The organism is Streptomyces sp. A01 (assembly GCF_059026195.1).
This window is the reverse complement of sequence record NZ_JBWLKN010000010.1, coordinates 114470-290439: the sequence shown is the minus strand read 5'-3', so window position 1 is coordinate 290439 and position 175970 is coordinate 114470. Positions and strand designations below refer to the sequence as shown.

At 71.5% G+C, this 175970-nt stretch carries 153 protein-coding genes, 1 pseudogene and 2 riboswitches (1 of these 156 cut by a window edge); of the genes and pseudogenes, 98 read left to right on the top strand and 56 right to left on the bottom strand.

The annotated features are described in order from the left end of the window. The 3 genes from AC5P1B_RS16605 to AC5P1B_RS16595 form a co-directional block, all read left to right on the top strand. Positions 1-540, top strand: a 540-nt coding sequence (locus tag AC5P1B_RS16605; RefSeq protein ID WP_493887917.1) for a cbb3-type cytochrome c oxidase subunit I, incomplete at its 5' end; no start/stop codon positions are given. After that, entirely contained in the window at positions 537-935 is a 399-nt protein-coding gene (locus AC5P1B_RS16600) for a cytochrome c oxidase subunit 4 (protein WP_493887916.1), read from the top strand. The genes AC5P1B_RS16605 and AC5P1B_RS16600, both read left to right, overlap by 4 nt. Positions 936-1073: 138 nt before the next feature. After that, positions 1074-2324 carry a L,D-transpeptidase gene (locus tag AC5P1B_RS16595; RefSeq protein WP_493887915.1) on the top strand — a complete coding sequence of 417 codons (1251 nt, stop codon included), beginning with the start codon at positions 1074-1076 and terminating at the stop codon, positions 2322-2324. Positions 2325-2413: 89 nt separating this feature from the next. On the opposite strand, the gene AC5P1B_RS16590 is transcribed toward AC5P1B_RS16595, so the two are convergent. Continuing rightward, positions 2414-2815 carry a hypothetical protein gene (locus tag AC5P1B_RS16590; protein WP_493887947.1) on the bottom strand — a complete coding sequence of 134 codons (402 nt, stop codon included), beginning with the start codon at positions 2813-2815 and terminating at the stop codon, positions 2414-2416. Between the two features lie 271 nt (positions 2816-3086). Here AC5P1B_RS16590 and ctaE point away from each other — a divergent pair, with 271 nt between their 5' ends. The 6 genes from ctaE to AC5P1B_RS16560 all read left to right on the top strand — a co-directional run bounded on the left by ctaE (position 3087) and on the right by AC5P1B_RS16560 (position 10569). Continuing rightward, positions 3087-3707, top strand: coding sequence for an aa3-type cytochrome oxidase subunit III (gene ctaE, locus AC5P1B_RS16585; protein ID WP_493887914.1), 621 nt, complete (start codon positions 3087-3089; stop codon positions 3705-3707). An 81-nt stretch (positions 3708-3788) separates the two neighbouring features. Continuing rightward, positions 3789-4601 carry a cytochrome bc1 complex diheme cytochrome c subunit gene (gene qcrC, locus AC5P1B_RS16580; protein ID WP_493887913.1) on the top strand — a complete coding sequence of 271 codons (813 nt, stop codon included), beginning with the start codon at positions 3789-3791 and terminating at the stop codon, positions 4599-4601. Then, complete coding sequence (gene qcrA / locus AC5P1B_RS16575; protein ID WP_493887912.1) at positions 4598-5653, top strand: cytochrome bc1 complex Rieske iron-sulfur subunit; 1056 nt, start codon at positions 4598-4600, stop codon at positions 5651-5653. Before qcrC ends, qcrA begins: the two co-directional genes overlap by 4 nt. Next, the gene (gene qcrB, locus AC5P1B_RS16570; protein WP_493887911.1) at positions 5650-7278 is read left to right on the top strand and encodes a cytochrome bc1 complex cytochrome b subunit; all 1629 of its coding nucleotides are present in this window, start codon (positions 5650-5652) and stop codon (positions 7276-7278) included. The genes qcrA and qcrB overlap by 4 nt, the downstream gene beginning before the upstream one ends. A gap of 128 nt (positions 7279-7406) precedes the next feature. Further along, on the top strand, positions 7407-8501 hold the full coding sequence (trpD, locus tag AC5P1B_RS16565) for an anthranilate phosphoribosyltransferase (RefSeq protein ID WP_493887910.1): 1095 nt from the start codon (positions 7407-7409) through the stop codon (positions 8499-8501). Between the two features lie 231 nt (positions 8502-8732). Further along, positions 8733-8850: riboswitch (SAM riboswitch) on the top strand. Between the two features lie 237 nt (positions 8851-9087). After that, complete coding sequence (locus AC5P1B_RS16560) at positions 9088-10569, top strand: aminotransferase class V-fold PLP-dependent enzyme (RefSeq protein ID WP_493887909.1); 1482 nt, start codon at positions 9088-9090, stop codon at positions 10567-10569. 34 nt (positions 10570-10603) lie between these two features. Here the strand turns inward: AC5P1B_RS16560 and AC5P1B_RS16555 are convergent, their stop codons facing one another. From AC5P1B_RS16555 to AC5P1B_RS16525, 7 genes are all read right to left on the bottom strand, one after another. Beyond that, complete coding sequence (locus AC5P1B_RS16555; protein WP_493887908.1) at positions 10604-12028, bottom strand: glycerate kinase family protein; 1425 nt, start codon at positions 12026-12028, stop codon at positions 10604-10606. 88 nt (positions 12029-12116) lie between these two features. Then, positions 12117-13532 carry an SLC13 family permease gene (locus AC5P1B_RS16550; protein WP_493887907.1) on the bottom strand — a complete coding sequence of 472 codons (1416 nt, stop codon included), beginning with the start codon at positions 13530-13532 and terminating at the stop codon, positions 12117-12119. A 210-nt stretch (positions 13533-13742) separates the two neighbouring features. Then, positions 13743-14402 (bottom strand): response regulator transcription factor, encoded by a 660-nt coding sequence (locus tag AC5P1B_RS16545; RefSeq protein WP_493887906.1) that lies wholly within the window; start codon positions 14400-14402, stop codon positions 13743-13745. Continuing rightward, entirely contained in the window at positions 14399-15955 is a 1557-nt protein-coding gene (locus AC5P1B_RS16540) for a sensor histidine kinase (RefSeq protein WP_493887905.1), read from the bottom strand. The genes AC5P1B_RS16545 and AC5P1B_RS16540 overlap by 4 nt, the downstream gene beginning before the upstream one ends. Then, a complete protein-coding gene (locus AC5P1B_RS16535) occupies positions 15942-16430 on the bottom strand; it encodes a hypothetical protein (protein WP_493887904.1) in 489 nt (162 codons plus the stop codon). Before AC5P1B_RS16535 ends, AC5P1B_RS16540 begins: the two co-directional genes overlap by 14 nt. A gap of 74 nt (positions 16431-16504) precedes the next feature. After that, entirely contained in the window at positions 16505-16786 is a 282-nt protein-coding gene (locus AC5P1B_RS16530; protein ID WP_493887903.1) for an Lrp/AsnC ligand binding domain-containing protein, read from the bottom strand. Continuing rightward, a complete protein-coding gene (locus tag AC5P1B_RS16525; RefSeq protein ID WP_493887902.1) occupies positions 16783-17526 on the bottom strand; it encodes a rhomboid family intramembrane serine protease in 744 nt (247 codons plus the stop codon). Before AC5P1B_RS16525 ends, AC5P1B_RS16530 begins: the two co-directional genes overlap by 4 nt. 225 nt (positions 17527-17751) lie before the next feature. On the opposite strand from AC5P1B_RS16525, the gene AC5P1B_RS16520 reads away from it, so the two are divergent. The 5 genes from AC5P1B_RS16520 to AC5P1B_RS16500 all read left to right on the top strand — a co-directional run bounded on the left by AC5P1B_RS16520 (position 17752) and on the right by AC5P1B_RS16500 (position 23967). Next, on the top strand, positions 17752-17991 hold the full coding sequence (locus AC5P1B_RS16520; protein WP_493887946.1) for a hypothetical protein: 240 nt from the start codon (positions 17752-17754) through the stop codon (positions 17989-17991). Between the two features lie 17 nt (positions 17992-18008). Further along, positions 18009-19397: an NYN domain-containing protein gene (locus AC5P1B_RS16515; RefSeq protein WP_493887901.1), complete on the top strand. Its 1389-nt coding sequence runs from the start codon at positions 18009-18011 to the stop codon at positions 19395-19397. Positions 19398-20105: 708 nt separating this feature from the next. Continuing rightward, entirely contained in the window at positions 20106-21131 is a 1026-nt protein-coding gene (locus AC5P1B_RS16510) for a C40 family peptidase (protein ID WP_493887900.1), read from the top strand. A 374-nt stretch (positions 21132-21505) separates the two neighbouring features. Beyond that, a complete protein-coding gene (locus AC5P1B_RS16505; RefSeq protein ID WP_493887899.1) occupies positions 21506-22564 on the top strand; it encodes a C40 family peptidase in 1059 nt (352 codons plus the stop codon). A 131-nt stretch (positions 22565-22695) separates the two neighbouring features. After that, the gene (locus AC5P1B_RS16500) at positions 22696-23967 is read left to right on the top strand and encodes a hypothetical protein (RefSeq protein ID WP_493887898.1); all 1272 of its coding nucleotides are present in this window, start codon (positions 22696-22698) and stop codon (positions 23965-23967) included. 119 nt (positions 23968-24086) lie between these two features. Here the strand turns inward: AC5P1B_RS16500 and AC5P1B_RS16495 are convergent, their stop codons facing one another. Beyond that, a complete protein-coding gene (locus AC5P1B_RS16495; protein WP_493887945.1) occupies positions 24087-24617 on the bottom strand; it encodes a PadR family transcriptional regulator in 531 nt (176 codons plus the stop codon). Positions 24618-24806: 189 nt separating this feature from the next. Here AC5P1B_RS16495 and AC5P1B_RS16490 point away from each other — a divergent pair, with 189 nt between their 5' ends. Next, positions 24807-26177 carry an MATE family efflux transporter gene (locus tag AC5P1B_RS16490; protein WP_493887897.1) on the top strand — a complete coding sequence of 457 codons (1371 nt, stop codon included), beginning with the start codon at positions 24807-24809 and terminating at the stop codon, positions 26175-26177. Positions 26178-26195: 18 nt separating this feature from the next. Further along, positions 26196-27338 (top strand): glycosyltransferase family 4 protein, encoded by a 1143-nt coding sequence (locus AC5P1B_RS16485; RefSeq protein WP_493887896.1) that lies wholly within the window; start codon positions 26196-26198, stop codon positions 27336-27338. A 190-nt stretch (positions 27339-27528) separates the two neighbouring features. On the opposite strand, the gene AC5P1B_RS16480 is transcribed toward AC5P1B_RS16485, so the two are convergent. After that, complete coding sequence (locus tag AC5P1B_RS16480; RefSeq protein WP_493887894.1) at positions 27529-29325, bottom strand: AMP-dependent synthetase/ligase; 1797 nt, start codon at positions 29323-29325, stop codon at positions 27529-27531. 288 nt (positions 29326-29613) lie between these two features. Here AC5P1B_RS16480 and AC5P1B_RS16475 point away from each other — a divergent pair, with 288 nt between their 5' ends. The 6 genes from AC5P1B_RS16475 (at position 29614) to AC5P1B_RS16450 (ending at position 35213) form a co-directional block, all read left to right on the top strand. Further along, the gene (locus AC5P1B_RS16475) at positions 29614-30375 is read left to right on the top strand and encodes a metallophosphoesterase family protein (protein WP_493887943.1); all 762 of its coding nucleotides are present in this window, start codon (positions 29614-29616) and stop codon (positions 30373-30375) included. 172 nt (positions 30376-30547) lie between these two features. Next, complete coding sequence (locus AC5P1B_RS16470) at positions 30548-30997, top strand: SRPBCC family protein (protein WP_493887893.1); 450 nt, start codon at positions 30548-30550, stop codon at positions 30995-30997. A gap of 7 nt (positions 30998-31004) precedes the next feature. Further along, complete coding sequence (locus AC5P1B_RS16465; RefSeq protein WP_493887892.1) at positions 31005-32369, top strand: ArsA family ATPase; 1365 nt, start codon at positions 31005-31007, stop codon at positions 32367-32369. A 106-nt stretch (positions 32370-32475) separates the two neighbouring features. Beyond that, positions 32476-33024, top strand: coding sequence for a DUF5304 domain-containing protein (locus AC5P1B_RS16460; protein ID WP_493887891.1), 549 nt, complete (start codon positions 32476-32478; stop codon positions 33022-33024). A gap of 56 nt (positions 33025-33080) precedes the next feature. Next, on the top strand, positions 33081-34022 hold the full coding sequence (locus tag AC5P1B_RS16455) for an ROK family glucokinase (RefSeq protein ID WP_493887890.1): 942 nt from the start codon (positions 33081-33083) through the stop codon (positions 34020-34022). A gap of 402 nt (positions 34023-34424) precedes the next feature. Further along, complete coding sequence (locus AC5P1B_RS16450) at positions 34425-35213, top strand: endonuclease/exonuclease/phosphatase family protein (RefSeq protein ID WP_493887889.1); 789 nt, start codon at positions 34425-34427, stop codon at positions 35211-35213. Between the two features lie 310 nt (positions 35214-35523). On the opposite strand, the gene AC5P1B_RS16445 is transcribed toward AC5P1B_RS16450, so the two are convergent. Then, on the bottom strand, positions 35524-36093 hold the full coding sequence (locus AC5P1B_RS16445) for a hypothetical protein (protein WP_493887942.1): 570 nt from the start codon (positions 36091-36093) through the stop codon (positions 35524-35526). Between the two features lie 349 nt (positions 36094-36442). Beyond that, the gene (locus AC5P1B_RS16440; protein WP_493887888.1) at positions 36443-37213 is read right to left on the bottom strand and encodes an alpha/beta hydrolase; all 771 of its coding nucleotides are present in this window, start codon (positions 37211-37213) and stop codon (positions 36443-36445) included. A gap of 288 nt (positions 37214-37501) precedes the next feature. Here AC5P1B_RS16440 and AC5P1B_RS16435 point away from each other — a divergent pair, with 288 nt between their 5' ends. The 4 genes from AC5P1B_RS16435 to AC5P1B_RS16420 all read left to right on the top strand — a co-directional run bounded on the left by AC5P1B_RS16435 (position 37502) and on the right by AC5P1B_RS16420 (position 41519). Then, complete coding sequence (locus AC5P1B_RS16435; protein ID WP_493887887.1) at positions 37502-38257, top strand: lysophospholipid acyltransferase family protein; 756 nt, start codon at positions 37502-37504, stop codon at positions 38255-38257. Positions 38258-38353: 96 nt separating this feature from the next. Continuing rightward, positions 38354-39607 (top strand): MacS family sensor histidine kinase, encoded by a 1254-nt coding sequence (gene macS, locus AC5P1B_RS16430; RefSeq protein WP_493887885.1) that lies wholly within the window; start codon positions 38354-38356, stop codon positions 39605-39607. After that, positions 39604-40278: a response regulator gene (locus AC5P1B_RS16425; protein ID WP_493887883.1), complete on the top strand. Its 675-nt coding sequence runs from the start codon at positions 39604-39606 to the stop codon at positions 40276-40278. The genes macS and AC5P1B_RS16425 overlap by 4 nt, the downstream gene beginning before the upstream one ends. A 212-nt stretch (positions 40279-40490) precedes the next feature. Further along, entirely contained in the window at positions 40491-41519 is a 1029-nt protein-coding gene (locus AC5P1B_RS16420) for a 6-phosphofructokinase (protein ID WP_493887882.1), read from the top strand. Between the two features lie 112 nt (positions 41520-41631). Here the strand turns inward: AC5P1B_RS16420 and AC5P1B_RS16415 are convergent, their stop codons facing one another. Together AC5P1B_RS16415 and AC5P1B_RS16410 are read right to left on the bottom strand one after the other, a co-directional pair. Then, the gene (locus AC5P1B_RS16415; protein ID WP_493887881.1) at positions 41632-43590 is read right to left on the bottom strand and encodes an anthranilate synthase family protein; all 1959 of its coding nucleotides are present in this window, start codon (positions 43588-43590) and stop codon (positions 41632-41634) included. 95 nt (positions 43591-43685) lie between these two features. Beyond that, positions 43686-43742 (bottom strand): trp operon leader peptide, encoded by a 57-nt coding sequence (locus tag AC5P1B_RS16410; RefSeq protein ID WP_493887941.1) that lies wholly within the window; start codon positions 43740-43742, stop codon positions 43686-43688. A gap of 367 nt (positions 43743-44109) precedes the next feature. Here AC5P1B_RS16410 and AC5P1B_RS16405 point away from each other — a divergent pair, with 367 nt between their 5' ends. Further along, a complete protein-coding gene (locus AC5P1B_RS16405; RefSeq protein ID WP_493887880.1) occupies positions 44110-45459 on the top strand; it encodes a class II 3-deoxy-7-phosphoheptulonate synthase in 1350 nt (449 codons plus the stop codon). Between the two features lie 159 nt (positions 45460-45618). Beyond that, a complete protein-coding gene (locus AC5P1B_RS16400) occupies positions 45619-45903 on the top strand; it encodes a (2Fe-2S)-binding protein (RefSeq protein ID WP_493887879.1) in 285 nt (94 codons plus the stop codon). A 6-nt stretch (positions 45904-45909) separates the two neighbouring features. Here the strand turns inward: AC5P1B_RS16400 and bfr are convergent, their stop codons facing one another. After that, on the bottom strand, positions 45910-46389 hold the full coding sequence (bfr, locus tag AC5P1B_RS16395; protein WP_493887878.1) for a bacterioferritin: 480 nt from the start codon (positions 46387-46389) through the stop codon (positions 45910-45912). Between the two features lie 157 nt (positions 46390-46546). On the opposite strand from bfr, the gene AC5P1B_RS16390 reads away from it, so the two are divergent. After that, entirely contained in the window at positions 46547-47170 is a 624-nt protein-coding gene (locus tag AC5P1B_RS16390) for a sulfite oxidase-like oxidoreductase (RefSeq protein ID WP_493887877.1), read from the top strand. Between the two features lie 48 nt (positions 47171-47218). On the opposite strand, the gene AC5P1B_RS16385 is transcribed toward AC5P1B_RS16390, so the two are convergent. The 5 genes from AC5P1B_RS16385 to thiO all read right to left on the bottom strand — a co-directional run bounded on the left by AC5P1B_RS16385 (position 47219) and on the right by thiO (position 53246). Next, positions 47219-48094: a deoxyribonuclease IV gene (locus AC5P1B_RS16385; protein ID WP_493887876.1), complete on the bottom strand. Its 876-nt coding sequence runs from the start codon at positions 48092-48094 to the stop codon at positions 47219-47221. A 260-nt stretch (positions 48095-48354) separates the two neighbouring features. Continuing rightward, positions 48355-50346 carry a Stk1 family PASTA domain-containing Ser/Thr kinase gene (pknB, locus tag AC5P1B_RS16380; RefSeq protein WP_493887874.1) on the bottom strand — a complete coding sequence of 664 codons (1992 nt, stop codon included), beginning with the start codon at positions 50344-50346 and terminating at the stop codon, positions 48355-48357. A gap of 243 nt (positions 50347-50589) precedes the next feature. After that, entirely contained in the window at positions 50590-51333 is a 744-nt protein-coding gene (locus tag AC5P1B_RS16375; RefSeq protein ID WP_493887940.1) for a thiazole synthase, read from the bottom strand. A gap of 267 nt (positions 51334-51600) precedes the next feature. Next, positions 51601-51819 carry a sulfur carrier protein ThiS gene (thiS, locus tag AC5P1B_RS16370; RefSeq protein WP_493887872.1) on the bottom strand — a complete coding sequence of 73 codons (219 nt, stop codon included), beginning with the start codon at positions 51817-51819 and terminating at the stop codon, positions 51601-51603. Next, positions 51816-53246, bottom strand: a complete 1431-nt coding sequence (thiO, locus tag AC5P1B_RS16365) for a glycine oxidase ThiO (protein WP_493887871.1) — start codon at positions 53244-53246, stop codon at positions 51816-51818. The genes thiS and thiO overlap by 4 nt, the downstream gene beginning before the upstream one ends. Further along, a riboswitch (TPP riboswitch) is annotated at positions 53244-53355 on the bottom strand. It overlaps the preceding gene by 3 nt. Before the next feature lie 441 nt (positions 53356-53796). Here thiO and AC5P1B_RS16360 point away from each other — a divergent pair. The 5 genes from AC5P1B_RS16360 to AC5P1B_RS16340 all read left to right on the top strand — a co-directional run bounded on the left by AC5P1B_RS16360 (position 53797) and on the right by AC5P1B_RS16340 (position 58736). After that, complete coding sequence (locus AC5P1B_RS16360; protein ID WP_493887939.1) at positions 53797-55029, top strand: NAD(P)/FAD-dependent oxidoreductase; 1233 nt, start codon at positions 53797-53799, stop codon at positions 55027-55029. 267 nt (positions 55030-55296) lie between these two features. Then, positions 55297-55662 (top strand): Rv2175c family DNA-binding protein, encoded by a 366-nt coding sequence (locus AC5P1B_RS16355; RefSeq protein ID WP_493887870.1) that lies wholly within the window; start codon positions 55297-55299, stop codon positions 55660-55662. Positions 55663-55784: 122 nt separating this feature from the next. Then, positions 55785-56453, top strand: coding sequence for a thiamine phosphate synthase (thiE, locus tag AC5P1B_RS16350; protein WP_493887869.1), 669 nt, complete (start codon positions 55785-55787; stop codon positions 56451-56453). 192 nt (positions 56454-56645) lie between these two features. Continuing rightward, complete coding sequence (metF, locus tag AC5P1B_RS16345) at positions 56646-57563, top strand: methylenetetrahydrofolate reductase [NAD(P)H] (protein ID WP_493887868.1); 918 nt, start codon at positions 56646-56648, stop codon at positions 57561-57563. Positions 57564-57608: 45 nt separating this feature from the next. Further along, entirely contained in the window at positions 57609-58736 is a 1128-nt protein-coding gene (locus AC5P1B_RS16340) for a hypothetical protein (RefSeq protein WP_493887866.1), read from the top strand. Between the two features lie 46 nt (positions 58737-58782). On the opposite strand, the gene AC5P1B_RS16335 is transcribed toward AC5P1B_RS16340, so the two are convergent. From AC5P1B_RS16335 to AC5P1B_RS16315, 5 genes are all read right to left on the bottom strand, one after another. Next, a complete protein-coding gene (locus AC5P1B_RS16335; protein WP_493887865.1) occupies positions 58783-59412 on the bottom strand; it encodes a maleylpyruvate isomerase N-terminal domain-containing protein in 630 nt (209 codons plus the stop codon). A gap of 115 nt (positions 59413-59527) precedes the next feature. Next, on the bottom strand, positions 59528-61063 hold the full coding sequence (locus AC5P1B_RS16330; protein ID WP_493887863.1) for a phytoene desaturase family protein: 1536 nt from the start codon (positions 61061-61063) through the stop codon (positions 59528-59530). A 408-nt stretch (positions 61064-61471) separates the two neighbouring features. After that, entirely contained in the window at positions 61472-62143 is a 672-nt protein-coding gene (locus tag AC5P1B_RS16325; protein ID WP_493887862.1) for a TetR/AcrR family transcriptional regulator, read from the bottom strand. A 35-nt stretch (positions 62144-62178) separates the two neighbouring features. Then, on the bottom strand, positions 62179-64359 hold the full coding sequence (locus tag AC5P1B_RS16320) for a YhgE/Pip family protein (RefSeq protein WP_493887861.1): 2181 nt from the start codon (positions 64357-64359) through the stop codon (positions 62179-62181). Beyond that, on the bottom strand, positions 64331-65245 hold the full coding sequence (locus AC5P1B_RS16315; RefSeq protein ID WP_493887860.1) for an ATP-binding cassette domain-containing protein: 915 nt from the start codon (positions 65243-65245) through the stop codon (positions 64331-64333). The genes AC5P1B_RS16320 and AC5P1B_RS16315 overlap by 29 nt, the downstream gene beginning before the upstream one ends. Before the next feature lie 522 nt (positions 65246-65767). Between AC5P1B_RS16315 and AC5P1B_RS16310 the strand changes: the two genes are divergently transcribed. From AC5P1B_RS16310 to AC5P1B_RS16300, 3 genes are all read left to right on the top strand, one after another. Beyond that, positions 65768-66292, top strand: coding sequence for an SAV_6107 family HEPN domain-containing protein (locus AC5P1B_RS16310; protein ID WP_493887859.1), 525 nt, complete (start codon positions 65768-65770; stop codon positions 66290-66292). Positions 66293-66407: 115 nt separating this feature from the next. Further along, complete coding sequence (locus AC5P1B_RS16305; protein WP_493887858.1) at positions 66408-67181, top strand: class I SAM-dependent methyltransferase; 774 nt, start codon at positions 66408-66410, stop codon at positions 67179-67181. A gap of 293 nt (positions 67182-67474) precedes the next feature. Next, complete coding sequence (locus tag AC5P1B_RS16300) at positions 67475-67882, top strand: SCO2097 family morphological protein (protein WP_493887857.1); 408 nt, start codon at positions 67475-67477, stop codon at positions 67880-67882. 622 nt (positions 67883-68504) lie between these two features. Here AC5P1B_RS16300 and AC5P1B_RS16295 read toward each other — a convergent pair. The 4 genes from AC5P1B_RS16295 to AC5P1B_RS16280 form a co-directional block, all read right to left on the bottom strand. Further along, on the bottom strand, positions 68505-70928 hold the full coding sequence (locus tag AC5P1B_RS16295) for a transglutaminase TgpA family protein (RefSeq protein WP_493887856.1): 2424 nt from the start codon (positions 70926-70928) through the stop codon (positions 68505-68507). 100 nt (positions 70929-71028) lie between these two features. Next, positions 71029-72378, bottom strand: a complete 1350-nt coding sequence (locus tag AC5P1B_RS16290) for a DUF58 domain-containing protein (protein WP_493887855.1) — start codon at positions 72376-72378, stop codon at positions 71029-71031. A gap of 14 nt (positions 72379-72392) precedes the next feature. Further along, positions 72393-73391, bottom strand: coding sequence for an AAA family ATPase (locus tag AC5P1B_RS16285; protein WP_493887854.1), 999 nt, complete (start codon positions 73389-73391; stop codon positions 72393-72395). Positions 73392-73729: 338 nt separating this feature from the next. After that, the gene (locus AC5P1B_RS16280) at positions 73730-74287 is read right to left on the bottom strand and encodes a beta-class carbonic anhydrase (protein WP_493887853.1); all 558 of its coding nucleotides are present in this window, start codon (positions 74285-74287) and stop codon (positions 73730-73732) included. A 386-nt stretch (positions 74288-74673) separates the two neighbouring features. Between AC5P1B_RS16280 and rsmH the strand changes: the two genes are divergently transcribed. The 16 genes from rsmH to AC5P1B_RS16200 all read left to right on the top strand — a co-directional run bounded on the left by rsmH (position 74674) and on the right by AC5P1B_RS16200 (position 94190). Further along, the gene (gene rsmH / locus AC5P1B_RS16275) at positions 74674-75633 is read left to right on the top strand and encodes a 16S rRNA (cytosine(1402)-N(4))-methyltransferase RsmH (RefSeq protein WP_493887852.1); all 960 of its coding nucleotides are present in this window, start codon (positions 74674-74676) and stop codon (positions 75631-75633) included. Next, positions 75630-76355, top strand: coding sequence for a cell division protein FtsL (gene ftsL, locus AC5P1B_RS16270; RefSeq protein WP_493887850.1), 726 nt, complete (start codon positions 75630-75632; stop codon positions 76353-76355). The genes rsmH and ftsL overlap by 4 nt, the downstream gene beginning before the upstream one ends. 1317 nt (positions 76356-77672) lie before the next feature. Then, a complete protein-coding gene (locus AC5P1B_RS16265; RefSeq protein WP_493887937.1) occupies positions 77673-79574 on the top strand; it encodes a peptidoglycan D,D-transpeptidase FtsI family protein in 1902 nt (633 codons plus the stop codon). Between the two features lie 12 nt (positions 79575-79586). Further along, positions 79587-81356 (top strand): UDP-N-acetylmuramoyl-L-alanyl-D-glutamate--2,6-diaminopimelate ligase, encoded by a 1770-nt coding sequence (locus tag AC5P1B_RS16260; RefSeq protein ID WP_493887849.1) that lies wholly within the window; start codon positions 79587-79589, stop codon positions 81354-81356. 68 nt (positions 81357-81424) lie between these two features. Beyond that, positions 81425-82864, top strand: a complete 1440-nt coding sequence (locus AC5P1B_RS16255; protein WP_493887848.1) for a UDP-N-acetylmuramoyl-tripeptide--D-alanyl-D-alanine ligase — start codon at positions 81425-81427, stop codon at positions 82862-82864. Continuing rightward, positions 82864-83928, top strand: coding sequence for a phospho-N-acetylmuramoyl-pentapeptide-transferase (gene mraY, locus AC5P1B_RS16250; RefSeq protein ID WP_493887847.1), 1065 nt, complete (start codon positions 82864-82866; stop codon positions 83926-83928). Before AC5P1B_RS16255 ends, mraY begins: the two co-directional genes overlap by 1 nt. Continuing rightward, positions 83925-85361 carry a UDP-N-acetylmuramoyl-L-alanine--D-glutamate ligase gene (gene murD, locus AC5P1B_RS16245; RefSeq protein ID WP_493887845.1) on the top strand — a complete coding sequence of 479 codons (1437 nt, stop codon included), beginning with the start codon at positions 83925-83927 and terminating at the stop codon, positions 85359-85361. Before mraY ends, murD begins: the two co-directional genes overlap by 4 nt. 56 nt (positions 85362-85417) lie before the next feature. Next, entirely contained in the window at positions 85418-86896 is a 1479-nt protein-coding gene (ftsW, locus tag AC5P1B_RS16240) for a putative lipid II flippase FtsW (protein WP_493887844.1), read from the top strand. A gap of 6 nt (positions 86897-86902) precedes the next feature. After that, entirely contained in the window at positions 86903-87997 is a 1095-nt protein-coding gene (gene murG, locus AC5P1B_RS16235; RefSeq protein WP_493887843.1) for an undecaprenyldiphospho-muramoylpentapeptide beta-N-acetylglucosaminyltransferase, read from the top strand. A 29-nt stretch (positions 87998-88026) separates the two neighbouring features. Continuing rightward, on the top strand, positions 88027-88851 hold the full coding sequence (locus AC5P1B_RS16230) for a cell division protein FtsQ/DivIB (RefSeq protein WP_493887842.1): 825 nt from the start codon (positions 88027-88029) through the stop codon (positions 88849-88851). A gap of 275 nt (positions 88852-89126) precedes the next feature. Further along, positions 89127-90359: a cell division protein FtsZ gene (gene ftsZ, locus AC5P1B_RS16225; RefSeq protein WP_493887840.1), complete on the top strand. Its 1233-nt coding sequence runs from the start codon at positions 89127-89129 to the stop codon at positions 90357-90359. 38 nt (positions 90360-90397) lie between these two features. Then, positions 90398-91159, top strand: coding sequence for a peptidoglycan editing factor PgeF (gene pgeF / locus AC5P1B_RS16220; RefSeq protein WP_493887838.1), 762 nt, complete (start codon positions 90398-90400; stop codon positions 91157-91159). Continuing rightward, a complete protein-coding gene (locus AC5P1B_RS16215) occupies positions 91156-91875 on the top strand; it encodes a YggS family pyridoxal phosphate-dependent enzyme (protein WP_493887837.1) in 720 nt (239 codons plus the stop codon). Before pgeF ends, AC5P1B_RS16215 begins: the two co-directional genes overlap by 4 nt. A 124-nt stretch (positions 91876-91999) precedes the next feature. Beyond that, entirely contained in the window at positions 92000-92611 is a 612-nt protein-coding gene (locus AC5P1B_RS16210; protein WP_493887835.1) for a cell division protein SepF, read from the top strand. A gap of 66 nt (positions 92612-92677) precedes the next feature. Continuing rightward, complete coding sequence (locus AC5P1B_RS16205; RefSeq protein WP_493887834.1) at positions 92678-92962, top strand: YggT family protein; 285 nt, start codon at positions 92678-92680, stop codon at positions 92960-92962. A gap of 49 nt (positions 92963-93011) precedes the next feature. Continuing rightward, positions 93012-94190: a DivIVA domain-containing protein gene (locus AC5P1B_RS16200; RefSeq protein ID WP_493887833.1), complete on the top strand. Its 1179-nt coding sequence runs from the start codon at positions 93012-93014 to the stop codon at positions 94188-94190. A gap of 354 nt (positions 94191-94544) precedes the next feature. Here the strand turns inward: AC5P1B_RS16200 and ileS are convergent, their stop codons facing one another. Then, positions 94545-97691 carry an isoleucine--tRNA ligase gene (gene ileS, locus AC5P1B_RS16195; protein WP_493887831.1) on the bottom strand — a complete coding sequence of 1049 codons (3147 nt, stop codon included), beginning with the start codon at positions 97689-97691 and terminating at the stop codon, positions 94545-94547. A gap of 621 nt (positions 97692-98312) precedes the next feature. Here ileS and AC5P1B_RS16190 point away from each other — a divergent pair. The 4 genes from AC5P1B_RS16190 (at position 98313) to AC5P1B_RS16175 (ending at position 102603) form a co-directional block, all read left to right on the top strand. Further along, positions 98313-99209, top strand: coding sequence for a TraR/DksA family transcriptional regulator (locus AC5P1B_RS16190; RefSeq protein WP_493887830.1), 897 nt, complete (start codon positions 98313-98315; stop codon positions 99207-99209). Between the two features lie 83 nt (positions 99210-99292). Beyond that, positions 99293-99871, top strand: a complete 579-nt coding sequence (gene lspA / locus AC5P1B_RS16185) for a signal peptidase II (protein WP_493887829.1) — start codon at positions 99293-99295, stop codon at positions 99869-99871. Positions 99872-99985: 114 nt separating this feature from the next. Continuing rightward, the gene (locus AC5P1B_RS16180) at positions 99986-100927 is read left to right on the top strand and encodes an RluA family pseudouridine synthase (protein WP_493887827.1); all 942 of its coding nucleotides are present in this window, start codon (positions 99986-99988) and stop codon (positions 100925-100927) included. An 86-nt stretch (positions 100928-101013) separates the two neighbouring features. Beyond that, positions 101014-102603: a Na+/H+ antiporter gene (locus AC5P1B_RS16175; RefSeq protein WP_493887825.1), complete on the top strand. Its 1590-nt coding sequence runs from the start codon at positions 101014-101016 to the stop codon at positions 102601-102603. On the opposite strand, the gene AC5P1B_RS16170 is transcribed toward AC5P1B_RS16175, so the two are convergent. Further along, complete coding sequence (locus AC5P1B_RS16170) at positions 102568-103686, bottom strand: mechanosensitive ion channel family protein (RefSeq protein WP_493887824.1); 1119 nt, start codon at positions 103684-103686, stop codon at positions 102568-102570. The genes AC5P1B_RS16175 and AC5P1B_RS16170 overlap by 36 nt on opposite strands. Before the next feature lie 92 nt (positions 103687-103778). On the opposite strand from AC5P1B_RS16170, the gene AC5P1B_RS16165 reads away from it, so the two are divergent. After that, positions 103779-104360: a dienelactone hydrolase family protein gene (locus tag AC5P1B_RS16165; protein ID WP_493887936.1), complete on the top strand. Its 582-nt coding sequence runs from the start codon at positions 103779-103781 to the stop codon at positions 104358-104360. Between the two features lie 33 nt (positions 104361-104393). On the opposite strand, the gene AC5P1B_RS16160 is transcribed toward AC5P1B_RS16165, so the two are convergent. The 5 genes from AC5P1B_RS16160 to AC5P1B_RS16140 form a co-directional block, all read right to left on the bottom strand. Continuing rightward, positions 104394-106028, bottom strand: coding sequence for an alkaline phosphatase D family protein (locus AC5P1B_RS16160; RefSeq protein WP_493887823.1), 1635 nt, complete (start codon positions 106026-106028; stop codon positions 104394-104396). A 102-nt stretch (positions 106029-106130) separates the two neighbouring features. Continuing rightward, positions 106131-106970 (bottom strand): thioredoxin domain-containing protein, encoded by an 840-nt coding sequence (locus AC5P1B_RS16155; RefSeq protein WP_493887822.1) that lies wholly within the window; start codon positions 106968-106970, stop codon positions 106131-106133. Positions 106971-107057: 87 nt separating this feature from the next. Beyond that, on the bottom strand, positions 107058-107744 hold the full coding sequence (locus tag AC5P1B_RS16150; protein ID WP_493887821.1) for a hypothetical protein: 687 nt from the start codon (positions 107742-107744) through the stop codon (positions 107058-107060). Between the two features lie 242 nt (positions 107745-107986). Further along, entirely contained in the window at positions 107987-109054 is a 1068-nt protein-coding gene (locus AC5P1B_RS16145) for a DsbA family protein (protein ID WP_493887820.1), read from the bottom strand. Positions 109055-109129: 75 nt separating this feature from the next. Next, positions 109130-110524, bottom strand: a complete 1395-nt coding sequence (locus AC5P1B_RS16140; RefSeq protein ID WP_493887819.1) for a DUF2252 domain-containing protein — start codon at positions 110522-110524, stop codon at positions 109130-109132. A gap of 121 nt (positions 110525-110645) precedes the next feature. Here AC5P1B_RS16140 and dnaE point away from each other — a divergent pair, with 121 nt between their 5' ends. Beyond that, positions 110646-114191 (top strand): DNA polymerase III subunit alpha, encoded by a 3546-nt coding sequence (dnaE, locus tag AC5P1B_RS16135; RefSeq protein ID WP_493887817.1) that lies wholly within the window; start codon positions 110646-110648, stop codon positions 114189-114191. A 382-nt stretch (positions 114192-114573) separates the two neighbouring features. On the opposite strand, the gene AC5P1B_RS16130 is transcribed toward dnaE, so the two are convergent. Continuing rightward, positions 114574-114747, bottom strand: a complete 174-nt coding sequence (locus AC5P1B_RS16130; protein ID WP_493887816.1) for a hypothetical protein — start codon at positions 114745-114747, stop codon at positions 114574-114576. Positions 114748-115004: 257 nt separating this feature from the next. On the opposite strand from AC5P1B_RS16130, the gene AC5P1B_RS16125 reads away from it, so the two are divergent. The 4 genes from AC5P1B_RS16125 (at position 115005) to AC5P1B_RS16110 (ending at position 119325) form a co-directional block, all read left to right on the top strand. Then, positions 115005-116318 carry an NYN domain-containing protein gene (locus tag AC5P1B_RS16125; protein ID WP_493887815.1) on the top strand — a complete coding sequence of 438 codons (1314 nt, stop codon included), beginning with the start codon at positions 115005-115007 and terminating at the stop codon, positions 116316-116318. A 127-nt stretch (positions 116319-116445) separates the two neighbouring features. Beyond that, entirely contained in the window at positions 116446-117426 is a 981-nt protein-coding gene (locus tag AC5P1B_RS16120; RefSeq protein ID WP_493887935.1) for an ABC transporter ATP-binding protein, read from the top strand. Positions 117427-117643: 217 nt separating this feature from the next. Further along, positions 117644-118486, top strand: coding sequence for an ABC transporter permease (locus AC5P1B_RS16115; protein WP_493887814.1), 843 nt, complete (start codon positions 117644-117646; stop codon positions 118484-118486). Between the two features lie 56 nt (positions 118487-118542). Next, on the top strand, positions 118543-119325 hold the full coding sequence (locus tag AC5P1B_RS16110; protein WP_493887813.1) for an AAA family ATPase: 783 nt from the start codon (positions 118543-118545) through the stop codon (positions 119323-119325). Between the two features lie 443 nt (positions 119326-119768). On the opposite strand, the gene AC5P1B_RS16105 is transcribed toward AC5P1B_RS16110, so the two are convergent. From AC5P1B_RS16105 to AC5P1B_RS16090, 4 genes are all read right to left on the bottom strand, one after another. Beyond that, positions 119769-119843: a hypothetical protein gene (locus AC5P1B_RS16105; protein WP_493887934.1), complete on the bottom strand. Its 75-nt coding sequence runs from the start codon at positions 119841-119843 to the stop codon at positions 119769-119771. Between the two features lie 139 nt (positions 119844-119982). Further along, positions 119983-120510 carry a Cys-tRNA(Pro) deacylase gene (gene ybaK / locus AC5P1B_RS16100; protein ID WP_493887812.1) on the bottom strand — a complete coding sequence of 176 codons (528 nt, stop codon included), beginning with the start codon at positions 120508-120510 and terminating at the stop codon, positions 119983-119985. A gap of 87 nt (positions 120511-120597) precedes the next feature. Beyond that, entirely contained in the window at positions 120598-121338 is a 741-nt protein-coding gene (locus tag AC5P1B_RS16095) for an LON peptidase substrate-binding domain-containing protein (RefSeq protein WP_493887811.1), read from the bottom strand. Positions 121339-121940: 602 nt separating this feature from the next. Further along, positions 121941-123542 carry an oxidoreductase gene (locus AC5P1B_RS16090; protein WP_493887810.1) on the bottom strand — a complete coding sequence of 534 codons (1602 nt, stop codon included), beginning with the start codon at positions 123540-123542 and terminating at the stop codon, positions 121941-121943. 179 nt (positions 123543-123721) lie between these two features. Here AC5P1B_RS16090 and hisD point away from each other — a divergent pair, with 179 nt between their 5' ends. The 8 genes from hisD to hisF all read left to right on the top strand — a co-directional run bounded on the left by hisD (position 123722) and on the right by hisF (position 129822). Further along, complete coding sequence (hisD, locus tag AC5P1B_RS16085; protein ID WP_493887809.1) at positions 123722-125113, top strand: histidinol dehydrogenase; 1392 nt, start codon at positions 123722-123724, stop codon at positions 125111-125113. Further along, complete coding sequence (locus tag AC5P1B_RS16080) at positions 125110-126228, top strand: histidinol-phosphate transaminase (protein WP_493887808.1); 1119 nt, start codon at positions 125110-125112, stop codon at positions 126226-126228. Before hisD ends, AC5P1B_RS16080 begins: the two co-directional genes overlap by 4 nt. Continuing rightward, positions 126225-126818, top strand: a complete 594-nt coding sequence (gene hisB, locus AC5P1B_RS16075) for an imidazoleglycerol-phosphate dehydratase HisB (protein ID WP_493887807.1) — start codon at positions 126225-126227, stop codon at positions 126816-126818. Before AC5P1B_RS16080 ends, hisB begins: the two co-directional genes overlap by 4 nt. 46 nt (positions 126819-126864) lie before the next feature. Next, positions 126865-127032 carry a hypothetical protein gene (locus AC5P1B_RS16070; protein WP_493887806.1) on the top strand — a complete coding sequence of 56 codons (168 nt, stop codon included), beginning with the start codon at positions 126865-126867 and terminating at the stop codon, positions 127030-127032. Further along, positions 127029-127673, top strand: a complete 645-nt coding sequence (hisH, locus tag AC5P1B_RS16065) for an imidazole glycerol phosphate synthase subunit HisH (protein WP_493887805.1) — start codon at positions 127029-127031, stop codon at positions 127671-127673. The genes AC5P1B_RS16070 and hisH overlap by 4 nt, the downstream gene beginning before the upstream one ends. A gap of 168 nt (positions 127674-127841) precedes the next feature. Beyond that, on the top strand, positions 127842-128573 hold the full coding sequence (priA, locus tag AC5P1B_RS16060; RefSeq protein ID WP_493887804.1) for a bifunctional 1-(5-phosphoribosyl)-5-((5-phosphoribosylamino)methylideneamino)imidazole-4-carboxamide isomerase/phosphoribosylanthranilate isomerase PriA: 732 nt from the start codon (positions 127842-127844) through the stop codon (positions 128571-128573). Then, on the top strand, positions 128570-129055 hold the full coding sequence (locus AC5P1B_RS16055) for a Rid family hydrolase (protein WP_493887803.1): 486 nt from the start codon (positions 128570-128572) through the stop codon (positions 129053-129055). The genes priA and AC5P1B_RS16055 overlap by 4 nt, the downstream gene beginning before the upstream one ends. Continuing rightward, positions 129052-129822, top strand: a complete 771-nt coding sequence (hisF, locus tag AC5P1B_RS16050; protein WP_493887802.1) for an imidazole glycerol phosphate synthase subunit HisF — start codon at positions 129052-129054, stop codon at positions 129820-129822. Before AC5P1B_RS16055 ends, hisF begins: the two co-directional genes overlap by 4 nt. A 71-nt stretch (positions 129823-129893) precedes the next feature. Here hisF and AC5P1B_RS16045 read toward each other — a convergent pair whose 3' ends face one another. Next, complete coding sequence (locus AC5P1B_RS16045) at positions 129894-130655, bottom strand: GntR family transcriptional regulator (RefSeq protein WP_493887801.1); 762 nt, start codon at positions 130653-130655, stop codon at positions 129894-129896. Between the two features lie 241 nt (positions 130656-130896). On the opposite strand from AC5P1B_RS16045, the gene AC5P1B_RS16040 reads away from it, so the two are divergent. Next, complete coding sequence (locus AC5P1B_RS16040; RefSeq protein ID WP_493887800.1) at positions 130897-131274, top strand: ATP-binding protein; 378 nt, start codon at positions 130897-130899, stop codon at positions 131272-131274. 140 nt (positions 131275-131414) lie between these two features. On the opposite strand, the gene AC5P1B_RS16035 is transcribed toward AC5P1B_RS16040, so the two are convergent. Beyond that, a complete protein-coding gene (locus tag AC5P1B_RS16035; protein WP_493887799.1) occupies positions 131415-132047 on the bottom strand; it encodes a TIGR03085 family metal-binding protein in 633 nt (210 codons plus the stop codon). 196 nt (positions 132048-132243) lie between these two features. Continuing rightward, entirely contained in the window at positions 132244-133050 is an 807-nt protein-coding gene (locus tag AC5P1B_RS16030) for a hypothetical protein (RefSeq protein WP_493887798.1), read from the bottom strand. Positions 133051-133196: 146 nt separating this feature from the next. Between AC5P1B_RS16030 and hisI the strand changes: the two genes are divergently transcribed. The 15 genes from hisI (at position 133197) to AC5P1B_RS15955 (ending at position 151986) form a co-directional block, all read left to right on the top strand. Further along, the gene (gene hisI, locus AC5P1B_RS16025) at positions 133197-133586 is read left to right on the top strand and encodes a phosphoribosyl-AMP cyclohydrolase (protein ID WP_493887797.1); all 390 of its coding nucleotides are present in this window, start codon (positions 133197-133199) and stop codon (positions 133584-133586) included. Positions 133587-133788: 202 nt separating this feature from the next. Next, entirely contained in the window at positions 133789-135309 is a 1521-nt protein-coding gene (locus tag AC5P1B_RS16020) for an anthranilate synthase component I (RefSeq protein ID WP_493887933.1), read from the top strand. 82 nt (positions 135310-135391) lie between these two features. After that, positions 135392-136075 (top strand): TIGR02234 family membrane protein, encoded by a 684-nt coding sequence (locus tag AC5P1B_RS16015; RefSeq protein WP_493887796.1) that lies wholly within the window; start codon positions 135392-135394, stop codon positions 136073-136075. Positions 136076-136431: 356 nt separating this feature from the next. Beyond that, a complete protein-coding gene (locus tag AC5P1B_RS16010) occupies positions 136432-136680 on the top strand; it encodes an HGxxPAAW family protein (protein ID WP_493887795.1) in 249 nt (82 codons plus the stop codon). Positions 136681-136842: 162 nt separating this feature from the next. Then, on the top strand, positions 136843-137367 hold the full coding sequence (locus AC5P1B_RS16005) for a DUF2752 domain-containing protein (protein WP_493887794.1): 525 nt from the start codon (positions 136843-136845) through the stop codon (positions 137365-137367). 159 nt (positions 137368-137526) lie between these two features. Further along, a complete protein-coding gene (gene trpC / locus AC5P1B_RS16000; RefSeq protein ID WP_493887793.1) occupies positions 137527-138336 on the top strand; it encodes an indole-3-glycerol phosphate synthase TrpC in 810 nt (269 codons plus the stop codon). Between the two features lie 278 nt (positions 138337-138614). Then, positions 138615-138746, top strand: a complete 132-nt coding sequence (trpM, locus tag AC5P1B_RS15995) for a tryptophan biosynthesis modulator TrpM (RefSeq protein WP_493887932.1) — start codon at positions 138615-138617, stop codon at positions 138744-138746. Between the two features lie 420 nt (positions 138747-139166). Next, positions 139167-140459, top strand: a complete 1293-nt coding sequence (gene trpB / locus AC5P1B_RS15990; RefSeq protein ID WP_493887792.1) for a tryptophan synthase subunit beta — start codon at positions 139167-139169, stop codon at positions 140457-140459. 110 nt (positions 140460-140569) lie between these two features. Further along, entirely contained in the window at positions 140570-141373 is an 804-nt protein-coding gene (gene trpA / locus AC5P1B_RS15985) for a tryptophan synthase subunit alpha (protein WP_493887931.1), read from the top strand. Positions 141374-141562: 189 nt separating this feature from the next. Next, the gene (locus tag AC5P1B_RS15980) at positions 141563-142339 is read left to right on the top strand and encodes a DsbA family protein (protein WP_493887791.1); all 777 of its coding nucleotides are present in this window, start codon (positions 141563-141565) and stop codon (positions 142337-142339) included. Positions 142340-142638: 299 nt separating this feature from the next. After that, on the top strand, positions 142639-143673 hold the full coding sequence (gene lgt, locus AC5P1B_RS15975) for a prolipoprotein diacylglyceryl transferase (protein WP_493887790.1): 1035 nt from the start codon (positions 142639-142641) through the stop codon (positions 143671-143673). Positions 143674-143960: 287 nt separating this feature from the next. After that, entirely contained in the window at positions 143961-144692 is a 732-nt protein-coding gene (locus tag AC5P1B_RS15970; RefSeq protein ID WP_493887789.1) for a VIT1/CCC1 transporter family protein, read from the top strand. 313 nt (positions 144693-145005) lie between these two features. Continuing rightward, a complete protein-coding gene (gltB, locus tag AC5P1B_RS15965; RefSeq protein WP_493887788.1) occupies positions 145006-149622 on the top strand; it encodes a glutamate synthase large subunit in 4617 nt (1538 codons plus the stop codon). Further along, positions 149615-151075, top strand: coding sequence for a glutamate synthase subunit beta (locus tag AC5P1B_RS15960; protein WP_493887787.1), 1461 nt, complete (start codon positions 149615-149617; stop codon positions 151073-151075). Before gltB ends, AC5P1B_RS15960 begins: the two co-directional genes overlap by 8 nt. A gap of 716 nt (positions 151076-151791) precedes the next feature. Further along, positions 151792-151986 (top strand): hypothetical protein, encoded by a 195-nt coding sequence (locus AC5P1B_RS15955; RefSeq protein WP_493887786.1) that lies wholly within the window; start codon positions 151792-151794, stop codon positions 151984-151986. Positions 151987-152017: 31 nt separating this feature from the next. Here the strand turns inward: AC5P1B_RS15955 and AC5P1B_RS15950 are convergent, their stop codons facing one another. After that, complete coding sequence (locus AC5P1B_RS15950; RefSeq protein ID WP_493887930.1) at positions 152018-152557, bottom strand: MarR family winged helix-turn-helix transcriptional regulator; 540 nt, start codon at positions 152555-152557, stop codon at positions 152018-152020. Between the two features lie 121 nt (positions 152558-152678). Here AC5P1B_RS15950 and AC5P1B_RS15945 point away from each other — a divergent pair, with 121 nt between their 5' ends. The 5 genes from AC5P1B_RS15945 (at position 152679) to AC5P1B_RS15925 (ending at position 157628) form a co-directional block, all read left to right on the top strand. Further along, positions 152679-153431 (top strand): SDR family NAD(P)-dependent oxidoreductase, encoded by a 753-nt coding sequence (locus tag AC5P1B_RS15945; RefSeq protein WP_493887785.1) that lies wholly within the window; start codon positions 152679-152681, stop codon positions 153429-153431. Positions 153432-153633: 202 nt separating this feature from the next. Beyond that, positions 153634-154056, top strand: a complete 423-nt coding sequence (locus AC5P1B_RS15940; protein WP_493887784.1) for a GntR family transcriptional regulator — start codon at positions 153634-153636, stop codon at positions 154054-154056. A 23-nt stretch (positions 154057-154079) separates the two neighbouring features. Beyond that, positions 154080-155033 (top strand): ATP-binding cassette domain-containing protein, encoded by a 954-nt coding sequence (locus AC5P1B_RS15935; RefSeq protein WP_493887783.1) that lies wholly within the window; start codon positions 154080-154082, stop codon positions 155031-155033. Beyond that, positions 155030-156022 (top strand): ABC-2 membrane transporter-related protein, encoded by a 993-nt coding sequence (locus AC5P1B_RS15930; RefSeq protein WP_493887782.1) that lies wholly within the window; start codon positions 155030-155032, stop codon positions 156020-156022. The genes AC5P1B_RS15935 and AC5P1B_RS15930 overlap by 4 nt, the downstream gene beginning before the upstream one ends. Before the next feature lie 55 nt (positions 156023-156077). After that, positions 156078-157628, top strand: a complete 1551-nt coding sequence (locus AC5P1B_RS15925; RefSeq protein ID WP_493887781.1) for a glycosyltransferase family 39 protein — start codon at positions 156078-156080, stop codon at positions 157626-157628. Here the strand turns inward: AC5P1B_RS15925 and AC5P1B_RS15920 are convergent. Beyond that, entirely contained in the window at positions 157597-158310 is a 714-nt protein-coding gene (locus AC5P1B_RS15920; RefSeq protein WP_493887780.1) for a hypothetical protein, read from the bottom strand. The two genes, AC5P1B_RS15925 and AC5P1B_RS15920, sit on opposite strands and share 32 nt — an antisense overlap. A gap of 349 nt (positions 158311-158659) precedes the next feature. On the opposite strand from AC5P1B_RS15920, the gene AC5P1B_RS15915 reads away from it, so the two are divergent. Beyond that, positions 158660-159358, top strand: coding sequence for an alpha/beta fold hydrolase (locus tag AC5P1B_RS15915; RefSeq protein ID WP_493887779.1), 699 nt, complete (start codon positions 158660-158662; stop codon positions 159356-159358). A gap of 59 nt (positions 159359-159417) precedes the next feature. Here the strand turns inward: AC5P1B_RS15915 and AC5P1B_RS15910 are convergent, their stop codons facing one another. After that, positions 159418-160332: a hypothetical protein gene (locus AC5P1B_RS15910; protein WP_493887778.1), complete on the bottom strand. Its 915-nt coding sequence runs from the start codon at positions 160330-160332 to the stop codon at positions 159418-159420. 300 nt (positions 160333-160632) lie between these two features. On the opposite strand from AC5P1B_RS15910, the gene AC5P1B_RS15905 reads away from it, so the two are divergent. Further along, positions 160633-161436 carry a S1 family peptidase gene (locus tag AC5P1B_RS15905; protein ID WP_493887777.1) on the top strand — a complete coding sequence of 268 codons (804 nt, stop codon included), beginning with the start codon at positions 160633-160635 and terminating at the stop codon, positions 161434-161436. Between the two features lie 472 nt (positions 161437-161908). Then, a complete protein-coding gene (locus tag AC5P1B_RS15900) occupies positions 161909-162697 on the top strand; it encodes a S1 family peptidase (protein ID WP_493887929.1) in 789 nt (262 codons plus the stop codon). Positions 162698-163418: 721 nt separating this feature from the next. Here the strand turns inward: AC5P1B_RS15900 and AC5P1B_RS15895 are convergent. The 6 genes from AC5P1B_RS15895 to AC5P1B_RS15870 all read right to left on the bottom strand — a co-directional run bounded on the left by AC5P1B_RS15895 (position 163419) and on the right by AC5P1B_RS15870 (position 167878). After that, on the bottom strand, positions 163419-163994 hold the full coding sequence (locus AC5P1B_RS15895) for a GNAT family N-acetyltransferase (protein WP_493887775.1): 576 nt from the start codon (positions 163992-163994) through the stop codon (positions 163419-163421). Further along, positions 163991-164623, bottom strand: a complete 633-nt coding sequence (locus tag AC5P1B_RS15890) for a lasso peptide biosynthesis B2 protein (protein ID WP_493887774.1) — start codon at positions 164621-164623, stop codon at positions 163991-163993. The genes AC5P1B_RS15895 and AC5P1B_RS15890 overlap by 4 nt, the downstream gene beginning before the upstream one ends. Continuing rightward, positions 164620-166302, bottom strand: a complete 1683-nt coding sequence (locus tag AC5P1B_RS15885; protein ID WP_493887773.1) for an albusnodin/ikarugamycin family macrolactam cyclase — start codon at positions 166300-166302, stop codon at positions 164620-164622. Before AC5P1B_RS15885 ends, AC5P1B_RS15890 begins: the two co-directional genes overlap by 4 nt. Before the next feature lie 76 nt (positions 166303-166378). Then, positions 166379-166525, bottom strand: coding sequence for an albusnodin family lasso peptide (locus AC5P1B_RS15880; protein ID WP_493887771.1), 147 nt, complete (start codon positions 166523-166525; stop codon positions 166379-166381). A 303-nt stretch (positions 166526-166828) separates the two neighbouring features. Further along, entirely contained in the window at positions 166829-167179 is a 351-nt protein-coding gene (locus AC5P1B_RS15875; RefSeq protein WP_493887770.1) for a hypothetical protein, read from the bottom strand. A gap of 147 nt (positions 167180-167326) precedes the next feature. Then, a complete protein-coding gene (locus tag AC5P1B_RS15870; protein ID WP_493887768.1) occupies positions 167327-167878 on the bottom strand; it encodes an ATP-binding protein in 552 nt (183 codons plus the stop codon). Positions 167879-168132: 254 nt separating this feature from the next. Between AC5P1B_RS15870 and AC5P1B_RS15865 the strand changes: the two genes are divergently transcribed. Together AC5P1B_RS15865 and AC5P1B_RS15860 are read left to right on the top strand one after the other, a co-directional pair. Beyond that, positions 168133-168996, top strand: a complete 864-nt coding sequence (locus AC5P1B_RS15865; RefSeq protein WP_493887766.1) for a helix-turn-helix domain-containing protein — start codon at positions 168133-168135, stop codon at positions 168994-168996. Continuing rightward, entirely contained in the window at positions 168993-169223 is a 231-nt protein-coding gene (locus AC5P1B_RS15860) for a DUF397 domain-containing protein (protein WP_493887765.1), read from the top strand. The genes AC5P1B_RS15865 and AC5P1B_RS15860 overlap by 4 nt, the downstream gene beginning before the upstream one ends. Before the next feature lie 238 nt (positions 169224-169461). Here AC5P1B_RS15860 and AC5P1B_RS15855 read toward each other — a convergent pair whose 3' ends face one another. After that, a complete protein-coding gene (locus tag AC5P1B_RS15855; RefSeq protein WP_493887764.1) occupies positions 169462-170394 on the bottom strand; it encodes a hypothetical protein in 933 nt (310 codons plus the stop codon). A 671-nt stretch (positions 170395-171065) separates the two neighbouring features. Then, positions 171066-171446: pseudogene (locus AC5P1B_RS15850) on the bottom strand (VOC family protein). A gap of 133 nt (positions 171447-171579) precedes the next feature. On the opposite strand from AC5P1B_RS15850, the gene AC5P1B_RS15845 reads away from it, so the two are divergent. Next, positions 171580-174678: an endo-alpha-N-acetylgalactosaminidase family protein gene (locus AC5P1B_RS15845; RefSeq protein WP_493887763.1), complete on the top strand. Its 3099-nt coding sequence runs from the start codon at positions 171580-171582 to the stop codon at positions 174676-174678. A 424-nt stretch (positions 174679-175102) separates the two neighbouring features. Here AC5P1B_RS15845 and AC5P1B_RS15840 read toward each other — a convergent pair whose 3' ends face one another. Then, positions 175103-175970, bottom strand: the 3' portion of a protein-coding gene (locus AC5P1B_RS15840) for a glycoside hydrolase family 35 protein (protein ID WP_493887762.1). Its footprint extends 878 nt past the window's final position; only the last 868 of its 1746 coding nucleotides appear in the window; its start codon lies off the right edge, out of view; it ends in the stop codon at positions 175103-175105.

Genomic DNA, 175970 nt, shown 5'->3' with positions numbered 1-175970 from the left:
CACTTCCACTACGTGATCTTCGGTACGGTCGTGTTCGCGATGTTCTCCGGATTCCACTTCTGGTGGCCGAAGTTCACCGGCAAGATGCTCGACGAGCGCCTCGGGAAGATCACGTTCTGGACGCTGTTCATCGGCTTCCACGGCACGTTCCTCGTCCAGCACTGGCTGGGCGCCGAGGGCATGCCGCGCCGGTACGCCGACTACCTCGCGGCGGACGGCTTCACCACGCTCAACACGATCTCGACGATCAGTTCCTTCCTGCTCGGTCTCTCCGTGCTGCCGTTCTTCTACAACGTCTGGAAGACGGCCAAGTACGGCAAGAAGGTCGAGGTCGACGACCCGTGGGGCTACGGCCGCTCCCTGGAGTGGGCGACGTCCTGCCCGCCGCCGCGGCACAACTTCACCTCCCTGCCGCGCATCCGCTCCGAATCCCCGGCGTTCGACCTGCACCACCCGGAGATCGCGGCGCTCGACCAGTTGGAGAACGTCGGGCACGGCGCGGACAAGGCCCTCGCGGGTGGCAAGGAGGCCGGCAAGTGAAGATCCAAGGCCGGATGTTCATCTGGCTCGCCGTCTTCATCCTCGCCATGGCGATCGTCTATGGCGTGTGGTCGAAGGAGCCGGCCGGTACGACCGCGCTCTTCCTGGCCTTCGGGCTGAGCATCATGATCGGCTACTACCTGGCGTTCACAGCGCGCCGGGTGGACGCCGGAGCGCAGGACAACAAGGACGCCGATGTCGCTGACGACGCCGGTGAGCTGGGCTTCTTCAGCCCGCACAGCTGGCAGCCGCTGTTCCTCGCGGTCGGCAGCGCGTTCGCCTTCCTGGGCGTCGTCTTCGGCTGGTGGCTGATGTACTTCTCCGCCCCGATCATCCTGGTCAGCATCTTCGGCTGGGTCTTCGAGTACTACCGGGGTGAGAACCGCACCCAGTAAGGCCCACAAGGTTCACGCACGAGGCCCGGACACCCGCGAGGTGTCCGGGCCTCACGCGTACGCGGGCGCGGGTGGCCACCGCCCCTCGTTTGCAGCACTGGACGCGCCGAATCCGGCCATTCTTCTTAGCGTGTGGTCATGAGCCACACTTCTGGATACCGAATAGCGCTCAGCTGCGCCCTGGTGGCGTCGCTCGCGGCTGGAGCCGTGGCGTGCGGCGGTTCCTCCTCTGGTTCGCAGGAGGACAAGCCGTACGACGCGGCGGAACAGATCGCCTTCAACGGCACCAGGGACGACCGCAGGGCCAACCCGGACAAGCCACTCGAAGTGACCGCCAAGAACGACGACAGCCGGATCACCGATGTGACGGCGACCGACGCCGCAGGGCGCTATGTACGGGGCGAACTCGCCGCCGACGGCAGTAGATGGCGCAGCACCGCTCCGCTGGCCGCAGGCGCCCACTACACGGTCCGTGTGAGCACAGAGAACAAGCACGGAGCCCCCGGCCGCAAGACGATCGGCTTCGACACGGCCCCGGCTGACAAGCTGCTGCGCGTGGCCTTCGGCCCCGACAACGGCACGTACGGCGTCGGCCAGCCCGTCACGGCCGAGTTGAGCGCCCCCGTCAAGGGCAAGGCCGCCCGCGCCGTCGTGGAACGCTCCTTGCGGGTCAGCTCACAGCCCAGCGTGGACGGAGGCTGGCACTGGGTGGACGACCGGACCCTGCACTACCGCCCGAGTGACTACTGGCCCGCCAGGGCGGCCATCACGGTGCGCAGCGGCCTGGACGGCATCAAGGTCGCCGACGGCCTGTACGGGGGGCCCGCGAAGCCCCTGAAGCTGCGTACAGGCGCGAGGATCGAGGCCATCACCGACGCGGCCACCCACCAGATGACGGTGCTGCGCGACGGCCAGGTGATCCGCACCATCCCGGTGACCACGGGCAAGCCGGGATTCGACACCCGCAACGGCGTCAAGGTGATCCTCGGCAAGGAGTCGTTCGTGCGGATGCGCGGCACCAGCATCGGCATCGCCGAGGGCAGTTCCGAGTCGTACGACCTGCCGGTGCACTGGGCGACCCGGGTCACCTGGAGCGGTGAGTACGTGCACGCCGCGCCGTGGTCGGTCGGTTCGCAGGGCGCGGCCAACGTCAGCCACGGCTGCACGGGCATGTCCACCGAGAACGCCCACTGGTTCTTCAACACGGTCCGGGAGGGCGACATCGTCAGGGTCGTCGGCAGCGCCGGGGAGACGATGACGCCGTTCGACAACGGCTTCGGCGACTGGAACCTGTCCTGGCAGGAGTGGCGCGAGGGCAGCGCCCTGACCGGCGGCACCAGGGAGGGCAGCGGCCCCGCCGACGCGGCCAGGCTCCGCCCGGCCATCTGACGGCGGTGCCGGGGCGTCAGGCCGCGCCGTGGGCGGTCAGGAAGGCCCGCTGGGGAGGCGCTGAGGCCCGGCCGGACCCGCGTGCGCGGTCAGGTGCCCACGGCCCGCCGCTCGCGCAGCAGGCCCGCCAGCGCGTCCGCGAAGGACACCGGGTCCACCGGATGCGTCACAGCCGCCTCAGCGCGGCTCCAGGTCGCCAGCCAGGCGTCCTGGGGGCGGCCGATGAGGAGCAGCACCGGCGGGCAGTCGTAGATCTCGTCCTTGATCTGCCGGCAGACGCCCATGCCGCCCGCCGGCGCTGTCTCGCCGTCCAGCACGCACACATCGATCCCCCCGACTTCCAGTGCCTCAAGGACGGCGGGGAGCGTGGCGCACTCCAGGAACTCGACTGGCGGTACGTCGGTGGCGGGGCGCCGCCCCGCGGCGAGCCGCACCTGCTCGCGGGTGCCCGCGTTGTCGCTGTAGACCAGCACCGTGGCAGTGGGCCGCATCATTCCTCCAGGCAGGTGGGCAGCTCGGTACGGAGTGGGTCCGTTGCGCGGATGCTACGCCGCCAAGGGCCGCCGGGAGGAGGGGTTGCACGCATCCAAGATCGGACCAACGGCCCGTCAGGACATGTGGCGGCGGGGACCCGGCGTTGGGCCGTCCGTGCGGGTTCCCCCCTTCGGGGGACCGCCTCGATAGGCCATATGAGCCGCTTGAACAGCCTTGACACTCCGAACGGCACCCCCCGAGGTGAGGGCGGGATAAGCGACCGACATAATGTCGGTCGTGGCGACAGCAACAGCAGTAGATACCGGGCACGCGCACCCGTCGGTCAACCGGCCGAACCTCACCAGTGTCGGAACCATCATTTGGCTGAGTTCCGAGCTGATGTTCTTCGCGGCCCTCTTCGCGATGTACTTCACCCTCCGATCGGTGATGGGAGCCGAGCACTGGAAGGAAATGGCCGATGCGCTGAACTTCCCGTTCTCGGCGACGAACACCACGATCCTGGTGCTCTCCTCCCTCACGTGCCAGCTCGGCGTCTTCGCCGCCGAGCGAGGCGACGTGAAGAAGCTGCGCATGTGGTTCGTGGTCACCTTCGTGATGGGTGCGATCTTCGTCGGCGGTCAGGTCTTCGAGTACACCGAGCTGGTCAAGCACGAGGGGCTTTCGCTCTCGTCCGACCCGTACGGCTCGGTCTTCTACCTGACGACCGGCTTCCACGGGCTGCACGTGACAGGCGGACTCATCGCCTTCTTGCTGGTCCTGGGCAGGACGTACGCGGCTAAGAGATTCACTCACGAGCAGGCGACGGCGGCCATCGTCGTGTCGTACTACTGGCACTTCGTCGACGTTGTCTGGATTGGCCTCTTCGCCACGATCTACATGATCAAGTAACCGGTCCCGTACCGGACCCGCGTCTCAACGAAGACGCCGCAAGAAGTACTGACGCAGAAGATCCTGACACCGGGGTAATCCGTGAAAAAGCTCTCCGCACGACGGCGCCACCCGCTGGCGGCGCTGGTCGTCCTACTCTTCGCGCTGGCGGTAACGGGGGGGCTTTACGCCGCGTTCGCGCCCGCGGACAAGGCCAAGGCCGAAGAGGCCCAGACCTCCCTCGCCATCGACGAGGGCAAAAAGCTCTACGCCGTGGGCTGCGCAAGCTGCCATGGCACTGGCGGCCAAGGTTCATCCGACGGTCCGAGCCTGGTAGGCGTCGGCTCCGCCGCCGTGGACTTCCAGGTGAGTACCGGCCGCATGCCGGCCCAGCAGAACGGTGCCCAGGCCCCGAAGAAGCCCAAGGTGTACTCCGCGGCTGAGACCGAGCAGCTCGCGGCGTACGTCGCCTCGCTCGGTGCCGGTCCGGAGACGCCCACCAAGAGTCAGTACAGCCTCGATGGCTCAGAAGATGCTGCCAACGGTGGCAACCTCTTCCGTTCGAACTGTGCCCAGTGCCACAATTTCTCCGGCAAGGGCGGCGCGCTCAGTGGCGGCAAGTACGCGCCCACTCTTACTGGTGTGGACCCGAAGCACATCTACGAGGCCATGACGACCGGTCCGCAGAACATGCCGTCTTTCCCCGACACGGTCATGCCGGAGAAGGAGAAGAAGGACATCATCGCCTACCTCGACAAGGTGAACGGCGAGGACAGCGATAGCCCTGGTGGCTTCATGCTGGGTGGACTCGGCCCGGTTGTTGAAGGGTTGTTCGCCTGGATCTTCGGCCTGGGGCTCCTGATCGCCATCACCATTTGGGTCGCAGCCCGGACCACGAAGGCCAAGAAGTCATGAGCAGCCAAGACAATTCAGAAGAGAACCTGCCACAGCAGCAGGACGCCGCTGACAGCGGCGCACTGGCGACGACGGATGATCCGTTCGCCGACCCGGGGCTGCCGCCCCACGAACATCGAGTTCAGGACATTGATGAGCAGGCCGCCAAGCGCTCCGAGCGCGTGGTCGCCGGTCTGTTCACCCTGTCGATGCTGTCCACGGTGGGCTTCATCGCCTCCTACGTGACCTTCCCGGTCGACAAGATCGTCTACATCTTCCCGTTCGGGCGGATCAGCGCGCTCAACTTCTCCCTGGGAATCACTCTCGGTCTGGCGCTGTTCTGCATCGGCGCGGGCGTCATCCACTGGGCCCGCACCCTGATGACGGACGTCGAGGTGCCCGAGGAGCGGCACTCGATGGAAGCCTCTCCCGAGGTCAGGGAGCAGGTGATCGCCGGGTTCAAGGAGGGTGCGCGCGAGTCGGATCTCGGCCGCCGCAAGCTGGTCCGCAACACCCTGATCGGCGCCATGGCGATGGTGCCGCTCACCGGCTTGGTACTGCTGCGCGACCTCGGCCCGCTGCCGGGGACGATGCTGCGGCACTCCAAGTGGGGCAAGGGCAAGATGCTGATCAACGAGAACACGCATGAGCCGCTTCGCCCCGAGGACATCGCCGTCGGTTCGCTGACGTTCGCCATGCCCGAGGGTCTCAGCGAGGAAGACCACGACTTCAACAACGAGATCGCCAAGGCAGCGCTCATGATCGTCCGGCTGCAGCCGGAGAACATCAAGGACAAGCGCGAACTGGACTGGTCGCACGAGGGCATCGTCGCTTTCTCCAAGATCTGCACGCACGTCGGCTGCCCCATCAGCCTGTACGAGCAGCAGACGCACCACGTGCTGTGCCCTTGCCACCAGTCGACCTTTGACCTGACCGATGGTGGCCGCGTGATCTTCGGTCCGGCGGGTCACGCCCTGCCGCAGCTTCGGATCACGGTCAACGACAAGGGCTACCTTGAGGCGATGGGCGACTTCGCGGAGCCCGTCGGTCCTGCCTACTGGGAGCGCGGATGAGTACTGCAACTGACACTCGGCGCAAGAAGGCTCCAGCAGGCGAGCGTGTCGCCGACTGGGCTGACAGCCGACTGGGCGTATACAGCCTCGCCAAGGCCAATTTGCGCAAGATCTTCCCGGACCACTGGTCCTTCATGCTCGGTGAGGTCTGCCTCTACAGCTTCATCATCATCATCCTCACGGGTGTGTACCTCACGATGTTCTTCAACCCGAGCATGGGGGAGGTCGTCTACGACGGCCCGTACGTCCCCATGCAGGGCATCCGGATGTCGGAGGCTTACGCGTCGACGCTGGACATCAGCTTCGAGGTCCGCGGCGGTCTGCTCATAAGGCAGATCCACCACTGGGCCGCGCTGATCTTCATCGGCGCCATGTTCGTGCACATGATGCGCGTGTTCTTCACCGGCGCGTACCGCAAGCCGCGTGAGATGAACTGGGTCTTCGGCTTCCTGCTGCTGGTCCTCGGACTCTTCACCGGCCTCACCGGCTACTCGCTGCCGGACGACCTGCTCTCCGGCACCGGTGTCCGGTTCACCCAGGGCGCCATCCTGTCGGTGCCACTGGTCGGCACGTACATCTCGATGTTCCTCTTCGGAGGCGAGTTCCCCGGCCACGACTTCGTCGGACGGTTCTACTCGATCCACATCCTGTTGCTGCCAGGCATCATGCTCGGCCTGGTCGTGGGGCACCTGATCCTGGTGTTCGTGCACAAGCACACGCACTGGGCCGGTCCCGGCAAGACCAACAAGAACGTCGTCGGTACGCCGTTCCTGCCCGTCTACATGGGCAAGGCCGGAGGCTTCTTCTTCCTGGTCTTCGGTGTCATCGCGGCCATCGCGGCCGTCGCCACGATCAACCCCGTATGGGCGATCGGCCCCTACCGGCCGGATCAGGTGTCCACCGGTGCGCAACCGGACTGGTATCTGGGCTTCGCCGAGGGTCTGATCCGGGTGATGCCTGGCTGGGAGATCAATATCTGGGGCCACACCCTCGTGCTGGGTGTGTTCATCCCGCTGGTGATCTTCCCGCTGGTGCTGGTGGCCATCGCCGTGTACCCGTTCGTCGAGTCCTGGGCCACCGGGGACAAGCGGGAGCACCACCTGCTGGACCGCCCGCGCAACACCCCGACCCGTACCGGCTTCGGTGTCGCCTGGATCACCAGCTACCTGACGATGCTCGTCGCCGGTGGAAACGACATCTGGGCCACGCACTTCCACCTATCGATCAACGCGATCACCTGGTTCTCCCGCATCGCGTTCTTCGTCGCCCCGGTGGTCGCCTTCATCGCCACGAAGCGGATCTGCCTGGGTCTGCAGCGTCGCGACAGGGAGAAGGTGCTGCACGGCCGCGAGTCGGGCATCATCAAGCGGCTGCCGCACGGTGAGTTCATCGAGGTGCACGAGCCGCTGTCGGCGGACATGCGGCACACGCTCACCGCACACGAGCAGTACAAGCCACTGGAGATCGAGCCGGAGGTCGACGAGAACGGTGTGGAGCGTAAGCCCACCCGCTCGGAGAAGCTGCGCGTGAAGCTCTCCAAGGGTCTGTACGGCGAGGAGAGCCAGATCGCCAAGCCCACCGCCGACGAGTACAAGGAGATCACCAGCGGCCACGGCCACCACTGATTTCCGCCCGATCACTCGCTGATCGCCACAGCGCAGAACCCCGTCCGCAGCCTGGACGGGGTTCTTCGCTGTTCACGGCGCTGGATAGGCTGGCCGCGTAACGCACTCAACCACCAGGAGCGTGGACCATGGACGTTGTAACCCCGGCAGGCGGCGACAGCGCGACGGCCCACACCTGGCCGGAGATCCTGCGCTCACTGCTCGGCGGCCGCGACCTCAGCGCGGACGCCACCGCCTGGGCGATGGACCGCGTCATGCGCGGCGAGGCGAGTGACGCCCAGATCGCCGGTTTCGCCGTCGCGCTGCGAGCCAAGGGCGAGACCGTCGCCGAGGTCGCCGGGATGGTCCGGACGATGTACGACCACGCCAACCTCATCGAGGTCCCCGGTCCGACCGTCGACATCGTGGGCACCGGGGGCGACGGGGCCAAGACCGTGAACATCTCCACGATGTCCGCCGTGGTCGTCGCGGGCACCGGGGCGAAGGTCGTCAAGCACGGCAACCGGGCCGCGTCGTCGGCCAGCGGCGCCTCCGACGTCCTGGAAAAGCTCGGCGTCAACCTCGACCTCACCCCCGCGAGGGTCGCCGAGGTCGCCGAGCAGGCGGGCATCACCTTCTGTTTCGCCGTGAAGTTCCACCCGTCGCTGCGGCATGTGGCGCCCGCCCGCCGCGAGCTGGGCATCCCCACCACCTTCAACTTCCTCGGGCCGCTGACCAATCCGGCCCGTGTGAAGGCGCAGGCGACCGGTGTGGCGGACCCCCGGATGGCGCCCATCCTCGCGGGCGTGCTCGCGGAACGCGGCTCCAGCGCGCTGGTCTTCCGCGGTGACGACGGCCTCGACGAGCTGACGACCACGGCGACCTCGCGGGTGTGGGTCGTACGCGGCGGGGAGGTGCGGGAGCAGGCGTTCGACCCGCGCGACGTCGGCCTCGACCTGGTCCCCGTGGAGGCGCTGCGGGGCGCCGACGCCTCGCACAACGCGGACGTGGCCCGGCGGCTGCTCGCGGGCGAGCAGGGGCCCGTACGGGACGCCGTGCTGCTCAACTCGGCGGCGGCGCTGGTCGCCCTGGAGGGGATCGGTCCGGCTGGGTCCGCCGCACCGGTGGCGGAGCTGCGGCTGGCCGAGCGGATCGCCGCGGGTATCGAGCGGGCCGCCGAGTCCATCGACTCGGGTGAGGCCAGACGCACGCTGGAGCGGTGGGTGGCGGCCAGCAACGCGTAGCCCTTCGCGCAGTCCTTGCGGCGGGGCGCCTTGCTCGGCCCCCGCCTTTGGAGACTCCCCGATCGCGCGGGTGGCGGTGCGGCGCGGTCCGCCGGTCCGCCGCCGGCCCGCGTCGGCGCGGTGCTCGCCGTCCGTCGCGCCGCTGTGGCGCGGGGACCGGCCCCGGCACGGCGCGTTTCACGATCCGGACCGGGCTTGCGCCGTGATCGTGGTGTGGCATGATGCTGCGCAGGTCACGAGTGACAGCGATGCAGGCCCCGGCCCGCTGTCCGGCAACCCTCCGTCCGTGGCGGGGTGCCCCGGGTGATGACCAGGCCGTAGGCAGCGAGGTCTACGGCAAGCGCGGACCCCTCGCACTCTCTTGTGAGTGAAGCGGCCAGGGGTCCTGGTGGTCGAGGGAGTTCTTCCGTGAACCAGCGAATGCGATAGGGCCTTCGGCCCGTCCCCCGTCCCTCCGCACGCCTTCCGCGTGTGCCGAGGCAGTTTCCGCACTCGCTGGTGAGGTCACCGGCCGTGCGTTTCGTCGTAGCCACACAGCCATGAAGCCCCGCGCTCATGAAGCTCTGTCCTGCCGGGAGATCTCGCCATGTCCACGCGCCCTTTCGTCGCTTCCGCCTCCACGTCCGACGCCTCTGCTTCCGTTGCCTCCCCTGAGGGGACCGCCTCCGCCGACCCCGCCTGTGAGGGCGTCACCTTCGAGCCGCTGCCGGTCCTCGGCGCCGGTGTGCGGGTTCCGCTCGTCACGGGCGGCGAGGTCGAGTACGCCGCGCTGGACTACGCGGCCAGCGCGCCCGCGCTGCGCAGGGTCTGGGACGACGTCGCGTCCTACGTCCCGTACTACGGCAGCGTGCACCGCGGCGCCGGGTACCTCTCGCAGCTCTCCACCGACCTTTTCGAGACGAGCAGGGCCGATGTCGCCGCCTTCCTCGGCTGCCGGGACGGGGACCAGGTCATCTTCACCCGCTCCACCACCGACTCGCTCAACCTGCTCGCCTCCGTACTGCCCCAGGGCGCCCGGGTGTTCGTGTTCGAGACCGAGCACCACGCCTCGCTGCTGCCCTGGGAGCAGCGCGACGGGGTCCACGTGACCTACCTCAGCGCGCCGCGCTCCCCGGGCGAGGCCGTCGAGACGCTGGAGCGGGCGCTGGCCGACCGGGAGCGGGACGGATCACCCGCGCTGGTGTGTGTGACGGGCGCGTCGAACGTGACGGGTGAGCTGTGGCCCGTACGGGAGCTGGCCGACGCGGCGCACGCGCACGGCGCGCGGATCGTGGTGGACGCCGCCCAGTTGGTGCCGCACCACCCGGTGGACATCGCGGAGCTGGACGCCGACTGGATCGCGTTCTCCGGGCACAAGCTCTACGCGCCGTTCGGCTCCGGGGTGCTCGCCGGGCGGGCGGACTGGCTGCGGGACGCCGAGCCGTACCTCGCCGGTGGCGGGGCGAGCCGCACGGTGGCACGGCGCGCGGACGGCGGGGTCGATGTCGAGTGGCACACGACGGCCGCCCGGCACGAGGCCGGTTCGCCGAACGTGATCGGCGTCTACTCGATCGCCTCGGCCTGCAAGGCGCTGACGGAGGCCGGGTTCGACACCCTGGTGGCCAGGGAGCGGCAGCTCATCGCGAAGGTACGGGACGGGCTCGCCGATGTGCCGCAGGTGCGGGTGCTGTCGCTGTTCGGCGACGACGCGCCCCGGGTCGGCGTCCTCTCCTTCGTGGTGGACGGCTGGAACAGTTCGCACTTCGCCGCCGCGCTGTCCGCCGAGTACGGCATCGGCGTCAGGGACGGTCTCTTCTGCGCCCACCCGCTGGTCCGCACCCTGCTGGGCAGTGAGCCGACGGACCCGGGGGAGTGCGGCTCACCGGACGCCGCGCCGGGCGGCTCCTCGGCCGAGGGCCAGGGGCGTTCGCTCAACGCCATCCGGGTCAGCTTCGGCGCGGGCACGCCGGACGAGCACGTGGAGCGGTTCGTCAGTGCCGTACGGGAGCTGATCACGGACGGCGCGCGCTGGAACTACCGTACAGAGGAAGGCCGTTGCGTGCCGGACCGGAGCCCCGCCGCCCTCTGAGCCACCGCGGCCCCGGCCGGGGGCGGGCTCGAAGTCAAGCCATGGCCGGGGCGGTCGGGGCGGCGTGCCCCCGGCGCCGCCGCGGCTGCGAGTACGGCTGCGGCTGCGGGGTGCGCAGCCGGGTGCCGAGCAGGATCATCCGCAGCGCGCGTTCGGTGGCGTCGGCGAGGAACTCATGGCCCCGGCCCAGCGCTTCGGCGAGCGGGACCGGGGCGGGCAGGATGCCGTGGTACGCGTCCACGCCCGCGCCCCTGACCTCGTGCGCGCCCTCGCCGATGGTGCCGGCGATGGCCAGCACCGGCCTGCCGTACTCCTTCGCGCGGCGGGCCACCTCGGCGGGGATCTTGCCGCGCGTCGTCTGCCGGTCCAGCGCACCCTCGGCGGTGACGACGAGGTCGGCGCGGGCCAGCCGGGCGTCCAGGTCGAGACCGTCGAGCAGCACATCGAAGCGGGGCAGCAGCCGGGCGCCGACGGCGGCGAGCCCGGCTCCGAGCCCGCCCGAGGCACCGGTTCCCGGGCCGTAGCGCAGGTCGCCGGGGTGTGCGGGGCCGCGGGCCGATGGGCGGAGGCGGCCGAGCACATCACGCGTGAGGAGGTCCGCCCAGTGGCTGAGTGCCGCGGCCAGCTGCTCGGTCTGGGCGGGGGTCGCGCCCTTTTGCGGTCCGAAGACGCGGGCCACGCCGTGCGTCCCGCAGAGCACGTTGAACGGGTTGCACGCGACGAGCAGTTCGGTGGCGGCGAGGCGCGGATCGAGCCCGGAGGCGTCGATGCGGCGCAGGCGGGCCAGCGCCCGGCCGCCGGGCGGGAGGTCGCGCCCCGCGCCGTCCAGGAGGCGGACGCCGAGGGCCCGCAGCGCGCCCGCGCCGCCGTCGGAGGTGCCCGAGTCGCCGCAGCCGACGAGGACGCGGCGGGCCCCGGAGTCCAGCGCGGCGCGGATGAGCTGGCCGACCCCGTGGGTCGTGGTGGCGCCTGGGTCGCGGCGGTCGGCGGGGACCAGGGACAGCCCGGCGACGGCTGCCATCTCGACGACGGCGGTACGCGGCGTGTCCCCGGCGCGGGCGCCGGGGACACGGGGCCGCAACGGGGCGCGCGCGGTGACTGGGCCCTGGTTTCCCTGGCCGCCTGCGCCTCCGCCTGCGCCTCCGCCTGCGCCTGCGCCTCCGCCGCCCCCTTCACCTCCTCTGCCTCCCTCGCCGAGCAGGGCGAAGTGGGTGGGCACCGGGTCGCCGACCGGTCCGGTCGCTGTGACCGCGCGCAGTTCGCCGCCGGTCGCTGCGGCCAGCGCCTCCGCCGTCCCCTCACCGCCGTCGACGAGGGGGATGAGGTCGGTCTCCGCTCCGGGCAGGACGCGGAGCAGCCCCTCGGCGATGGCCTCGGCGGCCTCACGCGCGGACAGCGACTCCTTGAACCCGCTGGGGGCGATGGCGAAACGGTAGGGGCGGGCGCTGGGCAGGTCCACGGGTACTCCCTGGAGGTGAGAGGGGCGAGGTGGCGTACGGGAAGGGCCGCTGACCGCGCGCCCGCATGGCGGGAACGCGGGCGGTAGGTCACAGGGGGACCCCGAGCAGGGGCCACACCGTCAGGGCGAACAGCAGCACCAGCGCCGCCGTCAGGGGAGCCAGCACCGCCGAGAGCCGCAGCAGGTCCCGCGGGGTGTACGTGGGAAGGCACGGGATGTCGGCGAAGAGGGCGACCGGCTTCGCCGAAGCGGGCAGCGTGTGGCAGAACCCGGCGGCCGCCGTCGACGCCAGCGCGGCGGCCACCGGGTTGACCCCGGCCCCGGCCGCCGCGGCGACCACCAGCGGCACCAGCACGCTGGAGCGGGCGGAGCGGGACTGGAGCACGAGATGAGCCGCGGTGCTGACCACGATCACCGCCGCCAGGAACAGCCACGGCGGGACGGCACCGTCTCCTGGCAGCCCGGACACCAGCCAGCGCGCGGCGCCCGACTCGGCCAGTGCCACGCCCATCGCCATCGTCGCCGCCATGAACAGCAGCAGCGACCAGGGCACGGTCCCCAACGCGTCCTTGAGCCGCACCGTGCCCAGCGCGGGGGAAGCCGCCACCATCGCCCCGATCAGGGCGACGACGGCGGGCGGCACCCCGTGCAGCGGTTCGCTGCACCACAGCGTCACCACCGTGCCCAGCAGCAGCGCGCACCGCGTCTCACCGGGCGAGAGCGGACCGGTCACCGGCTGCTCGGTGTGCTCCTGGAGCTGCTCGGCGGTGATCCGTACGGAACCCTTCCGGTCGACCCTGGCCGTGGTGGTGAGCAGCACGGCCTCGGCGCCCAGGTGGGAGGAGACGATGGCGAGGGGAAGCCCGAGGAGCAGCCAGCGGGTGAAGCCGATGTCCTCCCCGGTGGTCTCCCACAGCACCGACACCGTGATCAGGTGCGCGCCCGCCCCGATCAGCGTGGCCATGGCCGACAGCAGGATGACGGTCGGAAAGAGCAGCGCGAGCATCACCACCAGCCGTCCGCGCCCTGCCAGCACCTGCGCCAGGGCCAGGAAGACGGGCAGCGCGAGCGCCGCCCGGCCCGAGGTCGCCGGGACGGCGAAGGCCGTGGCGACCAGGGCGGCGGTGGTGAGGTGGACGAGCTGGCGTACGGTGCGGGCCCCGCTCACCAAGAACGCCGCGGCCCGCCCGGCGAGCCCGCTCCCCGCCACGGCGGCGGCCAGGACGAACGCGCAGATGAGCAGCCATACGGTGGCGTCGCCGAGAGTGCCGAACAGGGTGTCGCCGCTGATCACCCCGGTCGCGGTGAGGACGAGTCCGGCGGCGAGCGCGATATAGGTGTCATCGACCGGGGTGGCGATCCACGCGCACGTCGCGAGCGCGAAGACGGCCAGGGTGATTCTGGCGTCCTGGCCCAGGCCGGGGAGGTTGCCCGGCACCGCCAGGACCGCGCACAGGCTCAACGCCGCGCAGAGGGCGGCCGCTTGACGGCTGGTGAGGGTCACAGCCGTCAGTCTTGGTGGCCCCGGTGAGCCGTCCATGAGGCGTTGATGAAGGGAACTTCATGCCGTGACGGTGGTGTGCTGTGGGGGGTCGGCGGGCGCGGCACCACCGGTACGGTGCCCCGTGCCCCGTGCCCCGTGCCCCGTGCCCCGTGCCCCGTGCCCCCGTGCCCGTACTCCGGCCCGTGCTCCGTGCTCAGCCCCCAGCCCCGCTCACGGCAGCCGGTAGCCCATGCCGCGGACCGTCTCCACGCGCCGTGCGCCCAGCTTCTTGCGGAGCGCGCGAACGTAGACGTCCACGATGTTCGAGCCCGGGTCGAAGTCGTATCCCCAGACGTGGGAGAGGATCTGCTCGCGGGACAGGACCTGGCCCGGGTGGCGCAGGAACAGGTCCAGCAGGACGAACTCCCGTGCCGTCAGATCCACCAGCTCCGTACCGGCCCGTGCCCGCCGGGTGCGCAGGTCCAGGGTGAGGTCGCCGCTGCGCAGCACCGTCACCTCCGGGGCGCGGGCGGCGGTGCGCAGCCGCAGCCGGACCCTGGCCAGCAGCTCCTCGAAGCGGAACGGCTTCGTCATCCAGTCGTCGGCGCCGCCCTCAAGCCCGGCCACGGTGTCGCGTACGGAGTCGCGCGCGGTCAGCACGATCACCGGCGTGGAGACGCGGGCCTCACGGAGCACGCGCAGCACGGTGAAGCCGTCCTGGCCCGGCAGCCCGATGTCGAGGATGACGAGGTCGAAGCCGCCGGTACGGGCGTAGTCGGCGGCGGTGTCGCCGTCCCCGGCGATGGTGGTGGTGAAGCCGTTGGCGCGCAGCCCCTTGTCCACGAAGGCGGCGATACGTTCCTCGTCCTCGGCGATGAGAATGCGGGTCATCGTGCCGTCTCCTCCAGGATCAGGGTGAAGGTGGCGCCCGCCTCTGAGGCTGCCCCCGGCCTTGTGCCGGGTGCCGCTTCCGGGGCGGAGCCGTCCGGGTGCTCCGTCCGGGGTCTTCCCCAGTCGGAGGCGCTCAGTTCGACGTGCCCGCGGTGGCCTTCGGCGATGGCCTTGACGATGGACAGGCCGAGCCCGGCGCCGCCGCCGTGGCTGTCGCCCGGCGCTCCCGGGCCCCTGGCGCCGCGTCTGGCGGTACCGCGGCGGAACCGCTCGAAGATCAGCTCGGCGTCCTCGGGCCGTACGCCTGGCCCGCTGTCCGCCACGTACAGCTCCACCCGGCCGCCGTGCCCCTGCCGGGAGCCGATGCGGATGCGCTGGCCGGGCACGGTGTGCTGCACCGCGTTCTGCGCGAGCTGCACCATGGCCTGGGTGACGCGCTGCGCGTCGAGCGACGCCTCGCCGCCGGCCACCTCGGCCAGCTCCCAGCGCCGGTCGCCCAGGGTCCGCGCCTTGACGAAGACATCGGCGGTCAGCTCGGCGAGCTGCACCGGCGCGGGCAGGACGAAGTCGGGGCGCTCCGCCTTGGCGAGCAGCAGCAGATCCTCGACGATGCGGCTCATCCGGTCCAGCTCGTCGGTCACCAGCCGCACCGTCTCCTCCCGTTCGGCCGCTCCGTCGGTGGCGGTGTTCATCAGCTCCAGATGGCCGCGCACGATGGTGATGGGCGTACGCAGCTCGTGGCCCGCGTCGTCAACGAACTGCCGTTGCGCGCCGAAGGCACGCTCAAGACGGTCCAGCATCGCGTTGAAGGTCTCCGCCAGCGCCGCGATGTCGTCGCGGCCGCGCACCGGGATGCGCTGGGTCAGATCCTGCTCGGTCAGCTGCGCCGCCGTCGTACGGACCAGGCGTACGGGGGCCAGGATGCGGCCCGCCACGACCCAGCCGATGCCGCAGATCATCACCAGTGCGACCCCGGAGATGGCCAGCAGGGTCTGGAAGACGTCATCGGCCCTGTCCTGCTCGCGGTCGGCGTGGAAGGCGACGACGAATGTGCCGTCAGGGGCGCCGCGCCCGGGACTGATGGCCACCTTCGCCCAGCGCACCTCGCCCTCCTCCCGGTGCAGGGTGCCGGTGTTGCCCGCGGCGTCCGCGATCTCGGCGAGGGCGGGCTTGTCCCGGTAGACCGGCAGCTCCGTGGGGATCTCGCGCTTCTGGCGGATCACCGAGGGCCCGGCGGGCTCGTGGACCAGGCCGAGGAGTTCCTCGTACGGGTCGGCGTACTGGCGCTCCAGGAAGACCTTGAGCAGCCGGCGCGGCTCGGTGAACCGGGCACCGGTGCGCGGGTCCTGACCCCGTCGCACGAAGTTGGCGAACTCCCCGGCCTCCTGGGCGAGCAGTTCGGTGGTCCGCTGGTGGGTGTCGCGCAGCAGGATGGAGCGGGTGGTGGTGGCCACGGCGGCCAGCGCCACGGTCATCACCAGCAGCAGCCACAGCAGGATGCGGACCCGGGCCGATATCCGGCGGCGGGGGACGGCCGGGTCAGCCGTCGTCACCGGGGCCGTCGTCGTCGGAGGCCCCGTCGTCGTCCTGGCTGCCTCTTCCGCCACCGATTCCGCCACCGCCGCTGTCGTCGCCGTCGCCGTTGTTGTTGTCGTTGTTGCCGTAGGAGCTGTCATCGGCGGAACCGTCGGTGGCGGGCGGCTGGGGCACGGCCTCGTCGCTGGGCGCGGCGGGGGAGGGGGCGTCGCGGGACGGTGCCGGGCTCTCATCGGCCGCACCGGTCGCGCTGGTGCCCGGCTTCGGGGCGGGGTGCCGCGTCGCGCCGGAGCCACCAGGCGAGGGGGAGCCGCTGTCCAGCTCGACGTTCGAGGGGACCTTCGGCGACTCGGGACTGTCGGTGAGCAGATAACTCGTCGCGGCTATGCCCAGCGGGATCGCGACGACGGCCGTGAGGGTGGCGAGGCGGTGGGAGAAGGCCATGCGCGCCACGATGCGCTGGGTGACGCACGGTCCCCATGAAGGCTCCATGAAGATTTACTCATCTGGGCTTGGCGCCTTCCTCGCCGGGCCGCGAGGGCCGGGTGCCGCCGGGCGGGTGCGCGCTAGGAGTCGAGCCCGATCGCGAACGCCGCCTCCAGGTCGTGCTGCGAGTACGTACGGAACGCGATGTGCGTCTCGGTCGAGGAGACGCCGGGTACCTTGCTGATCCGGCCGGGGATGACGTCGGCGAGGTCATCGTGCCGCGCCACCCGCACCATGGCGATCAGGTCGTGCGCGCCGGTGACCGAGTAGACCTCGCTGACACCTTCCAGCGCGGCGATCTTCTCGGCGATCTCGGGGATCTGGTCCACGCTGGTCTTGATGAGCACGATCGACGTGATCACGGCTGGCTGTCTCCCTCGGTCGCCTGGGCTGGCCCTTTCACTGTAGCCGGAGGCCCGGTGGCCTCCGCCGCACCAGTCCGGCCGTGCGGCCGCGCCCACGCGTAGAGGAAACCGATGCCGAAGCCGATGAGGTGCGCGAGGTAGGCGACACCGGGACGGGGCCCGCTGCCGCGCGCCGCCAGCCACTGAAGGGTGAACCAGAAGGGCAGCACCAGCCAGGCCGGAAAGCGCAGCGGCAGGAAGAAGAGGAAGGGGAAGAGGCTGGTGACCCGCGCCCTCGGGAAGAGGAAGAGGAAAGCGCCGAGGACACCGGAGATCGCCCCCGACGCCCCGACGAGCGGCTGGGCCGAGCCGCCGTTGGCCACGGCGAAGCCGAGCAGCGCCAGATAGCCGGTGGCCAGGTAGAACAGCAGGAACCTGGCCCGGCCAAGGCGCGCCTCGGCCATGCCGCCGAAGACGTAGAGGAAGAGCAGGTTCCCCAGCAGGTGCAGCCAGTTGCCGTGGACGAAGAGCGCGGTGAGCGGGGTGAGCACCACGCGGGCGGAGTCCGCGGCGCACAGCTCGGCGGGCACCACTCCCCACCGCTGGAAGTAGCCGGCCTGCGCCCGGACCAGGTCGTCACCCGTGCCGTAGGCCGGGGAAAGGCCGCCCACCGGGCTTGCCAGGAAGAGCAGACAGCAGACGCCGATGAGGGCATATGTCACCAGTGGGCTGAGAGGAGACACCGCCTTCTTGAACATGCGCAGATCATCTCGTACGAGAAGAAAACGCGCAGATCGCCTCGCCGCGTTCCCTCCGTCCAGCACGCCCACACCCGCCCCCCGGCAGGCCGTAGGGTTACGAAGAGCACTCCCGCAGTCCGACGGCGCACAGCGGTGGGGTCCGGGCGCTCCCGGAGGCAGCAGACGCGGTACGCGATGTACGCACGCGACGGAACACGCGAAGAAGATGAGGACGACGACACCATGGCCGTTCCCCAGCCGACAGCCGAGACCCGCTGGCGCTGCACTCTGTGCGGCAACCTCACCCGCTTCGACGTCACCCGGTCGACCAAGGCCGTCGAGTACGTCCACCTCGACCTGGCCGGAGAGCCGAGGACCGAGGAGCGTGAGGTGGTCAGTGAGACCATTGAGTCAGTGCGCTGCCGCTGGTGCAACGCGGTCGACCAGATCGAGCTGGTGGACCGCCCGGGCGCGAGCGCCTGAGAACGGAGCGGTGACAGGTGGTGGAGCGGACGAGCGGCCCGGAAGCGGTCGATGACGCCGGGGTCTCCGGCGGCGCCGAAGGCGCTGGGGAGGCTCCCGAGGCGCTCGACCGCCCGCTGCCCGAGGGCGTCAGGCACCGGGTCGTGGCGCTCGTCGCCGACGCTTTCGGCGGGCTGACCATCGCCGAACTCCCGCCGCAGCTGCGACAGTACGCCCGCTTCACCCCGACCCGCAGGGCCAAGTTCGCGGGCAACGCCATGGCCGCGGCCGTGGCGACCACCCCCGCCTTCCGGCAGCGGATCGCCGCCAGGCTGCGCGAGACCCAGGCCGAGCTGGCCGGGGCCATCGAGGACGGCTCGCCTCCCGCGGCCGCCGACCCGGTGGACGTCGCCGCGCTCGCCTACATCCTGCGGCCCACGGGGTGGGTCAAGCTCGTCGAGGCCGCGGGCGAGGAGGCGCAGCGGGCGAACGCCGAGCGCGCGGGTGCCCGCGCGCTGGACGAGCTGCGGCAGCTTCGTGAGGAGCTGGACCAGGTGCGCGCGGCGGCGCGTGCGGACGCCGACCGCGCGCGAGCGGAACTGGAGGCGGCCCGCAAGGAGGCCGAGTCGTCGCAGCGCAAGCTGCGCAGCGCCCTGAGCGACGTCAAGCGGGGCGAGGCGGCGCTGCGCAAGTCGGCCGCCGAGCTGGAATCCCAGCGCTCGGTGGCCGCGGCGCAGCAGGCGCAGGCGGAGGGGGAGGCGCGCCGCCTCAAGACCCGGCTCGCCGAGACCGAGGCGGCGCTTGAGGCGAGCCGCCGCGCGGTGCGCGAGGGGCGCAGCGTGGAGGACATGCGGCTGCGGCTGTTGCTCGACACCGTGCTTGACGCGGCCCAGGGGTTGCGCCGCGAACTCGCGCTGCCGCCCGCTTCGATGCACCCGGCCGACACGGTGGAGGCGGTGGAGCCGGGCAAGATGACGCCCAAGGACATCGCGACCCGCGCGCTGTCCGACATGGACCCGGCGCTCCTCGACCAGCTGCTCGCGCTGCCCCAGGCGCATCTGGTGGTGGACGGCTACAACGTCACGAAGACCGGCTATCCGACGATGCCGCTGGAGAAGCAGCGGCTGCGGCTGCTGGGCGGGCTCGCGGTGCTCGCCGCCCAGACCGGCGCCGAGATGACCTGTGTCTTCGACGGCGCTGAGCTGGCCGCCCCGGTGCTGCTCGCCCCGCCGCGCGGGGTGCGGGTGATGTTCAGCAAGCCGGGCGTGACCGCCGACGAGCTGATCCGGCAGCTGGTCAGGGCCGAACCGCCGGGCCGCCCGGTCGTGGTGGTCTCCACCGACCGCGAGGTGGCCGACGGCGTGGCGCGGGCCGGGGCGCGTCCGGTGGCGTCGGCGCTGCTGCTCAAGCGCCTCGCGCGGACCTGAACTTCGCGCGTCCACGTCTTCCCAGGCGCTCCGGAATCCTCTCGGTGCGCCTTTTTCTGTGCGCCTGCCACTGAGTGCCTGCCTTTGTGCGCTTCTCCGCGCCCGGTGCGCGTGTCCCGCATGCGCGCGGGCCTGCTGGGCGTGAGGGCGCGCCTGCGGCCGTGACGCGGCGGGTGCCGGGTGCGGAGCGCCGAAGCGGAATGAGACCGCTGGCGCCGCCCCGTAGCCCCGTCTGGCGCGCTCGGGCCTGCGGCGTCAACCGCGTGCACCACGGGCGGGGGGAATATCCGAGAGGGCGCGGCGAGATGCCGTGGGGTGTCCCACGCATCTGATAGCCGGTCATCTTGTCGCACCTACGACTGAAACGGTCAACTTCATGACGATCATTACCAAGAACGGACAACTGCCGTTTAACTCCGGTCGGTTGGTGAGCCTAGAGTCAAGTAAGCGTTACTGTGGGTGTGATGTTGGTAAAAGATGCACCTGGTGACCAAGATTTTTCCCTGTGAGTTTGAACGGATCACGGCGAGGTCACTAAGGTCAGGGCTCGAACCCTCGCGCGGTTGATCACCCATCCGGGGTGACAGCGGGGTTACCGCCGATCCGCGTCACCGGCCCCCAGAGCCTTGGGAGTCCGGAAAGCGGAGCCGGGGTCTGACAAACCCCCACCACCCGGTAGGCGGCTGGAGGAAGAAGGAGCTCGCCTTCGTGGCGTCCCACCGTCGACCCAAGCAGCCGAGCCGCACTCGGGTAACCGTGCTCACCGCGACCGCCGCCGCTGCCGTCGCTCTCACCTCCCAGGCTGCGCACGCCGACCCCAAGCCGGCCAAGAAAGACGTCAAGGCCCAGGTCGACAAGCTCTACGAAGAGGCGGAGCAGGCCACCGAGAAGTACAACGGGGCCAAGGAGAAACAGGACAAGCTCGAAAAGCAGGTCGACACGCTCCAGGACAAGGTCGCGCGCGGCCAGGAGGATCTCAACAGCCTTCGCAACGGCCTCGGTTCGATGGCCACCGCGCAGTACCGCACCGGTGGTGTGGACCCGTCCGTCCAGCTGATCCTCTCCTCCGACCCGGACGACTACCTCGACAAGGCGTCCACCCTCAACCAGGTCAGCAGCAAGCAGGCGGGCTCGCTCAAGAAGATCGGCGACAAGCAGCGCACGCTCAAGCAGCAGCGCGAAGAGGCGTCGACGAAGCTGAAGGACCTCGCTGAGACGCGCGAGGCGCTGGGCGAGAAGAAGAAGGAAATCCAGGGCAAGCTCTCCAAGGCTCAGGCGCTGCTCAACACGCTGGACGCCAAGGAGCGCGCCGCGATCGCCAAGAAGGAGGAGCGCGCCAACCGCTCCTCCGCCGAGCGCGTGGACCTCGGCAAGGAGGCGCCCGAATCGGGGCGCGCCGCCGCCGCGCTGGCCGCCGCGAAGACCAAGATCGGCTCCCCGTATGTGTGGGGCGCGACGGGCCCGAGCTCCTTCGACTGCTCCGGCCTCACCTCGTGGGCGTACGGGCAGGCCGGAGTCTCCCTGGACCGCACCTCCCAGGCCCAGGCCAACAACGGCACCCGCATCGGCCAGAGCGAACTGAAGCCGGGCGACCTGGTCCTCTTCTACGACGACCTGCACCACATCGGTCTGTACGCGGGCAACGGCCAGGTGCTCCACGCGCCGAAGCCGGGTGCCAACGTGCGCTTCGAGGCGATGGGCAACATGCCGTTCGCCTTCGGCGTCCGCGTCTGAGGCGTCCCCGCACCCGCGGACCGCACGCCGGCTCGGCACGCTCGTACACCCGGCCACGCGGCCGCCACCGCCCGGTGGCGGCCGCGTGGCCGCTGTGTGCCGCGGGCCTTGTCGGGCAGTCGCGGACCGGAAGCTGAACGCTCGCCTCCGGCGCGCCCGTTCGGGCGAATCACGGCAACTCCCGCTGACCGCCCGCCCCGTCGGTGACCTGCGCCTGAGGCGAATCGCGCGGTGGGCGCCGCGAGATGGCCGACGAGCGGGTTCGTGACCCGGAGTGTTCGCCCGGCTACTGTCTGCCGCGCGCGGTTCCGACCAGTCGTACGCCCGTCCGTGGGCGCGGAGGACCGCCCCAGCGGAAGGGAGTGCGGCCTCCAGTGGTGTCCCATCGCCGTACCTCGCCAGCCAGTCACGACCGGCCGATCCGGGTGACCGTGCTGTCCGTCGCCCTCGCGGCCTCCGCCGTGGCGCTGACCGGCGCTCCGGCCGGGGCCGACCCGACGGACGCCCCCGCCGACGCGCGCACCGCCGAGGCGGCCGGCGCCGCCAGGCACAGGGTGGACCGGCTCTACCACCAGGCGGAGCTGGCGACCGAGAAATACAACTCGGCCAAGGAGAACACCGACCGGCTGCGCACGCGCGTAGAAGCCATCCAGGACCGGGTCGCCCGGGGCCAGGACAGCGTCAACCGGATGCGTGGCGCCCTCGCCTCGCTCGCCGGTGCCCAATACCGTTCCGGCGGCATCGCCCCCAGCCTGACCCTGCTGCTCTCGGAGGACCCCGACGGCTACCTGGAGAAGGCCGCGACGCTGGACCGCATCAGCAACCACCAGCTCAGGCAGCTGCGCTCGCTGGGCGCCGCGCAGCGAGCACTGCGCCAGCAGCGTACGGAGGCCACCGGCGAGCTGGCCAGGCTGGAGGACAGCCGCAAGGCCGTGGCCCGCCACAAGCGTGACGTGACACGCAAGCTCGCCGCCGCCCGGCGGGTGCTCAACTCCCTGCCCAGCGCCGAGCGCGCGGAACTCGGCCGCGCCGACCGCTCGCGCCGGGACGCCGCCGGGCCCGGCGCCTCCAGCGTGGCGGCGTCCTCGCCGCGGGCGGGCGCCGCCTTCCTCGCCGCCCAGCGGGTCGTCGGCTCCCCGTACGCGTGGGGCCAGGCCGGTCCGCACGCGTTCGACTGCTCCGGCCTGACGCAGTGGGCGTACGGCAGGGCCGGAGTCGCCATCCCGCGCACGTCGCAAGCTCAGCGCGGGGCAGGGCGCCAGGTGTCGCTCAGTCAGGCCAAGCCGGGTGATCTGGTGGTGTACCGGGACGATGCCAGTCATGTGGGGATGTACGCGGGCAACGGCCAGGTGATCCACGCCCCGTACCCCGGGGCCAGGGTGCGTTACGACCCCGTCGGGATGATGCCCGTGTCCTCCATCACCCGTCCCTGAGATGGCTTCAGGTCACCTGATGTCCCGCACCGTCAGCCCGTACGATCGACCATGTGGCGGGCAGGTGGCGGTGGGGTGGACGGTGGGCGGTCAGCGGTGTGGCGGCCGTTCTTGTCGCATTGACGGCGGGGTTGGCGGGACTTGCCACGCTTGTCGGGTGGGGCGGTGATCCCGCCGGCCCCGACCCGGACGTCAAGGGCATAGAACGGATGCTGGCGCGGCGCGCCGAGGCGGTACGCGACCGGGACGAGAGGGCCTTTCTCGCCACCGTGGACCGCGCGGCCTCCCGGTTCCGCACCGACCAGCGGAAGATGTTCGACAACCTGACCGAGGTGCCGCTGAGCGCCTGGCAGTACCGGTTCGTCCGCAAGGGCGGCTTCGCGCCCGTGCTGGGCGAAGGGCGCAGAGTCGCCGTCCAGGTCGAACTCCGCTACCAGCTCTCCGGATACGACACCGCGCCCGTCAGCACGCCGCAGCGGCTCACGCTCGCCGAGCGGAACGACCGCTGGTACGTCGCCGCCGACGAGGCGCCGGGCAACGGGGGCGCGACGGGCGGCTCCCGCTCCTCCTCCGCGTCAGCGGCCAAGACCGGCGAGCACCTGTGGGACCAGGGCGCCGTGTCCGTGATCCACGGCAAGCGCAGTCTGGTCCTCGGCGTCGGGCAGAGCCGCCGCTCCCTGCGGGCCATAGCGGAGACCGCCGACAAGGCGGTGCCCGCCGTCGAGGGAGCGTGGCGCGAGCCCTGGGCGGGCCGGGTGGTCGTCGAAGTGCCGGGCTCCCTGGACGAGATGGCCGCCCTGCTCGGCGGCTCCGCCTCCGGCTACCGGGGCATCGCCGCCGTCACCACCGGCGAGATCGGCGGCGCCGGGACCGTCCCCGCCGACCGTGTGATCATCAACCCGGAGGCGTACGGCATTCTGGGCGACCTCGGCCGCCAGGTCGTGATGACCCACGAGACCACCCACGTGGCGACCAGGACCCACACCTCGGCCGCCACCCCGCTCTGGCTCTCCGAGGGCTTCGCCGACTGGATCGGCTACCGGCGTACCAAGACCTTCCCCCGGCAGGTGGCGCCCGAGCTGACCCGCGCGGTGGAGACCGGCGCCCTGCCTCGCGAGCTGCCAGGGGACGACGACTTCGGCTTCACGGGCAACGGCAACATGCTGGCTCAGGCGTACGAGAAGGGCTGGCTGGCCTGCCGCATGATCGCCGACCAGTGGGGCGAGCGGAAACTGGTGGACTTCTACCGCGCCGTCGGCCGGGCGGACGACCGCCCCGGGGCGGTGCGGGACGCGCTGCGCAGCGAACTGGGCATCGAGGAAGCCGCCTTCGTCAAGCGCTGGCGCGCCTACCTGGCCGACCAGCTGCGCGCGGAGCCGCGTCCGCGGGGGACGGTCAGCTGAGGCCGGCGGCTCCCGCACAAGGAGCGCTCCGTTCGCCCGGGGCGGGCGCTCCGGCCGCCCGGGAGCGGCGGGCCTGACGCCCCGGCGCGCGGGTGTGGCGGGCGGCTCGTGGGGGCGGGTCAGCCAGTCTCCGCGAGTGCGCTGAGGGCCTCCGCCAGCCAGGCCTTCTCCGCCTGGCCCGTCGCCCGCGCGATCCGCAGCATCCCCTGGCGGAACATGTCCTTCTCCTCCTCCGCGCGCACCGGCTCGCCGTCGCGGTAGAAGAAGCTCGCCGGGGCGTCCAGGAACGCCTTGCGCCGCCGCAGCACGGCGGCTTGCTCCGCCGGGTCCGGCAGCAGCCGCAGGAAGGCGAGCAGCGTGAAGAAGCGCTGGCCGTCGGTGATCTCGACGTCCTTCGGCGCGCGGAGGCGGGCCAGCAGCGCCGCGCGGCCCTCGCCGGTGAGGGACAGGATGCGGCGCGGGGCGGCGCCCGTACCGGGCTCCGTGCGCTGCTCCACAAGACCGCTCTTCACCAGGCGGTTGATCGCCGGATACAGGGCGCCGTCGCTGACCGGCCGGACATGGCCGCTCAGCCCCTTGATGCGCTCCTTGAGCTCGTAGCCGTGCAGCGGCTCGTCATGGAGAAAGCCGAGGATCGTCAGCTCCAGCACCCCGTACGCCGTCCCTTCGTCGCGCCCGTCCGCCCTTGCCCGGTGGTCGCCTCCCATGATACCTCTCATCGCGGTACATCGTTTCGAGGTATCAGTGAGAGGCGTGGGGAGCGTGGGGGCGTGAGGGGTTCGAAGATCACGAGAGGTGTGCGGGGCCCCAGCGGCGCTCGGCGTGGGGCGCGGCGCGGCATGGCGCCCAACGGCCATCGCGAGACGCTCGTCAAGCTCGCCTTCCCGGTCTACTTCGAGCTGCTGGCCGGGGTGGTGGCGGGGATCGTCAACATGGTCTGGGTCGCCCGGCTCGGCGGAGCCGCGGTCGCCGCCGTCGCCGTCGCCACCAACGTCGAGAACCTGCTGCTCGGCGTGATCCTGATGGCCGGGACCGGCACCACCGTGCTCGTCGCACATGCCGCCGGAGCCCGCGACCCGGCAGCCCTGCGCGCCGCCGTCCGGGGCGGCTGGGCCCTGTGCGCGCTGCTCACCCCGGCCGTCGCCATCGGCGGCTGGGCGCTGCGCGAGCCCCTCGCCCGGCTGGTGCTCGGCGGCCGCGACGGGCCCGTGCTCGCCCTCGCCATCGGGTACTTCACGGTCTCCCTGCCCGGCATCGCCGTCTTCTTCGCCCAGAACGTCCTCGACGGCGTGCTGAAGGGCGCGGGCGACACCCGCACACCGATGCGGCTCGCCTTCCTCGCCAACGCGCTGATCCTCGTCCTCGACCCGCTGTTCATCTTCGGCCTGCTCGGCCTGCCCGAACTGGGCGTACGCGGCGCGGCGGTCGCCACCGTCCTCGGCCGGTCGGTCGCGCTGGCCGCCGGGTGCCTGGCGCTGCGCCGCAACCGGCTCGTACGGGAGGCACGCGGCGTCCGCCCCGCCACGCCCACGGTCACCGCGCTGCGCAGGACAGCGGCGACCGGGCTGCCGATGTCCGCCGACTTCCTGGTGCGGATGGCCGGTTCGCTGGCGCTCGTCGCGATCGTGGCGCGGCTCGGGGTGACCCAGGTCGCCGCGTACGGCATCGCCACGAAGGCGATGTACGTGGCCACGATGGCCTTCTACGCCGTGCGCCAGGCCGCCGCGATCCACACCGCGCGCACGCTGGGCGCCGAGGCGGGGAGCGGAGTGCGCCCCCGGTCACCGGTCGCGGCGGAGCTGGCCGCGATCGGACGGCAGGCGCTGCTGCTGGGCGCCGGGCTGGGGGCGGCCGCCGCCGTCCTGCTGCTGATCGCCGCCCCCTGGGTGATGCGGGCCTTCGGGGCCGCACCGGACGTGGCGGCGCACGGGGCGCTGTTCCTGCGGTGCCTCGGCCCGTATCTGCTGTTCCTGTCCTGCTTCATCGCGCTCGGCGGCCTCTTCGAGGGAAGCGGCGGCAGCCCGCTGATGCTGCGCGTCACGCTGGCCGGAGCGGTCGTCCAACTGCCGTTCGCGTACGGCCTGTCGCGGTTCGGCTTGCCCGGGGTGTGCCTGGCGATGGCCGTGAGCGCCGGTCTGCAGTGCCTCGCCGTGCTCGCGGCGGCGCGGTCGGGCCGCGTCAGCGGAGTGCGCCGGTGGGGTCTGCCGTAGCCGGTACTCTCTGCGGCGATGGACAAGACTTTGATCGTCACGAACGACTTCCCGCCCCGGTCCGGCGGCATCCAGACGTTTCTGCACAACATCGCGCTGCGCCTCGATCCGGCCCGGGTCGTCGTGTACGCCAGCACCTGGAAGCGGGGCCAGGAGGGCGCGGCGGCGTGTGCCCGCTTCGACGCCGCGCAGCCCTTCACCGTCGTCCGGGACCGTACGACCATGCTGCTGCCCACCCCCCGGGTCACCCGCCGCGCGACGGAACTGCTGCGCGGGCACGGCTGCTCCTCGGTGTGGTTCGGGGCGGCGGCCCCGCTCGGCCTGATGGCGCCCGCGCTGCGCGCCGCGGGCGCCGGACGGCTGGTCGCCACCACGCACGGCCACGAGGCGGGCTGGGCCCAGCTGCCCGCCGCCAGGCAGCTGCTGCGCCGGATCGGCGAGGGAACCGACACGGTCACCTACCTCGGCGAGTACACCCGCTCCAAGATCTCCGGAGCGCTCACCGAGCGCGCCGCCGCCCGCATGGTCCAGCTCCCGCCCGGCGTCGACGAGAAGACCTTCCACCCCGGCTCAGGGGGCGAGGAGATCCGGGCCAGGCTCGGGCTGGCGGAGCGGCCCGTCGTGGTGTGCGTCTCCCGTCTCGTGCCGCGCAAGGGGCAGGACACGCTGATCCTGGCGCTGCCGCGCATCCTGCGCCGGGTGCCCGACGCCGTGCTGCTGATCGTCGGCGGCGGCCCGTACCGCGGCGAGCTGGAACGGCTGGCGCGCGAGACCGGCGTGACCGGCTCCGTGCGGTTCACCGGCCCCGTGCCGTCGGAGGAACTGCCCGCACACTACGGGGCGGGCGACGTCTTCGCGATGCCGTGCCGCACCCGGCGCGGCGGCCTCGACGTGGAGGGCCTCGGCATCGTCTACCTGGAGGCGTCCGCGACCGGGCTTCCCGTCGTCGCGGGGGACTCCGGCGGCGCGCCGGACGCCGTGCTCGACGGCGAGACGGGGTGGGTGGTGCGCGGTGGCTCCGCCGAGGACGCGGCGGACCGGATCACGGCCCTCCTCGACGACCCGGGGCTGCGGCGGCGGATGGGCGCGAGGGGCCGGTCCTGGGTCGAGGAGCGCTGGCGCTGGGACCTGCTGGCGGACCGGCTGAGCGCGCTGCTGTGAGGGCGGCGCGCCGCGCCGCGTGTGGCGCCGCTCCGGGCGCCGGTGCCGGTGTCACCGCCTCGGCGCCGGACACCGAGGCGGAGGCGCTACGGAAACGGATGCGCGAACGCCGCAAGGGCCGGGAGAACCCGGCCCTTGCGGCGGCGTGGGTGGCCCCGGCCCCCGGAGACCGCGGGCGTCACCGCACCGGTCAGCCCCGGTAGATGGCCTCGATCTCGTCGGCGAAGTCCTTGGCGACCACATTGCGCTTCAGCTTCAGCGACGGCGTCACATGGCCCGAGTCCTCGGTGAACTGGGTCGGCAGGATGCGGAACTTGCGGACCGACTCGGCCTTGGAGACCGCTGCGTTCCCGTCGTCCACCGCGCGCTGCACCTCGGCCAGGAGATCGGCGTCGGTGCGGAGTTCGGCGGCGGTGACACCGGCGGGCTTGCCGTGCTCCTCGGCCCAGCGCGGCAGGAACTCCTCGTCCAGCGTGACGAGCGCGCCGACGAACGGCCGTGCGTCGCCCACCACCATGCACTCGGCGACCAGCGCGTGCGCCCTGATGCGGTCCTCGATGACGGCAGGGGCGACGTTCTTGCCGCCCGCCGTCACGATGATCTCCTTCTTACGGCCGGTGATCGTGAGATAGCCGTCCTCGTCGAGAGTGCCGACGTCACCGGTGTGGAACCAGCCGTCGGACAGCGCGTCGGCGGTGGCGGCCTCGTTGTTCCAGTAGCCGCTGAACAGGTGCTCGCCGTGCAGCAGCACCTCGCCGTCGTCCGCGATGCGCACCACGGAGCCCGGCATCGGCTGGCCGACCGAGCCGATCTTCTGCCGGTCCCACGGGTTGAACGTGGTCGCCGCGCAGGACTCCGTCAGGCCGTATCCCTCCAGCACCGTGAAGCCGATGCCCCGGTAGAAGTGCCCCAGCCGCTCGCCCAGCGGCGCGCCGCCGGAGATCGCGTGCGTGGCCCGGCCGCCGAGCACCGCGCGCAGCTTGCTGAAGACCAGCCGGTCGAAGACCTTGTGTTTGAACCGCAGGCCGAGCGACGGGCCGCCCGGGGTGTCCTGGGCGCGGCTGTACGCGATGGCGCAGTCGGCCGCCTTGTCGAAGATCTTGCCCTTGCCGTCCGCCTGGGCCTTCGCCCGCGCCGAGTTGTAGACCTTCTCGAAGACGCGCGGCACGCCGAGCACCAGGGTGGGCCGGAACGTGGCGAGTTCGTCGGTGAGGTTCTTGATGTCGGCGACGTGGCCGAGCTTGATCGGCGCGAGCACGGCGGCCACCTGCACCAGCCGGCCGAAGACGTGCGCGACGGGGAGGAAGAGCAGGACCGAGGACTCGCCGGTCTTGAAGATCGGCTTCAGCCGCTCGACGGCGTTGCCGCACTCGGCGAAGAAGCTGCGGTGCGACAGCACGCAGCCCTTGGGGCGGCCGGTGGTCCCCGAGGTGTAGACGATGGTGGCGGGGGAGTCCGCGGTCGCCAACGAGCCGCGCTCGTCCACGGCCTGCTCGGTGACGCCCTGGCCCGCCGCCTCAAGGACGGCGACCGCGTCCCGCTCGATCTGCCAGATGTTGGCGAGGGCGGGCAGTCCGTCGCGTACGGACTCGACGACGGCCTCGTGGCCAGGGGTCTCGACCAGGCACGCCACGGCACCGGAGTCGCCGAGAATCCACTGGATCTGCTCGGCCGAGCTGGTCTCGTACACCGGCACGGTGACCGCGCCCGCGCTCCAGATCGCGAAGTCGAGGAGGGTCCACTCGTAGCGGGTACGGGACATCAGGCCCACCCGGTCGCCCGGCTGTACGCCGGAGGCGATCAGGCCCTTCGCCGCGGCTCGTACCTCGGCGAGGAAGGCGGCGGCCGAGACGTCCTGCCAGCGACCGCCGACCTTGCGGCCGAGGACCGTGACATCCGGGTGCTGGGCGGCGTTGCGCCGGATGAGGTCCGTCAGATTGCCGTCGGCCGGTACTTCGTAGAGGGCCGGAAGGCTGAACTCGCGCAAGACTGCTGCTCCTCGTCGGGCGCCGGCGCCACGTCACTGTGGCGTGCTACGTCGGCTGCGGTCCAAGATCAGGCGGGGGTGGCGGGGGAGTGTGGGGCTGCCCGGACGTTACCCATCGGTATGGCCTCCGGGATAGGGGGTCGCGCCTAGATGTTTTATGCGTCACACATCGTGCGGCTCCTTTGCGAAGGGTAGTGGCAAAGCCGGTCGGCGTGGAAATAACCGCAGGTGAGGGACGCTTTCAGCGAGAGGTCTCACGGGCTTAAAGTGACCCGCATGCGAGTCCACGTGGTCAGTGATGTGCATGGCAACAGTCAAGCTCTCAAAAAGGCGGGAGACGGTGCCGACGCCCTGATCTGTCTCGGCGATCTGGTGCTCTTCCTGGACTACGCGGATCACTCGCGCGGCATTTTCCCCGACTTGTTCGGAGTGGAGAACGCGCACCGCATCGTGGAGCTGCGCACCGCGCGCCGGTTCGCGGAGGCCCGTGAACTCGGGCGTCGGCTCTGGGCGTCCGTGGAGGCGGCGGGCGGACGCGAGGCCGTCATCGAAGCGGCCGTGGGCAGGCAGTACGCCGAACTCTTCCCGGCCTTTCCCACTCCGACGTACGCCACCTACGGCAATGTGGACATCCCGAGTCTGTGGCCCGACTACGTCAAACCCGGGACCACCGTCCTCGACGGCGAACGCGTGGAGATCGGCGGCCGCGTCTTCGGCTTCGTCGGCGGCGGGCTGCGCACACAGATGCGTACCCCCTACGAGATCGACGACGAGACGTACGCCGCGAAGATCGCGGCCCTCGGCGAGGTCGACGTGCTCTGTACGCACATCCCGCCCGACGTGGCCGAGCTCTGCTACGACACGGTCGCCCGCCGCTTCGAGCGCGGCAGCTCCGCCCTCCTGGACGCCATCCACGCGACACGGCCCCGGTACGCCCTCTTCGGCCACGTCCACCAGCCCCTCGCCCGCCGGATGCGGATTGGCGCCACGGAGTGCGTCAACGTGGGCCACTTCGCGTCGACCGGCACGCCCTGGGCACTCGAATGGTGACCAGCCGCCCGCTGAGCTCCGGCCCGCCGCCCCACCGCTGGGCGGCCGCTGGGGCGCCGGCCGAGTGCCCCGCCGCCCAGCCGGTCACCGGCGGTCTGCCGTTCGAGCCACGCGCGGTAGCCTTCAGCGGCAGGGACACGAGGCGGCGGACCGGTATGGAGGAGCCACGGCGATGGCGGAACACACCAGCTCAAGCATCACGATTGAGGCGGCCCCGGCCGACGTGATGGGGGTGATCGCCGACTTCGACCGTTACCCGGAGTGGACCGGCGAGGTCAAAGAGGCCGAAGTCCTCGCGAAAGACGACCAGGGCCGGGCCGAGCAGGTAAGGCTGCTCCTCGACGCCGGAGCGATCAAGGACGACCACACGCTCGCGTACACCTGGTCCGGGCCCAACGACGTGAGCTGGTCGCTGGTCAAGTCCCAGATGCTGCGCTCGCTCGACGGCTCGTACAGCCTCGCCCCGATCGACGGCGGCAAGCGCACCGAGGTGACGTACCAGCTCACCGTGGACGTGAAGATCCCCATGCTCGGCATGATCAAGCGCAAGGCCGAGAAGGTCATCATCGACCGGGCGCTGGCGGGGTTGAAGACGCGTGTGGAGAGCGGCACTGCGAACTGACCGGCACATGCGCACCATCCTCGTCACCGGCCTCGGCGGCAGCGGCCGCAGCACGGTCGCCGCGGCGACCGCCCTGGCGGCGGCCCGCTCCGGGAGCCGCACCCTGCTGCTCACCACCGACCGCGGCGGTGTGCTCGACGAGATGTTCCAGACGGACGGCGACGCGGCCGGGACCGGGGCGCCGTCGCGCGCTCCGTACGCACCGGGCGCGGCGTCCGGCGAAGCCCCGGGGCGCGCCGCCTGGACGACGCCCGTCGAGACCGCCCCCGGCCTGTGGGCGGCGCGCGTCGCCACCGGGGAGTACTTCCGCGCCGAGCTGACCGCCGTGCAGGAACGTGCCCGCACCGTCCTCGACTTCCTCGGCGCGAACCCCCTGGAGCCGGAGGAGTCCACCGAGCTTCCCGGCGCGGAGGCGTTCGCCCTGCTCTCCGCCGTACGGACCGCGCATGAGCGGGCGCGCGACGCCCGCGAGCGGCAGAACGCGACAGGCGCCCAGCCGGACGGTGACCGGAGCGAGAGCGGCCAACCCGCCGCCTGGGACGTACTCGTCGTCGACATGCCGCCCGCCCCCGACGCGGTCGCGCTGCTCGCCCTGCCCGAACAGGTCAGCCGCTACCTGCGCCGTCTGCTGCCCCCCGAGCGGCAGGCGGCCCGCGCGCTGCGCCCCGTCCTGGCGCAGCTCGCGGGCGTCCCCGCGCCCGCGCAGCGGCTGTACGAAGCCGTCGAGGGCTGGCAGCTCGAACTGGCCGCCGTGCGGCGGGTGACCGAGGCGGAACCCGTGACCGTACGGCTCGTCGCCGAACCCGGGCCGCTCGCCGCGCGAGCGCTGCGTGCCGCCCGCGCCGGTCTCGCCCTGCACGGCTGCCGGGTGGACGCGGTGATCGCCAACAAGCTGCTGCCCACCGGCTCGGCCGATCCCTGGCTCGCCGCCGCCTCCGGCCAACAGCAAGCCGCGCTGAAGGAGTTGAGGACGTCGTACGAGGAGAACGGCATCCGCCCGGTTCCCGTACGCGAACTGCCCCACCTCGGCCGCGATCCGCGCGGACTGGACGACCTCGGCCTGCTCGCCGACGCCATCGGCGCCCCGGACGAGCGGCCGGACCAGCCCGCCGCCGATCCCTGGACCGTCGAGGACCGGATCACCGACGACGGCCTGCTGGTGTGGCGGCTGCCGCTGGAGGGCGCCGAACGCGACGATCTCGGGCTGGTGCGGCGCGGCGACGAACTCGTCGTCAGCGTCGGACACTTCCGGCGCGTGCTGTCCCTGCCGTCCGCCCTGCGTCGCTGCACCGTCTCCGGGGCGGAGCTGCGCGACGGAGAGCTCCGGGTCCGCTTCGCACCCGATCCGGGCCAGTGGCCCAGGACACTCTGAACGGCGCACCGCCATTCGGGTAACGTCGGGAACGACGGCCACAACAGGCCGGGCCGGTCGGGCCGACCGTGCCGATCAGCCAGCCGCACCGCCGCAGGAGTCTGCCATGAGCGATGCCACCGAGCGCCCGGACGCGACCGGGGCCGCGACCGGGCCGAACAGCGAACCAGGCCAGGGAACGGACAACGAGAGCGCGGCCAAGGCGGCGCCCGACCCCGGAGCGTGGGAGCGTGCCTGCGCCGAGGACCTCGCCGCCGAACGCGCACGGCGACGGGCCCGCTACGGACAGCCCCCGGGCAGTGCCGCCGAAGAGTTGCGGAAGTTGGCGGAAGCCGTCACCAACAAGCTCTCCTCACTTCAAGGCCCGATCGCGGGCCTGGCCACCCAGGGCGTCGTCCAGCAGCTCATAGGGCAGGCGAAGGCCGCCGTGGAGCCCGTGATCGAGCGCAATCCCGATGTCTTCGACCACCTCGCCAGCGCCGGGTCCGAGCTGCTCGCGGCCTATCGTGCGGCGGTCATCGGGCAGGAGCAGCGCTGGACACGGGATGACGCCAAAACCGCGCACGGGGACGCGGATACCTCACCCGCCGGGAGCGAGCGACACGGCGGGCGGGACGATGTGCCTCCAGGAAGTGAACACATCGACCTCGATTGAGGCGGCCCTCCGGTACGGTTATGCGCGGCGGGGTTCGACCGAATACTGAGGGACACATGGGACTCACCATCGGCGTCGACATCGGCGGCACCAAGATCGCAGCTGGCGTGGTCGACGAAGAGGGCACGATTCTCGACACGTGCAAGGTGCCGACCCCGTCGACCCCTGAAGGCGTCGTCGACGCCATCGCGGACGCGGTGCGCACCGTGAGCGCGAGCCACGAGGTGGAGGCTGTCGGTATCGGCGCCGCCGGATACGTGGACGACAAGCGCGCCACCGTGCTCTTCGCGCCGAACATCAACTGGCGCCATGAGGCACTGAAGGACAAGGTCGAGCAGCGCGTCGGGCTGCCGGTCGTCGTGGAGAACGACGCCAACGCGGCCGCGTGGGGCGAGTACAAGTTCGGCGCGGGCCAGGGCCACGAGGACGTCATCTGCATCACGCTCGGCACCGGTCTGGGCGGCGGCGTCATCATCGGCAACAAGCTGCGCCGTGGCCGCTTCGGCGTCGCGGGCGAGTTCGGCCACATCCGGGTGGTCCCGGACGGTTTGCTGTGCGGCTGCGGCAGCCAGGGCTGCTGGGAGCAGTACGCGTCCGGGCGGGCGCTCGTCCGCTACGCGACCCAGCGCGCCGCCGCCACCCCGGAGAACGCGGCCTACCTCCTCGGCCTCGGCGACGGCACTCCGGCCGGCATCGAGGGCAAGCACATCAGTCTGGCCGCGCGGAACGGCGACCCGGTCGCCGTCGACTCCTTCCGCGAACTCGCCCGCTGGGCGGGCGCCGGTCTCGCCGATCTCGCCTCGCTCTTCGACCCGTCCGCCTTCATCGTCGGCGGCGGCGTCTCCGACGAGGGCGACCTCGTCCTCGACCCGATCCGCAAGTCGTTCCGGCGCTGGCTCGTGGGCGGCCAGTGGCGGCCGCACGCCCAGGTCCTCGCCGCGCAGCTCGGCGGCAAGGCCGGACTCGTCGGCGCGGCCGACCTCGCCCGCCAGGGCTGAGCGGCCCCCTCCGCGGGCCCGGGCCACCCCGGCGCCCGCACAGGCTCCGACGGCGCACCACCCGCACCGCGTACGGCCCGGCCCGTACGGCGCGTCGGTGAACACCCGCACCGAGCAAGGGTCGTACGGGGGCGTCACATAGGGGGACGACGCGTACGTGACATCCCCGTACGTGTCGCCCCCCGTATGCCGTCGCTCCGGTGACAGGTGTGGAATACGCGTGTGGAATGGCACGTGCTGAGTGGCGCGTGCGGAATGACACTCGTGGAATCCCACGCATGGAATCCCACGCATGGAAGCACATGTACGGAACCACATGTGCGGAACTACAGGCACGGAACCGCACGCACGGAATCACAGGTAGGGAATGACAGAGTCCCGTCTCAGCTCTGGAGTGGTGTAGTGACCGTCACGGCCCCACGGAGAGAACAGCCCGACCTGCCCGCGTCCCGCACGGAGCCGGACGGCTCCGTCGTCGTCCGGGTGCTCAGCTACAACGTCCGCTCACTGCGCGATGACCGGCGCGCGCTGGCCCGGGTGATCCGCGCCACCGCCCCCGACGTGGTGTGCGTCCAGGAGGCCCCGCGGTTCTTCCGCTGGCGGAAGGCGGCGGCGCGGCTGGCCCGCGACACCGGCCTCGTGTACGTCACCGGCGGCGCCACCACCACGGGCCCGATGATCCTCAGTTCGCTGCGCGCGCACGTCGAGCACACCGAAGAGGTGGTGCTGCCACGCTCACCAGGGCTGCACCGGCGGGGCTTCGCGGCAGCCGTGCTGCGCTTCGGCTCGGTCAGACTCGGCGTACTCAGCTGCCATCTGAGCCTCGCGGCCGCCGAGCGCCCCGCCCAGGCGGAGGCCCTGCTCGGCCGCCTCGCCGCGCTCGACGCCCCGCACGCCGTCGCCGCGGGCGATCTCAACGAGCCGCCCTCCGGCCCGGCGTTCCGGCGCCTGACCGGTCCGCTGCGGGACGCCTGGGCGGCCGAGCCGTGGGGTGGCGAACACACCTCGACACCGGACGACCCCCGCCGGCGCATCGACGCGATCCTGACCACGGAGGGCGTTCAGGTGCTCGGCTGCGGGGTGCCGACGGGGCTGCCGGGCGTGCGTCCAGGGGACCTGAGAGCGGCGACGGACCACCTTCCGGTCCTGGCCGCCCTCAGACTGCCGCCCACCGGCCACGCGCCGGGCTGATCCGCCGGACCACGCGTGCCCGGAAGGCCGTCAGGCCAAAGGGGAGCAGCCCGGGGCTGTGCCCCGTCTGGGGCGGGGGGAACTGCGCGATCAGCCGCGGCGCACCCGCGGTCCGCGACGCACGGACGGGGGCGCCGACCGACACGGGCACGGCGCGGAGGCTGTGCCCCGTCTGGGGCGGGGGGAACTGCGCGACCAGCCGCGACGCACCCGCGGTCCGCGACGCACGGACGGGGGCGCCGACCGACACGGGCACGGAACGGGCGCCGACCGACACGGGCACGGCCCCGGCAGGAGCGCGGCCCGGCCGCTAGACGACCGCGCCCCGCCCCGGGTCCTCGTCTTCCTCGTCCCCGTCGTCCTTCATCCGCATGACCAGCGTCGCGAACCCGCCGAGGAAGCCGCCGACGCCCAGGGTGGTGATCCACCACGTGAACTCCTGCTGGAACACCACCATGAGGAGCAGCAGCAGCGGACCGCCGAGGACGGCCAGCCAGGCGAAGCGCGAGGTGGTGTCGGAGTGCGGGAGGGGAGGCGGCTCTGGGGGCACGAAGTGGCCCTCGTCCGTCGCGTCGAAGTCATCCTCCGACGGCTCGGCCGGTTCCCAGTCGCGCGGGCCCACGCCGGGCGCGAAGACCACGAAGCTGCCCACGGGCCGCGCCGCCTTGGTGGCGGGCTCGTCCGCGTCGGGGTCGTCCAGGTCCTCGAAACCCGTCAGGCTGGAGGGCTGAGTGCTGTCCGGGGCGCCGCCGAGGGTCTTGTCGGGCTTCCCCGGCGCGATCTCCCGGCCAGGCAGGTCCTTCTCGGTCAGGCCCTCTGCCCTCGGCCACGGGGCGATACCCGGCGGGTCCGGCGGCTCCTCGCCGTACGCGGCGACGATCTCGGCCCAGGCGGTGTCCTCGGTCCCGGCCGAGCCGTCCTCGGCGACGGGACGGTCCTCGGCCGCGCGCTCACGAGGCGAGGCTTCCCCCGGCTCCGGGCCTTCCGCCGTCCGGTCGCCGTCCGGCGTACGGTCGCGCGGCTCGCCGTCGCCCGCGGCCGGGCCCGCCGCGCCGTCGGCGGACGCCCGCTCGGCGGCCTCGGCGGACGCCCGGTCGCGAGTCGCCCCGCCACCGGTCACGCCTTCGCCGCCAGGCCGGCCCCCGGCCGGGGTCTGATCCGGCTCGCGGTCCGCGTTCGCGTCACGCTCCGTCACTGCCCCGCGTCCTTCCCTCAGCCCACGCCATGGCCTAACCCACCCTGCCCGGCATGCTGACGCCCGTCAGCCGGTCGATGAAGGTGTGGGTGTCGGCGAAGATCTGCTCAGCGTCGAAGTCCAGCGTGGCCACGTGGAAGCTGCGCTCCAGCAGCCGCTCGGTGACGTCCGTGGACGACACCCGGCTGAGGATGCGCGCCGAGTCGATCGGCGGCACGACATGGTCCTGCGGGCTGTGCAGCAGCAGCAACGGCTGGGTGACCTGCGGAAGCTCGGCGTCGACAAGGCGGAAGAAGGTCCGCAGCGAGTGCGCCGCGTGCAGCGGGACGCGGTCGTAGCCGACCTCCTCGCAGCCGGGCTTGGCGATGTCGCTCGTGATGCCCTTCGTGGAGGGGACCAGATGGCGGACCACCGGCAGCGCCCTGGCCGCCACGTCGTGCATCTTGTTCGCCGGGTTGACCAGCGCGAGTCCGCTGACCGCCGCGCCATGCCTGGCCGCGAGCCGCAGCGCGAGCGCGCCGCCCATGGAAAGGCCGCACAGGAAGACCCGCTCGCAGGTCTTGGTCAGCCGCCGCAGCTCCCGGTCCACCTCCGCGTACCAGTCCTGCCAGCCGGTGAGCGCCAGATCCTGCCAGCGGGTGCCGTGACCGGGCAGCAGCGGCAGCGAGACGGTGTAACCGCGCTCGGCGAGGGAGTCGGCCCAGGGCCGGACGGACTGCGGGGAGCCGGTGAAGCCGTGACAGACAAGCACGCCGGTCTGTCCGCCTTCGTGGCGGAACGGCTCGGCTCCAGGAAGCAGCGGCACCGGGATCTCCGTTTCGGTCAGGGGCCGGGCGCGGCCGGGCGGTTGGTACCTCAGCGTACGCGGAGCGCCGCACCTCGGATAGATCGGTCGGCGTCCCGGATGGGACCTTGCCCGAGGCCGTCCCCCCGCCCCCGCCAGGCACGAGGTGAGGCGGGGACGGAGCGGGGCGGGCGCGTGCCGCCGACCGGCTTCCCGGCCGCGGCCACCACCCGTGGGCCCTGAACGCCGGGCGAGAGCGGGGCCGCGTGTCGGGTTAAGGTCTCCTCGTCAGCTACAGGAGGTCCTCGGTTGTTCTACGGCGCAATGAAGCTGTCCATCGGCGGGTCGCTGAAGCTTGCCTTCCGCCCCTGGGTGGAGGGCTTGGAGAACATCCCCAGCGAGGGCCCCGCCATTCTCGCGAGCAATCACCTCTCGTTCTCGGATTCGTTCTTCCTGCCCGCGATGCTCGACCGGAAGGTCACCTTCATCGCGAAGGCGGAGTACTTCACCTCCCCCGGGGTCAAGGGCAAGATGACCGCCGCCTTCTTCAAGGGCGTCGGCCAGCTGCCGGTGGACCGCTCGGGCGGGCGTGGCGCGGGCGAGGCCGCGATCAAGAGCGGCATCGACGTGCTGGCGCGGGGTGAGCTGTTCGGTATCTACCCCGAGGGCACCCGGTCGCCGGACGGGCGGCTCTACCGGGGCAAGCCCGGTGGCCTCGCGCGGGTCGCGCTGGCCAGCGGGGCGCCGGTGATCCCCGTCGCGATGATCGACACCGAGAAGATCCAGCCGCCCGGCAAGGTGATGCCGAAGCTGATGCGGCCGGGCATCCGGATCGGCAAGCCACTGGATTTCAGCAGGTACCACGGGATGGACGGGGACCGGTTCATCCTTCGTTCGGTCACCGACCAGGTGATGTACGAGATCATGAAGCTCTCCGGCCAGGAGTACGTCGACATCTACGCGACCGCCGCCAAGCGGCAGCTCGCGGAGGCGGCGAAGAAGCAGGCGGAGGAAGAGAAAGCAGCGAAGGCGGCAAAGGCGGCGAAGGCAGCCAAGGGGTCCTAGGCGGACTCCGCCTGGTCGAGTGGGGCCGAGCAGGACGGCGCGGCCGGACCGGTCATGGCACCGGCGGGGGTGAGCGCGCCCAGCGGGGTGGGGGAGATGGCTCAGCAACCGAAGCGTGACCGCGTGGTGCGGATGTCCGTGGAGCAGCCCTTGTGGCGGGCCCTGACCGGGTACCGCGTGCTGACCGCGCTTTACGCGCTCATGCTCTACGCGTTCGCCTACGACGAGTACGACCACCCGCTGGGCGCTGGCGCCTACATGCTGCTGCTTGTCGGCTGGATGGCCTTCACGTGGCGCACGGTCGCCTCGGCCGAGCGCTGCACCAAGCGCTTCCTGATCGTCGATCTGAGCGTCGCGATCGTCGGCATCCTGCTGACCCCGCTCGTGGACACCCATCAGCGGATCGTCGACGGGGGGCCCACGCTTCCGTCGATATGGACGGCGGGCGCGGTGCTCGGCTTCGCCATCAAGGGCGGCTGGCGCTGGGGCGCCGTGGCGTCGGCGGTCGTCGGCGTGGCCAACATCATCGAGCGGGGCGCCTTCGCTCAGAACACCGTGCACAACGTGCTCCTGGTGTGGGTGGCCAGCGTGGCGATCGGTTACGTGGTCGAGGTGGCCCGCGCCAGTGAGCGCACCCTCGCCCGCGCCCTGCAGATCGAGGCGGCGACCCGCGAGCGCGAGCGGCTGGCCCGCGACATCCACGACAGCGTCCTCCAGGTGCTCGCCATGGTGCAGCGGCGGGGCGTCGCGATCGGTGGCGAGGCGGCCGAGCTGGGGCGGATGGCGGGCGAGCAGGAGGTCGCGCTGCGCACGCTGGTCTCCAGTGGCCTCGTGCCCCGAAGCCGCGACGCGCACGCCGGGCCCGATGCCGTACTCGACGGCGGTCCGCCGCCCACCGGGTCGGAGGCGGGGCCGGTCGGATGCGTGGACGGCGTGGGCGGCACGGCCCCGTGCGACCTGCGGGCGCTGCTCGCGCCGCATGCCGGGGCCAAGGTCTCCTTCGCCGAGCCCGGTGCCCCGGTGCTGCTCCCCGCCGGGGCGGCGGCGGAGCTGGCCGGGGCGGTCAGCGCCGCGTTGGACAATGTGCGCAAGCACGCCGGTGAGGGGGCCCAGGCATGGATTCTGGTCGAGGACGAGCCCGAGGCGGTGATCGTCACCGTGCGCGATGACGGCCCCGGCATCCCGGAGGGGCGGCTGGCGGACGCGGAGCGGGAAGGGCGGCTCGGGGTCGCCCTGTCCATCCGCGGGCGGCTGCGCGACCTGGGCGGCAGTGCCGACCTGGTGTCCGTCCCCGGACAGGGCACCGAGGTGGAGTTGAGAGTTCCGCGGGGGAGAGAGGACGCACGATGAACGAGTCTCGGGCTGTACGGGTCATGGTGGTGGACGACCACCCGATGTGGCGGGACGCGGTCGCCCGGGACCTGGCCGAGGCCGGGTTGGATGTGGTGGCCACGGCGGGCGACGGGCCGCAGGCCATCCGCAGAGCCGCCGCGGCCGAGCCCGACGTCCTGGTTCTCGACCTCAACCTCCCCGGGCTGCCCGGAGTGCGGGTCTGCAAGGAACTGGTGGGCGCCAACCCGGCGCTGCGCGTGCTGGTGCTGTCGGCGAGCGGCGAGCACGCCGATGTGCTGGAGGCCGTGAAGTCCGGCGCCACCGGGTATCTGCTGAAGTCCGCGTCCACCAGCGAGCTGCTGGACGCGGTGCGCAGAACGGCGGCCGGCGAGCCGGTGTTCACCCCCGGGCTCGCCGGGCTCGTACTCGGCGAATACCGGCGGCTGGCGACCGACCCGGCCCCGGCGGCCCCCAACGAGCCGAGCGCTCCGCGCCTCACCGACCGGGAGACCGAGGTGCTGCGCCTGGTCGCCAAGGGCCTTTCGTACAAGCAGATCGCCGAACGTCTGGTCATCTCGCACCGCACGGTGCAGAACCACGTCCAGAACACCCTCGGGAAGTTGCAGTTGCACAACCGGGTGGAGCTGGTGCGCTACGCCATCGAGCGCGGCCTGGACGACGGCGCCTGACCACGGCGCCGCGGTCTTCCCGCCGGGGGCTCCGCGCCCGTGCCCGCCCGCCCCGTGCCCGTATGCCGGCCGGCCGTGCCTCGTATGAGTGAACGCCGCGGCGCAACTCGCTTGGAGAGCAACGGAATTAACCCTCCGCCCCATCCTCTGTGACCTGGATCACCGTTAGCGTGGCCGCCAGATCGGGTCACTCACGGAGAAGGGAAGATGCGATGCGGGTCGGAGTACTGACCGGTGGTGGTGACTGCCCCGGGCTCAACGCGGTCATCCGCGCCGTGGTGCGCAAGGGCGTGCAGGAGTACGGCTACGAGTTCGCCGGGTTCCGGGACGGCTGGCGAGGACCGCTCGACGGTGACATCGTGCCGCTCGACATCCCCGCCGTGCGGGGCATCCTGCCGCGTGGCGGGACCATCCTCGGATCGTCGCGCACCAACCCACTCAAGGTGGAGAACGGCATCCGCCGGATCAAGGAGAACCTCACCAAATATGAGGTCAACGCGCTGATCACGATCGGGGGCGAGGACACCCTCGGCGTCGCGGCGCGACTCTCGGACGAATACGGCATCCCCTGCGTCGGCGTGCCGAAGACCATCGACAACGACCTGTCCGCCACCGACTACACCTTCGGCTTCGACACCGCCGTCAACATCGCCACCGAGGCCATCGACCGGCTGCACACCACCGCCGAGTCCCATATGCGGGTCCTCGTCGTGGAGGTCATGGGCCGCCACGCGGGCTGGATCGCCCTGCACTCGGGCCTGGCGGGTGGCGCCAACGTCATCCTCATCCCCGAGCAGCGCTTCGACGTCGACCAGATCTGCGGCTGGGTCGACTCCCGCTTCAAGGTCCGCTACGCGCCGATCGTCGTCGTCGCCGAGGGCGCCACGCCCAAGGACGGCGAGATGGTGCTCAAAGACGGTTCGCTGGACTCCTTCGGTCACGTCCGGCTCTCCGGCGTCGGCGAGTGGCTGGCGAAGGAGATCGAGCGGCGCACCGGCAACGAGGCCCGTACCACCGTGCTCGGCCATGTCCAGCGCGGCGGCACGCCGAGCGCGTTCGACCGCTGGCTGGCCACCCGGTTTGGGCTGCACGCGATCGACGCGGTACGCGATCAGGAGTTCGGGGTGATGGTCGCGCTGCGCGGCACCGACATCGTGCGCGTCCCGCTGGCCGAGGCCACCGCCAAGCTGAAGACGGTGGACCCGAGGCTCTACGCGGAGGCCGGGGTCTTCTTCGGCTGACCGGGAGCCGTCCCCGGGCCGGGAGGGCGGCCGCACACGCCGGACAGGACCGGACGCACCCGCCTGTCCGGCCTGTCCGCCGCCCGCGGGCCGGTGGAACCGGCCCGGGGGCTTACCCCACCGTCACCGCCGCCAGCGCCTGGGCCACGATGACCGAGCCGTTGTAGGTCAGGACCGACTCGGGGTGGAACTGCAGGCCGCCGAAGCCGGGGCCGCGCAGCGCGTGCACCTCGCCGCTCGCCTGGTCCCGGCTCAGCTCGATGCGGTGCATCGCCAGTTCCCGTACGACCTGCTCGTCGCAGCGTGCCGTGAACGTGTTGTAGAAGCCGACGGTCTCCGGCCGCCCGAAGAAGTCGATGCGCTCCTGGGCGCCCTGCGCCGGAGCCTCCTTCCGTACGATCTCAAGACCCAGCTCCTTCGCGATCAGCTCGTGGCCCAGGCACACGCCCAGCAGCCCGTGCTCGTGACCGCGCACCAGCTCGGCGGTGAGCCCGCGCAGCAGCCGCATCTTCGGGTCGCCGAAGTCGTTCGGGTCGCCGGGTCCTGGGCCCAGCACGATCGGCCCGGGGTGGGTGAGGGCCGCCTCCCGCAGGCCGGGGTCGGCGAAGCTCCTGACCTCCACCCGGAGCCCGGAGGTGGACAGCAGATGGGCCAGCATCGCCGTGAAGGTGTCCTCGGCGTCGATCACCAGCGCGTGTCCGGCCAGGCCGGTCTCCGGCTCGACGGTCCGCATGCGCAGCCAGAACGGGGCGAGGTCCGCGCGCCGGGCGTCGAGTGCGGCCCGCACCCGTGGGTCGTCGGCGAGCCGGGACCGTGCGGAGTCCCCGGCCGAGGGCGGCGCGGGCCGCACACCGAGCGCCGTGAGCACCCCGGCCGCCTTCGCGTGGGTCTCGGCGACCTCGCCGCGCGGGTCGGAGTGGCGGACGAGCGTCGCCCCGACCGGTACCCGCAGCCGCCCCCCGCCGTCGATGTCGGCGGTGCGGATCAGGATCGGCGAGTCGAGGGTACGCGCCCCGCCCGCGTCCCTGCCGATGAGCGCCAGTGCCCCCGCGTAGTAGCCGCGGCCCCGCCCGTCCCTGCCCGGGGGCTCGTGGCGGGCGATCACCCGGCAGGCGTTCTGCACCGGCGATCCGGTGACCGTCGCGGCGAACATCGTCTCCCGCAGCACCTCGCGCACATCCAGCGTGCTGCGCCCGCGCAACTCGTACTCGGTATGTGCCAGATGCGCCATCTCCCGCAGCCGGGGGCCGACCACCACGCCGCCCCGGTCGCCCACGGCGCACATCATCTTCAGTTCCTCGTCCACGACCATCGACAGCTCCTCCACCTCCTTGCGGTCCCGCAGGAAGGCGAGCAGCCCGTCGGCGTCGGGCCCCCGCTCCGGGTAGCGGTAGGTGCCGCTGATCGGATTCATCACGACGGTCTCGCCGGACATCCGCACATGCACCTCGGGGCTCGCCCCCACCAGCGTCCGCTCCGCCGTACGCACCACATACGTCCAGTACGCGCCGCGCTCGCCGGTCAGCAGCCGCCGGAACAACGCGAGCGCGTCGGCGGCGCAGAAGCCGGGGATGTCGCCCTCGAAGGTCCGCCGGATGACGAAGTTGGCACCCTCACCGGTGCCGATCTCCTCCTCGATGACCCGCTCGACGACCCGGGCGTACTCCTCATCGCTGACGTCGAACGCCCCGCCGTCCACCCGCACCTCGTGCGCGGGCAGCGCGTCCAGCAGCTCGGCGAGCGGCAGCTCGTACGCCTCCTCGGGGCGCAGCACGGCCAGCGGCGTCCCGTCGTCGCGTGCCTCGAACCCGCGCTCGCTGATCTGCCGGAACGGGATGAGCGCGAGCGCGTCCGCCACCCGTCCCGCGCCGGGACCGCCGTTGGCGCCGGTGGCGGGCAGCGGGATGCCCGCGAGCCGTGGCACCTCGGTGACCTGCCCGATCAGCACCTCGACGGTGTCCTCGGGGCGCCCCGGGGTGCGGCGGCGGAGCAGGGCGAACGGTGGGCAGTCGGCGGCCAGCAGCCGCCGTATGAGAGCGGGCGCGGCGGGCGACGCCGTGGGGTGGGACATGGCGGGGTGCCTTCCTTCAGTGAGAGGAACGGCCCGCGAACGCGAGAAGGCCGCCCCTCGGGCGGCCTTCGCGTGGTGTCGTCAGATACGCGTGATCAGTGGGCCGCCGAGTGAGCGGTCCACCACCAGTCGCTGGTCAGCTGCGCGTACATGGGCGGCACCCTACCCGATGGCCCGCCCGGGCAGCGGGGCACCGGGCCGGACGGTGCGCCGGGCCAGGGGGCACGGTGCACGGTGCACGGGGCGGGGGGCACGGGGCGGGGATACGGGCACGGAGCCGCGTGGTGTGACGTATTCGGCACCGGGCCCGGGCGCGCGCGCCGACCGGCCGCGGGCGCGGCGTCGCCGGTCCGGCCTGACAGCGGCCGGACGCTGGCTGGATACCGCTTGTCGGCTGGTCGCGCTCGCAGCGGCGGCGGCTCAGAAGCTGGTCAGAGGCCCATCGGCGGGAAGCGTCAGGCCGTCTCAATCCGTGAGCAAGGTGCTGGGCGGCCATCTGGACCCCGTAATGTTGACAGCGTGACCGTGAACGCTGAAACCCACACTGGTGGCAACACCTGGCGCTCCCTTCCTGCGGCGCAGCAGCCCGACTGGCCGGACCAAGAGGCGCTGCGCGACGCGATCGCCGAGCTTGAGTCCTATCCGCCGCTCGTCTTCGCGGGCGAATGCGACCAGCTGCGTGCCCGGCTGGGTTCGGTGGCGCGCGGCGAGGCGTTCCTGCTGCAGGGTGGTGACTGCGCCGAGGCGTTCGACGCCGTGGGCGCCGACCAGATCCGCAACAAGCTGAAGACGCTGCTCCAGATGGGCGCTGTGCTGACCTACGCCGGTTCCGTGCCGGTGGTGAAGGTCGGCCGGATCGCCGGTCAGTACAGCAAGCCGCGCTCGAAGCCCACCGAGACCCGCGACGGCGTGACGCTGCCCACCTACCGGGGCGACTCCGTCAACGGCTTCGAGTTCACCGAGGCCGCCCGCATCCCCGACCCGCGGCGGCTCCAGCGGATGTACCACGCGTCCGCCGCCACGCTGAACCTCGTCCGCGCCTTCACCACGGGCGGCTATGCCGACCTGCGGCAGGTGCACGCCTGGAACCAGGACTTCGTGAAGTCCTCCCCGTCCGGGCAGCGTTACGAGGCGCTGGCGCGCGAGATCGACCGGGCGCTGAACTTCATGAACGCCTGCGGGGTGGACCCGGAGGAGTTCAAGACGGTCGAGTTCTACGCCTCGCACGAGGCGCTGGTCCTCGACTACGAGTCGGCGCTGACCCGGGTCGACTCGCGGACCGGCGACCTGTACGACGTGTCGGGCCACATGGTGTGGATCGGTGAGCGCACCCGCCAGCTGGACGGCGCGCACATCGAGTTCGCCTCCAAGATCCGTAACCCGATCGGCGTCAAGCTCGGCCCGACGACCACGGCGGAGGAGGCGCTCACCCTCATCGAGCGCCTGGACCCGGACCGTGAGCCGGGACGGCTGACCTTCATCACCCGGATGGGCGCCGACAAGGTGCGCGACAAGCTCCCCACCCTGGTCGAGAAGGTCACCGCGTCCGGCGCGCAGGTCGTCTGGATCTGCGACCCGATGCACGGCAACACCTTCGAGGCGGCCTCCGGCCACAAGACCCGCCGCTTCGACGACGTGCTGGACGAGGTCAAGGGCTTCTTCGAGGTGCACAAGAGCCTGGGCACCCACCCGGGCGGTATCCACGTCGAGCTGACCGGCGACGACGTCACCGAGTGCGTGGGCGGCGGCGACGAGATCTTCGTGGACGATCTGCACCAGCGCTACGAGACGGCGTGCGACCCGCGGCTCAACCGCAGCCAGTCGCTTGACCTGGCGTTTCTTGTCGCGGAGATGTACCGGGGCCAATAGCACCTGGCCTTGGGGACCGGATGTGGGGCGCGGATCTGTGATCCGCGCCCCACTGCGTTCGCCAGGACTTTTATGACCCTGGAACGACGGGTAAGGTTAGGGTAACCTCAGCAATCAATGGGGCTGAGGTTCCCTATCAATCCGTACGGGGGTGACCGCGTGTACGTCTGCTCATGTTTCGGCATCACCGAAACGCAGGTGCGTGAGCACGCGGACAGCGGCGCTTGCACTCCCCGCCAGATAGCCTCCGCCAGCAAGGCGGGAACGGACTGCGGTTCCTGCGTGCGCCGTATACAGGCGCTGCTCGGCCGCGGCGCGGGATGCCCCCGTCGGGAGACCCTGGACCGGCTCGGCGCGGACGGTGCGGCCACCGCGCTCGCGGCCGAGGCGTCGGATCAGCCCCCGACCAGGGTCGCCGTCACGGCGACGGCCGAGGCGGCCTGAGTCCGGTCAGCTGTCGGGCTGCTCGATGAGCTGCGCGATGTACAGCGGCTCGCCCAGCTTCTCGACCAGGTCCAGCTGGGTGTCGAGATAGTCGATGTGATGCTCCTCGTCGGCGAGGATGCTCTCGAAGATGTTGGCCGAGGTGATGTCGTTCTTGGCCCGCATGACCTCGATGCCGCGCCGCAGCCGGTCGATCGCCTCCGACTCGATCTGCCGGTCGGCCTGGAACATCTCGGTGACCGTCTGGCCGACCCGCACGTGGAACAGCCGCTGGTAGTTCGGCAGGCCGTCCAGGAACAGAATCCGGTCGGTCAGTACCTCCGCGTGCTTCATCTCATCGAATGACTCGGACCGCGTGTATTTCGCCAGCTTCGTCCATCCGAAGTTCTCCTGCATTTTCGCGTGCAGGAAGTACTGGTTGATGGCGGTGAGCTCGGCGGTCAGCTGCTCGTTGAGAAATTCGATGACCTCGGGGTCGCCCTGCATCGCAGAGACTCCTTCCAATCCAAGCGGGAACGCAAGTTCGCGCGCATCCTCGCACCGCCCCGGCAAGACCGTCCAGTAAGTGCACGCTTAGTACGAGTTGCCCAATTCCCAGAGGTGCTGGTCATCACCACCCCTGAAGTTCTGACACCATGGGGGTATGGGTCAGCCGGAATACCGCGAAGGGGCGCAGGGTCAGCTACCTCCGGGGCAACGGCTGCAGCGGGGCTGGCCGGTGACGCACTACGGTCCCGTGCCGAAGTTCCGGCCCGAGCGCTGGGAGTTCCGCGTTTTCGGCGCCACAGCCGACGGCGACAAGCGCTGCTGGACGCACGAGGAATTCTCCGCTCTCCCGTACTCAACAGTCGTCACCGACCTGCACTGTGTCACCAAGTTCAGCATGCTGGGTGCCGAGTGGGGCGGGGTGGCGGCCCGGGTGTTCCTGGAACTCGCGCCTCCCGCGCCGGATGTCACCCATGTGATGGTGTGGGCGGAGTACGGCTTCAGCTCGAATCTCCGACTGGCCGATTTCGCCGCTGAGAAGTCCATCTTCGCCACCCATAAGGGGGGCGAGCCGCTGACGGCCGAGCACGGATTCCCCGTCCGCCTCGTCGTGCCTCAGCTCTACGCGTGGAAGGGGCCCAAATGGGTCCGCGGCGTGGAATACATGACGGCCGACCGCCGGGGTTTCTGGGAAGAGCGCGGCTATCACAACATCGGCGACCCGTGGCGCGAGCAGCGGTACTCCTACCAGGAGGAGCCGGGCGACGGTCCGGAGCTGTAGCGGCACGGCCCGGTCGGCCGCGCCGTCGGTCCTGGGCTCCGGGCGGAGTCAGCCCGCCCGCAGCTCCTTGAGCCGCGCCACGTCCGCCACGTGACCCTCCTTGCCGCCCGGCGTCTCGATCACCAGCGGCACCCCCTCGGTGGCCGGGTGTGTGAACAGTTCGCCGAACGCGGTAGCGCCGATGTGCCCCGCGCCGATGTTCTCGTGGCGGTCCTTGTGCGCCCCGACGACGTCCTTGGAGTCGTTGGCGTGGATCAGTTTCAGCCGCCCCTCGCCCGTCACGGAGACCAGCTCGTCCAGCAGCGCCTTCGTACCCCCGGTCGCCGCCATGTCGTGCCCGGCGGCGTAGGCGTGGCAGGTGTCCAGGCAGACGCCGAGGCGCGGATGGCGGTCGAGGACGTCGAAGTAGGGCCCGAGGTCTTCGGCGAGCGCGCACAGCGAAGCACCCTGACCCGCGGTCGGCTCCAGCAGCAGCCAGGGGTCGTCGTCCCGCGTCAGCTCGTCGAGCAGGGGCAGCATCCGCTCCCTGACCTGCGCGAGGGCGGTCGCCCGCGCGCGGCCGCCGGTCGCGGCGCCGGTGTGGACGACGACGCCGAGCGCCCCGATCTCACGCCCCCGGCGCAGCGAGTGCCGCAGCGACTCCACCGACTTCTCCGCCGTCGCCTCGGTGTGTGAACCGAAGTTGATCAGATACGGGGCGTGGACGTACGCGGGGATCGACTCGGCGGCGCAGCCCGCGCGGAACTCCTCGTCCTGGCGCGGATTGCCGGGCGGGGTGGCCCAGCCGCGCGGGTTGGCGACGAAGACCTGGACGGCCTCGGCCTCGAGGTCACGGGCGTAGGAGAGGCCCACGGAGGCGAGTCCACCGGCTACGGGGATGTGACCGCCGATGGGGTTGCGGGTGCGGATGACAGAGGTGCTCACCGTATCCAGGGTGCCAGGTGGTGAGAGGCGTGACGGCCACGAGCGCCGTGGTCTTGCCCACCTCTGGCCCACCGGCACCGGCCCCGGCGCGCGACTCTCCAGGCCGCCAGGCCCGGGAGGGGGCGCGCCCTGGAACAGCGGCGAGGGGACGTGTCCCGTCAGGGGCGCGGCCTGCGTGACCAGCCACGGCGCACCCGCGGTCCGCGACGCACAGGCAGGGGGCTTCCCCGACCCCGAGAATGACCCGGCCGGACACGGCCCTAGCGCACCCGGATGGTGATCTTGCTGCCCTTCGGCGCCTCGTCGCCGCCGTCGACCGACTGGTCGAAGACCTTGTCGCCGAAGAAGAAGCGGCTGACGCCGACCCGGAAGCCCGCCTCTTCCAGCGTGCGCTTCGCGTCGTCGGCGCTGTCGCCTTCGACGTCGGGCACCTCGATCATCTCCTGGCCCTTGGACACGGTCAGGGTGATGGTGTCGTCCTCGGCGGCACGGGAGCCCTCGGGCGGGTTCTGCAGGGCGACGCTGTCCTTGTCCTCGTCCGAGAACACCCGCTCCTCGGCGATCTTCACCTCGAACCCCGCGTCGCCCAGCTCGGACTCGGCGTCCTCGACCGAGTCGCCGACCACGTCCGGCACGTCGATCGGCGCGCCCTTGCTGACCGTGATCGCGATGGCCGTGTCCGGCCTGCGCTCGGTACCGGCCTTGGGATCGGTGGAGAGCACGTCGCCCTTCGGCGTCTCATCGCTGAAGCGCTTCGTGACCTCGCCGACGCTCAGCCCCGCGTCCTTGATCTGCTTCTTGGCGTCGCTCAGCGACACCCCGGCGACGTTCGGCACCTCGGCCGTCTCCGTACCCCGCGAGACGGTGATCGTGACGGTGCCGGTGTGCCGGATGCGCGCGTTGCTCTTGGGGTCCGTACGCAGGACCTTGCCCTTGTCCACAACGTCGCTGAAGTCGTGCTTGACCTTGACGTCGAGGCCCGCGTCGTGGATCTTCTTCTCCGCCTTCGACTGCTCCATGCTGAGCACCGGCGGAACGTTCGTGAACTGGCCGGAACTGATGTACCAGACGCCGAACCCGACGCCGAAGACCAGCAGCACCGCCGTCACGAGCATGAGCACGGGTCGGCGCGGCATGCGCAGGGACCCGGCGCGCCGCCGGGGTGGCGGGGCGAGCGGAGGCTCGTCGTTCACCGGACGTTCCGGGACCATCCGCAGCACGCTGGTGCGGTGCAGCTCAGCGTCGGCGTCCGCGTCCGTGGTCGGGCCCGGCTGAGGCCTGGTGCTGTCGGCCGGGACCCGGGGGATCACGCTCGTACGGTCCTCGGGACCGGCCCCCGCCGTCCGCAGGGGGGAGCCGGTGGAGTCGGTGTTCGCCAGCGGCGGAGCCGCGTCCAGCTGCGCGTCGGTCAGCACGGAGCGGGCCGTACGGGACAGACCGAGCAGTTCGACGGCGTCGGCGGGGCGCAGCTCCGGATCGCGCGCGGTCGCGCTCGCCACGAGGCCGTCCAGCTCCGGCGCGAGGCCGGGAACAGCGGCAGAAGGGGCCGGGACGTCGTCGTGCAGGTGCTGGTAGAGGACCTGGGCCGGGGTGGTGCCGGAGTGCGGCTTGGCGCCGGTCAGCATCTCGTAGAGGACGACACCGCAGGCGTAGACGTCCGCCCGGGTGTCGGCCGTGCCGTGCTCGATCTGCTCGGGCGCCAGATACGAGACGGTGCCGAGCACCGCGCCCGTCGAGGTGTTGGTGGCCGTGTCGACGGCCCGCACGAGCCCGAAGTCGGCGACCTTGACCCGGCCGTCGTCCCCGATCAGCACGTTCTCCGGCTTCATGTCGCGGTGCACGAGCCCCGCCCGGTGGGCGGCCCCGAGCGCGGCGAGCACCGGCTCCACGATGTCGAGGGCGGCGCGCGGCGGCAGCGCCCCGCGTTCGCGCAGCACGTCGCGCAGCGTGCACCCGGGGACGTACTCCATCGCGAGGTAGACGTACGTACCGTCCGTGCCCTGGTCGAACACGCCCACCACATTGGGATGGTCGAGTCGAGCCACGGACTTGGCCTCACGGATGAACCGCTCGACGAACGCGGCGTCGGCGGCAAGCGTCGGGTGCATCACCTTGAGCGCGAGAACACGGTCGAGCCGGGTGTCGACGGCCCGGTAGACCGTCGCCATACCGCCGATGGCGATCCGCGCCTCGACCCGGTAGCGGCCGTCGAGCAGCTTCCCGACCAGAGGGTCATGCAGGGTCGTATCCACGACAGAGGAGTCTACGAGCCACCGGCGACACGCCGGGCCACCAGTACCTGGCCACGGCCCGACTGAAGCCGAACAGTGACAGGAAACGCGGTCATGCGCGCGGTCCGGCGGGCGCCGACCGCCTCCTCGGCGTGTTCGCGGGGCCCGCGTCCTCGTGGTGGCCGGTCCCGGCTCGTCCCGGCTCGCTCATCGGCCGGCACCGGCTGGAACCGGGCGGGACCGGCCCTCAGCGGTCCGGGTCCGCTACGGGAACGCCGGACGTTCCGGGTCGAAGTCCGCCCTGCCCTCCGTGGGCGAGGACGCCTCGGCGAAGTGGCGGCGCGGGATGCGCCCCGCCCGCTGGGCCAGCCGCCCCGCGTTCACCGCGTACCGCATGGCCTCCGCCATCAGCACGGGCTCCTGGGCGCGGGTCACCGCTGAGGCGAGCATGACGGCCGAACACCCGAGCTCCATGGCGAGCGCGGCGTCGGAGGCGGTCCCCGCCCCCGCGTCGAGGATGACGGGCACCTGCGCCCGCTCGACGATCAGCTGGAAGTTGTGCGGATTGCGGATGCCGAGGCCCGAGCCGATGGGGGAGCCGAGGGGCATGATCGCCGCGCAGCCCGCGTCCTCCAGCTTCCGCGCGAGCACCGGATCGTCGTTCGTGTACGGCAGGACCGTGAACCCGTCGTCCACCAGGATCTCCGCCGCGTCGATGAGCTCGACCGGATCGGGCAGCAGGGTGCGCTCGTCGGCCACCACCTCAAGCTTGATCCAGTCCGTGCCCAGCGCCTCGCGGGCCAGCCGCGCCGTGAGCACGGCCTCACCGGCGGTGAAGCAGCCGGCCGTGTTGGGCAGCACCTGGATGCCGAGGTCGCTCAGAACGCTGAGGACCGACCCTCGCACGGTCGGGTCCAGGCGCCGCATCGCGACGGTGGTCAGCTCGGTGCCCGAGGCGATCAGCGCGTGACGCAGCACATCGAGGCTGGGGGCGCCGCCGGTCCCCATGATCAACCGGGAGGCGAAGGAGGTCCCGGCGATCAGCAGCGGATCGGGGGCGGGCAGATAGGAGGAGGCCGGTGCCGCCCCGGTGGCACCGGGGGCGGGCTCGGCGGCCCCGCCCGGGGCGGCGTGGTCCGCCGCGGAGACGGAGCCCGGGGCGGTGGAGTCCCGGGCGCCGGGGCGGATCGCGGTGCCGGACGCGGCGTACGGATCTGAAAGCTCTGACAGCTCTGGCAGGTCTGACAGTCCTGATAGCTCTGACATGGGGTCGGATCAGCCTCCCTGGACCGCGGTGAGGACCTCCACGCGGTCGTCGGTGCGCAGCGTGGTGGCGGGCCACTGCCCGCGCGGTATGACGGTCTCGTTGACGGCGGCGGCGACACCGCCCGGCGCGGTGGTGAGCGTGGCGACGAGCTGGTCGAGGGTGATGCCCTCGGGGACCTGCCGCGTCTCGCCGTTGACGGACAGGGTCAGGGGGGAAGAGACGGTCATACGTGCTGCTCCTGGGATGCGTCGGTCGACTGGGGGCCCGCCGTCGTACCGGGGGGCCTGTCGGGTGCTGGGTGTGCGCCGCGCGTGAGGAAGCGATCCGGCGCGAAGGGTCGCGCCAGCGGTGGCAGTTCGCCGGTGATCAGCGCCTCGGCCATCACATCGCCGGTCACGGGCGTCAGGAGCACGCCGTTGCGGTGGTGGCCCGTCGCCAGCTGAAGCCCGGGCAGGGCGGTGGGGCCGAGCAGCGGCGCGTTGTCGGGAGAGCCGGGGCGCAGCCCGGCCAGCGTCTCGACGAGCGCCAGCTCGGTGATGCCGGGCACCAGCTCATGCGCGTCCCGCAGGAGTTCGTAGACCCCGCCCGCGGTGACCGTGGTGTCCCAGCCGAGCTCCTCTGTGGTCGCGCCGACGATCACGTCGCCGTTGGTACGGGGCACCAGATAGACATGACCCCCGCGTACGACAGCCCGTACGGTCCGGGAGAGGAACGGCCCCGCTGCCGCGAGCGCGGCGGGAACGCGCAGCCGCAGCAGCTGCCCCTTGACGGGGCGCACCGGCGGCAGCACCTCCTCGGGGACTCCGCCCAGCCGTCCGCTGAGACTGCCGCCCGCCAGCACCACCTGGTCGGCCGTGACCCGGGTGCCGTCGGCGAGTACGGCGCCGCTCACCCGGTCTCCCGCGAGCGTCAACCGGTCCGCCCACATGCGCTGGAAGCCGACCCCGGCCCGCTCGCACGCGGTGACCAGGGCGGAGGCCAGCAGCCGGGGATCGACCTGGTGGTCGCCGTCCACGCGCAGCCCGCCCCGTACACCGGGTGCGAGCATCGGTTCAAGGCGGCGGCATTCGCGCCCCGTCAGCCACTGCGCCGCAAGGCCGTACCGCTGCTGCAAGCCGTGCAGCTCGCGCAGATGAGCACGGTCGTCGGAGTCGAGAGCGACGGCGAGCGTGCCGCACGCCCGGTAGCCGGTCGGCCGGCCACTGGCCTCCTCCAGCTCGGCCGCGAACGCCGGGTAGCGGCGCGCCGAGGCGAGATTCAGGCCGAGCAGGGTCTCCTCGCCGTAATGCAGCTCGGTGACCGCGGCGAGCATTCCGGCCGCGACCTGCGCGGCGCCGCCACCGGGCGCGGGATCGGCGACGACGACGCGCACCCCGCGCTGCGCCGCCCGCCACGCCGTGACCAGCCCGATGATGCCGCCCCCGATGACGAGGACGTCGCAGCGGACATCGCTGGCGGGGTCTGTGTGCCCAGCGCGGCGCGATGGAGCCGCGGGTCCGGGGGAGTCCGCGGGCGGCGGCGCTGCGCCACCGGGTGGCGCCGCCGCGTCCGCGTGCTGCGCGGTGGTGTGCTGGCCGGTCTCGTGCTGCGCGGGGGTGTGCTGTGGTGTCGTGGTCGTGGCCGCGTGGGCCCGGTCGTCGGCAGACGCGTGCATGGGCGGTCAGCCCCTCCCTTCGCCGGAATGACCCGGATCAGGTTCGTACGGTCGGGGGCCGCCAGCCCCCCTCTCAGCCCGGTGCGTCCGGGCTCCCGCGAGTGGTGTTGCACCCGCCACCCTAGTACGGCGGCCGGAGCCCCTGGAATGGCGCCGTCCCCCGCGCTCCGTGCTCCGTCCCCCATGCACCGTGCACCCTCCCCCGCGCTCCGTGCCCCGTGCCCCGTGCTCCGCCGGGTCGTGCCGGTCGCGGCGCGGCCGGGCCATGCTGCGGTGCCGCCACGCGCACCCGCGCGCGTGGCGGGCTGTCGCCGGGCGGTGACCGGGCGCCGGTGCGCGCCGGACCACGCACCCCCGCCCTCGCCTCGGATCGCAGCCCGAATCGGCAGGCCGTTCGCGCGTCCCCACGAGCGCCACATGGCGTCACGCTGAGTGACTCTGTGTCAGAGATCTCCCCGCACGGTGCTGCGGTGCGCGACGCCCGTCGCCTTAGAGTGACCAAGTGAGCGAGGACACCGAGAGCACAGGCAACGGCGGCTTGGGCGGCGACGTGGGCGGTGGCCTGGACGGCGGCGCCCGGAGAGTCGTCATCGTCGGGGCCGGGATGGCCGGAGTGCAGACCGCTGTGGCCCTGCGTGAGCAAGGCTGGCCCGGTGCGATCTCACTGCTGGGTGCCGAGCACCACCAGCCGTACGACCGACCGCCACTGTCCAAGGCGGTGCTGCTCGGCAAGGCCGACGGCTCGGCCTTCGATGTGGACTTCGCCGCCCTCGGCATCAAGCTGGAGCTCGGACGGCACGTCACCGGTGTGCGCCCCGCCGAGCGTGTGCTGACGACCGAGGCGGGTCCGGTGCCGTACGACCACCTGGTCATCGCCACCGGAGCCGAGCCCGTCGAGCTCCCGGGCAGCGAGGGCGTGGCAGGGGTGCATCTGCTGCGCACGCTGGACGACGCGAGCCGGCTGCGGCCCGTGCTCGCCGGGCGGCAGGACGTCCTGGTCGTCGGGGCGGGCTGGATCGGCGCGGAGTTCGCGACCGCCGCCCGCGAGGCGGGCTGCGAGGTCACCGTGATCGAGGCCGCGGAACGGCCGCTGGCGGGTGCGCTGCCCGCCGAGGTCGCCGCCCACATGGTGGGCTGGTACGCGGACAGCGGCGCCACCCTCCTGACCGGTGCCCGGGTGGCGTCCGTGGAGGAGGGGCTCGTCCTGCTCGCCGACGGCACCCGGCTGCGCGCGGGCGCGGTCGTGGTCGGCGTCGGGGCCAGGCCCGCGACGGACTGGCTGGCCGACTCCGGAATCACCCTCGATGAGGACCGCTCCGTCCTCGCCGACAGTGCACTGCGTACGTCGGCGCCCGGTGTGTACGCGGTGGGGGACTGCGTGTCCTTCCCGTCCGCCCGCTACGGCGAGCGGCTGCTCGTACACCATTGGGACAACGCGCTCCAGGGGCCGCGTACGGTCGCCGCGCACATCGTCGGTGGCACGTCCGCGCACTTCACGGGTCCGGTCTACGACCCGGTGCCGTACTTCTGGTCCGAGCAGTTCGGCCGGTTCGTGCAGTACGCGGGGCACCACGCGGCCGCCGACCGGATGATCTGGCGCGGCGACCCGACGGGCGCCGCCTGGACCGTGTGCTGGCTGCGCGACGGGGCTCTCGTGGCCCTGCTGGCCGTGAGCCGCCCTCGCGACCTGACCCAGGGCCGCAAACTCATCGAACGCGGCGCGCACCTGGACGAGCAGCGGGCGGCGGACCCGTCGGTGCCGCTGAAGTCCGCCGTACGCTGACGAGCGGTACCCGGCGTCCGGCCGGACCGGACGGGGTCGAACCAGCCACGGCGCGGCCTCGGCGCGGCCGGGCCGGCCGGGGCTCGCCCGGGGCGTTGCGGCGTTCGCGCACGTGGTCCCGCACGGGCTCTCGCCGCCGCGCCATGTGCCGGGACCAGGTCACGAAGTGTGTGCCGGGTGGGTTCCGGTGCGAGCTCCGGGGCCCGTGAGGCGGTCGCCGGGCGGGCCCGGCTACCGACTGTCAGTCCCAGATGGCAGGCTTGTCCCGTGACCGAGATTGACGCAAAGACCGATGCTCTCGTCCCTGCCTGGCTTACCCTCCCCGACATCGCCGAAAGGCTCGATGTCGAGGTGACTCGCGTTCGGCAGCTGGTGAAGGAGGGCCAGTTGATCGCGGTGCGCCGTGGCGAGAACCGCGCGCTCCACGTGCCCGCCGACTTCATTGGCAACGGCAGGATCATCAAGGGCCTCGTTGGCACCTTGACCCTGCTCAGGGACGACGGCTTCAGCGACGAAGAGATGCTGGAGTGGCTTTTCACCCCGGACCCGACCCTGCCCGGGACCCCGGCTCAGGCCCTCAGTGAGAATCGGGGCACGGAGGTGAAGCGCCGCGCGCAGGCACTCGCGGTCTGACGCGGGCGCACACAGCTCACCTTCGTAGCTCGTAGACCAACGCAACCGTCCGGCGTGCGGGCCGGACCGGGGCATCGCCCTGCCTCCGGCCCGCACGCCGCCGATCTCGGGGGAGGCCCCTCATGGCCACCGCACGCCAGCAGCTCGCCGACGCCCGGCTCTATCTGTGCACCGACGCGCGCAAGCGCCAGGGTGACCTGCCGCAGTTCCTCGACGCGGTGCTCGCCGGCGGTGTGGACATCGTGCAGCTCCGCGACAAGGGCATGGAGGCGGGGGAGGAGCTTGAGCATCTCGCGGTCTTCGCTGACGCGTGCCGCCGTCACGGCAAGCTGCTCTCCGTCAACGACCGGGCGGACGTCGCCTTCGCGACGCGCGGCGCCGACGCGACCGGGGCCCAGGTGCTGCACCTGGGACAGGGCGACCTGCCGGTGTCCGCCGCCCGCGCGATCCTCGGCGAGGACGTGCTGGTCGGGCGCTCGACACACGCCGAGGCCGAGGCGGCGGCCGCCGCCGTCGAGCCCGGCGTCGACTACTACTGCACCGGGCCGTGCTGGCCCACCCCGACCAAGCCGGGGCGGCACGCGCCCGGTCTGCCGCTCGTGCGGTACGCCGCTTCGCTCGACTCCGCGCGGCCCTGGTTCGCCATCGGCGGGATCGACGCCGCCAACCTGGACCAGGTGCTGGACGCCGGAGCGCGCCGCGTCGTCGTGGTGCGCGCCCTCACCGAGGCCGACGACCCGGGCGCGGCAGCCGCTGACTTGGCGAAGAGGGTGCGCGAGCGCGCGGCCTGAGCGGCGGGACGGCCTCCGGGCGCCCGCGGGCAGCCCGCCGGTAGCCGCCTGACGGCCCTGGACGATCTCCGGAGGCGCCATCGGCGCCATCGGGACGGGAAGCTGTCCGAAAGCTGGACAGGGACCCGGGCTAACGCGACATATCGCCACGGAAGGTTGGGGGTGCGCCAGACGGCTGGCTAACCTGCTGGTATGGCCCTAGGCACCGCTTCCACCCGGACAGATCACGCACACACCGTGCGCGACCTGCTCGCCTCCGGTGAGCAGTCGTACTCCTTCGAGTTCTCCGCCCCGAAGACCGCGAAGGGCGAGCGGACGCTATGGAACGCCATTCGCCGCATCGAGGCGGTCGCGCCCACGTTCGTGTCCGTCACCTACGGCGCGGGCGGGTCCTCTCGCGAGGGCACCGTACGGGCGACCGAGCGGATCGCCACGGACACCACGCTGACCCCCGTCGCGCACCTCACCGCCGTCAATCACTCACTGTCCGAGCTGCGCAACGTGATCGGGCAGTACGCCGACGCGGGCATCCGCAACATGCTCGCGGTGCGCGGCGACCCGCCCGGCGATCCCATGGGCGAGTGGGTCAAGCACCCCGAGGGGGTCAGCTACGCCGCCGATCTCGTCCGGCTCATCAAGGAGTCGGGCGACTTCTGTGTCGGCGTCGCCGCCTTCCCCGAAATGCACCCACGCTCGGACGACTGGGACACCGATGTCCGGCATTTCATCTCCAAGTGCCGGGCGGGTGCCGACTTCGCCATCACGCAGATGTTCTTCTACGCTGAGGACTACCTCAGGCTGCGTGACCGGGTCGCGGCCGCGGGCTGCGGCACCCCGATCATTCCGGAAATCATGCCCGTCACCAATGTGCGGCAGATCGAACGGTTCGCGCAGCTCAGCAACGCGGCGTTCCCCCCTGAGCTCGCGTCCCGCATCCTGGCGGTCAAAGACGATCCAGCGGCTGTACGCTCGATCGGAATCGACTACGCCACCGAGCTGTGCGCGCGGTTGATGGCCGAGGGAATCCCCGGGCTGCACTTCATTACTCTGAACCACTCCACGGCGACGCTGGAGATCTACGAAAACCTGGGGCTGCACCAACGGCCCTGACGGCGGCGGCTGCCGGTTTCCGGCAGCCGGACGAGAGGGGCGTACATGGGCTGGGCGGTCCTCTACTGCGCGTTCGGTGTCGTCGCGCTCTGGCTGCTCGGCGAAGTGCTGCTGCAGTACAAGGCGCGCCTGCGCTGGCGGTTGCTCGCCTTCGGCGGCTTCCTCGGCGTGGTCGCCGGAGTGCTCATCCCGTCCGTGGTGGTGATCGCGGCGGGCGCCATCGCGTTCGCGACCGGCCAGACCTACGTCACGCTGTCCTTCCGGCGCGGCTTCGCGACGGGCTGGTCACTCAGGGGCAAAGCGAGCACCGGCGGCGGCACCAGCAGCAGGCGCCGCAGGACACCGGCGGCAGCCGAGCCGAAGCTGGTGGTCTCCGACCTCGAAGCGGCGGCGGTCACACCCCCGCCTCCGGAGACCGCCCCGCTCGTCCCGGCCTACCGGCCCGAGCCGATGCCGGACGACACCGACGGATACGGCATCTACCGGGCCGGCCTCGACGCCCCGTACGGCCCGGACGCCGCCCAGGACCCGGCCGGCGACGGCGGCTACGGGGTGTACGCGGGGCACGGCCAGGTCCCCGGCGACGGCCAGCAGGACTACCCGGGACCCGCCACCGACGGCTACGGCGGCGAGGGCTACGCCGCCTACGCCGGGCAGCCCTACGGCGGCGCCCCGCAGCCGCCCCAGCCATCGGACGACCCGTACGCCCACAACAGCCACCTCCTCGACGGCGGTTACCCCCAAGCCGCCCCCGCCGCCAACGACCCCCTGGGCTCGTACGGACAGGGCGGCTACGGGCAGGACGGGTACGGGCAGGACGGGTACGAGCCGTACCAGCAAGAGCCGCCCGGCCAGGGTGGTTACCCCGACGGCGGCTACGGCGACGGCGGTTACCCGCAAGCCGGATACCCGGAGGGCGGATACCCGCAGGGTGGCTACCCCGAGGGCGGTTACAACGGCGGCGGCTACGGCCAGGGCGGCTATCCGGCCGACCCCTACGGCGCGCCGCATCAGTACGCGCCGACGCCGCCGGACGGCCCGTGGGTGCCGCAGCAGCGCGACAGCGAGCCCCCTCCCGGCGGCTACCTGCCGCCCGAGCAGCCCTACCCCTACGAGCCGTACGGGCCCGGCTACCAGCCCAACCCCGAGCACGGCGAGCCGTACCGCTCCTGAGGCGAACCACCGCTCCCGGCGCCTCCGCGGCTGCCGGGAAACGGCGTCACCTGATCACGGGCAGCAGCGGGGCGTCGGTCCTTCCGGTCGCCGCCTCGATGAACGCTGTCGCGTCGGGCACGCCCGCGAGCAGATCCCGGGCCGCGCGCAGTGCCTCGCTGGGTGGCGGGGGGCCGCCGACAGCGGCGATCAGGTCGAGCAGATGGACGGTGGCCTCCATCAGGGCGACCTCGCCGAGCGCTCCGAAGCGCACGGTGCCCAGCAGCGGATGCGCGACCGCCGCGGCCAGCGGCACGTCGCTGAGGTCGGCGACAGCGGCGGGCCCCGACACGCTGAAGCGGTGGATCAGCGTCTCGGGAGACAGGTCGTCGGACGCTTGCTGGGCCTCCGTCGCGATGAGGTCCGCCGAGGCGTGCGCCACCCCGCCGGGCTGGTTGTAGAACCGCAGGATCTCCGCCCCACTGGTGACGGCGGGCGCCTCCTCGACCAGGGCGCCGCGCACCTGGGCGAACAGGTCCGGGTCGGGGGCCGCGTGCGCGAAGAGCGCGTGCACCGACCACCCTGGCAGCCGGGTCGGGGCGGCCCAGTCGGCCGGCTCCAGCCGCGCCCCGCGCTCTCCCCAGGACCGCCAGACTCTGACCAACAGGCTGCCGTCCGCCTCGGCCTGATCCGCCATCAGGACTCCCTTCAGCCCGCACCAGACTAACCAGGGCCCAGCGAACCGGGGAGCAGGCGCCGCCCTCCGGCTGTGCGCCGCGGCGTCACCCCCCCCGCGCCGCGCCAGTCGCCCGCTACTGCGAACCGCACCAGTCGGCGCCGTCGACGATCAGCCCCGCGACCATCGCACCGGACATCCCGGCATGCGCCAGCCCGCCGCCCGGATGCGACCAGCCACCCACGAGATACAGGCCGGGCACCTGGCTGAGGTTCGCCGGGGACAGGAACCGGCCGTTCACGCCCGCCAGCGCGGGCCCCGGAACGCCGCCACTCTCGACGCCGGTGTCCTGCGCCGTGTCGTACGGCGTGCGTATCTCGCGCCACAACGCGCGCTCGCGCAGCTCCGGTATCGCCGCCCCGGCGGCCGCGACCACCCGGTCGGCCGCCTCCCGGGCCACCGCGGGGTCCGTCCAGTCCACCGCGCCCTGGGCGCGCGCCGCGGCCGTCAGGGTCACCGCCTCATGGTCGGCGTCCGGCACCAGTTCCGGATCGTCGGGGCGCAGCACCGTCACCGTCGGCCGGTCGGCCACGCCCCCGCCGGGGCCCGACGGAAACAGCAGCGCGTACTCCGCGTCGCGGTCGGCGGAGTGCACCACCGTGCGATGCGCCGTGTCCTGGGGCCGGGCTCCGCGCAGCGCCAGCAGGACGGTCAGCCGGCCGGGCGGCCCGTCCGCCGTGGCCGGGGCGCGCCCGTCGCCGCCGCGCGCGGCTCCGGCTCGTCCGGCACTGGCGGGCAGCAGCCGCCGCAGCTGGTCGGGGCCGACCCCCGCCACTACCGAGTCCGCCTCGGCCACCGAACCGTCGGCCAGCTCGACGCCCGCCGCCCGGCCGTCCTTCACCAGCAGACCGACCGCTTCAGCGCCGAACGTGAACTCCACCTTCCGGGCCAGACACCGCTCGTACAGCGCGTCGGCGAGCGCGCGCATCCCGCCTGTCGCATACCAGCTGCCGAAGGTCTGCTCCAGGTAGGCGAGGACGGCCGCGCCGGCGGGCACGGCGCGCGGATCGAATCCGTAGCCGAGGGCGTAGCTCTCCAGCAGGCCCGCCAGCCGGGGGTCGGACAGCTCGCGCCGCGCGACCTTGCTGAGCGGGGCCGGACCGCCGCGCTGGAACCAGCCACGGCGCAGCGCCGGATACGGGTCTTCGCCGAGGACCGGCAGGTCGGCGCGCAGCGGCTCCTCCAGCAGCGGCCGCCGGGTCGCGTCCCACACCTCGCGGGCACGGTTGACCAAGTCGCTCCACCGCTCGCCCGCCCCCGCTCCCAGGGCCTCGTCGAGCGCCTGGACGACGCCCGCGCGCGAGGCGTTCGGCAAGGCGACGCGCGTGCCGTCGGGGAAGACATGGGCGCTGGCCGGATCGACCTGGCGCATCGCGACGCACTGCTCCAGCGGCTCCTTGCCGGTCTTCACGAACAGGTCGCGGTAGACGGCGGGCAGATGCAGCAGTCCGGGGCCCGTGTCGAAGACAAAGCCGTCCCTGGCCAGCCGTCCGACGCTGCCGCCATGCGTCCGCCCACGTTCGTACACCGCTACCCGGTGGCCCGCGATGGCCAGCCTGGCGGCGGCTGCCATCGCGCCCATCCCGGCGCCGATCATCGCAATCCGTGCCATGCCAGCGACTTTATCCGCCCCCACTGACAGCGGAGCTGCGAGGCCCGGGCTGGGCTCGGCCACTCAAGCCGTGAGTACAGGTACCTAGTCCCACAGATGAGTAGCCGCGCGGATGGGCCGGGACCTGCGGAGACGGAAGAGTACGGGCCACGGAAGGGGCGCGGCGCCGGCACTGCCGACACGGGGCGGCGGAACGGCGCGGTGACCCGGCCGAGATGGGGGGCGGGTGGTTCGGGGGCACCCGCGTCGGGGGACGCGGGGGACACGGGGGGTACGGGGGAGCAAGAGGGGGGACGGGGGAAGCACGGGGGTACGGGGGGAGACGCTGTTCTGGTGCCGGCCGAGGGGGATCGGCCGAGGCCAGGACAGCGTCTTTCATGCTGCCCGGGTCTTTGCGGAGCAGCGGGGTCAGGCAGCCGGTGGGGCGGGCTGCCCGCCGCCGCCCACCCGGCCCTGGAGCAGCCGGGAGAGGGCGGCGTGCACATCGTCGATCGACCGCTCAGGCTGGTAGGACTGCCAGTCCAGCGCCGCCACCAGGACCATCCCGAACAGCGCGGAAGCCGTCAGCGCGATGTCGATGTCCGGGCTCAGCTCGCCCTCGGCGACCCCGCCCCGCAGGACGGTCTCGATCACCGCGAGGACCTGCGCGCGTACGACCATCAGCGTCGACTGCCACGCCCGGTTGGTGCGCCACAGCTCGGCCGCGTACAGCTGGGTCAGCGCCGGATAGCGGTAGATGAAGACGAGTCCGGAGCGGATCATCGCGTCGAGCGCGTCCACCCGGCTGCCGCCACGTGCCTCGACCTCGTCGGCGGCCTGCTGGAGGGCGTCGCTCAGCAGCTCGATGCCGTGCCGCATCAGCTCCTCGAAGAGCACGGACTTGCTGGCGAAGTTGTAGTAGACCGTTCCCTTCGCCACGCCCGCGCGCTCGGCGATCTCGTCCACGGTCGTGGAGGAGAAACCCTGTTCGGCGATGAGGGTGACCGCGGCTTCGAAGAGCTTGCGCCTGGTGGCCTCCCGGCGCTTGTCGGCGGGAGGCCCCGGGGGTGTTCTCCGGGCAGGTGCGGCGCTGGTGTCCATGCCCCTGATTCTGCCCGCTGTCCCCTTCGCGTGGCTCACAGGCTGAGCTCGGGGTGCAGCCGGTCGATGGACCACACCTGCTTGCGACGGGCCGACACGGTGGTGAGCGCGAGGGCGCCCACGGTGAAGGCCACCAGGACGGCACTGCCCTGCCACACCGGCTCAAGGCCGCCGCCCGTGATCAGCCTGCGCAGCGCCTCGACGATGTAGCTCATGGGCAGGAACGGGTGAAGGGCGTTGAAGAAGCCGGGGCTGGTCTGCACCGGGTAGGTGCCGCCCGCCGAGGTGAGCTGGAGCATCAGCAGAGCGAGCACCAGAATCCGGCCCGCCGGACCGAAGCGGGCGTTCAGCCACTGCACGATCGCCGCGAAGCAGCAGGTGACCAGCAGCAGGAACCCGATGGTCCCGGCCGCCCGGGTCATCTCCAGGCCCACCCCCCAGTGCAGTACGGCCATCAGCGCGCCGGTTTGCAGCACGCCGACGGCGGCGACGGGCAGCCACCCCGCGAGAGCGATCCGCAGGGGCGAGGCCCCCGCGGCCAGGGCGCGCCGGTTGAGGGGCTGGACGAGCATGTACGCGACCATCGCGCCCACCCACAGGGACAGCGGGATGAAGTACGGGGCGAAGCCGGTGCCGTAGTTGGGTGCGGCGTGCATCGACTTGGACGCGAGCTGAACGGGGTCGGCCATCACCTCCGTGCGGGCGTCGCGGTCCTTCTTGCCGTAGTCCGGGATCTGCTTGACGCCGTCGTGCAGCCCGCCGGAGAGCTTGCCCGAGCCGTCGACGAGCTTGAACAGGCCGCCGTTCAGGTCGGTGGCCCCGGTGTGCAGATCGTTGATGCCGGTGTACAGGGTGGAGGCGCCGTCCTTGGCGGAGGTCAGGCCGGTGTGCATGCGGTCGGCCCCGGCGGCGACCTTGTGCGCGCCGGAGTTGAGGGCGTTGACCTTCTTGACCGCCATGTCGAGGTCCTTGCTCAGGTTCGGCGCGTGCTTCGCGAGCCAGAGCGCCTTGCTGTGCAGATCGTCGAGGTCCCCGGAGAGCTGGTCGAGGTCTTCGGTGTTCTTCCGTACGAGCTTGTCGAGGTCCTCGGCCGCGTCTGCGGCGGTGTCAGCGGCGGTCGTCGACTCCTTGAGCGCGGCGCACGCGGACGGGGGCAGCGGGTCGTCCGCCGCCGGGCTCCCGGGTGTCTTGCCGTCCAGCCCGTCGGTCGCGCTCGCGCCGTCGCCGGGGCCGGCCGAACTGCCGGGGACCGCCGTGCAGTGCGCCCGGTACTGGGCGGCGAGCTTGTCGGAGGCCGTGCGGGCCTTGGCCGCGGCGGTGGCGGTGGACTCCGGGAGGGTCTCCAGGTTGTCGCTGATCCGCTGCGAGGCGGCGGCGACGGCCTTGGACGCCTCGCCGATGTCCTTGCCGTGCTCCTTCAGGATGCGCCGGGCGTTCGCGGAGTCGCTGTAGGCCGCGTTGACCTTGTCGGCCAGCTGCTGGGTTCCGTCGGCGACACCGCCCGCGCCCTTCTCCAGGCTGCCCGCGCCGGTGTTCAGCTTCTTCAGCCCGCCCTTGAGGGACTTGCTGCCCTTCTCGGCCTTGGCCAGCCCCTTCGTGATCTTGTCGGCGCCGTTCTTCGCCTTGCCGATGCCGTTGCCGAGCTTGTCCGCTCCGTTGGCGGCGTCCTCGGTCTTGCCGTGGATGTCGGAGAAGCTCACGAAGATCTTGTCGTAGAAGCCGCGCGACGCCTTGGTGGAGGCCGCGGCGCGTACCTCGGAGAACACCGACCGGGAGATCTGCCCGACGATGTAGTTGTTGGCGTCGTTGGTACGCACCCGCAGGGCGCCGGTCTCCGGGCTCTTGCCGGAGCTTGAGGCGATCTGGCCGCTGAAGTCGGAGGGCACGGTCAGCGACAGGTAGTACTTGCCGTCCTCGACGCCTTTACGGGCCTCATCGGCGCTGGTCTCGTGCCACTCGAAGGTGCCGCTGTCGCGCAGCCCCTTGACGAGGTCGTCGCCCGCCACCAGCTTCTCGCCGTTCACGGTGGCGCCGGTGTCGGAGTTGACGAGCGCGACCGGGATCTTGTCCAGCTTGCCGTACGGGTCCCAGAACGACCACAGGTAGAGCGCTCCGTAGAGGAGGGGGAGCAGCAGCATCGCGGCCATCGCGGCCCGGGGGAGCTTGCCCCGGCCGAACCGCTTCAGCTCAAGCGCGGCCAGTTTCGGCGAACGCATCGGACGCCCCTCCCTCGTAGTCGTTCCTGCCGTTCTCGTCGTTCTCGTCGGCGCCCTCTGAGTCCACCGACCCGCTGCCGGCCTCTGCGGCATCCGTGGCGCCGTCCGTGGCAGGGCACTCGCCGGGCTCGTCGGAGCCCGCCGGGCCGTCCGCTCCTCCGGCGCTTCTGGTGGACACCACGACCGCCCCTTCCGGAGCCTGGCTGCACACCGCGAGCACGGTCGTGCCGCCGTCCGCGATCTCGCGCAGCGTCGCCCACACGAGAGCCTGGTCGGCGGCCGACAGCTTGAGATCGGTGTCATCCAGGGCGAGCAACCGGGGCCGTCCGATCAACGCGAGCGCCAGCGACAACCGGAGCACCTCCGTGCGCTCCAGGTCGCGTATGGCCGTGCGCGGGCCCTTGGGCAGTGAGTCCAGGTCGAGCCCGGCGCTCTCCAGTGCCGCGTGGACGCGCGCGCGTGAGGCGGCGGCGCGCTCGGCGCGCGGCTGGAGCCAATGGCGCACCGAGCCGCCGAACCGGCGTTCCAGCAAGGCCCGTTCCCTGAGGTGTTCGGCGACGGTGAGCGCCGGTTCGAGGTCGGACACCCCCGCTACGGGGCCGAGCCCGGTGATGCGCCGAACGGCGGTCATCTGCTTTGGCAGCGGGTGGCCGCCGACGTCGGCGTGTCCGGCGGCGATGCGCATACGTCCGGTGAGCGCGAGCAGGAGACAGGTACGGCCCGAGCCGGACGGGCCCTCGATGGCGACGAGAGCGCCGGGCTCGGCCGCGAGGCTGACGTCGCGGAACGCCCAGCCGCGCGGGCCGCGTACGCCCAGCCCCTCGGCCGTGACGGCGGCTCCTGGCGGGGAGGGAGCCTCCTCGGCGGAACGAGGGGATCGGTTCACGACACTCCTTTAGGCTGACTGGTCAGTCTAAAAAGTATGCACCGAGCGAACCGCTGTCCAACAGCGGGGTGCCGTCGCGAAGCCCGCCAAGCCCCCGTCCCGCGCACTCCGCGCGCAGCGGTTACGCCATCCGGGCTGCTCATGGACGGGATGCGGCAAACGCCGGGCCGCGGACGTGAGATGCCGCACGCTGACGAGACCCGGCGCCGCGCCGTCGGGCTCGCGGCGGGGGCCCGTCGGCGCGGCGGCCCGTACGGCGGCGCGCGGGCCCCGTGGTGGAACTGCCGAGAGGACTGGCCGCCCGGAAGGGGCCGCAGCGGACGCGGTGGGAAACGCGGGGCGCCGCGGAACCGCGTCCGCTCCCCACCAGCGCGAACACCTCGGCGCGACCCGCTGTCACACCCGCTGTCACCGGTGTTTACGCAGGTCAGAGCCGATTGTCAGTGGTGTGCCCCACGATGGGCACATACGGCGGCCTCATTACCACACGGCGGGCCGCCACACGACGACAGGAGGTTCGTCATGGCCAGTACCGCCGCCGCACGACGGCACCGAGCCGCCGGCCCTGCCCCTTCGTTGACCGGACCCGCGAGCGATGTCCACCCCGTGCTGCGACGCGCGACCGCCCCGCCCGCGGCCCTTGACTTGCTCACCCAGGCCCACCAAGGGCTGGAGGAGGCCGCCTCGCTCGCGACGGCCAATGAGCGCTTCGCGACCGCGCACCTCGCCGCGCTGCGCACGGCGGCGGCCGTGCTCGCCGTCCACGGGCGACCGGAGACCAATGCCCGGCGGCGCCAGCGCATACGCAGCGCCTGGGAAGTTCTGCCCGAGGTGTCGCCGGAACTGACCGAGTGGAGCGCGCTGTTCGCCTCCGGCGCGAATCGCCGGGCGCGGGCCGAGGCGGGCATCCAAGGCGCCGCGAGCGACCGCGACGCCGACGATCTGCTGCGCGACGCCGGGATGTTCCTGCGCATCGTGGAGCGCATGCTGGTGCTGCAACCCCTGCTGCCCCGGCAGACCGCCCCTGACGACGCGGCGGAGGGCTGACCCGCACCACGGGACCGGCCACCGCGCCGAAGGCAATAGGCTGGGGTTCACCGACGTCAGACTCTCGCCGACACCGCCCAGAACGTGTCGGCACCGCGCCGAGGAGCAACCCGCTGTGTCAGACCCGCTGCGCCCCCGTGCGTCCCTTCGTACCGCTGTGGTCTGGGAGGTCCTGAGGGACGCCCTGGACCGTCGGGCCAAGGCCGGCGATGCGGGCGGCACGGGCTCAAGCGACGGCCTCGACGTCCTCGATACGGGCGGCGGCACCGGCAACTTCGCGGTTCCCGTCGCTCGTCTGGGGCATCGTGTCACCGTCGTCGACCCCAGCCCCAACGCGCTGTTCGCGCTGGAGCGGCGGGCCGCCGAGGCGGGCGTGGCCGACCGGGTGCGCGGCGTACAGGGCGACGCGCACGGTCTGTTCGACGTCGTGGAGCCCGGCGGATACGACGTGGTGCTCTGCCACGGAGTGCTGGAGTACATGGACGACGCGGCCGAAGGCGTACGCAACGCCGTCGCCGCGCTCCGCCCCGCGGGCACTCTCAGCCTGCTCGCCGCCGGGCTCGGCGGCGCCGTGCTCGCTCGCGCGCTCGCCGGTCACTTCGCGGAGGCCAGGCAGGCGCTCACCGACCCCTCCGGCCGCTGGGGGGTGGGCGACCCGGTGCCGCGCCGGTTCACCGCGGACCAGCTGTCCGACCTGGTGACGGCCGCTGGGCTCCAGGTGGGCGCGGTGCACGGGGTCCGCGTCTTCGCTGACCTGGTGCCCGGCGTGCTGGTCGACACCGAGCCGGGCGCCATGGACGCGCTGCTCCAACTGGAGGCGGCGGCCGCGGAGATTCCCGCGTTCCACTCCGTGGCGACTCAGCTTCACGTGCTGGCTGAGCGGCCTTGACCTTCGCCACACGCGTCACTCGCGTGGCCTAGCGCGCGGGTTCCGCCGCTGACGTGGCATGCAGTCGGCCACAGGCCACCCGATCAGCCCGTTCTCACCGTATGATCGGGGGCACACGGTCCGGCATGGCGGGTCGGTGGGTGGGGAATGGACGTCTCAAGGCCATCAGGCACCACCTCGGTACTGGTGGGTGAATTGGCGCAGAGGGGCGGGTTTCACGGGGGCGATTCCCTGCCTATTCTGGAAGGGTCGCACCCCGGTCGCCCCCCGCGACCGACGAGTAGGAGGACTCCGTGCCGCTCTCGGAGCACGAGCAGCGCATGCTCGAGCAGATGGAGCGAGCGCTGTACGCCGAAGATCCCAAATTCGCGACAGCGCTTGAGGGCAGCGGCCTGCGCACGTACACCCGGCGACGGGTCTACCAGGCGGTCGCGGGTTTTCTGGCGGGTATCGCGCTCCTGATGGCTGGGATGGTCGCCCGGCAGATCTGGATCGGCGTTCTGGGCTTCCTCGTCATGCTGGGCTGCGCCGTACTGGCTGTGACCGGTTGGCGTAAGGCACCCAAGCCAGGTGAACAGGCGCCGACGACGGCGGCCGGCGGCGCGGCACCGCCGCGTCGGCAGGGTCGTCAGCAGCGCCGGACGATGATGCACCGGATCGAGGAGCGGTGGCAGCGCCGCCGCGACGAACAGGGCCACTGAGCGCTCGGACCACTCAACGTGGTGAGCGTTCTGGGTCAGCTGTCCAGCATGCGGAGGCGGAGTGAGCAGGTGCCGACGCTGGCAGGGACAGCCGACCGGATTTCTCGCTGACTGTGCTTGACCTGTTTTTCTGCTTGCGCTGACAGCTGTGGGTGGGAGCGTCGCCTTCTTGGCGGTGCCCCCACCCACAGCTTTTTCGTTCGGCGCATCTTCCTCTTGGCCGCCCCACCACCCGGACGACCGCGAAACGGGGCGGATTCGGCCATCCGGAGGCACCCGCCGCGTCGTGCTCAGCCGTACTCCTCGTGGACCGCCCCGCCCGCCCGTAGCGCCGGAGCAGCTGGGTCGTGTCCGGCGGGTCATGCTGGGGGGGAGCCGCTGTCCGTGCGTCGCGGACCGTGGGTACGTCGCGTGGCAGGCCGCGCAGCTCCTCGCGCTGACGAGGCACATCCCCGCGCTGTGCCAGGACTGCTTCCCCTGGGGTCGCCAGCCGCACGGCCGCACCATGGCTCGGCTGTACGACGGCGCGTCCTTGCGACCCGACGGCTGGACACAGTCGGCGCCGCCGACTGCCGTCAGCTGCGCCGACTGTGCCCATGGCGAGCGGCCGTGCCGTCGTGCGTCAGCCGCGCTGCCTGCTTGGCCATCGCAGGCCGCTGAGCCGCCGCTGCCAGGCGGAGCCGCGCCACCGCTCGGTCTGCGCGGACCAGCGCCGCGAGGATTCCCATACGACCCGAGCAGCCGACCGCGGTGCGAAGAGGGCCCGTGCACGGGCCACCTTTCCGGCCGTGTCCCGCAGCCCGTTCGACGCCAGCCGCACATCGCCCGCCAGCCCCATGGCGGGCCGGGGCTGCGGCGCGTACCACGTCTCCTCGACCGCCGCCGCCACCCGGTGCGTCGCCTCAGCGGGCGGCCCGTCCAGCTCCCCGATGCGGACGATCCGCGCCGCCGCCTTGCGGGGGGTGAGCGAGTCGTCCGGCAGAATGCCGTAGTCCCACCCGGAGTCGATCAGCTCATGCCACGCCGCCACCGTGCGGTCGGCGGCCGCCGCTGGTGTCCTCCCCGCCGACTCGCCCAGTCGCCGGGACCGGGCCCGCTGTCTCCACAGCATGGGCAGCATCGGGAGCACCAGCGCCAGCGACACCCCTCCGCCGATGAGCCCGATCTTCTTCCAGGGCGGACCGCTGTCCTCGTCGTCCTTGTCCGGCTCGTGCGCGGCGGGACCGCCGCACTCGCCGAGCTTCTTCATCTCGGCGGTGCAGCTGTCCGACGGCGACGGCCGCGCCGACGGCTTCTCTGACGCGCTCGGCTTCGGCGCCGGGGACGAGGGGTCGCCTCCCGAGGGGATCTGCTCCACGGTGTAGTCGGGCTGGGTGCCACGGCTGGGGGTCGGCTCGAAACGGGTCCATCCGACACCCTCGAAGTACAGCTCGGGCCAGGCATGCGCGTCCTTCAGGCCGACCGACATCGAGCCGTCCGCCTGTGCGGCGCCCGGAGTGAAGCCGACCGCCACCCGTGCCGGTATGCCCAGCGTCCTGGCCATCGCCGCCATGGAGAACGAGAAATGGACGCAGAAGCCCTCGCGCTGCTCAAGGAACTTGGCGATGGCCTTGGAGCCGCTGCCGGCTTCCACCTGCGTGTCGTAGCGGAACCCGCCTTCCAGCGAGAACCAGTCCTGGAGCTTGACGGCCTGTTCGTAGGCGTTGTTCGCGCCGCTGGTCACCTGCTTCGCGGTGCGGGCGACGACCGGCGGCAGGGAGTCGGGCACCTGGGTGTACTCGCGCCGCAGCTTTGACGGGGGAGGCGGGGCGGAGGCGAGCTGTTCCGCGTCCGGCTGGACGATCAGGCTGGACACCTCGTACTGCGCGCCGCGGGTGTTCTGCCCGCGGTCGCCGACGATCGTGCGGCCCTCCGGCTCGAAGCGCCAGCGCCCGTCGATCTTGACCCGGGAGGCGGGATACGGGAGCGGCAGCCAGTTCTGCGCGTACCAGTCGGCGGCCGTGATCACCGTGTCCACCGCGTCCGTGTTGACGCCCGAGGTCAGGCCGGGCGGGGCGGGCAGCGGCTCCGGTACGTCCTCCACCTGCCGCTCGGACGGCTTCCATGCCGTGCCGTCGAACTTGTCGAGCGCGACGATACGCAGATACATGTCCTGGGTGCTGCCGGTGGAGGTGCGGTAGCGCAGCACCTCCTTGTCCTCGGGCTGGTTGAGGCTGTTCTGCAGGGACACCAGCGGGTTCACCGCTGAGATGGTGCCGCCCTTGCCGCCCTGACCGCCGACGCCGCCGTTCTGGTCGTCGAGCAGCCCGCCGTCCAAGGACGGCAGAAGGGCCGGCACGGCGAGCGCGATGCCCAGCGCCAGCACGCTGATGCGGCGGCCCGCGCGGGCCGGGGCCGACGACGCGCCGCCGCCCGCCGCGTCAAGACCGGAGGACATCGGCTGCCGGACTCCGCCACTGAACACCCGGCCCCACTGGGAGAGCCGGTCCCTGCCCTCGGCCAGCAGCAGGACGAGATAGCCGACCGCGGCGACCAGGAACCACAGCCAGTCCGATCCGCCGTCGGACAGCCCGGCGGCGATCGAGAACAGGGCGAGTAGCGGCAGCCCGGCGGGCGCGGCGCTGCGGAAGGTCACAGCGAGCGCGTCCACCCACAGGCCGATCAGCAGGACCCCGCCGACCAGCAACAGCTTGATGCCGGTCGTGCCGGGCGCCGGGATGGCGAACTGCGCGACGTCGTCGGTGCCCTCCGACAGCAGTCGGCCCAGTTCGCGGAAGACGGCCGGGCTGGGCAGCACCCCGGCGATCGCGTGGTCGCGCGCGAAGGTGAGCGTCAGCAGCAGCAGTGTCAGCACGGCCTGCGCGGCGATCGTGAGCGGCCGCGCCAGCGGGACGCGGCGGGCGAGCACCCCCGCCCCGGTCTGGATCGCGAGCAGGACCGCGGCCTGCACGAGCCAGCCGGACGAACGGACGAGCGGCAGCATGGCGCAGCTCGCCGCCAGGGTGGCCAGCGCCGCGCACAGCGCGAGTCGCGCGCTTCCACTCATCCCTGGTCCCCGTTCATCGAAGTGCCCCCGCCTACACCCAGTACGTCGCCTACACCCAGTACGTCATCCGCGTCTCTACACCTCATGCCTCATCACCCGCTCACGCCCAGCTTCCGTAGGCGCCGCCCGCCGCCGAGTTGCCACCGGCCTGCGCGCGGAAGTGGTCCGCCTGCCGCCACAGGTCCGGCAGCGGAGCCCCGGGGGCGACCGGCAGCGCGGCCCAGCCCGCGTCCCGCAGCACCTGCAAGCGCTGTTCGAACCACTGGGTCCGCACCCCCCGCATGCCTCGCGTCCAGGCACCGCTGTCCAGGACGAACGCCACCGCCACGCCGCTGCGGTGGCGCATCCGGGAGACCAGTTCCGCCTGCTCCTCGTCGAGTTCGCCGAGGAAGGCGATCAGCAGCCCCTCATTGCCGCCGCGCAGCACGTCGTAGGCGGGGGAGAGCCCGATGCCGTCGGAGTGCTCCACGGTCGCCAGGGCGTCGAGCATCAGCCCGGCGGTGTCCGCCGAGTCGTGGGACCCCGTGTAGCCGCCCGCCGCGTCCATGCCCGGCACCGAACTGCCGGTGTCGGTCAGCAGCCGCACCGAGTAGCCGCGCTCCAGCAGATGCACCGCCGCTGAGGCCGCGCCCGAGACCGCCCATTCGAAGGCCGAGTCGGGCCCGGCGCCCTGGTGGGCGATGCGGCGGGTGTCGAGCAGCACCGTGCACCGGGCCCGCCGTGGCTGCTCCTCCCGGCGGACCATCAGCTCGCCGTAGCGCGCGGTGGAGCGCCAGTGCACCCGGCGCAGGTCGTCGCCATGGCGGTAGCCGCGCGGGATCACGTCGTCCTCACCGGCGAGCGCCAGCGAGCGCTGCCGTCCGTCGCCGTACCCGGCGGCCTCGCCCGAGAGCTGGACCGGCGGCAGCGACTCGGCCCTGGGCACCACCGTCAGCGTGTCGTAGCTGCTGAAGGCCCGGGTCAGCTCGCACATGCCGAAGGGGTCGGTCAGCCGCAGTTGAAGCGGGCCGAGCGGATAGCGTCCGCGCAGATCGGAGCGGACCCGGTAGGAGACCTCGCGTCGCCCGCCGGGCTCCACCCGGTCCAGCACGAACCGCGGCCGCGGTCCGAGCACGTACGGCACCCGGTCCTGGAGCATCAGCACGCCCGTGGGCAGCCGGGAGACGTTGTCGACCCGCAGGTGCACGCGGGCCTCGGAGCCCGCGGGCACCCGGCCCGGCTCAAGCCGCCGGTTGCCAGCGACCCGGTACCGGGTGCGGTAGACGACGATGACGCACACCAGCGGCAGCGCGGCCAGCAGCAGTCCGACCCGCAGCAGATCCGCCTGGCCCAGCACGAGGCTGCACACCGCCGCGGCGACCCCGGCGGCGAGGAAGGACCTGCCCCGCGTCGTCAGCCCGGCGAGCGCCGCCCGCGCGCCGCTCACCCCGGGGTCACTTTCCGTAGGCATCGCCCCGCCGGACATCACAGCCTCCGGGCGCCCGGAGGCTGCTGGCCGTACGGCGAGGGCACGGGCGTGCGGTGCAGGATCTCCGAGACGACCTGCTCCGCCGTGCGGCGGTTCAGCTGCGCCTGCGCGGTCGGCAGCAGCCGGTGCGCCAGCACCGGGACGGCCAGGGCCTGGAGGTCGTCGGGCAGCACGTACTCCCGGCCGCTCAGGGCCGCGGCGGCCTTCGCCGCGCGCACCAGGTGCAGCGTCGCGCGCGGTGACGCGCCGAGCCGCAGCTCCGGGTGGTGCCGGGTCGCGCCGACCAGCTCGACCGCGTACCGCCGCACCGGCTCGGCGACGTGCACGGTCCGCACCGCGTCGACCAGCTTGATGATCTCGTGGGCGTGCGCGACCGGCCGCATGTCGTCCAGCGGCGAGACACCGCCGTGCACGTCCAGCATCTGGAGTTCGGCCTCCGGATGGGGATACCCCATCGACACCCGCGCCATGAAGCGGTCACGCTGCGCCTCGGGCAGCGGATACGTGCCTTCCATCTCGACCGGGTTCTGCGTGGCGACGACCATGAAGGGGCTGGGCAGCTCATACGTCTGCCCGTCCATGGTCACCTGCCGCTCCTCCATCGACTCCAGCAGCGCGGACTGGGTCTTGGGCGAGGCGCGGTTGATCTCGTCGCCGATGACGATCTGCGCGAAGATCGCCCCCGGCTTGAACTCGAAGTCCTTGCGCTGCTGGTCGTAGACGCTCACGCCGGTGATATCCGACGGGAGCAGATCCGGCGTGAACTGAATGCGCCGCACCGAGCAGTCGATCGACCGGGCGAGCGCCTTGGCGAGCATGGTCTTGCCCACCCCCGGCACGTCCTCGATCAGCAGATGCCCCTCGGCGAGCAGCACAGTCAGCGAGAGCCGTACGACCTCGGGCTTGCCCTCGATCACGTCCTCCACGGATCTGCGGACCCGATCCGCTGTGGTGGTCAGATCGCTGAGGCTCGCTCGTTCGTCATAGGTCGTCACCCGGCCCTCCTCGGCCCGTTCCCTGGCCGAATCCACTGTGCGGACCGGCCCACCCCAAACACCGACACCGCACGCCCATGGTGGCGGGGGGTGGTGGCACGTACGCATTCTTGCCGCCATTGCGGCTTCCCGTCACTCGCCTGTGGATAACTGCGGGCGAAATGCCTGGCCTGCCGTTTTGTGGCGGGTTTGGCGCTGCTGATTCTGTGCCGCTTGTACGCCTTCGCGGTGCTGGTGCGGTCGCCCGGTGACCGGCGGATGGCAGCCCGCGTGCCTCGGTGCCGGGCACGGCGGCCGGGCCCGCCGTGATGGTCGGGCGGGCGGCGGGCCTGACCCGCTCAGCTCCGCGGGCTGATCTCCCGCAGCAGACCCGTCGTCACGTCGAAGATGAAACCGCGCACGTCATCGGTGTGGGGCAGGAACGGCGAGGTGCGCACCCGCTGCATCGACTGCCGCACATCCTGGTCGAGGTCCTTGAACGCCTCGACCGCCCACGCGGGACGCTGCCCGACCTCAGCCTCGATCTCGTGCCGGAAGTCCTCGGTGAGAGTCAGCAGACCGCACTCCGTGTGATGGATCAGCACCACGCTGCGCGTGCCGAGCGCCCGCTGGCTGATGGTCAGCGACCGGATGATGTCGTCGGTCACCACGCCGCCCGCGTTGCGGATGGTGTGGCAGTCGCCCAGCTCAAGACCGAGCGCGGCGTGGAGGTCGAGGCGGGCGTCCATGCAGGCGACGATCGCCACACGGCGCACCGGACGGGCATCCATGCCGGGGTCGGCGAATTCGGCGGCGTACGCCCTGTTGGCCTGGACGAGGGAATCGGTCACCGTGCCCGGAACGGGACTGTCGCTGTCGTTGGACTGGGGCAGCGGCGCAGACGCGGATGTCGACATGGCTTGACCGTAGTCGCCGCTGATGGGCGGCGCTGCCTGCGGGGTCGGGCAAAGGCGGTCAACATGGCACGTTGTGAGGTAACCCACAGGGGGAAATCTCGCTGCTCCGTACGGGTGAAGGAGGCCGGATCGAATGGAAGCGGGACGCGCTGGCCAGTTGGTTGACCGCGGAGTCGAGTGGACTAAAGTGACGCGAAGTGGGAGACGTGGCGCTCCCCTTGAATCGATCGAATCTCCCGCGTGCGCGGCGTGTACGTGCCACTCGGCCTCCTCCCGCTCCCGGCCGCCTGACGTCACTTCCCCGGCGCCAGTAGGCCACTTCCCCTTCAGCGAGCGGGCGGGGACCCGGCGGCACGCGCCCGCCGTCACTCTTCCTGGAAGGGCGCATGAGCAGCAACGCTCTCCACGTTCCCGTCATGCTCCAGCGCTGTCTGGATCTGCTCGCTCCCGCTCTCGCCGAGCCGGGGGCGGTGGTCGTCGACTGCACGCTCGGACTCGGAGGGCACAGTGAGGCGCTGCTCGCCACCTTCCCCGCGGCCCGGCTCGTCGCCCTCGACCGCGACCAGGCGGCCCTGCGGCTCGCCGGTGAGCGCCTCGCCCCCTACGGGGACCGGGCGACCCTCGTGCACGCCGTCTACGACGAGCTGCCGCAGGTGCTGGAGCGGCTCGGCATCGCCCGGGTCCAGGGCATCCTCTTCGACCTCGGCGTCTCCTCCATGCAGCTGGACGAGGCCGACCGCGGCTTTGCCTACGCGCAGGACGCGCCGCTGGACATGCGGATGGACCAGACGACGGGAATCAGCGCCGCCGAGGTGCTGAACACCTATCCGCCGGGCGAGCTGGTACGGGTGCTGCGGACCTACGGCGAGGAGAAGTTCGCCCGCAAGATCGTGGAGGCGGTGGTGCGCGAGCGGGAGAGGGAACCGTTCCGGATGAGCGCCCGCCTCGTCGAGCTGATCCGCGACGCGCTGCCGCAGGCCGCCAAGCGCACCGGGGGAAACCCCGCCAAGCGCACCTTCCAGGCGCTGCGCATCGAGGTCAACGCCGAGCTCCAGGTCCTCGAACGCGCCATTCCCGCCGCCGTGTCCACCCTCGCCGTCGGCGGCAGGATCGCGGTCCTCTCGTACCACTCGCTCGAAGACCGCATGGTCAAGCAGGTCTTCGCGGCCGGGGCGGCGAACACGGCCCCGCCTGGCCTGCCCGTCGTTCCCGAGCAGTACCAGCCACGGCTGAAGCTGCTGACGCGTGGCGCCGAACTGCCCACCGAAGCGGAGATCGCCGAGAACCGGCGCGCCGCCCCGGCCCGGCTGCGCGGCGCTCAGCGTGTTCGCGAGGAGACGGCGTGAGTGGCGGCGGGCGCCGCGACCGCGTCCCCCGGCTCGCCAGGCTGCGGCCCGCGGGTCACGGGGGAACGGCGACCGCGCGGCGTGCGCCCTTCGTACTGCTCGTCGTAGTGCTGCTGTCGTCGGGGCTGATCGCGCTGCTGCTGCTCAACTCCTCGCTCAACCAGGGATCGTTCGAACTCACCAGGCTGGAACGCCAGACCACCGACCTGACGGATGAGCGGCAGGCCCTTCAACAAGAGGTGGACGAGCTCTCGCAGCCGGACACGCTGGAGCGAAGAGCGAGTGAACTGGGCCTGGTGCCCGGTGGCAGCCCGGCGTTCCTCGACCCGGACGGTACGGTGCGCGGCGTGCCCGCACCGGCGACGGGCGAACCGTCGGTACAGAGCGCGCCCGAGCCGTCCCGGCCGCCGTCTGGAACCCCGCCGTCCGGCGCCTCGTCGACCGGGACGCCGCAGCCTCCTGCCGCCGGGCCGTCCGCCGTGCCCACCACCGGCCCGTTCGCCACGCCGCCCGGAACGCCGCCCACCGGAACGCCTCCGGCCGCTGCCGGGACGCCGCCACCGGTGTCCGGCCCGCGCGCCTCGGGCGCCCCGGTGCCGCAGATCCAGCCGCAGGTCCAGCCCTCCATGGTCCCCGGTGCCCCGCCCCACGCTCCCGCCGACCAGGCGGCCGGGTCGGCCGCCCGTACGCCCACGATCCCCATCCCGACCCCCGGCAGGTGACGTTGTGCCGTACTTCCACGGGGCACGGCCCCCGGGCCCACCACGACGGGACGCGGCACCGCGCGGCGTGAGCGCCCACGACGCCGTGGCTGATGTCCCCGGGGGAGGCCGGACGTGACCGGCCGGGAGCCCAGAGACCCGCGCGAGCCCGGAGAGCGGCGGGACGCACGGGAACCTCGTGAACGCCGCGAACCTCGTGAACCCCGCGAACCCGGAAGTGCCAAGGAGCCGAGGGACCGGCGGGACTTCCGGGGCTCCAGGGAACCCCGGGACTCCCGGGAGCCGCGAAGCCCCGGAGACCCGGCGGAGCCCAGAGGACCCAGGCAGCCGAGGAGTTCACGCGACGCCGGGGACCGGCGCGAGCCCGGTCCCGTGCGCCCGCGCGGTGCCGACCGAGGTGACCGCAGTGGCGACCGCCGGGTCGATGGCCCAGGCCGAAGCGAGCGGAGGCCACGAGACGGACGCGACGGCCGCGAGGGACGGGGTGGTAGCGACGCGAGCGATCGGCGCGACGGAAGCAACCAGAGCGACAGGCGCGCCGCCCGCGAGGCTCGTGACGCCCGCGCCGCCCGAGACGGAGTGCCCCCGCGAGGCCCCGGCCGCCCAGCGCCGGGCCGTCCCGCCACCGGTCGCCCCGGCGACGCGCCGCGCTCCCGCCAGGACGACCAGCCGCGCCCCGACGGCCGCCAGCCGCGCTCCGGGGACGGCACACCGCGGGGCGGCGCCCGGCCACGGGGCGCCGCGCCCCGTAGCGACGTGGAGCGTCCCGGGCCCGAGAGCCGCTTCCGGGGCTCCGCCCGGTCCCGGCGCGCGGACGAGCCCGGCGCGGGGCAGCGCCCCCCGGGCGACGGCCGCAGCCCCGCCACAGGCCGCCCCGGCCCCGGCTCAGCCTCCGGAGAGCGGCGGGAGTCCGGTCAGCCGCCGCGCGGGCCGGGGCGCTCGCGCGCGGACAGCCCCGCCGACGCCGAGCGGCGGCGCGCCGCCGCTCAGGCGCGCCAGCGTGCGGAGGGGCGGGCCCGGGACTCGGGGCGCCGTGGCCGTGACGCGGGCGCCGACGAAGGGGCGCGCCCGCGCGGCGTCGTCCACCCGCGCGGCGAAGCGCGCCCCGGCGCCGACCGTCGGGGCCCCGACCAGGCCACCGGCCGGGACGGAGCCGGGAACCGCGACCACGACCGGAGCCACGACCTCGACCTCGACCACGACCATGACCATGACCACGACCACGACCACGGCCTCGACCACGACCGCCACCGCGACCTCGGCGACGACCAGTACCCGGCAGGCGGCCGGGGCGGGCGCCGCGACCGGGCTCGTGCCGTGACGCGGCGGGCCGAGGGCACCTCCCGCCGGGGCCCCGCCGAGCGCCCCCGCCAGCCCCGCACCGGCAGTGCCGGACCGCTGCGGCTGGGCAGCCCGCGGCCGCGGCTGCGGCTGGTCAGCCTGGGGCTCACGCTGGTGATGCTGGCCTTCGTCATCCGGCTGCTCCAGGTGCAGGCGGTGGACGCCAACGCGTACGCGTCGAAGGCCAACGTCAACCGGTACATCCCGGTCACGCTGGCCGCCGAGCGCGGGTCCATCACCGACCGGGGCGGCGTGGACCTGGCGACCACCGTGGACGCGTACGACATCACCGCCGCTCCCGACCTCCTCACCCGCGACCGGACGAAAGCCGGTGACGCGCCCGAACAGGCCGCCAGGCTGCTCTCGCCGATCCTCGGGGTCGGCGAGGAGGTGCTGGAGAAGCGGCTCAGCATGAACCCCAAGTCGAAGTACGTCGTCCTCGCCCGGCAGCAGACGCCGCAGGTGTGGAACCAGATCAAGGACCTCAAGAGCGCGCTCGCCGACAAGGAGGCCAAGGGCAAGGGCGTCAACGTGCTGGCGGGGGTCAACCGTGAGGCGCACACCAAGCGGGTCTACCCGAACGGCCCGCTCGCGGCCGGGATACTGGGCTTCGTCGACTCGCAGGGCAAGGGCGGCGCCGGTGTCGAGCAGCTGCTGAACAAGAAGCTCGAAGGCAAGGACGGCAAGCGGGTGTACGCCCAGTCCGGCGGCCGTCAGGTGCCCACGGCGGACGTCAAGGAGCAGCCCGCGGTGCCCGGTGCCGACGTGGAGCTGACCATCGACCGCGACGTGCAGTGGGCCGCGCAGAACGCGATCTCCAAGCAGGTCGCGAAGTCCAAGGCGGACCGTGGTTACGTCGTCGTCCAGGACACCCGGACCGGCGAGATCCTGGCGATGGCGAACGCGCCGGGGTTCGACCCGGGGGACATCTCGAAGGCCGACCCCGAGGCACTGGGCAACGCCGCGCTCACCGACGCGTACGAGCCGGGCAGCACCAGCAAGCTGATGTCGCTGGCCGCCGTGCTGGAGGAGGGCGCCGCCACGCCGGACACCCATGTCGAGGTGCCCAACCGGCTGCCGCGCGCCGGCCGGGCGTTCGCCGACGACATCGACCACCCCACCTGGCATCTCACGCTCAACGGCGTGCTCGCGAAGTCCAGCAACATCGGCACCATCCTGGCGACCGAGCAACTGGGCAGGACACAGCCGAAGTCCAACGAGATCCTCTACTCGTACCTGCGGAAATTCGGTCTTGGCAAGCCCACGGGGCTCGGCTTCCCCGGCGAGACCCCGGGCATCCTGGCCAAGCCGGGGGACTGGAGCGCCTCGCAGCAGTACACGATCCCGTTCGGGCAGGGCCTGTCGCTCAACGCCGTCCAGGCGGCGTCCGTGTACTCGACGATCGCCGGCGGCGGCGAGCGGGTCACGCCGACGCTGGTGCGCGGTACCAAGGGCCCCGACGGGCGCTTCACACCGGCGCCTGAACCGGAGCGCACCCGGGTCGTCAGCCAGAAGACGGCCAAGACCCTGGCCCAGATGCTGGAGTCCGTCGTCGACAACGAGGAGGGCACCGGAGCGAAGGCGAAGATCCCGGGATACCGCGTCGCCGGCAAGACCGGTACGTCCAACCGGGTAGATCCCGCGACCGGCCGCTACCACGGCTACACCGCCTCCTTCGCGGGTTTCGCGCCCGCCGACAAGCCACGCGTGACCGTCTACTGCGCCGTCCAGAACCCGACCAAGGGCAGCTACTTCGGCGGTCAGGTGTGCGGCCCGGTGTACAAGCAGGTCATGGAGTTCGCGCTGAAGACCCTGCGCGTGGCCCCGACCGGCGAGCGGGCGCCGAGGCTGCCCGTGTCGTACGAGCCCGGAGAGTGAGCGGGGGCAGTCGTGACCACGATCACGCCGGATCGCTGGAACCGCGCACAGACGCGCCCCTCACTTCGCGGCGGACCCCATACGCCCGGTACGCTCACCGCCGTGCCACACGCTGATCAGTCACAAACCACCCAGAAGGACGCCACCCCGGAATACCCGGGAGCGCCCCGCCCCACCCAGGTCCGCCCCACCCCCCTCGCGGAGCTGGCCGGTCAGCTGGGTGTCGAGGCCGCGGCGGAAGCCAAGGAGAGCGCTCACGTCACCGGCATCACCCACGACTCCCGTGCGGTGCGCCCGGGGGACATCTACGCCGCACTGCCCGGAGCGCGCTTCCACGGTGCCGACTTCGCCGCGCAAGCCGCCGGTCTCGGTGCCGTCGCCGCGCTGACCGACCCGGCGGGTGCCGACCGCGCGGCCGCCGCCGGTCTGCCCGTCCTCGTGGTGGCGGACCCGCGCGCCCGGATGGGCGCGCTGGCGGCCACCATCTACGGCGAGCCCGGCCGCGACCTGCTGCAGATCGGCATCACCGGGACTTCGGGCAAGACGACCACCGCGTATCTGATGGAGGGCGGCCTGCGGGCCGCCGCCGAGAAGAGCGGCGGCGGCATCACCGGCCTCATCGGGACCGTCGAGACGCGCATCGGCGACGTGCGCATGAAGTCGGAGCGCACCACCCCCGAGGCGACCGACCTCCAGGCGCTGTTCGCCGTGATGCGCGAGCGCGGCGCGCGCTCGGTCGCCATGGAGGTCTCCAGCCACGCGCTGGTCCTCGGCCGGGTCGACGGCTGCGTCTTCGACGTCGCCGTCTTCAACAACCTCAGCCCTGAACATCTCGACTTCCACCCGGACATGGAGGACTACTACCGGGCGAAGGCGCAGCTGTTCACCAAGGCCCGCAGCAAGGCCGCCGTCATCAACTACGACGACGAGTTCGGGCAGCGGCTCGCGGCCGAGGCCGAGGTCCCCGTCACCACGTTCTCCGCCGAAGGCCACCCGGACGCCCACTGGCGGGCCGGCGAGGTCGAGGTCGGCCCGCTCGGCTCGACGTTCCTCGCGCTCGGCCCTGACGGGCAGTCCGTACGGGCCGCGGCCCCGCTGCCGGGACCGTTCAACGTCGCCAACGCGCTCGCCGCGATCACCGCGCTCGTCGTCGCCGGCATCGACCCGCAGACCGCGGCGGACGGCGTGGCCACCGTCCCCGGGGTGCCCGGCCGCCTTGAGCGGGTCGACGCGGGCCAGCCCTACCTCGCGGTCGTCGACTACGCGCACAAGCCCGACGCCGTCGAATCGGTCCTGCGCGCCCTGCGCAAGGTCACCGACGGCCGGGTGCACGCCGTCCTCGGCTGCGGTGGCGACCGTGACCCGCACAAGCGCCAGGCGATGGGCGCCGCACTGGCCCGGCTCGCCGACACCGCCGTGCTCACCTCGGACAACCCGCGCTCGGAGGACCCGCTGGCCATTCTCGCCGCGATGCTCTCCGGTGCCGCCGAGGTGCCCGCACACGAGCGCGGCACGGTGCTCCTCGAAGAGGAGCGCGCCGCCGCCATCGCCGCCGCCGTCGCGCGCGCCGAGCCCGGTGACGCGGTCATCATCGCGGGCAAGGGCCACGAACAAGGCCAGGACATCGCCGGGGTCGTACGCGCCTTCGACGACCGGCAGGTGCTGCGCGAGGCCATCGAGGCGTCCCGGCGGACCGCGGGCGCCGACTCCGAGCATTCCACCGACGCACCATCCGAAGCGCCCAGCGCTCCTCGTACGCAGCAACACGACGATCAGGGATGACCGACCGCCATGCGCGCAACAGCCTCCACCTCCAGCAGGCAGCTCACCCCGACCGCCAGAGGTGACCTGTGATCTCCCTGTCCCTCGCCGAGGTCACCGGCATCGTCGGCGGGCAGCCGCACGACATACCGGACCTCCAGCAGCGGATCACCGGACCCGTCGTCATCGACTCCCGCGAGGTGCGGCAGGGCAGCCTGTTCGCCGCCTTCGCCGGTGAACGGGTCGACGGGCACGACTTCGCAGAGCGCGCGGTTGCCGCGGGCGCCACGGCCGTGCTGGCCACCCGGCCCGTCGGCGTACCGGCCATCGTCGTGGACGACGTGGTCGCCGCGCTCGGCGCCCTCGCCCGCGCCGTCGTCGAACGGCTCGGCGCCCGCGTCGTCGGCCTCACCGGCTCGGCGGGCAAGACCAGTACCAAGGACCTGATCGCGCAGCTGCTTGAGCGTGTCGGCCCGACCGTGTGGACGCCCGGCTCGTTCAACAACGAGATCGGCATGCCGATCACCGCCTTGCGCGCCGACGACACCACACGGCACCTGGTGCTGGAGATGGGTGCGCGCGGCATCGGCCACATCCGCTACCTCGCCGAGCTCACCCCGCCCGGCATCGGCGTGGTCCTCAACGTCGGCACCGCGCACATCGGCGAGTTCGGCGGCCGCGAGCAGATCGCCGAGGCCAAGGGCGAACTCGTGGAGGTCCTGCCGTCCGCCGAAGCGGGCGGAATCGCCGTGCTCAACGCTGACGACCCGTTCGTACGGGCCATGGCATCCCGCACCACGGCGCGCGTGCTGCTGTTCGGCGAGGCCGCTGACGCGGACGTACGCGCCGAGAATGTCCGGCTTACCGACCAAGGTCAGCCCGCCTTTACCCTTCACACACCCACCGGGTGCGGTGACGTGACCATGCGCCTGTACGGTGAGCACCACGTGTCGAACGCGCTCGCCGCGGCCGCCGTCGCTCACGCGTTGGGCATGCCCGCAGACGAGATCGCGAAGGCGCTCTCCGAGGCGGGACAGCTCTCCCGCTGGCGGATGGAGGTCACCGAGCGCGCGGACGGCGTGACGATCGTCAACGACGCCTACAACGCGAACCCCGACTCCATGCGAGCAGCGCTGCGCGCGCTCGTCGCGATGGGCTCAGCCACCAAGGCACAAGGGGGGCGCACGTGGGCGGTGCTCGGTCAGATGGCCGAACTCGGCGAGGAGTCACTCGCCGAGCACGACGCGGTCGGACGGCTGGCCGTCCGGCTCAACGTCAGCAAGCTCGTGGCAGTCGGTGGCCAGGAGGCCGCCTGGCTCGACATGGGCGCCAAGAACGAGGGTTCGTGGGGTGAGGAGTCGGTGCACGTGTCCGACGCGCGGGCGGCGGTCGATCTATTGCGCAGAGAGTTGCGCCCGGGAGACATCGCACTGGTGAAGGCTTCCAGGTCGGTCGGCCTGGAGCAGGTCGCGCAGGAACTGCTGAGGGAACCGGGCGCTGGGGCTGCCGAGGGCGAGGTCGCTGGCTGATGAAGCAGATCCTCTTCTCCGGAGTGATCGGACTCTTCCTGACCTTGGTCGGCACCCCCCTGCTGATCAAGCTGCTGGCCAAGAAGGGTTACGGCCAGTTCATCCGTGACGATGGCCCGCGCGGCCACCACGGCAAGCGCGGTACGCCCACCATGGGCGGCATCGCGTTCATCCTGGCCACGCTCATCGCGTACGGCCTGACGAAGGTCATCACCTCCAGCGAGCCGACGTTCTCCGGCGTGCTGGTGCTCTTCCTGTTCACGGGCATGGGCCTGGTCGGCTTCCTCGACGACTACATCAAGATCGTCAAGCAGCGCAGCCTGGGTCTTCGCGCCAAGGCCAAGATGGCCGGCCAGCTCATCGTCGGCATCGGCTTCGCGATCCTCTCGCTCAACTTCGCCGACGCCAGGGGCCAGACCCCGGCTTCCGACCGGCTGTCCTTCACACAGGACTTCGGCTGGGAGATCGGCCCGGTGATCTTCGTGATCTGGGCCCTGTTCATGATCCTGGCGATGTCCAACGGCGTGAACCTCACCGACGGCCTCGACGGCCTCGCCACCGGCGCCTCGGTGATGGTCTTCGGCGCGTACACCTTCATCGGTGTCTGGCAGTACCAGGAGTCCTGCGCCAACATGCCGACCGCGGGCTCCGCCTGCTACGAGGTGCGCGACCCGCTCGACCTGGCGATCGTGGCCTCCGCGCTGATGGGCGCCTGCTTCGGCTTCCTGTGGTGGAACACCTCCCCGGCGAAGATCTTCATGGGAGACACCGGCTCGCTCGCACTCGGCGGCGCGCTCGCCGGGCTCGCGATCTGCTCCCGCACCGAGATGCTGCTGGCCCTGCTCGGCGGCCTGTTCGTGCTCATCACGATGTCCGTCGTCATCCAGGTCGGCTCCTTCCGGATGACCGGGAAGCGCGTCTTCCGCATGGCGCCACTCCAGCATCACTTCGAGCTGAAAGGCTGGAGCGAAGTGCTGGTGGTGGTCAGATTCTGGATCATCCAGGGCATGTGCGTGATCGTCGGACTCGGTGTCTTCTACGCGGGCTGGGCGGCAACGAAGTGACAGACGCGTACGCCGGACGGCACATCACCGTCGCCGGTCTCGGCGTCTCAGGGGTCCCCGCGGCACGCGTGCTGCGGGGCCTCGGGGCCACCGTGACCGTCGTCAACGGCAGCGACGGCGAGCGGCAGCGCGCCGAGGCCGCCGAACTGGAGGCCCTGGGCGTCACGGTCCGCCTCGGCGACGGTGACACCCTCCCCGAGGGCACCGAACTCGTCGTCACCACGCCCGGCTGGAAGCCGGACAGCCCGCTGTTCGCGGCCGCGGCCGCGGCGGGCGTCGAGGTCGTCGGAGACGTGGAGATCGCCTGGCGGCTCCGGGGCGAGAACGCGGCGCCCTGGCTCGCCGTCACCGGCACCAACGGCAAGACCACGACGGTCCGGATGCTCGCCGCGATCCTTGAGGCCGCCGGGTTGCGCACCGCCGCCGTCGGCAACATCGGCGTCTCGCTCTTCGACGTCGTCCTCGGCGAGGAGCCGTACGACGTCCTCGCCGTCGAACTCTCCAGCTACCAGCTGCACTGGGCGCCTTCGCTGCGCGCCCACTCCGCCACCGTGCTCAACCTCGCCCCCGACCACCTCGACTGGCACGGCTCGATGGAGGCGTACGCCGCCGACAAGGGCCGGATCTACCAGGGCAACCAGGTCGCCTGCGTCTACAACGTGGCCGACCCGGCGACCGAGGCGCTGGTACGGGAGGCGGACGTCGAGGAGGGCTGCCGCGCCATCGGCTTCACCCTCGGCCCTCCCGGGCCCTCCCAGCTCGGCGTGGTCGACGGCATCCTCGTCGACCGTGCCTTCGTGGAGAACCGGCAGCGCCAGGCCCAGGAGCTCGCCGAGGTCGCCGACCTCGCGCCGCCGTCGGGCCAGGCCGCCCCGCACAACGTCGCCAACGCGCTCGCCGCCGCCGGGCTCGCCCGCGCCTTCGGCGTCCCGGCCGCGGCCGTACGCGACGGGCTGCGCGCCTTCCGGCCCGAGCCGCACCGCATCGAGCACATCGCGGCTGTGCGCCAGGTGGCGTACGTCGATGACTCCAAGGCGACCAACACCCACGCCGCGCAGGCGTCGTTGGCGTCCTATCAGCACATCGTGTGGATCGCGGGCGGCCTCGCCAAGGGCGCCACGTTCGACGAGCTGGTCGCCGCCTCGGCGGGTCGGCTGCGCGGCGTCGTCCTGATCGGCGCCGACCGGGAGCTGATCAGGGAAGCGCTGACGCGACACGCCCCGCAGGTCCCTGTCGTGGACCTCGAACGGACGGACACTGGGGCGATGTCGGCGGCGGTCCAGGAGGCCGCGCGGCTCGCCGGACCGGGGGACACCGTACTGCTGGCCCCCGCCTGCGCCTCGATGGATATGTTCACCAACTACATCAAGCGCGGTGAGGCCTTCGCCGAGGCGGTACGTGAGCTGGCCGCTGGCCGAGCCGCCAACGACTAGCCGCAGGTCCCCGCGCCACGGACCACGGCGCAGCACACAGTGGAGGGGACACCGAGATGATGGCCGACGACCCCGCGCGCCCCGCCGCCCGTGGGCCCCTGCGCGCCGGACGGCCTCGCGCGGGCGCGGCCACCGCGCGCCCGACGCCCTCCCGGGCCCCGGGCGACCGCGCCCCTCGCGGCTCCGCGCCCGCCCCGCGCGGGCGTCCCGCCGCGCGCGCCGCCCGCGTCGGCGAACCGGCGCGCCGTGGCCCCACGGGCCGCGCGCCGCGACCACCGCGCCCGCCGCACGGCAGCCCGCTCGCGGGGCTCGCGCAGCTGCGCGCGCGGGCGCGCCGCGCCTGGGACCGGCCGCTCACCGCGTACTACCTGATCCTCGGCGGCAGCGTGCTGATCACCGTGCTCGGTCTGGTGATGGTCTACTCGGCCTCCCAGATCAAAGCGTTGCAGTCCGGGCTCGCACCGTCCTTCTTCTTCCGCAAGCAGCTGCTCGCCGCCCTCATCGGCGGGCTGCTGATGTTCGCGGCCGCCCGGATGCCCATCAAGCTGCACCGCGCGCTGGCCTACCCGCTGCTGGCCGGTTCCCTGTTCCTGATGTGCCTGGTCCAGGTGCCGGGGATAGGAGTGGCGGTCAACGGCAACCAGAACTGGATCGCGCTCGGAGGCCCGTTCCAGCTTCAGCCCAGTGAGTTCGGCAAGCTGGCGCTCGTGCTGTGGGGCGCCGACCTGCTGGCCCGCAAGGACGACAAGAAACTTCTCACCCAGTGGAAACACCTGCTGGTGCCGCTGGTCCCCGCCGCCTTCGTGCTGCTCGGCCTGATCATGCTCGGCGGCGACATGGGGACGGCGATCATCCTCACAGCGGTGCTTTTCGGCCTGCTGTGGCTGGCCGGTGCGCCGACCCGGCTGTTCGCCGGGGTACTCGCCTTCGCGGGCGTCATCGGCCTCATCCTCATCAGGACCAGCCCCAACCGCATGTCGCGGCTGGCCTGCATCGGAGCCACCGATCCCGGCACGGACGACCAGTGCTGGCAGGCGGTCCACGGCATCTACGCCCTTGCCAACGGCGGATGGTTCGGTTCCGGACTCGGCGCCAGTATGGAAAAATGGGGTGAACTCCCCGAGCCGCACACGGACTTCATCTTCGCCATCACCGGCGAGGAACTCGGTCTGGCGGGGACACTGTCAGTGCTCGCCCTCTTCGCGGCTCTAGGCTATGCGGGTATCCGCGTGGCCGGACGCACGGAGGACCCCTTCGTGAGGTTTGCCGCGGGAGGTGTGACCACCTGGATCACGGCTCAGGCCGTGATCAATATCGGTGCGGTGCTCGGTCTGCTGCCGATCGCCGGAGTCCCCCTGCCGCTGTTCTCCTACGGAGGTTCAGCTCTGCTGCCGACCATGTTCGCCATCGGCCTGCTGATCGCCTTCGCGCGTGCGGAACCCGGTGCCCGAGCGGCGTTGGCCATGCGGCAGCCTGGGGTGAGATGGAAGACGATGAGACGGCGCGTCAAGAAGCGTCCGTCCGGAGAGCGGTGAATTTCGGTGCATGTCGTACTCGCCGGTGGGGGGACCGCCGGCCACATCGAGCCCGCGCTCGCCCTCGCGGACGCCCTGCGCAGGCAGGACCCGACCGTAGGGATCACAGCGCTCGGAACGGAGAAGGGCCTGGAAACCCGGCTCGTGCCCGAGCGGGGCTACGAACTGGGGCTCATCCCGGCCGTGCCGCTGCCTCGCAAGCCCACACCAGAACTGATCACCGTCCCGGGACGGCTGCGCGGCACCATCAAGGCGGCCGAGCAGATCCTGGAACGCACCAAGGCGGACTGCGTCGTGGGCTTCGGCGGCTACGTCGCCCTGCCCGGCTACCTCGCGGCCAAGCGCCTCGGTGTGCCGATCATCGTCCACGAGGCCAACGCGCGACCCGGCCTCGCCAACAAGATCGGATCGCGGTACGCCAAGTTCGTCGCTGTCAGCACGCCGGACAGCAAGCTGCGCAACGCGCACTACGTGGGCATCCCGCTGCGCCGCTCCATCGCGACCCTGGACCGGGCCCGGGTGCGGCCCGAGGCCCGCGCCGCCTTCGGCCTCGACCCCAACCTGCCGACGCTGCTCGTCTCGGGCGGATCGCAGGGAGCGCGCAGGCTGAACGAGGTCGTCCAGGCCGTCGCGCCGTTCCTGCAGCGCGCGGGAATCCAGATCCTGCACGCGGTCGGCCCGAAGAACGAAATGCCGCGCGTGGACAACATGCCGGGTATGCCGCCCTACATCCCGGTACCGTACGTGGACCGGATGGACCTCGCGTACGCGGCGGCCGACATGATGCTCTGCCGCGCGGGTGCCATGACCGTCGCCGAGCTCTCCGCTGTGGGGCTGCCGGCCGTGTTCGTTCCGCTGCCGATCGGCAACGGTGAACAGCGGCTCAACGCCCAGCCGCTGGTGAAGGCGGGCGGCGGACTGCTCATCGACGACGCCGAGCTGACGCCCGAGTGGGTCCAGGGCAATGTGCTGCCCGTGCTCGGCGACCCGCACCGGCTGTACGAGATGTCCCGGGCGGCCGCCGAGTTCGGCCGCAGGGACGCCGACGAACTCCTCGTCGGCATGGTGTACGAGGCGATCGCCGCCCGCAGGGCCGGGTAGCGGCCCCAGAGCAGGAGGCGAGAGGGAGCGTGGCCGGACCGACGACCGCCCAGCGCGGCAGCGAGCGCCGTGAGAACCGTTCGACGTCGTCCGGCCCGCCCCCTCAGCGGGCGCGGCGCAGGCTGCGGCGCCCCAGGCGCCGCACGCTGGTGGTGGCCGCCCTCGTGGCCGCACTGCTCGGCGGAGGCGGCGCCTGGCTGCTCTACGGCTCCACTTGGCTGCGCGTCGAGCGGGTGAAAATCTCGGGCACCGGAGAGCTGGAAGCGGAGGAGGTACGCACCGCCGCGGCGGTGCCCCTCGACTCCCCGCTGATCTCGGTGGACACCGACGGGATCGAGAAGCGGCTCCGTGACCGGCTGCCCCGGATCGCTTCCGTGGACGTCGAGCGGTCCTGGCCGGACACCATCAGTCTGAAAGTGACTGAGCGTCAGCCGGAACTTCTGCTGAAAGAGGGCGGAAAGTTCATCGAAATGGACATTGAGGGTGTGCGTTTCGCCACCGTTCCCCGCCCGCCCAAGGGGATTCCCCTGCTGGAAATGGAAGCGGAACGCTCGCCGAGTTTGCGGCGATTCGGTGCGGACCGGCTTCGTGAGGAAGCGGTCGAAGTGGCGGCACGCCTTCCGGCCAGGGTGCGGGCGGAGACCCGTGTGGTCCGCGTACGCTCCTATGACTCCATCACCCTTGAGCTGACCGGCGGGCGAACGGTCATGTGGGGCAGCTCGGAACTGGGGCAGACGAAGGCCAGGGCGCTCACCGCGCTGATGAAAGCGGAGCGCGGGGCGGAGCGCTTCGACGTGAGTGCGCCGAGTGCCCCGGCTGTGTCGGGCGAAAGACCGGGATTTGAGACGGGTTGACGCCAAGGGGGCCAGGCCAACCCCCTGGCTGGCTACGGCCATGGGTGATCACATAGGGTGAAAAGAAAAACGGGAGGTTCGGCGTGTTCGTTGAACGCGCCCCACTTGTCGACTTAGTGTCCTGTTCCGAAGACTCCAGAGAACAGAGGCACTGGTAACCCTAAACTTCAGCGTTAGGGTTCGGGTCGGCAATGAGGACCGCCCCATCGGCATCCGTCGACGCTCCGCTGCAACAGCGGGCGGCGACACGTAAATCGAGGCGAGAGGCCTTCGACGTGGCAGCACCGCAGAACTACCTCGCAGTCATCAAGGTCGTCGGCATCGGCGGCGGTGGCGTGAACGCCATCAACCGGATGATCGAGGTCGGGCTCAAGGGCGTCGAGTTCATCGCGATCAACACCGATGCGCAGGCCCTGCTGATGAGCGACGCCGACGTCAAGCTCGACGTCGGCCGTGAACTCACCCGTGGCCTCGGCGCGGGCGCCAACCCTGACGTCGGCCGCAAGGCGGCGGAGGACCACCGCGAGGAGATCGAGGAGGTCCTCAAGGGGGCCGACATGGTCTTCGTCACCGCGGGCGAGGGCGGCGGCACCGGCACCGGTGGCGCCCCCGTGGTCGCCAACATCGCCCGGTCGCTCGGGGCCCTGACGATCGGTGTGGTCACCCGCCCGTTCACCTTCGAGGGCCGCCGCCGCGCCAACCAGGCGGAAGACGGCATCGCGGGCCTGCGGGAGAACGTCGACACCCTCATCGTCATCCCGAACGACCGGCTGCTGTCCATCTCGGACCGCCAGGTGAGTGTGCTTGACGCGTTCAAGTCCGCCGACCAGGTGCTGCTGTCCGGTGTTCAGGGCATCACCGACCTCATCACCACCCCCGGCCTGATCAACCTGGACTTCGCGGACGTGAAGTCCGTGATGTCCGAGGCGGGTTCGGCGCTCATGGGCATCGGCTCGGCCCGCGGCGACGACCGCGCGGTGGCCGCCGCCGAGATGGCGATCTCCTCGCCGCTCCTTGAGGCGTCCATCGACGGCGCCAGGGGCGTGCTGCTGTCCATCTCGGGCGGCTCCGACCTCGGCCTCTTCGAGATCAACGAGGCCGCGCAGCTCGTGAGCGAGGCCGCGCACCCGGAGGCCAACATCATCTTCGGCGCGGTCATCGACGACGCGCTCGGTGACGAGGTCAGGGTCACCGTCATCGCCGCCGGTTTCGACGGGGGCCAGCCCCCGGCCAAGGGCAGCCGGGACAAGGTGCTCGGCTCCTACAACCGCGACGAGAGCGCTCCGCCCGCGAGTCCGGCCAGTCGCCCCGCCGCCCCGGCGGAGCCCCGGCCGAGCTTCGGTGGCCTCGGCAGTGTCACCCCGCGTGAGGACGAGCCGATCGAGACCGACCCGTCGCCCGTCGCCGAGGTCCCGCCGCCGCCCGCCGGTTCGCCGCAGGTGCCCCCGGCCCGTCCGTACCAGGACAGCCAGGCCGAAGAGCTCGACGTGCCCGACTTCTTGAAGTAGCCGACACCTATGAGCACGACTGAAGCGAACGACACACAGTGATAGGACAGCGCGACCACGCGAGCGGCGCCCACTTCGCCTTCACCGACCGGTGGGGCGGGGTGAGCGCCGCTCCGTATGACCGGCTCAACCTGGGAGGGGCCGTCGGCGACGACCCGGCGGCGGTAGCCGCCAACCGGGAGCGCACAGCCGCCGCTCTGGGGCTTGACGCGGGCCAGGTCGTCTGGATGCGACAGGTCCACGGCCGCGAGGTGGCCGTCGTCGACGGGCCCTGGGGCGAGCGGGAGGTCCCCGCCACCGACGGCGTGGTGACGGCCCGCCAGGGCCTCGCGCTCGCCGTGCTCACCGCGGACTGCACCCCGGTCCTGTTCGCCGACCCGGTCGCGGGTGTGGCGGGAGCGGCGCACGCGGGACGTCCCGGACTGGTCGCTGGGGTCGTTCCGGCGACCGTCGAGGCGATGGTGGCACTCGGCGCCGAACCGGCCCGCATCCTGGCGCGCGTGGGCCCCTCGGTCTGCGGCCGCTGCTACGAGGTGCCCGAGGCGATGCGCTCCGAGGTCGCCGCCGTGGTGCCCGAGGCGTGGTCGACCACCAGCTGGGGCACTCCGGCGGTCGATGTGACCGAGGGGGTACGCGCCCAACTGGCCCGGCTCGGCGTCCGTATGGCGGCGCCTTCCGCCGTCTGCACGCTGGAGTCGGCGGATCACTTCTCGTACCGTCGCGAGCGTACGACAGGACGCCTCGCGAGCTATGTCTGGCTTGGCGGCACCCCCGCCGCAGGTGGGGAGAGCGCGTCATGACGGACCGCAGGACGGAACTGGCGGACAACCTCGCCCGCGTGGAGGAGCGCATCGCCGCCGCCTGCGCGGCCGCGGGGCGGAAGCGGTCGGAGGTGACGCTCATCGTGGTCACCAAGACCTACCCCGCGAGCGATGTCCGGCTGCTGTGCGAGCTCGGCGTACGCGAGGTCGCGGAGAACCGTGACCAGGATGCCGCACCCAAGGTGGCGGATTGCGCGGATCTGCCGCTCAAATGGCACTTCGTGGGACAATTGCAAACGAACAAGGTTCGTTCTGTGGCCAGTTACGCTGACCTCGTGCAGTCAGTTGACCGGAAACGATTGGTTGACGCGCTCTCGACCGCCGTGGTCCGCGCCGGACGTGAGCTTGACTGCCTGCTGCAAGTGGCTCTTGACGCCGAGTCGGGGGACACGGGCGGCAGGGGCGGTGTGGCTCCGGCCGACGTCGCCGAGCTGGCCGACGCGGTGGCCGCTGCCGAAGGGCTGCGACTGCGCGGGCTGATGACGGTGGCTCCGCTCGCGGGCCCCTACGCGGCGAGCAGGCGAGCGGCTTTCGAGCGGCTGATGGAAATCTCATCCAGCCTGCGCGTGGCCCATCCGGCTGCCAACATGGTCTCCGCAGGGATGAGCTCGGACCTTGAAGAGGCTGTGGCCGCAGGGGCGACACATGTACGCGTCGGCACTGCGGTACTCGGAGTCCGACCCCGGCTCGGGTAACGTCGCCAAACAAGTCGGACCACAGTAGAAAATATGGTCAATCCCACCAAGAGGTGGGCAGGCCACGTGGATTCAAGGCATCTGGTGGCGGAACCGATCCACCACAGAGCGGAGGACGCAGAGAATGGCCGGCGCTATGCGCAAGATGGCGGTCTACCTCGGCCTCGTGGAGGACGATGGGTACGACGGCCGGGGATTCGACCCCGACGATGACTTCGAGCCCGAGCCGGAGCCGGAGCGTGCCCGGCGGCAACACCAGCCACCGACCGAACCACGGCCAGAGCGGGACGAATCGGTGCGAGTTGTCCACCCGCCCGCACAGCGTGAACCCGCTCCGCTCGTAGCGGAAACCGGACGACCCGCGCGAATCGCACCCGTGGCGTCTATCACACCCGAACGTCAGAGCCTGGAGAAGAACTCACCGGTGATCATGCCCAAGGTCGTGTCCGAGCGGGAGCCGTACCGCATCACCACGCTGCACCCTCGCACCTACAACGAGGCCCGTACCATCGGGGAACACTTCCGCGAGGGCACTCCCGTGATCATGAACCTCACTGAGATGGATGACACTGACGCGAAGCGACTTGTCGACTTCGCCGCCGGTCTAGTCTTCGGTCTGCACGGAAGTATTGAACGGGTGACTCAGAAGGTGTTCCTGTTGTCGCCTGCTAACGTCGATGTCACGGCGGAGGACAAGGCCCGTATCGCAGAGGGCGGGTTCTTCAACCAGAGCTGAGACGCAACACCAGGCAATTGACGGCCGCGAGGCCGAGTATGAGCAAGGGGAGAGGGACGCGCGGGGATGAGCATCGCACTGGACGTGATCCACGTCGCGCTGTTGGTTTTCCTGGTCGTACTGATCTTCCGGCTGGTGATGGACTACGTCTTCCAGTTCGCCCGCTCATGGCAACCCGGCAAGGCGATGGTGGTGGTCCTGGAGGCCACCTACACTGTCACTGATCCGCCACTCAAGCTTCTGCGGCGGTTCATTCCGCCGCTGCGTCTCGGGGGCGTGGCGCTCGACCTGTCCTTCTTCGTACTGATGATCATCGTCTACATCCTGATCACCGTCGTGAGCCAGCTGTGAACGATACGGTCTTGCCGATTGCCGACGACTACGTTGAGGTGAAGAAGAGATGCCGTTGACCCCCGAGGACGTGCGGAACAAGCAGTTCACGACCGTCCGCCTCCGAGAAGGCTATGACGAGGACGAGGTCGATGCCTTCCTCGATGAGGTCGAAGCGGAACTGACCCGTCTGCTCCGCGAGAACGAGGACCTGCGCGCCAAGCTGGCCGCCGCCACGCGTGCCGCCGCGCAGAACCAGCAGCAGCAGGGCATGCGCAAGCAGGAGCCGCAGGATCGGCCCGGGGCGCCGGTGCCCGCTGCCATATCAGGACCGCAGCCGGTCCCGCCGCAGCAGCAACAGATGGGCGGACCGCCCCAGTTGCCCGGCGGCGCGCCGCAGCTGCCTGCCGGCCCCGGCGGACACGGCCAGCAGGGCCCGCACGGCCCCGGCCCGATGGGCCAGAACGGTCCGGGTCCGATGGGACAGAACGGACCGATGGGTCAGAACGGTCCCGGCCCGATGGGGCAGAACGGACCGATGGGGCAAAACGGCCCCATGGGTGGTCCGATGGGCGGCCCGATGGGTGGCCCCGGCCCCCAGCTGCCGCAGCAGGGTCAGGGACCCGGCGGCGACAGCGCGGCCCGTGTGCTCTCGCTCGCGCAGCAGACCGCCGACCAGGCGATCGCTGAGGCCCGCTCCGAGGCCAACAAGATCGTCGGCGAGGCCCGCAGCCGCGCCGAGGGTCTGGAGCGCGACGCCCGAGCCAAGGCCGACGCCCTGGAGCGGGACGCGCAGGAGAAGCACCGCGTAGCGATGGGCTCGCTGGAGTCCGCCCGCGCCACGCTGGAGCGCAAGGTCGAGGACCTGCGCGGCTTCGAGCGCGAGTACCGCACCCGGTTGAAGTCGTACCTGGAGAGCCAGCTGCGCCAGCTGGAGAACCAGGCCGACGACTCGCTGGCCCCGCCGCGCACCCCGGCGACCGCTTCGCTGCCCGCTTCCCCCTCGATGAGCGGTTCGATGGCTTCGGCCGGTGCGAGCGCCATGGGCGGCGGCGGTCACACCATGGGCGGAAACCAGGGCATGGGCGGCCACAGCCAGGGCGGCAACGCGCCGTCCTACGGTGGCCAGCAGCAGATGTCCCCGGCGATGACCCAGCCGATGGCACCGGTGCGGCCCCAGGGCCCGCAGCCGATGCAGCAGGCGCCGAGCCCGATGCGCGGGTTCCTCATCGACGAGGACGACAACTAAGCGCGGCGCGAGTCGTCGGCGGTATCACGGGCCGGGCCCCTGGGATTTCCCAGGGGCCCGGCCCGTTGTCGTACGCGCGGGCAGGCGCGAGCCGCCGGGCGCCGGGCGCCGGTGCGCGCCGGGCAGGCGGGCGCCCGCCCGGCGCACACCGGCTGGCCGTCGCCTCTCACCCGGCGCCCCGGCGCGTACGCCTGCGCAGACGCCCGCCCGCACCTCAGAGCGGCGACCCGTCCGCGTCCCAGAGCGAAGACGCCCGCCCGCGTCCCCGAGCGACGACGCCGCCCGCCCGGAACAACGAAGCCCGCCCTCGTCCCGGAACACCGGGGCGAGGGCGGGCGAACTGTCCTTCGGGCGTTACGCCTTACGGAGCTGGAACGTCAGTCCCAGGCCCTCGTCCGAGAAGGGTGAGCCGTAGGTGTCCTCGGCCGCGCCCTGAGCGAAGTCCGTGGCCAGCACCTCATCGGCGATCAGCCCCGCGTGCTCCTCCACCGCCTCGGCCGTCTCGGCGTCCGACGCGGTCCAGCGCACCGCGATCCGGTCGGCGACATCGAGGCCGCTGTTCTTACGGGCCTCCTGGATCAGCCGGATCGCGTCCCTGGCCAGACCCGCGCGGCGCAGTTCCGGGGTGATCTCCAGGTCGAGAGCGACGGTCGCGCCCGCGTCGGAGGCGACCGACCAGCCCTCACGTGGCGTCTCGGTGATGATCACCTCGTCGGGGGAGAGGGTCACCCGCTCGCCGTCGACCTCCACCGAAGCGGTGCCGTGGCGCAGGGCGAGGGAGAGCTCGGCGGCGTCGGCGTCGGCGACGGCCTTGGCCACGGCCTGGGTGCCCTTGCCGAACCGCTTGCCGAGCGCCCGGAAGTTGGCCTTCGCCGAGGTGTCCACCAGCGAGCCGCCGATCTCGGACAGCGACGCCAGCTCCGTCACGTTCAGCTCTTCGGTGATCTGCGCCCGCAGCTCGGGGGAGAGCTGGTCGAAGCCGGTCACCGCGATCAGCGCGCGGGACAGCGGCTGCCGGGTCTTGACGCCGGACTCCGCGCGGGTCGCGCGGCCCAGCTCGACCAGTCGGCGCACCAGCAGCATCCGCTCCGAGAGGGCCGGGTCGATCAGGGCCGGGTCGGCCTCGGGCCAGGCGGCGAGGTGCACGGAGTCGGGGGCGCCCGGGGTGACCGGGACGACCAGGTCCTGCCAGACGCGCTCGGTGATGAAGGGGACGAGCGGGGCGAGCAGCCGGGTCACGGTCTCCACCGCGTCGTGCAACGTGCGCAGCGCGGCGGTGTCGCCCTGCCAGAAGCGGCGGCGGGAGCGGCGTACGTACCAGTTGGACAGGTCATCGACGAAAGCCGACAGCAGCTTTCCGGCGCGCTGCGTGTCGTAGGCCTCCATGGCGTCGGTGACCTGGTCGGTGAGCTCGTGCAGCTCGCTCATCACCCAGCGGTCGAGCAGCGGGCGCTCGGCCGGGGCCGGGTCGGCCGCGCTCGGGGCCCAGCCGCAGGTGCGGGCGTACAGGGCCTGGAAGGCGACCGTGTTCCAGTAGGTGAGCAGCGTCTTGCGCACGACCTCCTGGATCGTGTTGTGGCCGACGCGGCGCGCCGCCCACGGGGAGCCGCCGGCGGCCATGAACCACCGCACGGCGTCCGCCCCGTGCTCGTCCATCAGCGGGATCGGCTGCAGGATGTTGCCCAGGTGCTTGGACATCTTGCGGCCGTCCTCGGCGAGGATGTGGCCCAGGCAGACCACGTTCTCGTAGGAGGACTTGTCGAAGACCAGGGTGCCGATGGCCATCAGGGTGTAGAACCAGCCGCGGGTCTGGTCGATGGCCTCCGAGATGAACTGCGCCGGATAGCGCTTCTCGAAGATCTCCTTGTTCTTGTACGGGTAGCCCCACTGCGCGAACGGCATCGAACCCGAGTCGTACCAGGCGTCGATGACCTCGGGGACCCGGACGGCCTCCAGCGCGCAGCCGTCGGCGGTGCAGGTGAAGGTGACGGCGTCGATGAACGGGCGGTGCGGGTCGAGGCCGCGCTGGTCGGTGCCGGTCAGCTCGGACAGCTCGGACAGCGACCCGACGCAGGTCTGATGGCCCTCGGCGCAGCGCCAGATGGGCAGCGGGGTGCCCCAGTAGCGGTTGCGGGACAGCGCCCAGTCGATGTTGTTGTTGAGCCAGTCGCCGAAGCGGCCGTGCTTGACCGAGCCGGGGAACCAGTTGGTGTTCTCGTTCTCCCGCAGCAGGGCGTCCTTGACCTGCGTGGTGCGGATGTACCAGGACGGCTGGGCGTAGTAGAGCAGCGCGGTGTGGCAGCGCCAGCAGTGCGGGTAGCTGTGCTCGTACGGCACGTGCCGGAACAGCAGTCCGCGCGCGGCGAGGTCGGCAGTCAGCGCCTCGTCCGCCTTCTTGAAGAACTGGCCGCCGACGAGGTCGAGGTCTCCCTCGAAGGTGCCGTCGGGACGGACCGGGTTGACCACCGGCAGCCCGTAGCCGCGGCAGGTCTTGAGGTCGTCCTCACCGAAGGCGGGCGCCTGGTGGACCAGGCCGGTGCCGTCCTCGGTCGTCACGTAGTCGGCGTTGACGATGAAGTGGGCGTCGTCGATGGCGACGAGGGAGAAGGGACGCTCGTACGTCCAGCGCTCCATCTCCCGGCCGGTGAAGGTCTGCCCCGTGGGCTCCCAGCCCTCGCCGAGGGCCTTGCTCACCAGCGGCTGCGCGACGACGAGCTTCTCCTCGCCGTTGGTCGCGACGACGTAGGTGACGTCGGGGTGGGCGGCGACGGCCGTGTTCGACACCAGCGTCCACGGCGTCGTCGTCCACACCAGCAGCGCCGCCTCGCCCGCCAGCGGCCCCGAGGTCAGCGGGAAGCGGACGAAGACCGAGGGGTCCACGACCGTCTCGTAACCCTGCGCCAGCTCATGGTCGGACAGGCCGGTGCCGCAGCGCGGGCACCAGGGCGCGACGCGGTAGTCCTCGACGAGCAGGCCCTTGCCGTGGATCTCCTTGAGGGACCACCACACGGACTCCACGTACTCCGGGTCCATGGTGCGGTACGCCTCGTCGAGGTCGACCCAGTAGCCCATGCGCCTGGTCAGCTCGGCGAAGGCGTCCGTGTGCCGGGTCACCGACTCGCGGCACTTGGCGTTGAACTCGGCGATGCCGAACGCCTCGATGTCCTGCTTGCCGTTGAAGCCGAGCTCTTTCTCGACGGCGAGCTCGACCGGGAGGCCGTGGCAGTCCCAGCCCGCCTTGCGGGAGACGTGGTAGCCGCGCATGGTGCGGAAGCGCGGGAAGACGTCCTTGAAGACGCGCGCCTCGATGTGGTGGGCGCCCGGCATGCCGTTGGCGGTGGGCGGGCCCTCGTAGAAGACCCACTCGGGGCGGCCCGCGGACTCATCGAGGGAGCGGGCGAAGACCTTGTTCTCGCGCCAGAAGTCGAGCACGGCGTGCTCAAGCGCGGGCAGGTCGACCTGGGCGGGCACCTGGCGGTACTGCGGGGTCTGCGCGGTCATTGAGGTGTCTCTTCCTCCGGCGGAACGGCTTGCGTGGTCCGTCGGAGGGACGAGAGCCGAAATCGCTCCCGCGGTACCACCCTCCTTGGCCGTGAGCACCGCTCCCGGCCCCCTCATTGGGGTCGCGCTGCCAGGTCTACTCGCTCCCGTCCACTCGGGAGCTTTCTTCCGGCGGCTCTGGGGTGATCTTCACGTCGCGCTGACCCCCGGGCTCGCACCGTCCCCGGCTCGCTCATGGTCGCGTACGGCGCTACTCGTCCCCTTCTACGCCTCTCGCTACGCCCAGTGTACGGCGCGTGCGGACGGCGGCCGACCGTATTTCCGGGCTCGTGCGCGCTGGGGCATCCGGTCCCCGGGGCTGAGCCGAATGCCCGGCGGCCGGGCGCCGGGCCGCCACAGGGCGCGGCGCGGGCTCCCTCGTGGGACGGATTACCCGGCGTGCGGTGGGGCACAACGGATGAGACGGCCTGCCAGGCAGAACGCCGGAAACCGCGTCTTCCCGCGGGGGAGTCCCCCCGGGCATCCGGGGGACGGCGTGCCCTGTTGCCGCGTGCTGGGAGTCGTTTTATCGTTCCGGCACGATTCGCGCACAAGATCACAGTATGTGAAGGGGTCGCGGCCATGGTGGCGAAGAAGACCGCCGTGAACCAGTCCACGGATTCGGCGAGGAAGGCCGCACCCGCGAAGAAGAGTGCTCCGGCGAAGAAGAAGGCCCCCGCGAGGAAACCGGCGTCAGAGACGGCTTCCGCGAAGGAACCGGCGTCAGCGGAGAACGCCGCGTCGGCCGACGAGACATCAGCGAACGAGGCCGCTCCGGCCCGGAAGACACCTGCGGAGAAGACCGTGCGGACGACGCGTACGACATCGACGACGGAACAGCCCCCGGCCGGGACCCCGGCACTGGAGGAAGCGCCTGCCGTGCCCGCCGCGCAAGCCGTGGCGGCCCCGGCGAAGAAGAGCACAGCCCACAAGGCCGCACCAGCCAGGACGGCGGTGCCCGCTAAGAAGACGGGAGCCAAGAAGGTGGCTGCGAAGAAGACTCCGGGTGGGGCGTCGACCGGCAAGCTGGCGGGAGCGGGGGCGACGGCTGTGCCGGAAGCCCGCGGGGGCGACCCGCTCGAACCCGGTGACCTGGCCGTACGGCCAGGCGAGGACCCATGGTCGGCGGATGAGGTGGCGCAGGCCCGCGCGGGACTCGCGGAGGAGGCCGAGCGGCTTCGGCACGAGATCCAGGCCGCGGAGGAGGCGCTGAGCGGGCTGATGCGGGACTCCGGTGACGGCGCGGGCGACGACCAGGCCGACACCGGCAGCAAGAACGTCACGCGCGAGCACGAGATGGCCCTGACCACGAATGCCCGGGAGATGCTGCTCCAGACGGAGCGGGCGCTGGGGCGCCTGGAGGCCGGGACGTACGGGTTGTGCGAGAACTGCGGCAAGCCGATCGGAAAGGCGAGGGTGCAGGCGTTCCCCAGGGCGACGCTGTGCGTGGAGTGCAAGCAGCGGCAAGAACGCCGCTGACGGGGCCTTACCGGGCGTGTCGTACCCTCGTGCTCACCAGGCGTGGCTTGGCGCCCGGGGGAGAGCGACGTTGAGGGAATCACGTGACAGAGGCGGAGCAGGCCATCGGAACGCCAGAGCCGGAGAAGGCCGAGCAGGCCGGGGCCACCGCGGAGCCGGGCACGGACGGGGCGCGGGGCAAGCGGCGGATCGCCGTGCTGCTCGCGGTGGCCGCCGTCGCCTATCTGCTCGACCTGGTCACGAAGATCATCGTGGTCGCGAAGCTGGAGAACGAGGGCCCCGTCGAGATCCTGGGCAGCTGGCTTCAGCTTGAGGTGATCCGCAACCGGGGCGCCGCCTTCAGCTTCGGCGAGGCGATGACCATCGTCTTCACCTGTATCGCCGCCATCGTGATCGTCGTGATCGCCCGGATCGCCCGCAAGCTGTACAGCGTGCCGTGGGCGATCTCCCTGGGACTGCTGCTCGGCGGCGCGTTCGGCAACCTGACCGACCGGGTCTTCCGTACGCCGGGCGGGCTTGAGGGCGCGGTGGTCGACTTCATCGCGCCCGCGAACTTCGCGGTCTTCAACCTCGCCGACTCCGCCATCGTCTGCGGCGGCGTCCTCATCGTGATCCTCTCCTTCCGCGGTCTCGACCCGGACGGCACCGTCCACAAGGACTGAGGCCGGGCACCGGACGGCGGCCGGGGCGCCGCGGCCAGGGCGGCCGGGGGCCGTCGCCCGTCCCGGAGAGGTCGGGCGTTCGAGTGCGTCCGCGCGGTCCGGCATACTCGTCGGGTGAGTACGCTTCCCGAGTTCCGCACCCTGCCCGTACCCGATGGTCTTGAAGGCGAGCGCGTCGATGCCGCGCTGGCCCGTATGTTCGGCTTTTCCCGCACGAAGGCGGCCGAGCTGGCAGCGTCCGGGAAGGTCAAGGTGGACGGGGCCGAGGCCGGGAAGTCCGACCGGGTTTCCGGTGGCGCCTGGCTTGAGGTGGAGATGCCGCAGGCCGCGCCACCCGTACGGATCGTCGCCGAGCCCGTCGAGGGCATGGAGATCGTGCACGACGACGAGGACATCGTGGTCGTCGTCAAGCCGGTCGGCGTCGCCGCGCACCCGAGCCCCGGCTGGAGCGGCACCACCGTCATCGGCGGACTGGCCGCCGCCGGTTACCGCGTCTCGACCTCCGGCGCGGCGGAGCGCCAGGGCATCGTGCACCGGCTGGACGTGGGCACCTCGGGGCTGATGGCCGTCGCCAAGTCCGAGCGCGCCTACACCCTGCTCAAGCAGCAGTTCCGGGAGCGTACGGTCGACAAGCGCTACCACGCGCTGGTGCAGGGCCACCCGGACCCGATGAGCGGGACGATCGACGCTCCCATCGGCCGGCACCCCACCGCCGACTACAAGTGGGCGGTGACCGCCGAGGGCAAGCCGAGCGTGACGCATTACGACATCATCGAGGCGTTCCGCGCCGCCAGCCTCCTCGACATCAAGCTGGAGACCGGCCGCACCCACCAGATCCGCGTCCACATGGCCGCACACCGGCACCCCTGCGTCGGCGACCTCACCTACGGCGCCGACCCGACGCTGGCCAAGCGGCTCGGGGTGGGCAGGCAGTGGCTGCACGCGGTCCGGCTCAGCTTCGAGCACCCCGCGGACGGGCGCTGGGTGGAGTTCGAGAGCGCGTATCCGCAGGACCTGCAGGACTCGCTGGACCGGGTGCGGGCGGAGAGCGAGTAGCGACAGCAGCGCCGGGTGGGGCTCATGTCGTATGTCATGGCAGGCTTGATGCCGTGATCGACTGACCCGACGGGAGGACGCGGCCCGTGCACCAGTTCGCCCTGCTGCTCTTCCTGCTGCTGGGGGCCGTCGTCATGGTTCCCGTCGGGCAACGGCTCGGACTGCCGCCACCGGTACTGATGACGCTGTGCGGCATCGTCCTCGCGCTGGTGCCGTTCGTGCCGAACGTCGAGGTGCCTCCCGAGCTGATTCTGCCGCTGGTGCTGCCTCCACTGCTGTACGCGGCCGTGCAGCGCACCTCCTGGCGCCAGTTCGCGGCCAACAGACGAGCGATCTTCCTGCTCGCCGTCGCCCTGGTCTTCGTGACCACCGCGGCCGTGGCCGCCCTCGCGCACGCCATCGTCCCCGGGCTGCCCCTCGCCGCCGCCGTGGCGCTCGGCGCGCTCGTCGCCCCGCCGGACCCGGTCGCCGCCACGGCCGTCGCGGGCAGGCTGGGCCTGCCGCGCCGCATGGTCTCGATCCTGGAGGGCGAAGGGCTCTTCAACGACGTCACCGCGATCGTGCTGTACCACGTGGCCATCGCCGCCGCCGTCAGCGGCAGCTTCTCCCTTCCGAAGGCGGCCGCGGCCCTGCTGCTCTCCGCCGTCGTCGCCGTCGCTGTCGGGCTCGCCCTGGGCTGGGCGGCAGGCAGGCTGATCGGCCTGCTCGGCGACCCGACCCTGCAGATCGGGCTGACGCTGCTGGTGCCCTTCGCCTCCTACGTCCTCGCTGAGGAGTTCGGAGGCTCCGGCGTACTCGCGGTGCTGACCACGGCCCTCTTCCTCTCGGAGCACGCGGTGGACGCCGACGACGTGCTGGGGCGGCTGGCGGGAAACACCTTCTGGGAGATCATCGACACCCTCGTCACCGGTGTCGCCTTCGGCCTGATCGGTCTGGAGCTGCACAACGTCTTCGGCACGGCCTCCGGCCGCTGGCGGGAGATGCTCGGCTCAGGGGCGGCCATCGTCGGGGTCGTCGTGGGCGTACGGCTGCTGTGGCTGCTGCCCGCCGCGTGGCTCGCCAAGCGGCTGCACCGCCGCAGGGACTACGACGAGGACATCCCCATGAGCTGGCGGGAGACCGTCGTCATGTGGTGGGCGGGGATGCGCGGGGTCGCCTCCGTCGCACTGGCCCTCGCCATCCCGTACAGCGTCGACGGCGGTGGCGACTTCCCGGCCCGTGAGGAGATGGTCTTCATCGCCTTCTCCGTCGTGCTCGGCACCCTCATCTTCCAGGGCCTGACCCTTCCCTGGCTGGTCAAGAGGTTGCGGGTGCGCTCCGACAACGGCGCGGAGGAAGCCTTCGAGCGGGAGCTGGCCCTGCGCGTGCTGAAGGTGACCCGGCGCAGGCTCAAGGAGATCGAAGAGGCCGAGGACCTGCCCGACGAACTCCTCGAACAGCTCGCCCGCCGCGCGTACGACCTCGGCGCGCGCATCAGCCCGGACATCGTGGACGAGGACCGGCGGGTGAGCCACGAAAAGCGCGTGGACCGCCTCAGGCGCCTGCAGCGCATCCACGGCGAGCTGTTGTCCGCGGCGCGCCACGAGGTGCTGTCCGCGCGCAGCGAACCAGGCGCCGACCCCGAGGTCGTCGACCGCGTGCTACGGCAGCTCGACGTCCGCAGCCTCCGGACCTGACCGCTGCCCCGCCGACTGGGCCGGGACCTGGCGGGCGCCGGTGTCCGCCCCGGGCGCCGGAGCGGTGAGTATGCGCGGCAGCGCGTACGGATGCTCCTCGCGCAGCCAGGTCAGCATCCGCTCGCGGACCTCGCAGCGCACCGTCCACAGGTCGTCCGCGTTCACGGCGGTGGCCAGCGCGCGCACCTCGATGGTGCTCGGCGTGGTGTCGGTGACCACCAGGTTCCACGCGCGGCCGTCGAAGGCGTCGCAGTCCCGCAGAATGGTGTCCAGCCGCTCACGCATCTTCTCGATCGGCGCCGAGTGATCGAGCTGGAAGAAGACCGTGCCGGTCATCTGCGCCCCGCCGCGCGACCAGTTCTCGAACGGCTTGCTGGTGAAGTACGAGACCGGCATGGTGATCATCCGCTCGTCCCAGGTGCGGACCACGAGGAAGGTGAGAGTGATCTCATCGACCGTGCCCCACTCGCCCTCGACCACCACCGTGTCACCGATGCGGACCGTGTCGCCGAAGGCGATCTGCAAGCCCGCGAAGAGATTGCCGAGCGTCGACTGGGCCGCGATACCGGCGACGACACCCAGCACACCGGCCGAGGCCAGCATCGAGGTGCCGAACGCGCTCATCACGGGGAACTGGAGCAGCACCACCGAAGCGGCGACGACCCCCACCACGGCGGTCACCACGCGCTGGATCAGCGTCAGCTGGGTGCGCACCCGGCGGGCCCGCGCCGGGTCGCGGCGCCCCATCGCGTACCGCGCGTAACTCGACTCGATCACGGCGGCGGCCATCCGGACCGCCACCCAGGCGACCGCGACGATGAGGACCAGGGTGAGGACAAGGCCGACCGCGTTCCAGTGCTTGTCCTTGTCGAGCAGGTGCGTCTCGCGGTACGAGCCGTGGACCAGCCCCGTGCACAGCACGACCTGGAGAGGTATCCGGCATCGCCGCAGCAGCCCCCACAGCGGCGTCTCCGGATGCCGTTCGTCGGTCTTGACCAGCAGACGGTCGACCAGCCAGCCGACGATGACGGTGAGCGTGAAGGACCCGCCGATCACGATCAGCGGTCGCAGCACGTCCTCCATGGACTACTCAGCTCCTCTTTGGGTGGACAACCGTCTGCCACCGTAACTGGCACGATGGGGAACGTACGATCCAGCGACAGGATGTGACTGCAGTGGCACCGCCATCGACGATTGTCCTCTTCCACTCGGCTTACGGGTTGCGCCCGGCCGTCCACGCGGCCGCTGAGCGGTTCCGCACGGCCGGCCATGAGGTGCACGTGCCCGACCTGTACGACGGCCGAACCTCCGAGACCGTGGAAGACGGCATGGCCATCAAGGACGAGATCGGCAAGGACGAGCTGCTGCGCCGGGCCGTACGCGCCGTCGCCCCGCTCTCCGACCGCGGCATCGTCTACGCGGGCTTCTCCCTCGGCGGCTCCATCGCGCAGAACCTGGCCCTCGCCGACACCAAGGCGCGCGGCCTGCTTCTGCTGCACGGCACCTCAGACATCGCCGACGACACGGCCACCGACGAGCTGCCCGTCCAGCTGCACGTCGCCGACCCCGACCCGTTCGAGCCGCACGACTGGCTGAACGCCTGGTACCTGCGGATGGGCCGGGTGGGCGCCGACATCGAGGTCTACCGCTACCCCGGCGCCGGCCACCTCTTCACCGACCCGGACCTCCCCGACTACGACGAGGAGGCGGCGGAGGCCACCTGGAAGGTCGCGCTGGGGTTCCTGGGGGAGGTGTAGGGCCGCGGGGGCGGGGTGCCCGCTGCGGGAGGGTCAGCGCACCGGCCGGTCGGCGCGTTCGACTCGCTGTGTGCCCGACAGGGTCCGGTAGGAACGCGTCCACGCCGTGGTGGCGTTCTGGGCGGTCTTGTCGGAGACGGTGAAGTAGTCCATCTGCGCCCGCTCGGCGGTGACGTCCAGCACGCCGTAGCCGTGTGAGTCCATGTCCACCCACTTCACGTGCCGGTTGGCGGCCTTGATCGCGCCCGCGGCGACCAGGGACACCGTCTGCGGCGGGACGCGCAGCAGGTCGTCGATGTTGTCGGAGGTGACCGAGGTCACCACGAACTCGGTCGCCGCCGACGGCGAGGCGGGGTACGTGGCGGCCTTCACCGGTACGTCGTTGGCCCACGCCATGTGGATGTCGCCGGTGAGGAAGACGGTGTTGCCGATGCCCCGGTCCCGCAGGTGGGCCAGCAGCTCGCGGCGGTCGTCGGTGTAGCCGTCCCACTGATCGGCGTTGACGGCGAGCCCCTCCTTCGGCAGCCCGAGCAGCTCCGCCAGCGGCTTCAGCAGGTAGGCCGGGATCGAGCCGAAGGCGAAGGGCGAGATCATCACCGACGTGCCGACCAGCTTCCACGCCGCGCCGGACGCCGCGAGCCCGGACTTCAGCCAGTCGAGCTGGGCGCGGCCGGTGAGCGTACGGTCCGGGTCGTCCACGTCGCCGCCGCCCGCCTTCGCCTGCTGGGAGCGGAACGACCGCAGGTCCAGCAGGTGCAGATCGGCCAGCGAACCGAAGCGCAGCCTGCGGTACGTGGTCCCCTCGGTGGAGGGCCGCACCGGCATCCACTCGAAGTACGCCTGCTTCGCCGCGGCCACCCGGCGCGCCCACTCGCCCTCGGTGCCCGGGGTGTGGTTCTCCGCGCCGCCCGACCACGCGTCGTTGGCGAACTCGTGGTCGTCCCAGATCGCTATCACCGGGTGCGCCGCGTGCAGCGCCAGCAGATCGGCGTCCGTCCTGTACGTGCCGTGCCGGGTGCGGTAATCGGCGAGCGTGACGATCTCGTGGGTGGGGGAGTGCCTGCGTACGGCGTACTTCGGCTCCGGGTACGCGCCCGCGGGGTACTCGTAGAGGTAGTCACCGAGGTGCAGCACCGCGTCCAGGTCCTTGCGGGCCGCCAGGTGCCGGTACGCCGAGAAGTAGCCGGATTCCCAGTTCGCGCAGGAGACCACGCCGAACCGTACGCCGCTCACCGCCGACGCGTGCGCCGGGGCGGTACGGGTGCGTCCCACCGGTGACGTCGCGTCCCCCGCCGTGAAGCGGTAGTGGTACGCGGTGCCGGGGCGCAGGCCGCGCACGTCCGCCTTGACGGTGTGGTCGGCGGTGGCGGTCGTCTTGAGGCTGCCGCGCGCGACGACCGTGGCGAAGTCCTTGTCCTCGGCGACCTGCCAGCCGACCTCGACGGCGGCGCCGAGGCCGGAGCCGGGCACGGCGTCAGGGCTGGGCGTGACCCGGGTCCACAGCAGCACCCCGTCGGGGAGCGGGTCGCCGGAGGCGACGCCATGGAGGAAGGCCGGTCCCTCGGCGGCGGCGTGCGCCGGGGAGAGGGAGGCGAGGGGCAGCAGCGCGGCGGTCGCGGCGGCGGCCGTGACGGCGGTGCGGCGGGATATCGGTTCCTGAGAGGTCACGGCCGATGACCATACTGGCCGGTAGCCCCGCTGATAAGAGCAGCGGCCGGACAAACACGAAGAGTTCGTCCGCCCGCTGCTCTCAGGTCGCCATGGCGCTGATTACTTCTTCGGGAACCGCTTGTCCATGACCGCCTCGTACTGCTCGGGGGCCATCGGCGTGTTCTTGCCGTCAACGGTGATCTTGTCACCGTCGTGCATCAGGGCGGGCGTGCCACTGATGTTGTTCTTCTTGAACAGCTTGCCCATCTCCAGCGCCCACTTGTCGTAGGTGCCGTTCTTCACAGCCTTGTCGAACGCCTTGTTGTCCTTCAGCGCGGGCACCTGCTGCGCGATGTCGATGAGCTTCTTGTCATCCGAGTAGGCGTCGTCGCGCTCGTCGGGGTGGTTCTTCTCGGAGAACAGCGCCTTCTTGTACTCAAGGAAGGCGTCCGGGCTGACGTTCAGCGCGGCACCGAGCGCGCTGACGGTGTTCTTCGAGCCGCTGCCCGTGGCCATGTCATCGATGAAGTTGACCATGACGAAGCGGACCTTGTACCGGCCGTCCTTCACATGCTGGTCCAGCACCTGGCCGGCGCCCTGCTCGAAGGACGCGCAGGCCGGGCAGCGCGGGTCCTCGTACAGGTCGACGGTCTCCTTGGCCTTCTTGTCGCCGATGACGATCGCCGTGCCCTTGTCACCGGTCGTGTTGGCGGGCTTGGCGAACGTCGTCTTCGCGGCGGCGGCGTTCCACTCCTTGCTGCTCATCTTGCTGTTCTCGCTGCCGCCACCCATGTTCGACACGGCGACCCCGATGCCGCCCGCGACAGCGAGAACCGCCACGATCGAGCCGCCGACGATCAGTTGGCGGCGCACCTTCTCCTTCTTCGCCTGCTTCTCGCGCTCGGCGCGCAGCCGCTCACGGGCGGCCTGCTTGTTCTGCTGGTTGTTTCGGTTGCTCATGACTGTGCCTTCTCCGTCGTCGTAGGTCAGAGGTGACCGCGAGCCGTCGGCGGTGTACGCCGGTGCGGCGGTGGTGCGGCGCTGTGCTCAGGCGAATGCCGGGCTCGGCGGAGGGCCGCGTCTGACGACGGAGTGCAGGAGGAGGGGGAGGGCGCGTGCCGTCAGCGGACGGTACGCGGAGCGTGCGGCGGAACGGGGCGGCCGGTCCGTCGTGACCGCGGCCACCGCCACCAGCAGGGGGCGGAAGGCCAGCGCGGTGACGGCCCGCAGCAGCTGGCCGAGTGCGGCCTCGCCGCGGCGCAGCCAGGCGGCGCCGATCAGGCCGACCGCGATGTGCGCGGCGAGCAGCAGCCAGGGGGCCGCCGAGTTGGCGTTGGCCGAGACGGCGGCCGCGGTGCCGCCGCCGTTCGCGGTCAGGTGGGCCAGCGGGGTGCCGACGTCGCCGCCCCGGCACAGCAGGTCGACGCCCATGGTGCGCAGCGGTCCGGCGACGGGCCCGCCGGCCTGTCCGTAACAGGCGTGCTGGCCGGTAGTGAAGACGGTGTCGGCCGCCAGCTCCAGCGGTATCAGCAGGGCCGCTATGTGCCCGTAGCCGCGCTCGCGCCCCGCCAGCGCGTAGGCGATGCCGAAGACGGCCACGCACAGCAGCGCGACGGTCGGCAGGGGGAGCGGGGCCCGGGAGAGCAGCACGTGGGAAGCGGCGGACAGCGTCACGCACAGCGCTGTGAACAGCGCCGCGCGTACCGCTCGCAGTCGTGCCGCCGATATGTCCATCGCGGGAGAGTGTGCCACGGTTGGCTGTAAGCGTCGTGTCAAGATTGTGCATCACTGCGGCAGCACGGCTGCCGGGCTGGTGGGACGGGTCGCGGCGACGTTTTTCGCGGCCCCGGCCGGAGCCTGTACGGCGGCCGCGGGCGGCCCCGTTGACGCCGTCCCGCGACCTCCGGCGCGCACGGTGCCGCAGCCGGTGAACCGGCGGCCGCCGCGCGGCCGGGCCGCGCGGCGGTGACCGTCGCCTACAGCCGGCTGTCCACCGCCGCCGTGAACTCCTCGGCGGTCGCCGGGGTGGTCAGCTGCTCGCCGTTGAGCTTGAGGGTCGGCGTGCTCGGCACCCCGCTCTCGTTGAAGGCGTCGGACATCTTCTTCGCCCACGCGTCATACGTCCCGGCGCGCACGTCGCTCTGGAACTTCGCGTCGCCCTTGAGCGCGGGGACCTGCCCGGCGATCTTCAGCAGGTAGGAGTCCTCGGCGAAGGAGTCGGCGTGCTCCGCCGGGTGGTTGCCCTTGGCGTAGAGCGCCTTCTTGTAGTCGACGAAGGCGTCGGGGCTGACGTTCAGTGCGGCGCCGAGCGCGCTGAGCGCGTTCTTCGAGCCGCTGCCGCCGAAGGACGTGTCGAGGAAGGTGGCCAGGTGGAAGGACGCCTTGTACTTGCCCGACTTGATGTCCTTCACGATGGTCCCGCCGACGTTCTGCTCGAAGTTCGAGCAGGGCGGGCACCGCAGGTCCTCGTAGATGTCGAGGGTGTCCTTGGCGCCCGGCTTGCCGACGACGACCGTGGTGCCGGCCACGCCGGAGCTGTTCGCGGGCTGCACCACGTCACCGGCCGGGGCGTCGCCCCCCGAGCCGCCGGTGCCACCCGTGCTGCCCGCGCCTCCGGGGTCGCCGTCGACCGGCTCGTCCGCCTTGCCACCCGGCGCCTCCGGTGCGCCGATGGGCGGCTTGGCCCCGTCCTTCGCGCTGTCCTTGCCGCTGTCGTCGCCACCACCACCCAGCACGAGGACGCCGCCGACCACAGCGGCGATGGCGACCGCCGCCACGGCGGCCACGATGGCCGTCTGGCGCTTCTTGTCCTGCGGAGGCTGCGGCGGCTGCGGCCCGCCGGGCGAGCCGGGGGTGTTCCACTGCGGGGCGCCCTGCCCGGGCTGCGGGGGCGGCCCCGGCTGTTGCGGGTACGCGCCGGGCTGCTGGGCAGCCGGAGGGGGGCCCGGAGGCTGGAGAGGAGGCGTGGGCGGGGACGGCGGGCTGGTGGGGTGCTGGCCCTGCGGGTTCCGCTCTCCCCCGGGCTGCTGCTGACCTGGCTGCATGGCGAGCAACACTAGCCGCGGTCGGCGGCGGCCGGGGCACCTGGGAGCCGGCTGGTCCCGGATGCCCCGGCGGCGTCACACGCCGGGGATGGCGCCGTTGCGGAACAGGTCGACGAAGGTCTGGTGGTCGGCCCGCGCCCGGGCGCCGTAGGAGTGCGCGAAGTCCACCAGCAGCTCGGCGAAACCGCCCTCGTCGGCGGCGATGGCCGCGTCGATGGCGCGCTCGGTGGAGAACGGGACCAGCGAGTGGCCGCTCTCGTCGTCGGCCGCCGCGTGCATCGTCGCCGTGGCGCGCCCCAGGTCGGCGATGACCTGGGTGATCTCGTCCAGGTCGTCGAGGTCGGACCAGTCGAGGTCCACCGCGTACGGCGAGACCTCGGCGACGAGCTGGCCGGAGCCGTCCAGCTCCGTCCAGCCCAGCCACGGGTCGGCGTGCGCCTGGAGGGCACGCTGCGAGATGACCGTGCGATGGCCCTCGTGCTGGAAGTAGCCGCGCACCCGCTCGTCGGTGATGTGCCGGGAGACCGCGGGGGTCTGCGCCTGCTTCATGTAGATGACGACATCGTTCTCCAGGGCGTCGCTGTTGCCTTCGAGGAGGATGTTGTACGAGGGCAGCCCCGCGCTGCCGATGCCGATGCCACGGCGGCCGACGACGTCCTTGACGCGGTAGGAGTCGGGGTGGTCCAGGCTCGACTCGGGCAGCGTCTCCAGATAGCCGTCGAAGGCGGCGAGGACCTTGTACCGGGTGGCGGCGTCCAGCTCGATGGCCCCGCCGCCCGAGGTGAACCGGCGCTCGAAGTCGCGGATCTCGGTCATCGAGTCGAGCAGCCCGAAACGGGTCAGCGCGCGGGCGTCCCGCAGCGCGCCGAGCAGCGGCCCGTCGGCGGTGTCCAGGGTGAACGGCGGCACCTCGTCGTCCTTGGCGCCGGAGGCCAGCGCCGAGATCCGCTCGCGGTAGGCGGCGGCGTAGGTGCGCACCAGGGTGCTGATCGTCTCGTCGCTCAGCGCCTTGGTGTAGCCGATCAGCGCGACGGAGGCGGCGAAGCGCTTGAGGTCCCAGGTGAAGGGGCCGACGTACGCCTCGTCGAAATCGTTGACGTTGAAGATCAGACGGCCGTTGGCGTCCATGTACGTGCCGAAGTTCTCGGCGTGCAGGTCACCGTGAATCCAGACCCGGCTGGTGCGCTCGTCCAGGTAGGGCCCGTGGTCCCGCTCGGCCTCCAGGTCGCCGTAGAACAGGCTGGCGGTGCCCCGGTAGAAGGCGAAGGCGGAAGCGGCCATCTTCCGGAACTTGACCCGGAAGGCGGCCGGGTCGGCGGCGAGCAGTTCGCCGAAGGCGGTGTCGAAGACGGCGAGAATCTGCTCGCCGCGCTGCGCGGCCTGGGCGTGCTCGATCGCCATCGGTGGTCCTCCTGGGGTGTGTCGCGTGGAACTGGTGTCCCATCGGTGCCAACGCGTGAGGGTACCCACGAGTGCCCGCCGGTTGTCGGTCGTCCGACGTAGACTTCGGAGCCATCTTTCCCTCCTGGCACACCCTGCGGGGAGGAGGGGACCAAAGCCGTCACCCACTGTTCGCCGGAGGTCTTCCACCGTGGCCAAGCCGCCCTTTACGCATCTGCATGTGCACACTCAGTATTCGCTGCTGGATGGTGCGGCGCGGCTGAAGGACATGTTCGAGGCCTGCTCGAATATGGGCATGTCGCATATCGCGATGACCGATCACGGCAACCTGCACGGTGGGTATGACTTCTACCAGCAGGCGACGAAGGCCGGGATCACGCCGATCATCGGGATCGAGGCGTACGTGGCGCCGGAGTCGCGGCGGAACAAGCGGCGTATCCAGTGGGGCCAGCCGCATCAGAAGCGCGATGACGTCTCGGGTTCGGGTGGCTATACGCACAAGACGATCTGGGCGGCGGACAAGACGGGGCTGCACAACCTGTTCCGGTTGTCGTCGGACGCCTACAAGGAGGGGTGGCTGACGAAGTGGCCCCGGATGGACAAGGAAGTGATCGCCCAGCACGCGCAGGGGCTGATCGCCTCGACGGGGTGCCCCTCGGGTGAGGTGCAGACGCGGTTGCGGCTGGGGCATTTCGACGAGGCCCTGAAGGCGGCGGCGGAGTACCAGGACATCTTCGGGAAGGGCCGGTATTTCCTGGAGCTGATGGACCACGGTCTCGATATCGAGAAGCGGGTGCGTGACGGCCTGCTGGAGATCGGGAAGAAGCTGGACATTCCGCCGCTCGTCACGAACGACTCGCATTACACGTACGCGCATGAGGCGTCGGCGCATGACGCGCTGCTGTGCATCCAGACCGGCAAGAACATCTCCGACCCGGACCGGTTCCGGTTCGGCGGCTCGGGTTACTACCTGAAGTCGACCGAGGAGATGTACGCGGTGGACTCCTCCGACGCCTGGCAGCAGGGGTGTGCGAACACGCTGCTGGTGGCGCAGCAGATCGACACCACCGGGTGGTTCGAGAAGCGGGACCTGATGCCGCGCTTCGACGTCCCCGAGGGCTTCACGGAGGTCTCCTGGTTCCAGGAGGAGGTCAAGCGGGGCATGGCCCGCCGGTATCCGAACGGGGTGCCCGAGGACCGGCAGAAGCTCGTCGAGTACGAGATGGACGTCATCATCCAGATGGGCTTCCCCGGGTACTTCCTGGTGGTCGCCGACTTCATCATGTGGGCGAAGAACAACGGAATCGCGGTCGGCCCCGGCCGTGGTTCGGCGGCGGGCTCGATCGTCTCGTACGCGATGGGGATCACCGACCTCGACCCGATCGAGCACGGGCTGATCTTCGAGCGGTTCCTGAACCCCGAGCGCGTCTCGATGCCGGATGTCGACATCGACTTCGACGAGCGCAGGCGCGCGGAAGTCATCCGGTACGTGACCGAGAAGTACGGGGCCGACAAGGTCGCCATGATCGGCACGTACGGCACGATCAAGGCGAAGAACGCGATCAAGGACTCCTCCCGCGTCCTGGGCTACCCGTACGCGATGGGCGACCGCATCACCAAGGCCATGCCCGCCGACGTCCTCGGCAAGGGCATCAACCTCGACGGCATCACGGACCCCTCACACCCGCGCTACAGCGAGGCGGGCGAGGTCCGGGCGATGTACGAGAACGAGCCGGACGTGAAGAAGGTCATCGACACGGCGAAGGGCGTCGAGGGCCTGGTCCGGCAGATGGGCGTGCACGCGGCAGGCGTGATCATGTCCAGTGAGACCATCACGGACCACGTCCCGGTCTGGGTGCGGCATTCCGACGGGGTGACGATCACCCAGTGGGACTACCCCACCTGTGAAGACCTCGGCCTGCTGAAGATGGACTTCCTGGGCCTGCGCAACCTGACGATCATGGATGACGCGGTCAAGCTCATCAAGCGCAACAAGGGCGTCGACATCGAGCTGCTGTCGCTGCCGCTCGATGACCCGAAGACCTATGAGCTGCTGTGCCGCGGCGACACCCTGGGCGTCTTCCAGTTCGACGGCGGCCCGATGCGCTCGCTGCTGCGGCTGATGAAGCCCGACAACTTCGAGGACATTTCCGCCGTCTCCGCGCTGTACCGGCCGGGCCCGATGGGCATGAACTCGCACACGAACTACGCGCTGCGCAAGAACGGCCAGCAGGAGATCACCCCGATCCACCCGGAGCTTGAGGAGCCCCTGAAGGAGGTCCTCGGCATCACCTACGGCCTCATCGTGTACCAGGAGCAGGTACAGAAGGCCGCCCAGGTCCTCGCCGGGTACTCCCTCGGCCAGGCCGACCTGCTGCGCCGCGCGATGGGCAAGAAGAAGCAGGAAGTCCTCGACAAGGAGTTCGTGCCCTTCCGGCAGGGCTGCCGTGACCGCGGCTACTCCGACGAGGCGATCCAGGCCGTGTGGGACGTGCTGGTCCCCTTCGCCGGTTACGCGTTCAACAAGGCCCACTCCTCCGCGTACGGCCTCGTCACGTACTGGACGGCGTACCTCAAGGCGAACTACCCCGCCGAGTACATGTCGGCGCTGCTCACCTCGGTGCGCGACGACAAGGACAAGTCCGCGATCTACCTCAACGAGTGCCGCCGGATGGGCATCAGGGTGCTGCCGCCGAACGTCAATGAGTCCGAGGCGAACTTCGCGGCGCAAGGCGACGACGTGATCCTCTTCGGGCTCACCGCCGTCCGCAACGTCGGCCAGAACGTCGTCGAGTCGATCATCCGCAGTCGGAAGGCGAAGGGGAAGTACGGCTCCTTCCCCGACTACCTCGACAAAGTCGAGGCGGCGGCCTGCAACAAGCGCACCACCGAGTCACTGATCAAGGCGGGCGCCTTCGACGAGATGGGCCACACCCGCAAGGGGCTCATCGCGCACTACGAGACCATGATCGACAATGTGGTCGCGGTGAAACGCAAGGAGGCCGAGGGCCAGTTCGACCTCTTCGGCGGCATGGGAGACGAGGGCGGAGCCGACGAAGGACCCGGCTTCGGGCTCGATGTGGAGTTCTCCGACATCGAGTGGGACAAGGCGTATCTGCTCGCCCAGGAGCGCGAGATGCTCGGGCTCTACGTCTCCGACCACCCGCTGTTCGGCATCGAGCACGTCCTGAACGACAAGGCCGACGCGGCCATCGCGCAGCTCACCGGCGGCGAGCACGCGGACGGCGCGATCGTCACCATCGGCGGCATCATCTCCGGCCTCCAGCGCAAGATGACCAAGCAGGGCAACGCCTGGGCCATCGCGACCGTGGAGGACCTGGCGGGCTCCATCGACTGCATGTTCTTCCCCGCCACCTACCAGCTCGTCTCCACCCAACTCGTCGAGGACACCGTCGTCTTCGTCAAGGGGCGTCTTGACAAGCGCGAGGACGTCCCCCGGCTCGTCGCGATGGAGCTGATGGTCCCCGACCTGTCCGAGGCGTCCGCCGACGCGCCGGTCACCATCACCATCCCGACCGTGAAGGTCACCCCGCCGCTGGTGGAGAAGCTGGGTGAGGTGCTGACCCACCACCGGGGCGCCACCGAGGTGCGGATCAAGCTCCAGGGCGCGCGGAAGACCACCGTGCTGCGGCTCGACCGGCACCGGGTCACCGCCGACCCGGCCCTCTTCGGCGACCTGAAGGTGCTGCTCGGGCCGTCCTGCCTGGGGGCGTAGGCCGTGTCCGGCTCAACGCGCGGGGGAGGGGAGCGGGGGCTCCTGTCTGTCCGTCTGCCCGTGCGTCTGCCCGCGCGTCGCTGAGTGCGGACGCGTCGTGGCTGGTCGCGCGGTTCCCCGCGCCCCTGACGGGGCACACCGCCGCGCTGTGTCAGGGCCCTTCGCTCGGGCCTGGCGGTCCGGGTCCGCCCGTGCGCCGGTCCCGCGTACGGTCGGCCCGCGTACGGCAAGCGGAAGGGGCGCGCCTCGGCGCGCCCCTTCGGCGTTGACCGCCCAGCCGATGACGCGACCGGTCCGGCCCGCCGCGCTCAGCCGGTGCGCCGCCGGACGCCCGCGACGGGCGGCGGCGCGACGACGGGGCCCGGACGGGACCGGTGGCCGGTCAGTTGTGGCCGAACCGGCGCTGATGCTTGCGGGCCACGTCCGCCGGGCTGCCCTGGGCGTGGGTCTGCGGCTGAGTCTGGGCCTCCATGGCCGAGTTCTGCGCCCGCTCCTGCCCCTGCTCGGCTTTACTGCGGTCCCGCTGCTGATTCCGATCGCGCTTGTGCTTGCCCATCGTTGTGCCTCCAGTGAGAGGGTTGCCCCCCAGAAGTCACCCTGGCACGAGTCTCAGAACGCTGCATTTCGGGCAATTACCGTGCGTGAGGCGCGGGATGGGCGCGGCCCTTCCGTATCCGCCACGCCGATGATCGAGTTCGGACTGATAACCCCCGTACGGTCGGGCAGACTCAAAGGAAAGCCGAAGCAAAATGCCGAAGCACGGCTGTGCCGGGGGGCTGCCGCACACTGGACTGTGACGAAAGAGGGTGGAACGTGGACCGCTGCGTCGTCCTGGTGGACGCCGGGTATCTGCTGGGCGCCGCCGCGAGCCTGCTCGCGGGCGAACCCGCCCGGTCCCGCATCACCGTCGATCACGCCGCCCTCATCAAGGGCCTGCGCGACCGCGCCGAGGCCGATACCGAACGCGCCTTGCTGCGCATCTACTGGTTCGACGGCGCCCCCGACCGCGTTCCGCAGCCCGAGCACCGGCGGTTGCGCGTGATGCCCCGTGTCACGGTCCGGCTCGGCGCGCTGACCCGCAGCGACGGCCGCTGGGCGCAAAAAGGCGTGGACGCCGCCATGCACGCGGAGCTGACCGAGCTCGCCCGCAATCGCGCCTGCTCCGACATCGTCCTCGTCACCGGCGACGGCGACCTGCTCCCCGGCCTGATGTCCGCCAAGGAACACGGCGTCGCCGTCCACCTCTGGGCCGTCCAAGCCGCCGACGGCGACTACAACCAGTCCGAGGACCTGGTGGCCGAGGCGGATGAGCGGCGCGTCCTGGACCGGGAGTGGATCACGCAGGCGGTACGCGCCAAGGAGCTCAGCGGTGTCTGCGCGCCCAGCTCCGTGCCCCGCCCGGAGATCGCCGCGATCCTCTCGGCGCCGCTGCCGGAGACGGCTGCCGCCGCGGCCGCTGCCGCCGCCGGGCCCCAGGCCGGGCGCGCGCCCAGCCACAACGGCGCGGGCCGGCCACCGGCCGGGCACGGCCCCGCCCCCCACACGGCCCCCGACGACCTCCCCGAGCCGCCCCCCGGCGAGACCGACGACGAAGCCGCCGCACGGGCCACGGCCAAGGGCGTTCCCACCCCGAAGGACCTCGCCGGACTCGGCCGCCCCGGCGCCCTGGTGGGTCCCGCGGCCGCCGCGCATCCCGCGCCCAGCGCCACCCTGCGCTGGTCCTCCGACAAGGGCTGGGTCGAGCGCGGCGCCTCGGCGACCGGCGAGCCGCCCGAGACGGCCTCGCTGCCGATGCTCGCCCAGCTCACCACCGCCGAGCAGCGCTGGGCCGACCGGGAGGAGGACATCACCGCCGTCAGCGGCGACCCCTTCGAGGTGGGTCAGGTCTTCGCCCGGCGCTGGATGGGGCGGCTCTCGGACAACGCCCACGTGCAGCAGCTGTCGACGGAGTACCCGCGGATTCCGCACCGCATCGACGGGGAGCTGCTGCGCTACGCGGCGCGTTTCGGACTGCTCGCGCACAAGGACGACCAGATCGACGAGCACGACCGCTACGCGATCCGTGCGGGCTTCTGGCGGGAGATCGACACCCGGATGGCCGCCGAGCACGCTCCGGCCGGTGATTAGGACCGGCCACTTCGACCGGCCCCGGCGCTCGGCGCGGGGTGCCGGGCGCGTACCCTCGTAGCTCGTGAGGACGGGCGCGGATCAGACGGAGCGCGGCTCCGGGGGCAAGGTGGTGGGCAGCGGCGTGGTGTGCGAGGTGCGCGGCCTGGTCAAGACCTACCCGGCCGCCCGCGCCCGCAGGGGCGCGCCACCGGCGCCCGCCATCCGCGCCAGCGACGGCATCGACCTCGATGTGCGGCGCGGAGAGATCTTCGGCCTGCTCGGCCCCAACGGCGCGGGGAAGTCCACCCTCGTCCGCCAGCTCACCGGCCTCCTCAAGCCGGACGCGGGCAGCGTCGATCTGCTCGGCCACGACCTCGTACGGCACCCGGACCGGGCCTCCCGGCTCATCGGCTACCTCGGCCAGGAATCCAGCGCCCTCGATGAGCTGACCGTCGCGCTCGCCGCCGAGACGACCGGGCGGCTGCGGGGCCTCGACGCCCGCTCGGCGCGCGCCGAGCGGGACGCCGTCCTGGACGAACTGGGCCTCGCCGCGATCGCGGGGCGGCCCATCAGCAAGCTGTCCGGTGGGCAGCGGCGGCTGGCGTGTGTCGCCGCGGCGCTGGTCGGCGAGCGCCCGGTGCTCGTGCTCGACGAGCCCACGACCGGTATGGACCCCATCGCGCGGCGCGCCGTATGGGCGGCCATCGATCGCAGGCGGGCCGAGCGCGGGGCCACCGTGCTGCTGGTCACGCACAACGTCATCGAGGCCGAGACCGTGCTCGACCGGGTCGCCGTGATGGACAGCGGCAAGGTCATCGCCTGCGACACCCCCTCGGGGCTCAAGGCGCTCGTCGCGGGAGAGGTGCGGGTGGATCTCGTGTGGCGGGACCAGCCGCCGCTCGATGTGCCCGAGGTCGCGGCCCTGAAGGACGCCGCCCGCGCCGCCGGACGCCGCTGGACGCTGCGGCTCGCGCCGGACGAGGCGCGCGCGGTGATCGCCGCGGTGACCGGCGGTCCCGCGTTCGCCGCGCTGGACGACTTCACGCTCACCACGCCCAGCCTGGAGGACGTCTATCTCGCGCTGGGCGGCCGCGCGGAAGGCACGGAAGGACTGGTGAAGGCGTGAGCGGGCACCAGCGAGGACTTCGCGGCACCGGGCCTGGGGTCTCCGGCCGCCCGGTCCGGCCTTCAGCTCGCGCGTACGGGCGGCTGCCGGGCCACGCGTACGGGCCGCGTACGGCTGGGCGCATGACACGCTGCGGGGGACGCCGCAGGAAACCAGGCCGCTGGGCAGCACATCGTGCTGTGGTCGGCCAGGTCGTAGCGAAGAGGAGCAGCACAACGTGAGTGCCGTGTCCGCGGAGGCTGTGCCCACCCGTGCCACGACGGGGCCAGGCGACGACGCCAGGCCCCGGCCTGGCGTGCGCGAGGCCGCCCCGCTCGCGGCGCGGGCGCGGCTGCTGCCCGCGCTCGCCGCCGTGTACCGGGCCCAGCTGTCGCGGGCGCGGGTCGCCCGCATCCCGCTGCTGTTCGTGGCGACCTTCCAGTCCATCGGCATCATGGTCCTGATGCGCGGGGTCGTCGACGGCGGGAGCGAGGCGCGGGCCGTGGTCGCCGGGTCCAGCGTGCTCGTCGTCGCCTTCGTCGCGCTCAACCTGCTCGCCCAGTACTTCGGGCAGCTCCGGGCGAGCGGCGGGCTCGACCACTACGCGACGCTGCCCGTGCCGCCCGCCGCCGTCGTGCTCGGCGCGGCCGGGGCGTACGCCTCGTTCACCGTCCCGGGGACGGTGATCACGGCTGTCGTCGGCAGCGTGCTGTTCCAGCTCCCCATGACCCACCTGTGGGTGCTGATCGCGGTGATCCCGCTGGCGGGAGCGGCCCTCGCCGGGCTCGGCGCGGCACTCGGCCTGCTCGCGCCCCGCCCTGAACTCGCCACGCTCTGCGGCCAGCTGGGCATGTCCGCCGCGCTGCTGCTCGGCGTGCTGCCCGCCGAACGGATGCCCGCTCCGGTGGAGTACGCGCGTGATCTCCTGCCGTCCACCTACGGGGTGGAGGCGCTGGCCCGCTCCTTCGACGCCCGGCCCGACTGGCTCGCCGTCTGTGTTGACCTGGGGATCTGCGCGGCCGTCGGTGTCGTGTCGCTGGCCGCCGCCACGTGGGCGTACCGCCGTGCGGCGGTGCGGTGACGCGCCGCGACGGGCCTGCCGACCAGCGCACGCCGCCGACCTGGCACGATGACGGAGTGAACGCACCGTTGACGCCCTCCGAACCGAACCCGCCGCACCAGCCCCCCTCCGGCGACCCCTGGCGGAAGCCGTCCGCCGGGTCCGGGGCGGACCACGGGGCGCCGCAGGACGCGCGGCCGGGGCCGGAGCACTCCGCCGAAGCGCACGACCCGGCGCGGCCCGGCGCCCAGCCGTATCCGGCGTATCCCGCCACTTCCCACGGCGCGACGCCGCCCGACCAGGGGCCCGGTCTGGCGGTGGAGATGCGCGAGGCGGCCGTGGTCGCCGCCGCCGTCACCGCCGCCGGGGTGATCCTCGGCCTGCTGTGGCTGTGGCTGGCGCCGCGCGTGTCGCTGATCGCCAACGGCAATGTCGTCTACCTCAAGAACTCCGAGGGCGAGGAGGCGATCGGCGGCGACGGAACGTTCGTCCTGCTGGCGCTCGGAATGGGCGCGCTGTCAGCGGCCGTCGTCTTCCTGCTCCGCCGCTCCGGCGGCATCCTCCTGGTCCTCGCCCTCGCCGTCGGCGGCATCCTCGGCTCGGTGCTCGCCTGGCGGCTCGGTGTCTGGCTCGGCCCGGACACCGACCTCGCGGCGAGTGCCCGGGAGGCGGGCGACCGCGTCCCGTTCGACGGCCCGCTGAAGCTGGAGGCCAAGGGCGCGCTGCTGGCCTGGCCGGTGGCCGCGATGGTGGTACAGCTGGCCCTCACCGGCCTGTTCGGCCCGCGCGACCCGGAGCCGGAACTGCCGCCGCACCCGGCACGGCGCGACGCGCAGGCCCCGACGGGCGGCGGCGCGTAGCGCTGCCGGCCGGGGCCGTGGGCGCTCGCGGATGAGCGGCGCGCCCATGGGCGGACGGGTGGCTGAATGCGCTCCCACGGAGGGAACACCGGGGGAGCGGACCCGCGAGAACCTGGCACGCGCGGACGCATCGCGGCCCTGCCGCTCCGCCGCCACCGCGACCCGACGTTCCCGGCCCCTCCCCCTCTTCCCCGGGGTCCGGTGGGACCGGCCGACCGGCCACAGCTGCCGGTGCCGCCGTGGCGGCACCGGCGCGGGCACCGCTAGGAGTGTGTCCCGGGGGAGCACACGTGCCCGGCATCGGGCTGGGCACTCATGGGCGCGGGGAACTGCGCGACCGGCCACCACGCACCCGCGGTCCGCGACGCACGGACAGGGGCTGCCCAGCTCCCCCTCCCCAGCACGATCTCCCGGACCAGACCTAGGCGGGACCTAGGCGGGACCTAGGCGGGACGCCTTCCGTGGTTGGCCTTGCCCTTCTTCAGACGCCAGCGGCGCTTGCGGGTCTTCTTGGACATGGGACGCCCTCCCCGGCGCGGAACGCGCGCGCGGCGTCCGCCCCTTCGTCGTACCGGAGGGCGCGGCGGACGTCGAGGGGCTGGTTCAGCCGTGTCCGGGTCGTATGTGAGGGGGCTCAGCCGCGGGCGGCGGGGCGGATCACGCGCGTGCGATGGAAGCGATCACCGCGTCCGTGAGGGCGGCGAGGTCGGCGGGGGAGAGCTCGACCTCAAGGCCGCGCCGTCCCGCCGAGACACACACCGTGGCATGGCCGGAAGCGGACGCGTCCAGGGCGGTGCGCAGGCGCTTGCGCTGGCCGAGCGGTGAGATGCCACCGCGTACGTACCCGGTGGCGCGCTCGGCTGCCGCCGGGTCGGCCATCGTGGCCCGCTTGCCGCCGACCGCGGAGGCCAGTGCCTTCAGGTCGAGCGAACCCGAGACGGGGACGACGGCGACCGTCAGAGTGCCGTCCACGTCGGCGACGAGGGTCTTGAAGACCTGGCCGGGATCGACGCCCAGCGCGCGGGCGGCCTCCTCGCCGTACGAGGTGTACGCGGGGTCGGCGGGGTCGTGGGCGTAGCTGTGCAGCGTGAAGTCCGTACCGGCCTCGGTGAGGACGACGGTCGCCGGGGTGGCGCCGGGCGGCTGCTTGTTCGCCTTCGACCGCTGCTGTGACTTCTTTCCCACCTGGTGTCCCCCTGGTGCTCCGCCTGACGTCCCGCCTGACGTCCCGCCTGATGTCTCCCCTGGCGTCCGCCTGAGCTGTCGCCCCGGTCAGTTGGGGCTGGTCGGCCGCCGGGTCAGGTCGACCATGGGGAGGGACGGGAGCTTACCGATGACCGCTGCCTCGGTGCGCAGCAATTTCAGTTCCTCGGCGAGGCGGCTGGCCGTGTCGGGCGCCTGGAGCAGCCGCTGCTTGGCCGGTACGTCGAGCACGGCGGCGGCGGCGACCAGATACGAGAGCACGGACGGCTCGCCCGGCAGGTCCTGCTCGGTGGTCACGGACCGTTCGCGGGCCCCGGCGAGCCGCTTCTGGTAGGTGCGGAACGCCCGTACGACACCGGAGGCCAGCGCCCCCGCGCCGTCGCCGGGCTCCTCCTCCAGCGTTTCGATCTCGGCGGTCAGATAGGGGCCGGAGGCGTCGACGGAGAGCAGCTTGAAGCGTGTGGTGCCCGTCGCGACCGCCTCGAAGGAACCGTCCTCCTGCTCCCTGATGGTGGCCGCGTCGGCGACGCAGCCCACCGTGTGGAAGGCCCTTATCGGGTCGTCGCCGAACCCGGCGGTCGCGCCACGCTCGGGCTCGGCGGTCGGGTCGGGCATGCCGGGGGCGGTCGTCGCGACCTCGCGGCCGTCACGGATGGCGACCACGGCGAAGTTGCGTGGTTCGTCCTCGGGCAGCGCCGACAGGTCGCGCATCAGGGCGCGGTACCGCTGTTCGAAGATGTTCAAGGGCAGCACAAGCCCGGGGAACAGCACCGTGTTCAGCGGGAAGAGTGGCAGGCGCGCGGCAGTCACGACGGGTAAGCCTAATGGCCCGCTCCGCTTATGCCGCCCGCGCAGTCCGTCCCGGTGGCCCCAGTGGCTTCGCGCGGGTGCCTGACACCGCCGTCAGGCGGCCGGTTCGCGCCCCCGGCGGGGCCGCGACCTCCCGGCGCGCGGGGGCGGTCGCGGGCCCTGCCGAGGACCGCCCCCGCCGGGCCGCGGGCGCGTCGCGGCGGCGGCTGGCCCTCCCCTTGGCCTCCCAGCCGCCAGACCCAGGGGAAGCAGCCCTGGCCCACCGCAGGGTGCGCCCGTCAGGGGCACGGGGAACGGCGCGACCAGCCACCACGCACCCGCGGTCCGCGACGCACGGACAGGGATTCTCCCCAGCACGATCCGCCGGACGCGGCGTGGTGGGCGGCAGATCAGCAGCAGCGCGCGTGCGTGCCCGGCTCGGATCGCGCATGGAGGCCTCCCAGGCCCCACCAGGGGGCTCAGGGGAGTCAGCCCTGCCACGGCGAAGGTGGGTGCCCCGTCAGGGGCGCGGGGAACGGCGCGACCAGCCACCACCCACCCGCGGCCCGCGACGCACGGACAGGGAACTCTCCCCGCCATCCCGCGTGATCCGCCGGACACGGCTAATTGCGTCGCAGCAGCCGGGACGCCCCCGCCGCGACCGTGGTGGCCAGCACCCAGCCGAGCAGCACCATCACCGACGTCGCCCACTGCGCCGCCCCCGTCGGTGTCCAGTAGCCGGCCTGGCCCAGATCGATGACGGGTAGCAGCACGTCGAGCGCGTACAACGCGGGATTCCAGTGCGGGCCCTCGCCGCTCTTGATCGGGTCCGGCCGGTGCTGGGAGAAGAAGACGGCCCCGATCGCCCACAGCACGGCCATCCACACCGCCGCCCGGCCCGGCCGGTAGCCGTACGCCACCGTCCAGTCCTGGAGGTAGCCCCACAGCTTCCCGGCCAGCGGCAGGGTCTCCCTGCGGCGCCGCTGCTTGGCCAGCAGCACCTCGCGGGCGTCGGTGTCCTCGCCGCTGCCGCGCAGGGCGGTGGCCAGCTTCTCGTACGGCTCCGGCGCGTACTCGGGGGTCGCGGCCGCGATCCAGTCCAGCCGTCGGGTCAGCGGGAAGTGACCGCGCGGGATCAGCGTCTCGTAGGAGAATCCGGCCATCGCCAGGCCGCCCGGGCCCGGCCAGCTCGTGGACTTGTCGACCAGGTTGACGACCTTCGCGCCGGAGAGCACCACCCGCCCGCTGTGCTGTCGCTCACACAGGAACCGCAGCTCGGGGGTCTGGACGCGGCGCAGCGACAGCTCCTGGTCGGGCTCCATGGTGAAGCGGGCCTGGTCGAAGTCGATCGCGTCCCCGAACCGCCCGTCGTCGAGCCTGACGCCGCCCTCGCACTCGAAGCGCTGGGTGCGGATGCCGCGCGCGGGGGTGACGGGCGTGCCGTAGGGCGGGGTGGTGCCGGTGGAGAAGGGGGAGCCGGTGAGACCAGCGGCCGTCAGATACAGCGTGCGTTCCACGCTCAGCTGCGGGGCGTTGAAGGCCCGGCGGCCGTACGGATTGCGCAGCTTGCTGCCGCGCAGGCTGAACGAGACGCCTATCTGCGCGCCGCGCATGGTCAGCTCGCCGTAGGACTCGATCAGTTCGGCCTGTAAGTCCTGGACGACGTTGAGGCCGTCGGCCGCGATGGATCTGCCGTACCGGTCCTTGCGCACCACCAGCTGGTTGAGCAGCAGGTCTGTTCCGATGTGCGCGTCCGTGAGGCGGATGCCGCGGTCGACGGTGCAGCGCGGGAGGTGCAGATCGCCCTCGGTGTGCAGCCGGGCCGCCTCGATCCTCGGGATCGCGCAGCCGACCATCCGCAGGGTCGTGAACCGGCTCTCGGGGAGCAGGACCTCCTGCTCGAACCGGCAGTTGCGCAGCTCGACATACGGGCTGATGGTGCCGCCCGCGAGCTTCAGGGTGCCCGTGATGTGCGCGCCGTTGAGCTTGAGCGCGGTCACGCGGCCGGGCTGCGCGGGCGGCGGCTCCAGCAGCAGCACCGCGAGCACCCGGGCCCGCACGCTGCGCTCAAGCCCCCAGGGGTGCGGCCCGGTGGGGTCGTTGCGGTGGGTGTTGGGGGAGCGTAGGTCGAAGGTGCTGCCAGTACGGAAGGCCTGCCACATACCCCACTCGGCGGGTGTCAGATCCAGCCCCGAGGGCGGGTCCCCGTCATGTGGTTCCGTCACTGCCGCATCTCCTCCTCAATAGCGTGCCTGGTGTTACCTGTGTGTCCGTACGTGTGTACGAGTTTCATGCCCGCTCTGTGACCGGTTGAACACTGCTGGTCAGGATCAACCTGGAGGCGCGGTATCACCGATTGATACGGTGCGCCGGGCCTCGGGACACGTCTGAGACAATTGATCGCGTGATCTCCCGAATCGATCTGCGTGGTGCCGCTGGGGCCGGAGCTTCTCCGGACGCCGACGGCGGCATCGACCGCGACCTGCTGCCCCGTGCCGAGCTCGACGTCGAAGCCGCCCTGGAAAAGGTGCGGCCGATCTGTGACGACGTGCAGCATCGTGGCACCGCCGCGCTGATCGACTACGCCGAGCGCTTCGACGGTGTGCGCATCGACCGGGTCCGCGTGCCCGTCGAGGCGATCAGCGGCGCTCTGGAGACCCTGGACCCCGCCGTGCGGGCCGCGCTGGAGGAGTCCATCCGGCGCGCCCGGCTGGTCCACCGCGAGCAGCGCCGCAGCGATCACACCGTCACGGTCGTCCCCGGCGGCACCGTCACCGAACGCTGGGTGCCCGTTGAGCGTGTAGGTCTGTACGTACCCGGTGGGAACGCCGTCTACCCGTCGTCCGTCGTCATGAACGTCGTGCCCGCACAGGAGGCCGGGGTCTCCTCGCTGGCGGTCTCCTCGCCGCCGCAGGCCGCGTTCGGCGGTCTGCCGCACCCGACGATCCTCGCCGCCTGCGCCCTGCTCGGCGTGGACGAGGTGTACGCGGCGGGCGGCGCCCAGGCCATCGCCATGTTCGCGTACGGCACCGAGGAGTGCCGTCCCACCCAGCTGGTCACAGGCCCCGGCAACATCTGGGTCGCCGCGGCCAAGCGTCTGCTCAAGGGCCGGATCGGCATCGACGCCGAGGCCGGGCCCACCGAGATCGCGATCCTCGCCGACGACAGCGCCGACGCCGGGCACGTGGCCGCCGACCTGATCAGCCAGGCCGAGCACGACACGCTGGCCGCCGCCGTGCTCGTCACCGACTCGGAGGCGCTGGCCGAGGCGGTCGAGGCCGAGCTGGCGACGCGGGTCGCCGCGGCCAAGCACCGGGAGCGGATCACCGAGGCGCTGGCAGGGCGGCAGTCGGGCATCGTGCTCGTCGACGGCCTGGAGCAGGGCCTGGCCGTCGTGAACGCCTACGCCGCCGAGCACCTGGAGATCCAGACCAGGAACGCCGCCCAGGTCGCCGCCCGGGTCCGCAACGCGGGAGCGGTCTTCGTCGGCGCGTACGCGCCGGTCTCCCTCGGGGACTACTGCGCCGGGTCCAACCACGTGCTGCCCACCGGCGGCTGCGCCTGCCACTCGTCCGGCCTGTCCGTGCAGTCCTTCCTGCGCGGCATCCACGTCGTGGACTACTCACGCGACGCGCTCGCCGACGTCACCGGCCACGTGGTGACGCTCGCCGAGGCCGAGGACCTGCCCGCGCACGGCGCCGCGCTGAAGGCCAGGTTCGACGGAAAGGTGCCGCAGCCCGCGGCCGCGGGCGTCGTCAACGACGCCGCCGACTGGAAGGTCCCGCAAGGCAAGTGACCGGTATCGACGATCTCCCCGTCAGGGACGAACTGCGCGGAAAGAGCCCGTACGGTGCGCCGCAGCTCGACGTCCCGGTGCGGCTCAACACCAACGAGAACCCGTACCCGCTGCCCGAGCCGCTCGTGGCCCGGATCGCGGAACGGGTCACCGAGGCCGCCCGCACCCTCAACCGCTACCCGGACCGGGACGCGGTCGAGCTCCGCACGGAGCTGGCCGCCTACCTCTCCCGCACCGCCGGACACCAGGTCGGCACGGCGAACGTGTGGGCCGCCAACGGCTCCAACGAGATCATCCAGCAGCTCCTCCAGACCTTCGGCGGCCCAGGGCGCACGGCGATCGGCTTCGAGCCCTCGTACTCGATGCACGCCCTGATCGCGCGCGGTACCGGCACCGGCTGGATCTCAGGACCCCGCAACGACGACTTCACCATCGACGTCGAAGCGGCCACGGCGGAGATCGCCCGGCTGCGCCCCGACGTGGTCTTCGTCTGCTCGCCGAACAACCCGACCGGCACCGCCGTGGACGCCGGCACCACGTTGGCGCTGTACGAGGCGGCGCAGGCCGCCAGGGCCGGGACCGGCGGCGCGCTGGTGGTCATCGACGAGGCGTACGGCGAGTTCAGCCACCAGCCGTCCCTGCTGCCGCTGATCGCGGGCCGCCGGAACCTGGTGCTCTCCCGCACCATGTCCAAGGCGTTCGGCGCCGCCGGGCTGCGCCTTGGCTACCTCGCCGCGGACCCGGCGGTCGTGGAGGCCGTACAGCTCGTGCGGCTGCCCTACCACCTGTCCGCCGTGACCCAGGCCACCGCGCTCGCCGCGCTCGAACACACCGCTACCCTGCTCGGGTACGTCGAACAGCTCAAGGCCGAGCGGGACCGGCTGGTCCACGAGCTGCGCGCCATGGGCTGCGAGGTCACCGACTCCGACGCGAACTTCGTCCAGTTCGGTCGCTTCGCCGACTCCCACGCCACCTGGCGGGCGATCCTCGACCACGGCGTGCTGGTCAGGGACAACGGCGTACCCGGGTGGCTGCGGGTCACCGCGGGCACCCCGGCGGAGAACGACGCGTTCTTGGACGCGGTTCGCGCAGTACTGAAAGAGAGCAAGCGATGACCCGCGCAGGACGAGTGGAACGCACCACCAAGGAGACGTCTGTCCTGGTCGAAATCGACCTCGACGGCACCGGTAGAACCGAGATCTCCACCGGGGTCGGCTTCTACGACCACATGCTCGACCAGCTCGGCCGCCACGGACTCTTCGACCTCACCGTCAAGACCGAGGGCGACCTGCACATCGACACCCACCACACCATCGAGGACACCGCCCTCGCACTCGGCGCCGCCTTCAAGCAGGCGCTCGGCGACAAGGTGGGGATCTACCGATTCGGCAACTGCACCGTGCCGCTGGACGAGTCGCTGGCCCAGGTCACCGTGGACCTGTCGGGCCGCCCGTACCTGGTGCACACCGAGCCCGAGAACATCGCCCCGATGATCGGCTCGTACGACACGACGATGACCCGCCACATACTGGAGTCCTTCGTCGCGCAGGCGCAGATCGCCCTGCACGTCCACGTCCCGTACGGGCGCAACGCGCACCACATCGTGGAGTGCCAGTTCAAGGCCCTCGCCCGCGCCCTGCGCTACGCGAGCGAACGGGACCCGCGCGCCGCAGGGATACTTCCCTCCACGAAGGGTGCCCTGTGAGCGTCTCCGCCGCCCTGGGCTACGAAGAGATCGGAAGAATGACACAGTGACCGGCCTTTCAACTGTCCTGATCGTCGTCGGCCTGTTCCTCCTCGGCGGTGTCTACTCCTTCGCCAAGCAGGGCATGCCCAAGGGCGTCGTCGTGCTGCTCGGACTCAGCGCGGCGATGTGCCTGATCGCGGGCCTGATGCGACTGCAAGGAGTGTGGGGATGACGCGGCGCACACCGAGTGTGGTGGTCTTCGACTACGGCTTCGGCAATGTCCGCTCCGCCGAGCGCGCGCTGGCGCACGTCGGCGCCGACGTCGAGATCACCCGCGACTACGAACGGGCGATGACGGCCGACGGGCTGCTGATCCCCGGCGTCGGAGCGTTCGCCGCCTGCATGAAGGGCTTGCGGGAGGCGCGCGGCGACTGGATCGTGGGCCGCCGCCTGGCCGGTGGCCGCCCGGTGATGGGCATCTGCGTCGGCATGCAGATCCTCTTCGAGCGCGGCATCGAGCACGGCGTGGAGACCGAGGGCCTGGACGAGTGGCCCGGCACGGTCGGGCCGCTGCGCGCGCCCGTCGTCCCGCACATGGGCTGGAACACGGTCAAGGCGCCCGAGGACTCGCAGCTGTTCGACGGCCTCGACGCCGAGGCGCGCTTCTACTTCGTGCACTCCTACGCGGCGCGGGAGTGGACCCTTGAGGTCACCAGCCCCGCCATCCAGCCGCCCAAGGTCACCTGGGCGACGCACGGGGAGCCGTTCGTGGCGGCCGTGGAGAACGGTCCGCTGTGGGCCACCCAGTTCCACCCGGAGAAGTCCGGCGACACCGGGGCCCAGCTGCTGACCAACTGGCTGGCCACGCTCTAGACCGCGCCACCGCACCACCGCGGCACACGGCGGCCAAGCCGCCGAAAGCACGCCACACAACACAAGCCCGGAACCCTCACAGCCGCCGAAGCGTCACAGCGATCTTCACAGCCGCCGAAGCATCACAGCCGTCAATGCCCACCTGAGCACCCGCTAGGACACGCACCGATGACAACGCACCGCCTCGAACTCCTCCCCGCCGTAGACGTCCGCGACGGCCAGGCCGTCCGCCTCGTCCATGGGGAGTCCGGCTCCGAGACGTCGTACGGCGACCCGCTGTCCGCTGCCCTCGCCTGGCAGCAGGCGGGTGCCGAGTGGCTGCATCTGGTGGACCTCGACGCGGCGTTCGGCACCGGTGACAACCGGGACCGGATCGCCGAGGTCACCCGGACGATGGACATCAAGGTCGAGTTGTCCGGCGGCATCCGCGACGACGCCTCCCTCGCCGCCGCGCTGGCCACCGGCTGCACCCGCGTCAACCTGGGCACCGCCGCCCTGGAGTCCCCGGAGTGGGTCGCCAAGGTCATCGCCGAGCACGGCGACCGCGTCGCTGTCGGCCTCGACGTACGCGGCACCACGCTGCGCGGCCGCGGCTGGACCCGCGACGGCGGCGACCTGTACAAGACGCTCGCCCGCCTCGACGCCGAGGGCTGCGCCCGCTACGTCGTCACCGACATCGCCAAGGACGGCACGCTCCAGGGCCCCAACCTCCAGCTGCTGCGTGACGTGTGCGCGGTCACCGACAAGCCCGTCGTCGCCTCCGGCGGCGTCTCCTCCCTTGACGATCTGCGTGAGATCACCAAGCTGGTCCCGGAGGGTGTCGAGGGCGCCATCGTGGGCAAGGCCCTCTACGCCAAGGCGTTCACCTTGGAAGAGGCGTTGGAGGCTGTGTCCGTATGACCACACCCGAGCCCGTCCGGCACGAACCGAAGACCGAGCGGCACCAGAGCGGCAGCCACTGGGAAGAGACGATCGGCTTCGCCAGTGCCGTGGCGGCCGGGGACCGCGTCCTCGTCGCCGGAACGATGCCGATGGTGGGCGGCGTGCTCTACGGCGAGGGCGACCCGTACGAACAGACCCTGGCGGCGCTGCGCAACGCGCTCATCGCCCTGGGCGAATTCGGCCTCGGGGCCGAAGCCGTCATCCGCAGCCGCCTCTACCTCACCCACGCCCGTGACGTGGACGCGGTCGGCCGCGCCCACAAGGAGATCTTCGACGCCGTGCGCCCGGTCGCGACCGTCGTCGTGGTCTCCGGCTTCGTCGACTCCCGGGTGCTGGTCGAGGTGGAACTCGAAGCAGTCCGCGACCCCGCTGCCGCCGCGCCCGAGGCGCCGGCGGCGGGACGCCTCCCGGACGGTACCCCCGAAGGAACAACGCCATGACCCTCGCGGTCCGAGTCATCCCCTGCCTGGACGTGGACAACGGCCGCGTCGTCAAGGGCGTCAACTTCCAGAACCTGCGAGACGCGGGCGACCCCGTCGAGATGGCCAAGCTCTACGGCGACGAGGGCGCCGACGAGCTGACGTTCCTCGACATCACGGCGTCCTCGGGTGACCGCGAGACCACCTACGACGTGGTGCGCCGCACCGCGGAGCAGGTCTTCATCCCGCTCACCGTGGGCGGCGGCGTCCGCACCCCGGACGACGTGGACCGCCTGCTGCGCGCCGGAGCCGACAAGGTCGGCGTCAACACCGCCGCCATCGCCCGCCCGGAGCTGATCCGCGAGATCGCGGAGCGCTTCGGCCGCCAGGTCCTGGTCCTGTCGGTGGACGCGCGCCGCTGCCCGGAGGGCACGGTCACCCCCTCCGGCTACGAGGTCACCACGCACGGCGGCCGCCGTGGCACCGGCATCGACGCCGTGGAATGGGCCCACCGGGCAGCCGAGCTGGGCGCGGGCGAGATCCTGCTCAACTCGATGGACGCGGACGGCACCAAGGACGGCTATGACACCGCGATGATCGCGGCGGTCCGCGCCCAGGTCACCGTCCCGGTCATCGCCAGCGGCGGCGCCGGTGGGCTCGCGCACTTCCCCCCGGCCATCACGGCGGGCGCGGACGCGGTACTAGCCGCCTCCGTCTTCCACTTCGGCGACCTGCGCGTCGGCGAGGTGAAGCAGACCCTGCGGGAGGCGGGACACCCGGTGCGCTAGCGCGCTGGGCGCGCGGCGGGAGGACGACTGCGTGCGGCGGCGGTCGCCGCGGTCGCCGCCGTCCACCGCGGTCAGGCGTCGAAGTCGTATTCGAGGACGTACGAACCGGCGTCGAGCGTCATCTCGTTGACCTCGACGGCCCGGCCGTCTTCGGTGAACGCGGTGCGGCACATGATGATGACCGGGGTTCCGCTGGAAAGCTGAAGGTCGCGAGCCTCTGCGGCCGTGGGCATTCGGGAACGGAGTTCCTCGCGGAAGTGAGTGGGGGCATGGCCAAGCTCAGCAAGTCGGGCGTAGATGCCGCCGGGGCCACTGTCCTTCTCGGCGATGGCTGTACCAGCGACGAGCGAGGCTGAGAGATGCGACGTCGACAGCAACACCGGTTTCCTGTTGACCAAGAAACGGCGGGTTCGGCTCACTACCCGGGCTCCCGAGGCAACCCCTAGTACCTCAGCGAGGCGGCCACTGACCTTCTCTTCGCGCACGGAGAAGTTGTCTACGACCAGTTCATGGTCCGCGTCAAGGTCAGCCTCCCAGACAGAGTGACCTGCCGCCCAGTGCTCGCGGGCCAGCCGCTGGACCCCTCGCCGCCTTCGCAACTGGAACGTACGGACGAACACCCCGGCACCCTTCCGAGCCTCGGCGATCCCCTCGCTGCGCAGCACGCCGAGCGCCTGCCGGGCGGTCATCCGCGCCACCTGGTACGTGGCCATCAGCTCGTTCTCACCCGGCAGCCGGTCACCCGGCCCGTACTCGCCCGTGGCGATCGCCGCTTTGAGCGCGTCGGCGATGCGCTGGTACTTGAGCTGTCCTTCGCCCTGGCCTGCTGTCAACGGTCGTCCTCCGTCCTCTCTGGAGACACCCTAGGTCGCTGCCCGTCGGCGTGAGCGGTGAGGGCAGCCACAGGCCAGTTGACATCTCTAGAGAGGCTTCGCTTCACTAGTCGTCACCCGAATCTCTCTAGAGATGTCTCTCGTGTGGGAGTGGTTCCATGGCGCCTTGCGTTGGTTACCCGGATGATGAGCGGTTCCGCGTTGGCTTGGCGCCATAGTGCTGCGTCCTGTGCCGGAGTCGGTGGCCCGTGCACGCCGGTGGTGGCACAAGCTCGCCGCCCGTCAGGAGTTCGCGCGCTCGATGGACGACTGCGAGTTGATGATCTCGGAACTGGTCACCAACGCGATCCGCTGTGGACGTGCTGACGGACTGTGGCATGTACGCGTGGACTGGTACCGGGCGGGGCGATCGCTCCGGGTCGAAGTCCGCAACCCTGGGATCACGACGGCGATTCAGCCGTGTACACCCGAGCCCGACGCGGAGGAAGGGCGTGGGCTGCTGATCGTGGACGCGCTGGCCGACGAGTGGTGGTGGCGGGCCGACGCCGGCGGCGGGACGCTCGTCGGGTTCGGCGTGCGCGAGGTGTGGAGCGCTCCGGCGGGGCCGGGACGTGGCTGAGGACGGGTCGGGCTCTGTGGGTCCTGGCGGGGCACGGCAGGTCGCGCCGGTCACGGTGGGCGGCGAGGAAGGCCGGGGGCGCGGGGGCCGCCTGCGGCGGCGGGTGGCGCGTGCTTACCCGGCCGCCACTCCCCGCCGTCTCACAGGCCCAGGAACGCGTCCCGCAGGCGGGCCACCGCTTCCTTGTCGCCGTCGGTCTCGACGCGTGCGGCCTCCTTGCGGCCGTAGAGGAAGAGCAGCACCTCGGCTGGTTCGCCGGTGACCGTCACGACCGGGGTGCCCTTGCGGGCCACCGCCGTGCGGCCGTCCGGGAGGCGGACGACGAGGCCGACCGGGCACTTGCGGGCCAGTGTGCGGGCCGAACGCTCGACGCGGCGCCACAGGGTGTCGGAGAAGACCGTGTCGAGTTCGCGTGGCGTCCAGTCGGGCTGGGCGCGGCGGACGTCCTCGGCGTGGACGTAGAACTCGACGATGTTGGCCGCTTCGTCGACCTGTTTCAGGGCGAACGGCGAGAGCCGGGACGGGCCGGTGCGCAGGAGCTGGATCAGTTCCTCGTACGGCTTCGCCGCGAACTCGGCCTGGACCCGGGCGAGCCGGGGCGCCAGCGGCTTCAGCAGGATGCCCGCGGCGACATCACCGCGGCGTTCGCGGACCACCAGGTGGGCCGCCAGATCGCGGGTCGTCCAACCGCCGCACAGGGTCGGGGCCTGCGGACCCGCCGCCTCCAACAAGTCCGCCAGCAGAAGGCGTTCGCGCTTCGCGTAGGTTGACATACGGCCACCCTACGGGCCACCTGGCCCGCCCGGCCACGCCGCCGCGCCCGCGCGCCGGGCACAGGCGTCGGGTCCCGGCCACGGCGCGGGCGCGCACGCTGCCGTCGCCGCGCGCTGGACGCGCGCGGCGACGGCAGCGTCGCCCCGGTCACCCCACCGTGTCGCCCCGCCGACGCGAGCGGAGCGGGCACGCGGCTCAGGTCGGCAGCGGGGCGTGGAGCTTCTTGCCGCCCGGCGTGGCGCTGAGCGTGAGCGAGCAGGAGACCTGGTCCTGGCCTCGGATGGTGTAGGTGGGCTGCGAGGGATACAACGCGTAGTAGTAGTACGTCTTGCCGTCCTGCGGGATGCTCTTCAGGCGCCCGGCGGCGGCCTTCTCGCACAGCGAGAGCGCCTTGGTCTGGATCTCCTTCTCAGTGCTGAAAGAGCCGGTCAGTGTCGCGTTGGAGATCACCTCACCGTCGTGCGCGCTGCTGCACGAGCGCTTCTCGACCTTCGTCACCGACGGGTCGAGGCCCGGGTGGTCGAAGCAGGTGCCGGGCTTCAGCACGACGTAGGGCACGAGGTCGCCGGGCGTGGAGGACGAGGCCGAGGGCGCGGGCGACGTCTCGCCGCCCGGCGAGTCCGTCCCGCCGCCGATCGGAGCGCCCTGGCCGGGCGAACCCGGGGTGGCCGACGGGGCGCTGGGGGTCGCGGACGACCCGGAGGAGGGCGACTGCGAAGAGCTGACCGTCTCGCGCGGCTTGTCCTTCGCCGAGGTGTCGTCATCGTCGTCACCCCCCGCCGCGGCGACGACGACGCCGGCGATCACGGCGACGGCCAGCACCGAACCCACGGCGATGGCGGCTATCTTCCCCGTGTTGCGGCGGGGCGGCGGGGGCGGCGGCATATATCCGCCGAATCCGCCCGGCTGGACGGGCGGCCCGAAGCCCTGGGGCGGCGGTGGCCCGAAACCACCCTGGTTTCCCGGCTGATGAGGGTCGTTCGGAGGCGGCGGATACGTCATATCAGAAGCATGCCGTATGGCTCCGACAACGGCGTAAGCGGGCTGTCGCCTGAGACGTACGGGGCGTGATGTGCGGTCACCGGCGCGCGACAGGCCCGCGCGGGCACCCGGCGCCGTGGCCGCGCGCTCCGGGGCACAATAGGCGCATGCCCAGCCCCGACCCCGCCTCCGGCGCCTCGCCGAGGACGCCCGCCGGTCTCGATCCGGCCATCGCGGACCGCCTCAAGCGCAGCGCCGACGGACTCGTGCCCGCCATCGCCCAGCAGTACGACACCGGTGAGGTGCTCATGCTCGGCTGGATGGACGACGAAGCCCTGCACCGCACCCTCACCACCGGCCGCTGCACCTACTGGAGCCGCAGCCGCCGGGAGTACTGGGTCAAGGGCGACACCTCCGGGCACGTCCAGCACGTGAAGTCCGTCGCGCTGGACTGCGACGCCGACACCGTGCTGGTCAAGGTCGACCAGGTCGGTGCCGCCTGCCACACCGGCGACCGCACCTGCTTCGACGCGGGCACGCTGCCCCTGGGACAGTAGGCTCCGCTGCCATGACGCACCCGGTCGCCGCCACCGCCGCGACCGGGACGCCGAGGGCACGCCTGGACACCGGGGGCGCGCCGCGACGGCGGGCAGGTCAGGCCCACAAGGGCCCACAAGGGCCCACAGGGATCACGCAGAGGATGGGTACGGCGGTCACGACATGACGGGTGATGCGGGTATGACGGACGCGACGGGCACCATGGACCGCGAGACCTTCCGGAAGCTGGCGGCCGACCGCCGTGTCATCCCCGTCAGCCGCAGGCTGCTCGCGGACGGCGACACCCCGGTCGGCCTGTACCGCAAGCTCGCCGCTGAGCGGCCCGGCACCTTCCTGCTCGAATCGGCGGAGAACGGCCGTTCGTGGTCGCGCTACTCCTTCATCGGCGTCCGCAGCGCCGCGACCCTCACCGAACGCGAAGGACGCACCCACTGGCTGGGCACCCCGCCGGTCGGCGTCCCCACCGAAGGCGACCCGCTGGCCGCGCTGCGCGCCACCGTCGAGACCCTGCACACGCCGCGCGACCTCGGCGGTCTGCTGCACCTGCCGCCGTTCACCGGCGGCATGGTCGGCTACCTCGGCTACGACATCGTCCGCCGCCTGGAGAAGATCGGCGACAGCGGCCGGGACGACCTCGGGCTGCCCGAGCTGACCATGCTGCTCACCTCGGACCTGGCCGTGCTCGACCACTGGGACGGCACCGTCCTGCTGATCGCCAACGCGATCAACCACAACGACCTCGACACCGGCGTGGACGAGGCGTACGACGACGCCGTCGCCCGCCTCGACACGATGACCGCCGACCTGGCGCGCGCCGTGCCCACAAGACCGGCCGTCCTGCCGCCCGCCGAACTCCCCGACTTCACCGCCCTGTGGGGCGGCGAGGCGTACATGGAGGTCGTCGCCGACATCAAGGAGCGCATCCACGCGGGCGAGGCGTTCCAGGTCGTGCCGTCGCAGCGGTTCGAGACGCCGTGTGAGGCGTCCGCCCTCGACGTGTACCGGGTGCTCCGGGCCACCAACCCCAGCCCGTACATGTACCTCTTCCGGTTCCCCGGCGCGGACGGCGGCGTCTTCGACGTCGTCGGCTCAAGCCCCGAGGCCCTGGTCAAGGTCGAGGACGGGCACGCCATGGTGCACCCCATCGCGGGCACCCGGCCGCGCGGCGCGACCCCGCAGGAGGACGCCGCCCTCGGCGACGAGCTCCTCGCCGACCCCAAGGAGCGCGCCGAGCACCTGATGCTCGTCGACCTCGGCCGCAACGACCTCGGCCGGGTGTGCGAACCCGGCAGCGTCGAGGTCGTGGACTTCATGTCGATCGAGCGCTACAGCCACGTCATGCACATCGTCTCCACCGTCACCGGCACGCTCGCCCCCGGACGCACCGCCTTCGACGTCCTCACCGCCTGCTTCCCCGCGGGCACCCTGTCCGGCGCCCCCAAGCCCCGGGCCATGCAGATCATCGAGGAACTCGAACCCACCCGGCGCGGCCTGTACGGAGGCTGCGTCGGCTACCTGGACTTCGCGGGGGACTCGGACACGGCCATCGCCATCAGGACCGCGCTGCTCCGCGACGGCAGGGCGTACGTCCAGGCGGGCGCCGGGGTCGTCGCCGACTCCGACCCGGCGGCGGAGAACGCCGAGTGCCGCAACAAGGCGGCGGCCGTCCTCAGGGCCGTCAGCACCGCCGGTCGCCTGGCCGAGGCACGCCCCGGCCGCTGACGGCACCACCGGGCGGCCCGGTCCCGCGCTCCCGCACCACCCTGTGGGAGACGGCACCACCCCGTGGGGGATAGTGGTGAGCGTGAGTACAGCTGCCGTACCCCAGCCACGTGACCAAGCCGAGGGCGCCGCGCGAGCCGAGCGCGGCGGCGCGGCGGGCAAGCGCGCCAAGCTGAGCCTCGCCGTCGCCCTGCTGTTCGCCGCGATCGGCGCCGCCCTGGTGCTGTTGGCGTCCGGCCGCACCTGGGCCGCGGGCAACGCCGCCTTCGCCCAGGGTGACCTGCGGCGAACGGTCAGCGGCCAGGACATCACCGGCCTGCCGGGCGCGCTCGCGATCGTCGGCCTCGCCGCTCTCGTCGCGGTCTTCGCCGTACGCGGCGTCGGCCGCTACGCCGTGGCCGGAGCCCTCGCGCTGTGCGGCGCCGGTACCGCCGTGGGCTCGCTGCTCGCGACCAGCGACAAGTCCGCCCTTGAGGACAAGGCCGCCGAGACGACCGGCATCGCGGGCACCGCCATCCACGGCGTCAGCTACACGCCCTGGCCCTGGGTCGCCTTCGCCGGTGGCGTACTGATCTTCATCGCGGGCGCCCTCGCCCTCGGCTACGGCCGGGCCTGGCCCGCCATGTCCGGCCGGTACGAGCGCGCGGGCGGCGGCCCCGACCGCCCCAGGCCCCGCCGCTCCCGCCCCGCGCCGGACCCCGAGCGCCCCGAGGAACTCTGGAAGGCCCTGGACCGGGGCGAGGACCCGACCGGCGGGGACCGCTGACCCGACCGCCGCCTGTGCGGTCGCCTGTGCGGTCGCCTGTCCGGTCGCCGGCGAGCCGGCCTCCGGCTGCGTCCCCCCGCGGCCGTCCGAGCGGTCCGACCTGTCCACTCGGTCCGCCCAGCTCGTCCCGCTTCACCCGATTCACCCATGTGGCCCACCGGGGTGGCTGACCTGCGCACGCGCCGCCAACGGCCCACCGCGCGCTCGGCCCACCCCAGCTGATCGCGTATCAGCGCGTCAGGGACAATGGCAGCAGCAGCCCCGCGCCCCGATCCTGGGGGCCATCCCCGGTGGCGTCCGGCAGACCGGATCTGGTGGAACGCACCGGGGAGCGACACAGCAAACGAGGAGAACTCATGGCGGGTACCAGTCACGGACACACCCCGGCCGCCTGGACCGGCGTCACCATCGCCTTCATCGGCTTCTGCGTCTCCGGCGCGTTCACCGTGATGGCCAACCCGGTCGGTTTCTGGGCAGGTCTCGTCGTCGTCGCGCTCGGCGGCATCGTGGGCCTGGCGATGCGCGCGGCCGGTCTCGGCCAGCCGAAGCACGAGCCGCACCTGCGGACCACCGCCCAGCCGGAGCACCCGCACGCGCGGACCTGACGCCGCGACCGACGCGCGGCGCGCCCTTCCCCTCCCGGACGGGGCCTCCCGCCGCGCTGTCACGCGACGCACTGGCGTGGCCCACAAGCCCGTACGGCCGTAAGCCGTATGTACGTGGCTTCTGAGCTGCGCCTTCGCGTTTTCCGGCGGACACTCGAAGCTGTGGACCACCTTCGGCTCAGCATTGGCGGCGCCGCCCACGGGTCGGTGCCACGCCGCCTCGCCGCCCCGCTCGGCGTGCTCGCCGGGGCGGCGGGAGCCTTCGCGCTCGTCGCGGTGGTCGATCCGAACGAACCAGGGCACTACCCGGCGTGCCCGATGCTCCGCCACACCGGCGTCCTGTGCCCCGGCTGCGGCGGCCTGCGCAGCGCGCACGCCCTCACCCACGGCGACCTGGCGACCGCGCTGGGCGCCAATGCCCTCGCCGTCGTCGGCTTCGCCGTCCTCGTCGTCGTATGGGTGGCGTGGTGCGCGCGCTCCGTGGGAGCGGGAGCCGCGCGGTCCGCACGGGCCGCGGAGTCCCCGGGGCCTGACGTGGACGCCCGGCTCGCCCAGCCCTCGCGGGCGCGTACGGCGGGTGTCCCCGGCCCCTCGGCCGTCCGCTGGGGCTGGTGGACGCTGGCCGTGCTCGCTCTCGTCTTCTCGCTTGTCCGCAACCTGCCATTCGGGGTCGCTCTTGCCCCTTGACACCTCCAGGACGCCTGGCCGACCGGCCAGGTTATGGCACCGCCGTCAACCGGATGCGGGACCTCAGCCCTGCGACAGATACCATCGGCCATGCCTGTGATGTGGTTTTCCGCCGCACCGGCGCCGACCGCCAAGCTCCACCGGAAGGGGGCCACTCGCGTGAGTGTGCTCGACGAGATCATCGACGGAGTCCGTGCCGACCTCGCCGAACGGCAGGCGCGCGTCAGCCTCGACGAGCTCAAGGAGCGGGCGGCAAGGGCCCCGCAGGCCAAGGACGGGGTCGCCGCGCTCAAGGGCGACAGCGTCAAGGTGATCTGCGAGGTCAAGCGGTCCAGCCCGTCCAAGGGCGCGCTCGCCGCCATCGCCGACCCGGCCGGGCTCGCCGCCGACTACGAGGCGGGTGGCGCCGCCCTCATCAGCGTCCTGACCGAGGAGCGCCGTTTCGGCGGCTCCCTCGCCGACCTTGAGGCCGTCCGTGCCCGGGTGGACATCCCCGTGCTGCGCAAGGACTTCATCGTCACCTCGTACCAGCTGTGGGAGGCGCGCGCCTACGGTGCCGACGTCATCCTGCTGATCGTCTCCGCGCTGGACCAGGACGCCCTGGTCTCGCTGATCGAGCGCTCCCAGTCCATCGGGCTCACCCCGCTCGTCGAGGTGCACGACGAGGACGAGGTCGAGCGGGCGGTGGACGCGGGGGCGCGCATCATCGGCGTCAACGCGCGCAACCTGCGGACGCTTGAGGTGGACCGGGACAACTTCGCCCGCGTCGCCCCCGAGATCCCCTCGCACATCGTGAAGATCGCCGAATCCGGGGTGCGGGGGCCGCACGACCTGATCGCGTACGCCAATGAGGGCGCGGACGCCGTGCTCGTCGGCGAGTCCCTGGTCACCGGCCGCGACCCGCGGTCCGCCGTCGCCGACCTCGTAGCGGCGGGCGCGCATCCCGCGCTGCGCCACGGGCGGGGCTGACCTCCCGCATGACCACGCGCCGCACACGCCACGCAGGGCCGGGCCACCACCCGGCTCCCGTCGGCGTGCCCGCGGCGCCGATGGCGCCTCGCGCCGTCGCCTCAGGCATCGCCCCGGTGCTCCCGCGCGCCTCCGGCGGCGTTTTCCCGGCTGGTGCCCGGGCCGCGTCACCTCTCCTCACCGAAGCGGCCCGCTCGGCACCGGCCGCTGCCGCCGCCTCCTACCTGTCCCTGGCCGGGCGCGAACCGTACGCGTCCGGGGAACCCGACCGCCGCGCGCTGCCTCCGTGGCACCGCGGCTGCCGGGCGCCCGCCCGCCGGGTGCGCGGGCGCCGGGTGCGCTACCACATCGGCTGCGAACCAGGCCAGGTCAACGGGCGTCGATGGCCCGGGGCGTCGCTCGGCCGCTGAGCCGTTCCACGCCCCGCCGAAGCTCCCTCCCTCGATGCCCGCCGCGCGCTGCCCGCTGGCCGCGACCTGCCTTCTGGACCCGCGCGCGGGGCGAGGGGACGGCGGGGTACGGACGCCGGGTGGCGGTCCGCCGGCGGGAACATCGCGTACGGGACTGCCCGGCGCGACGCTCACCTGCCGTGGCCCTCTCCTTCCGCCCTTCACCTACCGTGAGGCTCCGCGGCCTTCCATAGCGCTGTGCAGCCGCCAGGGGCTTCTGCGGCTACCTGTCCTTTCCGCACACGTTTGTTCCGTGTTGCTGAGTTCTCGTGTTTCTGTGTTCCTGTATTTCCGTGTTCTCGCGTGCCGCGTGCGTGATCGCGCGACCTACGTGACGACGTGACATCGCGGGGCGGCCGCCCCGACTGAGGAGTACGCCGGATGACTTCTGATTTCTTCATTCCGGACCCGCAGGGTCAGATCCCCAGCGCCGAGGGATATTTCGGCGCGTTCGGCGGCAAGTTCATCCCCGAGGCGCTGGTCGCCGCGGTCGACGAGGTCGCCGTCGAGTACGAGAAGGCCAAGGCGGACCCGGCGTTCGCCGCCGAGCTCGGTGAGCTGATGGTCAACTACACGGGCCGACCGAGCGCCCTGACCGAGGTACCGAGGTTCGCCGAGCACGCGGGCGGGGCCCGGATCTTCCTGAAGCGGGAAGACCTCAACCACACCGGCTCGCACAAGATCAACAATGTGCTCGGGCAGGCACTGCTCACCCGGCGCATGGGCAAGACCCGGGTGATCGCCGAGACCGGCGCCGGGCAGCACGGCGTCGCCACCGCCACCGCGTGCGCCCTGTTCGGCCTCGAATGCACCATTTACATGGGCGAGGTCGACACCGAGCGGCAAGCGCTGAACGTCGCCCGCATGCGGATGCTGGGCGCCGAGGTCATCGCCGTCACATCCGGCAGCCGCACCCTCAAGGACGCCATCAACGAGGCGTTCCGCGACTGGGTCGCCAACGTGGACCGTACGCACTACCTCTTCGGTACGGTCGCCGGCCCGCACCCCTTCCCCGCGCTGGTGCGCGACTTCCACCGGGTGATCGGCGTCGAGGCGCGCCGCCAGCTGCTGGAGCGCGCCGGCCGGCTGCCCGACGCCGCTGTCGCCTGTGTCGGCGGCGGCTCCAACGCCATCGGCCTCTTCCACGCGTTCATCCCCGACGCGGACGTCCGGCTTGTCGGCGTCGAGCCCGCCGGGCACGGCATCTCCACCGGCGAGCACGCCGCCACACTCAGCGTCGGCGACCCCGGGATTCTGCACGGGTCCCGCTCGTACGTGCTCCAGGACGAGGACGGGCAGATCACCGAGCCGTACTCGATCTCCGCCGGACTCGACTACCCGGGCGTCGGGCCCGAGCACGCCTACCTCAAGGACGTGGGCCGCGCCGAGTACCGCTCGGCCACGGACGACGAGGCCATGCGGGCGCTGCGCCTGCTGTCGCGCACGGAGGGCATCATCCCGGCGATCGAGAGCGCGCACGCGCTGGCCGGAGCGCTGGAGCTCGGCCGGGAGCTGGGGCCCGACGGGCTGCTGCTGGTGAACCTCTCCGGACGCGGTGACAAGGACATGGACACGGCGGCCCGCTACTTCGGGCTGTACGACGGACAGCCAGGCGCCGACGAAACGGCCACGGCCCAGCAGGGCGCCGGCAGCGAAGGCGAGGGGTCGAAGTGAGCGAGAGCGGACAGCGCGGTACGAGCACGGTGGCGGGCGGCACCGGCGATGAGCGGCCCGCAGGCGCGGCCACAGGCGCGGCCACGAGAGCGGGCTCGGGCGCGGGCAATCTGGAACTGCTGAACTCGGTCCTCGCCGCGACGCGCGCGGAGAACCGGGCCGCGCTCGTCGGCTATCTCCCGGCCGGTTTCCCGACCGTCGAGGGCGGCGTCCGCGCCGCCTCCGCGATGATCGAGGGCGGCTGCGACGTCGTGGAGATCGGGCTGCCGCACAGCGACCCGGTCCTCGACGGGCCCGTCATCCAGACCGCCGACGACATCGCGCTGCGCGGCGGCGTGAAGATCATCGACGTGATCCGTACGGTGCGGGACGTGCACGCGGCGACCGGTGCGCCCGTGCTGTGCATGACGTACTGGAACCCGGTCGACCGGTTCGGCATCGAGCGGTTCGCCGCCGAGCTGGCGGCGGCGGGCGGCGCCGGGTGCATCCTCCCCGACCTGCCGGTGCAGGAGTCGGCGGTCTGGCGCGAGGCCGCCGCGCGGCACGGGCTCGCGACCGTCTTCGTCGTCGCGCCGAGCAGCCGGCCCGAGCGGCTCGCGAAGATCACGGCGGCGGGCAGCGGCTTCGTCTACGCGGCCTCGCTGATGGGGGTGACCGGCACTCGCGAGTCGGTCGGCCTCCAGGCGCAGGACCTGGTCACCCGCACCCGGGCCACCACCGAACTGCCGGTGTGCGTGGGGCTCGGCGTCTCGAACCCCGAACAGGCCGCCGAGGTGGCCCAGTTCGCGGACGGGGTGATCGTGGGCTCGGCGTTCGTCAAGCGGCTGCTGGACGCGCCGGAACTGGAGGCGGGCCTGGCCGCGGTGCGCTCGCTCGCGGCGGAACTCGCCAAGGGGGTACGTCAGCGCGCCTGAGGTGCGGCGGCAGGCGGATGTGCGGCGCGGTGCGATCGGCCGGAGGGCCGGTCGCACCGCCTTTTTTTGCTGAATACCGGCGGCGCGGTGGCGCGGTCCGCGGTACGGCGTGCGCGTGACGATCGCTCGATCGGGCGAATACGCCGCCGAGACGCGCAGCGGTGAAGCCCGGCCTCGTTGATCAGGGGCGTGAGTCAGAAGAATCGTGCGGACAAGCGCAGCGCCCGCGAGCGGCTGCGGGAACAACGAGCGAAGGACGAGGCGCGGGACAAGCGGAAGCGCGCTCTGATCGCGGCCGGTGTCGTCGTGGTCGTCCTCGGAGCGGTGGCGGGCATCGGTGCCCTGATCGCCGGGCAAAAAGACGACGACGGCGGCGACGCGAACGGCCCGGTCGCGGCCCCGAAGGGCGTGACAGGCAAGAACCAGGTGGCGATCTCGGCGGGCAAGGCGTCGGCGCGGTCCACCCTGACCGTGTACGAGGACTTCCGCTGCCCCGGCTGCGCGGGGTTCGAGCAGCGCTTCCGCGAGACTGTCAACGAGCTGCGGGAAGCGGGACACCTCAAGGCCGAGTACCACCTGGTCACGCTCATCGACGGCAACATGGGTGGCCGCGGGTCGCTGCGTGCCGCCAGCGCGGCGGCGTGCGCTCAGGACGTCGGGAAGTTCCCCGAGTACCACGACGTGCTCTACCAGAACCAGCCGAGGGAGACCGATGACGCCTTCGCGGACAGGAAGCACCTGATCGAGCTGGCGGGGAAGGTGAAGGGGCTGGACAGCCCGGCCTTCCGCAGCTGCGTGAACAAGGGCACGCATGACAGCTGGGTGAAGAAGGTGGACACCGACTTCGAGAAGTCGGGGCACGACTCGACTCCTACGGTGTTGCTGAACGGCAAGAACGTCTTCAAGGACCAGAGGAACCAGTTGACTCCGGCGAAGCTGAGGAAGGAAGTGGCGGCCAGGCGGTAGCCGTGCCCGGCTGGCTCCGGTGCTTGGGGTGGGTCGCCAGGTCTGTCTGCGGCCTCAAGCGGTTTCCTCGGGCGGTTGTCCTCAAGCCGTCTGTCCTCAAGCCGTTTGTCCTCAAGCGCCGGACGGGCTGGGATGTGCCGGCCCGGCTGGGATGTGCCGGACCGGCGGGCAATGTGCCGGACAGGCTGGGGAGTGTGCCGGGCGGGCTCAGTGCTCTGGGTGGGCTGGGGCCGTTACGTAGCTGTTGTCGTGGGTGGGTTGTCGGGCCAGCCGGCTGGCAGGGTAGCGTCAGGGCTGTCATGGACCTCGCTTATATCCCCAGTCCGTCATCCGGCGTGATCGATCTTGGCCCGATCCCGCTCCGCGGCTACGCGTTCTGCATCATCATCGGTGTCTTCGTCGCGGTCTGGTACAGCGGGCGGCGCTGGGTCGCCCGCGGTGGCCAGGTCGGCACGGTCGCCGACATCGCCGTATGGGCGGTGCCCTTCGGCCTGGTGGGCGGCCGTCTGTACCACGTCATCACCGACTACCAGCTGTACTTCGGTGAGGGCGAGGACTGGGTCGACGCCTTCAAGATCTGGGAGGGCGGCCTCGGCATCTGGGGCGCCATCGCGCTCGGTGCGGTCGGTGCGTGGATCGGCTGCCGCCGCCGGGGCATCCCGCTTCCGGCGTACGCGGACGCCCTCGCGCCCGGTATCGCCATCGCCCAGGCGATCGGCCGCTGGGGCAACTGGTTCAACCAGGAGCTGTTCGGCAAGGCGACCGACGTCCCGTGGGCCCTGAAGATCGACGCCGACCCCGCCACCGGCACCGTCGCCGGGACCTACCACCCGACGTTCCTCTACGAGTCGCTGTGGTGCCTGGGCGTGGCCGCCCTGGTCGTCTGGGCGGACCGGCGGTTCAAGCTCGGGCATGGCCGGGCGTTCGCCGTGTATGTCGCCGCGTACACCGTGGGCCGGTTCTGGATCGAGTACCTGCGGGTCGACGAGGCCCATGAGGTGCTGGGCCTGCGGCTCAACAACTGGACGTCGATCGTCGTCTTCCTCGCGGCGGTGGCGTACATCGTGATCTCGACGAAGCGCCGCCCGGGCCGGGAGCTCGTCGTGGAGCCCGCCGCCGTCGAGGCGGCGGACGACGACGCGGCCAGGACCGGTGACGCGGCCAGGATCGGTGACGCCGAAGACGCCGAGGACGCAGACGACGAGCCCGCGGCGAAGGCGGCGGCTGCCACCGCCTCCGGTCCGAAAAAGCCGCGCGAGCCCCGCAAGCCGCAGCGCAAGGACCAGACCGAAGGCGACGGGTCCACCGGCGCCGAGGCGTCGAAGAAGTCCTGAGCGCGCGACGCGCGCCGCACAGCTGACGACGGAGGCCGTCGGACCCCAGGGTCCGGCGGCCTCCGTCATGTGCGGCCGGCCCGCCCCACAGCGCCCGCCCACGGCGTCGCCTCGGCGTCACAGCACCTCCGCCGCAGAACTTAGTTTGCGCAACCACCTACACGTTTGTGCAGGTCAGCGAGGTAAGTACGGCCTGCCTTGCTGGCGGAGGGGCGGAAATCGAGCGTATCTTCGAAGCGTTGAGAGCGGGCGGAACGCCTGTCTCCGTGGGGAAGGGAACACGTCCGATGTCCGTCTTGCAGAGCACCGAACCACCGCACGTCGCCCACCGTGACAACCACACGCACCGCGACGTCAACGGCGGCTGGCTGCGGCCCGCTGTCTTCGGTGCCATGGACGGCCTGGTCTCCAATCTCGCGCTGATGACCGGCGTCGCCGGTGGCTCCGTCTCGCAGCAGACCATCGTGATCACCGGGCTGGCCGGGCTGGCCGCGGGCGCGTTCTCCATGGCGGCGGGCGAGTACACCTCCGTGGCCTCACAGCGTGAGCTGGTGCTCGCCGAGCTGGAGGTCGAGCGCGCCGAGCTGCGCAAGCACCCGGGGGACGAGCTGCTTGAGCTGGCGGCGCTGTACGAGTCGCGTGGCGTCGAGCCGAAGCTGGCGCGGGAGGTGGCCAGGCAGCTGTCGAAGGACCCCGAGCAGGCGCTGGAGGTGCACGCCCGCGAGGAGCTGGGCGTGGACCCCGACGATCTGCCCTCTCCGATGATCGCCGCGGTGTCGTCCTTCGGCGCGTTCGCCCTCGGCGCGCTGCTGCCGTTGCTGCCTTACCTGCTCGGCGCCTCGGTGCTGTGGCCCGCGGTGCTGCTGGCGCTGGTCGGGCTGTTCGCGTGCGGTGCGGTGGTGGCCCAGGTGACGGCGAGGTCATGGTGGTTCAGCGGGCTGCGCCAGTTGGCTCTCGGTGGGGCGGCGGCGGGTGTGACGTACGTCCTGGGCATCCTGTTCGGGACCGCCGTAGGGTGACGCGGCGCAGACGCTGTATGCGTGCTTCATACGAACGGCCGAATAATATGCAGGTTACTTGGCGGTTTCAGTTCTTTCACTACCGGGCATAAGGCCCAGGCGCTGCGGGCAACGTCGCCCGCGGCCGTTCGTCGCGCAGGTGGGCCGTATCGCCCCCTCGCACCGCCCCACCGCTTTCGTGCGGTGTCCGCATGCTGAAACGCCGTATCCGCTTCTTGAGAAGCGGGCCATCATGTAACCTGCACGAAATTCGCAGAGGGCCAACGTCGTCCCTCGGCACCAGCACTTGCCACCGACGACGACGGGAGAGCCGATGCGTTCCGCGCACCCCCAGCCCGTGCCTTCCGCGACCGGCAGCGGCGCCACCGCTGCCTGGTCGCCGCTGCACGGGCGCCCCGCCCAACAGGGGATGTACGACCCCCGTAACGAGCACGACGCATGCGGCGTCGGCTTTGTCGCGACGCTCACCGGCGAGGCCAGCCACGCGCTGGTCGAACAGGCCCTCACCGTCCTGCGCAACCTGGAACACCGCGGAGCCACCGGCTCCGAGCCGGACTCCGGCGACGGCGCGGGCATCCTTTTGCAGGTGCCGGACGCGTTCCTGCGGGAGAGCGTGAGCTTCCCGTTGCCCGAGGCGGGCGCGTACGCCGTCGGCATCGCCTTCCTCCCCGGCGCGGCTGAGGAAGCCGCCGCCGCGGTCTCACGCATTGAGACGATCGCGACCGAAGAGGGTCTGACCGTCCTGGGCTGGCGTGTCGTCCCCGTCGCCCCCGAGCTGCTCGGCAACGGCGCCCGCGCGACCATGCCGGCCTTCTCCCAGCTCTTCGTCGCCGACGCCGAGGGCACCGCGTCAGGGCTGGAGCTGGACCGTAAGGCGTTCCTGCTGCGCAAGCGCGCCGAGCGGGAGGCCGGGGTGTACTTCCCCTCGCTCTCCGCGCGGACCCTCGTCTACAAGGGCATGCTCACCACCGGGCAGCTGGAGCCGTTCTTCCCCGACCTCTCCGACCGCCGGTTCGCCACCGCCATCGCGCTGGTGCACTCGCGGTTCTCGACCAACACCTTCCCGTCCTGGCCGCTGGCCCACCCGTACCGCTTCGTCGCGCACAACGGCGAGATCAACACGGTCAAGGGCAACCGGAACTGGATGCGGGCCCGCGAGTCACAGCTCGCGAGCGACCTGTTCGGCGCGGACAAGATCGACCGCATCTTCCCCGTCTGTACGCCCGACGCCTCCGACTCCGCCTCCTTCGACGAGGTACTCGAACTGCTGCACCTCGGCGGCCGGTCGCTGCCGCACAGCGTGCTGATGATGATCCCCGAGGCATGGGAGAACCACGCCTCGATGCCGCAGGACCGCCGCGCGTTCTACCAGTACCACTCCACGATGATGGAGCCCTGGGACGGCCCCGCCTGCGTCACCTTCACCGACGGCACCCAGGTCGGCGCCGTGCTCGACCGCAACGGGCTGCGCCCCGGCCGCTACTGGGTCACCGACGACGGCCTCGTCGTGCTCTCCTCCGAGGTCGGCGTCCTGGAGATCGACCCGTCCAAGGTCGTCCGCAAGGGACGCCTCCAGCCCGGCAAGATGTTCCTCGTCGACACCGCCGAGCACCGCATCATCGAGGACGACGAGATCAAGAGCGGCCTCGCCGCCGAGCAGCCGTACGCGGAATGGCTCGCCACCGGCGAGATCGAGCTGGAGGACCTGCCCGAGCGTGAGCACATCGTGCACACCCACGCCTCGGTCACCCGCCGCCAGCAGACCTTCGGCTACACCGAGGAGGAGCTGCGCATCCTCCTCGCGCCGATGGCCAAGGCGGGCGCTGAGCCGATCGGCTCGATGGGCACCGACTCGCCTATCGCCGCGCTCTCCGACCGCCCCCGGCTGCTGTTCGACTACTTCACCCAGCTCTTCGCGCAGGTCACCAACCCGCCGCTGGACGCCATCCGCGAGGAGCTGGTCACCTCGCTGATCTCCTCGCTCGGCCCGCAGGGCAACCTGCTGGAGCCGACCGCGGCCTCCTGTCGCAGCGTGACCCTCCAGTTCCCGGTGATCGACAACGACGAGCTGGCCAAGCTCGTCCACATCAACGCCGACGGCGACCTGCCAGGGCTGAAGGCCGCCACCCTCTCCGGTCTCTACCGCGTCCATGGCGGCGGCGACGCGCTCGCCGCGCGGATCGCCGAGATCTGCGCCGAGGCCGACTCCGCCATCGCGGACGGCGCCCGGCTCATCACGCTCTCCGACCGGCACTCCGACGCCGAGCACGCGCCGATCCCGTCGCTGCTGCTCACCTCGGCCGTCCACCACCACCTCATCCGCACCAAGCAGCGCACCCAGGTGGGGCTGCTCGTGGAGGCGGGCGATGTCCGCGAGGTGCACCACGTCGCGCTGCTCATCGGCTACGGCGCGGCCGCGGTCAACCCGTACCTCGCCATGGAATCGGTCGAGGACCTGGTGCGCGCCGGGACGTTCCTGCCCGGCATCGAGGCCGAGGACGCCATCCGCAACCTCATCAAGGCGCTCGGCAAGGGCGTGCTCAAGGTGATGTCCAAGATGGGCATCTCCACCGTCGCCTCCTACCGCGGCGCGCAGGTCTTCGAGGCCGTCGGCCTGGACGAGGCGTTCGTGGACACGTACTTCCACGGCACCGCCACCAAGATCGGCGGCGCGGGACTCGACGTCGTCGCCAAGGAGGTCGCCGCCCGGCACGCCAAGGCGTACCCGGCCACCGGTGTCCCCTCCGCGCACCGCTCGCTGGACATCGGCGGCGAGTACCAGTGGCGCCGCGAGGGCGAGCCGCACCTGTTCGACCCGGACACCGTCTTCCGGCTCCAGCACTCCACCCGCGCCCGCCGCTACGACATCTTCAAGAAGTACACGGAGCGGGTCAACGAGCAGTCCGAGCGGCTGATGACGCTACGCGGCCTGTTCGGTCTCAAGAGCGAGCGGCCCTCGATCCCGGTCGAGGAGGTCGAGCCCGTCTCGGAGATCGTCGAGCGGTTCTCCACCGGCGCCATGTCGTACGGCTCGATCTCCCGCGAGGCGCACGAGACCCTCGCCATCGCCATGAACCAGCTGGGCGGCAAGTCCAACACCGGTGAGGGCGGCGAGGACGCGGACCGGCTGTACGACCCGGCGCGGCGCTCGTCCATCAAGCAGGTCGCCTCCGGGCGGTTCGGCGTGACCAGTGAGTACCTGGTCAACTCCGACGACATCCAGATCAAGATGGCGCAGGGCGCCAAGCCCGGCGAGGGCGGCCAGCTGCCCGGCCACAAGGTCTACCCGTGGGTCGCCAAGACCCGGCACTCCACCCCCGGCGTCGGCCTCATCTCGCCGCCTCCGCACCACGACATCTACTCCATCGAGGACCTCGCCCAGCTGATCCACGACCTGAAGAACGCCAACCCCAAGGCGCGTATTCACGTCAAGCTGGTCAGCGAGGTCGGCGTGGGCACCGTCGCCGCCGGTGTCTCCAAGGCGCACGCGGACGTCGTGCTGATCTCCGGCCACGACGGCGGCACCGGCGCCTCCCCGCTGACGAGCCTGAAGCACGCGGGCGGCCCCTGGGAACTCGGCCTCGCCGAGACCCAGCAGACCCTGCTGCTCAACGGGTTGCGGGACCGTATCGTCGTGCAGACCGACGGCCAGCTGAAGACCGGCCGCGACGTGATCATCGCGGCGTTGCTGGGCGCCGAGGAGTTCGGCTTCGCGACCGCGCCGCTGGTCGTCTCCGGCTGCGTGATGATGCGCGTCTGCCACCTGGACACCTGCCCCGTCGGCATCGCCACCCAGAACCCGATCCTGCGCGAGCGGTTCACCGGCAAGGCCGAGTACATCGTCAACTTCTTCAACTTCATCGCGGAGGAGGTCCGGGAGATCCTCGCCGAGCTGGGCTTCCGGACGCTGGAGGAGGCCGTCGGCCACGCGGAGCTGCTGGACACCTCCCGCGCCGTGGACCACTGGAAGGCCAAGGGCCTGGACCTGGAGCCGCTGCTGCACGTCCCGGAGCTGCCGGACGGCGCCGTACGGCACCAGGTCACCGAGCAGGACCACGGTCTGGCGAAGGCACTCGACAACGAGCTGATCAAGCTGGCGGCCGACGCGCTGGCCGCGCCCGACGCCGAGGCCGCGCAGCCGGTCCGCGCCCAGGTCGCGATCCGCAACATCAACCGGACCGTCGGCACCATGCTGGGCCACGAGGTGACGAAGAAGTTCGGCGGCGCCGGACTGCCCGACGACACCATCGACATCACCTTCACCGGGTCGGCGGGCCAGTCGTTCGGCGCGTTCGTGCCGCGCGGCATCACCCTGCGCCTCGAAGGCGACGCCAACGACTACGTCGGCAAGGGCCTGTCCGGCGGCCGGGTCATCGTGCGCCCCGACCGGGGCGCCGACCACCTCGCCGAGTTCTCGACCATCGCGGGCAACACCATCGGCTACGGCGCCACCGGCGGCGAGATGTTCCTGCGCGGGCGGGTCGGCGAGCGGTTCTGTGTGCGTAACTCCGGCGCCACCGTCGTCTCCGAGGGCGTGGGCGACCACGGCTGCGAGTACATGACGGGCGGCAAGGCCGTCGTCCTCGGCGAGACGGGGCGCAACTTCGCGGCCGGTATGTCGGGCGGCGTCGCGTACGTCATCGACCTCAGCCCGGCCAACGTCAACAAGGAACTCACCGGTGCCGTCGAGCCGTTGGACGACGCCGACACTCAGTGGCTGCACGACGTGGTGCGCCGTCACCAGGAGGAGACCGGCTCGACGGTGGCCGCCAAGCTCCTCGCCGACTGGGACACGGCCAAGACCCGCTTCAGCAAGGTCCTGCCCGCCACCTACAAGGCAGTGCTCGCGGCCAAGGACGCCGCCGAGCTAGCCGGGCTCTCCGAGTCCGAGACCACCGAGAAGATGATGGAGGCGGCGACCAATGGCTGACCCCAAGGGCTTTTTGACCACTGGCCGCGAGGTCGCCAAGACCCGCCCGGTGGACGAACGTGTGAAGGACTGGAACGAGGTCTACGTTCCCGGTTCCCTGCTGCCGGTCATCAGCAAGCAGGCCGGCCGCTGCATGGACTGCGGCATCCCGTTCTGCCACGACGGCTGCCCGCTGGGCAACCTCATCCCCGAGTGGAACGACTACGCCTACCGAGGCGACTGGTCCGAGGCCAGCGAGCGGCTGCACGCGACGAACAACTTCCCGGAGTTCACCGGGCGGCTGTGCCCCGCGCCCTGCGAGTCCGCCTGTGTGCTCGGCATCAACCAGCAGCCGGTGACCATCAAGAACGTCGAGGTCACCATCATCGACAAGGCGTGGGAGTCCGGTGACGTGACCCCGCAGCCGCCCGAGCGGCTGTCCGGCAAGACCGTCGCCGTCATCGGCTCGGGACCGGCCGGTCTCGCCGCCGCCCAGCAGCTCACCCGCGCCGGGCACACGGTCGCCGTCTACGAGCGCGCCGACCGCATCGGCGGGCTGCTGCGCTACGGCATCCCCGAGTTCAAGATGGAGAAGCGGCACATCAACCGCCGCATCGAGCAGATGCGCGCGGAAGGCACCAAGTTCCGCACCGAGGTGGAGATCGGCCGCGACGTCGACGCGGCCAAGCTCCGCAGGCGCTACGACGCGGTCGTCATCGCCGCCGGAGCCACCGTCTCCCGCGACCTGGTGGTGCCCGGCCGCGAACTGAACGGCATTTACGCCGCGATGGAGTACCTGCCGCTCGCCAACAAGGTGCAGGAGGGCGACTTCGTCGCTCCTCCCATCACCGCCGAGGGCAAGCACGTCGTCGTCATCGGCGGCGGTGACACCGGCGCGGACTGCGTCGGCACCGCCCACCGGCAGGGCGCGGCCTCCGTCACCCAGCTGGAGATCATGCCCCGGCCGAGCGAGGAGCGCCCCGGCCACCAGCCGTGGCCGACGTTCCCCATGACGTACAAGGTCACCTCCGCGCACGAGGAGGGCGGCGAGCGCGTGTACGCGGTGTCCACCACCCACTTCGAGGGCGACGAGGACGGGAACGTGCAGTTCCTGCACCTGGTCGAGGTCGAGTTCAAGGACGGCAAGTTCGAGCAGAAGCCCGGCACCGAGCGGAAGATCCCGGCCCAGCTGGTCACCCTCGCGATGGGCTTCACCGGCACGGACCAGAGCAACGGCCTCGTCGAGCAGTTCGGCCTGGAGCTGGACGCGCGCGGCAACGTCGCGCGGGACGCGGACTTCGCCACCAACGTGGACGGCGTGTACGTCGCGGGTGACGCGGGCCGTGGCCAGTCGCTGATCGTCTGGGCCATCGCCGAGGGGCGCTCGGCGGCCCGCGCCGTGGACCACTACCTGACCGGTGTGAGCGCCCTGCCCGCGCCGATCAGGCCCACCGACCGTGCGCTGACGGTCTAGCGCCCGGCCGGGAACACCGCCGAGCACTGCCGACAGCGCTGGAGGTGTCCCGTACAGCGCCGTACGGAACAAGCGGCGCCTGCCCATCCCCGACCGGAGGCAGGCGCCGCACTCTCGTTCCCGCCCCCTTTCCGCAGCCTTTCCCCGCTGCCGGCAGCCTGGGCCGATCAGTCAGGTGGAGCGCGGGGGCGGGCAGCTGACACGGAGCCTGAGCAGAGCGGGGCTGACGTCCGCCGTCATCGCCGTGGCCCTCGCCCTGCGGCGGGGTGCTCGGGCGGCAGGGGGGATTCCGCTGCCGACGCCACGCCCACCAGGGAGAACGCCGCGCGGATACGGGGGATCACCCTCCCGGCGTGGAACGCCCACGACTACGACAGCCCCCGGGCGCGGGACTACCTGCGGCGGATCGCCGCCACCGGAGCGCGCTGGGTCACCTTCACCCCCACTTGGTACCAGCGCCACCGCCACGACTCCCGGCCGCACACCACGGCCGAGACCGCGAGCGACACGAGCCCGCGCCGCATCGTGAAGCTGGCGCACGCCGACCCGCACCGCCACCGCCGACACCCGCGAACTCCGCGCGGCATGGCGGCCGATCGCCGCCGAACTCGCCACGTTCGCCGAGCGGAAGAACCGGAAGATCCTGTTCACCGAGGCCGGAGACGTCAGCCGGCACGGCGCCACCACCGTCCCCTACTCATGGTCTGTCAGCGACCGTGAGGCGACGGCCGAGCAGGCCGCCTACGACGCGCTGCTCAGCCTCGTTCGACGGCGCGGACTGGTGGGCCGGAGCGTGCTGGTGGATGTGGGACGACTGGCCGGACAGCGGCGAGACGCCGCCACGGCTCGCCTACAGCCCGCACGGCAAGCCTGCGGAACGGGTGCTGCGGCGCTGGTGGGCGAAGGGCTGAGAGCGCCCGGCCGACCGGCGCGCGCGGCGTGTCACTCCTCGCCGACGTGCGTGATCCGGTCGTCCCCGAGCCGTTGCTGCACGTCGCGCAGCAGGATGCGCAGCAGCTCCGTCAGCTGCTCCTGCTGCTGGGCGGTGAGGCCCGTCAGCAGGTCGGCCTCGCGGGTGAGGACGCGGTCCACGGTGTCCTCCACGAGGGCGTGGCCGGCTTCGGTCAGCTCGACCAGCACCGTGCGGGGGCGGCCCTCGCCTGGGCGGCGGATGACGAGGCCCTCTCGTTCGGCGCGGGCCACGCGCTGCGAGATCGCGCCCGCTGTCACCAGTGAGCGCCTGCTCAGTTCGCGGGTGTTGAGCGTGTACGGGGGGCCGCCGCGCCGCAGGACGCTGAGCAGGTCGAGGGTGGCGGCATCGACCCCCGCCCGGTTCAGCACCCGGCGCCGGTCATCGCCCAGCAGCTTCGCGAGCCGCCACAGCGGCGTGACGATGCCGATGGAGGAGACCGGGGTGCCCGGCCGCTCCCGCTCCCAGGCGGCGGCGATGTCGGCGACCGGGTAGTGCGTCGCCTGGTCGATGGGGTAGCCGGCGCCGCCGTCCGAGGGGCGCTCCGGCTGGTCAGCTCTTGTCACGGGTCCTCCGGAGGGTGTTACGTTTAGATCTGAATTTAGGTCTGAACGAAAGCTCGGAGGTCACTCTATGCCACGCCAGATCCTGGTCACCGGCGGCGGAACCGGCATCGGCCGTGCCATCGCCCGGCACTTCACCCGGCAGGGCGACGCCGTCACGATCACCGGCCGCCGCCCCGGGCCACTGGCCGGGACCGCCGACGAGACAGGCGCCCGCCCGCTCGTCTGCGACCACACCGACCCGGCCCAGCTGGCCGCGCTCGTAGCGGAGCTCCCCGGCAGCGTGGACGTCCTCGTCAACAACGCGGGCGGTAATACCGACATCACCGGACAGGCGCCGGGCGGCGCGCCGGAGGAGGACCCGGAGGGCGCGCCGGGACTGGCCGCCTACGCGGCGCGGTTCCGGGCCAACCTCGAAGCGAACCTGCTGAGCGTCGCGCTCACCACGCGCGCCGTCACCGACCGGCTGGCGGCCGGGGGAGCGGTGGTCCACATCGGCTCCATCGCCGCCGACCAGGCCGCAGGCTCCTATGGTGCGGCCAAGGCGGGGCTCACCGGCTGGAACCTCGACCTGGCGGCGACGCTCGGCCCCCGGGACATCACCGCCAACATCGTCTCGCCCGGCTACATCGCCGACACCGAGTTCTTCCGCGACGCCCTCACCGCCGAGCGCCGCGAGCAGCTGGTGGCCGCCACGGCCGTGGGCCGCCCGGGATCGCCCGAGGACATCGCGGGGACGGTCGCCTTCCTGTGCTCCCCGGCCGCCCGGCACATCACCGGCCAGGTGCTGAACGTGAACGGAGGCGCCCGCATGGTCCGTTGAGCGCGGATGGCGGGCGGGTGTGAGGCCGAAGCGCCCGCGCCCACCCCGGCTCGACCCGTCACACACCACCCACCCGCTCCGGCCCGCCGCGCGGCGTACGCCCTCCCAGCAGGGCGTACGCCGCGCGGCTTCGTTCTGCCTTGACAGCGGCGGCGAGGCTGCACCATCATTCCACTAACTGATTAGTGAAAGGGTGGTGCGGGTGGTCGAGTACCGCATCGACCGGCGCAGCGGCGTCGCCACCTATCTGCAGATCGTCCAGCAGACGAAACAGGCGCTGCGCCTTGGGCTGTTGCAGCCGGGAGACCGGCTGCCCACGGCCAAAGCGGTCGTCGCGGCCACCGCGATCAACCCGAACACCGTCCTGAAGGCGTACCGCGAGCTGGAACGCGAGGGTCTGGTCGAACCCCGGCCGGGGCTTGGCACCTTCGTACGGCGGTCGTTGGCGCGGCCCGAAGCAGCCGCCGACTCGCCGCTGCGGGCGGAGTTGGCGGCCTGGATGGACCGGGCCCGTGCGGCCGGACTCGGCCGCGAGGATGTGGCGGCGCTGCTCGCCTCGGTCCTCGAAGATCGCTTCGCGGGCTCGGCCGACGCCGACGCGGGGCCGATGGGGACGAACGAATGACAACGGTGAACGGGGGATGACGGGTGACGACCGACCGGGTGACGACCGACGATGCGGGGGCCACGGGCGCGGCGGCTGTGGAGGTGTGGGGCCTGGGCAAGAGATACCGGCGCGGCTGGGCGTTGCGTGACGTCACCTTCCGGCTGCCCGCCGGACGCGTCTGCGCCCTGGTCGGCCCCAACGGCTCCGGTAAGAGCACGTTCCTCGCGCTGGCGGCCGGCCTGCTGGCTCCCGGCGCGGGCAGCCTGCGCCTCTTCGGCGAGGCCCCCGCGACCCGGGCCAGCCGACGGCGTACCGCCTTCGTCGGCCAGGACAAGCCGCTCTACCCGCGCTTCACCGTCGCCGAGACCCTGCGCCTGGGCCGCGAACTCAACCCGGGCTGGAGCCAGTCGGCCGCAGAGCAGGTCGTACGCGAGGCGGACGTGCCGCTGTCCGCCCGCGTCTCCACGCTGTCCGGCGGGCAGCGCACCTGCGTGGCGCTCGCCCTCGCCCTCGGCAAGCGCGCCGACCTGCTGCTGCTCGACGAACCGATGTCCGACCAGGACCCGCTGCGCCGCCGCCGGATGATGGGCGCTCTGATGGCCGAGGCCGCCGAGCACGGCACCACCGTGGTGATCTCCACGCACGTCCTCGCGGAACTCGACGGCGTCAGCGACTACCTGTTGCTGTTCGGCGACGGCAGACTCCGGCTCGCGGGCGAGACCGACGCCATCCAGGCCGCGCACACCCACGTGACAGGCGCCCACAAGGGCGAAGGCCCGCCCGCCGAGTTCGGTGAGCACACCGTCGTGGAGTCCCGTACGACGGGCCGCCAGCTCTCCGCCCTGATACGCCCCGGCGCGGCCTCGCTGCCCGGCGACTGGATCACGGCGGAACCGTCCGTCGAGGAAATCCTGCTGAGCTATCTGCGCTCACCGGACGCCCCGCCGTTGCTCACGCGCACCGCCCGCGCGCACACCTCGGAGACGGCCGCGTGAAGGGCCTGACGTGGGTGGTCTGGCGTCAGCAGCGGGCGGTGCTGTGGACGGGTTCCTTGCTGCTGGTCGTGGTCGCCGGCTATCTCGTGTACGGGCGACTCGACCTGGTCGGCTTCCAGCAGGACCACGGCATCGAAGGCTGCCACGCCTTCATGGAAACCTGCCACGGGAAGGTCATAGCAGGCCAAGACAGCCCTGACGGCCCGCCGGTCTTCCGGAAGCTCGACGAGGTGTACCGGGGCCGGCTTCTCGAAGCCGGTCGGCTGCTGCTCTTCCTGCCCCTGCTGATCGGCACCTTCGTAGGCGCCCCGCTGTTCGCACGCGAGGTGGAGAGCGGTACGCACCGACTGGCCCTGTCCCAGTCGGTCGGCCCCTGGCGCTGGCTCGCCGCCAAGCTGGCCATGGCCGCCGCGTTCACCCTGCTCGTCTCCGGCACCCTGACCGCCCTGTACGGGTGGTGGTGGCATTCCACGTACAGCGACTTCGGGAATCTCGTCTGGGAGACGCCCGTGCCCTTCCTCGTGGCGGGCCCCGCGGCCGTCGCGGTGGCGCTGCTCGCGCTGGTCCTCGGCGCGGCGATCGGCCTGGTCGTCCGCAGGACCCTGCCCGCCATGGTGCTCTCTCTGGCCGCATCGGTCAGCATGATGTCCCTGCTCAAGATCCGTGGCCTGGCCTTCGACCTGTGGTCCCCGGTCACCGCGAAGGCGGCTCCCGACTCCGCCGCCTATACGCCCAGGGACTCGCGGAGCGTGTTCTATGGCTATCTCACCGAGCACGGAGAGAAGCTGCGGCTCTTGGAATGCGGCGGTACCGACCGCGAGATGCGGCGGCGCTGCCTCGACCAGCACGACGTGGTCAGCTCGATCACCGAATACCACCCCGCGAGTCACTTCTGGCCCATGCAGTGGGTTCTGACGGCGGTGCTCCTGGCCGCTGCCGTCGCGCTCGTCGCGTTCTGCCTGTGGTGGGTCCGCCGCCGACCGGCCTGAACCCCGCCCGCGTGCCGCGCCCTTCACCGTGATCCTCGAACGGAGTCGCTGTCCCATGGTTCCCTCACCGCCGCGCGCCATGGTCGCCGACGTGCGCTCCGCCCGGACCACCCGCCCCCCGTCCACCACGCGCCCCGAACCCCTCACCCGCCCTACGCCCCGGCGGCCCGGCGGCCCGCGCGTCGGCCGGGCGGTCGTCGCCTTAGCCCCCGTCGTGCTGACGCTCGTCCTCGGGTTGTGGGACATCCGCCGCGAGAACTCCCTGTGGCTCGACGAGTCGACGACGTACCAGATCACGCATCGCGATCTCGCCGACATCTGGCACCTGCTGGGCACCGCCGACATCGTGCACGGCCTCTACTACCTGCTGATGCATGGCGTGTTCACCATCTGGGACGGCGGTCTCACAGCCCTGCGGCTCCCCTCCGTGCTCGCCGCGGCAGTCGCCGCCTCCGGCATCGCGCTGATCGGGCGGCGACTGGTGAACGCGCGGGCGGGCCTGGCCGCCGGGCTTGCCTTCCCTCTGTTCTACGAGGTGCAGGAGTACACGCAGGAGGGCCGCTCCTACGCGGTGGTCTGCGCTCTCGTGATGTGGTCGACCTACCTGTTGCTGAGCGCCGTCGCCCGGCCCGGCCCGGGGACGTGGTCCCGCTATGTGGCCGTGCTGACGCTGGCCTGCCTCCTGCACGAGTTCGCGATCCTGGCGATGCTCGCGCACGGGGCCACCCTCGTCCTCGCCCGTGTCACCGGTGATCTGCGCTGGTCCTGGGCCCGGAGCGCGGCCTGCGTCGTGACCCTGATCATGCCGCTCGTCATCGTCAGTCAGCAGCAGGCACGCCTGGTCGGATGGATATCGCCACCCACCATGTCCCAACTGCTTGGCTGCGCCCAGACCGCACTGGTGGGCGTGGTGCTCGCGCTGGCGGCGGCACGCGTCCCCGCGTCAGGACGTGTCGGACTGCCCGCGTTGGCGCTGCCCATGCTCGTGCTGCCCCCGGCGCTGCTCATGGCCGTGTCGTTCGTCCACCCGCTGTACGTCGACCGGTATGTGCTCTACAGCCACCTGGGTCTCGCCCTGCTGGTGGGGGCCGCACTCGACTGGGCCTTGCGCGCGGCGGGCCGCCTGGGTCCCGCTGCTGTCGCCTGCGTCCTGGGTGCGGTGGCGGTGGCCGTCATGGGTGTCGTGCCGGACGCGGTGTATCTCCGTACGGCCGAGAGCCGCCAGAGCAACGAGGTGGCCGCCGCCCAGCTCGTAGGCGAACTCTCCGAGCCCGGCGACGGGGTGCTCTTCCTCCCGGCCAAGCGAGCGGAGTCACTGCTGTCACAACCGGAGGAGTTCCGCGGGCTGCGGAACCTCGCGGAGGCCCAGGACGCGGCCTCGTCCGGCACGCTGCACGGCACCGAACTGCCCGCCGCGCTCATCCGCCGGAACATGTTGTCCGTGGACCGCGTCGTCGCCGTGGCCGACCCGCCCTACAAGACACCGGCCGACACCCCGGAAGAGAACACGAAACGCGCGGTGCTGCGGAAGCACTTCACACAGTGCGAGCAGCGGGCGCTGAAGGGGATGCGGGTCATCGTGTACGCCCGTCCGGGGAAGTGCTGAGGGCCGCCTCGCTGATGTCAGCCACCAGCTCGACCGTGTCAGGCCCGTACGCCTCGGAGTTGACGACCTTCAGGAGCAGGCAGAACGTTCCCGTCTCACCATGGACCCGGGTGAGCCGCGGGTACTCCCGGGCCAGGTAGCGGGTCGTCGCCTGGTTGGCGACCGACCGCTGCCCGCAGATCAGGAACAGCGGCGCGTGGCCCGGGCCCGGTGCGACCCGGGCGAGAAGGGCGTACTCGCGGCGCCCGCGCTCCATGCGGTACGTGACGCCGCCCACCGTGTAGTCTCCCTGCCCGCTGACCCGGAAACCGGGCAGCGACGCCGACAGATGCGCGGCCATCCGGCGATTGGCACCCGGGCCGCCGACACAGAACTCGGGCCTGGCGCCGGTCCCGAGCCGCGCCTCGTCGTGCGCGATGACCTCGAACTCCGCCTGGCACTCCTTGATCAGGGCGGCGAGTTCGATGAGCGCGTACGTGTCGTACCGGGCCACGCTGTCAGCCGGGCCGCCGAAGTCGCGGCTGACGACGAGCAGGCACCCGGCTCCACCAGGGAGCCCGAAGAAGCGCTGCTTGCGGCGGAGTGCGCGGCGGAGCAGAAACGTCCGGGAGAACCAGCCGAACCCGGTGCCGATGCCCGCCGTGGCCAAGCCCAGTACGAGGTTCAGCAGTATCTCGTCCATGGGGGCCGAGCGTAGTTCAGACCTGATCATCGCGATGGGGCGGGAGGAGCCGTCCCCGTAAGGCGGCCGGGAGAGCCAACAGGCCGCGCACGCAGGGCGGGCGGACGGCGCCGGAGTCCGGATGGCAGACGGCGCCCGTAACGGCCCCGGCCCGTAAGGATAGGTTGATCAGGCCAGCCGGTGGTGGCGATGACGCCGCTGTCACTGGCGTCCCTTGAGGTGAGCCGTCGGACCGGCGGGTCAGCGGGACGGCTCGGAGACAGGATCGCCGGGCGCCGCCCAGCGGCCGGTCGCGACCGACAGGGACCGCGTCAAGCCAGACCGCCACGGACGGGAGAGGGGCCACAGCATGCGGCTGCACACGAGGGAGTGGGGAACGGGCGACCGGCTCGCGCTGCTCATCCACGGGATCATGTCGGACCACCGCACCTGGCGGCGGGTGGGCCCGGCGCTGGCGGCGGACGGATACCGGGTGCTCGCCGTCGATCTGCGCGGACACGGGGAGAGCGACCGCGCGGACGAGTACAGCGTGGAGCTGTTCGCCGAGGACCTTGCGGAGAACCTGCCGGTCGGTGCCGACCTGGCGATCGGGCATTCGCTCGGCGGCCTCTCGCTGTCGCTCGTCGTGGACCGGCTGCGGCCCGCGCGCGCCGTCTACAGCGACCCGGCGTGGGCGCTCGGCAGCGGCGAACGCCCGCTGGAGCCCAAGATGTTCGTCCAGTTGCGGAAGGCCAGCCGCAACATGATCGCGTCCTTCAACCCGCACTGGGAGGAGGGCGACATCGACGCGGAACTCGCCGGGATCGCCGCCTGGGACCCGGCGTCGGCGCACGCCGTGGGTGGTGAGAACGCCGTCGACCGCATACCCGCCCGGCCCGTGGTCCCCTCGCTGGTGCAGGTGGCCGACCCCAGCTACCTGGTCGCCGAGGAACTGAAGGACGAGCTGCGTGACCGCGGCTTCGACGTGCGGACCATCAAGGGCGCCGGGCACTCCATCCACCGGGACGACTTCGACGGTTTCATGGACTCCGTGCGCGACTGGCTCTGACCGGCGGGCGGATCACGGAAGCGACCGGCGGCCGCCGCCAGCCTCAGATGTCGCCGGCCTCAGGTGTCGCAGTCGAGCACCGTCCGGCACAGCCCGCAGCGGGCGCGCAGCCGTCCTCGTACCGGCACGCGGATGCGCTGGTGGCAGACCGGGCAGGGGAAGCGGACCTGGAGGGGGCGATGGCCCTCGAAGGTGTAGTCGCCGGTCGGTGCGGTCGCGCGGGCAGAGCCGGCGGCCGGACCGCGCAGCAGGTCCAGGGCGTGGCGGCGATCCTTGGCGTACCGTCGGCGGCCCGGCCATCCGCTGGCGGCGAGGGGCGGCTGCCGTTCGTCTCGACGGGCCTGCGCCAGCCCCTTGGTGTACGCGTCGTACGCCTGCGGGCTGGTGAACCAGGGGGCGAGGTCCTCGCCGAACACCAGCGCCCGCTTGGCGAGTACGTAGCCGAACTCCTCCGGGGTCAGGTAGCCGAGCTTCTGACTGGAGACAGAGCTTTCGCGGTAGGCGTCGAGCAGCAGCCACCCCGCGCCGAGATAGGCGGCCGCGGTGTCCGTGAGGATCTCGTTGTCGCGGGTGCCGGGGAAGGCCAGGTCGAGGCGGTGCAGATAGACGTGCATCACCTCGTGGGCGAGCGCGGCCCCGATGTCACGCCGGTGGGACGTGAAGCGCGCGTTGAGCTCGATGAAGTACTCGGGCCCGGCCGCGAGTTCCACGTTGCCCGCGTGCTCCATCTCCCGGAAGCTGACGATCATGCGGGCGTCGGGCAGCCGCAGGTGCCTGACCATGACGCGGGCGAGGCGCTGTACCCCGAGGTAGAGGTCGTCGTCATCGGGGAACGCGACGTCGGCGGGCGGCACGCTGAGCGGGAACATGCGCACGGTGTCGGGTGAAAGACGCTTGTACAGCGCGGTGATCGAGGCGCGCACCGTCTCCAGATGCGGAAATCCGTGCTGGATCTCGCTGCCCGCTGTCGTCACACCGCACCCCCGTACGCCCGGTCCCGCTGACCTGCCTCAACTGTACGGACGGCCACGGTCCGCGTCAGTGCCGCGGGGGTCGCGTGGGGTGGCGCGCCCTCAACTGGCTGATAAGAAGCCCTTGTCACCGGGTTCTGTTTTTCCACATAATCACAGAGCGCTTTGCGGGCTCACCCCACGGGGTCCGGACGCTTTACGGCTTGTCGCCAGGTCTGCACCTTTATTCTCCGGCGGCGGTCTCCGGATGACTTCTTGGCATGGGCCCGCCAATCGCGGCTACCCCCCACGAGAGGAAATCCGTTGTCCAAGTTCTCGAAGACCGTCAAAAGAAGTGCCGCGTTCGGTGCCGTCGCCCTCGCCGCCTTCAGCCTGACGCCGGGCACCGCCTTCGCGCAGAGCGACCCGAGCGGTCCGAGCACCAAGATCGTCGGTGGTACCCCGGCCGAGCAGGGCGAATTCCCGTTCATGGTCCGCCTGTCGATGGGTTGCGGCGGTGCGCTGTACGCCCAGGACGTCGTACTGACCGCCGCCCACTGTGTGGACGGCAGCGGCCCGAACACCGACATCGAGGTCACCGGCGGCGTCGTCGACCTCGACGACCCGGCCGCGAAGAAGGCCAAGTCGACCGAGGTGCTTCAGGCCCCCGGTTACGACGGCAAGGGCAAGGACTGGGCTCTGATCAAGCTGGACAAGCCGATCGACCAGCCGACCCTGAAGATCGCCGAGTCGGACGCGCTCAACAACGGCGACTTCGACATCGCTGGTTGGGGTGCCGACAAGGAGGGCGGCAACCAGCAGCAGAAGCTGCTCAAGGCGAAGGTGCCCTTCATCGACGACGCCACCTGCAAGGCCGCGGGCGGCTCGTACGGAGACCTGGTGGACGCCGAGGAGCTGTGCGCCGGTGTCGAAGCGGGTGGCGTGGACACCTGCCAGGGTGACTCCGGTGGCCCCATGTTCCGCAAGGACGACGCCGGTGAGTGGATTCAGGTCGGCATCGTCAGCTGGGGCGAGGGCTGCGCGCGGCCCGGCAAGCCCGGCGTGTACACCGAGGTGAGCCACTTCGCCGCGGACATCAAGAAGGGCGCGGAGCAGCTCGCGGGCTGATCCACGACCGGCTGGCCGCCGAGCCGCAGGGAACGCGGAGCGCGTCCTGAGGGCAGCTGGTGCTGAGGACGGCCGGTACTGAAGGCGGCCGGTCCTGAGTGAGGACAGCCGGTACTGAAGACAGCCGTTACTGAAGACAGGGAAACAGGGAAGGCCGTGCGGGCCCGGTGGCGACACCGACCCGCACGGCCTTCCTTCGCCTGTCCGCGAACGTACGGTCGTGGCGCGGTTTTTCGGGTTGTCCGGAAAATCGTCTGCCATGTCCGGAACTCGGCCCTTGTCACCGGGTCCGCGCGCTCCACATAATTCGAGCGTCACTTTCTCGGCCCCACACCGCTGAGTCCGGATGTTGTGCGGTCTGCCGTCCCGTTTCCACGGATGTTCTACGGCGGAGACGTCCGGCTCTCTGGTTGTCATGATTCTGCCAATTGTGCACTTCCACCCCACGAGAGGACATCCGGTGAACAAACTTATGAAGCACCTCAAGAGATGTGTGGCGGTCGGCGCGGTCACCCTCGCCGCCGTCAGCCTCACGCCCACCAGCGCGATAGCGCAGGACAAGGGCCCCGAGCCCGGCCCCAGTGTCGTCGGCGGCACCCGGGCGGCGCAGGGCGAGTTCCCGTTCATGGTGCGGCTGTCCATGGGCTGCGGCGGCGCGCTGTACACCCAGACGATCGTGCTGACCGCCGCGCACTGTGTGAACGGCAGCGGTGCCAACACCAGCATCACCGCGACCGCGGGCGTCGTGGACCTGCAGAGCTCCAGCGCCATCAAGGTCAAGTCCACCCGCGTCCTGCAGGCCCCCGGCTACAACGGCACGGGCAAGGACTGGGCCCTCATCAAGCTGGCCAAGCCCATCAACCTGCCGACGCTGAACATCGCCACGACCTCGGCGTACAACAACGGCACCTTCGACATCGCGGGCTGGGGCGCCGCCCGTGAGGGCGGCGCGCAGCAGCGCTACCTCCTCAAGGCCAAGGTCCCCTTCGTCAGCGACGCCACCTGCAAGGCGTCAGGCGGTTCGTACTCCGGCCTGGTCGCCGCCGAAGAGATGTGCGCCGGTCTCCCGCAGGGCGGCGTGGACACCTGCCAGGGCGACTCCGGTGGCCCCATGTTCCGCAAGGACAACGCGGGTCAGTGGATTCAGGTCGGCATCGTCAGCTGGGGCGAGGGCTGCGCGCGGCCCGGCAAGCCCGGCGTCTACACCGAGGTGAGCCACTTCGCCTCGGCCATCAAGACCGCCGCGGGCCAGCTCGGCTGACCCCACCCGGCCGCCCCTCCCCGCCCCTGAGCGGCGCCAGCCGCCGCCCATCCCGCCCATCCCCAGCCCCACTGCTCTCCGCTGGGGCATGACGCGTGACGCCCGGCCGGACGAACGACCGGGCGACGGCGGGGCATATCAGGCCAGACAGCACGGGCCGCGTCTGCGGACGCGGCCCGTGCCGTCGTCGGGCCCCGGCCCACCGAGGCCACGGGGGCGAGCGGCCCCCTCGGGAGACGTCCATCCCGCGTCCTTTACGCGCATGAGCCGCGTGCGCGCGTGCACAGCTGTCGGACCCTTCGAACCGTCATCCGGGATGGGCCATACGGTAGGCGTAGGGAAAACCGGCAGGCCCGGTCATCGACAACCCTGGACGCCCCCCCCATGACGGACACCACCTATAACGGACACCGCCTATGACCGAGCAGGAACGGGAGCTGGCGGTCCCTGTAGTCCGCCAGGGAAACAGGGAGACCTGGCGTGTACGCGCTACCGGAACGCCTCGCTGCTCGCTGTCGCTGGATTCTCCGGACGGTCGACGGTACGAGTCCAGTAGCCCGGACCTGTGCGTCCGTGCCGCCAGGCTGATCCGTAAGCTCGCCTCTTGCGCATCGGCGTGAAGCGCTCGTAATCGGGCTCCCTTCGCCGAGCATGCTCAACTTGACCGAGGACGAACCGGCATAGCGACGCCCTGCGCGTCAGCGCCGGTCGGTATCGCCGGTCAGGGGATGTCAGTCTCCAGGGCCGCGCGGACGGCCGAGGCGCCGGAGAAGTCGGTGGGCAGGGCGTCCATGATCAGCTCGTCGACGGGCTGGCCGAGCCAGAAGCCGGACTGCCGCAGCCGTCCGGAGGGGCGGAAGCCGGCCTTCTCGTATGCGGCGATGCCGGACTGATTGGGTTCGAGGACCTTCAGCCAGATCATGCGCAGGGCGCCGAGGTGGAAGCCCCAGTCGAGGGTGAGGCGGGCGGCCTCGGCCGCATATCCCTTTCCCCGGGCCTCGGGTGCGAGGAGCATGACGAACTCGGCCGTGCGGACGAACTGGTTGACGCTCAGCACGGTCAGCCCGACCGGCGTCATGTCCTCCAGGCGCACCACCTCGAACTGCGGGTAGTTGTGATTGCCTCGCTGGCCCTCCCAACCCGCGTTGCGGACTTCCCAGGACTGGGGGAACTGGTTGCCGTAGCCGAGGATCGTGCCAGGGTCGTTCTCCCACGTGTGGTACGCGGCCAGCATCTCGTGGCGGGGCTGGCCCAGGGCGAACCGGTCGCCGGACAGGAGGATGCGCGGACTGCTCATGTTGTGTTCCCTTCCGGCCGCTGCCGGTGGTCGGGGCCGGGGCCGTCTGGTGTGCAGGTCGGGGTGTAGAGGGCGGTGTCGTCCGGTTCCTCGACCGGGCGTCCTGCCGAGTCGGCGATCCAGGCATGCAGTCGTACCGGGTCGGTGGCGACGCCGTGCCGCCACTCGGCCCGCCGCCCGGCCAGGGTGAGCAGAACCGCTGCGGCGGTCGACTGTTCCAGGCAGGCCCAGCGGGCAGGGATCACCGCGGCGGCCCGGCGCATAGCCCGCACCGCATACGCCGCCTGCTGATCGCTGGCCAGCGGGAGGGACCGTCCCACGCGGGCGAGCCGCACCATGCGGGCGAAGCGGCCTCGCCGGGGGCCGATCGCCACGGCGGCGGCGGTCACCACCACGGCGGGCACGGCCCCTAGCCGCCACCGCAATGGGGCCGGGCTGGGTGCGGGGAGGACCGCGGAGACTTCGAGCGTCCCCCAGGAGAGGACCGAGCCGTCATGCCGCACCACGCTACCGGCCGGGGCAGGGTCCGAGCCCGCTGTGCGGGGCCGCAACTGGGTGCAGCCAGTGCGGTAGTCGATCGTGATACACGCGTTCGGAGTGATCACCGACACTGCGTTCGCATCGTTCACGTCACGGCCTCCTTTGCCGGTCCCCAGGCGATGGACGGTGCCTCCTCCACGGCTGCGAGCCACATCTCGGCGCTCATGACCGTCAGCAGCGAGGGCCAGATCGTGTCCGCCCCCAGGGCCACACCGTGCACCGCGGCTCGCAGGGGGGCAGGGTCGATCAGCCCCATGCCCGCCAGGCGGGCGTCGGTCAGTGCGAGGACGCGTGAGAGGTTGGCCCGCACCCCCTGGTGGAAGTCAGCGGCGAACACGCCCTTGGTGGCACGCTGACGGTGGGCCTCCGGCAGCAGAACGCCGACCGAGTCGACCAGCATGGGTTTGTAGCGGCGGACGGAGAACCGCCTCCAGGAGGGCGCGGATACGACCGCGTCCAGCAGGGCGCCGTCGAAATACGGGTTGTGCAGCTCGACGCCGAGCGAGTCGGTGAGCTGGACGTCCGCGCAGGCGAGGCGCGCGGCTCCGCGGACGTCGGCCACGAGTACAGCGTCCGCATCCCCGTCCGCCTCACTGTTCTCGGCGTCGGCCGCAGTCGCGGTGACCCATGGCGGCCGGACCAGCCAGGGGCGGGCCAGGCGGGGCGCGTCCCCGCGCAGGGCCGACCTCAGGACCGGCCAGGGGCTGATCTTCCGTAAGCGGGCCCATGCCTGGGCGTCGGTGGCCATCCGCAGCAGACGGCCCCGTCGGGCGAGATCGGCGAGGTGGGTGGGCGGCGCCAGGAACAGGTTGTCACCGCCGTCCCCGGTCAGATGACACACGGACCCGGCCTGGCGAGCTGTCCGCAGCTGTGCGGAGAGCATCGCCCAGACGATGGCCGACGGTGCAGGCTCGTCCGTTGGCGGGAGCCGGTCGGCGGCGGGGGTGAAGGGGAGGTGTTCGGCCCGTAGCGGGAACAGGGCCAGACGAAGGCCCGGTGTGGTCAGCGCGCGGGCATAGGACATGTCGCCGCCTTCGGTGATGCCTTCGGGGTGCACGGTGATGCCCGTGACCGGCCCGTACTGGGCGGCGATCACCGTGAGAGTGGTGGAGTCCATCCCGGCCAGGTCCGTCGAGACCGCTGTCGCTGTCTCGACCCGGGCCCGAACCCCTGCGGTCAGCGCGCGGTATACCAACGGCAGCGCGTCCTCGTGCGCCCGCGAGCCCGGTGCCCACCACCCCGATACGGACGCCGAACCGTCGGCGCCCATCGACAGGCGGTGTCCAGGCGGGACCGGCACCACACCCGCCCAGGCACTGCGGTTCTTGTGGGGCGCTTGTCGGTCCAGCAGGTACGAGGTCAACCACTCGGCATCCACGCGGCCACCGTTCAGGGTGGACAGGGCTCGTGAGCTTGACCCCCACACCATCCCGCCGGGTGTTTGGACTGTGTAGATGGGGCAGGCGGAGGCCGCGTCAGTGATCACCTCCACCAAACCGGCCGTATTGAGCCGGACGGCGGTGTACGAACCGGCCCAGGCGCCGCTGACGGAGGCGAAGTCGTGGGCGGTCAGGGCTGCGGCGAACTCATCTTCGCTGGCCGAGCAGGAGCCGAACACAGCGAGCCGCCCGCCGTGGCCGTCACGCGTGTGTGCCAGCCGCTCGGGCCATGGGCCTGCCGTCCACAGCGGCGGATCATGCCACACCATCTGGGCGCCTGCTGGGACCACCGGCCGCCCGCCTGCCGTGCACCCACCGAACCAGCGCATCCCCAAACCCCAACCTGTCGCTGCTGTTCAGACAGTGAGGTGGCGGCCCCCGGCAGGAGGCCACCACCGTTGTGCGTCAGCTGTACGGTGTCTGCTTGGCCTCCACGCTCTGACTGGAACTGCCCTTCGTCAGGGTGGCCGCGTCGCCGAGCACGATCACTGCGGGGGGTGTGAGGTCTTCCTCGCGCTCCCGCCGGATCGTCTCGTCACTCTGGGGTGCCATCTGCTTCCCTCCCCTCTGCCAGCTCGGTGGAGTGGAACAACTGCTCGCACTTGTGGACGTGCGCATCCGCCCCGTATGAGGGCTGACTCCTCGCCGTACCAGCCGGGCCGAGAGACCACTGGCACGGTGTGGGTGGCGCCGGGCACCGCGTGGTGCTGCGGCACCATGTCCGCCGTAATACTCGCAATCAGGCGGACGTTGATACCGAACTTCCTGCTGCCGATGGACACTCGCCGACTGATGACGCCGGACGGACGGATCACGACCGGCGGCAGGGCCGGGGTCTGATGAAGGCGGGCTGTATCAAGCCCCATCCGGGGCGGTGCCTTGCGAGGGTGCGCCGCGCAGCAGTGTATCCAGCGGGATAGTTCTCGTGGAGTTGGCCAGTGAGCCAACTGCGGTCTCCAGCCGGGCTGGGGTGACCCCCAGGTGCTGCACGGCTGCGCTGGCCAGTTGGTCGGACAGGCGGGTCTGCAGGAATGCCTCATGGCGGTGTTCGGCGATTGCGATCGCCAGATCCTCCAGAGTGGGGATGACCTTGCGTCGCGTGGTCTGCTGCGGTGGGACGCCGTGCGTTGTCCACACCACGACCTCCTGCTTGGCGGTGTCGAACACGACGCTGAACGGCAACTGTTGCGGAAGCGGCTCAGGCATTTCTCCTCCTGGTGTAAGTCCAGTGGCAGTGGATCTGCCGATCAGAATGAGTCGAGTCCTGGGGGCGGCCCCGCCGCAGACTCTGAGGCCGGGCGGGACCGCCGACGGCGCCGCGGGGAGGAGGCGGCGTCCGCCGCACACCCTGTGTTAGGGGTGCGGCTCGGCGGGCAGCGACGCCACGGGGGAACATGCCGCTGTCAGCCGAAGTGTCGGTAGGGGCAGCAGGACCGTGACGGTTTTGCCGAGCCCGTCAGTGTCCATGGGCGTGTGGACACGCCCGCCCGCTTCGGCGGTGAGGGCTTCGACCAGCCGGAGCCCCCAGCCGCCACTGCCATCCAGGTGCGGTACCTCTACCGCCTGGGGCAGCTGCGGGTCCCGGTCGTGCACGGCCACCGATAGCTCTCCGCCGCCCAAGGCGAGGGTCACGTCCGCCGTTGGCGACGCATCGGCGGCGTGCTGGACGAAGTTGGTGACCAGCTCGCTCACCGCGAGCAAGGCCGTGTCCACCACAGCCGATCCGCGCGTAAGCCCCCACATCGCCAGATGGGCGGCGACCTCGTAGCGAGCGACGGGCACGGACGCCTCGACCGCCTCGACCGTGAAGGACAGATGCCGGTCGCACACCACGGCGGCCATTATTGGGTCCGCTTCGATCCCGTCCGTCCACCGCTCGCGTGTCTGGTCTGGCACCGCTCGCATCGCTAGGGGCTCCTTCCGTTCGGACGGCATCCGCACGCCCAGCCGCAAACGATCAGCGACGGTGGCACTACGGATCGTGAAGCATCCCCAGAATGAAGGAACGAACTTCCCTCACGCAAGTGCGTGAGGGAAATGGCATATTCACTTTCTGCGGTCCGGGGGGATGCGAACATGTGGGCGGCAGCGCCGAGAGCAGGCAGTGCGGCAGACTTGCGCTGGGCAACACCGTCCGCACGTTGTTGTGAGGAGGGGCGATGAGTCCTGGGAACGGCCCAACGGTCCGCAAGCGCCAGCTCGGTGCCGAGCTGCGACGGCTGCGGGAGAAGGCTGGCAAGAGGATCGAGGACGTGGCCGAGCATCTGGAATGCTCCATGTCCAAGGTCAGCCGGGTGGAGACGGGGCAGGCCCCGATTAAGGCCCGAGACGTGCGCGACCTGCTGACCTGGTACGACGTGGACGACACGGCCCATGTGGAGGCAGTCATGCAGATCCACAAGGACGCCCAGCAGCAAGGCTGGTGGGCCCAGTTCGATGACGTGCTGCCCTCGGGGATGAGCACGTACGCGGGACTGGAGTCCGACGCGATGACCCTGCGGTCCTTCGAGCCGTTCGTCATTCACGGTCTCCTGCAGACCGAGGCGTACATCAGAGCGCTGATGGCGGCGGGGAACCCGATGGACCAGACCGACATCGAGCAGCTGGTGAAGTTCCGGCTACGGCGCCAGCAGATGCTGGAAAAGGCATCTGGTCCGCTGGAGTTGTGGGTGGTGCTGGAGGAGACGGTGCTGCGACGGCCGGTCGGCGGCAAGGAGGTGATGCTGGAACAACTCGACCACCTGATCGACAAGGCCGCCCTGCCGAACGTGACTGTCCAGGTCATGCCGTTGGCCAAGGGAGCCCACCCCGCGATGGTCGGGTCTTTCACGCTGCTGGAGTTCGGCCAGATGACGCCCACCGTCATCTACGTCGAGTCCGCAGCCGGGAACATCTACCTGGAAAAGGAACGCGACGTCCGCAGATTCACCCAGAGCTTCGACCTGCTGCGGGCGGCGGCCCCCGACCCACAAGAGACAACAGCGCTGCTGAAAGGCATCGCGAGGGAGATGCAAAAGACATGAACACCCAGGCCGGGCGCCCGACGCCCCAGGTGGACCTGAATGGTGCGGTGTGGCGTAAGAGCACCCGCAGTGCCCAAAACGGAGCGTGCGTGGAAGTCGCCTTCATCGATGGTGCCGTGGCCATGCGCGACTCGAAGAACCCGGACGGCTCCGTCCTGCTGTTCTGGCCGGATGAGTGGGACGCTTTCCTCGACGGCGCCCAAGGCGGGGAGTTCAACTGCCTCTGACCTCGCAGTCATCTCACTAACCGCAGGCCGCACACCGAGCCTAGGAGTGCGACTTGGGCCGGTCCGAACGAACCCCAGTCGCCCGGGCCGGCCACCAAGTCTCACCCATTCCCGACCCTGTGTACCGGCAACCCCGAGGCCAACCCCGTCCCTGCCTCCGGCATCATGAGGACGCGATGCGCCAGATCTGGGCGAACCAGTCGGCGCGGCGCAGGCACTGGCTCACCATTCGGTCCGCTCAACGCTGACTCCCCGGCGGCGCACTTCGTGGCTGATGTTCGGACTCGATCGTGTCAATGTCCTCCAGAAAGTCCGCCAACTCCCACATCCGGCTCAGCCAACGTACTGCCTTATCAGAGTTATCCTCCAGCCTCTGCAACTCGTTGAGCGTTGCCCATCGCTGTTGTGCGCGGCTCTTGAAGTGCATGTGGTGTGTGAGCGAACCGAGCGCTTTTTGCTGGCCTGTGAACCAGGGGCGCGGGCCACCCGCTAGCTCCTCAACCGCTTGGGTAATCAGGAAAGTCTTCTCGGGAGAGAACCATGACAGTGTCGAAGCGCTTACACGGGGACGAATCTCAGTGCTGAGGAAGTGCCATTGGGCTGACACCATGCCTGCCCATATTGCACCATCTTTCATCGCAGTACCTAGATCGAACAAGTGCCTGCAGTCGTCATGGAACTCGTTCAGCAATGCCGAGAAGCGATTGAGGTCTGCGGCGCCCCTCGCCCTGGGAGTCGGCTGATACGTGCCCCGGAGTGCGGTCGCCTGCCGTCGCACTTCGATCGCCCGGTAGCGGAGCTGGATCAACGCTGGCTTCGGATCACTTCGCACGGAGGTCGTAAACGCGCCCAGGATCATCTGCCGGAACTCTGAGAGGGTCCTGGACGATTGGCGTCGCACGGCGCGACTCTCAATAGCCTCCGCCTGGGCATTCCCTACGTGACTCAGCACGGCGAGGGCTAGAGGGACACCGAACAACAAGCCGGTAAGGCTTGACAGCAAGTTCGTTACATAGCTCTTGTTCTCCCACCACCCGTAACCGTCACCGCACACACCGAAAACAAGGAAGGTGATCCCCGCAGGAATGGAGACGCAGCACAGCCAAAGAATGGGTGCAGGCGTCTCCTGCCAGTAGTCCGTCAACGTCTTCCGAACCGTGGAAATTCCCATGCTCCGGCATATCCCTGTATCGGTGAGACACGAAGGAGACCCGCCTGGCAATGGGCCACTTGGAGTACATCATTACCTGAGAGCATTGGGCTCGAAGACCCTGAAGAAGGCCCCGCGCGGCATGACCTCCGTCACGCCGACGAGCTCTGGAAGCGACACGATGAACTCTCCCAGCGCGACACAGGCCGAGGCGGCACACCGCCTGCAGACCGTGTCCCACCTACGTGGGACACGGTCTCTGTCGACCCAAGTCGGCCAGGAGCGTATACAAATGGACGATCACGGGACGACTTCGGTAGGTGGATGGCCGAAGGCACCACCGGCGCTGTACAGCGAACCGAAGAAGAATGGGCCACCATTGCCGGGCACGTCCGCCAAGCGGCGAACACGATCGGTCCGTCGCTGCCGTTGAGTCTTTCTGGCGAACCCCAGGACTGCGGGCGGAGTGCGCAACAGCATGTGTTGGCGTGGGCTGCCGCGCATCACATCATCCAACAGTCGGCCCCTCAGTCAGGCACGTGCGGAACATGTCGCCGGACCCCTGCACCAACCGTCTGGCTGAGCTGCGAGCCCAAGTTGCTCCCGTGCACGCCTCTACTGACCAGCGCGGCCGCTCTGTGCAGCTCCGTCCGTGCTTTCCCGTAACCCCTGCCCCCCGACCCGAACCCGGCTCAGCCTCCCTGCCCGTAGCACAAGCAGAACGGATGCCCCGCGGGGTCCGTGAAGACGCGGAAGCCCGACGTGCGGCCGCCGCTGTCGTGGAGGAAGGTCGCGCCGAGGGCGATGACCTCCCGCTGGGCCCGCTCCACGTCCTCGATGGTGGCCACCTCAAGGTCCAGGTGGAACTGCTGCGGATAGGCGGGGTCGGGCCAGCGGGGTGGCTGGTGGTCCGCCACCTGCTAGAACGCGAAGCGCTGGCCGGTCTCCGCGGTCAGCCACACCCAGGACGGGTCGCTGTCATCGATCCGCCAGCCCAGGATCTGGCCGTAGAAGGCGGCGAGTGCGGGCGGGTCGGGGCAGTCGATGACGGTGCACTGGAGTTTGGCGATCATGCAGGCAGGGTGCCCGCGGGTCGGCCATTAGTCCAACAGCGGCACCGTCTTTGTCCATAGGCGTGGCGGGGGGCGCCGACTCAGGGTGTCCCCACGAAGACATCGGCAAGGGGACACGAGGAGGGGCAGCACCGTGGAGACGGAGAGCTCGCAGGAGAACGTGACGGGGAGGCCGACCCGGCGGGCGGTCGTCGTCACCACCGCCCTGGCCGGTGTCGGCACCGCTCTCGCGGTCCGCGGTGGCAGCGCGTTCGCCGCGGCGCCGCAGGCCGCTGAGGCCGTCGTGCGCTCGGCTGAACTGGAGGTACGCGTCGACACCGCGTTCCCCAGGATCGTGTCGTACACCGACCGGGGCACCGGCCAGCTGCTGCACGGGCAGGAGGAGGCGGTCGGTTCCGTCGTCATCGACGGCACCGAGCACGAGCCGAAGGTCACCAGCGACACGGCCGAGGACCGGGTCACGTACACCCTGGCCTTCGACGGCGGCACCGAGATCGTCGTCGAGATCAGCGTCAGGGGCTGGCAGGTGGACTGGCGTGTCACCAGGATCTCCGACACCGCCGTGCTCCGCGTCGGCACGCTGCGTATCCCCGCGCTCGCCCTGCTGAGCGTGCGCAGCGACCAGCCAGGCGCGACGCTGTACGCCGCCCGCATCGAGCTCGACAAGGCCAGGAGTGGCGACACCGAGGTCAAGGTCACCGCTGACGCCAAGCCCGACGACGCGGCCATCGGCTGCGCGTACGCCGTCGTCAGTACGGACACGCTCGCCGCCGCCATCGAGACCAACACCGTCTTCGACAAGCCCGCCAGCACCCCCGGTGCCAGCTGGGACAACGGGCGGCTCTGGCGGCAGACGGTCAAGAAGGACGGCTACACCAAGGCGCAGCTGGCGTGCGGCCAGTGGACCCACCGGGCGGCGACCGCCCCGGTCGGCATGACCGAGCCGCTGCCGTACGCCACCGTCATCGTCACCCGAGACCGCAACGGCGACGGCAGGACCGACTGGCAGGACGCGGCCATCGCCCTGCGCGACATCATGGTCAACCCGCTGGGCGCCGACGAACAGCACCTGCGGGTGGTGCCGCACATCCCGTTCAACTTCGCCAGCCAGGCCACCAATCCGTTCCTCATGACGCTCGACAACGTCAAAAGGATCGCGCTGGCGACGGACGGGCTGCGGCAGTACACGCTGCTCAAGGGGTACGCCTCCGAAGGCCACGACTCCGCGCACCCCGACTACGGCGGCAACTACAACAAGCGCGCGGGCGGTCTCGACGACCTCAACACGCTGCTGCGCGAGGGCAAGAAGTGGAACAGCGACTTCGCGGTGCACGTCAACGCGACGGAGTCCTACCCCGTCGCCAACGCCTTCTCCGAGAAGCTGGTCGACAAGACCGACGAGCAGTGGGACTGGCTTGACCAGTCCTACCGCATCGACGCCCGCCGCGACCTGGTCTCCGGTGACATCACCCGCCGCTTCCAGCAGCTGCGCGACGAGACCGACGGCGGCCTGAACACGCTGTACATCGACGTCTTCCGCGAGTCCGGCTGGAACTCCGACCGGCTCCAGCGCGAGCTGCGCGCTCAGGGCTGGCACATCACCACGGAGTGGGGCCACGGTCTTGAACGCTCCTCGCTGTGGTCGCACTGGGCCACCGAGACCGACTACGGCCCTGACACCTCGCGCGGCATCAACTCGCGGCTCATCCGCTTCGTCCGCAACCACCAGAAGGACGTCTTCGCCGACAAGTGGCCGCTGCTCGGCATCCCGCGCACCGGCAACTTCGAGGGCTGGGTCGGCAAGACCGACTGGAACACCTTCTACCAGCAGATCTGGACCGACAGCCTCCCGGCGAAGTACCTCCAGGCGTACCCGATCAAGACCTGGGGCGAGCACGAGATCACCTTCTTCGGGCCGACCGGCACGGTCGTGTCCGACACCGACGGCAAGCGGACGATCACCACCGACGGGCGCGTCGTGCTCAGTGGCGGCGGCTATCTGCTGCCCTGGGAGCCGAAGAAGGCCACCAACCCCGCGAAGCTCTACCACTACAACCCGGACGGCGGGAAGACGACCTGGCGGCTGCCGCGCGGCTGGGCAGGCGCGTCGAAGATCACCGTCTACCGGCTGACCGACCAGGGCCGCGAGCGTGCCGGCACCGTACGCCCCAGTTCCGGCAAGATCACCGTGGACGCCGAGGCCAAGCAGCCGTACGTGCTGTACCGGGGCAGCGCACCGCGCCAGGACGCCCCCGAGTGGGGCGCGCACACCGCGCTGCGCGACCCCGGCTTCAACTCGGGCGGGCTCGGCGAGTGGAGCCACAGCGGCCCAGCGAAGGTCGTACGGAGCGCTCGCGGCGACTACGAGCTGGTCATCGGCGCCGGAGCGGCCGCCGCCGTCGGCCAGCGGCTGACCCGGCTCGCCCCCGGCGACTACGCGGCCTCCGTCCAGGTCGAGGTCGGCGCGAAGGCGGGGGAGAGGCGCAGGGCCACCCTTGAGGTCCGCACCGGCGACGGCGTCACCGCACGCAACTGGACGGAGACCTCCACCGCTGGCAACTACATCGCCGCCGACCACAAGCAGAACACCCGCTTCCAGCGCCTGTTCACCTACTTCACCGTGCCCGAGGGCGGGGGCGCGGTCCAGCTGACGCTGCGCGCGGCTGCGGGCGAGGCGCGGGTGAGGTTCGACAACGTACGGATCGTGGCCGCGCGGCGCACCACCAAGCCGGGCACGCTCCTCTTCGAGGACTTCGAGAACGTGCCGCAGGGCTGGGGCCCGTTCGTCAAGGGCGAGGGAGGCGCACCGACCGACCCGCGCACCCACATCGCGCAACGGCACGCCCCGTTCACCCAGCGCGGCTGGAACGGCAAGGCCATCGACGACGTCATCGACGGCGGCCAGTCCCTGAAGTCACGCGGCGAGGGCAAGGGCGTCGTCTACCGCACGCTGCCGCACACCGTGCGCTTCGCGCCGGGCCGCCGCTACGAGATCGCGTTCTGGTACGAGAACGAGAAGGCGGGCCAGTACGCGTGGGTCACCGCCGTCGATGAGCCGGGCGCGAGGGAGCTGCGACGCGCGGCACTGCCGGTGGCGACCAGTCCGACCGAGTGGACGTACGAGTTCACCGCCCCCGCGACGGGCGAGGCGTGGGTGGGGCTGCGCAAGGTCGGCGACGACGGGAAGGCGGAGTTCACCCTGGACGGGTTCACGGTGCGCGAGGTCGATTGAGCCGTGTCCGGCGGATCGTACCGGGGAGTTCCTGTCTGTGCGCCTGTCCGTGCGCCTGTCTGTGCGACGCGGAGTGCGGGTGCGGGTGCGGGTGCGTCGTGGCTGGTCGCGCAGTTCCCCGCGCCCCTGGCGGTGCACACCCCCGCGCTGTGCCAGGGCTGCTTCCCGCCCGCGCCGTACGGCCGAGCCCCCATGGCGGCCGTACGTATCCGCCATGGTGAGCCCGGGCGACGTTCGGGGGGACGCCGCGCGGGCCCGGTGGCGCGGGTCCCGAAGCCTCGGGGGCCGGTCCCTTGACCAAGGGCCGGCCCCCGAGGCGTTGCCCGCGGGGGGCGTGCGGTCCCGTCACGGACAGGCGCACGGGGCGGCCCGCGTCACCGGGCCGCCCCCGCCCCCCCGCCAGCCGGTGCACCACCCGGTCAGCTCAGCTCAGCAGCGCCACCGGCTCGCCCGCCGTCTCCAGCTCCAGGACCAGCAGTTCATTGCGGCCGGGCCGCAGCGCGGGGCCAGGCACGTACAGCGAGCGCTGCGGCCCGGCCGCCCAGTAGCGGCCGAGGCACCGGCCGTTGACCCACACGAAGCCCCGCACCCAGCCTGGCAGCTCCAGCGTCGCGTCACCGGGGGCTTCCGTCGCGAAGGACCCGGCGTACAAGCCGGGCCCGGCACCGTCCTCCAGCGGCCCGAACGGCACCCGCTCCAGCGCGCCCGGCTCCTCCAGCGCGTCCAGCCGCAGGCCCCGCGCCCGTACGCCGTGCAGATACTGCCGCTCGTGCAGCACGCCGCCCGTGATGCCCTTCGGTTCGGCCAGCCGGGGCCCGTAGTTGACCCTGCCCAGGGACTCCACCCACAGCTCCACGGAAGCGGGCCCGGCGACCTCGCCGATCAGTGCCTCTTCCGCGCTGAGCACGGCCGTGCGCACACCATCCACCCAGGCCAGCGCCAGATCCCGCAGGCCCGTCACCCGCAGCGGGTACGCCTGGCGGGGTCCGGGCACCTCCAGCCGGTAGCGCACCAGACCACGGTCCACGTCCAGTTCCTCGAACGTCGGCGGCGTCGCCGTATGCGTCTCCTCGCCCCCGACGGCGTCAAGCACCGCGTTCAGCGGCGCCCACCGGTCCAGCTCGGCGCGCGACGGTCTCGCGAGCGCCGGGGGAGCGGGCGGAACCTCGGGCAGCGGCCCGTCGGCATACGGCGCGAGCACGTCGCGGAACAGCCAGAACTTCTCCGTCGGCGCCCCGCGTTCATCGACCGGCGCGTCGTAGTCGTAGGAGGTGGTCGTGGGCCGCAGCTCA

Excerpts from the sequence above, each read along its gene's own strand:
- thiO (WP_493887871.1), bottom strand. The coding sequence starts at position 53,246 with ATGCACGCGTCTGCCGACGACCGGGCCCACGCGGCCACGACCACGACA.
- AC5P1B_RS15970 (WP_493887789.1), top strand. The coding sequence starts at position 143,961 with ATGTCCGTCTTGCAGAGCACCGAACCACCGCACGTCGCCCACCGTGAC.
- AC5P1B_RS15920 (WP_493887780.1), bottom strand. The coding sequence starts at position 158,310 with ATGGACGAGATACTGCTGAACCTCGTACTGGGCTTGGCCACGGCGGGC.
- AC5P1B_RS16010 (WP_493887795.1), top strand. The coding sequence starts at position 136,432 with ATGGCGGGTACCAGTCACGGACACACCCCGGCCGCCTGGACCGGCGTC.
- AC5P1B_RS16390 (WP_493887877.1), top strand. The coding sequence starts at position 46,547 with ATGGGTCAGCCGGAATACCGCGAAGGGGCGCAGGGTCAGCTACCTCCG.
- AC5P1B_RS16020 (WP_493887933.1), top strand. The coding sequence starts at position 133,789 with ATGGACCGCGAGACCTTCCGGAAGCTGGCGGCCGACCGCCGTGTCATC.
- AC5P1B_RS16560 (WP_493887909.1), top strand. The coding sequence starts at position 9,088 with ATGTCCACGCGCCCTTTCGTCGCTTCCGCCTCCACGTCCGACGCCTCT.
- AC5P1B_RS16215 (WP_493887837.1), top strand. The coding sequence starts at position 91,156 with ATGACGGACCGCAGGACGGAACTGGCGGACAACCTCGCCCGCGTGGAG.
- AC5P1B_RS15860 (WP_493887765.1), top strand. The coding sequence starts at position 168,993 with ATGAACACCCAGGCCGGGCGCCCGACGCCCCAGGTGGACCTGAATGGT.
- AC5P1B_RS16310 (WP_493887859.1), top strand. The coding sequence starts at position 65,768 with ATGGCCAGTACCGCCGCCGCACGACGGCACCGAGCCGCCGGCCCTGCC.
- AC5P1B_RS15865 (WP_493887766.1), top strand. The coding sequence starts at position 168,133 with ATGAGTCCTGGGAACGGCCCAACGGTCCGCAAGCGCCAGCTCGGTGCC.
- AC5P1B_RS16335 (WP_493887865.1), bottom strand. The coding sequence starts at position 59,412 with ATGGCGGATCAGGCCGAGGCGGACGGCAGCCTGTTGGTCAGAGTCTGG.
- hisI (WP_493887797.1), top strand. The coding sequence starts at position 133,197 with ATGCCCAGCCCCGACCCCGCCTCCGGCGCCTCGCCGAGGACGCCCGCC.
- AC5P1B_RS16330 (WP_493887863.1), bottom strand. The coding sequence starts at position 61,063 with ATGGCACGGATTGCGATGATCGGCGCCGGGATGGGCGCGATGGCAGCC.
- AC5P1B_RS16145 (WP_493887820.1), bottom strand. The coding sequence starts at position 109,054 with ATGCAGCCAGGTCAGCAGCAGCCCGGGGGAGAGCGGAACCCGCAGGGC.
- AC5P1B_RS16415 (WP_493887881.1), bottom strand. The coding sequence starts at position 43,590 with ATGTCCCACCCCACGGCGTCGCCCGCCGCGCCCGCTCTCATACGGCGG.
- AC5P1B_RS16595 (WP_493887915.1), top strand. The coding sequence starts at position 1,074 with ATGAGCCACACTTCTGGATACCGAATAGCGCTCAGCTGCGCCCTGGTG.
- ileS (WP_493887831.1), bottom strand. The coding sequence starts at position 97,691 with ATGACCGCGCAGACCCCGCAGTACCGCCAGGTGCCCGCCCAGGTCGAC.
- trpB (WP_493887792.1), top strand. The coding sequence starts at position 139,167 with ATGACTTCTGATTTCTTCATTCCGGACCCGCAGGGTCAGATCCCCAGC.
- AC5P1B_RS16200 (WP_493887833.1), top strand. The coding sequence starts at position 93,012 with ATGCCGTTGACCCCCGAGGACGTGCGGAACAAGCAGTTCACGACCGTC.
- AC5P1B_RS15915 (WP_493887779.1), top strand. The coding sequence starts at position 158,660 with ATGCGGCTGCACACGAGGGAGTGGGGAACGGGCGACCGGCTCGCGCTG.
- AC5P1B_RS16590 (WP_493887947.1), bottom strand. The coding sequence starts at position 2,815 with ATGCGGCCCACTGCCACGGTGCTGGTCTACAGCGACAACGCGGGCACC.
- ctaE (WP_493887914.1), top strand. The coding sequence starts at position 3,087 with ATGTCGGTCGTGGCGACAGCAACAGCAGTAGATACCGGGCACGCGCAC.
- trpD (WP_493887910.1), top strand. The coding sequence starts at position 7,407 with ATGGACGTTGTAACCCCGGCAGGCGGCGACAGCGCGACGGCCCACACC.
- AC5P1B_RS15870 (WP_493887768.1), bottom strand. The coding sequence starts at position 167,878 with ATGCGAGCGGTGCCAGACCAGACACGCGAGCGGTGGACGGACGGGATC.
- AC5P1B_RS16280 (WP_493887853.1), bottom strand. The coding sequence starts at position 74,287 with ATGTCGACATCCGCGTCTGCGCCGCTGCCCCAGTCCAACGACAGCGAC.
- AC5P1B_RS16520 (WP_493887946.1), top strand. The coding sequence starts at position 17,752 with ATGGCCGTTCCCCAGCCGACAGCCGAGACCCGCTGGCGCTGCACTCTG.
- AC5P1B_RS16420 (WP_493887882.1), top strand. The coding sequence starts at position 40,491 with ATGCGGGTCGGAGTACTGACCGGTGGTGGTGACTGCCCCGGGCTCAAC.
- macS (WP_493887885.1), top strand. The coding sequence starts at position 38,354 with ATGGCTCAGCAACCGAAGCGTGACCGCGTGGTGCGGATGTCCGTGGAG.
- hisH (WP_493887805.1), top strand. The coding sequence starts at position 127,029 with ATGACGCGGCGCACACCGAGTGTGGTGGTCTTCGACTACGGCTTCGGC.
- AC5P1B_RS16290 (WP_493887855.1), bottom strand. The coding sequence starts at position 72,378 with ATGCCTACGGAAAGTGACCCCGGGGTGAGCGGCGCGCGGGCGGCGCTC.
- AC5P1B_RS16320 (WP_493887861.1), bottom strand. The coding sequence starts at position 64,359 with ATGCGTTCGCCGAAACTGGCCGCGCTTGAGCTGAAGCGGTTCGGCCGG.
- AC5P1B_RS16340 (WP_493887866.1), top strand. The coding sequence starts at position 57,609 with ATGGGCTGGGCGGTCCTCTACTGCGCGTTCGGTGTCGTCGCGCTCTGG.
- AC5P1B_RS16035 (WP_493887799.1), bottom strand. The coding sequence starts at position 132,047 with ATGTCAACCTACGCGAAGCGCGAACGCCTTCTGCTGGCGGACTTGTTG.
- AC5P1B_RS16170 (WP_493887824.1), bottom strand. The coding sequence starts at position 103,686 with ATGGAGGACGTGCTGCGACCGCTGATCGTGATCGGCGGGTCCTTCACG.
- AC5P1B_RS16150 (WP_493887821.1), bottom strand. The coding sequence starts at position 107,744 with ATGGACATATCGGCGGCACGACTGCGAGCGGTACGCGCGGCGCTGTTC.
- AC5P1B_RS16155 (WP_493887822.1), bottom strand. The coding sequence starts at position 106,970 with ATGAGCAACCGAAACAACCAGCAGAACAAGCAGGCCGCCCGTGAGCGG.
- AC5P1B_RS15925 (WP_493887781.1), top strand. The coding sequence starts at position 156,078 with ATGGTTCCCTCACCGCCGCGCGCCATGGTCGCCGACGTGCGCTCCGCC.
- AC5P1B_RS15900 (WP_493887929.1), top strand. The coding sequence starts at position 161,909 with ATGAAGCACCTCAAGAGATGTGTGGCGGTCGGCGCGGTCACCCTCGCC.
- hisF (WP_493887802.1), top strand. The coding sequence starts at position 129,052 with ATGACCCTCGCGGTCCGAGTCATCCCCTGCCTGGACGTGGACAACGGC.
- metF (WP_493887868.1), top strand. The coding sequence starts at position 56,646 with ATGGCCCTAGGCACCGCTTCCACCCGGACAGATCACGCACACACCGTG.
- AC5P1B_RS16030 (WP_493887798.1), bottom strand. The coding sequence starts at position 133,050 with ATGACGTATCCGCCGCCTCCGAACGACCCTCATCAGCCGGGAAACCAG.
- AC5P1B_RS16205 (WP_493887834.1), top strand. The coding sequence starts at position 92,678 with ATGAGCATCGCACTGGACGTGATCCACGTCGCGCTGTTGGTTTTCCTG.
- AC5P1B_RS16325 (WP_493887862.1), bottom strand. The coding sequence starts at position 62,143 with ATGGACACCAGCGCCGCACCTGCCCGGAGAACACCCCCGGGGCCTCCC.
- AC5P1B_RS16375 (WP_493887940.1), bottom strand. The coding sequence starts at position 51,333 with ATGGGGACCGGCGGCGCCCCCAGCCTCGATGTGCTGCGTCACGCGCTG.
- AC5P1B_RS16455 (WP_493887890.1), top strand. The coding sequence starts at position 33,081 with ATGGGACTCACCATCGGCGTCGACATCGGCGGCACCAAGATCGCAGCT.
- AC5P1B_RS16485 (WP_493887896.1), top strand. The coding sequence starts at position 26,196 with ATGGACAAGACTTTGATCGTCACGAACGACTTCCCGCCCCGGTCCGGC.
- AC5P1B_RS16490 (WP_493887897.1), top strand. The coding sequence starts at position 24,807 with ATGGCGCCCAACGGCCATCGCGAGACGCTCGTCAAGCTCGCCTTCCCG.
- AC5P1B_RS16460 (WP_493887891.1), top strand. The coding sequence starts at position 32,476 with ATGAGCGATGCCACCGAGCGCCCGGACGCGACCGGGGCCGCGACCGGG.
- AC5P1B_RS16470 (WP_493887893.1), top strand. The coding sequence starts at position 30,548 with ATGGCGGAACACACCAGCTCAAGCATCACGATTGAGGCGGCCCCGGCC.
- AC5P1B_RS16210 (WP_493887835.1), top strand. The coding sequence starts at position 92,000 with ATGGCCGGCGCTATGCGCAAGATGGCGGTCTACCTCGGCCTCGTGGAG.
- AC5P1B_RS15960 (WP_493887787.1), top strand. The coding sequence starts at position 149,615 with ATGGCTGACCCCAAGGGCTTTTTGACCACTGGCCGCGAGGTCGCCAAG.
- thiS (WP_493887872.1), bottom strand. The coding sequence starts at position 51,819 with ATGACCGTCTCTTCCCCCCTGACCCTGTCCGTCAACGGCGAGACGCGG.
- AC5P1B_RS16295 (WP_493887856.1), bottom strand. The coding sequence starts at position 70,928 with ATGAGTGGAAGCGCGCGACTCGCGCTGTGCGCGGCGCTGGCCACCCTG.
- thiE (WP_493887869.1), top strand. The coding sequence starts at position 55,785 with ATGGCCACCGCACGCCAGCAGCTCGCCGACGCCCGGCTCTATCTGTGC.
- AC5P1B_RS15895 (WP_493887775.1), bottom strand. The coding sequence starts at position 163,994 with ATGAGCAGTCCGCGCATCCTCCTGTCCGGCGACCGGTTCGCCCTGGGC.
- AC5P1B_RS16130 (WP_493887816.1), bottom strand. The coding sequence starts at position 114,747 with ATGGGCAAGCACAAGCGCGATCGGAATCAGCAGCGGGACCGCAGTAAA.
- AC5P1B_RS15945 (WP_493887785.1), top strand. The coding sequence starts at position 152,679 with ATGCCACGCCAGATCCTGGTCACCGGCGGCGGAACCGGCATCGGCCGT.
- AC5P1B_RS16525 (WP_493887902.1), bottom strand. The coding sequence starts at position 17,526 with ATGTTCAAGAAGGCGGTGTCTCCTCTCAGCCCACTGGTGACATATGCC.
- bfr (WP_493887878.1), bottom strand. The coding sequence starts at position 46,389 with ATGCAGGGCGACCCCGAGGTCATCGAATTTCTCAACGAGCAGCTGACC.
- AC5P1B_RS15880 (WP_493887771.1), bottom strand. The coding sequence starts at position 166,525 with ATGGCACCCCAGAGTGACGAGACGATCCGGCGGGAGCGCGAGGAAGAC.
- qcrA (WP_493887912.1), top strand. The coding sequence starts at position 4,598 with ATGAGCAGCCAAGACAATTCAGAAGAGAACCTGCCACAGCAGCAGGAC.
- AC5P1B_RS16055 (WP_493887803.1), top strand. The coding sequence starts at position 128,570 with ATGACCACACCCGAGCCCGTCCGGCACGAACCGAAGACCGAGCGGCAC.
- AC5P1B_RS15855 (WP_493887764.1), bottom strand. The coding sequence starts at position 170,394 with ATGGGAATTTCCACGGTTCGGAAGACGTTGACGGACTACTGGCAGGAG.
- lgt (WP_493887790.1), top strand. The coding sequence starts at position 142,639 with ATGGACCTCGCTTATATCCCCAGTCCGTCATCCGGCGTGATCGATCTT.
- AC5P1B_RS16535 (WP_493887904.1), bottom strand. The coding sequence starts at position 16,430 with ATGGAGCCTTCATGGGGACCGTGCGTCACCCAGCGCATCGTGGCGCGC.
- AC5P1B_RS16425 (WP_493887883.1), top strand. The coding sequence starts at position 39,604 with ATGAACGAGTCTCGGGCTGTACGGGTCATGGTGGTGGACGACCACCCG.
- ftsW (WP_493887844.1), top strand. The coding sequence starts at position 85,418 with ATGATGGCCGACGACCCCGCGCGCCCCGCCGCCCGTGGGCCCCTGCGC.
- AC5P1B_RS16190 (WP_493887830.1), top strand. The coding sequence starts at position 98,313 with ATGGTGGCGAAGAAGACCGCCGTGAACCAGTCCACGGATTCGGCGAGG.
- priA (WP_493887804.1), top strand. The coding sequence starts at position 127,842 with ATGACAACGCACCGCCTCGAACTCCTCCCCGCCGTAGACGTCCGCGAC.
- hisB (WP_493887807.1), top strand. The coding sequence starts at position 126,225 with ATGACCCGCGCAGGACGAGTGGAACGCACCACCAAGGAGACGTCTGTC.
- AC5P1B_RS16465 (WP_493887892.1), top strand. The coding sequence starts at position 31,005 with ATGCGCACCATCCTCGTCACCGGCCTCGGCGGCAGCGGCCGCAGCACG.
- AC5P1B_RS15875 (WP_493887770.1), bottom strand. The coding sequence starts at position 167,179 with ATGCCTGAGCCGCTTCCGCAACAGTTGCCGTTCAGCGTCGTGTTCGAC.
- AC5P1B_RS16545 (WP_493887906.1), bottom strand. The coding sequence starts at position 14,402 with ATGACCCGCATTCTCATCGCCGAGGACGAGGAACGTATCGCCGCCTTC.
- gltB (WP_493887788.1), top strand. The coding sequence starts at position 145,006 with ATGCGTTCCGCGCACCCCCAGCCCGTGCCTTCCGCGACCGGCAGCGGC.
- rsmH (WP_493887852.1), top strand. The coding sequence starts at position 74,674 with ATGAGCAGCAACGCTCTCCACGTTCCCGTCATGCTCCAGCGCTGTCTG.
- qcrB (WP_493887911.1), top strand. The coding sequence starts at position 5,650 with ATGAGTACTGCAACTGACACTCGGCGCAAGAAGGCTCCAGCAGGCGAG.
- AC5P1B_RS15885 (WP_493887773.1), bottom strand. The coding sequence starts at position 166,302 with ATGCGCTGGTTCGGTGGGTGCACGGCAGGCGGGCGGCCGGTGGTCCCA.
- mraY (WP_493887847.1), top strand. The coding sequence starts at position 82,864 with ATGAAGCAGATCCTCTTCTCCGGAGTGATCGGACTCTTCCTGACCTTG.